This is a genomic window from Permianibacter fluminis, from assembly GCF_013179735.1.
GTDB classification, from domain to species: domain Bacteria; phylum Pseudomonadota; class Gammaproteobacteria; order Enterobacterales; family Permianibacteraceae; genus Permianibacter; species Permianibacter fluminis.
Genome location: NZ_JABMEG010000002.1, coordinates 1 through 230686 on the forward strand (window position 1 = coordinate 1; position 230686 = coordinate 230686).

204 protein-coding genes, 5 tRNA genes, 1 rRNA gene, 2 pseudogenes and 1 riboswitch (1 of these 213 cut by a window edge) are annotated in these 230686 nt (G+C 59.1%); of the genes and pseudogenes, 152 read left to right on the forward strand and 60 right to left on the reverse strand.

What is annotated here, in order from left to right; translation table 11 throughout:
* The 53 genes and pseudogenes from rrf to HPT27_RS15560 all read left to right on the forward strand — a co-directional run bounded on the left by rrf (position 1) and on the right by HPT27_RS15560 (position 39663).
* Positions 1-115, forward strand: a 5S ribosomal RNA gene (gene rrf, locus HPT27_RS15300).
* A 235-nt stretch (positions 116-350) separates the two neighbouring features.
* Positions 351-1397 carry a UDP-N-acetylmuramate dehydrogenase gene (gene murB / locus HPT27_RS15305; protein ID WP_172245441.1) on the forward strand — a complete coding sequence of 349 codons (1047 nt, stop codon included), beginning with the start codon at positions 351-353 and terminating at the stop codon, positions 1395-1397.
* A gap of 77 nt (positions 1398-1474) precedes the next feature.
* On the forward strand, positions 1475-2470 hold the full coding sequence (gene birA / locus HPT27_RS15310) for a bifunctional biotin--[acetyl-CoA-carboxylase] ligase/biotin operon repressor BirA (RefSeq protein WP_328820718.1): 996 nt from the start codon (positions 1475-1477) through the stop codon (positions 2468-2470).
* Positions 2471-2576: 106 nt separating this feature from the next.
* Entirely contained in the window at positions 2577-3320 is a 744-nt protein-coding gene (locus tag HPT27_RS15315) for a type III pantothenate kinase (protein WP_172245443.1), read from the forward strand.
* Positions 3321-3325: 5 nt separating this feature from the next.
* Positions 3326-4240 carry a hypothetical protein gene (locus HPT27_RS15320; protein ID WP_172245445.1) on the forward strand — a complete coding sequence of 305 codons (915 nt, stop codon included), beginning with the start codon at positions 3326-3328 and terminating at the stop codon, positions 4238-4240.
* Positions 4241-4334: 94 nt separating this feature from the next.
* Positions 4335-4410, forward strand: a tRNA-Thr gene (locus tag HPT27_RS15325).
* A gap of 141 nt (positions 4411-4551) precedes the next feature.
* A tRNA-Tyr gene (locus HPT27_RS15330) sits at positions 4552-4636 on the forward strand.
* Positions 4637-4720: 84 nt separating this feature from the next.
* A tRNA-Gly gene (locus HPT27_RS15335) sits at positions 4721-4794 on the forward strand.
* A 38-nt stretch (positions 4795-4832) separates the two neighbouring features.
* A tRNA-Thr gene (locus HPT27_RS15340) sits at positions 4833-4908 on the forward strand.
* Between the two features lie 122 nt (positions 4909-5030).
* On the forward strand, positions 5031-6221 hold the full coding sequence (tuf, locus tag HPT27_RS15345; RefSeq protein ID WP_172245447.1) for an elongation factor Tu: 1191 nt from the start codon (positions 5031-5033) through the stop codon (positions 6219-6221).
* Positions 6222-6334: 113 nt separating this feature from the next.
* Positions 6335-6410 (forward strand) — tRNA-Trp (locus HPT27_RS15350).
* Between the two features lie 93 nt (positions 6411-6503).
* On the forward strand, positions 6504-6872 hold the full coding sequence (gene secE / locus HPT27_RS15355; protein ID WP_172245449.1) for a preprotein translocase subunit SecE: 369 nt from the start codon (positions 6504-6506) through the stop codon (positions 6870-6872).
* 13 nt (positions 6873-6885) lie between these two features.
* Positions 6886-7419: a transcription termination/antitermination protein NusG gene (gene nusG / locus HPT27_RS15360; protein ID WP_172245451.1), complete on the forward strand. Its 534-nt coding sequence runs from the start codon at positions 6886-6888 to the stop codon at positions 7417-7419.
* Between the two features lie 138 nt (positions 7420-7557).
* Entirely contained in the window at positions 7558-7986 is a 429-nt protein-coding gene (gene rplK / locus HPT27_RS15365; RefSeq protein ID WP_172245453.1) for a 50S ribosomal protein L11, read from the forward strand.
* 2 nt (positions 7987-7988) lie between these two features.
* Positions 7989-8690 (forward strand): 50S ribosomal protein L1, encoded by a 702-nt coding sequence (rplA, locus tag HPT27_RS15370; protein ID WP_172245455.1) that lies wholly within the window; start codon positions 7989-7991, stop codon positions 8688-8690.
* A 296-nt stretch (positions 8691-8986) separates the two neighbouring features.
* A complete protein-coding gene (gene rplJ / locus HPT27_RS15375; RefSeq protein WP_172245457.1) occupies positions 8987-9481 on the forward strand; it encodes a 50S ribosomal protein L10 in 495 nt (164 codons plus the stop codon).
* Positions 9482-9522: 41 nt separating this feature from the next.
* Positions 9523-9891: a 50S ribosomal protein L7/L12 gene (gene rplL, locus HPT27_RS15380; protein ID WP_172245459.1), complete on the forward strand. Its 369-nt coding sequence runs from the start codon at positions 9523-9525 to the stop codon at positions 9889-9891.
* A 260-nt stretch (positions 9892-10151) separates the two neighbouring features.
* On the forward strand, positions 10152-14270 hold the full coding sequence (gene rpoB, locus HPT27_RS15385; RefSeq protein ID WP_172245461.1) for a DNA-directed RNA polymerase subunit beta: 4119 nt from the start codon (positions 10152-10154) through the stop codon (positions 14268-14270).
* A 66-nt stretch (positions 14271-14336) separates the two neighbouring features.
* Positions 14337-18536 carry a DNA-directed RNA polymerase subunit beta' gene (rpoC, locus tag HPT27_RS15390; RefSeq protein ID WP_172245463.1) on the forward strand — a complete coding sequence of 1400 codons (4200 nt, stop codon included), beginning with the start codon at positions 14337-14339 and terminating at the stop codon, positions 18534-18536.
* A gap of 209 nt (positions 18537-18745) precedes the next feature.
* On the forward strand, positions 18746-19120 hold the full coding sequence (gene rpsL / locus HPT27_RS15395) for a 30S ribosomal protein S12 (protein ID WP_172245465.1): 375 nt from the start codon (positions 18746-18748) through the stop codon (positions 19118-19120).
* 215 nt (positions 19121-19335) lie between these two features.
* Positions 19336-19815, forward strand: a complete 480-nt coding sequence (rpsG, locus tag HPT27_RS15400) for a 30S ribosomal protein S7 (protein ID WP_172245467.1) — start codon at positions 19336-19338, stop codon at positions 19813-19815.
* Between the two features lie 119 nt (positions 19816-19934).
* Positions 19935-22034 carry an elongation factor G gene (gene fusA, locus HPT27_RS15405; protein ID WP_172245469.1) on the forward strand — a complete coding sequence of 700 codons (2100 nt, stop codon included), beginning with the start codon at positions 19935-19937 and terminating at the stop codon, positions 22032-22034.
* Between the two features lie 78 nt (positions 22035-22112).
* The gene (gene tuf / locus HPT27_RS15410) at positions 22113-23303 is read left to right on the forward strand and encodes an elongation factor Tu (RefSeq protein ID WP_172245447.1); all 1191 of its coding nucleotides are present in this window, start codon (positions 22113-22115) and stop codon (positions 23301-23303) included.
* 344 nt (positions 23304-23647) lie between these two features.
* The gene (rpsJ, locus tag HPT27_RS15415) at positions 23648-23959 is read left to right on the forward strand and encodes a 30S ribosomal protein S10 (RefSeq protein WP_172246373.1); all 312 of its coding nucleotides are present in this window, start codon (positions 23648-23650) and stop codon (positions 23957-23959) included.
* Between the two features lie 38 nt (positions 23960-23997).
* Positions 23998-24630, forward strand: coding sequence for a 50S ribosomal protein L3 (rplC, locus tag HPT27_RS15420; protein ID WP_172245471.1), 633 nt, complete (start codon positions 23998-24000; stop codon positions 24628-24630).
* Positions 24631-24646: 16 nt separating this feature from the next.
* Positions 24647-25255 (forward strand): 50S ribosomal protein L4, encoded by a 609-nt coding sequence (rplD, locus tag HPT27_RS15425; RefSeq protein ID WP_172245473.1) that lies wholly within the window; start codon positions 24647-24649, stop codon positions 25253-25255.
* Positions 25252-25551: a 50S ribosomal protein L23 gene (gene rplW, locus HPT27_RS15430; RefSeq protein WP_172245475.1), complete on the forward strand. Its 300-nt coding sequence runs from the start codon at positions 25252-25254 to the stop codon at positions 25549-25551. The genes rplD and rplW overlap by 4 nt, the downstream gene beginning before the upstream one ends.
* Before the next feature lie 12 nt (positions 25552-25563).
* A complete protein-coding gene (gene rplB, locus HPT27_RS15435; RefSeq protein ID WP_172245477.1) occupies positions 25564-26388 on the forward strand; it encodes a 50S ribosomal protein L2 in 825 nt (274 codons plus the stop codon).
* Between the two features lie 15 nt (positions 26389-26403).
* A complete protein-coding gene (rpsS, locus tag HPT27_RS15440) occupies positions 26404-26682 on the forward strand; it encodes a 30S ribosomal protein S19 (RefSeq protein WP_172245479.1) in 279 nt (92 codons plus the stop codon).
* An 11-nt stretch (positions 26683-26693) separates the two neighbouring features.
* Positions 26694-27038, forward strand: a complete 345-nt coding sequence (gene rplV / locus HPT27_RS15445) for a 50S ribosomal protein L22 (RefSeq protein WP_172245480.1) — start codon at positions 26694-26696, stop codon at positions 27036-27038.
* Positions 27038-27736 (forward strand): annotated as a pseudogene (gene rpsC, locus HPT27_RS15450) (30S ribosomal protein S3); the annotation flags it as partial. The gene rplV and the pseudogene rpsC, both read left to right, overlap by 1 nt.
* Before the next feature lie 129 nt (positions 27737-27865).
* Positions 27866-28279, forward strand: coding sequence for a 50S ribosomal protein L16 (gene rplP / locus HPT27_RS15455; protein WP_172245482.1), 414 nt, complete (start codon positions 27866-27868; stop codon positions 28277-28279).
* Entirely contained in the window at positions 28279-28470 is a 192-nt protein-coding gene (gene rpmC, locus HPT27_RS15460) for a 50S ribosomal protein L29 (protein WP_172245483.1), read from the forward strand. Before rplP ends, rpmC begins: the two co-directional genes overlap by 1 nt.
* The gene (rpsQ, locus tag HPT27_RS15465; protein ID WP_172245484.1) at positions 28470-28727 is read left to right on the forward strand and encodes a 30S ribosomal protein S17; all 258 of its coding nucleotides are present in this window, start codon (positions 28470-28472) and stop codon (positions 28725-28727) included. The genes rpmC and rpsQ overlap by 1 nt, the downstream gene beginning before the upstream one ends.
* Before the next feature lie 15 nt (positions 28728-28742).
* Positions 28743-29111, forward strand: coding sequence for a 50S ribosomal protein L14 (gene rplN, locus HPT27_RS15470; RefSeq protein ID WP_172245485.1), 369 nt, complete (start codon positions 28743-28745; stop codon positions 29109-29111).
* 11 nt (positions 29112-29122) lie between these two features.
* The gene (gene rplX, locus HPT27_RS15475) at positions 29123-29434 is read left to right on the forward strand and encodes a 50S ribosomal protein L24 (RefSeq protein WP_172245486.1); all 312 of its coding nucleotides are present in this window, start codon (positions 29123-29125) and stop codon (positions 29432-29434) included.
* 12 nt (positions 29435-29446) lie between these two features.
* Positions 29447-29986 (forward strand): 50S ribosomal protein L5, encoded by a 540-nt coding sequence (rplE, locus tag HPT27_RS15480; protein ID WP_172245487.1) that lies wholly within the window; start codon positions 29447-29449, stop codon positions 29984-29986.
* Between the two features lie 13 nt (positions 29987-29999).
* The gene (gene rpsN, locus HPT27_RS15485; RefSeq protein ID WP_172245488.1) at positions 30000-30305 is read left to right on the forward strand and encodes a 30S ribosomal protein S14; all 306 of its coding nucleotides are present in this window, start codon (positions 30000-30002) and stop codon (positions 30303-30305) included.
* Between the two features lie 22 nt (positions 30306-30327).
* Positions 30328-30723, forward strand: coding sequence for a 30S ribosomal protein S8 (rpsH, locus tag HPT27_RS15490; RefSeq protein ID WP_172245490.1), 396 nt, complete (start codon positions 30328-30330; stop codon positions 30721-30723).
* Positions 30724-30735: 12 nt separating this feature from the next.
* Positions 30736-31269, forward strand: a complete 534-nt coding sequence (gene rplF, locus HPT27_RS15495) for a 50S ribosomal protein L6 (protein ID WP_172245492.1) — start codon at positions 30736-30738, stop codon at positions 31267-31269.
* Positions 31270-31278: 9 nt separating this feature from the next.
* Positions 31279-31632 (forward strand): 50S ribosomal protein L18, encoded by a 354-nt coding sequence (gene rplR / locus HPT27_RS15500; RefSeq protein WP_172245494.1) that lies wholly within the window; start codon positions 31279-31281, stop codon positions 31630-31632.
* A gap of 16 nt (positions 31633-31648) precedes the next feature.
* Entirely contained in the window at positions 31649-32155 is a 507-nt protein-coding gene (gene rpsE / locus HPT27_RS15505) for a 30S ribosomal protein S5 (RefSeq protein WP_172246375.1), read from the forward strand.
* A 5-nt stretch (positions 32156-32160) separates the two neighbouring features.
* Positions 32161-32340, forward strand: a complete 180-nt coding sequence (rpmD, locus tag HPT27_RS15510) for a 50S ribosomal protein L30 (protein ID WP_172245496.1) — start codon at positions 32161-32163, stop codon at positions 32338-32340.
* Between the two features lie 3 nt (positions 32341-32343).
* Positions 32344-32793, forward strand: a complete 450-nt coding sequence (rplO, locus tag HPT27_RS15515) for a 50S ribosomal protein L15 (protein WP_172245498.1) — start codon at positions 32344-32346, stop codon at positions 32791-32793.
* On the forward strand, positions 32793-34142 hold the full coding sequence (secY, locus tag HPT27_RS15520) for a preprotein translocase subunit SecY (RefSeq protein WP_172245500.1): 1350 nt from the start codon (positions 32793-32795) through the stop codon (positions 34140-34142). The genes rplO and secY overlap by 1 nt, the downstream gene beginning before the upstream one ends.
* A 59-nt stretch (positions 34143-34201) precedes the next feature.
* A complete protein-coding gene (gene rpmJ / locus HPT27_RS15525) occupies positions 34202-34315 on the forward strand; it encodes a 50S ribosomal protein L36 (protein WP_172245502.1) in 114 nt (37 codons plus the stop codon).
* A 95-nt stretch (positions 34316-34410) separates the two neighbouring features.
* Positions 34411-34767, forward strand: coding sequence for a 30S ribosomal protein S13 (rpsM, locus tag HPT27_RS15530; protein ID WP_172245504.1), 357 nt, complete (start codon positions 34411-34413; stop codon positions 34765-34767).
* 24 nt (positions 34768-34791) lie between these two features.
* Positions 34792-35187, forward strand: coding sequence for a 30S ribosomal protein S11 (rpsK, locus tag HPT27_RS15535; RefSeq protein ID WP_172245505.1), 396 nt, complete (start codon positions 34792-34794; stop codon positions 35185-35187).
* Between the two features lie 35 nt (positions 35188-35222).
* Positions 35223-35849, forward strand: a complete 627-nt coding sequence (rpsD, locus tag HPT27_RS15540) for a 30S ribosomal protein S4 (protein WP_172245506.1) — start codon at positions 35223-35225, stop codon at positions 35847-35849.
* 63 nt (positions 35850-35912) lie between these two features.
* Positions 35913-36905: a DNA-directed RNA polymerase subunit alpha gene (locus tag HPT27_RS15545; RefSeq protein WP_172245507.1), complete on the forward strand. Its 993-nt coding sequence runs from the start codon at positions 35913-35915 to the stop codon at positions 36903-36905.
* Positions 36906-36952: 47 nt separating this feature from the next.
* A complete protein-coding gene (gene rplQ / locus HPT27_RS15550) occupies positions 36953-37354 on the forward strand; it encodes a 50S ribosomal protein L17 (RefSeq protein WP_172245508.1) in 402 nt (133 codons plus the stop codon).
* Positions 37355-37501: 147 nt separating this feature from the next.
* The gene (locus tag HPT27_RS15555) at positions 37502-39232 is read left to right on the forward strand and encodes a carbamoyltransferase family protein (protein ID WP_172245509.1); all 1731 of its coding nucleotides are present in this window, start codon (positions 37502-37504) and stop codon (positions 39230-39232) included.
* A gap of 68 nt (positions 39233-39300) precedes the next feature.
* Positions 39301-39663 carry a VanZ family protein gene (locus HPT27_RS15560; RefSeq protein ID WP_172245510.1) on the forward strand — a complete coding sequence of 121 codons (363 nt, stop codon included), beginning with the start codon at positions 39301-39303 and terminating at the stop codon, positions 39661-39663.
* A 154-nt stretch (positions 39664-39817) separates the two neighbouring features.
* Here the strand turns inward: HPT27_RS15560 and HPT27_RS15565 are convergent, their stop codons facing one another.
* Positions 39818-40249, reverse strand: a complete 432-nt coding sequence (locus tag HPT27_RS15565) for a hypothetical protein (protein WP_172245511.1) — start codon at positions 40247-40249, stop codon at positions 39818-39820.
* Positions 40250-40626: 377 nt separating this feature from the next.
* Positions 40627-43491, reverse strand: coding sequence for an excinuclease ABC subunit UvrA (uvrA, locus tag HPT27_RS15570; protein WP_172245512.1), 2865 nt, complete (start codon positions 43489-43491; stop codon positions 40627-40629).
* Positions 43492-43638: 147 nt separating this feature from the next.
* Between uvrA and HPT27_RS15575 the strand changes: the two genes are divergently transcribed.
* Complete coding sequence (locus HPT27_RS15575) at positions 43639-44997, forward strand: MFS transporter (protein WP_172245514.1); 1359 nt, start codon at positions 43639-43641, stop codon at positions 44995-44997.
* Positions 44998-45140: 143 nt separating this feature from the next.
* On the opposite strand, the gene HPT27_RS15580 is transcribed toward HPT27_RS15575, so the two are convergent.
* The 5 genes from HPT27_RS15580 to HPT27_RS15600 all read right to left on the reverse strand — a co-directional run bounded on the left by HPT27_RS15580 (position 45141) and on the right by HPT27_RS15600 (position 52944).
* Positions 45141-46676: a sensor histidine kinase gene (locus HPT27_RS15580; RefSeq protein ID WP_172245515.1), complete on the reverse strand. Its 1536-nt coding sequence runs from the start codon at positions 46674-46676 to the stop codon at positions 45141-45143.
* Positions 46673-48073 (reverse strand): sigma-54-dependent transcriptional regulator, encoded by a 1401-nt coding sequence (locus HPT27_RS15585; protein ID WP_172245516.1) that lies wholly within the window; start codon positions 48071-48073, stop codon positions 46673-46675. The genes HPT27_RS15580 and HPT27_RS15585 overlap by 4 nt, the downstream gene beginning before the upstream one ends.
* A 197-nt stretch (positions 48074-48270) precedes the next feature.
* Positions 48271-50688: an ADOP family duplicated permease gene (locus HPT27_RS15590; protein WP_172245517.1), complete on the reverse strand. Its 2418-nt coding sequence runs from the start codon at positions 50686-50688 to the stop codon at positions 48271-48273.
* A gap of 95 nt (positions 50689-50783) precedes the next feature.
* Positions 50784-51521 (reverse strand): ABC transporter ATP-binding protein, encoded by a 738-nt coding sequence (locus tag HPT27_RS15595; RefSeq protein ID WP_172245518.1) that lies wholly within the window; start codon positions 51519-51521, stop codon positions 50784-50786.
* Positions 51522-51687: 166 nt separating this feature from the next.
* Positions 51688-52944, reverse strand: a complete 1257-nt coding sequence (locus HPT27_RS15600) for an efflux RND transporter periplasmic adaptor subunit (RefSeq protein WP_172245519.1) — start codon at positions 52942-52944, stop codon at positions 51688-51690.
* 345 nt (positions 52945-53289) lie between these two features.
* On the opposite strand from HPT27_RS15600, the gene ssb reads away from it, so the two are divergent.
* The 4 genes from ssb (at position 53290) to HPT27_RS15620 (ending at position 55790) form a co-directional block, all read left to right on the forward strand.
* On the forward strand, positions 53290-53790 hold the full coding sequence (gene ssb, locus HPT27_RS15605; protein ID WP_172245520.1) for a single-stranded DNA-binding protein: 501 nt from the start codon (positions 53290-53292) through the stop codon (positions 53788-53790).
* Positions 53791-54087: 297 nt separating this feature from the next.
* Positions 54088-54474: a hypothetical protein gene (locus HPT27_RS15610; protein WP_172245521.1), complete on the forward strand. Its 387-nt coding sequence runs from the start codon at positions 54088-54090 to the stop codon at positions 54472-54474.
* Between the two features lie 129 nt (positions 54475-54603).
* Positions 54604-55095: a hypothetical protein gene (locus HPT27_RS15615; protein ID WP_172245522.1), complete on the forward strand. Its 492-nt coding sequence runs from the start codon at positions 54604-54606 to the stop codon at positions 55093-55095.
* Between the two features lie 269 nt (positions 55096-55364).
* Positions 55365-55790: a GFA family protein gene (locus HPT27_RS15620; protein WP_211198070.1), complete on the forward strand. Its 426-nt coding sequence runs from the start codon at positions 55365-55367 to the stop codon at positions 55788-55790.
* Here HPT27_RS15620 and HPT27_RS15625 read toward each other — a convergent pair.
* The 4 genes from HPT27_RS15625 to HPT27_RS15640 all read right to left on the reverse strand — a co-directional run bounded on the left by HPT27_RS15625 (position 55787) and on the right by HPT27_RS15640 (position 65494).
* Positions 55787-60322, reverse strand: coding sequence for a PAS domain-containing hybrid sensor histidine kinase/response regulator (locus tag HPT27_RS15625; protein ID WP_172245523.1), 4536 nt, complete (start codon positions 60320-60322; stop codon positions 55787-55789). The genes HPT27_RS15620 and HPT27_RS15625 overlap by 4 nt on opposite strands.
* Before the next feature lie 210 nt (positions 60323-60532).
* The gene (locus HPT27_RS15630; protein WP_172245524.1) at positions 60533-61453 is read right to left on the reverse strand and encodes a diguanylate cyclase domain-containing protein; all 921 of its coding nucleotides are present in this window, start codon (positions 61451-61453) and stop codon (positions 60533-60535) included.
* A complete protein-coding gene (locus HPT27_RS15635) occupies positions 61453-63915 on the reverse strand; it encodes an EAL domain-containing protein (RefSeq protein ID WP_172245526.1) in 2463 nt (820 codons plus the stop codon). The genes HPT27_RS15630 and HPT27_RS15635 overlap by 1 nt, the downstream gene beginning before the upstream one ends.
* Before the next feature lie 535 nt (positions 63916-64450).
* Positions 64451-65494: a hypothetical protein gene (locus tag HPT27_RS15640; RefSeq protein ID WP_172245528.1), complete on the reverse strand. Its 1044-nt coding sequence runs from the start codon at positions 65492-65494 to the stop codon at positions 64451-64453.
* Positions 65495-65772: 278 nt separating this feature from the next.
* Between HPT27_RS15640 and HPT27_RS15645 the strand changes: the two genes are divergently transcribed.
* From HPT27_RS15645 to HPT27_RS15685, 9 genes are all read left to right on the forward strand, one after another.
* On the forward strand, positions 65773-66444 hold the full coding sequence (locus tag HPT27_RS15645) for an RDD family protein (protein ID WP_172245529.1): 672 nt from the start codon (positions 65773-65775) through the stop codon (positions 66442-66444).
* A complete protein-coding gene (locus tag HPT27_RS15650) occupies positions 66441-67388 on the forward strand; it encodes a stage II sporulation protein M (RefSeq protein ID WP_172245530.1) in 948 nt (315 codons plus the stop codon). Before HPT27_RS15645 ends, HPT27_RS15650 begins: the two co-directional genes overlap by 4 nt.
* The gene (locus tag HPT27_RS15655) at positions 67388-69040 is read left to right on the forward strand and encodes a hypothetical protein (protein ID WP_172245531.1); all 1653 of its coding nucleotides are present in this window, start codon (positions 67388-67390) and stop codon (positions 69038-69040) included. Before HPT27_RS15650 ends, HPT27_RS15655 begins: the two co-directional genes overlap by 1 nt.
* Positions 69037-70599, forward strand: coding sequence for a DUF4350 domain-containing protein (locus HPT27_RS15660; protein ID WP_172245532.1), 1563 nt, complete (start codon positions 69037-69039; stop codon positions 70597-70599). Before HPT27_RS15655 ends, HPT27_RS15660 begins: the two co-directional genes overlap by 4 nt.
* Positions 70592-71602 (forward strand): AAA family ATPase, encoded by a 1011-nt coding sequence (locus HPT27_RS15665; RefSeq protein ID WP_172245533.1) that lies wholly within the window; start codon positions 70592-70594, stop codon positions 71600-71602. Before HPT27_RS15660 ends, HPT27_RS15665 begins: the two co-directional genes overlap by 8 nt.
* A 15-nt stretch (positions 71603-71617) precedes the next feature.
* Positions 71618-72922, forward strand: a complete 1305-nt coding sequence (locus HPT27_RS15670) for a DUF58 domain-containing protein (RefSeq protein WP_172245534.1) — start codon at positions 71618-71620, stop codon at positions 72920-72922.
* A gap of 137 nt (positions 72923-73059) precedes the next feature.
* Complete coding sequence (locus HPT27_RS15675; protein ID WP_172245535.1) at positions 73060-73809, forward strand: DUF805 domain-containing protein; 750 nt, start codon at positions 73060-73062, stop codon at positions 73807-73809.
* A gap of 104 nt (positions 73810-73913) precedes the next feature.
* On the forward strand, positions 73914-74276 hold the full coding sequence (locus tag HPT27_RS15680; RefSeq protein WP_211198071.1) for a hypothetical protein: 363 nt from the start codon (positions 73914-73916) through the stop codon (positions 74274-74276).
* Positions 74277-74299: 23 nt separating this feature from the next.
* Positions 74300-74824 carry a cupin domain-containing protein gene (locus HPT27_RS15685; protein ID WP_172245536.1) on the forward strand — a complete coding sequence of 175 codons (525 nt, stop codon included), beginning with the start codon at positions 74300-74302 and terminating at the stop codon, positions 74822-74824.
* Between the two features lie 26 nt (positions 74825-74850).
* Here the strand turns inward: HPT27_RS15685 and HPT27_RS15690 are convergent, their stop codons facing one another.
* Positions 74851-75387: a GreA/GreB family elongation factor gene (locus HPT27_RS15690; protein ID WP_172245538.1), complete on the reverse strand. Its 537-nt coding sequence runs from the start codon at positions 75385-75387 to the stop codon at positions 74851-74853.
* 167 nt (positions 75388-75554) lie between these two features.
* Between HPT27_RS15690 and HPT27_RS15695 the strand changes: the two genes are divergently transcribed.
* Positions 75555-77471: an EAL domain-containing protein gene (locus HPT27_RS15695; RefSeq protein WP_172245540.1), complete on the forward strand. Its 1917-nt coding sequence runs from the start codon at positions 75555-75557 to the stop codon at positions 77469-77471.
* Between the two features lie 48 nt (positions 77472-77519).
* On the opposite strand, the gene HPT27_RS15700 is transcribed toward HPT27_RS15695, so the two are convergent.
* The 3 genes from HPT27_RS15700 to HPT27_RS15710 all read right to left on the reverse strand — a co-directional run bounded on the left by HPT27_RS15700 (position 77520) and on the right by HPT27_RS15710 (position 80941).
* A complete protein-coding gene (locus HPT27_RS15700) occupies positions 77520-78149 on the reverse strand; it encodes a DUF2057 domain-containing protein (RefSeq protein ID WP_172245542.1) in 630 nt (209 codons plus the stop codon).
* 137 nt (positions 78150-78286) lie between these two features.
* Positions 78287-79303, reverse strand: coding sequence for a porin (locus tag HPT27_RS15705; RefSeq protein WP_172245544.1), 1017 nt, complete (start codon positions 79301-79303; stop codon positions 78287-78289).
* Positions 79304-79792: 489 nt separating this feature from the next.
* Positions 79793-80941, reverse strand: coding sequence for a porin (locus HPT27_RS15710; RefSeq protein WP_172245546.1), 1149 nt, complete (start codon positions 80939-80941; stop codon positions 79793-79795).
* Between the two features lie 330 nt (positions 80942-81271).
* Between HPT27_RS15710 and HPT27_RS15715 the strand changes: the two genes are divergently transcribed.
* The 11 genes and pseudogenes from HPT27_RS15715 (at position 81272) to arsJ (ending at position 96223) form a co-directional block, all read left to right on the forward strand.
* Positions 81272-83545: an ABC transporter permease subunit gene (locus tag HPT27_RS15715; protein ID WP_172245548.1), complete on the forward strand. Its 2274-nt coding sequence runs from the start codon at positions 81272-81274 to the stop codon at positions 83543-83545.
* Between the two features lie 30 nt (positions 83546-83575).
* Positions 83576-85198 carry a phosphate ABC transporter permease PstA gene (gene pstA, locus HPT27_RS15720; protein WP_172245550.1) on the forward strand — a complete coding sequence of 541 codons (1623 nt, stop codon included), beginning with the start codon at positions 83576-83578 and terminating at the stop codon, positions 85196-85198.
* Positions 85199-85367: 169 nt separating this feature from the next.
* Positions 85368-86099, forward strand: a pseudogene (gene pstB, locus HPT27_RS15725) (phosphate ABC transporter ATP-binding protein PstB); the annotation flags it as partial.
* 120 nt (positions 86100-86219) lie between these two features.
* On the forward strand, positions 86220-86939 hold the full coding sequence (gene phoU / locus HPT27_RS15730; protein ID WP_172245554.1) for a phosphate signaling complex protein PhoU: 720 nt from the start codon (positions 86220-86222) through the stop codon (positions 86937-86939).
* A gap of 39 nt (positions 86940-86978) precedes the next feature.
* On the forward strand, positions 86979-87674 hold the full coding sequence (gene phoB / locus HPT27_RS15735) for a phosphate regulon transcriptional regulator PhoB (RefSeq protein ID WP_172245556.1): 696 nt from the start codon (positions 86979-86981) through the stop codon (positions 87672-87674).
* Positions 87675-87771: 97 nt separating this feature from the next.
* On the forward strand, positions 87772-89082 hold the full coding sequence (gene phoR, locus HPT27_RS15740) for a phosphate regulon sensor histidine kinase PhoR (RefSeq protein WP_172245558.1): 1311 nt from the start codon (positions 87772-87774) through the stop codon (positions 89080-89082).
* A 260-nt stretch (positions 89083-89342) separates the two neighbouring features.
* Complete coding sequence (locus HPT27_RS15745) at positions 89343-90311, forward strand: PstS family phosphate ABC transporter substrate-binding protein (protein ID WP_172245560.1); 969 nt, start codon at positions 89343-89345, stop codon at positions 90309-90311.
* 278 nt (positions 90312-90589) lie between these two features.
* Positions 90590-92845, forward strand: a complete 2256-nt coding sequence (locus HPT27_RS15750; RefSeq protein ID WP_172245562.1) for a BACON domain-containing protein — start codon at positions 90590-90592, stop codon at positions 92843-92845.
* A gap of 630 nt (positions 92846-93475) precedes the next feature.
* The gene (locus HPT27_RS15755; RefSeq protein WP_172245564.1) at positions 93476-93859 is read left to right on the forward strand and encodes an ArsR/SmtB family transcription factor; all 384 of its coding nucleotides are present in this window, start codon (positions 93476-93478) and stop codon (positions 93857-93859) included.
* Positions 93860-93863: 4 nt separating this feature from the next.
* A complete protein-coding gene (locus tag HPT27_RS15760; protein WP_172245566.1) occupies positions 93864-94868 on the forward strand; it encodes an ArsJ-associated glyceraldehyde-3-phosphate dehydrogenase in 1005 nt (334 codons plus the stop codon).
* A 119-nt stretch (positions 94869-94987) separates the two neighbouring features.
* On the forward strand, positions 94988-96223 hold the full coding sequence (arsJ, locus tag HPT27_RS15765) for an organoarsenical effux MFS transporter ArsJ (RefSeq protein WP_172245568.1): 1236 nt from the start codon (positions 94988-94990) through the stop codon (positions 96221-96223).
* A gap of 15 nt (positions 96224-96238) precedes the next feature.
* On the opposite strand, the gene HPT27_RS15770 is transcribed toward arsJ, so the two are convergent.
* Genes HPT27_RS15770 through HPT27_RS15780 form a run of 3 tightly spaced genes read right to left on the reverse strand, consistent with a single transcriptional unit; the run spans position 96239 to position 97335 of the window.
* A complete protein-coding gene (locus HPT27_RS15770; protein ID WP_172245570.1) occupies positions 96239-96592 on the reverse strand; it encodes a cupin domain-containing protein in 354 nt (117 codons plus the stop codon).
* A complete protein-coding gene (locus HPT27_RS15775) occupies positions 96589-97029 on the reverse strand; it encodes a hemerythrin domain-containing protein (RefSeq protein ID WP_172245572.1) in 441 nt (146 codons plus the stop codon). Before HPT27_RS15775 ends, HPT27_RS15770 begins: the two co-directional genes overlap by 4 nt.
* Positions 97030-97071: 42 nt before the next feature.
* The gene (locus HPT27_RS15780; protein ID WP_172245574.1) at positions 97072-97335 is read right to left on the reverse strand and encodes a DUF2249 domain-containing protein; all 264 of its coding nucleotides are present in this window, start codon (positions 97333-97335) and stop codon (positions 97072-97074) included.
* 228 nt (positions 97336-97563) lie between these two features.
* Between HPT27_RS15780 and HPT27_RS15785 the strand changes: the two genes are divergently transcribed.
* From HPT27_RS15785 to HPT27_RS15800, 4 genes are all read left to right on the forward strand, one after another.
* The gene (locus tag HPT27_RS15785) at positions 97564-98301 is read left to right on the forward strand and encodes a TetR/AcrR family transcriptional regulator (protein WP_172245575.1); all 738 of its coding nucleotides are present in this window, start codon (positions 97564-97566) and stop codon (positions 98299-98301) included.
* A gap of 205 nt (positions 98302-98506) precedes the next feature.
* Positions 98507-99580 (forward strand): lipid A deacylase LpxR family protein, encoded by a 1074-nt coding sequence (locus HPT27_RS15790; RefSeq protein ID WP_172245577.1) that lies wholly within the window; start codon positions 98507-98509, stop codon positions 99578-99580.
* Positions 99581-99809: 229 nt separating this feature from the next.
* Positions 99810-100976, forward strand: coding sequence for an alkene reductase (locus HPT27_RS15795; protein WP_172245579.1), 1167 nt, complete (start codon positions 99810-99812; stop codon positions 100974-100976).
* A 344-nt stretch (positions 100977-101320) separates the two neighbouring features.
* Complete coding sequence (locus HPT27_RS15800) at positions 101321-101794, forward strand: DMT family transporter (protein WP_172245580.1); 474 nt, start codon at positions 101321-101323, stop codon at positions 101792-101794.
* A 195-nt stretch (positions 101795-101989) separates the two neighbouring features.
* Here the strand turns inward: HPT27_RS15800 and HPT27_RS15805 are convergent, their stop codons facing one another.
* Positions 101990-102871, reverse strand: coding sequence for an AraC family transcriptional regulator (locus HPT27_RS15805; protein WP_172245581.1), 882 nt, complete (start codon positions 102869-102871; stop codon positions 101990-101992).
* Between the two features lie 328 nt (positions 102872-103199).
* The gene (locus tag HPT27_RS15810) at positions 103200-103805 is read right to left on the reverse strand and encodes a PEP-CTERM sorting domain-containing protein (RefSeq protein WP_172245582.1); all 606 of its coding nucleotides are present in this window, start codon (positions 103803-103805) and stop codon (positions 103200-103202) included.
* Positions 103806-104357: 552 nt separating this feature from the next.
* Here HPT27_RS15810 and HPT27_RS15815 point away from each other — a divergent pair.
* Positions 104358-104564 carry a hypothetical protein gene (locus HPT27_RS15815; protein WP_172245583.1) on the forward strand — a complete coding sequence of 69 codons (207 nt, stop codon included), beginning with the start codon at positions 104358-104360 and terminating at the stop codon, positions 104562-104564.
* Between the two features lie 580 nt (positions 104565-105144).
* Here HPT27_RS15815 and HPT27_RS15820 read toward each other — a convergent pair.
* Complete coding sequence (locus tag HPT27_RS15820) at positions 105145-105447, reverse strand: hypothetical protein (RefSeq protein ID WP_172245584.1); 303 nt, start codon at positions 105445-105447, stop codon at positions 105145-105147.
* A 230-nt stretch (positions 105448-105677) separates the two neighbouring features.
* Here HPT27_RS15820 and HPT27_RS15825 point away from each other — a divergent pair, with 230 nt between their 5' ends.
* Positions 105678-106625 carry a transcriptional regulator GcvA gene (locus HPT27_RS15825; protein ID WP_172245585.1) on the forward strand — a complete coding sequence of 316 codons (948 nt, stop codon included), beginning with the start codon at positions 105678-105680 and terminating at the stop codon, positions 106623-106625.
* Positions 106626-106661: 36 nt separating this feature from the next.
* On the opposite strand, the gene HPT27_RS15830 is transcribed toward HPT27_RS15825, so the two are convergent.
* Positions 106662-108662 carry a TonB-dependent receptor plug domain-containing protein gene (locus tag HPT27_RS15830; protein ID WP_172245586.1) on the reverse strand — a complete coding sequence of 667 codons (2001 nt, stop codon included), beginning with the start codon at positions 108660-108662 and terminating at the stop codon, positions 106662-106664.
* A gap of 324 nt (positions 108663-108986) precedes the next feature.
* The gene (locus tag HPT27_RS15835) at positions 108987-109562 is read right to left on the reverse strand and encodes a hypothetical protein (RefSeq protein WP_172245587.1); all 576 of its coding nucleotides are present in this window, start codon (positions 109560-109562) and stop codon (positions 108987-108989) included.
* Between the two features lie 112 nt (positions 109563-109674).
* Between HPT27_RS15835 and HPT27_RS15840 the strand changes: the two genes are divergently transcribed.
* From HPT27_RS15840 to HPT27_RS15915, 16 genes are all read left to right on the forward strand, one after another.
* Complete coding sequence (locus HPT27_RS15840) at positions 109675-110757, forward strand: Kelch repeat-containing protein (protein ID WP_172245589.1); 1083 nt, start codon at positions 109675-109677, stop codon at positions 110755-110757.
* Between the two features lie 284 nt (positions 110758-111041).
* Entirely contained in the window at positions 111042-111917 is an 876-nt protein-coding gene (locus HPT27_RS15845; protein WP_172245591.1) for an alpha/beta hydrolase family protein, read from the forward strand.
* A 60-nt stretch (positions 111918-111977) separates the two neighbouring features.
* Positions 111978-112580, forward strand: coding sequence for a glutathione S-transferase family protein (locus HPT27_RS15850; RefSeq protein ID WP_172245593.1), 603 nt, complete (start codon positions 111978-111980; stop codon positions 112578-112580).
* Positions 112581-112681: 101 nt separating this feature from the next.
* On the forward strand, positions 112682-113188 hold the full coding sequence (locus HPT27_RS15855) for a TIGR03546 family protein (RefSeq protein WP_172245595.1): 507 nt from the start codon (positions 112682-112684) through the stop codon (positions 113186-113188).
* A gap of 3 nt (positions 113189-113191) precedes the next feature.
* Positions 113192-115036: a TIGR03545 family protein gene (locus HPT27_RS15860; protein ID WP_172245597.1), complete on the forward strand. Its 1845-nt coding sequence runs from the start codon at positions 113192-113194 to the stop codon at positions 115034-115036.
* A 117-nt stretch (positions 115037-115153) separates the two neighbouring features.
* On the forward strand, positions 115154-115636 hold the full coding sequence (locus tag HPT27_RS15865; RefSeq protein ID WP_172245599.1) for a YajQ family cyclic di-GMP-binding protein: 483 nt from the start codon (positions 115154-115156) through the stop codon (positions 115634-115636).
* A gap of 35 nt (positions 115637-115671) precedes the next feature.
* Positions 115672-116445, forward strand: a complete 774-nt coding sequence (locus HPT27_RS15870) for a hypothetical protein (RefSeq protein WP_172245601.1) — start codon at positions 115672-115674, stop codon at positions 116443-116445.
* 37 nt (positions 116446-116482) lie between these two features.
* Positions 116483-117274, forward strand: coding sequence for an SDR family oxidoreductase (locus HPT27_RS15875; protein WP_172245603.1), 792 nt, complete (start codon positions 116483-116485; stop codon positions 117272-117274).
* Positions 117275-117328: 54 nt separating this feature from the next.
* Positions 117329-118066, forward strand: a complete 738-nt coding sequence (locus HPT27_RS15880; RefSeq protein ID WP_172245605.1) for a cyclic nucleotide-binding domain-containing protein — start codon at positions 117329-117331, stop codon at positions 118064-118066.
* A gap of 59 nt (positions 118067-118125) precedes the next feature.
* Entirely contained in the window at positions 118126-119106 is a 981-nt protein-coding gene (locus HPT27_RS15885; protein WP_172245607.1) for a cytochrome C, read from the forward strand.
* A gap of 284 nt (positions 119107-119390) precedes the next feature.
* Complete coding sequence (locus tag HPT27_RS15890) at positions 119391-121370, forward strand: S9 family peptidase (protein WP_211198072.1); 1980 nt, start codon at positions 119391-119393, stop codon at positions 121368-121370.
* A gap of 2 nt (positions 121371-121372) precedes the next feature.
* A complete protein-coding gene (locus HPT27_RS15895; RefSeq protein ID WP_172245609.1) occupies positions 121373-123778 on the forward strand; it encodes a S9 family peptidase in 2406 nt (801 codons plus the stop codon).
* Between the two features lie 292 nt (positions 123779-124070).
* Positions 124071-124781, forward strand: coding sequence for a winged helix-turn-helix domain-containing protein (locus HPT27_RS15900; protein ID WP_328820725.1), 711 nt, complete (start codon positions 124071-124073; stop codon positions 124779-124781).
* 789 nt (positions 124782-125570) lie between these two features.
* Complete coding sequence (locus tag HPT27_RS19725; protein ID WP_407951154.1) at positions 125571-126251, forward strand: ATP-binding protein; 681 nt, start codon at positions 125571-125573, stop codon at positions 126249-126251.
* Positions 126252-126348: 97 nt separating this feature from the next.
* Positions 126349-126924, forward strand: a complete 576-nt coding sequence (locus HPT27_RS15910) for a YfiR family protein (RefSeq protein ID WP_172245613.1) — start codon at positions 126349-126351, stop codon at positions 126922-126924.
* Positions 126924-129032 carry a putative bifunctional diguanylate cyclase/phosphodiesterase gene (locus HPT27_RS15915; protein ID WP_172245615.1) on the forward strand — a complete coding sequence of 703 codons (2109 nt, stop codon included), beginning with the start codon at positions 126924-126926 and terminating at the stop codon, positions 129030-129032. Before HPT27_RS15910 ends, HPT27_RS15915 begins: the two co-directional genes overlap by 1 nt.
* Positions 129033-129227: 195 nt before the next feature.
* Here HPT27_RS15915 and HPT27_RS15920 read toward each other — a convergent pair whose 3' ends face one another.
* From HPT27_RS15920 to HPT27_RS15930, 3 genes are all read right to left on the reverse strand, one after another.
* On the reverse strand, positions 129228-129818 hold the full coding sequence (locus tag HPT27_RS15920; protein ID WP_172245617.1) for a malonic semialdehyde reductase: 591 nt from the start codon (positions 129816-129818) through the stop codon (positions 129228-129230).
* A gap of 186 nt (positions 129819-130004) precedes the next feature.
* Entirely contained in the window at positions 130005-130256 is a 252-nt protein-coding gene (locus tag HPT27_RS15925; RefSeq protein ID WP_172245619.1) for a TIGR02647 family protein, read from the reverse strand.
* 234 nt (positions 130257-130490) lie between these two features.
* The gene (locus tag HPT27_RS15930; RefSeq protein WP_172245621.1) at positions 130491-130811 is read right to left on the reverse strand and encodes a hypothetical protein; all 321 of its coding nucleotides are present in this window, start codon (positions 130809-130811) and stop codon (positions 130491-130493) included.
* A gap of 371 nt (positions 130812-131182) precedes the next feature.
* On the opposite strand from HPT27_RS15930, the gene trhO reads away from it, so the two are divergent.
* On the forward strand, positions 131183-132124 hold the full coding sequence (gene trhO / locus HPT27_RS15935) for an oxygen-dependent tRNA uridine(34) hydroxylase TrhO (protein ID WP_172245623.1): 942 nt from the start codon (positions 131183-131185) through the stop codon (positions 132122-132124).
* A gap of 76 nt (positions 132125-132200) precedes the next feature.
* On the opposite strand, the gene HPT27_RS15940 is transcribed toward trhO, so the two are convergent.
* On the reverse strand, positions 132201-133652 hold the full coding sequence (locus HPT27_RS15940) for an APC family permease (RefSeq protein WP_172245625.1): 1452 nt from the start codon (positions 133650-133652) through the stop codon (positions 132201-132203).
* A 325-nt stretch (positions 133653-133977) separates the two neighbouring features.
* Between HPT27_RS15940 and HPT27_RS15945 the strand changes: the two genes are divergently transcribed.
* The 7 genes from HPT27_RS15945 (at position 133978) to HPT27_RS15975 (ending at position 145147) form a co-directional block, all read left to right on the forward strand.
* A complete protein-coding gene (locus HPT27_RS15945) occupies positions 133978-136137 on the forward strand; it encodes a PQQ-dependent sugar dehydrogenase (protein ID WP_172245627.1) in 2160 nt (719 codons plus the stop codon).
* A gap of 198 nt (positions 136138-136335) precedes the next feature.
* Entirely contained in the window at positions 136336-136929 is a 594-nt protein-coding gene (locus HPT27_RS15950; protein WP_172245629.1) for a GNAT family N-acetyltransferase, read from the forward strand.
* Positions 136930-136940: 11 nt separating this feature from the next.
* The gene (locus tag HPT27_RS15955) at positions 136941-137978 is read left to right on the forward strand and encodes a zinc-binding dehydrogenase (protein WP_172245631.1); all 1038 of its coding nucleotides are present in this window, start codon (positions 136941-136943) and stop codon (positions 137976-137978) included.
* Between the two features lie 108 nt (positions 137979-138086).
* Positions 138087-138644: a flavin reductase family protein gene (locus HPT27_RS15960; RefSeq protein ID WP_172245633.1), complete on the forward strand. Its 558-nt coding sequence runs from the start codon at positions 138087-138089 to the stop codon at positions 138642-138644.
* A gap of 296 nt (positions 138645-138940) precedes the next feature.
* Entirely contained in the window at positions 138941-143158 is a 4218-nt protein-coding gene (locus HPT27_RS15965; RefSeq protein WP_172245635.1) for a hypothetical protein, read from the forward strand.
* Between the two features lie 161 nt (positions 143159-143319).
* Complete coding sequence (locus HPT27_RS19660; protein WP_172245637.1) at positions 143320-143613, forward strand: DUF2256 domain-containing protein; 294 nt, start codon at positions 143320-143322, stop codon at positions 143611-143613.
* Positions 143606-145147, forward strand: a complete 1542-nt coding sequence (locus HPT27_RS15975) for a cryptochrome/photolyase family protein (RefSeq protein ID WP_172245639.1) — start codon at positions 143606-143608, stop codon at positions 145145-145147. Before HPT27_RS19660 ends, HPT27_RS15975 begins: the two co-directional genes overlap by 8 nt.
* 151 nt (positions 145148-145298) lie before the next feature.
* On the opposite strand, the gene HPT27_RS15980 is transcribed toward HPT27_RS15975, so the two are convergent.
* The gene (locus HPT27_RS15980; protein ID WP_172245641.1) at positions 145299-145853 is read right to left on the reverse strand and encodes a YecA/YgfB family protein; all 555 of its coding nucleotides are present in this window, start codon (positions 145851-145853) and stop codon (positions 145299-145301) included.
* Between the two features lie 210 nt (positions 145854-146063).
* Between HPT27_RS15980 and HPT27_RS15985 the strand changes: the two genes are divergently transcribed.
* From HPT27_RS15985 to HPT27_RS16010, 6 genes are all read left to right on the forward strand, one after another.
* The gene (locus tag HPT27_RS15985) at positions 146064-147557 is read left to right on the forward strand and encodes a protein adenylyltransferase SelO (RefSeq protein ID WP_172245643.1); all 1494 of its coding nucleotides are present in this window, start codon (positions 146064-146066) and stop codon (positions 147555-147557) included.
* Positions 147558-147587: 30 nt separating this feature from the next.
* Positions 147588-148070: a DUF456 domain-containing protein gene (locus tag HPT27_RS15990; protein ID WP_172245645.1), complete on the forward strand. Its 483-nt coding sequence runs from the start codon at positions 147588-147590 to the stop codon at positions 148068-148070.
* A 241-nt stretch (positions 148071-148311) separates the two neighbouring features.
* Positions 148312-148614 carry a hypothetical protein gene (locus HPT27_RS15995; protein WP_172245647.1) on the forward strand — a complete coding sequence of 101 codons (303 nt, stop codon included), beginning with the start codon at positions 148312-148314 and terminating at the stop codon, positions 148612-148614.
* 75 nt (positions 148615-148689) lie between these two features.
* Complete coding sequence (locus HPT27_RS16000) at positions 148690-149913, forward strand: hypothetical protein (protein ID WP_172245649.1); 1224 nt, start codon at positions 148690-148692, stop codon at positions 149911-149913.
* A gap of 12 nt (positions 149914-149925) precedes the next feature.
* A complete protein-coding gene (locus HPT27_RS16005) occupies positions 149926-150861 on the forward strand; it encodes a metal ABC transporter substrate-binding protein (protein ID WP_211198073.1) in 936 nt (311 codons plus the stop codon).
* Positions 150858-151643 carry a metal ABC transporter permease gene (locus HPT27_RS16010; protein ID WP_172245651.1) on the forward strand — a complete coding sequence of 262 codons (786 nt, stop codon included), beginning with the start codon at positions 150858-150860 and terminating at the stop codon, positions 151641-151643. Before HPT27_RS16005 ends, HPT27_RS16010 begins: the two co-directional genes overlap by 4 nt.
* A 13-nt stretch (positions 151644-151656) precedes the next feature.
* On the opposite strand, the gene HPT27_RS16015 is transcribed toward HPT27_RS16010, so the two are convergent.
* Complete coding sequence (locus HPT27_RS16015; RefSeq protein WP_172245653.1) at positions 151657-152649, reverse strand: endo alpha-1,4 polygalactosaminidase; 993 nt, start codon at positions 152647-152649, stop codon at positions 151657-151659.
* Positions 152650-152910: 261 nt separating this feature from the next.
* On the opposite strand from HPT27_RS16015, the gene HPT27_RS16020 reads away from it, so the two are divergent.
* Positions 152911-153318 (forward strand): response regulator, encoded by a 408-nt coding sequence (locus HPT27_RS16020; RefSeq protein ID WP_172245655.1) that lies wholly within the window; start codon positions 152911-152913, stop codon positions 153316-153318.
* Positions 153319-153359: 41 nt separating this feature from the next.
* Here the strand turns inward: HPT27_RS16020 and HPT27_RS16025 are convergent, their stop codons facing one another.
* Both HPT27_RS16025 and HPT27_RS16030 read right to left on the reverse strand, forming a co-directional pair.
* Positions 153360-155108: a sensor histidine kinase gene (locus tag HPT27_RS16025; protein WP_172245657.1), complete on the reverse strand. Its 1749-nt coding sequence runs from the start codon at positions 155106-155108 to the stop codon at positions 153360-153362.
* Between the two features lie 213 nt (positions 155109-155321).
* Positions 155322-156233: a ketopantoate reductase family protein gene (locus tag HPT27_RS16030; RefSeq protein ID WP_172245659.1), complete on the reverse strand. Its 912-nt coding sequence runs from the start codon at positions 156231-156233 to the stop codon at positions 155322-155324.
* A gap of 78 nt (positions 156234-156311) precedes the next feature.
* Between HPT27_RS16030 and HPT27_RS16035 the strand changes: the two genes are divergently transcribed.
* Positions 156312-157586: an AmpG family muropeptide MFS transporter gene (locus HPT27_RS16035; RefSeq protein WP_211198074.1), complete on the forward strand. Its 1275-nt coding sequence runs from the start codon at positions 156312-156314 to the stop codon at positions 157584-157586.
* Between the two features lie 119 nt (positions 157587-157705).
* Here HPT27_RS16035 and HPT27_RS16040 read toward each other — a convergent pair whose 3' ends face one another.
* A complete protein-coding gene (locus HPT27_RS16040; protein ID WP_172245661.1) occupies positions 157706-158491 on the reverse strand; it encodes a TIGR04219 family outer membrane beta-barrel protein in 786 nt (261 codons plus the stop codon).
* A 307-nt stretch (positions 158492-158798) separates the two neighbouring features.
* Positions 158799-159347, reverse strand: a complete 549-nt coding sequence (locus tag HPT27_RS16045) for a YajG family lipoprotein (protein ID WP_172245663.1) — start codon at positions 159345-159347, stop codon at positions 158799-158801.
* Positions 159348-159609: 262 nt separating this feature from the next.
* Here HPT27_RS16045 and phbB point away from each other — a divergent pair, with 262 nt between their 5' ends.
* Positions 159610-160356, forward strand: a complete 747-nt coding sequence (gene phbB / locus HPT27_RS16050) for an acetoacetyl-CoA reductase (RefSeq protein WP_172245665.1) — start codon at positions 159610-159612, stop codon at positions 160354-160356.
* Complete coding sequence (locus HPT27_RS16055) at positions 160334-161500, forward strand: OmpA family protein (protein ID WP_172245667.1); 1167 nt, start codon at positions 160334-160336, stop codon at positions 161498-161500. The genes phbB and HPT27_RS16055 overlap by 23 nt, the downstream gene beginning before the upstream one ends.
* A gap of 132 nt (positions 161501-161632) precedes the next feature.
* On the opposite strand, the gene HPT27_RS16060 is transcribed toward HPT27_RS16055, so the two are convergent.
* From HPT27_RS16060 to glnD, 9 genes are all read right to left on the reverse strand, one after another.
* Positions 161633-162418, reverse strand: coding sequence for a PEP-CTERM/exosortase system-associated acyltransferase (locus HPT27_RS16060; protein ID WP_211198075.1), 786 nt, complete (start codon positions 162416-162418; stop codon positions 161633-161635).
* A 177-nt stretch (positions 162419-162595) separates the two neighbouring features.
* The gene (locus HPT27_RS16065) at positions 162596-162877 is read right to left on the reverse strand and encodes a hypothetical protein (protein WP_172245669.1); all 282 of its coding nucleotides are present in this window, start codon (positions 162875-162877) and stop codon (positions 162596-162598) included.
* Positions 162878-162894: 17 nt separating this feature from the next.
* Positions 162895-164796: a M14 family metallopeptidase gene (locus HPT27_RS16070; protein ID WP_172245671.1), complete on the reverse strand. Its 1902-nt coding sequence runs from the start codon at positions 164794-164796 to the stop codon at positions 162895-162897.
* Between the two features lie 200 nt (positions 164797-164996).
* On the reverse strand, positions 164997-165701 hold the full coding sequence (locus HPT27_RS16075; RefSeq protein ID WP_172245673.1) for a M15 family metallopeptidase: 705 nt from the start codon (positions 165699-165701) through the stop codon (positions 164997-164999).
* A gap of 229 nt (positions 165702-165930) precedes the next feature.
* Positions 165931-167064: a succinyl-diaminopimelate desuccinylase gene (gene dapE / locus HPT27_RS16080; protein WP_172245675.1), complete on the reverse strand. Its 1134-nt coding sequence runs from the start codon at positions 167062-167064 to the stop codon at positions 165931-165933.
* Positions 167065-167397, reverse strand: a complete 333-nt coding sequence (locus HPT27_RS16085; protein WP_172245677.1) for a hypothetical protein — start codon at positions 167395-167397, stop codon at positions 167065-167067.
* A 2-nt stretch (positions 167398-167399) separates the two neighbouring features.
* The gene (locus tag HPT27_RS16090; RefSeq protein ID WP_172245679.1) at positions 167400-167744 is read right to left on the reverse strand and encodes an ArsC family reductase; all 345 of its coding nucleotides are present in this window, start codon (positions 167742-167744) and stop codon (positions 167400-167402) included.
* A gap of 286 nt (positions 167745-168030) precedes the next feature.
* A complete protein-coding gene (gene dapD, locus HPT27_RS16095; RefSeq protein WP_172245681.1) occupies positions 168031-168852 on the reverse strand; it encodes a 2,3,4,5-tetrahydropyridine-2,6-dicarboxylate N-succinyltransferase in 822 nt (273 codons plus the stop codon).
* Positions 168849-171611, reverse strand: a complete 2763-nt coding sequence (gene glnD / locus HPT27_RS16100) for a [protein-PII] uridylyltransferase (protein ID WP_172245683.1) — start codon at positions 171609-171611, stop codon at positions 168849-168851. The genes dapD and glnD overlap by 4 nt, the downstream gene beginning before the upstream one ends.
* Positions 171612-171901: 290 nt before the next feature.
* Here glnD and lpdA point away from each other — a divergent pair, with 290 nt between their 5' ends.
* The 3 genes from lpdA to HPT27_RS16115 all read left to right on the forward strand — a co-directional run bounded on the left by lpdA (position 171902) and on the right by HPT27_RS16115 (position 174954).
* Complete coding sequence (lpdA, locus tag HPT27_RS16105) at positions 171902-173323, forward strand: dihydrolipoyl dehydrogenase (RefSeq protein ID WP_172245685.1); 1422 nt, start codon at positions 171902-171904, stop codon at positions 173321-173323.
* A gap of 449 nt (positions 173324-173772) precedes the next feature.
* Positions 173773-174504, forward strand: coding sequence for a M48 family metallopeptidase (locus HPT27_RS16110; protein WP_172245687.1), 732 nt, complete (start codon positions 173773-173775; stop codon positions 174502-174504).
* 54 nt (positions 174505-174558) lie between these two features.
* Positions 174559-174954, forward strand: coding sequence for a hypothetical protein (locus HPT27_RS16115; RefSeq protein WP_172245689.1), 396 nt, complete (start codon positions 174559-174561; stop codon positions 174952-174954).
* 706 nt (positions 174955-175660) lie between these two features.
* Here HPT27_RS16115 and HPT27_RS16120 read toward each other — a convergent pair.
* Positions 175661-176575 (reverse strand): DMT family transporter, encoded by a 915-nt coding sequence (locus HPT27_RS16120; protein ID WP_172245691.1) that lies wholly within the window; start codon positions 176573-176575, stop codon positions 175661-175663.
* Positions 176576-176881: 306 nt separating this feature from the next.
* On the opposite strand from HPT27_RS16120, the gene HPT27_RS16125 reads away from it, so the two are divergent.
* The 3 genes from HPT27_RS16125 (at position 176882) to HPT27_RS16135 (ending at position 181050) form a co-directional block, all read left to right on the forward strand.
* Entirely contained in the window at positions 176882-179113 is a 2232-nt protein-coding gene (locus tag HPT27_RS16125; RefSeq protein WP_211198076.1) for a S9 family peptidase, read from the forward strand.
* A gap of 207 nt (positions 179114-179320) precedes the next feature.
* Positions 179321-179971, forward strand: coding sequence for an OmpA family protein (locus tag HPT27_RS16130; protein ID WP_172245695.1), 651 nt, complete (start codon positions 179321-179323; stop codon positions 179969-179971).
* A gap of 155 nt (positions 179972-180126) precedes the next feature.
* The gene (locus HPT27_RS16135) at positions 180127-181050 is read left to right on the forward strand and encodes an RDD family protein (protein WP_172245697.1); all 924 of its coding nucleotides are present in this window, start codon (positions 180127-180129) and stop codon (positions 181048-181050) included.
* Positions 181051-181129: 79 nt separating this feature from the next.
* On the opposite strand, the gene HPT27_RS16140 is transcribed toward HPT27_RS16135, so the two are convergent.
* Positions 181130-181513 carry an MAPEG family protein gene (locus tag HPT27_RS16140; RefSeq protein WP_172245699.1) on the reverse strand — a complete coding sequence of 128 codons (384 nt, stop codon included), beginning with the start codon at positions 181511-181513 and terminating at the stop codon, positions 181130-181132.
* A gap of 367 nt (positions 181514-181880) precedes the next feature.
* Between HPT27_RS16140 and HPT27_RS16145 the strand changes: the two genes are divergently transcribed.
* From HPT27_RS16145 to HPT27_RS16185, 9 genes are all read left to right on the forward strand, one after another.
* Positions 181881-183530 (forward strand): TldD/PmbA family protein, encoded by a 1650-nt coding sequence (locus HPT27_RS16145; protein ID WP_172245701.1) that lies wholly within the window; start codon positions 181881-181883, stop codon positions 183528-183530.
* A gap of 234 nt (positions 183531-183764) precedes the next feature.
* Complete coding sequence (locus HPT27_RS16150; protein ID WP_172245703.1) at positions 183765-185402, forward strand: TldD/PmbA family protein; 1638 nt, start codon at positions 183765-183767, stop codon at positions 185400-185402.
* 15 nt (positions 185403-185417) lie between these two features.
* Positions 185418-186752, forward strand: a complete 1335-nt coding sequence (locus tag HPT27_RS16155) for a TldD/PmbA family protein (RefSeq protein WP_172245705.1) — start codon at positions 185418-185420, stop codon at positions 186750-186752.
* A gap of 783 nt (positions 186753-187535) precedes the next feature.
* Positions 187536-188156 (forward strand): DUF4159 domain-containing protein, encoded by a 621-nt coding sequence (locus HPT27_RS16160; RefSeq protein ID WP_172245707.1) that lies wholly within the window; start codon positions 187536-187538, stop codon positions 188154-188156.
* On the forward strand, positions 188157-189149 hold the full coding sequence (locus HPT27_RS16165) for an AAA family ATPase (protein ID WP_172245709.1): 993 nt from the start codon (positions 188157-188159) through the stop codon (positions 189147-189149).
* A 10-nt stretch (positions 189150-189159) separates the two neighbouring features.
* Positions 189160-190110, forward strand: a complete 951-nt coding sequence (locus HPT27_RS16170) for a DUF58 domain-containing protein (RefSeq protein ID WP_172245711.1) — start codon at positions 189160-189162, stop codon at positions 190108-190110.
* Complete coding sequence (locus HPT27_RS16175; protein ID WP_172245713.1) at positions 190101-191132, forward strand: BatA domain-containing protein; 1032 nt, start codon at positions 190101-190103, stop codon at positions 191130-191132. Before HPT27_RS16170 ends, HPT27_RS16175 begins: the two co-directional genes overlap by 10 nt.
* A complete protein-coding gene (locus HPT27_RS16180) occupies positions 191119-193374 on the forward strand; it encodes a hypothetical protein (protein ID WP_172245715.1) in 2256 nt (751 codons plus the stop codon). Before HPT27_RS16175 ends, HPT27_RS16180 begins: the two co-directional genes overlap by 14 nt.
* Positions 193371-195230, forward strand: coding sequence for a hypothetical protein (locus HPT27_RS16185; RefSeq protein ID WP_172245717.1), 1860 nt, complete (start codon positions 193371-193373; stop codon positions 195228-195230). The genes HPT27_RS16180 and HPT27_RS16185 overlap by 4 nt, the downstream gene beginning before the upstream one ends.
* A 47-nt stretch (positions 195231-195277) precedes the next feature.
* Here HPT27_RS16185 and HPT27_RS16190 read toward each other — a convergent pair whose 3' ends face one another.
* From HPT27_RS16190 to ttcA, 5 genes are all read right to left on the reverse strand, one after another.
* Positions 195278-195871: a DM13 domain-containing protein gene (locus HPT27_RS16190; RefSeq protein ID WP_172245719.1), complete on the reverse strand. Its 594-nt coding sequence runs from the start codon at positions 195869-195871 to the stop codon at positions 195278-195280.
* A 51-nt stretch (positions 195872-195922) separates the two neighbouring features.
* On the reverse strand, positions 195923-196411 hold the full coding sequence (locus HPT27_RS16195) for an acyl-CoA thioesterase (RefSeq protein WP_211198077.1): 489 nt from the start codon (positions 196409-196411) through the stop codon (positions 195923-195925).
* A 77-nt stretch (positions 196412-196488) separates the two neighbouring features.
* Positions 196489-199098, reverse strand: a complete 2610-nt coding sequence (locus tag HPT27_RS16200) for a M1 family metallopeptidase (protein ID WP_172245721.1) — start codon at positions 199096-199098, stop codon at positions 196489-196491.
* Positions 199099-199373: 275 nt separating this feature from the next.
* A complete protein-coding gene (locus tag HPT27_RS16205) occupies positions 199374-200129 on the reverse strand; it encodes a TSUP family transporter (protein WP_172245723.1) in 756 nt (251 codons plus the stop codon).
* A gap of 245 nt (positions 200130-200374) precedes the next feature.
* Positions 200375-201367: a tRNA 2-thiocytidine(32) synthetase TtcA gene (ttcA, locus tag HPT27_RS16210; RefSeq protein WP_172245725.1), complete on the reverse strand. Its 993-nt coding sequence runs from the start codon at positions 201365-201367 to the stop codon at positions 200375-200377.
* A 73-nt stretch (positions 201368-201440) separates the two neighbouring features.
* Here ttcA and HPT27_RS16215 point away from each other — a divergent pair, with 73 nt between their 5' ends.
* A complete protein-coding gene (locus HPT27_RS16215; RefSeq protein ID WP_172245727.1) occupies positions 201441-202322 on the forward strand; it encodes a DUF6279 family lipoprotein in 882 nt (293 codons plus the stop codon).
* A gap of 195 nt (positions 202323-202517) precedes the next feature.
* Here HPT27_RS16215 and HPT27_RS16220 read toward each other — a convergent pair whose 3' ends face one another.
* From HPT27_RS16220 to HPT27_RS16245, 6 genes are all read right to left on the reverse strand, one after another.
* A complete protein-coding gene (locus HPT27_RS16220; RefSeq protein WP_172245729.1) occupies positions 202518-203330 on the reverse strand; it encodes an ABC transporter ATP-binding protein in 813 nt (270 codons plus the stop codon).
* A gap of 65 nt (positions 203331-203395) precedes the next feature.
* On the reverse strand, positions 203396-204418 hold the full coding sequence (locus HPT27_RS16225; protein WP_172245731.1) for a FecCD family ABC transporter permease: 1023 nt from the start codon (positions 204416-204418) through the stop codon (positions 203396-203398).
* A 30-nt stretch (positions 204419-204448) separates the two neighbouring features.
* Positions 204449-205375: an ABC transporter substrate-binding protein gene (locus HPT27_RS16230; protein ID WP_172245733.1), complete on the reverse strand. Its 927-nt coding sequence runs from the start codon at positions 205373-205375 to the stop codon at positions 204449-204451.
* Between the two features lie 43 nt (positions 205376-205418).
* Positions 205419-206024 carry a cob(I)yrinic acid a,c-diamide adenosyltransferase gene (gene cobO, locus HPT27_RS16235; protein WP_172245735.1) on the reverse strand — a complete coding sequence of 202 codons (606 nt, stop codon included), beginning with the start codon at positions 206022-206024 and terminating at the stop codon, positions 205419-205421.
* A 211-nt stretch (positions 206025-206235) separates the two neighbouring features.
* On the reverse strand, positions 206236-206604 hold the full coding sequence (locus HPT27_RS16240) for an endonuclease domain-containing protein (protein WP_172245737.1): 369 nt from the start codon (positions 206602-206604) through the stop codon (positions 206236-206238).
* A 315-nt stretch (positions 206605-206919) separates the two neighbouring features.
* Entirely contained in the window at positions 206920-208899 is a 1980-nt protein-coding gene (locus HPT27_RS16245; RefSeq protein ID WP_172245739.1) for a TonB-dependent receptor, read from the reverse strand.
* A gap of 164 nt (positions 208900-209063) precedes the next feature.
* A riboswitch (cobalamin riboswitch) is annotated at positions 209064-209241 on the reverse strand.
* 522 nt (positions 209242-209763) lie between these two features.
* On the opposite strand from HPT27_RS16245, the gene metH reads away from it, so the two are divergent.
* Positions 209764-213522, forward strand: a complete 3759-nt coding sequence (gene metH, locus HPT27_RS16250) for a methionine synthase (RefSeq protein WP_172246394.1) — start codon at positions 209764-209766, stop codon at positions 213520-213522.
* A 471-nt stretch (positions 213523-213993) separates the two neighbouring features.
* On the opposite strand, the gene HPT27_RS16255 is transcribed toward metH, so the two are convergent.
* Positions 213994-214950 (reverse strand): integron integrase, encoded by a 957-nt coding sequence (locus tag HPT27_RS16255; protein ID WP_172245741.1) that lies wholly within the window; start codon positions 214948-214950, stop codon positions 213994-213996.
* A gap of 745 nt (positions 214951-215695) precedes the next feature.
* Between HPT27_RS16255 and HPT27_RS16260 the strand changes: the two genes are divergently transcribed.
* From HPT27_RS16260 to HPT27_RS16335, 16 genes are all read left to right on the forward strand, one after another.
* On the forward strand, positions 215696-216364 hold the full coding sequence (locus HPT27_RS16260; RefSeq protein ID WP_172245743.1) for a hypothetical protein: 669 nt from the start codon (positions 215696-215698) through the stop codon (positions 216362-216364).
* Between the two features lie 84 nt (positions 216365-216448).
* On the forward strand, positions 216449-216763 hold the full coding sequence (locus HPT27_RS16265) for a hypothetical protein (RefSeq protein WP_172245745.1): 315 nt from the start codon (positions 216449-216451) through the stop codon (positions 216761-216763).
* A gap of 555 nt (positions 216764-217318) precedes the next feature.
* The gene (locus HPT27_RS16270) at positions 217319-217714 is read left to right on the forward strand and encodes a DUF4345 family protein (RefSeq protein WP_172245747.1); all 396 of its coding nucleotides are present in this window, start codon (positions 217319-217321) and stop codon (positions 217712-217714) included.
* A gap of 79 nt (positions 217715-217793) precedes the next feature.
* Positions 217794-218189 (forward strand): DUF4345 family protein, encoded by a 396-nt coding sequence (locus tag HPT27_RS16275; RefSeq protein WP_172245747.1) that lies wholly within the window; start codon positions 217794-217796, stop codon positions 218187-218189.
* A 68-nt stretch (positions 218190-218257) separates the two neighbouring features.
* Complete coding sequence (locus HPT27_RS16280; protein WP_172245749.1) at positions 218258-218764, forward strand: hypothetical protein; 507 nt, start codon at positions 218258-218260, stop codon at positions 218762-218764.
* A 181-nt stretch (positions 218765-218945) separates the two neighbouring features.
* Complete coding sequence (locus HPT27_RS16285) at positions 218946-219275, forward strand: OsmC family protein (RefSeq protein ID WP_211198078.1); 330 nt, start codon at positions 218946-218948, stop codon at positions 219273-219275.
* A 250-nt stretch (positions 219276-219525) separates the two neighbouring features.
* Positions 219526-219906, forward strand: coding sequence for a VOC family protein (locus HPT27_RS16290; protein ID WP_172245753.1), 381 nt, complete (start codon positions 219526-219528; stop codon positions 219904-219906).
* Positions 219907-219978: 72 nt separating this feature from the next.
* Positions 219979-220302 carry a hypothetical protein gene (locus HPT27_RS16295; protein ID WP_172245755.1) on the forward strand — a complete coding sequence of 108 codons (324 nt, stop codon included), beginning with the start codon at positions 219979-219981 and terminating at the stop codon, positions 220300-220302.
* 275 nt (positions 220303-220577) lie between these two features.
* Entirely contained in the window at positions 220578-221186 is a 609-nt protein-coding gene (locus HPT27_RS16300; protein WP_172245757.1) for a CPBP family intramembrane glutamic endopeptidase, read from the forward strand.
* A gap of 9 nt (positions 221187-221195) precedes the next feature.
* On the forward strand, positions 221196-221699 hold the full coding sequence (locus HPT27_RS16305; protein WP_172245759.1) for a TspO/MBR family protein: 504 nt from the start codon (positions 221196-221198) through the stop codon (positions 221697-221699).
* Positions 221700-221846: 147 nt separating this feature from the next.
* Positions 221847-222425, forward strand: a complete 579-nt coding sequence (locus HPT27_RS16310; protein WP_172245761.1) for a GNAT family N-acetyltransferase — start codon at positions 221847-221849, stop codon at positions 222423-222425.
* Between the two features lie 62 nt (positions 222426-222487).
* Positions 222488-222895, forward strand: a complete 408-nt coding sequence (locus tag HPT27_RS16315) for a VOC family protein (protein ID WP_172245763.1) — start codon at positions 222488-222490, stop codon at positions 222893-222895.
* Between the two features lie 244 nt (positions 222896-223139).
* Positions 223140-223556, forward strand: coding sequence for a hypothetical protein (locus HPT27_RS16320; protein ID WP_172245765.1), 417 nt, complete (start codon positions 223140-223142; stop codon positions 223554-223556).
* A gap of 199 nt (positions 223557-223755) precedes the next feature.
* Positions 223756-224310, forward strand: a complete 555-nt coding sequence (locus HPT27_RS16325; protein ID WP_172245767.1) for a DUF998 domain-containing protein — start codon at positions 223756-223758, stop codon at positions 224308-224310.
* Positions 224311-224441: 131 nt separating this feature from the next.
* The gene (locus HPT27_RS16330; RefSeq protein WP_172245769.1) at positions 224442-224786 is read left to right on the forward strand and encodes a hypothetical protein; all 345 of its coding nucleotides are present in this window, start codon (positions 224442-224444) and stop codon (positions 224784-224786) included.
* A 160-nt stretch (positions 224787-224946) separates the two neighbouring features.
* On the forward strand, positions 224947-225651 hold the full coding sequence (locus tag HPT27_RS16335; RefSeq protein WP_172245771.1) for an aspartate/glutamate racemase family protein: 705 nt from the start codon (positions 224947-224949) through the stop codon (positions 225649-225651).
* A gap of 92 nt (positions 225652-225743) precedes the next feature.
* Here HPT27_RS16335 and HPT27_RS16340 read toward each other — a convergent pair whose 3' ends face one another.
* From HPT27_RS16340 to HPT27_RS16355, 4 genes are all read right to left on the reverse strand, one after another.
* Positions 225744-227447, reverse strand: coding sequence for a vWA domain-containing protein (locus HPT27_RS16340; protein ID WP_172245773.1), 1704 nt, complete (start codon positions 227445-227447; stop codon positions 225744-225746).
* A gap of 63 nt (positions 227448-227510) precedes the next feature.
* Positions 227511-229193 carry an amidohydrolase gene (locus HPT27_RS16345; protein ID WP_172245775.1) on the reverse strand — a complete coding sequence of 561 codons (1683 nt, stop codon included), beginning with the start codon at positions 229191-229193 and terminating at the stop codon, positions 227511-227513.
* 325 nt (positions 229194-229518) lie between these two features.
* On the reverse strand, positions 229519-230616 hold the full coding sequence (locus tag HPT27_RS16350) for a hypothetical protein (protein WP_172245777.1): 1098 nt from the start codon (positions 230614-230616) through the stop codon (positions 229519-229521).
* A 66-nt stretch (positions 230617-230682) separates the two neighbouring features.
* On the reverse strand, positions 230683-230686 hold the end of the coding sequence (locus tag HPT27_RS16355; protein ID WP_172245779.1) for a hypothetical protein. The gene runs 734 nt beyond the window's last position; the window shows 4 of its 738 coding nt (coding positions 735-738); the start codon falls outside the window, past its right edge — the gene reads right to left on this strand; the stop codon is at positions 230683-230685.

A 230686-nucleotide genomic window follows, 5' to 3' on the forward strand; every position in this document is an offset into this window, starting at 1 on the left:
TTGGCGACCATAGCGAGTGGGAACCACCCGATCCCTTTCCGAACTCGGAAGTGAAAACACTCAGCGCCGATGATAGTGTGGGCTTGTCTCATGCGAAAGTAGGTCATCGCCAAGCTCTTAATGCAAAGCACAAAACCCCGGTCCACAAGGCCGGGGTTTTGTGCTTTTACGGCTGGAATTTGCCGTGCGGTGGAAGTGATTTCTGCGTGATTCGATGCCGATGCACGTTCGGCGGCGACAAATTTTGCGATGGACCGAATGATGGTCGTGCATGGTGCCGGGTGTTTTTGATTGGCTGATCCGGCCATAATGACGCGCCATCCATGCCTCAAATGCGGAAAGCCAGTGCAATGATTCTGCCCAACGCGGCACTGACCAATACCTTCGGACTGCAGGTTCGCGCAAAGCAGTTTGTGCAGGCACACAGTCTTGACTCTTTGCGCACCGCGCTGGTGGAAGCGCAGCGCTCGAACTTGCCGCTGCTTATTCTCGGTGGCGGCTCCAACTTTTTGTTTGTCGCGCCGCAACTCGATGCGTTTGTCATTCAGCCTGCGTTGACTGGAATTCGCTATACCGCCATTGCTGATAACGACGTACTGGTCACTGCTGGTGCCGGTGAGGTCTGGCATCAGCTGGTGCTGGCGAGCCTTGAGCAGGGTTTGTGCGGTCTGGAAAATCTGGCGTTGATCCCGGGCTCGGTGGGTGCCGCGCCGATTCAGAACATCGGCGCCTATGGCGTCGAACTGGCTGACTGTCTGGTGTCGGTGCAGGCGATGGAGATCGCGAGCGGTAATTTGCGTCATTTCCACAAAACGGAATTGCAGCTCGGGTATCGCGACTCAGTGTTCAAGCGCGCACTCAAGGACCAATACCTCATCACCGAGATCACTTTGCTGCTGCACCGGCAGGCGCCGCTGAAAACCGACTACGATAGTCTGGCCAAGGAGCTTGCCAAGCAGGCCGCCGCGCCAACTTCCGCGCAGCCGAAATCCGGGTTGACTGCGCGCCAGGTGGCCGACGCGGTGATGGCGGTGCGGCGGGCGCGTTTGCCGGATCCGGCGGTGCTGGGCAATGCCGGCAGCTTTTTTAAAAATCCGGTGGTGTCGAACGCAACCGCCAATGCGTTGTTGCAGCGCTATCCCGCCATGCCGCATTACCCGCAACCGGATGGCTCGGTGAAGCTCGCGGCCGGCTGGCTGATCGAGCAAGCCGGCATGAAAGGCATTCGTCGCGGCCAAGCTGGCACCCATGAAAGCCAGGCGCTGGTCATTGTCAATCTCGGTGCGGCCACCGGTGCCGACTTGCTGGCGGTGGCCCGGGAAGTGCGTGACACAGTCCAGCAACAATTCGGTGTAACGCTGGAGCCGGAAGTCTGGATTATCGGCGCTACGCTGTAAGTCGCTGCGATCTCGATGAGCGAATCACTTGCCCTGTTGATATCGGATTTTCTGTTTCGTGTTGCCAAGGATTTGCCGTGACATTGTCATCTGCCCACGCCGCGCCTATTCCCACCGCCTTGCTGCAATTGCTCGCCGATGGTCGCGAACATTCCGGCACCGAGTTGGGTGAACGGCTGGGTATTTCCCGGGCCGCTATCTGGAAGCAATTGCAGGCGCTGGACGAACTCGGCATCGCACTGGAAGCGGTCCCCGGACGCGGTTATCGCCTGCGCGAGCCGCTTGATCTGCTCGATGCCGCGGCGATTCATGCCGCACTGGCCGGGCAGCTTGAACTGGCCTCCCTAGAGGTGTTTTCCCGCATCGATTCCACCAATGCGTTCTTTTTGAGTGATGACCGCCCGACCGAATCGAACTTGCGCGTTGCGCTGGCGGAACAGCAAACCGCCGGCCGTGGTCGCCGTGGCCGCGCTTGGGTTTCGCCGTTTGCCGGCAATATTTATTGTTCGATCAAACGCCAATTTCCCTGCGGTCTCGAAGGCTTGTCCGGGCTGAGTCTGGTGGTGGGCCTGGCGATCGCACAAGCGCTGGAAGCGCTTGGCATTGCCGGCGTGCAATTGAAATGGCCAAACGATTTGCGCGCCGATGGCCACAAGCTCGGTGGTGTCCTGATCGAGTTGGCCGGTGATGCTGGCGGCCCGTGCACCGCAGTGGTCGGTTTTGGCATCAATGTCAAAATGCCGAGCGATTCGGCGCAGACAATTGATCAGTTGTGGACCGATTTGCGCCAGTTGCATTCACAGCTGCCGTCGCGCAACACCATTGTCGCCGGCATTCTGTTGCGGCTGGCGCAGGCGTTGGCGCAGTTTGCCGAGGAAGGATTCGCGCCGTTCGCCGCGGCGTGGTCAGCGCGCGATGAGTTTCGTGGCCGGCCGGTGCAGATCACCGGCGTCAATGTGCAGCAAAGTGGCATCGCTGTCGGGGTTGATGAGCGTGGCGCGCTGTTGCTTGATACCGACAGCGGTCGACGTGCCATTGTTGCTGGTGAAGTGTCGCTGCGCGGGTCGGCTTAGCGCAGCAATCGATGCCGGATTTGTCGCGGCGTTACTCACGGTCCTTGCCTGCTTTCTGGTAAAACAGGGCCTTTTCCTCAGTCTGCTCCGCAAGAGATCCGCACCCATGTTGTGGCTGGATGTCGGCAATACCCGAATCAAATGGCAGCTGGACAGCGCCGATGGCGTGATTGCCGGTGCCGCCTTGCATGGCAGCGGCGACACGCTGGCGGCCGCGCCGATTTGGGCGGAGCTGCCGGCTCGCACCGAGGTTTGGGTCGCAAGTGTCGCCAGCGCAACGTTGCGGGCGCAAATTGATGCTCTCTGTGCTCAGGCCGGTTGTGCCAGCGTGCATTGGGCGGTCAGTGCCGCGCACATGGGCGGTTTGCACAACAGCTATGCCGAGCCGGCGCGGTTGGGCGTGGATCGCTGGTTGGCGATGTTGGCGGCATGGCGGGAAGCGTGCGGCCCGGTTGTGGTGATCGATGCCGGTTCCGCGATCACGGTGGACTGGGTTGACGAGCATGGTCGTCATCGTGGCGGTCATATCGTGCCCGGCGTCAGCTTGCTGGAACAGGCGCTGCGGCGCGGCACGGCCGCCGTGCGCGCCGAGCCCCAGACCAGTCGGTCGGTGTCGCCGGGCGTCAGTACCGATCAAGCGGTCAATCAGGGCGTTTTGGCCATGGCCGCCGGTTACCTGCGCTACGTGCTGACAGAGGCCTGGCCTGGCTGTGCTTCGGCGAGGTTGCTGCTCTGTGGCGGCGATGGTCCGCTGCTGGAGCCGTTTTTGCCGCGACCGGCCAGTTGGCGGGCGCAGCTGGTCTTGGATGGGCTGCGCGAGTATGCCCGTCTGCATGAACATCGGGAGTAAGGTCGGTGCGCTGGATCGTCATCAGCCTGGTGCTGATAAACGTGCTGATTTTTGGCTGGCGCTGGTGGGCCAGCGAGCCGGAGGTGCCGGCCGTGGTGGCGAAGCCGCCGGCTACGGAAAACCATGCCATCGAATTGCTGGATGAGGACTCGATAACTCCGGTAGCGGCATCAGACGATTCCGCGGTCGAGCCGGTCTCCGAGTCCGCAACGTCCGCCGAAGTGAGCGCTAGCACCGCTGCCGTTGCCACAGAATTGCCCGCTAGCGAGCCAGTAACGCCTGCCGACCCGGCGGCGGCAGTGACCACTACCTCAGCCGGCAGCGCCGCAAATGGCAACAGCGCGAACGGCAACAACAGCATCGCTGCCAGCGCTATAACCCCCGTCTCCACCGGTACCGCAGCAAACGGCGCCGGGGCGGTGCCGGGCGCCTCTGCAACTATGCAACCGATCGCCGCTGCGCCGGTGCCGTTCTGTGCCTGGACCGACTGGCAGCCTGCCCCGGCAAAGCCAGACACCGCCACACCGGATGCCGCAGCGTTGGTGGTCAAAACCGAAACCCGCGAACAGGAAACGGGCCGCAGCTACTTGGTCTACATCCCCGGCAAGGCCAGTCGGGAACAGACCTTGGCGCGTCTGGCCGAGCTCAAGGCCGCAGGGCTGGAGGCGGCGTTCCTGAACAAGGGGCCGCAGGTCGGCGGAGTTTCGCTCGGCTTGTTCAGCAAGGAAGAGTCGCTGCAGACCAAGCTGGCCGAGCTGAAGGCGGCCGGGATTGGCGATGCTCGCGGTATCGAGCGCATCCGTACCGAAAGCCAGCAACGCCAGTTATGGCGCTGGACTGGCGAAAAAACGCCCAGCCCCGTGATAAATCAGCAACTTGTTTCGTGTAATGACGTTGCGCCGGCGGCTTCAGGACAGTAGAATTTGCGCCCCTTTGCGGGAAGCAAGCTGTTGGGTGTGTCAGTCGGTGTGGCTCGGAATGAGCAGCGCAGTCAGGCAAATTCAAGAGCCCAATGCTGGCTTAGCTCAGTCGGTAGAGCAACTGACTTGTAATCAGTAGGTCGTGAGTTCGAGTCCCACAGCCAGCACCATCATTTCGCAAAGGACGCCCCGTCCGGGACGACAGCAAGCGGCTGACGCAGCTTGCAAAACCCCGGCCAGGTTGGCAGAATGCGCGGCCTTTGCGGCCGGGCTCAGCCAACCGCAAGGTGAGTAAATAATAAGGAGTACCCGGAGGGGTACCCGAGTGGCCAAAGGGATCAGACTGTAAATCTGACGGCACTGCCTTCGAAGGTTCGAATCCTTCCCCCTCCACCAGATTTTGGTGTTGCAGCAACGAGTTGATGGGAGCACGCGCCGGCTTGGCTGGCGCGGGTTCGACGAAGCAAGGCTTCGGAACGCGCGGGTATAGTTCAATGGTAGAACTCCAGCCTTCCAAGCTGGTAGCGCGGGTTCGATTCCCGCTACCCGCTCCACACTCCAGCAACACTGGCTCGCAAGAGCGCAGGATGTTGCTGATATAGCTCAGTAGGTAGAGCACTCCCTTGGTAAGGGAGAGGTCTCCGGTTCGAGTCCGGATATCAGCACCAGGATTCGGGTCGAATGGCCCGGCTGAGGGCTGCCGCACGTTTGCGGCGGCCCGTTTGTGTTAATGCCCAAATGGGCACATTTTTAACGGCGTAGTTCTAGTTACGCGCTCGCGGAGGCAGCCATGTCGAAGGAAAAGTTTGAACGTACAAAGCCCCACGTGAACGTGGGCACCATCGGTCACGTTGACCATGGCAAGACCTCGCTGACGGCAGCGCTGACCATTGTCACCGCGCGCAAGTACGGCGGCGAAGTCAAGAACTACGCGGACATCGACGCGGCGCCGGAAGAGCGCGCGCGCGGTATCACCATCAACACCGCTCACGTCGAATACGAATCGGCCAACCGCCACTACGCGCACGTTGACTGCCCGGGCCACGCTGACTACGTCAAAAACATGATCACCGGTGCTGCCCAGATGGACGGCGCGGTGCTGGTCGTGTCGGCTGCCGACGGTCCGATGCCGCAAACCCGCGAACACATCCTGCTGTCGCGCCAAGTCGGCGTGCCGTACATCGTCGTGTTCCTGAACAAGTGCGACATGGTCGACGACGCCGAGCTGCTCGAGCTGGTCGAAATGGAAGTGCGCGAACTGCTGAGCGCCTATGACTTCCCGGGCGACGACACCCCGATCATCCGCGGTTCGGCCAAGCTCGCCATCGAAGGCGACCAAGGCGAATTCGGCGAACAAGCGATCATGAAGCTGCTGGAAGCGCTGGACACCTACATCCCGCAACCGGAGCGCGCGATTGACAAGCCGTTCCTGCTGCCGGTCGAAGACGTGTTCTCGATCTCGGGTCGCGGTACCGTCGTGACTGGTCGTGTTGAGCGCGGCATCGTCAAAGTCGGCGAAGAAATCGAAATCGTCGGCCTGAAAGACACCGTCAAGACCACCGTCACCGGCGTCGAAATGTTCCGCAAGCTGCTCGACGAAGGTCGTGCGGGCGACAACGTTGGCGTGCTGCTGCGCGGCACCAAGCGTGAAGACGTCGAGCGTGGTCAAGTGCTGGCCAAGCCGGGCTCGATCAAGCCGCACACCAAGTTCGAATCGGAAGTGTACGTGTTGTCGAAAGAAGAAGGCGGTCGTCACACCCCGTTCTTCAAAGGCTACCGTCCGCAATTCTACTTCCGTACGACCGACGTGACGGGCGCCATCGAACTGCCGGAAGGCGTCGAGATGGTGATGCCGGGCGACAACATCAAGATGGTGGTGACCCTGATCGCCCCGATCGCGATGGACGACGGTCTGCGTTTCGCGATTCGCGAAGGCGGCCGTACCGTTGGCGCCGGCGTTGTTGCCAAGATCATTGCCTAATTTGCAGTTGCAGTAGTCGGCGGGAGCTAACCCCTCCCGCCGCTTCCTCAAAAAGGAAGACAGCTTGACGGGAAACGGCGTCAAGTTGGCAAGCCAAACCGTTTCACGATTTTAGGTCAGTAGCTCAATTGGCAGAGCGTCGGTCTCCAAAACCGAAGGTTGGGGGTTCGAGGCCCTCCTGGCCTGCCATTTTCTTGTTTGCCCGCGCCACTGGCGCGGCCAGACAAGCGGTAAAAAAACGCGCTGATGCGCGCTATGCCTCCGGGCACGAGACGACAGGACATGACGACCAACGTTGAACAGACTCCGACTCGCCTGGACTCCTTGAAGTGGATTCTGGTGGCCTTCTTGATTGCTGTGGCAGTCGTGGGCAACCAGTACTTCGTCGAGCAGGCTTGGTACTTCCGCGCGATTGGTGTGATCGTTGCGCTGGCAGTGGCCGCGGTAGTCGCCTTGCAAACCCAGAAAGGCCGTGATGCCTTGGAGTTTGCCAAAGAAGCGCGCACTGAAATTCGCAAGGTCGTTTGGCCGACTCGCCAGGAAACCGTGCAGACCACCATCATCGTTGCGATTTTCGTGGTTGTGATTGCGCTGTTCCTGTGGCTGGTTGACTGGCTGCTGGTGTGGGCGCTCGGCTTCATCATCGCCTAAAAGGAGAACGACAATGGCGATGCGGTGGTATGTGGTGCAAGCCTATTCCGGTTTTGAAAACCGGGTGAAAAAAGGTCTGGAAGAGCGCATTCAAATGCACAGTCTCCAGCACCTGTTTGGCAAAGTGCTGGTGCCAACCGAAGAAGTCGTTGAGCTTCGCGGTGGCAGCAAACGCAAAAGCGAACGCAAATTTTTCCCGGGTTATGTCCTGGTGCAGATGGATCTCAACGAAGAGAGCTGGCACTTGGTCAAGGAAACCCCGCGCGTGCTCGGTTTCATCGGTGGCACGCCAGAAAAGCCGGCACCGATTTCCGACAAAGAAGCCGATGCGATTCTGCATCGGGTCGAAGAAGGTTCGGAAAAGCCGCGGCCGAAAGTATTGTTCGAACCGGGCGAAATGGTCCGGGTCACCGATGGTCCGTTCGCGGATTTCAACGGTGTGGTCGAGACGGTCGATTACGAAAAGAACCGTCTGAAAGTTTCGGTCCTGATCTTTGGCCGCTCCACTCCGGTGGAACTGGACTTTGGTCAGGTCGAGAAGGGCTGATTGCGTAGGCAATCGGCCTGATGCCGTTTCTGCTGGTCAAGTGGCCGTAGAAGCGAACATCGAAAGGGGAGCCTCCCCGTATCGGATGTGAATCTTGATATCGGTGGGCGCGTTCGAACCCAATGAGGATTTTCACTCATGGCAAAGAAAGTACAAGCTTACGTCAAGCTGCAAGTCAAGGCCGGTATGGCCAACCCAAGTCCGCCGATCGGCCCAGCGCTCGGTCAGCAGGGCGTCAACATCATGGAGTTCTGCAAACAGTTCAACGCTCAGACCGACAAGGTCGAGAAAGGACTGCCGCTGCCGGTCGTTATCACCGTGTACAGCGATCGCAGCTTCACATTCATCACCAAGACGCCGCCAGCTTCTGTTCTGATCAAGAAATCGCTTGGTCTGGAAAGTGGCTCGTCGCGTCCGAACACCCAGAAAGTCGGCAAGATTTCCCGCGCCAAGCTGGAAGAAATTGCCAAGATCAAGCAACCGGATTTGACCGCTGCTGATCTGGAAGCGGCCGTGCGCACTGTCGCCGGTACCGCGCGTTCCATGGGCGTCGAGGTGGAGGTTTAATCATGGCCAAGCTTACCAAGCGCGCCAAAGCCATTCGTGCCGCCGTTGACCGCAGCAAAGTGTATGCGGCTGACGATGCGCTGAACCTGCTGAAGTCAGTCAGCAAAGTGAAGTTCGTTGAGAGCGTTGACGTTGCCGTCAACCTCGGTGTGGATCCGCGGAAATCGGATCAAGTCGTGCGCGGCGCCACCGTGTTGCCGAACGGCACCGGTAAAACCGTTCGTGTGGCCGTGTTCACCCAGGGTGCAAATGCCGAAGCTGCGAAAGCCGCTGGCGCTGACATCATTGGTATGGACGACCTGGCTGCCAGCATCAAAGCCGGCAAAATGGATTTCGATCTCGTTATCGCCTCTCCGGATGCGATGCGCGTGGTCGGTACCCTCGGCCAGATCCTCGGCCCACGTGGTTTGATGCCGAACCCGAAAGTCGGCACCGTGACTGCTGATGTGGCTCAGGCCGTGAAAAACGCCAAAGCCGGTCAGGTCCAGTACCGTACCGACAAGGCCGGTATCATTCACGCCACCATCGGCAAGTCGAGCTTCGAAGTGAACGCCCTGCGCGAAAACCTCGAAGCCCTGCTGACCGCCCTGCGTCGCGCCAAGCCGGCGACCGCAAAAGGTCAGTACATGAAGAAAATTTCCCTGTCGACCACCATGGGCCCTGGCGTCCAGGTCGACGCGGGCAGCCTGAACATCGGCGAGTAATCGCCGGTTTAGGTAGTAACTGATTTGCGGGTGCGTACGCGCACCCGAACGTTCTTTGGGTTGCCGTGCGGCGCCGCGTTCTTCACCGAATGCAGTGCCGGATACGGCAACCGTCAAAGACCGCAGGGGTTGCTGAGCAGGTGGCGGCAACTTAATACGACACCCTGCGCAGACGGTGATACCCGACTCATTCTCTGAGAGGGTCCACCGTGGGGGAGTCACTCTCCGGGTTTCGGCCTGAGGTGATTCAAACATGGCGGTTCCGTTGCAAGACGGAACATGTGGAGGTGAATCAAGTGGCACTTGGTCTCGAAGGCAAAAAGGCCATTGTTGACGAAGTCGCGGTCATTGCGGCCAAAGCGACGTCAGCAGTGTTGGCCGAATACCGTGGTCTCACGGTCGCCGAACTGACCTCGCTGCGCGTGAAAGCTCGTCAACAAGGCGTGTACATCAAAGTTGTACGCAACACGTTGGCGCGTCGCGCAGTAGAAGGCACCGATTTCGCCTGCCTGCAACCAGCGTTGGTTGGCCCGGTCATTTGCGCTTTCTCCCTGAACGAGCCGGCAACTGCCGCGCGCGTGCTCAAGGAAATCAGCAAGGGCAATGACAAATTCAAGGTCACCGCACTGGCGTTCGAAGGCAAGTTGATGGATGGCAAGCAGCTGGACTTTTTGGCCAGCCTGCCGACCAAAGACGAAGCCTACGCAATGCTGGCCCGCACCCTGCTCGAAATCCCGTCCAAAGTGGCGCGGGTTCTGCAGGCTGTTGCCGACCAGAAGCAAGCAGCGTAACCGTAATCATCCTTTTAGAATTGTTTGCAGGAGAATGAGCAATGGCTCTGTCGAAAGACGATATCGTTAACGCCGTCGCCGCGATGAGCGTCAGCGAAGTGGTCGAGCTGGTCAAGGCGATCGAAGAGAAGTTTGGCGTGTCGGCTGCTGCCGCCGTTGTTGCTGCTGGCCCGGCCGCTGCTGCTGCCGTGGAAGAGCAGACCGAATTCACGGTCAAGCTGACCGATTTCGGCGCCAACAAGGTCAACGTCATCAAAGTGATTCGCGAAATCACTGGCCTGGGTCTGAAAGAAGCCAAAGACCTGGTCGAAGGCGTGCCGAGCACCGTCAAAGAAGGTGTCTCGAAGGCCGATGCCGATGGCATCAAGAAGAAGCTGGAAGAAGCCGGCGCCAAGGTCGAAATCAAGTAAGGTTTCGCTTGGGCGATCTGGACCATTCCAGTCGCTGTGCATTGGGCTGGTGGCAAAACGCCACCGGCCTTTTGCCGCTTGCGAGAACCCGCGTTTGTGCGGGCGCTTGGCAGGCGTGTTGAGCAGGTTGCGTTTTGATACGGCCTTGCGGTCTGACGGGGAGCAAACCCGGCGGTCCAGGGTTGGCGCAGCACGGGGATAGTCGGTAGCACCGTATCAAGTACCGATTGTCGGTGGGTTTAGTCGAGTGAGGACGTGAGATGGCGTACTCGTATACAGAGAAAAAACGGATCCGTAAGGATTTCGGTAAACAGGCCAAGATCATTGAAGTGCCGGAGTTGCTGGCGATTCAATTGGATTCTTATCGGCAGTTCCTTTATGGCAGCAATGGCGTTGTCAAAATGGCCTCCGGTCTGGATTCGGCCTTCCAGTCGGTGTTCCCGATCAGCAGTTACTCGGGCAACGCGACTCTCGAATATGTCGCCTCGCATCTCGGTGAGCCACCGTTTGATGTCAAAGAGTGTCTGATTCGTGGCTTGACCTATGGCGCGCCGCTGCGGGTCAAAATCCGCCTGGTGATTTTCGATAAGGAAGCCAAGGCCGGTACCGTCAAGGACATCCGCGAGCAAGAAGTGTACATGGGCGAAATTCCGCTCATGACCGAAAACGGTACCTTCATCATCAACGGTACCGAGCGCGTCATCGTCTCGCAATTGCACCGTTCGCCTGGCGTGTTCTTCGAACACGACAAAGGCAAAACGCATAGCTCGGGCAAGTTGCTGTTCTCGGCACGGATCATTCCGTATCGTGGTTCCTGGCTAGATTTCGAATTCGATCCGAAAGACTGCGTGTTTGTCCGTATCGACCGTCGTCGCAAGCTGCCGGTTTCGATCCTGCTGCGCGCGCTTGGCTACACCAACGAGCAGATGCTGGACATGTTCTTCCAGCACAACGTTGTCCACGCTGGCGCCGAAAGCTTCGAGCTGGAGCTGGTGGCCGATCGTCTGCGCGGTGAAACCGCGGCATTTGATATCGTCGACAACACCGGCAAGACCATTGTCGAAGCCGGTCGCCGTATTACCGCTCGTCATGTCGCCGCACTGCAAAAAACCGGTGTTACCCGTCTGGCCGTGCCGGATGAGTACCTGTTTGAGAAAGTGCTGGCCAAGTCGATCATCAACACCAAGACCGGCGAAGTCATCGCCGAATGCAACGCGATCATCACCAAGGAAATCCTAGGTAAAGTTCGTGCTGCCGGTGTGGTCGAGTTCCGCACGCTGTACACCAACGAACTGGATCAAGGTCCGTTCATTTCCGACACGCTGCGAATTGATTCGAGCAAGAGCCCGCTCGACGCGCTGGTCGAAATCTATCGCATGATGCGTCCGGGCGAGCCGCCAACCAAAGAAGCCGCGGAAACGCTGTTCAATGGTCTGTTCTTCAGTGAAGACCGTTACGATCTGTCGCGCGTTGGTCGGATGAAGTTCAACCGCCGCGTTGGTCGCGAAGAAGTGACTGGCTCTGGCGTCTTGACCAAGGATGACATCATCGCTGCCCTGCGCACGCTGATCGAAATCCGCAACGGTCGTGGCCAGGTCGATGACATCGATCACCTCGGCAACCGTCGTATCCGTTCGGTCGGTGAAATGGCCGAGAACCAGTTCCGGGTCGGTCTGGTCCGGGTTGAGCGCGCGGTCAAAGAGCGTTTGTCGCAAGCTGAAAGCGAAAACCTGATGCCGCAGGATCTGATCAACGCCAAGCCGGTCTCGGCAGCGGTGAAAGAGTTCTTCGGCAGCTCGCAGTTGTCGCAGTTCATGGATCAGGTCAACCCGCTGTCGGAAATCACCCACAAGCGCCGCGTTTCGGCCCTTGGACCTGGTGGTCTGACGCGCGAGCGCGCCGGCTTCGAAGTGCGTGACGTGCACCCGACCCACTACGGTCGCGTTTGCCCGATCGAAACACCGGAAGGCCCGAACATTGGTCTGATCAACTCGTTGTCGGTATTTGCCCGCACCAACGAGTACGGTTTCCTCGAGACGCCGTACCGTCGCGTGGTGGACGGCAAAGTCACGATGGATATCGACTATCTGTCGGCCTATGACGAAAGCCAGTTCATCATTGCCCAGGCCAACGCCGGCACCGACAAAGAAGGTCGCCTGAACGAAGATCTGGTTACCGTCCGCCATCAAGGCGAATTCACGCTGTCCACACCGGACAAGGTGAATTACATGGACGTGTCGCCGCAACAGATCATGTCGGTCGCGGCCGCGATGGTGCCGTTCCTTGAGCACGACGACGCCAACCGCGCCCTGATGGGTGCGAACATGCAACGTCAGGCTGTTCCGACTTTGCGTGCCGACAAGCCGCTGGTCGGCACCGGCATGGAGCGCGCTGTAGCCGTTGACTCCGGTGTTGCCATCATCGCCAAGCGCGGTGGCGTCATCGATTTTGCCGACGCCAGCCGTATCATCATTCGCGTCAACGATGCGGAAGTGAACGTCGGTGAAGCGGGTGTCGATATTTACTCGCTGACCAAATACCAACGTTCGAACCAGAACACCTGCATCAACCAGCGTCCGATTGTGAACGTCGGTGATGTGGTCGCGCGCGGTGATGTGCTGGCGGACGGTCCGTCCACCGATCTCGGTGAGCTCGCCCTTGGCCAGAACATGTTGGTCGCGTTCATGCCGTGGAACGGCTACAACTTCGAAGACTCGATCGTCGTGTCCGAGAACGTCGTTCAGGAAGATCGCTTCACCTCGATTCACATTCAGGAACTGTCCTGTATCGCCCGTGACACCAAGCTCGGACCTGAGGAAATTACCTCGGATATTCCGAACGTTGGCGAGCAGGCGCTGGGCAAGCTGGATGAAGCCGGTATCGTTTACATCGGTGCCGAAGTGCAGCCGGGCGACATCCTGGTCGGCAAGGTAACGCCGAAGGGCGAAACCCAGCTGACCCCGGAAGAGAAGCTGCTGCGGGCGATCTTCGGTGAAAAAGCCAGCGATGTGAAAGACACCTCGCTGCGCGTGCCAGCCGGTATGGCCGGTACCGTCATCGACGTACAAGTGTTCACCCGTGATGGCGTCGAAAAAGATTCGCGCGCCGCGGAAATCGAAAAGGCCCAGCTCGACAAGATCCGCAAGGACTTGCTGGACGAGCAGCGCATTCTCGAAGACAACGCTTTTGCCCGTGCCCGCAATCTGGTGCTCGGTCAAGTCGCGGAAAAAGGCCCGGGCAAGCTGAAGAAGGGCGTCGCTGTTGATGCCGAGTTCCTGGACTCGCTGCAACGCGGTGAAGTGCTGCAGATTCAGCTGCGCGATGAACAGAAACAACAACAGCTGGAAGCGCTGGCGAACTACGTCGAAGAACAGAAAGACGTGTTCCACAAGCGTTTCGAGAACAAGAAAGACAAGCTCAAGCAGGGTGATGATCTGGCCCCGGGCGTACTGAAAGTCGTCAAGGTGTACCTGGCCGTTAAACGCCGCGTGCAACCGGGTGACAAGATGGCCGGCCGGCACGGTAACAAGGGCGTGATCTCGACCATTGTGCCGGTGGAAGACATGCCGCACATGGCCGATGGTCGTCCGGTCGACATCGTGCTGAACCCGCTGGGCGTGCCGTCGCGTATGAACATCGGTCAGGTGTTGGAAACTCACTTGGGCTGGGCTGCGCGTGGCTTGGGTCGTCGCATCGAAGAAATGCTGGAAAAGGAACGTGCCAAAGCAGTGAAAGAACTGCGCGGCTTCCTGGAAAGCGTTTACAACGACGGAGCTGCCAACAAGGTCGACATCAAATCGCTCAGTGATGATGAAGTCATCAACCTCGGCAAAAACCTGAAAGGTGGCGTGCCGATCGCTTCGCCAGTGTTTGACGGTGCCAAAGAAGAAGAGATCTTCAAGCTGCTGAACATCGCTTACCCAAGCGGTGATGAGCGGACCGAGCGTCTCGGCTTCAACAGCTCCAAAACCCAGATGCGCCTGTACGACGGCCGCACCGGTGATGCCTTCGAGCGTCCGGTCACCGTTGGCTACATGTACATGCTGAAGCTGAACCACTTGGTCGACGACAAGATGCACGCGCGCTCGACCGGTTCGTACTCGCTTGTTACCCAGCAGCCGCTCGGTGGTAAAGCGCAGTTCGGTGGTCAGCGCTTCGGGGAAATGGAAGTCTGGGCGCTGGAAGCTTACGGCGCTGCGTACACGCTGCAGGAAATGCTCACGGTCAAGTCAGACGACGTCAACGGCCGTACCCGCATGTACAAGAACATCGTCGATGGCGACCACAAGATGGAAGCCGGCATGCCGGAATCCTTCAACGTGTTGCTGAAGGAAATCCGCTCGCTGGCCATCAACATCGAGCTGGAAGACTCAAACTGATAGGGCGAGTGTGGATGGCAGCGGCGCTGCCATCCACACCAGTGCAACTTAAGAAACGGGGAAGCCATGAAAGACCTGTTGAACCTGTTCAAGCAGCAGACCACGCTTAGCGAATTCGATCGCATCCGCATCGGTCTTGCCTCGCCCGACATGATCCGCTCCTGGTCGTTCGGCGAAGTCAAGAAGCCGGAAACCATCAACTACCGCACGTTCAAGCCGGAACGTGATGGCTTGTTCTGCGCCAAGATCTTTGGCCCGATCAAGGATTACGAGTGCTTGTGCGGCAAGTACAAGCGGCTGAAGCACCGCGGCGTCATCTGCGAGAAGTGCGGCGTCGAAGTCGCGCTGGCAAAAGTTCGCCGTGATCGCATGGGTCACATCGAACTGGCCTCGCCGGTTGCCCACATCTGGTTCCTGAAGTCGCTGCCAAGCCGTATCGGTTTGATCCTCGACATGACGCTGCGCGATATCGAGCGGGTGCTCTATTTCGAAGCGTTTGTCGTGATCGAGCCGGGCATGACCACGCTGGAGCGTGGCCAGCTGCTGGGCGAAGAGGAATACCTGAACGCGCTGGAAGAATTCGGTGACGAGTTCGATGCCAAGATGGGTGCCGAAGCGATTCGGGCGCTGCTCGAAGGTCTCGACCTGCCGAAAGAAGTCGAAACCATTCGCGAAGAAATTCCGCAAACCAGCTCGGAAACCAAGCTGAAGAAGCTGACCAAGCGGCTGAAGCTGCTGGAAGCCTTCCTTGAGTCGGGTAATTCGCCGAACTGGATGATCATGACCGTGCTGCCGGTGTTGCCGCCGGATCTGCGCCCGCTGGTGCCACTGGATGGCGGTCGCTTTGCGACCTCGGATCTGAACGATCTGTACCGCCGCGTGATCAACCGTAACAACCGTTTGAAGCGTCTGCTCGATCTGAACGCGCCGGACATCATCATCCGCAACGAAAAGCGGATGCTGCAAGAAGCGGTCGATGCGCTGCTCGACAACGGTCGTCGCGGTCGCGCGATCACCGGTTCGAACAAGCGCCCGCTGAAGTCGCTGGCCGACATGATCAAGGGCAAGCAAGGCCGGTTCCGGCAGAACTTGCTCGGCAAGCGCGTCGACTACTCGGGCCGTTCGGTCATCGTGGTCGGCCCGACGCTGCGTCTGCACCAATGCGGTCTGCCGAAGAAAATGGCGCTCGAACTGTTCAAGCCGTTCATTTTTGGCAAGCTGGAAACGCGTGGCCTCGCCACGACGATCAAAGCCGCCAAGAAAATGGTCGAGCGCGAAGAGCCGGTGGTCTGGGACATTCTCGAAGAAGTCATTCGCGAACACCCGGTCATGCTGAACCGCGCGCCGACGCTGCACCGTCTCGGTATCCAGGCGTTTGAGCCGGTGCTGGTGGAAGGCAAAGCGATTCAACTGCACCCGCTGGTTACGACCGCATTCAACGCCGACTTCGACGGTGACCAGATGGCGGTGCACGTACCGCTGACCTTGGAAGCCCAGCTCGAAGCGCGCGCACTGATGATGTCGACCAACAACATTCTGTCGCCGGCCAACGGTGAACCGATTGTGGTGCCGTCGCAGGACGTCGTGCTCGGTCTGTACTACATGACCCGTGACAAAGTGAATGGCATGGGCGAAGGCATGGTGTTTGCGGACACCGCTGAAGTTCATCGTGCCTTCCGTACCGGTCAGGTTGACCTGCATGCGCGCGTCAAAGTGCGGCTGTACGAAAAAGTGATTGATAAAGAAGGCAAGGTTACCGAGTCGACCAAGGTGCATGACACCACGGTTGGCCGCGCCATGCTGTGGGATGTGGTGCCGAAGGGCTTGCCGTTTGAGCTCATCAACACGCCGCTGACCAAGAAAGCGATTTCGAAACTGCTGAACACCTGCTATCGCGTGCTCGGTCTGAAAGCGACCGTCATTTTCGCCGATCAGGTGATGTACACCGGCTTTGCTTACGCAACGCGTTCGGGTACCTCGGTCGGTATCGATGACATGACCATTCCGGACGAGAAGAAGAAGATTCTTGCCGAGTCGGAAGCGGAAGTGAAAGAGATCGAGCAACAGTACGGTGCTGGTCTCGTTACCGCCGGTGAGCGTTACAACAAAGTCGTCGACATCTGGTCACGTGCCAACGAGCGGGTCTCGAAAGCGCTGATGGATAACCTGACCTTCGTTGATGTGATCAACGCCAAGGGCGAGAAAGAAAAGCAGAAGTCGTTCAACCCGATTTACATGATGGCCGATTCGGGCGCGCGCGGTAGCGCGGCGCAGATTCGTCAGCTGGCCGGTATGCGGGGCCTGATGGCCAAGCCGGACGGTTCGATTATCGAAACTCCGATCACGGCGAACTTCCGTGAAGGTCTGAACGTTCTGCAGTACTTTATTTCGACTCACGGTGCCCGTAAGGGTCTGGCCGACACCGCGCTGAAGACTGCGAACTCCGGTTACCTGACCCGTCGTCTGGTTGACGTCGCGCAGGATCTGGTGGTCACCGAAAGCGATTGCGGCACGGTCAACGGTCTGCACATGACGCCGCTGATTCAAGGTGGCGACGTGGTCGAGCCGCTGCGTGAGCGCGTGCTCGGTCGCGTACTGGCCGAGGCCGTTTATGTTCCGGGTACCGACAAGCTGTTGGCGGATGCTGGCACGCTGCTGAACGAGCGCTGGGTCGAGAAGCTGGAAGAAAGCAACATCGATCACGTGGTCGTGCGTTCGCCGATCACCTGCGAAACCCGTTTCGGTGTCTGCGCTGCCTGCTATGGTCGCGATCTGGCCCGTGGCCATATCGTCAACGCCGGCGAAGCGGTTGGTGTTATCGCCGCGCAGTCGATCGGTGAGCCGGGCACTCAGCTGACCATGCGTACCTTCCACATCGGTGGTGCGGCATCGCGTGCGTCGGCCGAAAACAAGGTGCAGGTCAAGAACAACGGTACGGTTCGTCTGGCCAACCCGAAATTGGTGCAGAAGAAAGACGGCACCTATGTCACCGTGTCGCGTTCGACCGAAATCACCGTGTTCGACGAACACAATCGCGAGAAAGAGCGGTACAAGGTTCCGTACGGTGCGGTGCTGTCGGTCAAAGACGGCAGCAAGATCAATCGTGGCGACATCGTCGCGAACTGGGATCCGCATACCCACCCGATCGTGACCGAAGTGGCCGGTAAGATTAAGTTTGTCGATTTGGTTGAAGGCGTGACCTTCACCCGCAAGACCGACGAACTGACCGGTCTGTCGAGCATTGAAGTGACCGATCCGAAACAGCGTGGCGCGAAAGAAATGCGTCCGGCGATTCGTCTGGTCGATGAGAAGGGCAAGGATCTGCAGCTGAAGGGCACCGATATCGTCGCCCAGTATTCGCTGCCGGCCGGCGCCATCATCAACCTTGAAGACGGCTCGGCCGTGGGCGAGGGCGATGCGATTGCCCGTATCCCGCAGGAAGGTTCGAAGACCCGTGACATCACCGGTGGTCTGCCGCGCGTCGCCGACTTGTTCGAAGCCCGGAAACCGAAAGAGCCGGCCATTCTGGCCGAAATCTCCGGTACCGTTTCGTTCGGGAAAGAAACCAAGGGCAAGCGCCGCCTGATCATTACGCCGCATGATGGTTCGCAGACGTATGAAGAGTTGATTCCGAAGTGGCGCAACATCGGCGTGTTCGAAGGCGAAAACGTTGAAATGGGTGACGTGATTTCCGAAGGTCCGGAAAATCCGCACGACATCCTGCGCCTGAAAGGCATTTCGCACCTGGCGAACTACATCGTCAACGAAGTGCAGGACGTTTACCGTCTGCAGGGCGTGAAGATCAACGACAAGCACATCGAAGTCATCGTGCGGCAGATGCTGCGCAAGGGCGTCGTGGCCGAGACCGGCGACAGCAAGCTGCTGAAAGGCGAGCAACTGGACGCGGTGCGGATTCTGGAAGAGAACGATCGTCTCATTGCCGCCGGCAAAGTCGTCGCGACTTTCGAGCGTCAGCTGCTCGGTATCACCAAGGCCTCGCTGCAAACCGAGTCGTTCATTTCGGCCGCGTCGTTCCAGGAAACCACCCGCGTCCTTACGGAAGCAGCGGTCAGTGGCAAGTTCGACGATCTGCGCGGTTTGAAAGAAAACGTCATCGTCGGTCGTCTGATCCCGGCCGGTACCGGTCTGGCGTACCACAAAGAACGTCGTCGTCGTCGTCTGGAAGGCAAGGTCATCGAGCCGACCGTCACCGCGACCGATGCCGAGAAAGAACTGCGCGATGCGCTCAGCTCCTCCGCGGAGTAAGCGCTTCGGTCAGCAGTTGATTGAAGTCGTTAGTACCAGAAAGGCCAGCACCCGCTGGCCTTTCTGTCTAACTGGTCAGTGGAAACCTTGGACTGGGAGCACGGGCTTTCTTGACGCCCCTTGCGCTCATCTCTACAATTCCGCACCCCTTTACAAGCCGGTTTTCCGGCCGAAGGGCTTTTGCTCTCATTTTTGGAGTTCAGTTTTCAATGGCGACCGTAAACCAGCTCGTGCGCAGTCCCCGCAAGGAGATCAAGCGCAAGACCCCGTCACCGGCCCTGCAGAACTGCCCGCAAAAACGCGGCGTCTGCACCCGTGTGTACACCACCACCCCGAAGAAGCCGAACTCGGCCCTTCGTAAAGTCTGCAAAGTGCGTCTGACCAACGGTTACGAAGTCATTTCGTACATCGGCGGTGAAGGCCACAACCTGCAAGAACACTCAGTCGTGCTGATTCGCGGCGGCCGGGTAAAGGACTTGCCAGGTGTGCGTTACCACACCGTTCGTGGTTCGCTCGACACTGCCGGTGTTAAAGACCGTAAGCAGAGCCGTTCGAAGTACGGTGCAAAGCGTCCGAAGAAATAAGCTGGCGGCGCTCTGCGTCACTGGTAGTAAGCATTGGACCGTTCCGGTCTGGTGCCGTAGCACTTCGGCACAAACGTGCCCGAAGCAAACCGTTTAGGTGCATTGATTGGGCGCAAGCCCGGATTGATGCGAGTAAGGCCGGCTTCGCCGGGCTGTCATCGTCACGATGTACGCTCGCCCATGCCGGACTCACCTGAAGATGAAGGAAGATAGCAATGCCGCGTCGTCGCGTAGTTGCTCAGCGGGAAATCCTGCCTGAGCCGAAATATGGTAGTCATGTGCTGGCCAAGTTTATGAACGTGGTCATGGAATCCGGTAAAAAATCGGTCGCCGAAAAGATTGTTTACGGAGCCATTGAACTCATTTCCAGCAAGAAGAACGTCGACGCTACTGGCGCGATGGGTATCTTCGAAAAGTCACTCGACAACGTCCGTCCGCTGGTGGAAGTGAAATCCCGCCGCGTCGGTGGTGCCACCTACCAGGTGCCAGTCGAAGTCCGCTCCAGCCGTCAGCAAGCGCTGGCCATGCGCTGGCTCGCTGATGCCGCCCGTAGCCGTGGTGAGAAGTCCATGGCCGAGCGTCTGGCTGCCGAAATTCTCGATGCCGTCGAGAACCGTGGCGCCGCGGTCAAGAAGCGTGAAGACGTGCACCGCATGGCGGAAGCCAACAAGGCGTTCTCGCACTACCGTTGGTAAGCGGGAGCTCGCCGGCAAGGCGAGTGCGTGGTGTTTGCCACGCCGGTTGGTAATCGCATTCGCTGACGCATTGGTCACTCTGGTGCGTCAGCGACAATCCAAATAGTTTGGAGCAAGCAATGGCTCGTACGACTCCTATCGAGCGCTACCGTAACATCGGTATCAGCGCTCACATTGACGCCGGTAAAACCACCACGACTGAACGCGTGCTGTTTTACACCGGTAAAAGCCACAAGATCGGTGAAGTGCACGATGGTGCCGCTACCACCGACTGGATGGTGCAAGAACAAGAACGGGGTATCACCATTACCTCGGCGGCGGTGACTGCCTTCTGGAAAGGCATGGGCAACAACTTTGCCGAACACCGCATCAACATCATCGACACCCCCGGGCACGTGGACTTCACCATTGAAGTCGAACGCTCGATGCGCGTACTCGACGGCGCCTGCATGGTTTACTGTGCGGTCGGCGGCGTTCAGCCGCAGTCGGAAACCGTGTGGCGTCAGGCCAACAAATACAAAGTGCCGCGTCTGGCCTTCGTCAACAAGATGGACCGTACCGGTGCCAACTTCTTGCGCGTGGTCGGCCAGATGAAAGAGCGTCTTGCCGCCAACGTCGTTGTGCTGCAATTGCCGATCGGCCAGGAAGAACACTTCAAGGGCGTGGTTGACCTCGTTTCGATGAAAGCTGTCTGGTGGGACGAAGAGTCGCAGGGCATGAAGTTCACCCTGAAAGACGTCCCGGCGGACATGCTGGACGAGTGCAAGAAGTGGCGCGAGCAGTTGGTCGAAAGCGCCGCCGAAGCCTCGGAAGAGCTGATGAACAAGTACCTGGAAGAAGGCGAGCTGAGCGAAGAAGAAATTCACGCCGGCATTCGCAAGCGTACTGTTGCCAGCGAAATCGTTCCGGCCCTGTGCGGTTCGGCGTTCAAGAACAAGGGCGTGCAAGCGATGCTGGACGCCGTGGTTCGCTACCTGCCGTCGCCGGTCGACATTCCGCCGGTCAAGGGCGAAGACGACCGTGGCAACATGGTTGAACGTCCGGCTACCGATGACGCGCCGTTCTCGGCGTTGGCATTCAAGATCGCCACCGACCCGTTCGTCGGTTCGCTAACCTTCATCCGGGTTTACTCGGGCGTGCTGGAAAGCGGCTCGGGCGTGTACAACACGGTCAAGGATCGCAAAGAGCGTATTGGTCGTCTGGTGCAGATGCACGCCAACCAGCGCGAAGAAATCAAAGAAGTGCGCGCTGGCGACATCGCCGCTTGCGTCGGTCTGAAAGACGTCACCACCGGTGACACCATTTGTGATCCGGATCATCCGGTCATTTTGGAACGGATGGAATTCCCGGAGCCGGTTATCGCCGTCGCCGTCGAGCCGAAGACCAAAGCCGACCAGGAAAAGATGGGTATCGCACTGGGCCGTCTGGCGCAGGAAGATCCGTCGTTCCGCGTGCACACTGACGAAGAGTCGGGCCAGACCATTATTTCGGGTATGGGTGAACTGCACCTCGAAATCATCGTCGACCGCATGAAGCGTGAATTCAAAGTCGAAGCCAATGTCGGCAAGCCGCAGGTCGCCTACCGCGAAACCATTCGCGCCAAGGTCGAGCAGGAAGGCAAGTTCGTACGTCAATCCGGCGGTCGTGGCCAGTACGGTCATTGCTGGTTGCGCATCGAGCCGAACGAAACCGGCAAGGGCTATGAGTTCATCAACGAAGTCGTTGGTGGTGTTGTGCCGAAGGAATACATTCCGGCGGTCGACAAGGGCGTTCAGGAACAGATCAAGAACGGTATCATCGCCGGCTTCCCGGTCGTTGACGTCAAAGTCACGATTTTCGACGGTTCGTACCATGACGTCGACTCGAACGAAATGGCGTTCAAGATCGCCGGCTCGATGGGCTTCAAGGAAGGTTGCTTGAAAGCCAAGCCGGTGCTGCTTGAGCCGATCATGAAAGTCGAAGTCGAAACCCCGGAAAACTACATGGGTGACGTCATTGGCGACTTGAACCGTCGTCGCGGTATCGTTCAGGGTATGGACGATCTGCCGGGTGCCATCAAGGCAATCAAGGCTCAGGTGCCGCTGTCCGAAATGTTCGGTTATGCGACTGACCTGCGTTCCGCGACCCAGGGTCGTGCGACTTACTCGATGGAGTTTGCGCACTATTCGGAAGCGCCGAATAACGTTGCTGAAGCCGTTGTTGCTGCTCGCAAAAAATAACCACTGGGGCGACCGGTCACTGCCGTGACCGGTCAACCAATACAAACGTCAAAACCTGAAAATAGAAGGCAGATCGCTATGTCGAAGGAAAAGTTTGAACGTACAAAGCCCCACGTGAACGTGGGCACCATCGGTCACGTTGACCATGGCAAGACCTCGCTGACGGCAGCGCTGACCATTGTCACCGCGCGCAAGTACGGCGGCGAAGTCAAGAACTACGCGGACATCGACGCGGCGCCGGAAGAGCGCGCGCGCGGTATCACCATCAACACCGCTCACGTCGAATACGAATCGGCCAACCGCCACTACGCGCACGTTGACTGCCCGGGCCACGCTGACTACGTCAAAAACATGATCACCGGTGCCGCCCAGATGGACGGCGCGGTGCTGGTCGTGTCGGCTGCTGACGGTCCGATGCCGCAAACCCGCGAACACATCCTGCTGTCGCGCCAAGTCGGCGTGCCGTACATCGTCGTGTTCCTGAACAAGTGCGACATGGTCGACGACGCCGAGCTGCTCGAGCTGGTCGAAATGGAAGTGCGCGAACTGCTGAGCGCCTATGACTTCCCGGGCGACGACACCCCGATCATCCGCGGTTCAGCCAAGCTCGCCATCGAAGGCGACCAAGGCGAATTCGGCGAACAAGCGATCATGAAGCTGCTGGAAGCGCTGGACACCTACATCCCGCAACCGGAGCGCGCGATTGACAAGCCGTTCCTGCTGCCGGTCGAAGACGTGTTCTCGATCTCGGGTCGCGGCACCGTGGTGACCGGTCGTGTTGAGCGCGGCATCGTCAAAGTCGGCGAAGAAATCGAAATCGTCGGCCTGAAAGACACCGTCAAGACCACCGTCACCGGCGTCGAAATGTTCCGCAAGCTGCTCGACGAAGGTCGTGCGGGCGACAACGTTGGCGTGCTGCTGCGCGGCACCAAGCGTGAAGACGTCGAGCGTGGTCAAGTGCTGGCCAAGCCGGGCTCGATCAAGCCGCACACCAAGTTCGAATCGGAAGTGTACGTGTTGTCGAAAGAAGAAGGCGGTCGTCACACCCCGTTCTTCAAAGGCTACCGTCCGCAGTTCTACTTCCGTACGACCGACGTGACGGGCGCCATCGAACTGCCGGAAGGCGTCGAGATGGTGATGCCGGGCGACAACATCAAGATGGTGGTGACCCTGATCGCCCCGATCGCGATGGACGACGGTCTGCGTTTCGCGATTCGCGAAGGCGGCCGTACCGTTGGCGCCGGCGTTGTTGCCAAGATCATTGCCTAATCAGTAAAACGTCAGTACCGGGTCTGGCTCAGGCCCGGCCCGGTACTGACGAAATCCGGTTCGCCGCGCAAGTTTTGCGTGACAAGCCGGCAAAGCGCCGTTATTATCCCGCGGCCTTTGAGAAGTGCTCTTTAGGTAGTTCCCCCGGACAGGCCTGTTCTTGCCTCGGCAAGCAGTGCGACTGACCGGAGTTGGTGACGGTTGACCAGTATCTTGGCATCGCCGTCCCTGACAACGGGCTCAATTGGAGTCCGACTGAACTTAAGGAATACCGCCCCCCGGACGAAGCGGAAGGGAGTGCGGTGTTCTTCTTTTTTCGCTCTTTATATTGGAGTGCCATCGCGATGGCAAAGCAACGTATCCGTATTCGTCTGAAGGCTTTCGATCACCGTTTGATCGACCAGTCGACGATGGAAATTGTGAACACGGCCAAGCGGACCGGCGCGCAAGTGCGCGGCCCGATCCCGCTGCCGACCAAGCAAGAACGTTACACCATCCTGACCTCGCCACACGCGAACAAGGATGCCCGTGACCAGTACGAAATTCGCACGCACAAGCGTCTGGTAGACATCATCGAGCCGACCGACAAAACGGTTGACGCGCTGATGAAGCTGGACCTGGCCGCTGGCGTGGACGTTCAGATCAGCCTTAGCTGATCTGAGTCCCGCGAATCATCCTTGTAGAGGAATACGTCATGGCAATCGGACTAGTGGGTCGCAAAGTCGGTATGACCCGCGTCTTCAATGACGACGGTGTGTCGGTTCCGGTGACCGTCATCGAGGTCGAGCCGAACCGCATTACCCAAGTCAAAGCCGTCGAAACTGATGGTTATGTCGCTGTCCAGGTTACGACCGGCAGCAAAAAGGCAAGCCGCCTGAACAAGCCGGAAGCCGGCCACTTTGCCAAGAGCGGCGTTGCCGCTGGCCGTGGTCTGTGGGAATTCCGTGCTGCTGCTGACCACGGTTTGGCCGTGGGCGGTGAGCTGAAGGTGGACCTGTTCCAGGTTGACCAAATGGTCGACGTCACTGGCGTGACCAAGGGCCGTGGTTTCTCCGGCACCATCCGCCGCTGGAACTTCCGTGGTCAGGACAATACGCACGGTAACTCGGTTTCGCACCGGGTGCCGGGCTCGATCGGCCAACGCCAGACCCCGGGTCGCGTGTTCAAAGGCATGAAAATGTACGGTCACTACGGCGTCGAACAGGTCACTGTCGAATGCCTGAAAGTCGTGCGTGTCGATGCTGAACGCAACCTGCTGCTGGTCAAGGGCGCAGTCCCGGGTTTCGACGGCGCTGACGTAATCGTCAAGCCGGCGGCCAAGGCCTGAGCGTAGGAGCGTAACGATGCAATTGACTCTGACAGGCGGCAACGGCGGCACGATCAACGTGTCGGAAGTTGCGTTCGGCCGTGAATTCAACGAAGCGCTGGTGCACCAGGTTGTGACTGCCTATTTGGCAGGCGGCCGTGCTGGCACCGTGCAACAAAAGACCCGCGCCGAAGTTTCCGGCGGTGGCAAGAAGCCGTGGAAACAGAAAGGCACCGGTCGTGCCCGCGCTGGTTCCATTCGCTCGCCGCTGTGGCGTGGTGGTGGTAAGACTTTCGCAGCCCGTCCGCAAGACTGGACGCAGAAAGTGAACAAGAAAATGTACCGCGGCGCGATCTGCGCGATTCTGTCGGAACTGGTACGCCAGGGCCGTCTGATCGTCGTCGACAGCTTCGCCGTTGACGCCCCGAAAACCAAGCTGTTGGCTGACAAGCTGAACGGCATGGACGCGGCTGATGCGCTGATCGTCACCGATAACGTCGATGAAAACCTGTACCTCGCGGCGCGCAACCTGCACACCGTCGATGTGGTCGACCCGAACGCGGTCAACCCGGTCAGCTTGCTCACCTTCGCGAAGGTGATCATGACTGTCGGTGCGGTCAAGCAGTTCGAGGAGATGCTGGCATGAACCAGGAACGTCTGATGCGGGTGCTGCTGGCACCGCACGTCTCCGAAAAGGCCAACCTGTGCACTGAACAGAACAACACGGTTGTGTTCAAGGTGCTGCGTGACGCCGAGAAGCACGAAATCAAAACTGCCGTCGAAAAACTGTTCGACGTCAAAGTTGAGCGTGTGACCACCGTCAACGTGAAAGGCAAGCAGAAGGGCCAGGGCCTGAAAAAAGGTCGTCGGTCTGACTGGAAGAAAGCCTACATCAAGCTTGCTGCTGGCAATGCCATCAGCGTGTTTGGCGACCAGGCCTAAGGGGTAGCGACAATGGCACTTATCAAGATGAAGCCGACCTCCCCGGGTCGCCGTTTCGTAGTGAAGGTGAAGACCGACGGCCTGTACAAAGGCGGTCCGGTTGAAGCTCTCGTCGAACGCAAGAACAAAACCGGTGGCCGTAACAACAACGGTCACATCACCACCCGTCACATCGGTGGTGGTCATCGTCAGCATTACCGCCTGGTTGACTTCAAGCGCAACAAGGACGGTATTCCGGCGAAAGTTGAACGGATCGAATACGACCCGAACCGCACCGCTCACATTGCCCTGCTGTGCTACGCCGATGGCGAGCGCCGCTACATCATTGCGCCGAAAGGTCTGCAAGTGGGTGATGTGCTGCAGAACGGTGATGCTGCGCCGATCAAGGCCGGTAACACCCTGCCGCTGCGCAACATTCCGGTCGGTCTGACGATTCACTGCATTGAAATGAAGCCGGGCAAGGGCGCGCAGTTGGCGCGTTCGGCTGGCGCCGCTGTGCAATTGGTCGCCCGTGAAGGCGAGTACTGCACCGTGCGTCTGCGCTCGGGTGAAATGCGCAAGATCCACACCGAATGCCGTGCCACCGTTGGTGAAGTCGGTAACTCCGAGCACATGCTCGAGAGCTTCGGTAAAGCCGGTGCCAAGCGTTGGCTCGGTATTCGCCCGACCGTTCGCGGCGTCGCCATGAACCCGGTCGACCACCCGATGGGTGGTGGTGAAGGTCGCAGCTCCGGTGGTCGTCACCCGACGTCGCCGTGGGGTTGGAAGACCAAGGGCAAGAAGACGCGCAAGAACAAGCGCACCGACAAGTTCATCGTGCGCCGTCGCGGCAAGTAATGTGAGGGTATTCCTGTGCCACGTTCACTGAAAAAAGGCCCGTTCATTGACCTGCATCTGTTGAAGAAGGTCGAAGCAGCGGTTGCCAAAGGCGAGAAGCGCCCGATCAAGACTTGGTCGCGTCGCTCGATGGTCAGCCCGGAAATGGTTGGCCTGACCATTGCGGTACATAACGGCAAGCTGCACGTGCCGGTGTATGTCTCCGACGAAATGGTCGGTCACAAACTTGGCGAGTTCGCGCCGACCCGTACGTTCAAGGGTCACGCTGCGGACAAGAAAGCCGGCAAGAAGTAAGGGGTTGAGTGATGGAAACGCAAGCCATTCATCGCGGTGCCCGCAGCTCGGCGCAGAAAGTGCGCCTGGTAGCGGATCAAATCCGCGGCCTGTCCGTTGACAAGGCCCTGAATGTTCTCGCTTACAGCGAGCGCAAGGCCGCCGGCCTGGTGAAGAAAGTGCTGGAATCGGCCATTGCCAACGCCGAACACAATGATGGTGCTGACATTGACGCACTGCGCGTGTCGGCGGTGATGGTTGACGAAGGTCCGAGCTTCAAGCGGATGAGCCCGCGCGCCAAAGGCCGTGGTGATCGCATCGTCAAGCGCACCTGCCACATTCTGGTGAAGGTCTCGGATCGCCGGGGGAGCAAGTAATGGGTCAGAAAGTTAATCCGGTTGGTATCCGTCTCGGAATCACCCAACCGTGGCGCTCGACCTGGTTCGCCGAGCGGAAAGAATTTGCCAAGTATTTGGCCGCCGATCATCAGGTTCGCACCTGGTTGAACAAAGAGTTGGCGCAGGCGCAGATTTCGCGTATCGACATCGAGCGTCCGGCCAAGACCATGAAGGTCACCATTCACACTGCTCGTCCGGGCATCGTGATTGGCAAGAAAGGCGAAGACATCGACAAGCTGCGCGCCAAGGTTTCGGCCTTGAGCGGCATGCCGACCACGCTGAACATCGAACAAGTCCGCAAGCCGGAAATGGATGCCAAGCTGGTTGCCGATTCGGTTGCCCAACAGCTCGAACGCCGTGTCATGTTCCGTCGCGCCATGAAGCGTGCGGTGCAGAACGCACTGCGTGCCGGCGCCAAGGGCATCAAGATCATGGTTGCCGGTCGTCTGGGTGGCGCTGAAATCGCCCGTACCGAGTGGTACCGCGAAGGCCGTGTGCCGCTGCACACCCTGCGCGCCGACATCGACTATGCGACCGGCGAAGCTCACACCACTTACGGTGTGATCGGCGTCAAGGTCTGGATTTTCAAAGGCGAAGTGCTGGGTGACGGCCGTCCGGTCGAAACCGGTGCTCCGGCCCGTGAGCGTGAAGAGCAGCCGAAGCGTAAAGCTGGCGAGCGTCGTCCTGGTGGCGAACGCAAAGCCGGTGATCGCAAGCCGGCTGGTGATCGCAAGCCGGCCAGCCGCGACGGCAAACCAGCCGGTCGTGGCGCGCCCAAGGCCGAAAAGAGCTGAGGAACTTAAGCCATGTTGCAACCGAAACGTACCAAGTTCCGCAAGCAGATGAAGGGCCGGAATACTGGCGTTGCCACCAACGGTAACAAAGTCAGCTTCGGCGAATTCGGCCTCAAGGCAACCAGCCGTGGCCGCCTCACTGCGCGTCAGATTGAAGCCGCCCGTCGTGCCATGGCCCGTGCCATGAAACGTGCCGGTCGGATTTACATCCGGATTTTCCCGGACAAGCCGATCACCCAGAAGCCGCTGGAAGTGCGTATGGGTAGCGGTAAGGGCAGCGTCGAGTACTGGGTGGCCAACATCCAACCGGGCAAGATGCTGTACGAAGTGGAAGGCATTCCGTTTGAAGTGGTCAAAGAGGCCTTCGAATTGGCAGCCGCCAAGTTGCCGCTGAAGACCACGATCGTGACGCGGACGGTGATGTGATGAAAGCGAACGAATTTGTGAACAAGAGCGAAGCCGAGCTCAACACCGAGCTGACTGCATTGCAGCGTGAACAGTTCAACCTGCGCATGCAGGCCACGACTGGTCAACTGAAGCAGTCGCACCTGCTCAAGGTGGTCCGTCGCAATATTGCCCGGGTTAAAACCGTGCTGAAGCAGAAGGCAGGTGCCTAATGAGCGAAGAAGCTATCAAGCGTACGCTGGTCGGCAAAGTCGTCAGCAACAAGATGGACAAGTCCATCACTGTGGCCGTGGAGCGCCAGGTGCAGCACCCCAAGTACGGCAAGTACTTGAAGCGCACCACCAAGCTGCACGTTCATGATGAACAAAATGAATGCCGTGCCGGCGATGTCGTCCGCATTCAAGAGACCCGCCCGCTGTCCAAGACCAAGTTCTGGACGCTGGTGGAAATCGTTGAACGCGCAAGCTAAGGCGGGACGTAAACCATGATCCAGATGCAAACCATCCTGGACGTCGCTGACAACAGCGGCGCCAAGAAAGTGATGTGCATCAAGGTGCTGGGCGGCTCTAAGCGCCGCTATGCCGGCATCGGCGATGTCATCAAGGTCTCGGTGAAGGAAGCAATTCCGCGCGCCAAGATCAAGAAAGGCGAAGTACTGAACGCCGTCGTTGTGCGCACTGCGCATGGCGTCCGTCGTCAGGACGGCTCGCTGATCCGCTTTGATACCAACGCGGCCGTGCTGCTGAATAACCAAATGCAGCCGATAGGTACGCGTATTTTCGGACCCGTGACACGCGAACTGCGCACTGAGCAGTTCATGAAGATTGTGTCGCTGGCGCCGGAAGTGCTGTAAGGGTGACCACAATGGCAAAGATCAAATCTGGCGATGAAGTGATCGTCCTGACTGGCAAAGACAAGGGTCAGCGCGGCAAGGTTAGCGCAGTGCTTGGCGAAAAAATTCGCGTCGAAGGCGTGAACAAAGTCAAAAAGCACCAGAAGCCGAATCCGTTGACTCAGGCGCCGGGCGGCATCGTGGAAATGGAAGCTCCCATCCACGTGTCGAATGTGGCGATTTTCAATCCGGCGACCGGCAAAGCCGATCGTATCGGTTACAAAGTTGAAGGCGACAAGAAGGTGCGTGTGTTCAAATCGAACGGCGCCCGGATTGACGTGTAATCGGTGAGAGAAATGGCGAAACTGCAAGGCTATTATCGTGACACCGTCGTCAAACAGCTCCAAGAGAAGTTTGGCTACCAGTCAGTCATGCAAGTCCCACGTATCACCAAGATCACCTTGAACATGGGTGTTGGTGAAGCGGTCGGCGACAAGAAAATTTTGGATAACGCGGTGGCCGATATGACCGCCATCTCCGGGCAAAAGCCGGTGATGACCAAGGCCCGCAAGTCGATCGCGAACTTCAAACTTCGTGATGGCATGCCGATCGGCTGCAAGGTGACCCTGCGCGGTGAGCGCATGTGGGAATTCCTCGAGCGTCTGGTTTCGATTGCGCTGCCGCGCGTTCGTGACTTCCGTGGTGTCAGTGGCAAGTCGTTTGACGGCCGTGGCAACTACTCGCTCGGTCTCAAGGAACAGATCATGTTCCCCGAGATTGATTACGACAAGGTTGACGCTGTGCGCGGTATGGACATCACCATCACCACCACTGCTGCAACTGACGAAGAAGGCCGTGCTCTGCTGGCCGCCTTCCAGTTCCCGTTCCGCAATTAAGGGGCTTTGACAAATGGCAAAAACCTCGATGATTGAGCGCGAAAAGCGTCGCGCTGCGCTGGTCAAGAAGTACGCGACCAAGCGTGCGGAACTGAAGGCCACAATCGTTAACCCGGCTACTTCTGACGAAGACCGCTGGGCTGCCTTGGTAGCTCTGCAAAAGCTGCCGCGTGACTCCGCCGCGACTCGTCAAAAGAATCGCTGCAGCATCACCGGTCGTCCGCACGGCTTCCTGCGCAAGTTCGGTCTTTCCCGTATCAAGCTGCGTGAAGCGGCGATGCGTGGTGAAGTTCCTGGTCTCACCAAGGCCAGCTGGTAAGGTTGGCGCGGAGTTTTAGACGATGAGCATGCAAGATCCCATCGCCGATATGCTGACGCGCGTCCGCAATGCGCAATCAGCCGGCAAAAAAGTGGTGACCATGCCTGGTTCCAAGCTGAAGACAGCAATCGCGAAAGTGCTGCTGGATGAAGGCTATGTGGCGGGTATGGAACAGAGTTCGGTGGACGGCAAGAACACGCTGACCATCAGCCTGAAATATTTCGAAGGCAAGCCGGTTATCGTGCGTCTGGACCGCGTTTCGCGTCCTGGCCTGCGCGTGTACAAGAGCTTGTCGGATCTGCCCAAAGTACTGGGTGGCCTCGGCATCGCGATTGTCTCCACCTCCAAGGGTGTGATGAGCGATCGCGCCGCACGCGCTGCCGGTCACGGCGGTGAAGTGCTGGCCTACGTAGCTTAAGGAGTAGCGAAGATGTCGCGTGTCGGTAAGAAGCCGATTGAACTCCCGAAGGGCGTAGAGCTGTCGGTGAAGGCAAATGTCGTCACGGTCAAAGGCGCGAAGGGCTCGCTGAGCCATACGCTGCACGACGCCGTGGAAGTGAAAGTTGAAGGCAATGTCATCACGTTTGCCCCGCGCGCTGGTTTTGAAAAAGCCAATGTGCAAGCCGGTACGGCTCGGGCGCTGGTGAACAACCTGGTCACTGGTGTCAGCCAAGGTTTCACGCGCAAGCTGAACCTGGTTGGCGTGGGTTTCCGTGCGGCGGTTCAAGGCAAAAACCTGAACCTGACGCTCGGTTTCTCGCACCCGGTGGTGTTTGAGATTCCGGACGGTCTGACTGTGACCTGCCCGACCCAGACCGAAATTTTGGTCGCCGGTACGGACAAGCAAATGGTCGGCCAAGCCGCCGCTAACATCCGTGGTTTCCGTCCGCCGGAGCCGTATCAAGGCAAAGGCGTGCGCTACGACAACGAAGTCGTAGTGCTGAAAGAAGCCAAGAAGAAGTAAGGTGTAGATATGGACAAGAAAGTAACTCGTCTCCGTCGCGCCGCTGCCACTCGTCGTCGCATTGCCGACCTGGGTGCCAACCGGCTGGTGGTGCATCGTACCCCGCGTCATATCTATGCCCAGCTGATCTCCGGCGAAACCGGTCAGGTCGTCTGCGCAGCATCGACTGTCGAAGAGGCAGTTCGTGGCGCGGTCAAATACACCGGCAATGTCGAAGCGGCAAGCAAGATTGGCGAACTGATCGCCGAGCGGGCGCTGGCCAAGGGCGTGACTACGGTCGCGTTCGATCGCTCCGGCTTCCAGTATCACGGTCGGGTCAAGGCATTGGCGGACGCCGCTCGTGCCAAAGGCCTCCAGTTCTAAGGGTTTGAAGATGGCTATGAAAGAGCAGCAACAAACCAGCGCCGACGGTATGGTCGAGAAACTGGTTGCCGTTAACCGCGTTGCCAAGGTTGTCAAAGGTGGTCGGATTTTCTCGTTCACCGCGCTGACCGTGGTTGGCGATGGCCAGGGCCGTATCGGCTATGGCCGCGGCAAGGCCCGTGAAGTCCCGGCTGCCATCGCGAAAGCGATGGAGCAAGCCAAGCGCAACATGGTCCGTGTTGAACTGAAAGACGGTCACACGCTGCAGCATCCGGTCAAAGCCGCCCATGGCGCTTCGACTGTGTTCATGCAGCCGGCCTCGCAAGGTACCGGCATCATCGCCGGTGGTGCGATGCGCGCCGTGTTCGAAGTGCTGGGCGTCAAAAACGTTCTGGCCAAGAGCTACGGTTCAACCAACTCCGTCAACGTCGTGCGCGCCACTGTGCGGGCGCTGACCGAAATGTCTTCTGCTGAAGCCATTGCGGCCAAGCGCGGCAAGACTGTTGAACAGATTCTGGGTTAATCGCCATGGCTAAAACGATCAAAGTTACGCAAGTGCGTTCGCAATTTCACAAGCTGCCCAAGCATCGCGCGACGATGCTCGGCCTCGGCCTGAAGCGGATGCATCAAACGGTTGAACTGATCGACACGCCGGCAGTACGCGGCATGATCAATCAGGTCTATTACATGGTGAAGGTCGAGGAGTAATCCATGCGCCTTAACGATATTTCCCCGGCCTTCGGCAGCAAGAAGAAGCCGAAGCGTCTGGGTCGCGGCATTGGCTCGACCGACGGTAAGACTTCGGGCAAGGGCCACAAAGGCCAGCACGCTCGTAAGAGCCCGCAGCACATGATCGGCTTCGAAGGCGGTCAGATGCCGATGGCGCGTCGTTTGCCGAAGTTCGGCTTCGTCTCGCTGAAGAAGCTCAAGCACGCGGAAGTGCGTTTGAGCGAGCTGGCGCTGGTCCCGGGCAACACGATTGATCTGGTCAGCCTGAAAGCGGCCAATGTCATCGCGATTGATTCCGACTCGGCCAAGATTGTGTTGTCGGGTGCGATTTCGCGCGCTGTCACCGTCAAAGGTGTTCGTGTGACCGAAGGTGCTCGCAATGCCATCGTCGCTGCTGGCGGCAAGGTTGAAGACGCTGAGGTTGCTCAGTAATGGCGAACGTCGGCGGCATGGCTAACAAGCTCAGCGGCGGCCTGACCGAACTGCGTAAGCGCATCCTGTTTCTGGTGGGTGCGCTGATCGTCTTTCGTGTCGGCGCTTATGTGCCGGTGCCAGGCGTCGACAGCAGTGTGCTGGCTGCCTTGATGCAGCAACAGAAAGGTACGCTGCTGGAGTTCTTCAACATGTTTTCCGGTGGTGCCTTGTCGCGAGCATCCGTGTTCGCACTGGGCATCATGCCGTACATCTCGGCCTCGATCATCATTCAGGTGATGGGCTTTGTGTACGAGCCGTTGAAAGCGTTGAAGAAGGAAGGTGAAGCCGGTCGGCGCAAGCTGATGCAGTACACCCGTTATGGCACGGTACTGTTGGCGACTTTCCAGGCGACGTCGATTGCGCTGAACTTCCCGCACTTTGCCCCGGGCCTCGTTCCGAACCCTGGCTTCGCGTTCTATTTTGGCGCGGTCGTCAGCTTGGTTACCGGTACGATGTTCCTGATGTGGCTGGGTGAACAAATCAACGAACGCGGTATCGGTAACGGTATCTCGATGCTGATTTTCGCCGGTATCGTTGCTGGTATGCCGACCGCGCTGGGTCAGACGTTTGAAAACGTCCGCCAGGGCGAGTTGTCACCGGTGTCCCTGATCGTGCTGGTCACGATTGTGGTAGCGGTAACGGCAGTGGTGATTTTCATCGAGCGTGGCCAACGCCGGCTCGTGGTGAATTACGCCAAGCGTCAACAGGGTCGCAAGTTGTTCCAGGCCCAGCAGAGCCATCTGCCGCTGAAGATCAACATGGCGGGTGTGATTCCGGCGATTTTCGCCTCGTCCATCATCCTGTTCCCGGCCACGATTGTGCAGTGGTTCGGTGGCAAGGGTGACGGCATGGTGACCAGCTTCCTGCAGGATGTTGCTGCATCGCTGAGCCCGGGTCAGCCGCTGTACCTGATTCTGTATGCGGTTGGTATTGTGTTTTTCAGCTTCTTCTATACGGCCATCGTGTTTAACCCACGCGATATCGCCGAGAACTTGAAGAAGAGCGGGGCGTTTTTGCCGGCCATTCGGCCTGGTGAGCAGACTGCCCGGTACATTGACAAGGTCGTGACCCGGTTGACCCTGGTTGGCGCCCTGTACATGACCGCCGTCTGCCTGCTGCCGCAAGCGATGATTCAGATCTGGAACGTGCCTTTCTATTTTGGCGGCACCTCCCTGCTGATTATCGTGGTCGTGGTCATGGACTTCATGGCCCAGGTGCAGGCGCATCTGATGTCGCAGCAGTACGAATCACTGCTGAAGAAAGCGAATTTCCGCGGTATCGGTCCGGCTGGGCGTGTGACCCAATAAGACTGGAACTGTGGTACACGCCGAGTATCGGTGAAAGTAGAGTTTCGAGGAGTGCCAAGATGAAAGTTCGTGCATCGGTAAAGGCTATCTGCCGCAAGTGCAAGATCGTCCGCCGTGATGGCGTGGTCCGGGTGGTCTGCGAGACCGCCAAGCACAAGCAGCGTCAGGGCTAAGCCTTCGATTTGGTTAGAAAAGTTGCAATCTGGCAGGAGCGCGGCTAAAATCCCGCGCCCTTCTGCCAGCCAACTCAGGTTAGGAGTTTTATTCCATGGCTCGTATTGCCGGCGTCAACATCCCGGTCAACAAGCACACGGTGATCGCACTGACTGCCATTTATGGTATCGGTCGCACCCGTGCGCAAAGCATCTGCGCCTCGGCTGGCATTGCCCCGACCCTCAAGGTCAAGGAGCTCAATGAAGGCCAGGTTGAGTCGCTGCGTACCGAAGTGGCCAAGTTCACGGTCGAGGGTGACCTGCGCCGGGAAGTGTCCATGAGCATCAAGCGTTTGATGGACCTCGGTTGCTACCGTGGCATTCGTCACCGCAAGGGCCTGCCGCTCCGCGGTCAGCGCACCAAGACCAATGCTCGCACCCGCAAGGGCCCGCGCAAGCCGATTAAAGTCTAAGTTTGACATCCCGGGATTAATACGATGGGTAAAGCACCTGCTGCTCGCACCGCGCGCAAGCGCGTTAAAAAGCACGTTGTCGATGGCATGGCTCATATCCATGCGTCGTTCAACAACACGATTGTGACGATCACTGATCGCCAGGGTAACACCCTGAGCTGGGCCACTGCTGGTGGTTCAGGCTTCCGCGGTTCGCGTAAGAGCACGCCGTTTGCGGCTCAAGTCGCGGCGGAAAAGGCGGGTACTGCCGCCAAGGAATACGGCCTGAAGAACCTCGAAGTGTTCGTCAAGGGCCCTGGCCCGGGTCGTGAGTCCGCTGTGCGCGCGTTGAACGCAGTGGGTTACAAGATTACCAATATCACTGACGTGACCCCGATTCCGCATAACGGCTGCCGTCCGCCGAAAAAGCGTCGCGTGTAAGCGTTTCAGCGCAAAGAATCTCGGAGTAGAGAATTATGGCTCGTTATATCGGCCCGAAAGTTAAACTGTCGCGTCGCGAAGGTACCGATCTTGGTCTCAAGAGCGGCGTCCGCGCGATCGAAAGCAAATGCCGCGATCGTCTGAACAAGAAGCCCGGCCAGCACGGTGAGAAAGCTCAGCGTCTGTCCGACTACGGCGTTCAGCTGCGCGAAAAGCAAAAGGTCCGTCGTATTTACGGCATCCTGGAGCGTCAGTTCAGCAACTATTACAAGCAAGCTTCGGCTGGCAAAGGCAACACTGGCGAAGCCCTGTTGCAACTGCTGGAAAGCCGTCTTGACAACGTTGTCTACCGTGCTGGTTTTGGTGCTACCCGCGCCGAAGCCCGTCAGCTGGTGTCGCACCGTTCGATCGCGGTCAATGGCCGGGTCGTGAACTTCCCGAGCTACCAGATTCAGCCGGGCGATACCGTTGAAGTGCGTGAGAAGGCCAAAGGCCAGCTGCGCATCAAGGCCGCTCTGGAGCTGTCCGGTCAACGTGAAAAAGCGCATTGGGTCGAAGTCGACGAAGGCAAAATGGTCGCCACTTTCAAAGCGGTGCCTGAGCGTTCGGATCTGTCGTCCGAGATCAACGAAGCGCTGATCGTCGAACTGTACTCCAAGTAATCCTTGCCCTCGGTAAACCCGCGTTTACCGAGCGCGAAAACAGTCTTAGGAGACGCCTGAACCATGCACGGCAACGTGACCGAATTGCTGAGACCGCGCCAGATCAAGATCGAGACCCAGGGCAGCGCGAGCGCCCGGATTGTTCTCGAGCCGTTCGAGCGTGGCTTCGGCCACACGCTGGGCAATGCGCTGCGTCGCATCCTGCTGTCTTCGATGCCGGGTTGTGCCGCCGTCGAAGCCGAGATCGACGGCGTACTGCACGAGTACTCCACGCTGGAAGGCGTGCAGGAAGATGTCATTGAAATCCTGTTGAACCTGAAAGGTTTGGCAGTGTTGCTGGAAGATCGCGACGAAGCCACCGTCACCCTGCAAAAGAGCGGTGAAGGCGTGGTCAAGGCGGCCGACCTACAACTGGTCAACGGCGTCAAGATCCTGAACCCGGATCACGTCATCGCCCACCTGACCAAAGGCGGTCGGTTGAGCATGACCATCAAGCTGGCACGCGGCCTTGGCTATCAGCCGGCCAGCAACCGCCGCTTGGTTGAAGAAAACGAGCGTCCGATCGGTCGCCTGTTGCTGGATGCTTCGTTCAGCCCGGTCCGTCGTGTCGCTTACGTGGTCGAAGCCGCTCGTGTTGAGCAGCGCACCGACCTCGACAAGCTGATTATCGATCTGGAAACCAACGGCACGATTCAGCCGGAAGAAGCGATCCGTCGCGCTGCCACCATTCTGCAGCAGCAACTGGCCGCCTTCGTCGAGCTGAAGGATGAGCGTACGGTCGAGACCAAGAAGTCCGAGCCGGCGTTTGATCCGATCCTGCTGCGTCCGGTCGATGATCTGGAGCTGACGGTTCGTTCGGCTAACTGCCTGAAGACCGAAAACATTCACTACATCGGTGATCTGGTTCAACGCACCGAAGTGGAGCTGCTCAAGACTCCGAATTTGGGCAAGAAGTCGCTCACCGAAATCAAAGACGTGCTGGCTGCGCACGGTTTGTCGCTCGGTATGCGTCTGGAAAACTGGCCGCCGGCCAGCTTGCTCAGCGAGCAGAACTGAACAGTTTGATACGGCCATAAGGCCAGCGAGATTAGAAGGAAAGTCCCATGCGTCACCTTTGCAGCGGCCGCGCGTTTTCGCGCACCAGCGCTCACCGCAGCGCCATGTTCCGCAACATGGCCAACTCGCTGGTCGAGCACGAAGTTATCCGTACCACCCTGCCGAAAGCCAAAGAGCTGCGTCGCGTTATCGAGCCGCTGATCACCTTGGCCAAGCAGGACAGCCATGCCAACCGCCGTCTGGCGTTTGACCGCACCCGTTCGAAAGAAACGGTGCAGAAGCTGTTTGCTGAACTCGGCAAGCGCTATGAAAAGCGCCCGGGCGGCTACATGCGCATTCTGCATGCCGGCTTCCGCACTGGCGACAAAGCGCCGATGGCGATTGTCGAGCTGGTTGACCGTCCGGCTGTTGATGTCGAGCCGGTAGAAGTCGAAGCGCAGGGCGAGTAATCGTTCCGTGCTGGTCGCAAAGAGCCGCTTTCGAGCGGCTTTTTGCATTCTGGTCCCGCGTTCCCTGCCGCCGTCGCCGCGCTGGCGCCGGCCGGCGGAACTTCGTAATCTGTCGGCCACCTCACGGCCCCCACTGAGAGCAGAACCATGATCGTGCTCGGACTGTCCGGCGCCCTGCGCCATGACCCTTCGGCAGCGCTGTACATCGACGGCAAACTGGTTGCCGCAGCGGAAGAAGAACGCTTTATCCGCGACAAGCACGCCAAGCAAAAATGGCCGCTGCAAGCCGCCAAATTCTGCCTCGACTTTGCCGGCATCAAGCCAGAGCAAGTCGACCGCATTGCCTTCCCGTTTGATGAAGTCGGCCTGTTTGGCAGCCCGGCGCGCTGGCATTACGCCAAGCGTTACTGGTATGCGCCGGACCGCGCGCTCGATGGCCTGCTCAACGGCAACCGCCATTTCCGCCGCAACCGCGACGGCGTCATCGACATGTGCCAGCAGCTCGGCATTCCCAATCCGGCGGCCAAGTTCGTCAGCGTCGAGCACCATCTGGCTCACGCCAGCTCGGCTTATCACCTGTCCGGTTTCAAAGAAAAAACCGCGATTCTCGGCATCGATGGCAAAGGCGAGTACGCCACCACGTTTTTCGGCTACGGCGAAAACGGCAAGATCCACAAGATCAAGGAATTCTACGATCCGGATTCCATCGGTGGCGTTTACGGCGCGCTGACCCAGTTCCTCGGTTTTGAAATGCTCGATGGCGAATTCAAAGTCATGGGCATGGCGCCGTACGGCAACCCCAAGCGTTTTGATTTCTCGCGGCTGATTTACTGCGACGGCAAAGATCTGAAAGTCGATACCACGCTGGTCAACACCATTGGCCTGCGTCGCTACAAAGATGAGAAGGGCACCGGCTATTACTTCTCGCCGAAGCTGATCGAATGGCTCGGCAAGCCGCGCCATGGCGACGAAATTGACGACCCTTACATCGACTACGCTGCGGCCATGCAGCAGCTGCTGGAAGATGTCACGCTGAAGCTGGTCGAACATTATCTCGGCGACATCCTGCGCGAAACCGGCAAGCTGGTGTTTGCCGGCGGCGTTGCGCTCAACGTCAAACTGAATCAGCGTTTGATCGAAATGCCGAACGTCAAAGAGCTGTTCGTGCAACCGGCCGCTTCCGATGCCGGCACCGCCATCGGCGCGGCCTCATTTGTGGCGCATGAACTCGGTGATCAAGTTGAGCCGCTGAAGCATGTTTACCTCGGCCCGAAATTCAGCACCGAAGAATGCGTCAAAGCCTGCGAGGCGCATCCGTCCAAGCCGAAATTCACCGTGCTGCCGAACGCGATCGAGAAGACTGCGGAAATTCTGGCGCAAGGCAATCCGGTTGCCTGGTTCCAGGGCCGCATGGAGTTCGGTCCGCGCGCGCTCGGCTGCCGCTCGATTCTCGGCGATCCGTCGCACCCGGGCATCGCCGAGCAGATCAATCTGCAGATCAAGTACCGCGAACGCTGGCGCCCGTTCTGTCCGTCCATGCTCGACCGGGCGGCAAAAGACATTTTGCAAACCGAACACCCGGCGCCGTACATGACCTTTGCCTTCAAGGTCGCTGACAAATGGAAAGACAAGATTCCGGAAGTCGTGCACGTGGACGGTACCGCGCGCGCCCAAGTGGTCAGCAAGGACACCAACCCGCGCTACTACGCGCTGATTGAGCAGCTGGAAAAACTGCGCGGTGTGCCAGTGATCCTCAACACCTCACTGAACCGCCGTGGCGAACCCATGGTCTGCTCACCGACCGATGCGCTGAACATGTTCTTCGGTTCCGAGCTGCAGTACCTGGTGATGGAAGACGTACTGGTCACCAAAGTCTGAACACAGTGACACAAAAAGAAACCCGCAACTGCGGGTTTCTTTTTGTGTGCTGAAAGCAAGGAATAAAAATGCGCTGGTCCAACACCCTGCAAAAAACGCTGTTCTGGCTTGCCTGCGCCACCGTTGCCATCGGTTCGTTAACGCCGGGCGATTCGCTGCCGCCCATCGGCAGCAACGACAAACTGCTGCACCTGCTTGGCCACGGCGGCCTGGCCTTTCTCGGCGGCTTCGCCTATGCCCGGCGAGTTTGGCTCTTGGTGCCCGCGCTGGCCGCGTTCGGTGCGTTGCTGGAAGTGCTGCAACTCATGGTGCCCAACCGCTCGTTCGATTGGCTGGACATGGTCGCGAATGTCAGCGGCGTGCTGCTGGCAACCGCGTTGGTTCAGGCAATTCAGTGGTTCGCTCGACGCAGGGCGGCAAACATTTGCTAGCGTGATATTAAGACGGCCCAATCAAGCGATTGCGGACTTGGAGCCAATGTAGCCCGGATGCAGCGCAGCGAAATCCGGGATCGCTGAGAACATCCCCGGATTCCATTGCATTTCATCCTGGCTACGTTTGCTATCGTCTGACGGGAGGGAATGGCTAGCCCATCGACTGGGCATGCAAAGCGAGAAACTCAATTGCTTGTTGCCTTTCTCTATCAGAGGCCTCTGGGTGACTGCTGGCGACCTTGAGCGCTTCGGTCAGTAATTTCCGTGTATTGACATCTATCTTTGCATTGAGGATGCGATTCGCCATCCAGAGCGTGTAGAAGACTGGGCGACGTCGAATCGATGCAACGAGTTGCGGGGTATAGCTCGGGAACGCCTTCTCTAGAAAGTGAACCAAAGGTCCGGGACTTCCAAGATCGTTAGTTGAATAGCGTTCCATATACTCAAATATGGCAGATGCGGTTTGGGGGTGACTGCGCACATCACCCGCTTCTTCAACAAACGCCGCCAGAGCGTCGATGTGAAATGCATCATCAGAGGGGATGATCAAATTTAGTCGACCTTCAAATTCCGATGGATTCAATAGCGGCTCCGAAAAAATGCTAATCCCGAGCTAAGAGGCATTGCGACGCGTAGCAAAGTCCCAGCTCGGTAGGTTGGGCTGATTAGCTCAACAATTTAGCATCAGCGCGAGAAACGGTCTTGGGCCTCGCTGTCCTTAGCCCAACCTACAACTGACCTTCAACGAAGACTTTCGGCAGAAATCGGAAAGTCCTCCTCTGGCCGGAAGCTGCCACCCAGAGCCATGGCTGCCCCGGCCAGTTAGTTTGGGTGGCCGGCAGTCACCGGTCAATTAAACCTGTGGCTGCCGTGGTTCGGACGATGAACCAATCACCACTGATATGAAAAAGTAAAGGCCGCTGAGCAGCTTTTCCTTTTCAACCAACCAGCAACCCGATTTTACTTCTTCTTGCTGCTGCTATTGCCGCGCTCCAGCAGCGGCTTCAGAAAACGCGCCGTGTGCGAGACTTTGCTTTTGGCGACGTCCTCTGGCGTGCCGGCTGCGATGATGCGGCCGCCGCCGTTGCCGCCTTCCGGGCCGAGGTCGATCAGCCAGTCGGCGGTTTTTATCACGTCCAGGTTGTGTTCGATCACGACGATGGTGTTGCCGTGATCACGCAGCTCATGCAGTACTTTCAATAGCTGTTTGACGTCGTGGAAGTGCAGGCCGGTGGTGGGCTCGTCGAGAATGTAGAGCGTGTTGCCGGTGTCGCGGCGGGCGAGTTCTTTTGCCAGCTTGACCCGCTGCGCTTCACCGCCGGACAGCGTGGTCGCGGCTTGGCCGAGCGTGATGTAGGACAGGCCGACATCGACCAGCGTTTGCAGTTTCTTGGCAATGGACGGCACGGCATCGAAGAAGGCGCGGGCGTCTTCGACGGTCATGGCCAGCACTTCGGAAATGTTTTTGCCTTTGTAACCGACGCCAAGCGTTTCGCGGTTGTAGCGTTTGCCTTTGCATTCGTCGCAGGGCACGTAGATGTCGGGCAGAAAGTGCATTTCCACCCGCAGCACGCCATCGCCTTCGCAGGCTTCACAGCGACCGCCCTTGACGTTGAACGAGAATCGGCCGGGGCCGTAACCACGGGCGCGCGCTTCTTTGGTTTCCGAGAACAATTCACGGATCGGTGTGAACAGGCCGGTGTAGGTGGCCGGGTTCGAGCGCGGCGTGCGGCCAATCGGGCTTTGATCGACATCGACCACTTTGTCGAACAGCTCCATGCCTTCAATGCCGTCATATGGCGCCGGTTGGTCAGCTTCGGCACCGTTCAGTTCAATCGCGGCAATGCGGTACAGCGTGTCATTGATCAACGTCGATTTACCGGAGCCGGAGACACCGGTCACGCAGGTGAACAGACCGACCGGAATTTCCAGATTCACTTTCTGCAGGTTGTTGCCGCTGGCGCCGTACAGCGTCAGCTTGCGCTCGGGGTCGGCCGGGGTTCGCTTTTTCGGGATGGCGACTTCCAGTTTTCCAGACAAGTACTTGCCGGTCAGTGAATCCTTGGCCGCGCAAATCTTTTCATAGCTACCGGAAACGACCACTTCACCGCCGTGGACGCCGGCACCGGGGCCGATATCGACGATATGGTCGGCGCTACGGATGGCATCTTCATCGTGCTCAACCACGATTACGGTGTTGCCGATGTCGCGCAGATAGGTCAGCGTTTTCAGCAGCCGCTCGTTGTCGCGCTGGTGCAGGCCAATCGACGGTTCATCGAGGATATACATGACGCCGACCAGGCCCGCGCCAATCTGCGAGGCCAAGCGAATCCGCTGCGCTTCGCCGCCGGACAGGGTTTCGGCGCTGCGATCCAACGTCAGGTATTCCAAACCGACGTTGACCAGAAAACCGAGCCGGGCGGAAATCTCCTGCAGAATCTTGCTGGCGATCTTGCCGCGTTGACCGGTCAGCTTCAGGTTGTCGAAGAACTCCTTGCACTGCGAGATCGACATTGCTGCCGATTCCGGCAGGCTCAGTTTTTTGATTTTGACGTTGCGCGCGGCCTCGTTGAGCCGGGAGCCGCCGCAATCCGGGCAGGGCCGGGTGGTCATGAAGCGCGACAGTTCATCGCGGATCTGCTGCGATTCGGTTTCTTTGTAGCGGCGCTCGAAGTTGGCGACGATGCCTTCAAACGGATGCCGGCGCACGACCGTGTCGCCGCGATCATTGAAGTAATGAAAGTCGATCACTTCACGGCCGCTGCCGTACAGCACCACGTCCTGCGCTTTCTTGCTCAGCTTGTTGAACGGGGTATCGAGGTCAAAGTTGTAGTGCTTGGCCAGACTGCGCAGCATGTGAAAATAAAACACGTTACGCTTGTCCCAGCCGCGGATTGCGCCTTCGGACAAGGTCTTGTCGGCATCGGCAACGATGCGCTTGGGATCAAAGAAGGAGTGAATGCCCAAACCGTCGCAGGTCTGGCAGGCGCCGGCCGGACTGTTGAACGAAAAGATTTTCGGTTCCAGCTCCGACAGGGCAAAGCCACACTGCGGGCAGGCGTGCTTGGCCGAGAACAGCAGCTCTTCGCGTTTGCTCTTGTCGTTACCTTCTTCCATGAACGCGACTTTCAGCAGGCCGTCGGCCAGCTTCAAACCGGTTTCTATGGATTCGGCGAGCCGCTGCGCTTGATCGGCCCGGACCTTGAACCGGTCGATCACGACTTCGATGGTGTGTTTGCTGCGGGCATCCAGTTTGGGTGCATCCGCGAGCTCGACCACCTGACCATTGATGCGGGCACGGACAAAACCTTTGCCGCGCAGCTCGACCATCAGGCCGAGGTGTTCGCCTTTGCGATCCTGTATCACCGGCGCCAGCAGCATCAGCTTGCTGTCTTCCGGTAGCTCCAGAATGCGATCGACCATTTGCGAGACGGTTTGGGCATCAAGCTTGATGCCGTGGGTCGGGCAGTGCGGTTCGCCGACGCGGGCATAAAGCAGACGCAGGTAATCGTAAATCTCGGTGACGGTGCCGACGGTCGAACGCGGGTTGTGCGAGGTCGATTTCTGTTCAATCGAAATCGCCGGCGACAGGCCTTCGATGTGATCGACATCCGGCTTTTCCATCAGGCTCAAAAACTGCCGGGCGTAAGCGGACAGCGATTCGACATAGCGGCGCTGGCCTTCGGCATAGAGCGTGTCAAATGCCAGTGAGGATTTGCCGGAACCGGACAGGCCGGTGATCACAATCAATTTGTCGCGCGGCAAATCCAAATCAATATTCTTGAGATTGTGGGTGCGGGCACCACGAATCAGGATCTTGTCCATGCGTATCGGTTCTGCCGGAAGCCTATGTGGAAAGGCGTGGGTGGGGAAACGCCGCGCCGGGGCGGCGCAGCAAAAGCTGGTACTATAGCGGCCCGGTTGAATCCGCGCCCGGTTCCTAGTTTATCCGTAAATGCATGTAGATTCGGTATGACTCCTGACACCCGTCTGACAGCAGTGGAACGTCGCGCCGCGTTTACGCTCGCCGCGATCATTGCGTTCCGCATGCTCGGCCTTTTCATGTTGCTGCCGGTCATGACCACCTATGGCGCCAGCCTGCACGGGTATACCCCAACCCTGGCCGGGCTGGCCGTCGGGATTTACGGTTTCTCGCAGGCCTGTTTCCAGATTCCGCTCGGCCGGCTGTCCGATACGTGGGGCCGGCGCCGGGTGATCACCCTCGGCTTGCTGTTGTTCGCACTGGGCGCGCTGGTCGCCGCGCTGTCGGACTCCATTTACGGGGTCATTGTCGGCCGCGCCATTCAAGGCGCCGGAGCTGTCTCCAGTGCGGTGATGGCGCTGGCTGCCGACCTGACTGACGAACGCCGGCGCAGCAAGGTCATGGCAATCATTGGCATGACCATCGGTGCCGCCTTCATCCTGGCGTTTCTTGGCGGGCCGCTGCTGGCGAGTCTCGGCGGCCTTGCAGCCGTGTTCTGGGCGACTGTCGGGTTGGCGCTGATCGGCCTGTTGATCACCCACACCGCGTTGCCGACGGCGCAGACGGCGGTCGCTGCCGGCGACGGCCAAGCTCGCTGGGCGACGCTATGGCCGCTGCTGCGCGCGGGCGATCTGCCGCGTCTGGCCGTTGGCATCTTCGTGCTGCACTTTGTCATGACGGCAATGTTCATGGTGGTGCCGCAGAAACTGATCGGGTTTGGCATTGGCCGGGCCGACCATGCCCATATCTATTTGCCCGTGTTGATAGCCGGTGCGCTGTTGATGGCGCCGCTGCTGCGGCTCGCCGAAAAACGCAGCTGGCACAAACCGATTCTGCTCGGTTGCGTGCTGCTGATGGCAATCGCGCTGGCCATGCTCGCGCTGCCGTCACTGCCGGTGCTGGTCGCCGGTCTGGCGCTGTATTTTCTGGCGTTCAACTGGCTGGAAGCGTCATTGCCGTCCTGGCTGTCGCGCATTGTCCCGGCCGGTCACAAAGGAACCGCGATGGGGTTTTACGCCAGCGCGCAATTTCTCGGTGCGTTTGTCGGTGGCGCGTTCGGCGGCATCGTGCTGCAACACGCCGGTGCCGGCATGGTGCTGGCGCTGGCCGGTGCCGCCGCCTTGCTCTGGTGCCTGATCGCCATCTGGCAACAACCGTTGCCGCATTGGCAGGCGCTGCAGTTGCGCGCGCCTGAAGAGAGCCTGGCCGAACTGGCAACGCGCATGCAGGCGCTGGATGGTGTGATTGACGTGATCCTGCGGCCCGAGCAACAAACCGTCGAGCTGCGCTATGACGCGCGTCGGCTCAGCGAGCGCGAACTGAAAGAATTGACGGCGCGGCCGTCCTGACGGAAACGTCACCGAGCGGCCTCGGTGACATAAGCACGAGCAACCCTCTTCGCGGCGTCATCTGACTGACGTTTACGGATTGGCCAGTTGTGATTTGCCTTTCACAACAGCCTATTTACGACACGCTATTCACAACAAGCTATTCACAACAGGCTCAGCGGCAACCGCACTTCAGCGATGCAGCCCGGCCCATCGTTTCGATTGCGCAATTGCAGCGTACCGTCATGGGCCTCGGCGATCTGCCGACTCAGCACCAAGCCAATGCCAGAACCGCCCGCCTTGGTCGAATAAAACGGCACAAACAGGTTAGCGCTGTTGCCAAGGCCGGGGCCGTGATCACGAATTTGCAAACGCAACTGCTGGCGGTCGACATCGGCCAGCAGTTCGATCGGCGCCGGGGCAGCCGCCATGGCTTCGCGGGCATTTTTCAGCAAATTGATCAGCAGTTGTTCCAGTTGCACCGGGTCGGCAAACAGCGTTACCGCCGGTTCCGGCAACTGCATCTGCAGCGGAGTTTCCGGCAGCAGCGCCGGTAGCCGGGCCAGCAAGTCCCGGACACTTATCGGGCGCTTGTTGGGTGGTGGCAACCGGGCCAGATCCGCGTAGCGGCGAATGAATTCCGTCAGGCTTTGCGCGCGCAGGTGTATCACCTGTAGACCTTCCTGCAAATCGTCACGGAGCGAGGCGAGCGCGTCGCCGCTGCTTGCCATTGCTTTTTCATGGGACGTATCGATTGCAAAGGACGTATCGGCTACACCGGAAGCGTCTGCTGTAACGGAAGAATCTGCTGTAGTGGAAAAGTCTGCTGCACGTGATGCGCTTGCTTTGCTGAACGCATTGGTGGCGCTATCTGACGTTGCGGGCGCGGTGCTCGACGTAGCGGCCAACAAACTTTGCAGGCTGGCGCTGACCGACGCGATCGGTGCCAACGAGTTGTTCACTTCATGGCTCAGCACCCGGATCAACCGTTTCCAGGCATTCAGCTCTTCGGCGCGCAGCACCCGCTTCAAATCGGTGACAAACAGCAGTTGCTGCGGCTGGCCCTGTTCCATGAAAATTTCCGACTGCACGCGCCAGATGCCAGTGGCGCCAGCGAACTCATGATCCATTACTCGCTGGCCTGCTTCCGCCAGCAAGGGCAGCACACCCAATTCGCTCGCCGGGCGTTGCTGCAGCGCGGGCCAGTCGGCGCCGAGCAGCTGGCACGCCGCGGGATTGGCCAGGGTCAGCCGCTGCTGCGGATCAAACGCCAAAATGGCGACATCGATATCGCGGATCACTTTGTCGAGCAGGCGCTGGGTTTCTTCTGTGCGCAGCCGCTGATCGCGCAGACGCCGCGCCAGGCTGTTGATTTCCTGCACCAGCTCGCCGTAACCGCCGGCATCGCCTTGAACCCGGCCGCGCAAACTGAAATCGCCCAGCCGCACCGCCTCAACCAGATTGCTCAGCATGCGCCATTGGTTCGCCAGCCGTTGCCGTAACACCCAGGCACTGCCGAGCCAGAGCAAGGTCACCAGTACCGTCAGCAGCAAACGCGGATGCAGCGACAGCAGTGGCTGCGACCACAGCAGCCAACACAGTGCAGCAACCGCTGGCGCACCGGCGGCTAGCACCAGCAATGCCAGCCGGGTTTCCAGCGCCGAAAACCAGCGCGATTGCAACGCGGCGAGCGCTTTCACAGCTGAAATTTTTCCAGCCGGCGATAAAACGCCGAACGGCTCAGCCCTAGGGCCTTGGCGGCGGCCATGGCATTGCCATCGTGTTTTTTCAGTGCGGCGGTCAGCAGCTGCCTTTCCACTTCGTCCAGCGTCAAACCGGACCAGTCCGGTGCGGCGGTTGCGGCGGCAGCGCCAGTGGCTGCCGCGTTTACGTGGCCGTGGCCTGCCGGTTCCGGCAGCGCCAAATCGCTGCGCTGGATTTGCTGGCCGCGTGCCAGCAGCACTGCGCGTTCCAGACAATGGCGCAATTCGCGGACGTTGCCCGGCCAATAATGTTCGCGCAGCGCAGCACGGGCGTCGGTGGCAAGCGTGAGCTGGTCGCGCTGATACTTGTTGGCGTAAAGCTGACAGAAATGATCCGCCAGCAGATCGATGTCGCTGTCGCGCTCACGCAGTGCCGGCACGTGCAGCTCAATGCCGTTCAGCCGATACAACAAGTCCTGGCGAAACTTGCCATCGCGCACCAGCGCCGGCAAATCGGCGTTGGTCGCCGCAATGATGCGGACATCGACATGCTGACTGCGACTGCTGCCCACTTTCTCAAATTGGCCGCTCTCCAGCACGCGCAGCAACTTGGCCTGCTGCGGTAACGGCAGGTTGCCGACTTCATCGAGAAACAGGGTGCCACCATCGGCCAGCTCGAAGCGACCGAGCCGGGTTTCCTTGGCATCGGTGAAGGCGCCTTTTTGATGACCGAACAATTCGCTTTCAAACAAATTTTCCGGTATCGCACCCATGTTGACATTGACCAGGCTGCGGGCATGGCGGGCCGAATGCTGATGCAGCCACTGCGCCAACTGACTTTTGCCGGTGCCGTTTTCGCCGGTCAACAAAATATTGATGTCGGTGCCGGCCACACTGGCGGCTTTCTTCATCAGCTGCTGCATCGGCGCCGATTGTCCGAGCCAGCTGTCGTGCTGGGCGGCCTGTTTCAGCAGCGCGTTTTCCTGGCTCAGCCGGGCGCTGCCGCGGCGCTCGCTACCGAGCTGAATCAGGTTGTGGATGATGGTGTTCAGCCGGGTGTTGTCCCACGGCTTTTCAATGAAGTCATTGGCGCCACTGCGCATCGCGCTGACCGCAATGTCGATGGTGCCCCAACCGGTCATGGCGACAATCGGCAGATCGGTATCCAGCGCGCGCACGGCGCGGATCAACGCCATGCCTTCATTGCCGGATGTGGTGTCACGATCGTAATTCAGATCCATCAACAGCAAGGCGTAATCGGATTTTTTCAGCGCGGCCAATGCCTCGGCGGGCGTGCTGACGGTGTCGCAGCGATAGCCGGCCGCTTTCAGCTGCAGGCGCAGTGCGCTCAATACACTGCTGTCGTCATCGGCTATCAGGATCGTGGCAGTCATGCGTATTCCAAAGAAATCGGGCGCCGAGCGCCCGATGCGTTACCGTTTCTGATCACGGCAGCAATTCCGGCCACCGGATATTCCAGCAATTGGCACCGAGCAACCGGTCTGGCGATGTGTCATGCAGCGGTGATTAATTCACTGCGGCCGATTCATCTTACTACCGGGCCGGCCCTCGCAACAGCCCGGCCCGGTGCTCACTCATAGCGCAGGGCCGATGCCGGTGACAGCCGAATGGCGCGCCACGCCGGTACCAACGTTGCGGTGGCAACCAAGGCGCCGACCAGCAGCAACACGGCGACGGTAATGAGCAGACGGGCGTCGTCGACTGCGTACAGGATGGAGGCGACCGTTTGGGTCATCAGCAGCCCGAGGCAGACACCGATCACGCTGCCGATGACAAAACGCAGCCCGCCCTGACGCAGCAACAGCAGCAGGATATGGTCTTCCGGTGCGCCAAGCGCGCGGCGAACGCCGAGCTCCTGCGTGCGCAGTGCCACCGCGCGGGCAATCACGCCGTACATGCCGCTGCCGGCCAGCAATATGCCCAGCGCCGCGAAAGCCAGGAACAAATTGGCGACAAAGCGCAGGCCGGCAACACTGCGATCCAGACGGGTCGAAAGGCTCATGATGTCCTGCAACGGCAGATCGGCATCGATGCGCTGCACGGCACTGGTGAGCGGCAATGCCAGCGCCATCGGTTCGCCGTTGGTCGCCAGCGAAATCATCATGTCTTCGTCGGGCAGTTGCCGGAACGACAGATAGAATTCTGGCAGCGTGGCCACATCGGATTGCGGGGCGCCGTAAATCACATCACCGACCACGCCGATCACCGTATACCATTTGCGCGCGTCGTCGGCGTGTTGATAGCCGAGATCGATGCGTTTACCGATGGCTTCCTGTCCTGGCCAATTGGTTTCAGCAAAGCGGGCACTGATAATCACGACGCGTTCGCTTTCAGCCTGATCGCGACTGTCGAACAAGCGACCATTGATCAAGCTGATGCCATACAGCCGGAAGTATTGGTCGCTGGTCACCACGCGAGTGGCGCTAGGGTAGTGCCGATCCGGCACGTCAACCCCTTCGACTTGATAGGTCCAGACCGGACCGTATCGACCGGGCACGTGACAGGACAGGGCAAACGCCTCGATGCCGGGCGTATTCGCCAGATCATTTTCCAGCCGCTCGCTGAACCGGACCATGTTTTCTGGTTGATCATAAATGCCGCGATACAAGTCGAGCGATGCAGTCAGCACGCCATTGGTGCGGGCACCGTAATCAGCGGCGGCGATATTGCGCGATGAGGCGACCAGAGTCAGTGCGGCAATCAGTAGCGCTACCGACAGCGCAATTTCGGTCACCACCAGGACATTCGTCATCCGGGTCAGCTGCAGACTTTGTGCGCCACGGCTGCCGTCGCGCAGGTAGCGATTCAAATCGCCGGCGCTGGCTTGCAGTGCCGGATACAAACCGATGCCGAGTGCGGTCAGCACGGTCAGCAGCAGCGCCAGCCACAAGGTTTGACTATCGAAGCTGAACTGCCACCAGAACGGCAACACATTCGCCATCGTGTAGAACTGCTGTTTGCTCCAGAGCAAGGCCCAGCTGGCAAAGAACAGACCGATCAAACCGCCACCCAGCGCCAGCAGCAATGCTTCCCACAGCATCTCCCGCACCAAACGATGGCGCGGCGCACCGAGCGCAGCACGCATGGAAATTTCTTTTTTTCGCTCGGCGGCGCGCGCCAGCAACAGATTGCCGGCGTTCAGCACCACCAACAGCAGAATAAAGATGGCGGCACCGATCAGCAGCGCGATGATCACCATCGAACCGGCCATTTCCTGCTGAGTATGCGGCAGCAACTGAAAACTGAAATTGGCATTGGTTTCCGGTGATTGCTGCTCCAATCGTTTGGCAATGGTCTTCAATTCGGCATCGGCAGCGCTGAGGCTGGAGTCGGCTTTCAATTTGCCGATCAGCCGGCCATAGGGGCCGCCACCGGGGCGCATGACGCCACTGCGCATCGGCACCCACATTTGCGCGGTATCCGGAAAGGCGTAATCGCGTGGCATGACGCCGACGACTGTCGCCGGTTCGTCATCGAGTTTGACCGCCCGACCGATCACGTTGGCATCGCCATTGAAATCGCTTTGCCAGACCTGCCAGGACAACACCGTCACCGGTGCGGCATTGGCGGTGAAGTCGTCCGGCTGCAGCGTCCGGCCGAGCAGTGCCGGCACGGCCGTTATCTCAAACGGACTGCTGTTGCTGTAGTTGTAAGTCATTATCTGCCGCGGCGCGGCGATGCCGGACAGCATGGTGTGGGTGTTGCGTGCCAGCGCTAGCTGTTCAAACTGGGTTTGGCTTTGGCTCAGCTGTTGAAAGTCATACCAGCCGACCGAGTTGCCGCCTTGTTCCTTGCCGTTGATGAGACCGCCGGCCGAGACAATCCGATCGCTGTCCGGGTAGGGCAATTTGGCATAGGCCAGTGTTGTCACCAGCACGTACATGTAAATGGCCGTGCCCAATCCTGCCGCCAGCACAAACAAAGTCAGGGCAGTAAAGCCCGGCGTTTTGCCAAGTAGACGCAGGGCATATTGAATTTCACGCCACATCACGGTGATTCCTTTTTCGGGCTGCCGAATGTGGCAGCAATAAAATGTTCAGCGCGCGCTGGTCGTAAACTGCAAACCGCGAACCACAACACGCATTACGCCGCGACGGTACGCTGGTGTGCGCTGGCATCGAGCGGGCTGTCACTGCGTAGACTGTCGTCGACAATGCGGCCATCAAACAGCGTGATTTGACGCTGGGCGGCCTGCGCGGAGCGTGGGTCGTGGGTGACCATGACAATGGTGGCGCCTTCGCGATGCAGGGCTTTCAGCAAATCCATCACCATTTCGGCGTTGCGCGAATCCAGATTGCCGGTCGGCTCGTCGGCGAGCAGCAACGACGGTTTCCCGGCCAGCGCCCGGGCAATGGCGACCCGCTGCTGTTGCCCGCCGGAAAGCTGGCTCGGGTAGTGATGGCTGCGGTGACTCATGTCGACCTTGGCCAAGGCATCAATTGCCAGTTGGTGCCGCTCGGCTTTGCTCAGGTCGTCGCGATAGCTGAGCGGCAGCTCGACGTTCTCCAGCACGTTCAGATCCGAGATCAGGTTGAACGCCTGAAAAATGAAACCGATTTCGCGGTTGCGCACCCGGGCGCGTTCGCGGTTGTTCAACTGGTCAACGCGCTGGCCGGCCAATTGGTATTCGCCTTCGGTGGCGGCATCGAGCAGGCCGAGCACCGACAGCAGGGTCGATTTGCCGCAACCGGACGGTCCGGAGATGGACACGTATTCGCCGCGGTTGATGTTCAGGTAAATGCTGTTCAGTGCCAGCGTTTCCACTTCGTCGGTGAGAAAGGATTTGCCGACATTGCTGAGATGGATCACGGTCTGTTGCATGTTGTTCTCCTTTGCGTTTGTTTCAATTTAAGGAAGCCTTGAACAAGTCGCCAACCACCGTTCGTGGTGAGCTTGTCGAACCACAGAAGGCTGATATGCCGCCGTAATTCAGGTCACCCTTCGACAGGCTCAGGGTGAACGGGGACTTAAACAGAGCCTCCGTCATTCAGTTCAACTCAATCCGCTCCGGGTCACCCCAGAGCGTGGTGTCGTTCAGCACAATCCGGTCGCCCGGCTGCAAGCCGGTTTTGATTTCAATGACGTTGACTGATGCTTGGCCAAACTGCACCGGAATGCGCTCGGCGTGATCGCCATCGGTCAGCCGGTAGACACGGGTTTGCTGGTTGGCTTGGCTCAATGCGGGCCGCGGCACAAACCGGGCGTTTGCCAGTGCAGCGATTTGCACTGTGCCATCGACACTCAGATCCGGCCGCGCGCCTTTGGGCAGCGCGTCGGTCAGCGTGACATCGACTTTGACCATGCCATTGGCAACGGCGGGATCAATGCGGGTGACCGTGCCTGTTACCACGCCAATGCGGGTGTCGATGCTGGCGAGCTGGTTCAGCGCCAGATCGCGCGCCTGCTGTTCCGGAATTTTCAGCTCAGCGTACAGCGCGGCCGGGTCAGCCAATTTGGCAATGTTGCCGCCGATGATCAGCCGCTGGCCCGGCTCCAGTGGCAGCGCTTGGACAATGCCGGCTATCGGCGCCCGCACCGTCAGTGCCGCGACTTGTTCTTTGCTACGCAGATACTGTTTGCGCAGTTTCTCCACTTGCGCGTCTTTGGCGCTCAGCTGGGCGCGAACATTGTTGTCGAAATGGTGGAGCCGGTCTTGTTCAATGCGCAGGGTTTCGGCCAGTTGCTGCACGTTCAGCTGGGTGCGCTTGTGATCCAATGCGGAAATGACTTGGCCTTTGTCGGCAATCAGCCGCGCTTCGGCATCGAGCTGCAACTTGGCGCTGTTGTAGGCGAACTCCGCTTTGACCACGGTGGTTTGCTGATTCAGTTGCTCGCTGGCCAGCGCCACTTTCAATGCGCTGTATTCCGCCTGCATGGCTTCCAGTGACCAGCGGATTTCTTCCTCGGCCTGCTGCAGCGCCGGGTTGCTGAGCTCGACCAGCACATCGCCGGCGGCGACGGCGCTGCCAGCCTTGGCGTTCACCTGTTCAACCCGGCCTTCCACCTGGGCTGCGACCCAGCGTACCGTGACCGGCAGCAACAGGCCGGTGCCATGGACGCGGACATCAAACGCGCCCTCGCTGACCGTACCGAGCGTGACGGCCGCCCGGGCAACCCGATAACCGGCCGGGTTCAATGCCATCTGGCTGTATGCCAGTGCCGCCGTGACGGTCAGGCCGGCGAGCAGCCAGAGCGCGTGGCGTTTGTGCCAGCGCGGTGTCGAGGCAGGGCGGAGGCGGTCCATTGCGTGGGCGGTCATGGTGTTGGCAGATGCACGTAGGGGGGCAGATGCCGGGAATATCGCAAGCGCCGTGCCATATCGCTAACGTATTGAAATCATGGGGATTGTCTGATTTTCCCGGCGGCGCCGGACCGGCCGGGTTTCGAATCCGGGACGGCAGCAAACGGGAAAATCCCGAAACCGGGATCAAATCCTGCGCCCGAAACGGCGAAAGCCATGCAATCGTGATGACCGGCCCGGCCCGGCTCGCTACAATCCGCCCCGGACCGGTCGCCAATGACCGGACCTCAGCCACCCGCGACCGGGACTCTCACTGATACGCCCGCCTCGCAAGCAAGGAGAATCACCATGGCCAGCCGTGGTATCAACAAAGTCATTCTGATCGGCAATCTCGGCAAAGATCCGGAAATCCGTTACACCCCGTCCGGCGATGCCATTGCCAACCTGACGCTCGCCACCAGTGAAAGCTGGAAGGACAAGCAAAGCGGCGAACAAAAAGAACTGACCGAATGGCACCGCGTGGTGGCCTACGGCCGCTTGGCCCAAATCATGGGCGAGTACCTGAAGAAAGGTTCCAAGGTTTACGTCGAAGGCAGCTTGCGCACCCGCAAGTGGCAAGACAAAGACGGCCAGGATCGCTACACCACTGAAATCCGCTGCAACGAAATGCAGATGCTCGATGGTCGCGGCGGTGGTGGCGGTGGCAGCGCCGGCTATGACGAAGGCGGCCAAAGCGGCGGCAGCTACGGCGGCGGCCAGCAAGGCGGCGGTCGTCAACAAGCGGCAAAACCGGCGATGGCCGATCAAGGCTTCAACGAGCCGGCCTTTGATGACGATATTCCGTTCTAAACGGATGGAAAAAAAAGGCGCCGAATGGCGCCGTTTTTTTTCAATTTATGGTGCGCAAGCGATCCAAGAATTGACCTCCTGCTTGCTGAGGCTCCGCCAATGAGATCAAACTGCGACAAACTGAAAGTCCGCTGGCGCCCCTGGATTGTTTGAACTTAGCATCGCCAGATGCACAGAGCCTTGGATGAAAAGAGTTCGGTGCGAGTATAAAGGTGTCTTGTTAACTTATCGAAAACGACAAGAATCGAAGCCCCAGGTAATCTTGCTTCGGCTATCACTAGCAGAGTTGAGTCACTTATGTCTGAACTGAAGAAAGTTATCGCAGTGGCGTTTTCTACACCAAGCATTCTGGTCGTGCTTTCCCTTGTTGTTTTCGGTCTCGGATTTGCTCTGTGTAAGTTTCCAACTGATAAAGGCTTACGCAAGAACATGATCGGACTTTTCTGGGCAATCTGCGTCGCCATTGAACTGGTTTGGGGGATGCAGCAACAGTACAACGTGCTGAGCGGTGCGACAGCCCCAACATCCGAGCAGCCTGTTGCCGTCACCATCAAAGGAGTGATTCGATATGTCTCAGAGGAGCAGGCTGTTCGCCATTCTCTGGCGACATGGGTGTTCTGGCTAGCATTTTTGGCGCTTCTGGCAACTCATGTGTTTTTCTTTCGTGAGAAAAGCGATAAATAGATTAACTCAATCTGAATTCGTTCTCCGTTTATCAGTTCTCGTAGCCTCGATTAGCGAAGCGTGATCGAGGTCAAACAGACAAGACCTATTGGGGCTGTTCTTCTCTGCCTTACTGACACAGGAGGTCATATGGGCCCTATCGAAGTCGTTGCTGCAATCATCACTGCTGCTGGTGGCAGCGCCGTCATTGTTGCCGGACTTGCCGCCTGGCTTGGCAAGCTGTGGCTGGATCGCGCCGCCAATCTGAACAAGCTGCTGGGTGATGTCGATGTGGATTTGCGCAAGCGCCGCATCGAAGTCTATGGCGAGCTGTGGAAACTCACGGCCATTCTGCCGAAATGGCCGCGCGACCAAACCGTTACCTACGAGCAATTGCAGGCTTTCAGCCAGATGTTACGCGGCTGGTATTACGAGCGCGGCGGCATGTATCTGTCGCGGAGCACTCATAAGCAGGGCTACGGTCCGCTACAAGACCAATTGCAAACGCTGCTGTCCGCAGGCAAGAGTGGAAAAATAACGGATGTCGATTACGATGTCGTGCGAGAAAAGTGCAGCTATTTGCGTAGCTGCCTGGCCAGCGATATCGAATCCCGGCGCGAGGGGCTGGACCCGAATAGCTAGTAAGCTGGCTCTCGTAGCCTCGATTAGCGAAGCGTAATCGAGGTCAAATGGGCGCAGCTCATTTGATGAGTGTTTTGCCGTGAGAGCAAAAGAATAGTGCCGTAGTCTGTCGCAACGTTACTGCCGGACATTCCCGACAAAGCCCCCAACCCTGGCCCGTCCATTGGGACGGTTTGTAATTCCTCGCTTCACCCCCCTTGCAGGGGAGGGCGTTGGGGCTACTGATTGACGTGATGCGGACGCAGGCAATCGAACAGGAGCAGTCTTTCATGATGCAAGGACACACCGGCGGCTGTTACTGCGGCAATCTTCACTTCACCATGCAGCTGGCGAACGGTGCGTCGAGCTACCAGCCGCGCGCCTGCGATTGCGATTTCTGCTGCAAGCATGGTGCGGCCTGGTTGTCGGACCCGGCCGGCTCGCTGTACATCACGGTTGAGGATTCCACGCAACTACGCCGGTTTCGACAAGGCTCGGAGCAGGCCGAATTTCTGCTCTGTGGCCAATGTGGTGTGCTGATTGGCGTTTGCTATCAGCAAGCCGGACAACGGTTCGCGGCGGTCAATGTCCGCGCGGTGGCGAGTTCCAGCTTCGCTGCCGTGGTGCCTGCATCGCCCAAGCAGTTGTCTGCCAGCGAGAAAACCGCGCGCTGGCTTCGGCTCTGGTTTCCCAACGTGGTATTGAAAACTGTCTAGCCAATATCTGAATCGATGTTTGATGCTAACGGTGATAAAACGGCCAAAGCCGTGGAAAAATCCAGATCTGTCATCGCTTTGTCCAGTCTTTGTAGCTCTTGGTCGCTTAGTTTGTCAGCAAAACTTCCACGCAAGGCTGGATAACGATTCGCGGCAGAAAGTTTGCGTTGTGTCAGTTGCTGCAAGAATTCATCAAACTCCGTCGCTGATAACGCCTTCTCGCGCTGATTGCCCGGGGCAGAATCTTGCACGCCCAACACGCTTTTGAGGGAGGCTAGTAACTGTGCGAGTTCCTGCTCGAACTGTAAAAAGAGGCGCTCAACATCTGCAGTGTTGCCAGACTTAATTGCGACTTCAATGTGTTCGGTGCAGGTGATAAAGCTGCGCGAGCCGAACATGCCAATTGATCCCCGCAAGGAGTGAAAATGCCGTGCCACCGTATCGGTCTGTCCCGAACTCCACAGCGCGCGAGCGGTGGTGAGTGGCTCCATCCCGCGTTCCAATACTTTCCTTGCCAGCGCATTGAGAGCAAGACGGACTGCATTGTCCTTGCCCATTGATGCCAACTTATTTTCAAGCTCAGACACGTTTTGCTCCGCCTGTACTGTGGCCGATAAATCGGTTGCCAGCGGGGCCGAGGCAGTCATCGAGCCTTTCGAAATCGCCTGCCCAGTCAGCAGCGATTGAATGACCGCCATCATTTGCGGAACTTCAATGGGCTTGCCAATAAAGCCATTCATGCCAGCGGCATTGCAGGCGGCGCGTTCTTCAGTCAATACCCCGGCACTCATTGCAATAATTGGCAGCGTGAGGTTCAATTCCGCTCGAATTCGTCGGGTTGCCGAAATGCCATCAAGAACCGGCATTTGAATATCCATCAGTACCAAATGAAATGAGGACGGTGCCGCGTTCAGAATCTCAAGGGCGATCGCGCCATTTGCGGCCATCGTGACTGTTGCCCCCGCCCCCTCCAATATCCCTCGTGCGACGACCTGATTGAACTCGTTGTCCTCCACTACAAGAATGGAAGTGCCTGCTAGAGCGGCGGTGTGATCTGGAGTGAGAAGCGCTGCAGAATTTGTGTGCCCCTGCACACCCTTATAGTCCAATAGTTCCAGTGCAATGTCATAGAGCGTAGAGCCTGAAATTGGCTTGACCAGTATCGCCTCAGCGATCCCCGCTTCTTGTTGCCTCTTGGACAGCGCTTCCTGTCGATACGGGTTTGCCATCAGCGCAATCCGCAACGTACTGGGCTGTGCGAGTCGACGGAGCTCCTCAACCTTGTTCTCACCCTGTGCTTCGATCAGTTTCCAGTCGAGCAGTGCCAGGTCAAACGGACTGTCGGATTTGCTTGCCTTGTCAATCATGAGCTCCGCTGATTGAATAGAATCGGAGACGCACGGGGTCCAGCCCCACGCTGCGACCGTCTTGCCAAGATAGCTTCTGCTGGTTTCGCTATCGTCGACAATGAGCAGCAGCGGCCTGCGCGGTAGCGTAGAGCGTGGTTGTGTAGGCTCGGCCCTTGAATCCAATGCAAGCGGCAGCGTCACGCAAAACTCGCTGCCCTCACCAACGGCGCTGTTAACGGTGATTTGCCCCTGCATCATTCCGGTGAGGTGGCGACTGATGGCCAGTCCAAGGCCGGTACCACCGAAGCGTCGTGTTGTTGATGCGTCCGCCTGAGAAAAGGGCGCAAACAGTCTTTCTTGTTGCGCCTTTGTCATACCAATCCCCGTGTCGCGAACGTGGAATGCCAGTAGCGCACCTGTCTCGCTGGTTGAAATCAGCTTGACCAACACCGCCACTTCGCCCTTCTCGGTGAACTTCACGGCATTGCTGGTGAGGTTGACCAGTATTTGCTGAATCCGCAGCGAGTCACCGATGAGGTGCTGAGGCGTGTTGGGCTCCACTGCTATCGCAAGCTCCAAATCCTTCTCTCTGGAATATACGGACATGATCGTTCCGACAGCGGTCAGTACATCATTCAGGCGGAATGGCTTCAGGTCCAGGTCGAGTTTGCCTGCCTCGATTTTTGAAAAATCCAGGATGTCATTCAATATTGCGAGTAAATTTTCCCCCGAGACACGGACCATCTCAAGATACTTTCGCTGGGTGGCGTCAAGCTTTGTGCTGGCCAGCAGTTGTGTCAGGCCGAGTACGGCATTCATCGGTGTGCGAATTTCATGACTCATGTTGGCGAGGAAGTAGGATTTTGCTTTGCTTCCGGCATCCGCCTCGTCTTTTGCCGCCCTTAATCTGCCCTCCAACTCCATTTGATCGGTAATGTCGCGGTTGATGCCGGTAACGCGAATGACGTTGTTGAATTTATCGCGCTCCAGCTGAGCTCCCGCTTGAATATATCGAGTGCTGCCATCGCGTCGGACAACGCGAAAGATGGGGTCATAAGGTGGGCCGCCTTGAACCGCAGCAAGCAACCTGCCTTCAGTCGCCTCAACATCATCGGGATGCACGCGGTCCCGCCAGTGCTCGTAGCGCAAGCCGCTGTCACGCAAGTTCAGCGGTTGGTCATAAATGCGGTACATGCGCTCGTTCCAGGTCAGCACGTTGCTCGCTATGTCCCAGGTCCATACGCCGAGGTCGGCGACCTCAGATGCCAGGAGCAATTGGTCACGTGCGGATAGAAGAGCATCGCGCTGCTGCTGCAATTCAGTAATGTCGCTAGCGATCCCCAAAAATCCGGTAATGTCATTGTTATCGTCACGAATGGCCGTCACCGCGAGATTGACTGTTCGGTGCGAGCCATCGCGCCTCACATAGGTCCAGACCCGGGTTTCGGGACCTTCAGTTTTTGCTTTGTAGACAAAGACGTCAAATCCGGAGATCGGTCGCCCGTACAACTGGCTCAACTCTCCGGCTCTGGCGACCACCTCGGATTCTAGGTGGAAAGGGGCTGGTGTGGTCTTCTCGATGACGTCACTTGCAACATAGCCGAGCATACGCTCTGCGCCCGCATTGAATACGGTGATAACGCCGTCGATTCCGGTGGCGATGATTGATACTTCCGTCGCTGAATTGAGTACGCCATTTAGCAGGCTGTTGGTGCGACCAAGCTCCTTGGTGCGCTCCCTGACCTGCTGCTCAAGTTGCTCATTTAACTCACGAACTCGAATAGCGGCAGCCTTCTCACTGGTGATGTCGCGGATAATCTTTGAGGCGCCAATGACCTTGCCATTTGCGTCGAATAGGGGGGAAACGTTTACGGACACATCAATCAGTTCGCCGTTTTTGCGCTGCCTCCGCGTTTCAAAGTGGCCAATGCGTTCAGCCCGGCGAATACGAGACAAAATATCCTGTTCCTCATGTTGCAAGTCGGCCGGCACAATGAGGTCGACCAACCGCCGACCGATGGCTTCTTCTGGTGTAAAGCCGAAAAGCAGTTCCGCACCCACATTCCAGCTGGTGACAGTGCCATCAATCGATTTCCCGATGATGCCATCGGATGAGCCGGCTACAATGCTCGCCAGTCGATATTGCTGTTCCGATATTTCTCGCCGCCGCTGCAAGTTGACTGCCAGAATATTGGCCGAGCCTGCGAGCAAGAGGCTGAGCAAAGACCCTGCGATGAGGACGAGAACGGGAGACAGCGTATGCAGTTGCTCCTCGAAGGCGGGCAGAGCAATCAAGTGAATTCGCCAGTTTCGGCCAAAAACCGTACGGTCAGCGGTTGCCGAGCTAATTGCCACTGACGGGCTTTTCTGGCTATTGCCTGTAATGCGAAAAAACTCCTCAGGTTGCTCCGGCCGCGTGACATCAGTAAGGACCAGTTGCAGCTGATTGGCGTCAATCGACAGATCCGACAGTACATCTTTCATCGTCAACGGAGCGTAGCTCCAGCCGATTGCTTCTGCTTCACGCTGTTGGGCCGACGCTGGCGTTTCTCCACTTTGATAGACCGGCATCATGACGAGGAATGACTGCTGTGGGTTCCCACTGGCCTGAACAAGGGTAATGGGGCCACTCAGCCTGGTTTCGCCACTTTGTATTGCAGCATCCGCCGCTTGCTTCCGAGTGGGTTCAGACGCTATGTCCAAACCTACTGCCTGAATGTTACGAATCACCGGCTCGATGTACTGAATGACGTAGCGCTCACCGGAGTGCTGCTGAATCTGTCTAATCTGGAAGTCAGGCCAGTCATCGGCACGAGCCAGCGCCAGGAAGGCCTGCTCTTGTTCAGGGCGGACTTTGCGAATAAAGCCGAACCCTCGCGCGCCGGGAAATTCCTTATCAATGTTTCGAGTCTTGCTGTATCGCGCGATAATGTCGCGACTGAGGTTTGAACCGGCCGTTAAAACGGCGCCACGCAGACCGCGCAATCCGTATTGGTAGAGATACAAGCGGTCTTCTATTTTGTGCGCGATTGCCTCTGTCTCTTGCCGAAGCGCAAAGTCAATTTTCTGGTGATTGTTGCGGTTGACCTGCCAAGCCAGCAGCGCTGTCGCAAGCACGCTGACAAGCATCGTGAGAACGAACCAATGTGGGTGTCGCGGTCCGGTATAGTGATGTAAACGCATGCCCGTGCTGACCTCGCATTAACCGCCATGGCCCGGCGCCCACAGATGAGGTGGCCGACTGCCGATAACAGAAAGGGCAGTGCGTCGTGCCAGCTCAATTGAGTCTAGCTGTTTCCCACCAACCTGAATGATGGGGAGCAAAAAAGTTGGCGGCGGCGGTGGCCAGCAGAAGCATTGACCATGGTGTGCAGACTTTATGGACCGAGAAACCTATCCGGTGAGCACGGCAACGGCCCGATTTCTGCCGGCGGATTTTGCTCGGTACAACGCTTGATCGGCGGCAGCAATCTGCGCCACGGCAGTATCAAGTGGGCCGGGAGTGCTGGTGGCAAGACCGACACTGACAGTGACGTGTTTGCCGGTTCCTGAATAGGCATGTGGCAGGTTGAGTTGTCCAATAAGCAAACACAAACGGCTGCCCAACGCTTGGGCTGCAACGAGGTCGGTATGAGGCAGTATGACGGCGAACTCCTCACCGCCATAACGCGCCACAGTTTCCCCTGGACGACGACATGACGCGTTGATGGCCAGAGCGACCTGCCGGAGTGTCTCATCCCCTTGCAAATGCCCGTATCCGTCATTGAACGCCTTGAAGTGGTCAATATCAATAAGTGCGATGGTAAGGGGTGTCCGCTGCCGACGGTGCCGCTCAAACTCTTCCGTCACCGTGCTATCAAAGTAGCGTCGGTTGTAAAGAGTGGTCAGGCTATCTTGATTGACGAGTTTGGCAAGGGCTGCTGATTGGTGGTGTAGCCGCAGCTGAGTTTTCACCCTTGCCTTGACCGAAGCCGGATTGAACGGCTTTGCGATAAAGTCGGAGGCACCAGATTCCAGCGACTTCGCTTCGCTTTCCATGTTGCTGCTGGCCGTCATCATGATGATGGCGCAAGAGTGTGTTTTACCGGGCGATATTAGCTGTTTGCAAACTTCGTAGCCAGTGGCGTCCGGCAATTCGACATCAAGCAGGATGAGGTCTGGCGGAGCTAGCCGCACTTGTTCCAATGCTGTGGCGGCGTCTGACGCGAAGTACAGATTTGGATAATCACTCAGGATGTGGCTCAGCAAGTGAATCACATCGATGCTGTCGTCAACAATCAAAATGGCGCTGTTTTTCTCCAGCTCACTCAACATTACTCAGCACCTCCACTGTCATCACCATGCTGACCAAAGAGCTGGTCCGGTGGTGCTGGCCGGCAGTAAAGAAAGCCCTGCCCAAACAGGCAGCCCATCTCAATGAGGGCATCTGCTTGTTCTTGCGTTTCCACGCCTTCTGCGATCATGCCAAGGCCCAAGGTCTCACTCAAAGTGATAATGGCCTTTACTATCGCCAAATCACTTTTGTCAGCCAGCATGTCGTGAATAAAGGATTTATCGATTTTTACCGTATCAACGCTGAATCTCTTGAGATAGGCGAGGCTGGAGTAGCCGGTCCCGAAGTCATCAATGGACAAGCAGACGCCGAGGGCCTTCAGTTCTGACAAGCTTGTTTGCGCTGAGTCGATGTTTCCCATTAGGGAGCTTTCCGTGATCTCAAGCTCAAGCAAGGAGGGGGCGATACCTGTTCGCGTGAGCACGTCTGCCACCACATTGGGCAATAGCCCTGAGCCAAAATGCCGGGCGGAAATGTTGACAGAGACTTTTATGGCCTTTCCGGCCTCACTCCATTTGGCTATTTGTGAGCAGGCTTGTTCGAGTACCAATTTATCCAACGTTTCGATCAATCCGGTTTCTTCGGCCAGCGGAATAAATTGCGCCGGTGAAATGAGTTGCCCTCCGGCATCGCGCATGCGAATAAGGGCCTCAGCTCCTACTATTTCGCCGGTTTTCATTTGCACTTTGGTTTGATAAAAAACTTCAAGGCGGTTATTCGTGAGCGCCTCGCGCAAATGCGCTTCAAGGCGCTGGCGAAGCAGTACCTGCTCCTCCAGATCGTGCGAGAAAAACCGGAAGCAGTCTCGACCTTCTTTCTTTGCTCGGTACATCGCCACGTCGGCGTGGCGCATCATGGTTTCCGGGTCGGCCGCATCGTCGGGAAACAGACTGATGCCGATGCTGAGCGATAGGTTAATGGGGCCGCTTGGGCTGCTAAACGGAGGGCTCATGACTTGTTGCAGCTTCTTCGCGACCTCTTCGGCGTTTTGTGCAGAGCGAAGGTCTGGAATGAGTAGAATGAACTCGTCGCCGCCAAAGCGGCTGATCGTGTCGTTGCCGCGAAGCTGTTTTTGCAATCGTATGGCGGCCTGCTGTAACAGATCATCACCAACGGCATGGCCAACAGAGTCGTTGATATATTTGAAGTTGTCGAAATCCATCATGAGCATGGCGACTTTTGCGCCCGAGCGTCGAGCGGTATGCAGTGCTTGCGAGAGTCGGTCATGCAGCAGAACTCGGTTAGGCAAATCGGTCAGCGCGTCATGATTGGCAAGGTGACTCATTTTAAGGGCCATTGCTCGTGCTTCGCTGACATCATGGAAAACGACGATGGCGCCGGAGAGTCGGCCTGAGTGGTCGATAATTGGTGCTGCCGAGTCTTCTATGTAGTGGTCCTGCTCACGCCCACGAAGCGTTGTATCCAATGCCATGCCGACTCGTCGGCGATCCTTGATTGCCATACGGACGGGGTTGCTGATTGGATTGCCATTTTCACCATCAATCAAGGGCATCACCGTTTCAATGGCTTGCCCCAATGCCTCCTGTAGCGACCAACCCGTCATCGCCTCGGCGATCGGATTCATCAGGGTGATTTTGCTGTCGATGTCTGTCGCAATAACGGCATCGCCAATGGAGTTCAGCGTGATGTGCAGTCGTTCTTTTTGTTCTTCCAGGGCCAGTTCGGCCCTCTTTTGCGAGGAAATATCGGTTAGCAACATCAGTACGCCATGATCCTGACGCGACACCAGAGATGCTTTCGCGTAACGTCGGCTGCCGGCCTTGTCAATGAAGCTGACATCAACTGCGCTTTGTCCATGCAGGGCGACCTGTTGTAGCGGCATTTTCAGCTGTTCGTGCAGTTCCTTTCCAACAACCACGGACATGGCGAGACCGCGCATCTCGTCAGGTGATTTGCCAAACCAGGAGCCGAGACTGTCATTGCTGAATAGATTGGTCAGGTCCGTATTCCAATAGCCAATAAACGCAGGCAGGTGATCAACCAGCATGCGAAGTTCTGTATTGGCTTTGGCAAGATCTACTGCACGTTGACGAAGCAGCAGATGATTTTGTATGCGAACCCGGCAAATCGAGGGGTCGAGCGGCTTGGTAATGAAATCGACACCGCCTATGGCCAGTGACTGGAGCTCATAGTTGATGTTCGGACTGGCGGTAACAAATATGACGGCACAATTTGCGGTGAGTGGATCTGCAGTGAGGGCAGCGAACAGCTCATAGCCGTCCATTTCCGGCATTTCGATATCGAGCAAGGCCAAGTCAGGTGGCTGTTGGCGGGCGAGTGCTAGAGCTTCTTTTCCGGATGTTGCAAACATCAGCTCACCGAAACCCTCCAGAATCGCGCCCAGGATTCGAATGTTGTCGATCACGTCATCAACAATCAGGATTATGGGGGGGCGGCTGCTGGTCGCCTGCAACTCAAACATGCGGACTCCGTTGTCGTAAACGTGGGTCGCCCCTCGGCTACCTGTCTTGCTTGCGATGCGAGAGAAAAAGATATTGGCTGTCTGCGGCGGTCTGCTCAATACCCTTGCCTTGACGCCATCCTTGTCCTGATTGCTCCTGCCATTTGTTATTGTGGAGCAGTATCTCTGTTGAAGATTAGTTCATCTCTGCCGTTTTTACCGGGGCCTGCTGCGGCGCGTCAATTTGGGTGATGGCGTTTGACTGATACTGGCTGGTGGCTTTTTGCCAAGTCTTTTTTTGCTGGCAGGCAACAGTACGGAAGCGACCTCAACGTCAGCGCGGAGATTGTTGTGGGCAACGGTATGTATCCCGTGTTTAGTGACAGCAGCGGCCGAGCGAGCGAAATGACGTAATAAAAATGTGGCTTTTTACCCTGAAAGGTAATGCGGGAGGGGGCGCTGTTATAGGGGAGGGAGGCGGCGAGCACCTCAATGTCTTGCAGATACAAAAACGGCGCCTGACGGCGCCGTTTTTTTTTGGCCGTCCTGCCGACAATCAGTTTGTCCGCTTGAACTTGGCCGGTACTTCAAAAACGCTGTCGCGTTCCGGTTGCACGGCCATTTTCTTCACTTCATAGGTGAATTGCACCAGCGGGCCGGTTGGCGCAGTGGCCTGGCTGGCTTTGCCGGTTACCCAATCGAGCGGATTGCTGCTGAGACTCGGGCTGGCAGCAGGCTTGTTGCTGGCGCCGCAAGTTTCGTCGGTGGCGGTCCATTCCACTTTCATGGCCAGCGGATAGCCTTTCATTTTCTGCACTTCCTTGCCCAGCGACACCGCCCAGTTTTCCGCTTTCGGGCCGAGCGAATTGCCGAGTCCGGCCAGCGCCATGTACACGTCCTTGTTGATCAGGTTGCGGATGTCGGTGCCGGCCAGCATGGCTTTGGCGTAATTCTGCTCAAAGTTGTTTTGCATCGCCAAGGCATCTTTCATGCCGCCTTTCAGCTCGGCATTCCAGAAATCAAAGGTGACGGTGTTGGTGGCTTTCTTGCCAGCCGGATCTTTCAGTTCCACAAACCAGACCAGGCGGTAGAGCTGGGCATCGGCGCTGGCAATGCTGCGTTTGTCGCTGAGGCTGTTGCCCTTGAACGTGTTCTTTTGCACGGTCAGTTTGCAGGACGATTCTTCCGGCTTCTCCGGCCGTGGCTGGCTCGGTGTGGTCGGCTTTTCCGGCTGGGTTGGCGTCGCTGGCAGCGGGCAACCTTTCAGCGGGCATTCGGTGTAGGTTTTTTCTTTCTGGTCGAGTTCCCAGTGCAGATTGCGGTCCAGCCGCAGGATTTCATCATTGCCGGACAGGAAGCGGCCGACGGTATTGCGCAGCAGCCAGTTATCAAACTGGAAATCGTTGGCGGTGCGACGGCGATCGGCGCGGGCATATTGCACCGACTTGCCTTTGACGTTCGGCAGCATGGCGCCGCCAAGGGTCGATTCGCTGGCGATGACCGCGGTGGGATTTTGCGGCGTGGTATCGGCTGGCTCCGGCATCACGCTGGCACAGCCGGCCAAGCTGGCGGCGAGCACGCTGAGCAATAGTCCTTTCATCGATGTAGTCCTCCATTCCGTTGTGGGCGAGTGCGGCGCCTCGTTTGCTGTTTCGGCGGTTGCAATCCAGGTTGCCGCGCCAGCAGCCAGCTGGCTGCAGCAGGGCCGCACTATAGCACCGCTGCAGCGGCCATTGTGGGCGCAGTTGCCTTTACAGAAATGGCCAATTCGGGCAGGCTTGCCGACTCATTCTTGCCTGGCGCGGCTGGCGGTTGCCCGCTGTTGCAGACATGCACTCTTGTGCTTTTTCCAACGATTCACTCAGGACGAGTATCGCTGTGTTGGATGGCCGTTTATCTCTGACGACACCGGAAGGTGTGCGCTTGCTGTTGACCCCGGCCGGACCGGCCATTCGGGCCGCCGCGTGGGCGCTCGATTTCATTGTCTGGCTAGTCATCGCGTTTTTCGGCATCTGGATCTTTTCCGGCAGCAAACTCGGCGCCGGCGTGATCGGGCTCATCCTGTTTGTCAGTTACTGGGGCTACCCGGTGATCTGCGAGGTGTATTTCCGTGGCCGTTCGATTGGCAAACGCGCGTTTGGTCTGGAAGTGCTGCGTGCCGATGGCCTGCCGGTGGGCTGGCGTGAATCGGCGCTGCGCAATCTGATCGCCGTCGCCGATTTCCTGCCGATGCTTTATGCCAGCGGCCTGCTGTGCATGTTGCTTGATCGGCGCTTTCGCCGGCTGGGCGATATCGTTGCCGGCACTCAGGTGGTGTATCACGAGAAACTGCCCGCACGCAGCCAGTTCACCGACGTTCAGCCGCTCGCGACCAGCTATCCGCTGACGCCGGAGCAGCAGCGCATCCTCATCGGCCTGTTTGAACGGGAAAAGAAATTACCGGTCGAGCGGATGCAGGAACTCGCCAGCATTGCCGAACCGATCACCGGGTTGACCGGTGCCGCGTCGCTGGCGGAGTTGCGCGGCATTGCCGCCGGGCTGACCCAATGAAGCAGAAAACTTTCGAAACCGAACAAGCGGCGTTGTGGACGGGAATCGAAGCCGTGCTGAACGGCTCGGCCAAACAGCTTGATGATTTTCCGGCCCAGTATCGCCGGCTGTGTCAGTCGCTGGCACTGGCCAGGCAGCGCGGTTACTCGCCGTCACTGACCGATTATCTGCAAAAACTGGTGCTCGATTGTCACCGCCGTTTGTATGGCGTGGAGATCGAGCGGCCGATGCTGCTGCGGCTGTGGTTGAGCCATACTTTTCCGCAGCGGGTGCGCGAAGAGTGGCGCTTGCTGGCGCTGGCATCGCTGACATTTTTCGGCGTCGCGCTGGTGACCGGTTTGCTGGTCTGGTTCAAACCGCACTGGGCCTACAGTTTCATGTCTGGCGCCGAGCTCAATCAATTTCATGGCATGTATCAGCCGGGCCAAACGGCGGTCGGTCGTGGCGGCAGCGAAGGCGATGTGGCGATGTTCGGGTTTTATATCTGGAACAACGTCTCGATTGGTTTTCGGACCTTTGCCAGCGGTATTTTTGCCGGCGTGCCAACCCTGATCAGTCTCGGCTCCAATGGCATGCACCTCGGCGTGGTTGGCAGCTGGCTCAGCATGGATGCCAGCACGCGACCGGTGTTCTGGTCGTTTGTCATCACCCATTCCAGTTTTGAAATCACCGGTCTGCTGTTGTCCGGCGTCGCTGGCATGCGGCTTGGTCTGGCGCTGATTCACCCGGGTCGCCTGAGTCGTCGGCATGCCTTGCTGGCAGCTAGTGAGCGGATGTTTCCGATCATTGTCGGCGCGGCATTACTGACCGTGCTGGCGGCTTTCTTTGAAGGCTTCTGGTCGGCCAGCGCCAGCATTTCACAGCCGGTCAAATTTATTGTCGGTGGCATCTGCTGGCTGACGGTGCTGCTCTATTTCGCGTTCGCCGGTCGGGTGACGCGCTGATGCAACTGGATAAATTGCAACTGGATCTGCGGCCACGGCCGAACGCCCAAGCGCTGGATCTCGGTTTTGAATTGCTGCGCGTGCAAAGCAAACCGGTGCTGCTCAGTTGGCTCGGTTTGTGGTTGCCGCTGTCGGCGTTGTGCCTGCTGCTGACCGCATGGCAGCCGAAGTTGGTCTGGTTGTGGTGGCTGCTGTTGTGGTGGCTGCGGCCGCTGCTGGAACGGGCGCCGTTGTACGTGCTGTCGCGCCAGGTATTCGGCGAAGACGTCAGCACCGCAGCGGCACTCAAGGCCTGGCCGGGGCAATTGCGCGGTGGCTGGTTTCGCTTGCTGACCTGGTGGCGTCCGTTCATGCCGGGCCGCGGTCTGTATCAACCGATTTGGCAACTGGAAGGGCTGCGCGGCAAAGCGGCGGCTGACCGGCGCCAGGTGATTGGCCGTGACACGGCCAGCGCCGCGTATTGGTTTGGCGTCGCCTGTGCCCATTTTGAAATGGTCATCCAGTTTGGCTTCATCGCTTTCATTGGATTCTTTCTCAGCGATGAAGACAGCATCAATCCGCTGTCGATGTTTTTCTCAACCAACGCAAGCAAAGAAGCGTGGCTGGCTCTGCTGTCGGTTGCCGGCAGCGTGCTAAGCGGCGCCATCATCGGGCCGATTTATACCGCCTGCACGTTCACGTTGTATCTGAATCGCCGCGCCACACTGGAAGCCTGGGATGTCGAGATCATGCTGCGCCAGCTGAAGCGGCCGGCAGCGGCCTCTTCGGCACCATCGGCGGGCGTCGCCATGCCGGCCTTGCTGGCAATGGCTGTGTCGGCGTTGCTGTTGCTGGGCAGCGCTTGGCCTGATTCGGCCAGCGCGGCGCCAGCAAAAACAGCACCCGCAAAAGCAGCACCCGCAACAACAGAACCCGCACCAGCAACGAACCCGGCGGCAAAAACCTGTGAGCCGCCGGTGTGGCTGGCCGAGCGTTTCCAATGGTCCTCCAAGGCGCACAGTTCAGAGCAGGCCGAAATCCGGGAGGCGGTGAAAGCGGCGCTCGATACCGACGAGCTGCGCGGTTATCGCTGTGAATACATCTGGACGCTGAAAAAAGATGCGAACGAAAAGAAAAAGACCGCAGAAAAACCGGATCTGAAACTGCCGGATTTCAGTCTTTACGCAACGATAATGAAAGTGCTGTTGATCGTGGCGGCCATCTTTCTGGTGCTGTGGTTGGCGTATCGCTACCGCGGCCATTTCCCCAGCTTTTATCGCGAGCCACCAGCGCAAGCAGCAACTGAAATTGCCGGGCTGGATATTCGGCCGGAATCGCTGCCAACCGATGTGGTGACGGCGGTTCGGCAGTTGTGGCAACGCGGCGAGCTGCGTGCGGCACTGGCGCTACTGTATCGCGCCACCCTGTCGCGGCTGGTCAGTGACGCCGGTTTGGCCTTGACTCGCGGCGCCACGGAAAACGATTGCCTGCGCGTCGCCCAGCGCGCCCATGCCGCACAGCAATTGTCTGCTGCCGGTCTCGCGGTTGCGACCGAGGTCACCGAGCTGTGGCTATACGCCGCGTTTGCCGACCGCTGGCCAGGTAACGAACAGATCGAGTCAGCGCTGGCCGATTGGCAACAGGCGTTCATCCAGCGCGAGGTGCCCGCATGAGCGTTGCCAGCGTGTCGTCGCGGCGAATGAAAAAAAATATCCTGCTCGGCGGACTGACGGTGCTGTTATTGGCGCTGTCGGTGTGGGCCTGGTTTCATTTCATGGAAAAGCGCTGGCTGGCGCTGCCGCATTTTTCGCCCGAGGCGGCTCGCAATCCCATGCTGGCCAGCACGCAATTGCTGAAACGCTTTCATTACGACGTGAAAGCCGATGGTTCGCTGCAATCCTTGCTGCGGCAACCGCTGCCCGACGGCACGCTGATCATGGCCGATGCCGGTGGCATTTTCACCGAGGAACAGGCCGATGACTTGCTGGCCTGGGTCGCACGCGGCAACACCCTGATTGTCCAGCCGCAATGGTCGTCAGCAAAAGCCGTGCAGGACGCATCGGAAGCGGACGAAGCGGATGCACAAGACCATGCCCAAGACCATGCAAAAGATCATGCCAATCCGGCTGATGCCATCCTGACTGACCCGATCGGCGACTACCTTGGTGTCTCGATCCGTTACGGGGATCGTGATAAGCACGCCGAGCTCGATCTGTCCTCCTGCAAGAGCAAAGCCCCGGTTGCCGACGACGAGGGCGGGGAGGCCACGCTGCCAGAATCTGATTCTGCCGCTGCCGATACCGGAGCCGCAGAAGACAGCGCAAGCGAACCGGATGTCACCAATCAGGACCGTGTCAGTGCAGAGCCGCAGCAAGACTTTTCAGTCAATGCCGACGTTGCTGCCGATGTCGATGCCGATGCAGATGCAGACGTCGACGTTGACGCTGCGACGGCGGCCGATACCGATCCACTAACCGACAAGGACGGCCCGGCGGCGCAAGATGACCAGAAAAAACCGAAGATAGCGTTTGATGAAATCGCGTTTCCGCAGCTGGCGTATCCGCTGCAAGTCGCGCGCGAGAACATTTATCTCGACAGCGAAGACGAAAGTTTTTCGCCGCTGCTGACCGATGCCAGCGGTGGCTCGGTCCGGGTGTACGAAGAAGGCGATGGCCATATCGTGCTGCTGGCCAGCAATTTCTTCAACAACGGTTCACTGGGCCATCGTGATCACGGCGAGTTGCTGCTGACCCTGCTCAAGCTAAAGCCCGAGCACAAGCGGGTCTGGATCGTCACTGATTTGGATATGCCGGCCTGGTACGACGCGCTCTGGCAGTATTACCGGTGGCCGGTTATCGGTGTGGCGGTGTTGCTGCTGATCTGGTTGTGGCGGGCGCTGCAACGGTTCGGGCCCTTGCTGCCGGAACCGAGTCTGGCCCGGCGCGCGCAACTGGAGCATGTCGATGCCAGCGGTCGCTGGTTGTGGCAAGTGGCATGTGGTCGCGAGCGCCTGCTGCTGGCGGCCAGACACGATGTTGAAGCGGCGCTGCAACGGCAGGCGCCGGAGCTGGGCAAATTGCAGGGCGATGCCCGCATTGCCCGAATTGCCGCGCTCTGTGAGTTGCCAACCGATGAGGTGCAGCTGGCGCTGGTGGCGCCACCGGCACGGTTGCCGGTGGCCTTTACCCGTCAAATACAATTGTTACAGAAGATGAGACAGCACCATGACTGATATCAATGAAACCGTTGCGCCGACCAGCGCGCCAAGCAATGCCGACAAGGCCGCGCAAGCCGGCGAAATTGTCCGCCGACTCAGCGAAGAAGTGCGCCGTGTGGTCGTCGGTCAGCAAGCGGTGGTGGAGCAAGTGCTGGCCTGCTTCCTGGCCGGTGGTCATGTCCTGATCGAAGGCGTGCCGGGGCTTGGCAAAACCTTGCTGGTCAAGGCGCTGGCGAAAACCTTTTCCGGCCAATTCAATCGTATTCAGTTCACCCCGGATCTGATGCCGGCTGATGTCATGGGCCATTCCATTTTTGATTTGAAAGACCAGGTATTCAGTGTTCGCAAAGGGCCGGTGTTCACCAACCTGCTGCTGGCTGACGAGATCAACCGGGCGCCGGCGAAAACCCAATCGGCATTGCTGGAAGTGATGCAGGAGCGGCAGGTGACCATTGAAGGCACCAGCCATCAACTGGCGTCGCCGTTCATGGTGCTGGCGACGCAAAACCCGCTGGAAAATGAAGGCACCTATCCGTTGCCGGAAGCGCAGCTGGATCGGTTTCTGGTCAACGTCCGGATGCAGTATCCGAATGAGCATGACGAGATTGCCATGCTGCAGCAAGTGACCGCCAACCGGATCGGTGACGGACTCGATGTCGGTGCTGTCAATGCGCTGGTCAGTGCCGACATGGTCAACAAGCTGCAGCAGTTTGTCGCCCGCATCCGGGTGGACGATTCGCTGGCCGCTTACGCGGTGCAGTTGACTCGCGCGACCCGCGACTGGCCCGGTATTGCCATTGGCGCCGGCCCGCGCGGCGCCATTGCGCTGGTGCGTATTGCCCGGGCGATGGCGTTGATCGCCGGTCGTGATTTTGTCACGCCGGATGACATCAAGTCGGCCTGCCTGCCGGTATTGCGGCACCGCATTGCGCTGTCGCCGGAAAGCGAACTCGACGGCCTCAGCACCGACAGTTTGCTGAAAGCGCTGGTCGAACAAATTCCTGCGCCGCGCAGCTGACGGATACCACGCCGGATGACGCCGTCACGCCGTTTGTACGGGCTCACTGCTGCCTGGGCCGGGCTGGCCCTGATCGCCAGTTTCTGGCCGTCGGTGCTGCTGATTTGGATCAGCTGCGGCATCGCGATCGCGCTGCTGGCAATCGTCGATGCGCTGCGTTCCCGCGGCGCACCGCGTTTGCTGGTGCAGCGCCAACTGGCCGGGGTCTGGCCGGTCAATGTGGCCGGCGTGGTCAGTTTGACCGTGCAAAACCAGGATCGCCGCCAACTGCAATTTGAGCTGTTCGATGACTACCCGACCGGTTGGCAAATCGAAGGCATGCCGCACCGGACGGTGCTGGCACCGGCGGCCAGCGTGTGCATTCAGTACCGCGCCACGGCGCCGCAACGTGGCGACAGCCATTTTGGTTCGCCGCATCTGCTGGTCAGTTCGGTGTTTGGGCTCTGGCAGTTTGGTCATAGGCTCGGGCCTGGCAGCGACGTCAAGGTTTTCCCGGATTTTTCCAGCTTGCTGGGACACACATTGACCGCGACCGATCGGCGGGTCAGCAGTGCCGGATTGCTGCGCAAACGCCGGCGTGGCGAAGGCACTGATTTTCGCCAACTGCGCGAATACCGGCAGGGCGACAGCCAGCGCGCCATCGACTGGAAAGCCACCGCGCGCTCACGCAAGCTGATCAGCCGCGAGTATCAGGAAGAGCGCGATCAGCAGGTGGTGTTTCTGCTTGATACCGGTCGCCGGATGCTGGCGCAGGATGCGCAGCACAATCATTTTGATCATGCGCTCAACGCCATTTTGACGCTAAGTCTGGTCGCGCAAAAACAGGGCGATGCCATTGGTTTGATGACCTTCGGTGCCAGCCAGCGCTGGCTGGCGCCACAGAAAGGTCGGGCCGGGCTGGACCGGCTGCTTGCCGGTTGTTATGACCTGCAACCGGCCGAGGTCGCGCCCGATTACACGCTGGCCGCCAGCCAGTTGTTGCGCAAGCTGCACAAGCGGGCGTTTGTCGTGCTGGTGACCAATCTGCGCGACGAAGACGACACCGCCATCCGCACCGCCTATGACATGCTGGCGCGCAAACATCTGGTCATCTGTGCCAGCATGCGCGAACGCGCGCTGGATGCCGCCATCGCCGCGCCTGTGCAGCAGTTCAGCGAGGCGCTGCGGTATGCGGCGACCAGCCATTATCTGCAGCAGCGCCGCGAAGCGATTCGGCAAATCGGCATGCGCGCCGACCATCTGATCGATGTCGTGCCGGCGATGCTCAGCGCCACGCTGACCAATCGCTATCTCGATATCAAGGAAAGTGGGGCGTTGTAAGGCGTTTTTAGGGTTGTGCTGCTTGCCGCAAGGCTGGCAGCATGTTGTGGTGGCAGTACCCGTTGGCGAGGCGCTTGTCCGTGCCGTCGCGTCAACAGCTGTATTTGCTTGCAGTTACATAAACAGGGAGTCAAAAAATGGCAAATCCGTATTCGGCACCAGCAGCCGATCTCAATTCGCTGGCCGGGGAAGAAACTTACGAACCGCAGGTGTTCGCGGTAAATGGCCGTATTGGTCGCATGCGTTATCTGGCGTATTCGCTGGTGATGAGCTTGCTGGCGTATGTGGTATTCGCCGTGCTGTTCGGTATTGGCATGGCCATTGGCGGTATGGGCGTCGGCTTCATCATGCTGCTGCTCGGCTATATCCCGATGCTGGCAGTCACCTTCATTTTGGCGCGCCGTCGCCTGAACGATCTCGACAAGTCTGGCTGGTTGTCATTGCTGCTGATCGTGCCCTTGGTCAACCTTGGTCTGATTCTCTATATGATTTTTGCTGCCGGCACCGCCGGTACCAACCAGTTTGGCCCGCAGCCGAGCCCGAACAGCACACTGGTGAAAGTTGGCGCTCTGGTCACGCCGGTGCTATTCGTCGTGGGCATCATTGCCGCTATTGCCTTGCCGGCCTATCAGGATTACGTCAATCGCGCCAAGCAAGCCGAAGCCGCTGCTCAGGAAGCCGCCCAATACGACGAGCAAGCGGACTCGCAAGAAGCGCAGTACGGTCAGGACGATGGTCAGTACGAGTCGCAGGATGGCGCTGAAGAGGTTTCTTCCGACGATAGCCAATACGGCACTTCAGACGACGCGCAATACGAAACGCAAGATGCCTCGCAAGAAGAAGCCACTTCCGAAAGCCAGGAAGACGCTCCGACCGAAACGCCGTAACGGCGACAAGTGGGCGACCGCTGATTGACGGCGGTCGCCTGCCGGATTTTTGGAAGCCATCGCAGTCATCTGGGCGATGGCTTCTGGCTTGGCAGGGATTGCTCATGTTTCGCCAAATCATGTCGATTGTTGTTGCGCTGATGCTGCTGACCGCGTGTGGTCAGCCGGTGCCGGCCGAGAAAATGGCGTATGTCGGCCTGTGGCAGGCAAAAAACATGGTGCTGGTGATCAGTGCCGATGGCAGCGTGGCTTACAAACGATTGGCGGGCGGCGTCACGACGTCAGTCAACGGTCCGCTGAAAGCGTTTGAAGGTGACAATTTTGTCGTCGGCGTCGGGCCCGTTGCGACCACCTTTGTCGTGACCGCGCCGCCGCACCCGGAGCCGGCGTCGGCAGCAAACGAAACGGTCTGGAAAATGACTGTTGACGGCGTTGAGCTGAGCAAATCGAGTACGATGTCGCGGTGAGTTCCGTGTTGGGAGCAGGCAGCATGTCTGAGCAAATCAAAGCCGACCAAACCCCGTCCAATCAAAACCAGTCCGAAAAACCCATCCCTACCGCCGTGGTCGCGGCTGACCTGCCGCCGCGCAGCAAACCGTCCATCTATCCGGCGCCATTTGCCGTACTGATGCAGGGCCGCGAGAAGCGGGTGCTCGGCGATGTGTTCGGCTTGGTGAATTTTGGTGTCAACCTGACCCGATTGCAGCCGGGGGCGTTGTCTGCCTTGCGCCACGCCCACAGCAGACAGGATGAGTTCATTTACATCCTGCAAGGCCAGCCGACGTTGCTGACCGACGAAGGCGAAACGCTGTTGACGCCCGGCATGTGCGCCGGGTTCAAACACGGCACCGGCAATGGCCATCAGTTGCATAACCGCAGCGATACCGAGGTGGTGTATCTGGAAGTGGGCGATCGCAGTGCCGGTGATGCCGTTACCTACCCGGATGATGATCTGCGCGCCGATTTTGTTGACGGTAGCTGGCGCTTTGCCCACAAGGACGGCCAGCCGTATTGATTGTGTGAGCGTGTGAGCGCAGCCGCTCAATCGGTCACGGCGTCCGGCCGAAAATCGATGGCTAGCAGCTCGATCTCGCGATCACCGGCCGGCCGCGACCAGCGCACGCTGTCGCCCACCTGCGCGCCCTTCAGTGCGCGCGCCAACGGGCTCAGCCAACTGATCCGGCCCTGCTCCGGATCGGCCTCGTCTTCGCCGACAATCCGGTATTGATAGCGCTGACCGTTGTCGTCGATCAGCTCGACCTTGGCGCCAAAATCAACGCGAACATCGCGTTGGCTGTCGGCACCGGCCAATACGTTCGCCGCGCGGGTATTGACCAGCCGCGCACTGCCCAGCCGGGCTTGCAGCCAGCGCTGTTCGCGCGCCAGCTCGGCGCGTGCCAGCCGGCTGTCGACCGCCGTGCTCGGCAAGGCAAGCAGTTGCTGTTCGACGCCCGCCAGCCGGCGCTGCAGCAGCGCCAGACCGCGTGCGGTGACGTAATTGGGATGTGGGCTGAGCGGCAGTTCGGGCAGCTCGTCCGGACCGTCGCCGTCACTTTCCTTGACGAATGCGCGGCTCATGGCGGTGTTCGGTCAAAAAGGGGCAGTGGCCAAGCATATCACTGGCTGGCCGGCTGCTCCGGCGCCCGGCAAGCTGCCGCAGACACGGCCGGCGGCCCCTGCCGTTTTTGCCGTTCCGCGCCTATAGTTGGTACACCTTGGGTCCGTCCACGCTGATCGCCAAACCCATGTCCCTGTTCCGTCGCTTGTGGTTACTGCTGGTTGTGCTGCTGCTGCTGCTGACTTTGCTGCTCGGCGTCTACGCCCAGCGTCTGCGCGAATGGCCGGTGCTCGATGACGAGCTCAGCAGCTTGCTGGTGCATGTCCAGGCCGCTGAAAACTGGCGTGATGTCGAAGCCCGTCGGCAAAGTTTTGCCGAATTGATTGCCCGTGCGCAGCCGTATCAGCTGGTGCTGCGCAATGGTCACGGCGAGGTGCTGGAGCAATTCCCGACGTCGGCGAAATTGCTGCCACCGAATGCCCTGCAACTGCGGCTGCCGGCCAATTTGCCCGACGGCCCCGGTGAACTGGAAATCGCCCTGAACCATCAGCAGATCTATCCGTGGGGGCGCTGGTGGCTGGCGCTCACCGGGCTGTGCTTTGGCTTGAGTCTGCTCGGCGGTTGGTGGCTGCACCGGTTGCTGGCCGGCGAGCGCCGCGCCCGCGTCGTGGCTGAGCAAATCATTGCCGGCGAGCGCGACCCGGCGCTGGTCGCCGACGATGATGCCCGCACGGTGCTGTCGGCGTTCGCCAAGTTGCTGGTGGAGAACCGCGATTACGCCAATGCCCAGGTCAAGGCGATCGATCAGGTGCGCCGGCGTTCGTTTGTCGACGGTGACACCGGGCTTGGCAATCGCAGTTATTTCGATGCCCATCTCGATGTGCTGCTGCATGAGCGCGATGCCAATGCCAGTGGCGTGCTGGTGCTGCTGGAGCTCGGTGAGCCGTTTCAGGATGCGGTCGAGCAGGACAAGCTGGTGCGCTTGCTGGCGCAACTGCTGCATCAACACAGCGCGCAGTATCCGCAACATATTCTGGCCCGGCGTGAACGCAACAGTTTTTCGGCGCTGCTGCCCGGCATGACCGCGCGCGAAGTGCACATCTATTGCCGCAAGCTGTTGCGCGAATTGAGCAGCCATGTCGAACGCAGCCATGGCACGGATGCGAAAGACCCGCACGAAAGCCGGCTCGCCCACATTGGCGCCGTTTGTTATCGCGCCGGCGCCGATGCCTACAAACTGCTGGCTGAGGCCGACATGGCCGTGCGTTTTGCCCAGCAGGAAGAGCAGGCCACCGGCTGGCACATGTTTGAAAGCGGCGAAGTGCAGGAAGCCGGGCTGATGGGCCGGGTGCGCTGGCGCTCCTTGCTGGAGCGGATCATCGAGCAGCGCAAGGCCGTCTTGCATTACCACCCGGTGGTGATTGGCGCCGACCGGCGCATTGCCTTTCATGAGGTGTTGTCGCGTGTGCCCGGCGACAATGGCGAATTGTTTACCGCCGCCACGTTTTTGCCGATGGCGCAGCGGGTGGGACTGGCGGTGCCGTTTGACCGCATGGTTTGCGATCAGGTGTTGAAGTCACTGCTGTTCGGGCCGCTGGCGGGACAAATGCTGTCAGTGAATCTGAGTCACGATGCGGTTCAGGATCCGACTTTCCGGATGTGGCTGCTGGAGCATCTGGCGCAAAACCGGCCGCTCGCCGAGCGGCTGGTGTTTGAAGTCGGTGAGCATGTGGCCTGCCAACTCAGCAGCGGTGAGCAGCAGTTTTTCGAAGCACTGAATCGCTGCGGTGCCGCGCTGGCGGTGGAGCATGTCGGCCAGCCACAGTACTCGGCCAATTATCTGCAACCGGGTTTGTATCGCTTCATCAAGCTGCATCGCAGTCTGACCCGCGGCATCGAAACCGATCACAGTCATCAGGATTTTGTCCGCGGTCTGGCAGCGGTCGGCAGCGCCGCCGGCGCCACGGTGTTGGCCGAATGCGTCGAAACCGACAGCCAATGGCAAATGCTGTTGTCGCTTGGGGTCAGCGGCGGCCAGGGTTATCTGTTCGGTCGGCCGGAAGCGAAAATTCAGACGGAGGCAGCGACCGCCAACGTCGCCTGAAAGCATTTCGAAAAAAGGTCGACATCTGTCGACCTTTTTTTATTGCGGTCAGTGTGTGATCTGGCGCAAAAATTCCGCGCGCTGCTCTGCTGAGGCCTGTTGCCACCAATAGCTCAGCATCTGCAGGGCATCCGGTGCGGCGGCGGTTTTGCTGGCAACCGGGCCGGCCAGATCCGAGGCCATCACGGGCGCTGCAGTGATCGTTGTGGCCGCGCCCTGTTCCGCCTTGTTTTCCACCCGGTTGTCTGCCACCAGCAGGCCATTCAATTCGGTCACCGGCAGTTGCTGCAGCGCGACGGGTTGGTTTCCGGCTGTCAACAGTTGCACCGTTGGTGCTTTGACGTAGCGCTTGGCGTCGGCACCGGAATTCAGTTCCGGCCCGAACAATTGCAGCTGATCGGTTGCCGCGGCATTGAACACCAGCGCGAATGGCGCCGAGTGCACGCGATCATGGCTGTCGCCATAATCGGCATCGTAAATCTTGTCGAATTCGATAATCACGACATTGCGGCCGGTGCTCAGCGCCACCGTCTTGGTCCGACTGAGCGTGGCCGGAAACTCTTTGCCGTTGACCATCAGCACATCAAACTGCTCCGGCACTTGCAGTTCGCCCGCCAGAGCAAGGCCGGGATGCAGCCAGGCTGCCAGCAGCAGCGCAGTCAGTAAATGTTTTGTCATTGCAGCAACTCCGTAGTGGGTGCAGGCCAGGTCGGGCGGATCGTGTCGGCCGTCATGTTCGCTGTTTTCGGTCAACAAAAAAAGCGCCCCGAAGGGCGCTTTCAACCGGGGAGAACCGGGTCAACCAACAGCCTTGCTTAGAACTTCACTTCCAGGCCGCCGGCCAGGAAGGTTTTTTCCGGGTAGGTTGCGCTCAGCACATCGAAGGTTTGCTCGCCGTAGAAAGCGAACACCATGATGTTCTTGGCCAGTTTGTGATCCCAGCCGAGGAAGGTTTGTTCGCCGCCTTCAGCGCCGATCTGGCCTTTGCTGCCAATGTCCGACTCGCCATGTTGCAGCTTGATGGTGTTGTCTTCGTTGACGTTGTAGGCAACCGACAGCAGCATGCCATCTTCATCGAAATCGGCACCGTCTTCCTGCTTCTGATACAGACCGCCGAGTTGGAAATCGCCGAGCTTGTAGGTGGCGACCAGACGGGTGGTCTTCGAGTCTTCGGCATAGGTGCCAGTGTTGTGATCCTGGTCCATGGCCAGAGCCAGGAACAGGTTCGAACCTTGCCATTCAACCGAAATCGAGGTGGCATCCAGCGGGCCGTCCTGGTTTTCGGTGCTCGGGGTGCCGGCGTCGACTTTCTCTTGCAGAATGCTCGACACGTTGAACACCAGACCGCCGGCGATTTTCGGCGACGAGTAGGAGACGATGTTGCTGGCGCGGGTTTCGCCGGTGAAGATGGCCTTGATATCGCCATCCAGATCGTTGAACAGGTCAACCTTGCCTTGCGCCAGTTTCAGCGGTGTATCCCAGCGGCCAACCAGAATCTGACCAGCACGGCCGCGCAGGCCGACGCCGATGTTGCGGCTCTTGAACGGGGTCGAGGCGCCACCGGTTTCGGTGCTGTCCACTTCCCATTCGGCTTGGTAGAACGCCGAGAAGCCGTCGTCGATGCCGAGTTCGCCCTTGACGCCCAGACGCGAGGCGTTGCTCTTGGCTTCCCAGACATCACCGTCTGCGTTGGCATCGGTGTCGCCCGTGTCGAGGTCGGTGTTTTGCACGGTGACGTTCAGCTTGCCGTACAGTTCCAGTGCGGACGCGGCGAAGGTCGGGGCGCTCAGGGTGGCCATTGCAGCGGCCAGCAGGGTCAGACGCATCTTCATTACAAACTCCTCGTTCTCTTGGGTCAGGGTGTTTTGTTGTTTATCGACGGCTTGCGAATTGCTGCGCGCCGTCGTTCTGTTGCTAAAGCGGCCGTTGTTTGCAACGGTTTTGTTGCCGTCACTGCCTTGCCAACAGGGCTCGGCCAACAGCGGGGTACTGCGAAAGACTTCGTCCCCCGCGGGCTGCGACTGCATCACCAAGACCGGTGTGGCAGTTCAGTCATCCAGTACGGATGCCGGCAGGCATCGCGTGAGGAGCGAATCGGTGATGTCAGTGCGGAGGGTTCGGAACCGGTGAACCCAGCAGCACGACATCCATGGCCGGGCATGCTAGGGCGGGCGGGTGACAGCTCTGTGAATCGGCCATGACAGAAATGTGACGACGATGCGGCGGACCGTGACGGCACGATGACGCAGAAATGCAAACGCCCCGCAGGGCGGGGCGTTTGTTGCAAGACTCAGCGCGACAATCGTCGCGCTAAATTGCCATCAGAACTGATAACGGACACCCGCCGACAAGCCACTGTTGTTGGCGCCGGCTGCGCTGTTGATTTCGCCATCATGGCCAACGCCGACCACTTTGAACGTGGATTCGTCGTCGTTGCTGACCGAGGCGGCGGTGACATACAGCACCGTGTTCTTGCCATAGAGGTGGTCCCAGCCCAGCGACAGTTGCGAGGCACCTGACTCATCGTCAGTGTCGTCGCTCAGATCGTCGGCGACGTAGTAGGCCGCCTTGAACACGTTGTCGCCAGTCTTGAAGCTGTAGCCGACGCCGTAGACATCGCGGTCCCGATCCGGGGTGCCGCTGACGTTGTCCACGGTTTCAAAGAAGCCCGTGACTTTCTGGTTGCTGCCGTCGCCGAACTTGAAGCTGGCGGCAACCCGAATGGCTTTGGTGTCATCGAGGGCACTATCGCTGTCACGAACGGTATTGGCATAGCTGCGCTGCTCATAGCCACCACCGACAAACCAGGCGCCTGACTCCCAGGTCACAGCCGCTGACAGGCCGTCGTTGTCATTGTCATCGATGGCATCGGTACCGCGGTCAGCGGAGTAGATGAACAGGCCGTGCACGGCGCCGGTGCCGAGATCGAACTGCACCGAGTTGTCCCAACGGCTGTCGATGCCGCTGATGTTGGTGATGGTCCGGGTCTCGCCGAGCTGGTCGGAATAGAACAAATCGACCTTGCCGCGGATGTTTTTCAGCGGCGTGTCAAACCGGCCGATGCGCCATTCGCCGTAACTGGTCTTCAGGCCCAGCCATTGGTTGCGGCGCGACAGGTTGTTGTTGCTGCCGGCACCGGTACCGGCGTTGGCGCCGCTGCCGCTCTTGCTTTCTTCGGTGGCGCCAATCTGCCATTCGGCCAGATAGCTCAGGGTCAGGCTGTCGGACAGGGCTTTCTCGCCGCGGATGCCGAGCCGTGAGGAGTTCGATGACACCGCCAGATTGGTCTCATCCTCATCGTCGGTCAGGTTGCCGGCAGTGCCCCGGTCATCGGTGTAGTCGAGCAGGTCGGCCGACAGGTGAACGACACCGTACAGGGTCACGGTCGGGGCGGCGGCCTCATCGGCAGCGAAGCTGGGGCTGGCGAGTACCAGGGCAGTCAAGGCAAATGGCAGGAGGTTCTTGGTCATCGTGAGGGTCCTTGTTGTCAGAAAAGGGAGCAGCCCAGAGGATTCCGACCGCGGCAGCTATGATCACCCGGCCAAGTATTAAACTTTTTTGACAATAATCAATTCCAGCGCGTTACACCCTTATGTCTTTTGCGGCTCGCCAATGGCGGGTCAGTAGCAGATTGCTGTGTGGCGTGGCCGATTGTCACAAAGACTGTCACATTTCCTTCACATGCCGCGCATAGCATGGCGGCACTGAAAAAAGCGGCCTTGCCACGGGCTCCCTGCCGGGGTGTTGCGCTGCATGGGGCATTGTCATGAACCGGGTACCCGCATGAACTGGTCACTGTCATGAATAAAACTGTCGATGTCCGCCAAAGCGTGCGGGCCCTGCTGGATGCGCAGACCGCCAGCGGCCGCCATACCTTGCGTACCGCCAAGGACAAGCTGGCTCGCTATGCCATCGCGTTTGGCGGCTGGCTGGTGATCGCAGCGGTGCTGCTGATTTTCTTTTACCTGCTGTCGGTGGTGTATCCGGTTTTCAAGTCGGCCAGCATCGAGGCGCACGACAGCCACAACGGCAGCGTGCCGGTCAGCTCGGTGCTGATGCGCATGGACGAGTACGGCGAGCTGTCGACCCACATTGGCAGCGATGGCGTCATTCGGGTATTGCGTAACGCCAGCGGTGCGGTCGAGCTGGAGCAGCCTTTGCCGCTGCCGGCCGGCGTCAGCGTCACCAGTGCTGCCGAAATCAATGCCAGTGCCGGTCTGCTTGCGGTGGGGCTCAGCAATGGTCAGGCGCTGCTGCTGACCTATTCATTCAGCACCAGCTACGACGCCAACAACAAACGCCAGTTGAAGCCGGTCATCGCCTTCCCGTTTGGCGAAACGGCGCTGGCAGTGGCACCGGATGCGCGCGCGCTGGAGCATCTGGCGGCAGCGGGCGATGAGGAAAGTTTTGTTCTGGCCGCGCAGGTCGGTAGCCAGGACATCCTGATCAGCAAGTACGAAAGTAAAACCTCGATGATGGATGACAGCGTCACGCTGGAACAGCAGACGCAGGAAGTCATCAGCACCGAAAAACCCAGCCAGTTCCTGCTGATCGATGGCGAGGGCCAGTGGCTGTACGCCGCCGGCGCCGACGGTGCGATTGAAGCTTGGGACCTTCGTGGCGAGGCGGCCCGCCGGGTCGAGCGAATTTATCTGACCACGGCCGGGGTCAAGCTGACTGAACTCAAGTTCTTGATGGGCAGCATCAGCTTGCTGGCCGGTGACAGCAGCGGCCAGATCAGCCAATGGTTCCGCCAGCGTGACGAGCACAACGAGTTTCGTTTGCAGCTGGTGCGCAGCTTCAAGTTGGCCGACGCGCCCATCAGCCTGATCGGTGTCGAGCACCGGCGCAAAGGTTTCTACGCCGTTGACAGCAACAATGAACTCGGCATTTTCTACACCACCTCGCAGCGCAAACTGCTGGAGCAGAAACTGGCGGCGGCGCCGGTCAAGATGGCGCTCAATGCCAATGCCACCGAGCTGGTGCTGTTGAACAGCGACGGCAGTTTCGGTCGCTATCACATCGAAAACGAGCACCCGGATATTTCCTGGAGCGCGTTGTGGGATGAAGTCTGGTACGAGAGCTACGACAAGCCCGGCTACACCTGGCAGTCGTCATCAGGCAGTGACGAGTTCGAACCCAAATTCAGTCTGATGCCGCTGGCATTCGGCACCATGAAAGCCGCGTTCTACGCCATGCTGTTTGCCTTGCCCATCGGCATCAGCGCAGCGATTTACACCGCCTACTTCATGTCGCCGGCGATGCGCCAAATGGTCAAGCCGGTAGTGGAGATCATGGCGGCCTTGCCATCGGTGATTCTCGGCTTTATCGCCGGATTGTGGCTGGCGCCGATAGCCGAGGCCAATCTGGCCGGTATTTTCTGTTTGCTGCTGCTGATGCCAGCAGTATTCATCAGTTTTGGTTGGCTCTGGCATCACGCGCCGATGTCGCTGCGCAGTCGCGTTGCCGAAGGCTGGCAAGCGGCGCTGCTGGTGCCGATCATCGTGTTGGCGGGCTGGGGCTTGTTCGGTCTTGGCGATGGCCTGGAAGCGGTATTTTTCCACGGTGATTTCCGCAGCCACCTGACCAATGTCTGGGGCATCGATTTTGAGCAGCGCAACGCCCTGATCGTTGGCATCGCAATGGGTTTCGCAGTGATCCCGAGCGTGTTCTCGATTGCCGAAGATGCCATTTTCGGCGTACCAAAATCCCTGACCAACGGCTCCCTGGCGCTCGGCGCTTCACCGTGGCAAACGATGGTCCGTGTGGTGCTGCCGACCGCCAGTCCGGGCATTTTCTCGGCGGTGATGATCGGCCTCGGTCGCGCGGTCGGTGAAACGATGATCGTGCTGATGGCGACCGGCAATACCCCGGTCATGGAAGCCAATATTTTTGAAGGCCTGCGGACGCTGTCGGCCAATATCGCGGTGGAAATGCCGGAAGCCGAAGTCGGCGGCTCGCATTACCGCATCCTGTTCCTGTCGGCGCTGGTGCTGTTCACGTTCACGCTGGTATTCAACACCGTCGCGGAAGTGGTGCGGCAGCGCTTGCGGCGCAAATATGGCTCGCTGTAAAGCGCCCGGTCGGATGAAGGCAGACAAGAAATGAGAGAACCGTTCTTCAAAAGTGGCGAACACTGGGTCTGGTTGAATGCCGGTGGCATCGCGCTTGCGCTGGTCATGGTGCTGGGCTTGCTGTTGCTGATCGTGGTCAATGGCATGAGCCATTTCTGGCCGCGTGACATCGCGCAACTGCAGATCCAGCAGGCCGACAGCACCGAAGTGGTGCTCGGTGAGCTGGTCAATAACCACGTTGCCGTGATCGAAGGCGTGAAAGTGCCGCAAACCCTGATCCGGGTCGGCAATCGCGATATCTACGGTCAGGATTTCCGCTGGGTCAATGACCGTGCCATCAGCAGCCGTGAGCTGCCAGCAGAGGCGGTAGCCATCGAGCGCACTGAGTGGGGCAATTTTTACGGCTTTGTCGATGCCATCAAGCAAGGTGACGAGCTGGTGGCGTCGGTCGCGTCCGGCAACGTGATGACCGAACTGGCGCAGCGGCTGGAACGTGCCGAGCAATTGCGGGCGCGGATCGACGCGCTGGAAAAAGATACCGTCGGCGACATCAATTTTGCGTTGGAAAAACTGCGTCTGGAAAAACGCCGCTACGAATTGCACGGTGGTGGCAGCGCGGAGCGGCTGGCGGAAATCGGCGCCGAAGAGAGCGCGCTGAAAAGCCAGTTCGAAGGCCTGCAAACCGAACTGGGCGGCATCTATCAGGAACTGAATCGCGACAAGCTGGTGCTGAAGCTGGTCAACGGCGATAACCGCGAACTCGCGCTGGCCAAGGTTGTTCGGCTGTATCAGCCGAACAAGATGGGCCTGCTTGACAAGTTTGGCCACTACGCCAGAAAAGTCTGGGAATTCCTGACCGCGCAGCCGCGCGAATCCAACACCGAAGGCGGCGTGTTTCCGGCAATTTTCGGCACCGTGATCATGGTCATGCTGATGTCGGTGATCGTGACGCCATTCGGCGTCGTGGCTGCAGTCTATCTCAGTGAGTACGCCAAACAGGGCACGGTGGTCCGGATGATCCGGATTGCGGTCAACAACCTCGCCGGTGTGCCTTCGGTGGTGTACGGCGTGTTCGGTCTCGGCTTTTTTGTCTACTTTCTCGGCGGCAGCATCGACAACGCCTTTTTCGCCGAAGCCAAGCCCGCGCCGACCTTTGGCACTTCCGGCCTGCTGTGGGCGTCGCTGACGCTGGCCTTGCTGACCTTGCCGGTCGTGATCGTGTCGACCGAAGAAGGTCTCGCGCGGATTCCGAAAGCGATACGAGAAGGTTCGCTCGCGCTTGGCGCCACCAAGATCGAAACGCTGTGGCGAACCGTCTTGCCGATGGCAAGTCCGGCCATGATGACCGGCTTGATCCTGGCCGTCGCCCGCGCCGCCGGTGAAGTCGCGCCGCTGATGCTGGTCGGTGTGGTCAAGCTGGCGCCGACCTTGCCAGTGGATCTGAATGCGCCGTTCCTGCATCTCGAACGCAAATTCATGCACCTCGGCTTTCATATTTACGATGTCGGCTTCCAGAGCCCGAACGTCGAAGCGGCCCGGCCGCTGGTGTATGCCTCGGCGCTGTTGCTGGTGCTGGTCACCATTCTGCTGAACATCGCCGCCATCAAGATCCGCAACCGGCTGCGAGAAAAATACAAGTCGCTGGAACACTGAGTGGCAGTAATGCAGCCCGGCCAGTGACAACACGAATTAACCAGCACCTCCGGTGCGGGAGAGCGTAATGAACAGTACGAGCAAGAGTTACGAAATTGATGTCAGCGGAGTCCGCGGTGTCCGTGAGCGGCGCAGCATCCGTGATGAAAAAATCGCGATCAACGTTCGCGATCTGAAGCTCTATTACGGCGAGAAGCAGGCGCTGAAGGGCGTCAATCTGCCGATCGCAGAGAAACGGGTGACCGCGTTCATCGGGCCGTCGGGCTGCGGCAAGTCGACCCTGCTGCGCTGCTTCAACCGGATGAATGATCTGGTCGATGGCGTGCGTATCGAAGGCGCACTGGAAATCAATGAAAAGAACATCTACGCCAAGGACGTCAATGTTGCCGAGCTGCGGCGCAACGTCGGCATGGTGTTCCAGAAGCCGAATCCGTTCCCGAAATCGATTTATGAGAACGTTGCCTACGGTTTGCGCCTGCAAGGCATCAACAAGCGCCGGGTGCTCGACGAGGTGGTGGAATGGGCCTTGAAAGGCGCCGCGCTGTGGGAGGAGGTCAAGGACCGCTTGCACGACAACGCGCTCGGCCTGTCCGGCGGCCAGCAACAGCGTCTGGTTATTGCCCGTGCCATTGCCGTGCAGCCGCAAGTGCTGCTGCTGGATGAGCCGGCCTCGGCGCTCGACCCGATCTCGACACTGAAAATCGAAGAGCTGATCAACGAACTGAAAAGCGATTACACCATCGTGATCGTGACCCACAACATGCAGCAGGCAGCGCGGGTGTCCGATTACACCGCCTTCATGTTCATGGGCGATCTGATCGAGTACGCCGACACCGACACGATTTTCACCAACCCGCAGCAGAAACAAACCGAAGACTACATTACCGGCCGTTACGGCTAAACCGGGATGGAGCCAGAAAATGGCGTAGCCCGGATTAGCGAAGCGTAATCCGGGTTCGCGAAGCGAACGATACGGTCGGACAATTGAAGAATCCCGAACGCAAACAAGGGGAGCAGAACAATGGATAGCAGTCACGTTACCCAGCATATTTCCCGCCAGTTCAATGAAGAACTGGAGAACGTCCGTCAGCGCGTGCTGGCCATGGGCGGGTTGGTCGAAGAGCAGATCGGCGCGGCACTCGATGCCTTGATCAACTTTGATACCGAAGGTGCGCTCGCGGTCATTCGCCGTGACGAGCAGGTCGACAAGTTCGAAGTCGAGATCGATGACCAATGCACCAAGATTCTGGCCAAGCGGCAACCGACCGCTGGCGACTTGCGCTTGATTGTCGCAATCCTGAAAACCATTACCGATTTGGAACGAATCGGCGATGAAGCGGAGAAAATTGCCCGCATGGGTCGGCATATCGCTGAAAACAGCGACCCGAGCCGGCCGGTCAAGCAGCATTACGGCGCAGTCAATCATCTGGGTCAGCATGTCAAGAACATGCTGCACCTGACGCTGGATGCCTTCGCCCGGATGGATGTGACGGCGGCGATTCAGACCATCAAGGACGAGCGCCAGTCCGATGCCGAATACGATGCCATTTCCCGGCAGATTCTGACTTACATGCTGGAGAACTCGCGCAACATTTCGCCGGGTCTGGACGTGATGTGGTCGGCGCGCGCGCTGGAACGCATTGGCGACCATGCCCGGAATATCTGCGAATACGTGGTGTACATGGTGGAAGGCAAGGACGTGCGCCACACCAACATTGATAAACCGGACAGCGCCACCTGAGCGCACCGACGAGCGGATAACTAGGATAAGACCAACGCCATGAGTGCGAAATTGCTGGTTGTGGAAGACGAGCGCGACATCCGCGACATGCTGTTGTTCGCGCTCGAAGAAGCCGGATTTCAGGTAACCGAAGCGAGCACCGCCGAGCGCGCCTTGTCGCTGCTGGCCGAGGGTTACAAGCCGGATCTGTTTCTGGTCGATTGGATGTTGCCGGGCGCCAGTGGTGTCGAGCTGGCGCGGCGGGTCAAGCAAAAGCCGGAGCTGCAGGATACGCCGCTGATTTTGCTAACCGCGCGTGGTGAAGAAGACGATCGGGTGCGCGGGCTTGAGGCCGGCGCCGATGATTACGTGGTCAAACCGTTTTCACCACGGGAACTGATCGCGCGCATTCGGGCGGTGCTGCGCCGCGCCGGTGGCACGGTCAGCACCGAAGCGGCCATCGAAATCGGCGGCATCCGGCTTGACACCGCCAGCCACCGGGTAACGGTAAAAGGCGAGACGGTCAAACTTGGTCCGACCGAATACAAGATTCTGCTGTTTTTCATGGAGCATCCGGAGCGGGTGTTCTCTCGCACCCAAATGCTCGACGCCGTGTGGGGCCATCAGGTTGTGGTGGAAGAACGCACCATCGATGTCCACATGCGGCGCTTGCGCAAAGCACTTGAACCGTTCGGTGTTGAAGAATATGTGCAGACGGTACGTGGTTCAGGCTACCGGTTTTCCCATCGTAATTGAGTGAAATGCGGTGGCCGATTGCCTGCAGGCAATCGCAGCAGGCCGCGCCTGTCCCCGGGCAGCGCGGACATCATGGACAACACGGAACTCAGCGCGCATGCAACGCTTTCAGCCCTGGCTGACCGAACTCTGGTTGATTGGCACGGCGACCTTGCTGGTCTGGCTGCCATTCAACTGGTTTGGCTATGGCGCCGAGTTTCTGATTGTTGCCTTGGCTGCCTATCTGGCCTGGCATTTGTACCAGCTGCGGCAATTCGTGTTTTGGCTGAGCCAGAATGCACGCGCGGTGCCGGACAATGTTCCGGGTGTCTGGCACGAGATTTACCATCAGATCTATCTGGCGCAAAAACGGCGCCGCCGAACCAAGCGCCGGCTGACCCAGATCATCGGCGAGTTCCGCGACTCGACCAATGCCCTGCACGATGCCGCGGTCACCCTCGGCAGTTACGGCGAAATCATCTGGTTCAATCATGCTGCGCGCGAGTTGCTCGGGCTGCGCACGCCGCAGGATGTCGGCCAGCGCATTTCCAATTTGTTGCGCCATCCCAAGTTCGTCGAGTTTGAAGCGCGCAGCGAATCGGAAGCCGTGCTGGAAATCCCGTCGCCGCTGGACGTCAACCTGACCTTGAGTTTCCAGATTTTGCCGTATCGGCAGGGGCAGCGTCTGTTGATGGTGCGTGATGTCACCCGGGTGCACAAACTGGAGCAGATGCGGCAGGATTTCGTCGCCAATGTGTCGCACGAGCTGCGCACACCGATCACGGTATTGATGGGTTATCTGGAAACGCTGTCGTCGGGTGGCGAAGAGAAACTGGGCCGCTATGCCCGGCCGGTGTCGCAAATGCAGCAGCAGGCGCTGCGCATGCGTGCGATTGTCGATGATCTGTTGCTGTTGTCCCGGCTCGATACCGAACATAACCGGCTGAAGTACGAGCCGGTGGATGTCCCGGCGCTGCTGAAAACCATGGCCGATGATGCCCGGGTGTTGTCCGGCAACCAGCAACATGAGATTCAAACTGAACTGGATGACAATCTGGGGCTGATGGCGGCGCCGAAAGAGCTGCAAAGTGCTTTCGGCAATCTGATCGCCAATGCTGTGCGTTACACCCCGGCTGGTGGCCAGGTCACGCTACGCTGGCAGTGCGAGCCCGGTGGCGGTGCCCGGTTCGAGGTTGTCGATACCGGCCCCGGCATCGAGGCCCAGCACCTGCCGCGGCTGACCGAGCGGTTTTACCGGGTTGACGCCGGCCGCTCGCGGGAAGTGGGCGGCACCGGGCTTGGCCTCGCCATCGTCAAACATGTGCTCGAGCGCCACGGCGCCCGGTTGCAAATCAGCAGCACGGTCGGTGTCGGTAGCCGCTTCGCCTGCCTGTTCCCGGCCAGTGTGATAACGGTACTGAAACGCTGATCCGGCTTGTGTTCCAGCGGTGGGCCTGCACCGGCGGGTCGGTCCCGGAGGGGGGCAGCGGCTATCTTGGTTTGGTCATTTATGCTGGTGGCTGTCATAAAAGCGCAAACTTGCCGTCACAGAGTTGCAAGCCAAGCCCACCACAATGGCGCCGCACCTGATGTTCACAACGATGTGTGTCTACAGGGCCGTGTCTAGATGGCAATGACTACCTCACCGTGCCTGGACAGTCCGATCACACCTTCTCGAAGGAGAGCTACATGAAGCTGGGTAATAAATTGCTGCTGGCCGTCGGCGTAGTTAGCGCCGCCGTCGCTGGCGTTGTGCAGGCCGATGTCGACGCCGCATTGCCGACCTACAACAAAGTCAGCGGCGTCTCGGGCAACCTGTCCTCGATCGGGTCCGACACCCTGAATAACCTGATGACTTTCTGGGCCGAAGAGTTCAAGAAGCAGTATCCGAACGTCAACATCCAGATCGAAGGCAAGGGTTCATCCACTGCGCCGCCGGCGATCACCGAAGGCACCGCCAACCTCGGCCCGATGAGCCGGGAAATGAAGTCGAACGAAATCGCCGCGTTTGAAGCCAAGCACGGCTACAAGCCGACCAAGATCGCCGTCGCCATCGACGCGCTGGCCGTGTTCGTGCACAAAGACAACCCGCTGAAAGGCCTGTCGATGCAACAGGTCGACGCCATGTTCTCGAAGAGCCGCAAGTGCGGTGCCGACAAGGACGCCGTAGTCTGGGCTGACGTTGGCGCGGTCGGTTCGCTGGCCAACCAGAAGATTGCGATGTTTGGTCGCAACTCGGTCTCGGGCACTTACGGTTACTTCAAAGAGCACGCGCTCTGCAAAGGCGACTACAAAGACACCGTGGCGGAACAGCCGGGTTCGGCGTCGGTCGTGCAATCGGTCGCCAACCAGATCAATGCGGTCGGTTACTCGGGTATCGGTTACAAGACCTCGGGCGTTCGCGCACTGCCGATTTCCGACAAGCCGTTTGGCGCCTATGTCGAAGCGACCGAAGCCAATGCCATCAGCGGTGACTACCCGATGGCACGTTACCTCTACATCTACGTGAACAAGAAGCCGAACCAGCCGCTGAGCCCGCTGGAAGCCGAGTTCATCAAGATGATCCAGAGCAAGCTCGGTCAGGAAATCGTCGTCAAGGACGGCTATATCCCGCTGCCGGCCAAGGTTGCCGAGAAGCAACTGGCGCTGATCAAGTAAGCGTAATTGCAAGCGCAAGTGGCAGACAGCAGACAAGACCCCGGCCTCGCGCCGGGGTCTTGTTTTTGGGCGACTGTACAGACCGTAGACCTTGAACACATGGCGCTGGCGTAAAACGCGTCAGACCGGTTCGATTTGTATCGCCATGTATCCGCCTGCCTCGGTCTGACCGAGCTCCTGATGTTTTTTTCTACCGCACTGCCCTTATTGGTACAGTTTTTGTACACTCGCCCGCTGGCCGATTGCCATAGCCAATTCAACAAATAAGGGGACACGGAATGCAGTCATTGTGGCGATATTGTGGTGCGTTGTTGATATCGACGCTGGCCGCGTGCAGCGGCGGTGGCGGGAGTGGCGGTAGTGACAGCAGCGGTGGTGCCAGCTTGTCGGTCAGCACTTCTTCGATTTCAGTCGATAGCGTGTTCGGTGCCGGTCAAATCAATCGGCAGGTGACCGTAACGTTTTCCGGCAATGTTCTGGTTGCGGGCAGCCCGCCCGGCTCCAGTTTACCCAATTGGATTACGATCAATGGTGGCGGCTCATCATCACCGGCAACGGTGACATTGAGCATCAGTCCCGATGTGATTGGCACACAGACCGCAACAGTGCGCTTTGGTACCGGACCTACGGCAGGTGACATAAAAGCGACCAAAGATGTCGTTGTTACCATGCGGGTCAGCGACGGTTTTGGTTTTCCGCAACATCAGCTTGATGCGTCGGGTTATTGGAAGAGCCCCTATCTCGGCAGCGAAACCATTGTCCTGAACAATAACAACCTGAACTGGCAGCTCAGTAGCGATGCCGCCTGGCTCAGTGTGGGTCAAACCAGCGGTACCGGCAGCGCGCTGCTGAATATCAGCTTGGATACGGCGGAGTTGCCGGTTGGCCAGCATACCGGCCACATCAATGTGCAAACGCCGGATGGCAGCAAAACGGCAAGCTTTCCGGTGGTGTTTACCCAATTGGCGCCGACGTTAACGCTGACTCCGGAGCAGCTCAAGGTTTCGGCCAATGAACTGGAAAAGCTCAGCGACAGTTTGCATGTGTATATCGGCGGACCCGGTGGGACGATTGCGGTGCCATTCACCCTGGATGCCGTCAACGACCTGCAGTTCAGTGCCAGCAATGGCACGACTGGCAGCACCGATATCACAGTGACGGCGGCGGCCTCGGCGGCGGCGTTGGCGCCGGGCATCTACAGCCGGCAGATCACTGCTCACGCCAGCGTGCCGGGCGCCGTGCTGACCGGCACGACGACGGTGCAATTGCGGGTCGAGGCACGTGAGTTATTGATTCAAAATCCGGGCGTAGCACTGACCCATGGCCCTGATCATGATCGGCTCAGTGCCAGCATTCCGGTACTCGCCAGTGATGGTCAGTCGGCAAATTTTGATGTGGCATCCGATCAGCCGTGGTTAACGGCGACGCGCAGTGGCATGCAGGTTAGCGTCGTCGCCAATCCGACCGGCTTGAGCAACGGGCTGCATTTCGCCGAGGTCGCCATCAGTTCGGCAATGGATGCCCAAGTCGACTCGATTCGGGTCGGTTTCTATGTGTTTGATCAAGCCGTTGCGAATGGCGACAAGCAAACGTTCGAGAACTATGAGTCGATAATTCTCGTTGACCCTGTCCGACCCTACATGTATTTCCGTGCTGGCTTCGGTGGCGTCTTGGGCTACAACATTTATACCGGCGAAAAAGTGCTGGATCTGGATCTGAAAGCCGCTTTGGACCTGTACGTCACCGAGTATGCCGCAATCAGTTCGGATGGCCGTCGGGCATGGCTGCTCTGCCGTAACAACAGCGCTGATCGCATCGTCACCATCGATCTCGAGCAGGGCGCCCTGCTTGATGAAACCTGGCCAGCATTCCAGTCCGGCGGCAGCAACTATTCGCTGACCCGACTTCGGCTGTTGGATACCGATTATCTGCTGACAGGAAACGGCGAATTGTTCAATGCCGATACCCGCACTGCTGTCAGCTACAGTGGCGGCGTGAGCTACGACTCCAGCATGGTGCTCAATGCATCGGAGGACGGTCGCTGGCTGATGGCTTACGGGAATAATCACGCGTCGACGTTCCGTTTGCTGCAATTCAAACCGAGCCGCAACCAGCCCTTTGCCGTCAGCCAAAAAGCACTGGTCTCGTTCGACTATCCAGACTATGTCACGGGCTCAACGATTTCGCCGGACGGCGACAATCTATTGGTCAGTCACTACATCGGCACTGCGGACAACGAACGCTACCATCAGGACGGCAGCGGCACCCTCGCAGATGCGGCCGCACCGACACATTATGTCAGGCAGGCCTCGATGTTGAATGACGGCCGCTTCTATGCCTCGCGGTCGAGCTATGACACGCCAAGCAACGCCGTGGTGCTGTACAGCGACGCGGGTGTCGAGCAGGGCCGGATCGATACCGCCGATGAAGTCTGGTACATGAAACCGTCGAGTGATGGTCTGCGCCTGGTTCTGGAGATAGGTCGCAATACTCAGCCTGGTTTTATCTTGCAGTCGTATCCGACCTTGCATTGAGCCGGCAGCTTGTGATGCGCGGGAGACGGCGCGAGACGCCGGTCCCCCGTAACGGTTTTTGCTTTCGCCAATCAAAACCGCAAACGGCCCTGTGACGGGCCGTTTGCATTGGTTTGCCAGTCTGGGCGCTATTTGTCGTTCAGGGAATTGGGCCTATTTGAGCGTCTCGCCAATAAAATCTGTCCGTTAAATCAGTGGCAATTTCATGGTTTGCGGTGCGGAAGCTGGCGCGACCGATTTGCTAGCCCAAGAAGATGGCGATGTTTGGTCGCAATTCGGTCTCGGCCACCTACGGTCGCTTCAACGAGCGCGTGCTCCGTAAGTGTGACTGCAAATACCCCGTGAGATAACGGCCGGGTTCGGCTGCGGGTCGTGTAGTCGGTCACCAACCCGCTCAGTGCGACCGGTGACTCGGGTATCGGTTACAAGGTCGCGAGTAGCCGTTCAGCGCCCATGTCGACGTGATCGAAGTGATGTCGTCAGCGGTTGACTCGCAGGTCCAAAAACCGCCGCCAGTGTTAGTGCTTACTCCGCGCTGACCAATCTTTAGCTGGTTTCAATCCGCTTGCCGGTGTCATTGTCCTGTCATAGAGTTGCGTCAATATATTTCCATATTTCTGGAAGGGTGAAATGGATTCGACTCTCGCTGTTCGCCGGCTGGCCGCGCTGGCCCAGGACTCCCGCCTGGCGATCTTCCGGGCGCTCGTGGTCGCCGGTCCCACCGGTCTGGTCGCCGGCCAGATTGCCGAGCAACTGGCATTGCCGGCGGCGACGCTGTCGTTCCATTTGAAAGAGCTAAGCCAGGCCGGCTTGATTGCCGGCCGGCAGCAGGGTCGGTTTATCAGCTATTCGGTGCAAGTGATGGCGATGAATGAGCTGCTCGGTTTTCTGACCGACAACTGCTGTGGCGGTGAGCCCTGCGGGCTGGGATCGCCGGCGACGGCGGGTTGTTGCCCAACACCGGAAAAAGAGCTTGCTAGGGCAAATCAACAGGAAGGGATGGGGAGCGTGTAAAAACATGACGGTAAGAATCGGAATCAATGGCTTCGGCCGCATGGGCCGGTTGGCGCTGCGCGCCGGTTGGGGGCGTGACGACGTCCAGTTTGTTCAGATCAATGATCCGGCTGGCGATGCCGCGACCTTCGCCCATTTGCTGGAGTTCGATTCGGTGCATGGCCGCTGGCCGCATGCGGTCGCAAGCGAAAAAGATGCACTGATCATTGATGGCAAATCGCTTGCGTTTACTGGCAACAAAGCGCTCACGGATACCGATTGGTCTGGTTGCGATGTGGTGATTGAAGCCAGCGGCAAAATGAAAACCACGGCGGCGCTGCAGGGCTATCTCGACCAAGGCGTCAAGCGGGTGGTGGTGACCGCGCCGGTAAAAGAAAAAGGTGTGCTGAATGTGGTGATGGGCGTCAACGATCACTTGTTCAACCCGGCCGAGCATCGCATCGTCACTGCCGCCAGTTGCACCACCAATTGTCTGGCGCCAGTAGTCAAGGTGATCCACGAATCACTTGGCATCAAGCACGGCTCGATGACCACCATTCACTGCCTGACCAATACCCAAACCATCATCGATGCGGCGCACAAGGATTTGCGCCGCGCCCGCGCCTGTGGCGAATCATTGATTCCGACCACGACTGGCTCGGCCACTGCGATCACCGAAATTTTCCCCGAACTGAAAGGCCGTCTGAACGGTCATGCCGTGCGGGTGCCGCTGACCGTTGCGTCATTGACTGATTGCGTGTTTGAAGTCGAGCGCGCCTCCAGCGCTGCAGAAGTCAATGCGCTCTTGAAAGCTGCCGCTGACGGATCGCTGCGTGGCATTCTCGGCTATGAAGAAAAACCACTGGTATCGATTGACTACCGCACCGATCCGCGTTCGAGCATCGTCGATGCGCTGTCGACCATGGTGGTCAACGGCACCCAGGTCAAAATCTACGCCTGGTACGACAATGAATGGGGTTACGCCAATCGTGCGTTAGAGTTGGCGGTGAAAGTCGGCAAAGCGGCTTGAGGCTCTTTCCATTGTGGGTGCAGCTTTAGCTGCAACGCTTCATCTGGCGGTTGCACGCGCTGACGGATTCGCGACCAAGGCCGCTCCGACAAAAACATAACCATTCACAGAAGTGTTACATGACTGCTCTCACCAATCTGTCTGCCGACGTCCGCCAATACCTGCTGATCACCGGCAACTACTGGCTGTTCACCTTAAGCGACGGCGCGCTGCGCATGTTGGTGCTGCTGCATTTTCATCAGCTCGGCTATTCGCCGCTACAACTCGCGACGCTGTTCCTGTTTTACGAAATTTTTGGCGTTGTGACCAATCTGTTTGGCGGCTGGCTCGGTGCCCAATTCGGTTTGAACCGGACCATGCACATCGGTCTGCTGTTGCAGGTGTTCGCCTTGCTGATGCTGGCGGTGCCGACTGGCTGGCTCTCTGTGCCGCTGGTGATGGCGGCGCAGGGTTTGTCCGGCATTGCCAAAGATCTGAACAAAATGAGCGCCAAGAGCAGCATCAAGCTGCTGGTTAAACCCGACGCCCACAGCACGCTGTATCGCTGGGTGGCGTTGCTGACCGGCTCCAAGAACGCCCTGAAAGGCGCCGGATTTTTCCTCGGCGGCGTGCTGCTGACGGTGCTGGAATTTCGCGGCGCGGTGCTGGCGATGGCGGCCGTGTTGGCGGTAGCGGGCCTTGCTTGTCTGCTGCTATTGCGCAGCGATCTCGGCAAGGCAAAAACAAAACCGAAGTTCCGCGAGCTATTTTCCAAGAGCCGCGCGATCAATGTGTTGTCGGCGGCGCGCTTGTTTTTGTTTGGCGCGCGGGATGTCTGGTTTGTTGTCGCTTTGCCGGTGTATTTGAGTGCGCAGCTCGGTTGGGATTTCTGGCAGGTCGGTGGATTTCTGGCGGCCTGGGTGATCGGCTACGGAGTTGTGCAGGCTCTGGCACCGGCTGTTACCGGACGTAGCGGTCAGCGCCATGACGGCAAGGATATCTTTGGCTGGGCAGCGGTGCTGGCGCTGGTGCCGGCCGCGATCGCCGGCGCGCTGCTGCACGGCTGGCCGCCCGGCGGCGTGCTGCTGTCCGGGCTACTCATGTTCGCGGTGCTGTTCGCGATCAATTCTTCGCTGCACAGCTATCTGATTGTCAGTTATGCCAGCGCTGATGCCGTGTCCCTTGATGTTGGTTTTTACTACATGTCGAACGCGCTTGGCCGCTTGCTGGGTACGTTGCTGTCTGGCTGGCTGTTTCAGCAATTTGGGTTGCTGAGCTGTCTTGTCGTGTCGGCAGGGTTTATTGCGGTCGCGGCGCTGATCTCGCTGGCATTGCCCAAAACGCGATTGGCAACAGACAACGCGGCAGTGGAATAGCTTCAGCAAGCGCCATCAGCGCGCGTTCGCACGCTTGCTGTTCAGCAGCAAACTCAGCAGCAGCACGCTGTCGCTCTGGGCGTGCAGGCTGTGGCGAACGTTGCCGGCGAGAAAGACCCAGTCACCCGCATTCAGTTGCCGTTCTTCCTGAGCAATGTGCAAGCTCACCGCACCGGACAGGCATTGCAAGGTAAGTTCACCGGTGACCTGATGTTCTGCAATGTGCTTGCCGGCCGGCAGCAGCAATCGCGCGACTTCCAGGCTTTCGGTTTTGATCAGAGTCTGACCGTATACGCGGGTGAAGTGATCATCGTCATCGGTGAGCACGTTCAGCACGTCACCCGAGGCAAGGCGTTTGGTCGCCATCATGTCGCTCCTGTTGTTGCCAGGGCCGCTGCGACCGCTTGCCATTGCCCGGCGGTCAGTCGTTGCTCCAATAGCGGAAACAATTGCCGCTCTTCAAAATGCACATGCGCACGCAATTGTTCGCCGAGCGCGCGGCAGCTAACGCCGGTTGCCGGGTCGGTTGTGGCGGCGTCCGCACAGTTTGCCAATGCTTGGCGAAGCGCGACGTGGTCCTGCTGCAAGCGCAGGCCGTCGGCGCTTTCCTGCAGTTGCACGAGCAGCGGCAGCAACACCGATTCCTCATCGGCAAAATGCTGCAGCAGATCGCGGTGCCAGCGGCGCAAGGCGTCCTGCGCTACCGCGATGCTCGCTGGCGCGTCGGCTTGCAACAGCCGACGCGCCAGCGTCAGTGCCGGACTGTGTTCACGTGACAAACGGTGCAGGGCGGGGTGGCGTCGCATGTGGGTGACTGTCGGCGAAGTGCAAATCAGACGCCAGTCGATTCAACCGGCGCTGCGGCCAAAGTCGATCACGATCTGACCCGGCTCGCGGCTTTGGTAGTTGATCTCGACCGCATCGCCGTAGCGGCTGCGAAATTGTGCGAGCAGCGGAATCGGATCATGGTCATTGACAAAGCGCATGATTTCGCCAGCTTGCAGACTGTCGAACGCACCAAAAATGGCGGCGTGACGGAACCGTCTGGCGATGCCGCGAGCGTCAAAAACATGGGTGGTTTGGCCCAGAACGGGCAGGCTGCAATCGTGCATGAGCAACTCCGGGAACAGGGCGACCGGGTGGTCGCGACAGACACAGTTTACGCCGGAATCGCTTAAAGATGAAAAATAAATGAATCTTATAAAGAGGCGCCGTACCGAGCCCGCAAACCATGTTTGGAAATCAGGGCCCTGTGGTTGGGGCGCGTAGCGGGAGGGGGATGACTTCGGTCTGTTTCGGCTTGGCGGGTTCTGAATGCCGCCGAATGTGCCTTGCCAAGCATGGCAGCGCCGCCGACGTCCGAACCGATATTGAGCTATTGGTGCACACCAGACTGCAGCTATCTGCTTATTCGTTTGATTCCTAACGGGTTTTCAGGCAATACTGAACACTACTTGACATTTAAGACGACTGGTCATATTCTTTCCGCCATGAACGCAAGCACAGACAAAAAGCAGCACCTACTCGAATCCGGCATGGCGGTGATCTTCCGTCAGGGTTACAACGGAACGGGTGTGCAAGACATCGTGGATGCCGCAGGCGTCCCGAAGGGCTCGTTCTACAACTATTTCGACAGCAAGGAAGCCTTTGCGGTCGAGGGCCTGACCCGGCTGGCGGAGCAGTCGCAAGCCTGCGCCCGGGCGGTGCTGGCGGATGCGGCGGTAGCGCCGCTGACCCGCGTACTCAATTACTTTGACGGCGCCATGAAGTACCAGACCGAAAACGGTTTCTCGGGCGGCTGCATCATCGGCAACCTGTGTCAGGAAATGGCCGACGGCAGCGAGATGATGCGTGAGCGCATCAACGAATTGATGTGTGCCAAGGTCAAGATGATTGGCCAGTGTCTGGCCGAAGCGCAGCAGCGCGGTGAGTTTCCAGCGGATCGCAGCGCCGAGGACTCGGCCGAGTTTATCTTCTACGCTTGGGAAGGTGCGCTGATGCGAATGAAAGCCACCAAGAATGATGAGCCCCTGCAGGCGTTCTTGCGGGTGCTGAAGGGAGTTTGTCTGGTCCACTGATTGGATGCGCCCGCCTCTGGCGGCCCGCTCCTTCGGTGGAGTGGGAGCCAGGGATGATGGCGCAAAATTTTTTGCTACAACTTAAGACGACTGGTCGCATTTATGCGCTGCAGCATTGGCGCGCCACCGGTCTTGCAGAGCCCTCGGGCTCTTTTTTTGAAGACCACACAAGACGACTGGTCATCTGAATCGGATTGAATGACGTATGAAAGCCCAACTAACCGCGCTGAGCCTGTTGATTGCCAGCGCACTGACCCAACCGGCCTTGGCCAACAGCGGCGCCAGCGAGCGTTTCGCCAATGAGCCGGACAACACCGGCTGGGCGATTTACATCGACAACGATGTGCTGTCGCCGGGTAGCTCGGATCGCGATTACACCGGCGGCTTCTCGGTGACGCTGTCGGGCAAGTCTGCGCAAAACGCGCTGTTGTCGGTCGACGATTGGCGCGCCGGTCTGGATCGGTTCAGCGGCCTTGCCGACGTTTATTCCGATGCGGCGTTCAGCCGACACAGCCTGGAAATGGGCGTGACGGTGTTCACCCCGCAGGAGTTGTCGAATCGCGCGCTGCAAGTGGGTGATCGGCCGTATGCGAGCCTGCTGTATCTGGCCAACACCGCGATCAACGTGGTGCCGGAGCGCGAGGTCGCGTACCTGTCCACGCTGACCATTGGTGTGCTCGGTGCACACGCGGTAGCCAATCTGCAACAAGGGCTGCACGAAGTGCTGGGTTCGGAAGAACCGGTGGGCTGGGACAATCAAATCAGTGACGGTGGCGAGCTGACGTTTCGTTACAGCGTGGCGCGCGCCGACCGCAGTTGGGCCGGCACAATCGGCGGCACTGCCGGCGAACTGACCACGACCATGCGCGCCAGCGTCGGTTACCTGACCGAAGCGAGCATTGGTTTTGCGACCCGGTTCGGTGACATCCGGACACCGTGGTGGAGTTACAACCCGCAGATCGCCGATTACGCCGAAAAATCGGTGCCGATTGCCGCCAGCGAAGGCAGTGGCCCGGAGCAATACGTTTGGGCTGGCGTGAACATTCGGGCCCGTGCGTATAACGCGTTTTTGCAAGGCCAGTTTCGTGACAGCGACGTGACGTTTTCCCACAACGAGCTACGGCCGTTCGTGTTCGAGGCTTGGCTCGGTTACACCTTTGCAACGGCACATGGCTGGCGCTATTCGTATCTGCTGCGTGGGCAGAGCGCCGAAATTGAAGACGGGCCGGCAGATCGTTCCGTGCTCTGGGGTGGTCTCATCATCAGCCAGAGTTTTTGATGGCAATGCCTTGGTGTCTGACGCTTTGCCGTGACGTTGGCAATGGCAATGGCGCCAATATGAATCGCATTACCGATTTTCGTATCAATAACAAGCGTATTACCAGCAACCGTAACAACAAATGTAACAACAATCGTAACGACAATCGTAACAACAACTGCAGCCAGGGTGAGTCGCAATGTTCTGGCTAATGGCAACAGGCAAAGCCGGCAACGGCGGGGAGCGAAAGATGACTGAAGCAGCGAAAAAATTTCTCAGCAATGATCCGGCTGGTGAACTGTTCACCCCGATCACGGTCGGCCGTTGGCAGTTGCCGCATCGGGTGGCGATGGCGCCGATGACGCGTTCGCGCGCCGGTCAGCCGGGCAACGTGCCTACCGACATGATGACGGAATACTACCGTCAGCGCGCCGGCGCCGCTTTGATCATCACCGAAGCCACTCAAGTGTCGGCAACGGCGCAGGGTTACGCCTGGACGCCCGGCATCCATACCGCCGAGCAAGTCGAAGGCTGGAAGAAAGTCACCGACGCGGTGCATCGCGAAGGCGGCAAGATTGTCGTGCAGCTGTGGCATGTCGGCCGGATCTCGCACCGCGCCCTGCAACCGGGCAAGCAATTGCCGGTCGCACCGAGCGCGATCAAACCGGAAGGCAATGCCTTTATTGTCGACGATCAGGGCAATCCGGCGTTTGTGCCGTTTGAAACCCCGCGTGCGCTCGATCGCAACGAGATTCACGGCATTGTCGCGGATTTTGTCAATGCCGCCCGTAACGCCATTGATGCCGGTTTCGACGGTGTCGAAATCCATTCTGCCAACGGCTATTTGTTGGACCAATTTCTGAACACCGCCAGCAACCAGCGTGACGACGAATACGGCGGCACCATCGCCAACCGGGCGCGTCTGACGTTGCAAGTGGTGGATGCGGTGCTGGCGACGATCGGTGCAGACCGGGTCGGTGTACGCATCAGCCCGATGGGCCATTTCAACAGCATGGGTATGGATGATCCGGAAGCCATGTACAGCTACCTGAGTGAAGAGCTGAACAAGCGCGGTCTGGCGTATCTGCATGTCATTTCGCCGCGCTCGCAAGTGCCGGCCGATTCCGCCGACAAGGAAACCGGCAAGCAGATGCAACTGGCCGACCGCATTCTGAAAGCCATTCGCAGCCGCTACGACGGTGTGCTGATGCTGGCGGGCGGCTTTGACCGCAGCAGCGCCGAGACTTCGCTCGCCAGTGGCGAAGCTGATCTGCTGGCATTTGGCAAACCGTTCCTGGCCAATCCGGATCTGCCGAAACGCTTGCAATTGCGCGCGGCATTGAATGAGCCGAACCCGCAGACCTTTTACGGCGGAGGGGCATCCGGCTACACGGATTATCCCTTTCTCGTTGCCTAGGAGTTGGTTGCGAGCGGCGAGCTGAAGATGACTGGTTGGCGGTCAAGGCCGAGCGCTAAGCATTGACTGCTTGGCCTTGACCGCCGCGTCTTTGTCCACGCGCAGCGCGCATCGGCAAGGGGCGTTGCGAGCGCCATGTCGATGCCAGCGTCGGCGTGGGGGTAAACGGCGTTTGACCGCGCTATTTGCTTATTGTGTTTTCCCACAGCATCGGTTCGCCTTGGCGCGGGCCGGTGTTTTTTTCTTCACTGCGGTGGCAGCGCTGATGAAGCGCCGCAAGCGACTTCACCGGCGCTGTTATCGCATCACGTAAATGGTTGTCGGATGGCGACGGGTGAGGGGATATGTCGACCTGGATTTCGCAATTTGCATTGTTCTTCGCCTTGATTGCAGGTGCCGTGGTGCCGATGCAGGCCGGTGCTAATGCTGCGCTCGGTAGAAACCTTGGTCATCCGTTGTGGGCAACGCTGGTGTCGCTGACGGTCAGCGTGGTGCTCGGCATTGCGGTATTGAGCTGGCTGCGTTTGCCGATGCCGAGTGCGGTCAGTGCTATCCGGGGGCCGTTCTGGACCTGGTTTGGTGGCATTGCCGGCATCATCTATGTCAGCTCGGCAGTGGTGTTGGCGCCCAAACTCGGGCTGACCACGTTCATGGCTGCCGTGGTGACCGGTCAGGTGCTGATCTCCTTGTTGCTTGATCACTATGGTTTGCTGGGTCTGGCGGTGCGCCCCATTACTCTGTTGCGCGTACTCGCAGCAGCGCTGATTGTCAGCGGCGTGGTGCTGCTGCATTTCAGTAGTGCGCCGGCAACGCGCTGACCGGGTTGCGCGGCGCTGCCGAATCAACTGACGTGGTTGCCGGAAAACAGATTGAGTACGCTTTTCAACGCCGCTCAGGCTCGCGCGCAGCGAAATGACCTGCAAACTGGTCAGGCATTTTGCCGTACACGAGCAATCACATCACATGACATCGCAGCGCAGCGCGAAGCGTTCAGGCTGTTGGCACGGTGTCGGCTATTGCAGCGGCAGAAAAATGTCGACAATGGCTTCGTGCTCAGGCACGTCCGGGAAGAAGCGAACGCGCTGCAGAAACAATGGATAATCGCGCAGCTCTTCACCGCTTTGTGGCAACCATTCCGAATACAGAAAGCGGATGCTGGCGCCGAGCGTGTCGTCGGTGCCGGTATGGCGTAGCACGGCGCAGCGGCCGGCGGGAATGGTCTTGGCAACGATGCCGAAGTCGTTGGCCGGGATATCGCGGTCCGTAGCGGCACACAGATCGAGCCGAAACGCGGCCGGAGCGGTAGTTTCCGGGTCGTCATACAGCACATTGAACGTTGCGCTGAGCCGTGGTGGCAGTTGCTGCTGTTTGCGCCAAGCAATGAATTGCCGAATGGAATCGCCCAGCAGGCGCGGATCGCCACGGTGTTCCAGGACCGCGACACGGGTTGTTGGAAATGCGATCAGTTGTACGTGATCATAGAGATATTCCGCAGACATATGCTGGTTCCTTAGCGCGTTGACGGGCTCGTAGACGGATTGCCAAGGCGCCCATTGCGGCGCTTTCCGGAATGCGGACGGGCTTTGTCCGGTGCTGCGTTTGAACGCCCGGCTGAACGACTCCGGATTTTCGTAGCCGCTGGCCAGGGCAATGTCGGTAATCGCTGGCTGCTCACGAAAGGCCAACTGATAGGCCGCCCGTTTCAACCGGACCACTTGCACATACTGGGCAATGCTGATGCCAAACAACTCGGAAAACTGCCGATGAAAATGGAATTTTGAGAATGCAGCGACCGCAGCCAGCTGTTCAAGGTTCAGTTCCTCGTCCAGATGGCTGTCGATATGGCGCAGCACGGCATGGAATCGGGCGAGATAAGAATTGGTGTTGACCGACATTTGCGAAAGCTCCTTGGCGACCAGCAGCGTAACCCGTTCTGCTGTAGTCGTCCTGACCGTTCTTGCTGAATGGCGAGTCATGGTGCCGGGAGCGGTGCAGTCACGTTGGCATTCCAGCTCTGCCGGCGGGATCCTTTCACTCGAGCCGAGCGGGTAAACACACGGCCGGCTCTTGCTTCTGGCCATGCACTGGCAGTGAGCTATGAGGTGTGCGGTCACCGAGGTGGGCAATGACTGCGGCGCAAAAACAAAGGGCGCTGAATCAGCGCCCTTTGTTCTACTTATTTGCCAGTGGCTCGGCGTGTCGTGCCGCGCCGTTGCGATGAGGTCAGTTCCGTTTCCGACGCAGCTGGCTCATGCCCAGTATGCCGAGGCCGAGCAAGACAACACCGGCCGGCTCTGGCACCGAGACCGATTCGTTGACATGGATATTGTCGAGCGAAAAGCCGGAGGTGCGACGGAAGTCACCCGCGACGCTCTCCGAAAAGCTGATGCTGACCAGATTGGAAAAGCCCGAGCCGAGGTCGTAGAACGAGAAGTCGGAGAAAATATCGAAAAACGAACTGATGGTGGTGGCATCGGCAAAGGTGCCGACCACAACCAGCGTGCCGGTGAAATCCGGGAACATGGTTGCGCCATCAAAACCGCTCACCGAGAACAGGCTGGCGTCGTCTGCAGTCATGGTGACCGAGCCCGGGCTGCCGCCAGCGGCAACCAAACGGGCCGTGCCGTTCTGCACATACGGCGCACCGCCGCCGACGAAACTGTCTTCAAAAATGCCCCAGCCCTGAGCCGAGAAGGTAAACGTGAAGCCATCCTGATGCTGCACGACATCGCCATCATTGGTCGGGGTGTGGCCTTCAAAATCAATGAGATCGGCGCGCGCCGCACCGACTGAGGCGGCCAGAATCAGTGTTGCCAGCAACTTGTACATAGACGTAGTCCCTGTTGTGGTTGTCGGAAAAATCCAGACGCGAGCTAGCAGCAAAAGCCAGGCCATGGAGCCTATTCCGTTACCCTTCAAAGACTTGGCTCGCAGCCAGGCGCGAGTTGGTGTCCGGTTGTAAAGCACGGCGACAGCCACTGTGCAGGTGGCGCTCAACATCGGTTGAGTCCGAATGGTAACGGGCTGCTTTGCCGCAATGACCTGACCAGAACCGTCGGTGTTGACCGGCGCCCCTGCGGCGGCTTTCGGCCAGAAGCAGCCATTCAGTATCGTAGGCCCGAACCGCGCAGCGTTTCGGACGCATGGGAATTCATTCGTACGAAGCCGCTACGCGGATTCGTACCTACGCTCGCTAGATTTGATTAGGCGGCAACTCTCCCCAGCAACACGGCCATGGCGTGTAATCAAAGCTGAAGGTTTCCAAGTGTTCACGCTAAATGCTTGAGTCGAAACCGAAATTAGGTCAGATTCCAAGCCATTCAAAATCTGTTAGGAGGCGTGCCTCCTAATCATTAGTTAGGCATCTGAAGGAGGTCAACGATGTGGCTACTTCCGTGGGAGAAACTTCCGCCACTCATCCTCGGGCCTTTGATGTTGGCCGTTGGGGTCTTTGTCTTCTTAGTTCCAGAGCAACCCAATCCTGATAAGCATCGCGAGGCCTTGCTTTGGGGCGTGGCCTATGTTGTCGCTGGTGTTGCAGTTACCGGATACGGCATTTGGAAGCAGTGCAAGTCGAGAACTGATTGAAGCGGTCTTCAATGGAATACGTACCAAAGCAAAAATTAATTCGGCTGTCCCTACCTCCAGTCATAGATGCCTCGGGATGGCAGTGAAGCGGCGCCAGCTGCCTAACCCTTCCATCGAGGCGACAGCCACCGGCAGGCCGGTGGCTGCGCCTCATGTCAAACGTTAACTCATCGAATGGCCGCTTCGGGTCGATTGCCGTCAAAGGTACCGACCAGCTGACCAGCGCCAGCCGACATTGCGGTCAATGCCTTCCGATGCCTGCAGGCTGGAGTTCTGAGGCGCCGACATCTCACCGATATTTGACGGGCAGCGACCTGCCAGCTTTTTCGCAGGCAAAAAAAAAACGGGAACTGCAGGGCAGTTCCCGTGTTAGCAGTGTTGATGCTGGGGGACCAAAATACGGAGGGATGGACCACTCCAGCCACGCTAAGCAACGCTAAGGAGACAGAAGTAAAACCTCGAAACTCCAGCTGGCATGCTCGGGGGGGGAACATGACAACTGAAACCCAGGGCTTTCAATTTCGTAACGAAACCAAACCCTGTTTCAACCGACGTTTCGAAAACCGGTCGAAGCTGGCAATCAGTCCGCTTGCGGGCTGACCACTGGCATCCGGGTCACCATGGCAACGCTGGTGTCGTCGATGCTGCTGTCGGACAGCATCAAGGACATTTGTTGCTTCAGCGCGGCCGGGTTAAGGGCGGCGTTGATGGCGTCCCGGTTGATTTCCTTGGCCGCACGGATCGCATTGCTGCGGATACCGGCCGACCATTCGCGGACCACCTGCGCCTTGTTCGGCAGATTCGCATCAACCGACTGGGCGTTGGCGGCACTGGCCGCGACCATAAGCAGCGAGCACAAAGCAATTTTTGCAGACTGATTCATAAACTTTCCCCTGCGTGTTCATTCCATCGAACGCCGGATTCGAAGCAGTGAATGACCACTGACCTCGGCGGGGTGGCGACGGGCTTGCCCTGGAGTGCAAACCGGCCCCGCCAGCGATGTTGCGATGCAGCAACATCGCTGACGGGGCGCATTCTGGGCATTTGCTGACCAAGCAGCAAACGATCATTTATAATGCCAGCCATTATATTTTCTAATGCATGATTATCCCGATGAGCCGAAGATTACCCCCCCTGACCAGCCTGCGCGCCTTCGAGGCGGCGGCCCGTAACCTAAGTTTCACAAGGGCTGCCGAGGACCTACATGTGACGCAGGCCGCAATTTCGCACCAAGTGAAAGCATTAGAAGATTTCTTGGATGTGAAATTGTTTACACGCAGAAGCCGCGAACTGCTCTTGACAGAGGAGGGCCAGATGTATTGGCCCCAAATCCGCGACCTGTTCGAGCGGCTGGCTGATGCCACCGAGAAAGTCCGGGCCAAGGCCCGCAAGGCGGCCGGGCCACTGTCGGTGTCGGTGGTGCCGACCTTTGCGGTGCAGTGGCTGGTGCCGCGGCTCAGCGCGTTCAACAGCGAGTTTCCGGATATCGACGTACGGCTGAAGGCGTCTGATGACGAGGTCGACTTTCTGGCCGACAACGTTGACATCGCCATCTACTTCGGCGACGGCAAATGGCCGGATCAGGCAGTCGATTTGCTGCTGGAGGAGTCGTTGTTTCCGGTCTGCTCACCGGCGTTGCTGAAAGGCCGCAAGCCGCTGAAGACGCCGCAGGATTTGGCCCAGCACGTGCTGCTGCATGATGGCAGCCACGAAGCCTGGCGCAGCTGGCTTGAATACGCCGGCGTCGGCAATGTCAAATGGCAGAACGGTCCGGTGTTCTCGCATACCGCGATGGTCTTGCAGGCGGCAGCGCACGGTCAGGGCGTGGCGATTGGTCACTCGGTGCTGGCGCAAACGGATCTGCGCAGCGGCCGTCTGGTGCGTCCGTTCGAACAACGATTGTTATTGGACGAAGGTTATTTTTTGGTTTGCCCGCCGGGCGCGGCCGAGCGGCCAAAAGTCGCGGCCTTCCGGCAGTGGCTGCTGGCCACCATTCATCAGGAGCAAGCCGAAGCGGAAGCGGCACTGCAACCGGTGCCGGCCTCAGCGCCGCTGAGCTGAATCAGAGCACCGCCTGACGGCGATTTGCTGGCGGGCTCAGAACCGGAGTGTGTAGCGAAGCGCGGCGCTGGCCTCGTCCGGCCCGCCGGGCACCAAGCGGCTGGGAACCTGATCCTGGACATCGGCGTGCTGTTGATCATCGGCGAGCAGGTTGCCGAGACCGAATGCCAACTGCCAGTGCGGTTGTTCGTATTGGTAGTGCAGTGCGAGCAGTGACACGACATCGGCCGCTGCGCGTGCGCCGATGTAACGCAGCGAGCCGCCGAGCAAGTGATTGTTGCGGCGATATTGCCCGCCCAGACTGAATTGATATTTTGGGGTCAGCAGAGCAAAACCGTCGTCATCGGAGTTGCCTTCGCGTTGCCAGCTGGCGCTGCCATACCATTGCCAGCGTGCTTGCCGCCAACGCCATTCGGCTTCGACTCCGTTGCGGGTGAAGGGGGCGACATTGACGAAGGTGATCGTGGTGCTGTTCGGGATTAACTGGCGCCGGATGGCGTCGTCGATATCCAGATGATAACCGGTCAGCGTCAGCGATTGCGGACCCTGTTGCCAGCTCCAGGCCAGTTCCAGATTCTTGATCCGTTCCGCGCGCAGATCCGGATTGCCGCGAATGGCATTGGGCGGAATGGCGACGTTCAATTGCAGGAACGTCGGCGCGTTGTAGCCTTCGGAATACACCAGTCGCCAGTTTTGTTCGGTCGACACATTCCAGCCGATCGAAAAGCGGGGCAGCCACTCGGCGTCGAATTGATCGCTGTCGACGCGGCGCGCACCGAGCACGGTGCGCCAGTCGCCAAAGCGGGCATCCCACTGGCCGTAACCGGCCAGCTCGGTGGTTTTATCGGCCGGCATTTGAATGGCGGCGAGGCTGCCGGTGCTGCGATTGAACAATTGGTATTCGTCGCTGCGTCGTTGCTCGCGGACGATGCCGGCTTGCAAATACTGTTCGGGGCCAACGGTCCATTGCCAGCGGGCGCCGAGCCGGGTCCGCGTATTCCCTTCACCATCATCTGCAAAGGTTTGCAGGCCGTCGGTGACGCCGGCAAACAAATTGTCAGTCGGAATGCGCAGCGTGTATTGGGTGCCGTCGGCAAACAGCTGCAAGCGGTGCGCGTCGCCGAGATCAAACCGGTAATCGGTGCTGAGTTGTTGGCCTTGGTATTCCAGCGTCGAGCGGTTCAACAAGCTGGCGGCCGCCGCCAGACCTTCACTGTCACTTTCAAAGCCATGCCAGTGCACATTCAGTTCGTGATAGCGATAGCGAAAGAACGCCGACTGCTGCTCTTTGTGTCGCGGTACGGCGCCATCGCGCGGGGTGTCTTGCGGGAAGCTGCCCGGCAGCGGCCGGTTGGTAAATTCGCCGTCGTAATCCGGGCCATTGCTACTGGCCACCGCCAAGGTCAGATCGCTGTCATCGGTTAGCGAATAGTGCTGATAACTTTCACCGCGCCAGCTGTGCTGGCTGCCGCCGGTCAATTCGGCGTCGCGTTTGTCATCGCGCCGGGTGACCACGTTGATGACGCCAGCGGTGGCATTGGTGCCGTAAATGACGCCACCGGGACCGCGAATGACCTCGATGTGCGAAATCAGGCTCAGCGGAATGGCGGGCAGCGGAATGTCGCCGTGAGTCGGTTGCCAGTAGGGCACGCCGTCAAGCAGAAACAGCACTTTCTGATTAAAGCCTTCAACCAGCCCGCGCATCATCACCGCTTCGGTGCCGATGGCGGTGTCCTGAACAATGACGCCCGGCAAAATCGACAACCATTCGGCCAGCGTCTGCAAACCGTATTGGCGCGCTTCACTGGCATCGAGTCGTGACACCAGCACCGGTGTTTCGCGCAGGGTTTCGCCGCGGGCGCTGGCCACCGTGACGTGAATGTTGCTCAGCGCTTCCAGATCCAATGCGAACAAATCGGCTTCGTCGGCCAGCTTGGTTTTTTGCTCGGCAACGCTATCGGTAGTGCGATCCGTTTCATCAATGGCTGCACGATCGGCAGCAGTCGCGACGCCAGCCAGCAGCGTCAGCAGTGCCATTGTCAGCACACTGATCCGATGCGGACGGATTGTTCTGGCCGGCAGCCTCGTGTGTCGCACCTGCCCCCCAGCGTACGGTAAGCGAACATGCAGGGAGTATAGACAAGCGCTCGCACCCGGCCGGCGGCGTGGGCTAATCGGGAGGGGCGTGAGTGGGGATGGAGCAAGACAAGACGGTAACAATTGGGGCCGATCTCCGGCCTGTTGCAGCGGCGCCCGCCAATTATTCTGCGCCGGTCACGCCAGGGTGCTGATCGCACCACGGCTCCCCGACACGGACGTTGCGCCGGCAAGGCGCTTCGCCCGGGTCGGGGTTTTTGGCCTTCAGCGGCTCAGGCCAAAGAAATCGACGATGGTCCGGGTCGCTTCGACTACCCGGATAATTTGCCCGTCGACATGCACGGTAATCGTGCCGGCCGGGCCTGCAGGCAACTGGGCGATCAAGGCCGGCGGCAAGACCTCGGCGACGGCAAAGATATCCGGCGGGACCTTGCTGCCGATTTTCAATTTCTTCTGCCAGCCCGGCGGTAAGCGGCCCTGTTCAGCCTGCTTTTGCAGGCCGGGTGGCAGGGCTTTGTCGCTGTGTTTGTTGCCGTCCTTTTTGCCCTTGCTGCTTTCGTGGTACTGGGCATATACCTCGGCATCGTGCTGGCGGGCGGCGTAGTGACTCAGAATGGCATTGCGCTCGCGCTCGCTGAACAGCGTGCTCGCCGGTTTGCCGGCGGTTGCATGACTGGCCGCAGCTTTGCCGCCGTTGGCGACAGCGTCGACTGCGTTGTTGGCAGCGTGGCTGCTGGTGCCGAAGGACAGCAGCAAGACACCAAACAGCGACGCCAGCAACGGTTGGGCGAATGCTCGGCGAGCGGTGGTGGTGGCGGTACGAGGCAGGTATCGGTGCATGAGGCAGGCTCCTGTGACAGCGGAATGGACGCAGTGTAGGCCTTTACCTTGCTTCGCTGCTGTGGCGACCGGCACAATGCCGGCTCAAATCCCGGCCAGGTGCAGAAGACCGATGGTGCAAGCAAGGAGCTGGCGCAGCTGCTGGTTGGCATTCGCCTTGTGGTTGCCGGCACTGGCGCTGGCCGACACCCTGGCCCAGGTTGCGTTGCCGCCGTTGCCGCAACCGCTCAGCAATAACGCGGTGGCCCAGCTGTCAATTGCCGGTCGGCCACGGCTATACAGCTTTCTTGGCATCGGCGCGGCCCGCAATGCTGCCGCCATCAGCCGCAGTGCCTACGAGTTTGATCCGGACACCAATCGCTGGCACCTGATGCCGGCGGTGCTCGGCAGCGGCCGGCTGGCCAGCAGCGCGATTGGTCTCGGCCGTTCGATTTTCCTGTTCGGCGGCTATACCGTCTCGTCGGCGGGCGCCGAAGTCACCACCCCGGATCTGTTCCGCTTTGATCCGCTGCAGCAAACCTATGAACCGCTGGCACCGATGCCGATCCCGGTCGACGACAGCGTGGCGCTGGCCTGGCAGGACCGCTACATCTTGCTGGTGTCCGGCTGGAACAATGTCGACAACACCGATCAGGTGCAGTGGTTCGATACGGTTCGTGAACAGTGGCTGCCCGCCAAGACCTTCCCCGGTACCGCCGTATTCGGTCACGCCGGCGGCATTCTCGACAACGAACTGGTGATCTGCGGTGGTGTTTATGTTGCCGGCAGCCGCAATGGCAAACGCGATTACACGCTGTCCGACGCCTGCTGGTACGGCAAGCTCGATGAAAAGCAAATTGGCAGCATCAGCTGGAAGCAACTGGCGACAATGCCCGGCCCCGGTCGCTATCGTGCCGCTGCCATGGGTACCCGCCTGCGCGGTCGCCACATTGTTTTCGTTGGCGGCACCGATACGCCTTACAACTTCGATGGCATCGGTTACAACGGCCGCACGGCCGAACCGCTCGACACCGTGGTGGCGTACAACCTGAATGCCCGGCGCTGGGAAGAATGGGGCCGGTTGCCGACGGCCGGCATGGATTTTCGCGGCTTGCTGGAACTCAATGGTGGTCTGGTCACGGTCGGTGGCATGGAAAAAGGCCCGAAAGTGACACCGGTGGTGCGCCGGTTTGTGCCACCGTCGCGCCGGCACTGAGTGCAGGCAACTGACTCTGTACGCTGCGAGCATCGATTGAAACTACCGGCTGACTGAAAAACCAGCAGTCGGCGCCAGCGCAGTATCGGTAAGGCTTGGCCACGGCTTTGCGCGCACCGTACACACAGTTGTCCACAGCTGATGTGGACAGTGCACAAGGCTGACAATGTTCACGCATTGGCCAAGGTAAATGCGGAGCAATGACAACACGCCGCGGCGCGGCGATGAACAGGGATTGACCAGACATTCGCGTCCGGCCGACGACAACAAGGAATGCAAGCAGCATGTCAGACGTACTGACAACCCAGGAAACCGAAATCGAATGTGCCGATGGCACCCGTTTGCGCGCCTCGGAATGGCATCCGGCGCACAGCAACGGCTGCGTGGTGCAAATCAATTCGGCGCTCGCGGTGCCGCGTCGCTACTACGCCAAGTTCGCCCACTTTTTGGCTGAGCAGGGTTTCGCTGTCGTCACCTACGATTATCGCGGAACCGGTGACAGCTTGCGCGGCCACCATCGTGACAGCAAAGCCACCTTTCGCCAGCTTGGCGAATGCGACATGGCCGCCGCCACTCGCTATGTCCAGCAAAAATTTCCGGGCCAGCGCCATGTGGTCATCGGTCATTCGGCTGGCGCGGCACTGTACGGCTTGGCGCCGAATTGCGCTGAGGTTGATGCCTTGCTCGCCGTGGCGGCGCCGTCGGCCTTTCAGGGCAACTACCGTTATCCGCATCGCTTCCTGATCAGCTTGTTTTTCAACATCTGCATTCCCGTCGCGACACCGGCGTTCGGCTATTTTCCGGGCCAGTATTTTGGTATCGGCCCGTTGCCACGTGATATCGCCCTGCAATGGCAGCGTTGGTCCAAGCATCAGGACTATGTCGTCGAAGCCGATGGCACGCCACTGCGCGAGCACTATCACCAGTTCCGCTCACCGGTGCGTTTTCTGCACATTGCCGACGACAAATTGTATGGCCCGCTGAAGTCGGTGCAGTCGGTCGCCAGTTTCTATGCCAATGCGCCGCGCCAGATCGTGACCGTAGCGCCGCGCGATGTCGGCATGCGCAAGATTGGCCATTTCGGGTTCTTTCGCAGCACGATGCCGCAGCGGGTCTGGCAATCGGCCGCGCGCTGGTTGCTGGATCCGCAAACGCCCTGAGCCGGGCTGCGATAAGGCTTGCGGTTCACTACCAGGCAGTTCACGGCAATGGAGGCCAGAATGTATACCCTTTACGAGATGGCGCTCAGCGGCAACTGCTACAAGTGTCGGCTGGCCTTGCAGCAACTCGGCATTCCTTACGAGCGGGTGGCGGTGGATGTCAGCGGCGGCGAGCAATACCGTGCGCCGTTCCGGCAAATGAATCTGAACAGCAAGGTACCGGTGCTAAAAATCAGTGAGACCGAGGCGTTGCCGGAATCCAATGCCATCCTGTTTTTTCTGGCCGAACGCAGCCGGCTGATGCCGCAGGCGTCGCTGGCGCGGGCTCAGGTGATGCAGTGGCTGTTCTTCGAGCAATACAGTCACGAGCCCTACATCGCGACAGTCCGGTTCTGGAAAAAATTCACCGCCAATCCGGACGCCTATCGCGCCGACATCGCGCGCTGCATGCCGAAAGGTGAAAAAGCCTTGGCCGTGATGAACGAGCATCTTGGTCAGCACATTTTCTTTGTTGACAATCAATACAGCATTGCCGATATCGCGCTCTATGCTTATACCCATGTTGCCGAGGAAGGTGGCTACCAGCTGAGCCGCTATCCGGCCGTGCAGGCGTGGCTGCGTCGGGTGGAACAGACCCCGGGGTTTGTGCCGATTACGGCGTAGTTGGTTCTGAACACGCGGGCGCCACGTTTCTTGAGCCCGCCATTTGTGCTCGGCTTGTTCGCGTCAGTTGAATTCCTTTTTCACGTTGAGGTACCGCCGCCGTGTTCCGCACCGTCATCAAAACACTGCAACTGCTGAACTCCGAAACCGGGCCCTGGCAGCTGGCGTTCGGCGCCAGCTTTGGCTTGATTCTCGGGCTGACGCCGCTGCTGAATCTGCACAATCTGCTGGTGTTGCTGCTGATCTGTCTGCTGCGGGTCAACATCAGTTTTGTGCTGCTGTTCATGGGCCTGTCGGCCGGTTTTGCCTATCTGTTTGACAACCAGTTTCATCAGCTTGGCTATCAGCTGCTGAATAGTCCGACGCTGCTGCCATTGTGGACCGACTGGTACAACGATGCGCTGCTGCGCTGGAGCCGGTTCAACAACACCGTTGTGCTTGGCAGTCTGGTGGCATCGCTGCTGCTGTTCTTCCCGGTTGCCATCGTCGTCCGCTTTGCCATCAGCCAGTATCGGCAACGGTGGCAGAAAAAACTGGAGCAGACCCGGTTCATGCAGCTGCTGAAAGCATCGCGCTGGACCGAAGCATTTACCAAGCTGGGGGAATGAGTGATGAGCCACATTCGTCATGACGCCGACCAGCCGGCACCAGCTGCACCAGTTACCGGCCAAACGGAACCGGAAAAAAAACCGGCACCGAAGAAAACCGTCGGAAAAATTTTCCGTTGGCAGGGGGCGCTGGTGTTTTTGCTGGTGCTCGGGCTATTGGTGGGGCTGTACTGGCTGTTTGCCGATTGGCTGATCAAACGCAGCATCGAACAGATTGGCAGCAGCTTCGTTGGCGCCAAAGTGGAGCTGGACAAAGCCGAACTGAAATTGCTGGACGGCACGCTGAGTCTGCAGCACCTGCAAATCACCAATGCCCGCGCCCCGATGCGGAATCTGATCGAGCTCGGCGAAATCGAAGCGGCCATCGACGTCCATCAGCTGTTCTGGCAGCGCATCCATCTGAGCAATGTCGCGGTGAAAAATATTCGCTTTGATACTGCAAGGCAAAGCAGTGGTGCCATTGCCGGATCGGAGCCGTCCGGGGTGATGAAACTGTTGCCGGACATGGCCCAGCTGGATTGGTCCCAGCTGTCGAGCAAAGAAGGTGGCGCCGCATTGCTGCAATCGCTGGATCTGGAATCCCTGAAGTCGGTGGAGAAATTGCGCAGCGATCTGGACGCGGCCAAAGCCAGGTTTGAGCAGCGCCGCGCCGCGCTGCCGGATCAGTCCCGGCTGGACAGTTACCAGGCGCGAGCCAAGGCACTGAAAATTGATCGCGATGCCAGCCGCACCGAACAGGCGCTGGCGCTGATCAAAAGTGCCAAAGAGATCGAGGCGCTGCGCAAGGACATCAAGCGCGATATCGAGGCGGTGAAAGCGCTGCGCGATGACGTCAAGCAAAGTCGCGACAACCTGAAAGCGCAGTACGAGGCGGTCAAGGCCGCACCGAAGAAAGACATGGACAAAGCGCTCAGTCAGCTAACGGTCAATGTGCCGGGCACTGACAAGCTGGTGTCCAATCTGCTCGGGCCGGAATTGGAGGCGCGTTTGAATCAGGGCGCCGGTTTCTATGAGACCGCCGCACCGTGGATTAACAAGGCCCGTGTGCTGGCGGGCCAAAATCCGGATGCACCGCCGGCACCGGCGCGTTTTGCCGGAGTCACTGTGCATTTCCCGGAACGGGATCCGCAACCGGATTTCTGGCTGAAAAAAGCCGCACTCGACGGCGCGCTGGATGTGCTCGGCTGGCAGGGCAGTTTTGCTGGCCAGCTGACTGACGTTAGCGATGCGCCGGCGATGCTGGCCGAACCCACCCGGCTTCAGCTCGATGGCAAGGGCAATGCCGGCGGCACGCTGGCGCTGACCGCGGCACTCGATCGCCGCACCGCGATCGCCGTCGCCGATGCCGCACTGAAAGTGGATGCGCTGCGCTTTCAGCCGCAGGTGTTGAGCAGCCAGTCGGCCTTGCAGCTGGCTGCCGAACAGGGTTTGCTGGCCGGGGAATTGACCGTGCATCAGCAGCCGGAACAATTGCGGCTGGAGACCCAACTGCGGTTTTCGGCGCTGCAATTGAAAGTCGCCAGCGACAATGACAACGCCATTGTTCAGGCCATCCTGAAAGAGCTGGCGCAAACCGATGCCATGCAGCTGTCGCTTTTGTATGAACAGAGCGCGGCCGGGACCCGTCAGGAACTGCACAGTTCGCTGGACGAGATCGTCAAGAATGCGGTCCGCAAGGTGCTGGCCGCCGAGCTGGACAAGAAGAAGGACGAGTTGCGCGCCAAGGCCGAAGAAAAGGTCAGGGCCGAGCTCGGCAAACTCGATGCTGCATGGCAGCAATTGTTGGCGCTGGACGGCCCGCTGGCCGAGCAGCTCAAGCAACTCGAAGGCGTGTTGCCGAAGAAATAGCGGCCCGCGCCCGGTCTGCTGGCAAAAATACCGGATGGCGGTTTCGGAAAAAGCCAGCCGCAGCCAGCATGCTAAACTGCCGCTCCGTGTTCCCCTGTGAGCCTGACCGGAGCGGCCATGCCGTCTTTTGATGTGGTGTCGGAAATCGACCGGCACGAATTGACCAACGCCATCGACCAAGCCAAACGCGAGCTGGAAACCCGGTTCGATTTTCGCGGCACTGCCGCCGCCATCGAACCCAAGGAGCTGGTAATCAAGCTGATTGCCGATTCCGAATTTCAGCTGCAGCAGCTCGGCGAAATCGTCACCCAAAAGCTGACCAAACGCGGCATCAGCCTTGGCAGCGTCGAATTCTCCGATCCGGAACCGTCCGGCAAGATCGTCCAGCGGAACCTAACCCTCAAAGAAGGTATCGAACAGGCGCTGGCCAAAAAACTGAGCGGCCTGATCAAGGACGCCAAGCTCAAGGTCCAGACCCAGATCAACGGCGACAAGCTGCGCGTCACTGGCAAGAAGCGCGACGATCTGCAGGAAGTGATTGCGCTGCTGCGCAGTTCGGACATTGAACAGCCTTTGCAGTACAACAATTTTCGCGACTAGTCTGTTGTCATTGGTGACTATCGGAGTGTGTTCAGATGCAAGCTATTAACATCCGCGCTGTTGTCATGCCGAAATGGTCTCGGCTGTGTTCGCTGATACTGCTCGCCGTCGCTGGCAGCAGCCAGGCTGCGCAACCGTATTGTCTGGATGAAATTTGTCTCGGTGCCACTATTGACCAGTTGCAGGTCAAGTGGAAAGACTTGCCGCCGACCACTCAGGAAACGCTTGATTTTGAGTCGATGCTACAAGACAAGAAAATCAAGGATGTTTACTTCGAAAGCAACGAATTGATGATCGCCAGCGAGGCCACCTTGCGGCAATTGTTTCCCTATGTGATTCGGCGGCAGGTGTTTGACAACCATGTCCTGAGCAAGCTGCGGGAAGTCAAAGCCTACTGTTCGTCGACCACGCTGACTGGTGAAGTACTGCATGAAGGCAAGGACAAGTTGTTTGTCACCGTGCGCGCGGTGCCGGACAATGGCGGCGTTGGCAAGCTGCGCGTAGTCGGTATCGAAAAACAGTTTGATATCATGGCGTCGTCGCTGCGGCCGCAAGACAAGCCGCGTGACAAGGCCATGCGCGCCGAAATGAAAGCGCGCTATCCGGATCTGGTCGAAGTGCGTGATCTGGATTCGACCCGGGTGTCGTCGGTTGATATCAGCATGGCTGGTGCCCAGATGGGCTATCGTTTCCATTCCGAGGTGTCGATTCCGCTGACCCTGCGGCTGCGCGATACCGCCGATATCACCACGCTGGAAGAATCCGACCAAGCCAGCCCGCTGTGCAAGAAGAGCGCGGAACCAAAATAATCGCGGCGCGCTTGACGCGTCAGCTTGAGGACGACTGATGGATCTGCGCGGCAAAACCATCTGGCTGACCGGCGCCTCATCCGGTATTGGTGAAGCTCTGGCGATTGCCTTGGCTGCCGCTGGCGCCAAACTGCTGCTGTCGGCGCGTTCGCTCGACAAACTGGAAGCGGTGCGACAGCGCTGTGCCTCGCCTCATCTGCACCGGGTGGCGGCACTTGATCTGTCCGATGCCAGCGCCGTTCCGGCCCGGGCTGTTGCCATTCTGGCCGAACACGGGCCAATCGATGTGCTGATCAACAATGCCGGTATCGGCCAGCGCGCCAGTGTGCTCGACACGGCATTGCCGGTGGACCGGCAAATCATGGAAGTGAATTATTTTGCGGCCGTTGCGCTGACCCGGGCCGTGTTGCCGGGTTTGCTGAACCGGCCGGAGGCCATGGTGGTGTCGGTTGCCAGCGTCATGGGCAAATTCGCCACGCCGCGGCGCTCGGCGTATTGCGCCTCCAAACATGCGCTGGTCGCGTTCATGGATTCGCTACGGGCCGAACTGTCCGATAGCCCGCTCAACGTGTTGACCGTTTGCCCCGGCTACATTCATACGCCGTTCTCGATTTCTGCACTCAAAGGTGATGGCAGCGCTCAGGGCCAGATGGATGCCGGCCAATTGCAGGGTATGGCGCCGGAAAAATGCGCCGCTGGCATCGTCCGGGCCATGCAGCGCAATAAGGCCGAATTGTGGATTGGCGGCAAGGAAATTTTTGGTGTTTACTTGAAGCAAATCTGCCCGCCTTTGCTGCGTCATCTGGTCAGCCGGGTTCGGGTGACCTGAAGCGGATGTCGCCGGCGCCGTTGTCGACCTGCTGCAACCTGATATGGAGTTCTCGTGCACAGCCTGATTGCCAGTCGTTTTCCCCGTGACAAGCTGCAGCCGGTGCTGCTCGGCTTGCCATTCTTCCGCGAGCTCGCCGAGCAGGCGCCGGCCGAGCTTGAGCGGTTGCTGCCGCATACCCGTTTGCTGCTTGCCGATCCGGGTGAGCTCATCATGCGCAAGGGCGAGTTTGATTCCTGGTGCTATTTCCTGCTGAAAGGCCAGCTGGCGGTGCAGGCCGGTGAAGACGACAGCAGCGGCAAAACGGTGGGCTACATCCAGCCCGGTGACATGTTTGGGGCGCTGGCGATCATGCGTGACAGCGATCGCAGTGCCAGCATCGTCGTTCGTGGCCGCAGTGCCGATAAAAGCGATCTGGAAAAAGATCGCGCCATTTTGTTTGGGCTCGATTTTTCCCCGTTTGGTGAACTCGATGATTTCAGCCAGATTTCGCTGGCGACTAAGCTGCGGTTTTTTCAGCTGGTGGTGGAGCGGACCGAGGCGCGACTGCAAGCCTATGAGCGGGAAATGCCGGGCACCGATCTCGGTGTTCGCCTGGCCAGTTTGCCGAGTTTCCATGGCGCTCAGGAAAGTCTCGAACGTCTGCAATACCTGCATCAACGCGCCGATGCGCTGGCGGAACTGTTGACCGAATGGAATCTGACCCTGGAAAGTCTGGATGACTACCATCCGGTGCGTGAGTTGCCACGGGCTGATGTCTTGGCCGATCTCGAACGGCTCTATTTCGGTTGAGCCGTATTCCCGCCATGCGCCGGCAGTGTGTGTCGCTTCGGCGAGGACAACGAGCCCTGTTGTGGCTGATCGGTTTGGGCTGGCTTGTTTGGTCAAGCGTCGTCAGTGCCGAAGCGGCTCAGTTGAATGCCGCGCCGTTATCAACTGATGCCGAGCAAGCTCGGCTGCGTCAGCGTGGTGAATACCTGAGTCATGTTGCTGGTTGTCATGCCTGTCATACCGATCATCGTCAGTCGTCTCGCTTGCACGGTGGTCCTGTTCCGTCAGTTCCTGATCCACAAACGGCCGAGCTCGCTGGTGGCGCGCCAATTCAGACTCCGTTTGGCATTTTTTATCCGCCCAATATCACACCCGATCCAGACACCGGCATTGGCGGCTGGAGCGATGCTGAATTCGCCAAGGCTTTGCAACACGGTATGGCGCCGGACGGTCATCGCTATTACCCGGTTTTTCCCTATACCAGTTATGCGCGCTTGCGTGCCGATGATGTGCTGGCGCTGAAACGCTATCTCGATCAGGTCACGCCGGTGTCGCGAGTCAATACTGCTCATGAATTGAAAGGCTTTGCCTGTCTGCCAGCCCTGCTCGGTGTCTGGCAATGGCTCAATGTCAAACCGGCGTGGACCGCGCTGCCGGCAACGGCGTCCGCAACCGAGCGCGATGGCGCGTATCTGGTTGAGGCGGTTGCGCATTGCGGTGAATGTCACAGCCCGCGCGACGGTATCGGTGGCCTGCAACTGGCGCATTGGCTGCGCGGTGCCCGGCTGGCCAGCGGCCATCAAGCCAGCAATCTGACGCCACATCCCGACGGCATTGCCGCCTGGAGTGCTGACGAACTGGCCGAATATCTGCAGACCGGTCATACCGACATGGGTGCCAAAGCCCATCATGAAATGCGCGAGTTTGTCGATTACGCCGGGCGTTATCTGACCGAGCCGGATCGGGCTGCGATCGCGGCGTATTTGTTGGCGCTACCCGCGCGACCCGAGCGCAAGCCCTGCCCGCAAACCGGACCGCGTTTGCGCCGTTGCCTGCAATAGCAAATGACCGTCGGCTGATGCCTGCTCGTTGCGCGCCAGTTGCCGCGCGAGCCATTGACTAGTCGGATGAGCCAATCCGCTGCCGTCACATTTTGAAACACCTGCTCTGGTAATCCTTCGCTTGGCCCTGCCGGTCCGCATTGCTACCATCGCTCGCTTGTCGACCCCCGCCCCAAGGCTAAGCAAGGGGTCTTATGCGTTGTGTGAAGCCAGCGCGGATCGGCAATAAGTTAGTTACGGCTCGCAAGCTTGCTATCAAGAGGTGCTTCCTCAGCAGGTTCTTCATGAGCAGCTTCTTCTCGAACAAGGATTTTATGAACAAGATCATCACGGCGCTGCTGGCCGCTGCGCTGCTCAAGACGACTGCCGTGCTGGCCGCCGAGGTCGAGCGACGCGAGCAGGGCCAGCTGGTGCTGGAAAATATTCCAGCCATTCCCGCCGAGATTCGTGACCGACTGAGCCAATACAGCAATGCCCGCAGTGCCGCGCTGGCCGACTGGCTGCCCGACGGCAAAGGCCTGCTGATACGCACGCGTTTTGCTGACACCATGCAATTGCATCAGGTCAGTCAGCCGCTTGGCATGCGCAAACAACTGACGTTTTTCAACGAGCCGATCGCCGGTGGTCAATATCAGCCGGGTCCTGGCAGCCGTGGCTTCATTTACAGCCGCGACAACGGTGGTGATGAAAATTATCAGCTGTATTTTTTTGACAGCGCGACGGGAAAGAGTGCGTTGCTGAGCGATGGCAGTTCACGCAACCAATCCGTCTGCTGGGCGCCGAGCGGGCAGTTTTTCATTTATTCCAGCACCCGGCGCAACGGCACTGATTTTGATTTGTACTTGCACGACATGGCAACCGGCACCGAGCGCGCCTTGTATAACAGCGCCGGTTCGTTCAGCACGCTCGACATCTCCCGTGATGAAAAAACCGCACTGCTGATGCAATATGTGTCGGCGACCGAGTCACGCTTGTTCAGCCTCGATATCGAAACCGGGCAGGCCACCTCCCTGAATATCGGCACCGGCCGGGTTTCCTATGGCGAAGCACTGTTCAGCAAGGATGGCAAAGGCATCTATCTGACGCTGGATGCCGGTGGTGAATTTCAGCAACTCGGCTATTACGATCTGGCGCGCGGTCGCCTGCATAACCTGACCCCGGATCTGCGATGGGATGTTGGCAGCATTGCGCTGTCAGATGACGGCAATCTGTTGGCTTACAGCGTCAATGAAGACGGTCTGGACAAGCTGTACATTCTGGATGTCAACGCGCGCAAGCAAATGAAGGCGCCAGTCTTGCCACCGGCGGTCCTGACCGGCTTTGCCTTCAGCCCTGACAGTCAGCGGCTGGCGCTGAGTTTCAGTGCTGCCGATGCACCCTCTGACGCTTATGTGTTCGATCTGAAATCCGGCACGTTGAATCGCTGGACCGAAAGCGAAGTCGGTGGCCTCGATCGCAGCCAATTCCTGTTGCCTGAGTTGGTGCATTTTCCGACTTTTGATCAAGTCAACGGCAAGCCGCGGCAGATTCCGGCATTTGTCTACAAGCCACAGCATGGTCAAGACAAGTTGCCGGTTGTGATCAGCATTCATGGCGGCCCCGAATCACAGTATCGGCCGTCGTTTTCCGAGTTTGCCCAGTACCTGAGCAGTGAAGTTGGCGTGGCGTTTATCGCGCCGAATGTGCGCGGCTCCAGTGGCTACGGCAAGAGTTATCTGGAACTCGACAACGGTTACAAACGTGAAGATTCGGTTCGCGATATTGGCGCGTTACTGGACTGGATTGCGACTCAGCCGGATTTGGACAAGGATCGGGTGCTGGTAATGGGCGGTTCATACGGTGGCTACATGACGCTGGCTTCGCTGACCCATTACAACGCCCGACTGAAAGCCGGTATCGACATTGTCGGCATCAGCCATTTTGTCACTTTCCTGAATAACACCAAGGGCTATCGCGCCGATTTGCGCCGGGTTGAGTACGGCGACGAGCGTGATCCGGCCATGCGTGAACATCTGGAGACGATTTCGCCGTTGAACAACGCGGCCCGGATTACTGTGCCGCTGTTTGTCGCGCAGGGGCTCAATGATCCGCGGGTGCCGGCGTCGGAAGCGGAGCAGATTGTCAGTAAGGTACGCGCCAACCAGGGCGAGGTCTGGTATTTGCTGGCCAAGGATGAAGGCCATGGCTTCAACAAGAAAGGCAATCGCGAGTTCTATCAAGCGGCTGCCGTCACTTTCATCCGTAAGCATCTGCTGGGACCGTGATCATGATGGCGAAAATTATTCCTCTTATCGGTTTGTCTGTGCTGACTGCGCTCGGTAGTGCCGCAGTCGTGGCCGCTCCCGAGCTGACCCTGGAACAGATCATGGCGCATCCGGATTGGCTCGGTACCGCACCGGAGCAGCCATTCTTCAGCGCGGATGGCAAGCAGGTGTACTACCAGCGCAAAGCGGTAGGCAGTGAATTGCGCGATCTGTATCGCATCAGCGTCAGTGGTGGCGATGCCAGCAAACTGGACGCTCAGGCGACCGTTAGCGCAGAAACCGACGAGCGGATTTTCAGTGCGGATCGGCGCAGCGTGGCCTGGCTGCGCGACGGCAATCTGTTTGTCAGTCAGGACGGCAAGCGCCGGCAACTGCTGCGCACCGGCGAAGCCGGCGAATTGCTGACCTTTGTTGGCAACGACCAGCTGGCGTTGCGCGATGATGGCAAGTTGCTGCTGCTGGATTTGCGCAGCGGTGCCCAGAGCCTGCTGGCGACCCTGAAAACCGAAGACGACCCGGCGGCGGAACAGGATGAGGACGATTACCTCAGTGCCGAGCAATCGCGCCTGTTTGACATCATCAAGAAGCGTGAGCAGCGCAAAGCCGAGCGCGAAGCGCGGCAAAAAGCGCTGGCTGCACAGGCTGGCAGCGTGCCGGCGCCGATTTACCTCGGCAAGAATCGGGAATTGAAAACGGTTAGCCTGGCGCCCAATGGCCGTTATCTGATCGTTGGCACGATTGCGCCGAAGCGCGATGGTCGGGCTGATAAGATGCCGCATTACGTCAGTGCTGATGGTTACGTCAAAATTGAAGATGTGCGAAGCAAGGTGGGTACGGATCAGCCGGATGATGAAACGCTGTATCTGATCGAACTGGCGACGGCGAAAGTCAGCAAACTGGGTTACGACAAACTGCCCGGCATCAACGACGATCCGTTGCTGGCGTTGAAGGCGGAGGTCGCCAAACGGGCTGGCAAGGAAGCGCCGAAGGCGGCCGCGCCGCGCGCGGTGTATGTGCAAGATGACTGGTCCAATGGTGCCAAAGGGGTGCAGTGGAGCCGGACCGGCAAGCGCGTCGCGATCGATCTGTTCAGCTACGACAACAAGGACCGCTGGCTGGTGGAAGTGGATCTGGCCGAGGCTGAGCTCAACACCGTGCATCGGCTCACCGACAACGCCTGGGTCAATGACAGCGAGTTCAACGAATTTGGCTGGTTGGCCGATGAGCAGTCGCTGTGGTACCTGTCGGAAGAAAGTGGCTACAGCCAGCTGTATGTGCACCATGATGGCAGCAGCAAGGCGCTGACCAGCGGCAAGTTTGAAGTGAACCGGGTGCAGCCAACCGCCACTGGCGACTGGTTTTATTATCGCGCCAACAAAAAGCATCCCGGCCTGCACGAAGTTTATCGGGTCAGCCGTGACGGCGGCCGCGATGAGGCAATAACGGATCTCGGCGGCGGCATCGAGTTTCAATTGGCACCCAGTGATGATCGGTTGCTGCTGGTGCATTCCAAAACCACCCAGCCGCCGGAACTGTTCGTGCAAGCGGCGGCACCCGGCGCCAAGGCCAAACAGCTGACCCATACCGTTACGCCAGCGTTTTCGGCAATCGACTGGGTCAAACCGGAAATTGTCGCGGTGCCATCCAAGCACGGTGCAGCGCCGATTTACTCGCGGCTGTATCGCGATGAAACGACCAAGAGCGGCGCCCGCAAACCGGCTGTCATGTTTGTCCACGGCGCCGGCTATTTGCAGAATGCGCATTACGGCTGGTCAACCTATTTCCGCGAATACATGTTCCATAACCTGTTGCTGAAACAAGGTTATGTGGTCATCGACATGGATTACCGCGCTTCCGAAGGTTATGGCCGTGATTGGCGTACCGCGATCTATCAGCGCATGGGCACGCCGGAGCTGGAAGACTATCTCGACGGCGTCGATTGGCTGGTCGACAACGCCAACGTCGATCGCAATCGGATTGGTATTTATGGCGGCTCTTACGGCGGCTTCATGACCTTCATGGCGCTGTTCAAGACGCCCGAGGTGTTTGCGGCCGGTGCGGCGCTGCGGCCGGTGGCGGATTGGGCGCATTACAACCATGGCTACACCGCCAACATCCTGAACACCCCGCAAGTCGATCCGGACGCTTACGCGCGCAGCTCGCCAATCGAGTTTGCCGCCGCGCTGAAACGGCCCTTGCTGATTTGCACCGGCATGCTGGATGACAACGTGTTCTTTCAGGACAGCGTGCGGTTGGTGCAGCGCTTGATCGAATTGAAGAACCCGAATTTCGATCTGGCGGTGTATCCAATCGAGCCGCACGGCTTCCGCGAACCGGAAAGCTGGCTGGACGAATACCGGCGCATTTACCGCCTGATGGAACGCGAAGTCAAAAATCGCGGGCACTGAGTCCGGCGTTTTTTGAATGAGACACGGTTGAGCAGGACGTCAGTGTCCAAGGCGTAATGGAAGCAAACGTTGGAGGCCGGTCTAGGGTCGGCCTCCCGCATCCGGCCCCGAGTGGGACCGGCGGACTGCTCTACAAACTGATACCAAAGCATGACGATTTAGCACTGGAGCCGGCCCAGTCGCCGGCCCAGACTGCACGTGGCGCGCCACTTGTGCGTGCCCGGGCTCAACGGACGACCCGTTTTGCGTCATAATCCTTTCTTCGCAGGCAACTCCCGTGCTTTTGAACGACATGCCGGAAAATCCCCATCTGTTGTTGGTCGATGACGACATCAAGCTGACCGAGCTGGTCGCGGCGTTTCTGCGCGACAACGGTTATCTGGTTCAGGTCGAGCATCGTGGTGACACCGCCATCGACCGCATTCTCAAGGAACAGCCCCGGCTGGTGGTGCTGGACATCATGCTGCCGGGCGCCGATGGTCTGGCGGTCTGCCGGGCCGTGCGGCCGAAATACGGCGGTCCCATCATCATGCTGACCGCACTCAATGACGACATCGACGAAGTGGCCGGTTTGGAACTCGGTGCCGACGACTACCTCGGCAAGCCAATCAAGCCCCGGCTGCTGCTGGCCCATATCCGGGCCCTGCTGCGCCGGTTTGATGAAGGCGAGGCCGAGGCGGGTGGCAAGCCGGTGGCCAATCGCCGGTTGACGGTCGGTGACATCGTGCTCGACCAGGGCCAGCGGCAAGCGTCGCGCCAAGGTGTCGTGCTGGATCTGACCACGGCGGAATTCGATTTGTTGTGGCTGCTCGGTCAGCATGCCGGCGAAGTCCTGAGCCGGGAAGAAATTCACCAGCGCATTTTCCGGGTCGAATACGACGGTGTTGACCGGACCATCGACTTGCGCATTTCCCGCATCCGCAAGAAGATAGGCGACGACCCGCGCTCGCCCCAGATCATCAAGACGGTGCGCGGTAGCGGTTATTTGTTCGCGGCACGCTGAGCGTGATGGTCGGCCGGGCCGGCAACACCGGCCCGCTCTCACGGTTTACAGCGAGCTCGGGGTAACGGGCGCGCGCCAGCCTGACGGCGCGCAGCCGCTTTGAAGATGCCAGCCCGCGAACGCCTTGCCTTTGGATGAGAGCACATGACCCGTACCTTTTTGCGCTGGATCGGCTTGCTGGCAGTGGCCAACGCGCTGGCCTACTTCGCTTTCGGCTGGATCAATATCTACCTGATTGAAAACTACCAGCTGCGCCGGGTTCGTGAAGAGGCGCACGCCATCGTCACCTCGGAGTTGCCGCGTTTCGACATCCTGCCCGAAGCGCAATGGGAAGAAGCCGCCCGGACCCTGCATCAACGTTGGAAAGTGCCGGCCCGGCTGAGCAACGTTCAGATGCTGCCGCCCACCGCCTGGCAAAACCTCGGCGTTTTCGATAACCGCATCGGCTACGACTACAACTTTCCCGGCGGTGCGTTCGCCTACCTCGTGCTGAAAGACAACAACACCGTGCTGGAAGTCGGCCCGCTGCCCGGGTTGATGGTGTTGACCGGCATGGACAATTTCTTTGCCATGTTCCTGTGGGCTGGTTTCAACGGTGTGGTCTTGCTGTCGCTGCTGTATCAGCAACACCGCCGCAGCGTCGCTATCGAACGCGCCACCACGGCGTTTCTCGCTGACGGCACCGCCCGTCATATTCCCGATGATGCGTCCGACAGTTACGGCCCGGCGGTGCGTTCGGTCAATGCCATGGCCAGCCGCGCCGAGCAATTGATCCGGCAACGCCAGCAAATGATTTCCGAGCAGCGCGAGTTGCTGCATGCGGTGGCGCATGAATGCCGGGCGCCACTGGCGCGGGTCAGTTTTGCCCTGGAAATGCTTGAGCACTCGGAAAGTCCGGGTCAGCGCAAACAGTTGTCGCGCGACATGGAAAGCGCGATTGGTGAAATTGATGGCTTGGTCCGCGAGCTGCTGACCTATGCCCGGTTGCAGCATGGTGCCCAGCGGCTGGAGCTGGCCGAAACCGACCTGACCGGCGCCATCGAGGATGTGCTGACCAAGACCAAGACGCTGTATCCAACCATTGCTTTCCGCAGCGTGCCGGCGCCCGATGCCCCAGCCAAATCGCTGGTCGACAATCGGCTGTTCAATCGCGCGCTGACCAATCTGGTCCGCAACGCCGCCTGCTTTGCCCAGCGTAGCGTCGAGGTGTCACTGAGTCGCCGTGGTGACCAGTTCTGCCTGATTGTCGATGACGATGGCCCGGGCGTGCCGCCCGAGCAGCGCGACCGTATCTTCGAACCGTTTGCCCGGCTCGATCCCAGCCGGTCCCGGGATTCTGGTGGTGCGGGTCTGGGGCTGGCCATTGTCCGCGGTATCAGCGAGCGCCATGGCGGCGAAATCAGCGTTGACGACAGCCCTTTGGGCGGCGCCCGCTTCACCCTGAGCTGGCCGCTGCGGCAGGCGGCATAAGTTTTCCTGGATAAGTCTCCGTATTTCATTAACTTGGCGAACGACGGTACGACTCCTACACTAGCTGGGTGGACTCATTGTGGCAGGAGGGAACGGCTTGAAAGCCCGCTGCAAGCCGTGCCTAAAGCGTTACGCCTGGATTGCCCTGCTGTTTGGGGTCGGCGTCGGCTCGCCTGCATCGGCCGCCGACCTGACCGCCGATGCCGAAACCCTGCGCGGCGTGTTCCTGCGCCAGTTCACCCAATATGTCGAATGGCCGACCGGTCACCGGGTGCTGGCACCGGATTTTCCGTTTGAACTGTGCGTGGTCGAAAACAGCAAGTTCGCCGAGTTTCTGGGCACGCTGTACAGCAAACAAACCATCAAGGGCAAAGCCGTACGCGTGCATGCGCTGACGGCCGACAGCGCCCTGGCCCAATGCGATCTGCTGTTCCTCGCCGACATGCCGCCGCTGACCCGGGATGCGCTGCTCAAGCGCGCCGCCAGTCAGCCTCTGCTGATCGTCAGCGCCAGTCCCGGCTATGCCGAAGCCGGCACCCACATCAATCTGTATGAAGAGCAAGAGCGGCTTCGCTTCGAGGTCAACCTCGACGCCGCGCAGCGGGCCGGTCTGACGGTGTCGTCGCGGCTGCTGCAGATTGCCCGCATTGTTCGCAGCAAAGGGGGCAACTGATGCGCGCCCTGAGCTTGCGAGCCAAATTGATCAGCATCATTGTGTTGGTGTCGACCCTGGCCATCGGTCTTGGTCTGGTTGCGCTCGGGTTCTATCAGCAGCGCGCCGCCCGCAACGCGATGCTCGAGAACGTTTCCGGTCAGGCTCGCCTGATGGCCTTGTACAGTGAAGTACCGCTGAATTTTTCTGATCGTAGCGGCTTGCTGGATGTGCTGAACAAAGGCCAGCTGCCGAGTCTGTTGCAGGCCGCGGTCTACACCAGCACTGGCGAATTGTTTGCGACCATTCAGCGCGACAGTCGTGGCAGCTTGCCGGCGAGTCTGACCATGCCCGTCGATACCGGCATGAAAATGAGCGCGCAGCAATTGGAGCTGATGCAGCCGATCGGCAGCGATCCGAAAAATCCGCTCGGCTATCTTGCCATGCAGGTCTCGCTGAGCGAACTCAATGCCGCCATTCGCGATGGCATCCTGTTGCTGCTGCTGATCGGCGCGGCGTTGATTGGCGTGTCCTTCCTGCTGGCTGTGCGGCTGCAGCGCTATGTCTCCGGCCCCATCCTCAATCTGGCCCGGCTGACGACGCAAGTGTCGGCACGCAACGATTTCAGTTTGCGGGCGCCGGTGCAAGGTGAAGACGAAATTGGCCGCTTGGCGCGCGGCTTCAATCACATGCTGGATGTGATCGGCGAGCGTGAGCAGGCGCGTGACCGCGCCGAGGGCGCGCTACGCGACAGCAAGGAAACGTTGGAGCAGGCGGTTCAGGAATTGCACCATCTGGCCAATTACGATGCCTTGACCGAGCTGCCGAATCGTTCGCTGTGCATGGACCGCATTGCCAATGCGCTGATGCGCGCCAGCCGTGAACATGACCGCGTCGCCATCATTTTTCTCGATTTGGATCACTTCAAGGAAGTCAATGATTCGCTCGGTCATGCCATCGGCGATGATCTGCTGAAATCGGCCGCCAGTCGCCTGCAGGATTGTTTGCGCCGCGGCGATACCCTGGCCCGGCTCGGTGGTGATGAGTTCGTGCTGGTACTGGAAGAGTTGCACGATGATCTGAATGTCATCACGGTGCTGAACAAAATCATCTCCAGTTTTTCCGAAGCGTTTCATATTGGCGGCTATGTGGTCAGCACCACGGTGTCGATGGGCGTGGCGATTTATCCCAGCGATGGACGCGACGTTCACACCCTGATGCGCAACGCCGACACCGCGATGTACAAGGCCAAGGAACTGGGCCGCAACACCTATCAATTCTATCAACCGGACATGAACGCGCTGTCGCTGCGCCGGCTCAGTCTGGCGACCGAGTTGCGGGAAGCACTGCAATACAATCAGCTGGAGCTTTATTACCAGCCGCAGCTGGATACCCGCAGCAAACGCATTGTCGGTGTCGAAGCCTTGCTGCGCTGGAAGCATCCGGTGATGGGGTCGATCTCGCCGGCTGAATTCATTCCCATCGCCGAAAGCACCGGTTTGATTGTGCCGATCGGACAATGGGTGATCGAGCGGGCCGCCCGGCAGCTGGCGGACTGGCGCAAGCAGGGCATTGGTCCGTTGCGGGTGGCGGTCAATATTTCGGCGGTGCAATTCCGGCAAGTGGATTTGGCCGAGCAGATTGCCCGCACCGTGTCGGCGCACAATATTCCGCCGGAATCGATTGAACTGGAGCTGACCGAATCGCTGCTGATGCGTGATGTCGAGAGCGCCACCAATCAGTTGAAGAAACTGAAGGCGCTGGGCTTCAAGTTGGTGATCGACGACTTTGGCACCGGCTATTCATCGCTGAGCTATTTGCGCCGCTTCCCGCTTGACGGTTTGAAGATCGACCGCAGTTTCATTGATGAAGTGAACCGCAATCCGGATGACACCGCCATTACCTTGGCGATTCTGTCGATGGCGCGCAGCCTGCGCCTGATGGTCATTGCCGAAGGCGTGGAAACCCGCGAGCAATATGAGTTTCTGTTGAACCACGATTGCGAAGAAGTGCAGGGCTATCTGTTCAGCCCGCCCGTGCCGGAGCCGGTACTGACGCCGCTGCTGAAACAGGCCACGCCCAATTTCCCGCGCTTGCAAGTGGTCAACAACAGCGGTGGTGGTCAGTAAGCGTGCGGTTGAAGAATAACGGCGGAGAAACCCGGGCCTGAAATAAAAGTGCGCTCGGATATAAAGAATCCGCAAATATAAGAGACCGGAAATAAGATCAGACTTAAAATAAAAAGGGACTGCCAGGCAGTCCCTTTTTATTTGTCGTTTTATCTACTGCCTGTTGCAACCGCCCAGAACAGGCGGCAGTGCAACTCAGTCGATCCGGCAGGCTTCGGCAAAATCCAGTCGCGGATTGCGCGGGAATACCCCGCTTGGATCACCGTAACCGATATTGCAGAGGAAGTTGGCGCGCCAGCTGCTGCCGTCAAAAAACGCTGCGTTCACTTTATCGGCATTGAAGCCACCCATCGGGCCGCAATCGAGGCCGAGCGCGCGCGCCGCCAGAATGAAATAGCCGCCTTGCATGCTGCTGCCACGGAACGCATTTTCATAAATCGATTTTTCTTTGCCGGCATACCAGTTGCGGGCATCGAGATTGTTCGGAAACAGTTTCGGCAGCTGGTCGTAAAACGCGTTGTCCCAGGCCAAGATGGCCGTAACCGGCGCCGCCATGGTCTTGTCGACGTTGCCCGGTGACAGACAAGGCCGCAGTTTTTCTTTGCCGGCGGCCGATTTGACGAACACGATGCGCAGCGGACAGCTGTTGGCGGCGGTCGGGCCCCATTTGAGCAAATCATAAAGTTGATGCAGCGTGGCGTCGGTGACCGGCTGATCGCGCCAGGCGTTGTGGGTGCGGGCTTCGGTGAACAGTTTTTGCAGGGCGGTGTCGGACAGGGCCGGCATGATCAACCTCGGATGTGCGGAAAACGGGCCGCCGAAGGGTTCGACGGCAGGTGGTAGCGGCGGGCTGCAAGCGGAGTCTTGTCCTGCAGCCGGCGCAGTATACGGAAGCTGTCGGCGACTCGCTTAGTTGACCGGTGCCAGTGTTGTCGTTGGCGTCGTGTCGAACGGATATCAGCGGCCGGCCGATCAATGCATGGTCGGTTGCAGCGAATCGACCAGCAGCTGGGCGTAGTTGGCGGCTTCAATGCCGCGATCGGTCAAATATCCACCATCGGCCTGACTGATCAGGCCCTTGCTGTACAGACGCTCGGCCGCCAGCCGCAGCATCGGTTCCGCATCGGTGTGCAATTTCAGGCCGGCAAGCCGGGAGTGGCGGGGGAACTGCAGCAACAGGCGGATTTCCGCCAGCATGTCTTCTACCGAACCAGCTCCGATCATGGTGAGCACTGTCCACAACGAATGGTGAGGGCCAGTCTGACACCGTTACCAGCAGGCTGGCAACGGTGCCGATTTCGGCATCGATTCGGAAAACGGACGACGCACAGGGGCAATGCAAAGGCTCTAACGCAAAGACCGTCAGGCAAAGAACGTCAGGCAAAGATCGTCAAGCTAGGACGGCAGGTTGTGCGATGAAGCGCAGATGCGCAACGCGCATTGAAGCAACCGCCCGGCTCAGCGCCAGACGGCCTTGTTGCGGGCGATGATTTCGTCTTGCTGGAATTGCTGCTGCCGGCGCTCGAATTGATCGCGCGACATCACCTCGGTGAATACATCCAGCAACAGTGGCTGGGCATCTTTTTCACCGTACTTGGCAACGATATAGGTGCGGATTTCCTGCATCCAGTCCGGCCAATGGAAGCGGATACGACCGCCGACATCGTCGAACTCGAGCGGGTTACTGAACATTTGCGCATGACCGCCGAGGCGTTCACTGGTACGCATCACCACCTGCCAGACAAAATCCTTGTCCTGTTCGGTGAGCTGGAGTGGCATCCACTATCTCCTGTCCTGGTCAGGACGGTCTCCCTGGGAGGGGAATCTCCCAAATACGGGGTGCTTGACGTTGGTCACAACGGTCAGCCCCGCCAGCCGGCCAGGTTCGGGACCTGTCAGGCGCAAGCGGTTTTAACCAGACTGCAACATCTACGCCATGCTACGACGGCCATCCCGGCCGCGAGGTGAACCTGACCACAGTTCCGCTGACTGGCGTCCCGGAAAGCCAACATGGCGCGGGTCGCACTTACCGCTGATACCCGGCCGGCCCTGTGATCCCGGCCATTTTAACGGGTCCGCCGGATCCAACTGGCCCGCCATGGCCGATTCCCGGATAATACGGCGCCGTTGTTGGTTGTGAGCCTTTCGCCATGGTCGTGGTCGCCGCACTGTATAAATTTGTGACACTGTCCGAGCCGTCGGACACTGAGGGCCAGTCGCTGGTCCGCTGGCAGGACAGCCTCTATACGGTCTGCCAAAGCCACGGCATTCGCGGCACTTTGCTGCTGGCGCGCGAGGGCATCAATGGCACGGTGTCCGGTTCCCGGGCCGGCATTGACGGTCTGCTCGGCTGGCTGCGCAGCCATACCGAATTTGCCGGGCTGGAGCACAAGGAATCGCTGGCCGAAAAGAATCCGTTCTTCCGGCTCAAGATCAAACTCAAGCAGGAAATCGTCACGCTCGGCGTGCCGGGAGTCGATCCGAATCAGCAAGTTGGCACCTACGTTGAGCCACAGGACTGGAATGCGCTGATCGCGCAGGACGATGTGCTGGTGGTCGATACCCGCAATGATTACGAATACGCCATCGGCACGTTCGAGCGCGCGCTCGACCCGAACACCCGCAGCTTCCGCGAGTTTCCGGAATGGGTGAAACAAAATCTGGATCCGGCCAAGCACAAACGGGTAGCGATGTTCTGCACCGGCGGCATCCGCTGCGAGAAGGCCAGCAGCTACATGCTGGCGCAGGGCTTTGAGTCAGTGTTCCACCTGAAAGGCGGCATTCTCAATTACATTGAAAAAGTGCCGGCTGAACAGAGTCTGTGGCGCGGCGACTGCTTCGTGTTTGATAACCGCGTTGCAGTCAATCATGCCTTGGCGCCGGGCGATTACGCATTCTGCCCGAGCTGTCGCGGGCCGGTATCGGCGGCCGATCGGCAGTCGGATAAATTCGAAGCCGATTTCTGTTGTCCGCGCTGCCACGATCGGCTGACCCCGGAGCAGAAAGTTCGCTTCAACGAACGGCGCAAGCAGCTGCAACTGGCGCGTCAGCGCGGCCAGCAACATTTGGGCGCACCGGAAGGCGAGCACTGAAACGCTTGCCAACTGTACACAATAAAAAACGGCGCCTGCAGGCGCCGTTTTTTATTCGTCGAGACAATAGATCTCGTCAGTTGGCCAGCGCCAATTTGCTGTGCCGAATGCCATACCAGAAGTAGCTCGCCAGCGCGATTGCCATCCAGATGAAAAACACATGGTAGGTGGCCGCTGACAAATCCTTGATGATGTAAAGGCAGGCGAGAATGCTCAGGCCGGGAACGACATAAGGGCCAAACGGAACCCGGAAACCTTCGCCTGCGGCCGAGCCTTCACGTCGACGCAGCACCGGCACGGCCGCTGACACCACCATGAACGCGACCAGCGTACCCATGCTGACCATGTCCCACAAAAATCCGGAATCAACCGTGCCGGCGACCACGCCGACGGCGGTGCAGACAATGATGGTGTTGATGTTTGGCGTCCGGGTTTTGCTGTTGACCTTTTGAAACGCCGGTGACACCAGACCGTCTTTACTGATGGCAAACAGAATCCGGGTCTGGCCGTAAATCGTGACCAACGTGACGCTGAAAACTGAGATCACGGCGCCGGCGGACAGGATAAGTGCTGGCCATTCCTTGCCGGTGACGTTTTGCATGATGACGGCGAGCCCGGCTTCCTGACCGGCAAACATGCTGGCCGGCTGGGCGCCGACGGCTGCTACGGCAACCATGAGATAAAACACCGTCACCACCAGCAATGCCGCCATCAAACCGAACGGGATCATCCGCTTGGGATCTTTGACTTCCGCGCCGGCCGTCGCCAGCGTATCGAGTCCGATAAATGAAAAGAACACCGTCCCAGCCGCCGCACTGACGCCCGCCATGCCGGCATAACCCAGGCTGTTGTCGGTATTGAAAAACGGCGTGAAATGCGTGGCGTCAAAACCGCTGAAGGCGACCGCGACAAAAAGCGCCAGAATGCTCAGCTTGATGATGACCATGACCGCATTTGCGGTCGCGGATTCCTTGGCGCCGCGCACCAGCAGCAAACCGCACAAAGCCACGAGCAGCACCGGTGGCAAATTGAACTGAGTGAAATGCCATTCGGTACCGCTGGCGCCGGCGACGATGCTCGGTGTGCGCAGAAAGTCGGGAATGCTCCAGCCAAAGGCATGGGTCAGAAAGTGATTCAGATAATCAGACCAGCCGATTGCGGTTGCGCTGGCGGCGAGGCCGTATTCGAGCAACAAACAAAAGGCAACGATAAACGCCGGAAACTCGCCGACCGTCGCATAGGCGTAGGAATAGGACGAACCGGATGCCGGAATGCGCGAGGACAGTTCGGCATAGCAGAGCGCAGTCAAACCGGCCGTGATCGCGGCAATCAGAAACGACAAGATGACCGCCGGACCGGCTTTCGGCACGGCTTCGACCATGGTGAAGAAAATGCCGGTGCCGATGGTCGAACCCACCCCGATCATGGTCAGCGCGAACAGACCAATCGATCGCTTTAATTCCGTGTCACCCGTTCCGTCTGCGGCATCAGTGCCATGAATGGCTTTGGTGCGCCAAAGTCGCATCATTATCAATTCGTCCTGTTGCGGTGTGTCGTTATCGTTGTTCGGCGCCAGCATGCTGGCGCGGCTACCCTGATCAGCAAGTGCTGGGGGCTTCGACGCCGCGCGGCCTGGTGGCCGGCGGTGAAAGTGGGGGGGAAACTACCACAGCCTCACCTGGGTCACAAACCGGAGCAGGGCGCTGGACCTAGACTGGCGGTCGCCGGGCCTCCTTTGTAGCCTTGTCCTGGACGAGGGCGGACATCGTTCGACTCGACAGCTCGGCGATACGGCAGTTCGACAAAACGACAAAACGGTAACTCGACAACTCGGCAAGAACAGGAGGTTGGCCATGCGCGGCATCTGGATGCTTGCATTGGGCGTGAGCTTGGCGGGGTGCGGTCTGGGTTCCGGTGGCGGCGATGATGAGCCATCGACCGCGCCGCCCAGCAGCGGTCTGGCCAGTCGGCCTGCCAATCCGGGCTGCATCGCGCCCGACACCGTCGGCTCGACCGACATCCGCTGGACCGCCGCGTTTCCGCAATTGCCGTCGCTGTCCGGCCTGGTCGGGCTGCATCAGGCGCCGGGCGATAGCAGCGTGTTTTATGCAGTACGCACATCCGGTCTGGTGCAACGCTTTGCCAATCAGGCCAATGCCAGCGCGCTGACCACGGTACTGAATCTGTCCGCTCGCGTGCTCGACAGCGGCGAATCCGGCTTGCTCGGATTTGCTTTTCATCCGCAATACGCCAGCAACGGCCAGGTTTATGTCTATTACACCGGGGGTTCGCCGCTGACTTCGTATCTGTCGCGGATCGTTCGGCGCGGCGATGGCAGCCTGAATGCCGCCGATGAAGAAATCCTGCTGCAATTGCGCCAACCGTATTCCAATCACAACGGTGGCCAGCTGGCGTTTGGCCCGGATGGTTTTCTGTATCTCGCGCTGGGTGATGGTGGCAGCGGCGGCGACCCGGATGGTAACGGCCAGAACACCAATGTCCTGCTTGGCAAAATCCTGCGCATCGATATCAGCCATGCCGATGCCGATCGCGGCTTGCCGTACGCAATTCCCACCGACAATCCGTTTGCCGGCGGTGGCGGCAAGCCGGAAATTTATGCCTGGGGATTGCGCAATCCCTGGCGGTTTTCTTTTGACCGGGTCAGCGGCGACTTGTGGGCCGCTGACGTCGGGCAAAACGAATACGAAGAGATCAACAAAATCGAGCGCGGTGGCAATTACGGCTGGAACACCATGGAAGGCCTGCATTGCTATGGTGGAGGCAGTTGCAATCAAACCGGCCTGAAACTGCCGGTGTTCGAATACAACCACAGCGAGGGCTGTTCGGTTACCGGTGGCTATGTCTATCGCGGCAGTGCGCTGCCGGCCTTGCAGGGCCGCTATTTGTTTACCGACTACTGCAGCGCCAAGGTCTGGTTGCTGCAGCCCGAGCCAAACAACAGTTACACCGCCCAGATGCTGACCGCCTTGAGTGGCAATCCGTCTTCAATTGCCGAAGACAATGCTGGCGAACTGTATGCGCTGTCGTTGTCCGGCAGTGCCGGTGAAAACATCTACCAACTGACGCCGGGTACCAGCACGCCCGGCAGCGTCGCCGAGCACTTGTCAGCAACCGGTTGTGTCAGTGCCAGCGCGCCGGCGCAAGCGGTCGACGCGGCTGTGCCCTATGCGATCAACAGTCCGTTCTGGTCCGATGGCGCCGACAAGGAGCGTTACGCGGCGATTCCGGATGGCAGTCATATCAGCGTGCAAGCCGACGGTGACATGGTGTTTCCGGTCGGCTCGGTGTTGATGAAACATTTTCGTTTGGCCGGACAATTGATCGAAACCCGGTTGTTCATGCGCCATGCCGATGGCTGGCGTGGCTACAGCTACGAATGGCGCGCCGATCAATCCGATGCCGATCTGCTCAGCGGCAGCAAAGACAAACTGATCGGCGGCCAGAGCTGGCATTTCCCGTCCGGTAGCGAATGCCTGCAATGCCACACCGCGGCTGCCGGTTTTGTGCTTGGGCCGGAAGCCGGGCAATTGAATCGGTCGCTGCTGTATGCCCGCAGCGGCATCACCGCCAATCAGCTCGATACCTGGCAACACATTGGCTGGTTCAGCAGCACGCTGACCAGCACGGCGCGTGCGCTGCATTACGCTGATCCGAGCGATAGCACGGCCACGCTGACGGCGCGTGCGCGCAGTTATTTGCACAGCAACTGCAGTCATTGTCACCGGCCGGCCAGTGCGCCGGTGGCGATGGATCTGCGGCATTCAACATCGTTTGCGGCAACCAGCACTTGCAATGCGCTGCCGCAGACCGGCGATCTGGGGATTGCCGACGCCCGTCTGATCGCGCCGGGGGCGGTGGCCCGTTCGCTGCTGCACAATCGCCTCAGTCGGCGCGATGCCTATGCGATGCCGCCGCTGGCCTCGGCACTGGCCGATACCGCCGGCGCCAGCCTGATCGCCGACTGGATCAACAGCCTGACCGGCTGCAACTGAGCCCTCCCTGTTTGGCCGCGGAAATTTCGTCAACGCAATAGCCGCCTGCTTGCTGCCTCGCTACACTGGATACAAGCTTGCTGAACCGTGCGCCGTGTAATTTTTCACAGACCGGCCTTTCGATTTTCTGAATCACTTTTTTTACCCGCTGCTTCTCAAGCAGCTGGCTTTTTCGCACAGTTTTTTTGGATGCCTGCCATGTCAACGACACCACCGAGTGCTTCACCCTATCCGACCCAATCCATCGATGTGCAATACCTGCAGATGCGCAGCATTGAGGAATTGCAGGCCAAGCCCTGTCCGGATCCGGCGACGCTGCACATCATCGAAGCGCAGGAAGCCCTGCCGGAATTGAATCGTTTTCTGTACACCGCGGTCGGTGGCGACTGGTATTGGGTTGATCGGTTGCCGTGGACGTATGCGCAATGGCAACAAGCCATTGGTGGCAACAATCACCGCACGTTTGTCTGCTACAGCCGTGGCACGCCGGCCGGTTACTATGAGCTGCACAAGAACGATGACGGCAGCGTCGAGATCAGTTATTTCGGTTTGATTGGCCAGTTTCACGGCCGTGGCATCGGTGGCTGGTTGTTGTCGCAATGCCTGGCCGATGCCTGGGCCTGGGCCGCCAATCGGGTTTGGGTGCATACCTGCACGCTTGATCACCCGGCGGCACTTAACAATTATCTGGCGCGCGGATTGAAGCCCTACGATCGCGAAGTGGAAAAGCGTAATTTGCCGCCGCAGCCGCCGGGACCATGGCCCGGTGCCGAGCGTGCGCCGAGACGGTGATCGCACCATTGATGCCTGATACCCGCCGCGTTTGGCGCACGCCGCGCGCCGGCAATCTTGCCGATCTGCACTTGCAGGACGAGCCATTGCCGGAGCTGCCGCTTGGCCAGGTGCGCGTGGCCGTGCGCGCGGTCGGTCTGAATTTCGCCGACATTTTTGCCTTGACCGGTTTGTATTCCGCAACGCCGAGCGGGGCGTTCATTCCGGGTCTGGAATTTGCCGGCGTGGTTATCGCGAGCCATCTCGAACCGTCTGCCGAAGCCGCCTTCAAGCCCGGCGATCGGGTGATGGGCTGCATTCGCTTTGGCGCTTATGCCAGCGTTGTCGATGTCGCGCCAGCGCAATTGGCGCCGTTGCCGGACAATTGGGATTTTGGCCAGGGTGCCGCGTTTCTGGTGCAGACCTTTACGGCCTGGTATGCCTTGAATGATCTCGGCGCACTGGCGCCGGGTCGGCTGACGCTGATCCATTCTGCTGCCGGTGGTGTCGGTCTGCAGGCCATGCGCATTTGTGCAGCGCGTGGTGTGCCGGTCATCGGCACGGTCAGTGACGCCAACAAGAAAAAATTTTTGCAGCAGCAGGGTTTTGCCGAGGTGTTGATCCGCGCACCGGATTTTGCCAGCCAGTTGTGCGCCGCGCTGGCGGACCGGCCGCTGTATCTGGTGCTGGATGCCATCGGCGGTCCGGTGCAACAGGCATCGTTTGCGGCGCTGGCACCGACCGGTCGTTTGGTGGTGTTTGGTGCCGCCGACTATGCGCCCGGCAAACGCCGACCCAATTGGCTGAAAATCGCCTGGAAATACCTGACCCGGCCACGCTACGACGCACTCGCGATGATCAGCGACAACAAATCAGTGCTGGCATTCAATCTGATTTGGTTGTGGCAGCATCAGTCCTTGTTCCGGCAATTGCTGGCCGACGTGCAAGCACTGGCGCTGCCACCGCCGCATGTGGGGCATCGTTTCACTTTTGTTGACGCTGCGTCTGCGCTGGAGTGCTTGCGTTCCGGTCGTTCGGTCGGCAAGGTGGTGCTGGAATTGCCGGGTTAGTTTTTTTGAGTCAGCTTGCTGGTTTGCTGTGCCGGATGGCTGTTCCCGCGCCGATTTCTGACCCCAGCGTTTCACCATTTCTTTTACGCTCAGCCATCGGAATTTCCTGTGCCACAACGTCGTCCGGTCGATCTGGCCAAATGCTACAAACTGCTGACTCACGGTCCGGTCACGCTGGTGACCAGCGCCCATCAGGGCCAGCGCAATATCATGGCGGCATCGTGGGCGATGCCGCTGGATTTCGATCCGCCGAAACTGACCGTCGTCATCGACGCCAACACGCTGACCCGCAAACTGGTCGATGCCAGCGGTGAATTTGCCTTGCAGATTCCGACGCGCGCCATCGCCCGGGAAACGTTGGCCGTCGGTTCGGTCAGCGGGGTCGAGGGCGACAAATTTGCCCGGTTCGGCATCGACACGTTTGCGGCACAGCATATTGCCGCCCCGCTGGTGCATGGCTGTGTTGGCTGGCTGGAGTGCCGGGTCATTGCCGATGCCAGTCGGCGTTACGATCTGTTCATTGCCGAAGTGTTGGCCGCGTATGCTGACGACGATGTCTTCTCCGACGGCCGCTGGCATTTCCCGGCTGACCCGCTGCGCCGCACCATGCACTACATGGCCGGTGGTGAATTTTTCGCCACCGGTGAATCTTTCCGCGCCGACTGACTCGAATCCCTCTGTTACAGAAAACCGCCGCCTCGATCAGGCCGGGCCCAACCACGCCGAGACCCGACAACGAACGGACGCCCGCGTCCATTCGCTGCCGGGTTTTATTTTGCGGCTTGACGGCGGCCGGCTTTCGCCGCTGGCACAACCCGAACATAATCGACCCTCGCATTGTGCCCGCCGTGTTGCGGGCAACCGTCGGCAGCGTTAGCCGATGGCAGCAACGACAGCGCAAAAGCGAATGCGCTGCCGTTGCAAACACGCAGCGTACGACGGCACGCCACAAGGAGAAGGGAATGAAGCGTTGGCTGGTAAGTCTGTTGGCAGGGTGCAGCTTGCTGTTCGGCAGCACGGTGGTGCTGGCCGAAGCGGTCGCGGTACCGGAAGCACTGAAGCCGTGGCGTGATTGGGCGCTGCACGGTGAGGAATTTCGCCGCTGCCCGCTCAGCCATGGTCAGGAAGGCGATGATGCCAACGACTTTGCCTGTGTCTGGTATGGCAGCCTGCGGCTGGATGCAGACAGCAACGGTGCCCGCTTCAGTTTGCCGATTGAAGTGCTCGGCGGCCGCGAAACGGCGGTGGTGTTGCCCGGTGATCGCGACCGCTGGCCGCGCAATCTGAGTGATGGTGTGCACGCACTGCCCGTTGTCGAACGCAATGGCCTGCCGGTGTTGCTGCTCGGCCCCGGCAAGCTGACCGTCAGCGGTGAATTTCGCTGGCGCGAATTGCCGGGCAATCTGGCCTTGCCGGCATCGCTGGTGTTGATCGATCTGCGACTCAATGGTCGCGCCGTGCCGCAACCGCAGCGGGAAAGCAATGCACTGGTGCTCGCGACCGGGCCGACCCAGGCGACGGTGCAAGACACGGTGCAGCTGCGCGTGTATCAACGTCTGCAGGACGGCTTGCCACTGCAGCTGGAAACGGTATTGCTGATCACCGCAACCGGCAGCGCTCGTGAAGTGGTGCTTGGCAAGCCACTGCAAGAAGGGTTTGTCCCCACCGCAATGACCAGCAAGCTGGCCGCCCGGCTCGATGAACAAGGCTTGCTGCACCTGCAGCTGCGCGCCGGTGACTGGCAACTGACCTTGCAAAGCCGCGCCGAAAAATTGCCGACCGAGCTCAGTGTGCGCGCCGAAAATGGTCTCTGGCCCAGCGAAGCGATTTGGTCCTGGCAGAGCAGCGAAACCTTGCGCGCAGCCAGTCTGGAAGGGGGGGCACCAATCGATCCGGTTCAGGCCGACGTGCCGGAAGCGTGGCAACAATTGCCGGCGTTGCGGGTACGCGCGGGTGAAACCCTGTACATCGCCGAACGCAGTCGCGGTCGTCAGGTGACCGACAATGCCCTGCAATTGAACCGCCAACTCTGGCTGCGCTTTGACGGTAGCACCTATGCGTTTCGTGATCAGATTGACGGCACGCTGCGCAGTGACTGGCGGCTCGATATGGCCGCGCCGTATCAGCTGATGCAAGTCAGCGAGGCTGGCACCGCGCTACCGATCAGCAGCCTGACGGCCGACTCGCCAACAGCAACGACTGATCGCCGTGGCATCGAGCTGCGCACTGGCAACATCAGTTTGCAAGCCAGTGGCGAGTTGGTGCGTAACGGCGCCATGCCGGCGACCGGTTGGCAAAACCGTTTTGACAGCGCCCAACTGCAACTGCATCTGCCGCCCGGTTATCGCTTGCTGGCCGCGCAGGGCGTCGACAGCGCACCGGACAGTTTCCTTGAACGCTGGAACCTGCTCGACACCTTTGTGTTGGTACTGACCGCGGTGCTGATTTACAAACTTTACGGTGTGCTCTGGTCGTTGCTGATGCTGGTCGGTTTCGCGATTCTGTATCACGAACCAGACATGCCGATCTGGTTGCTGCCGAATGCGGCACTGGCCTTGCTGGCCTGTCGCTATGCCAGCGGCAAATTGCTGGTCTGGCTCAGCCGTTATCGTGCACTCAGTCTGGCAGCGCTGCTGCTGATTCTGGTGCCGTTCTTTGCCGGTCAGATCAGCGCGTTGCTGCATCCACAACTGGAGGCTCGTGACGGCGCTTATTACGGCGGCTATGGGCCGGTAGCCGCAGAACAGGTGCAATATGAAGCTGCTTCACCAGCACCAGCTGAACCGCGGATGAAGCGTACAGATGTCGAAAGCGAAGCGCCGACCCTGGCCCTGCGTCGGGAAGAAGGGATATCCAGCTCACGCGGTGATGAAGCGATGGAGCAGCGTATCGAAGTGACAGGTTCTCGCATCAGAAAAAGCGATCTCTACCAAACCTACAGCGACAACTCGATCAGTCAGGCTGGCAACGGTATTCCCGCCTGGCAATGGCGCAGCTACAGCCTGCAATGGTCCGGCCCGGTCGATGCGAATCAGGAATTGTCGCTGTGGATATTGCCGTACAGCGTTCGGGTGCTGGTGATTTTGGCCGCGATTGCGATTTTTGCCGGCTGGTTCCTGCGCATTGCCCGTGAGTTGACTGGCGTGCAAGCGCTGCGATTTGCCCGCGAGAAACTCGGTCTGGCGGTCGTGTTATTGTTGCTGATGCCGGCGCTGGCGCCGCAGCCGGCACAGGCCGACATACCCTCACCAGAATTGCTGGAGGAATTGAAAACCCGACTGCTGACACCGCCGGTATGCGCACCGAATTGTGCCGATGTCGAAAGCGTCACTGTCCGCGCCAGTCGCGAGCAAATCGACATCAGTCTGGAGATCAATGCGCTGGTGCCGACTGCAGTACCGGTACCCGGTCGCGCCGGTGATTGGTTGCCGGTCAGCGTCAGCCGTGACGGTGAGCGCAGTGTCGCGCGCTTGCGTGGCAGTGCGGTGCAAGTCTGGTTGCCAGCCGGCAAACATCGGCTGCAACTCAGCGGCCCAACCTCCGGCAGTGATCGAGTAACGCTGGCGTTTCCGCTGAAACCGCGCCGCATCGACGTGCAGCTGGATGGTTGGGAAGCCAGCGGTCTGCAACTGGATACCTTGCCTTCGGGTGCGCTGGCCCTGACCCGCTCGGCGCGCTTTGGTAAAGAGGCGAATGCAACCGACAAAGCGGGCACCGGGGTGACTCAACTCAGTGTGCCGCCGTTTGTCCGGGTCGAACGCACGCTGAGTTTTGCCGATGAATGGCGCGTCGATACCCGGGTCATTCGGGTCGCGCCAGCGCATGGCGCGTTTACTTTGCAATTGCCTTTGCTGGCCGGCGAAGCGGTGCAGGACAACACGCTGAAAGCCGAAGCCGGTCTGCTGCAACTGGATTTTGCCGGCAGTGAAGACAGCAAGAGTTTCAGCAGCACGTTGGCGCGGGCCGAACAATTGCAGTTGCTGGCACCGGAATCGGCGCCCTATGTCGAGATCTGGCAATTGGCGCCGGACAACCAATGGCGCGTCGCCACCGAAGGCACGCCGCAGATCGCCAATGAAGACGGCGCCGACTGGTTGCAAACCTTTGCGCCGCGACCGGGCGAAAAACTGACGGTGACCATTTCGCGGCCGACCATTCTGGCGGGTGCGACGCTCGCCATTGACAATGTCACGCTGCAGCACGAGCAGGGACTGCGTGGTGGCAACGGTTCGCTGATGCTGAAGTACCGCGCGACCCAGGGCGGTGAACAGGCGCTGCGCTTGCCGGCCGATATCGAACTGAATTCGCTGCAGCTCGATGGTCGCGAGCAAACGATGCGGCCGCGCGAGGGTGTGTTGACTGTGCCGGTGCTGCCGGGCGAGCACAGCCTGACGCTGAGTTACCGTGATCATCATGATGTCAGTTGGCAGCAGGGCGTTCCGGCCATCGCGCTCGGTTTGCCGGCCGCCAATATTCAGTATTCGCTGACCATGCCGGACAACCGCTGGATTCTGTTCACCAGCGGTCCGCGCCTTGGCCCGGCCGTGCTGTACTGGAGCGCCTTGCTGGTGTTTGTTGCGCTGGCGTTTGTGCTGGCGCGCAGCGGTTTGACTGCGTTGCCTTTCCGTGACTGGTTGTTGCTCGGTCTGGGTTTGTCGACCGTGTCGTGGTGGGTGTTGGCGTTGCTGGTGTCCTGGTTTGTCGCGTTGCGCTGGCGCGAGCGGCAGGTGAATGCGCCCACCAGCAGTTTCAATCTGAAGCAGGTTGTGCTGTTTGGGTTGAGCATTGTCGCCGTATTGGTACTCGTCGGTTCGGTGCCTGCAGCGCTGCTGTCTTCACCCGACATGATGCTGACCGGCAACGGCTCTTACGGCAATCAACTGAACTGGTTTGCCGATTACAGCAGCAATGAATTGCCGGGCGTCAGCGTGCTGTCGGCACCAATGTGGCTGTACAAGGGCGCGATGCTGCTGTGGGCGATCTGGCTCAGCTTTGCCTTGCTGCGCTGGGTCAAGCTGGCCTGGACCGCGCTGCAGGTCGGCGGACTGTGGCAGCACAAACCGATCAAGCCGGTGCGCGCCAGTGTGGGCGGCGAACCGGCCGGCACCGCGGCGGTACCCGCAACGGTGCCTGACGCCGTATCAAGCGGGGCACCTGACGAGAAGCCGCCAGCCAATTGATCGGCGCGGCGTCCGCAGACGTAATACACAACGGGCCATTCGGCCCGTTGTTCGTTTTCGGGCGGTTGCTGTCTTGTCCAGAGTGGGGACTGGCTAGCAACGATGCGCTGAGCGAATGGCTGCCGAACGGGAATGTAAGCCAGAAATCCGGTGGAGCAGGCATGCGCGGTGTCAGCAAGAGCGAGCTGCCAGAAAAAATGTGTCCGGTCTGTCAGCGGCCGTTTCGCTGGCGCAAGCGCTGGGCGCGAGTCTGGGATACGGTGCGCTATTGCTCGGATCGGTGCCGGCGTTGGCGACCGACGGATGAAGTGAAGCTTGAGCTGAAGCACGATCTGAGTTGCGACCCGAATCGCACCCTGAATCAAACCCGGCAACACGACAGCAATCGCCGCAACCAACACGACCGCTATCGCGACGCACTGACGTCGCAGCACGAGTCTGAACATCATGGCTGAACTGCGTTTGATTCTGGGCGACCAGCTGCATGCCGGCCATTCCTGGTATCGCGACAAGCGGCCCGATGTGATTTATCTGCTGGCCGAGTTGCGTCAGGAAAGCCAGTACGTCAAACACCATATCCAGAAGCTGCTGGCATTTTTTGCCGCCATGCGCCGATTTGCCGAGGCGCTGCGCAGCGCCGGCCATCGGGTCGAATATGTGCGCATTGGTGATGCCGACAGCGCGCTCAGCTTGCCAGCATTGATCGAGCACGCCATGACGCAATGGCAGTGCGGTGCGTTTGCCTATCAGCTGCCGGATGAGTGGCGGCTTGATCAGCAATTGCGCGAGCTGGCCGAGCGCTTGCGCGCACTGGGCAAGCAGGTCAGCTGTCACGATTCCGAGCATTTTTACGGTCAGCGCGAAGCCGTGCAGGATTTCTTCGCCGGCAAATCCTATCGGATGGAATATTTTTATCGGCACCTGCGCAAGCGCCACGCGGTATTGCTGACGGTGTCGGGCGAACCGTTGGGCGGTCAGTGGAATTACGATGCCGACAACCGTGAGCGCTGGGACGGTGACCCGGCTGTTCCGGTCGAATCGTGGCGCCAGCAGGATCTGCGGTCGCTGCATCAGGAAATTATCGCGGCCGGTATTCCGCATTTTGGTGAATCCCTGGCGGAGGCGTTTCCGTGGCCGACCACGCGGCGCATGGCGCAAGCAGATCTGCGCAGCTTCATCCACCACCGCTTGCCGTACTTCGGTCGGTTTCAGGACACCATGGTCGATGGTCAGCCGTGGCTGTTTCATTCCCGGTTATCGTTCGCGCTCAATGCCAAATTGCTGAGTCCGCAGGAAGTCGTCAACGCTGCCGTCGCGGCACACGCTGACGAACCGGATCGCTATCCGCTGGCGGCGGTCGAAGGTTTTGTCCGGCAGATTCTGGGCTGGCGGGAATATGTCCGCGGTGTTTATTGGGCGCGCATGCCGGGTTATCGCCAGAGCAATGTGCTGATGCACCAGCGGCCGCTGCCGTGGTGGTTCTGGACCGGCGAAACCAAGATGCGCTGTTTGCAGCAAGCCATTACCGGTTCGCTGCAGAATGCCTATGCCCACCATATCCAGCGGCTGATGGTCACCGGCAATTTTGCCTTGCTGGCCGGCTGCGATCCGGATGCCGTTGATGACTGGTATCTCGGCATTTACATCGACGCCATCGAATGGGTCGAGTTGCCCAATACTCGCGGCATGAGCCAGTTTGCCGATGGCGGCCTGCTGGGTTCGAAGCCGTATGTTTCAGGCGGCGCTTATCTGCATCGGATGGGCGACCATTGCGCGCAATGTCACTACGCGGTCAACCAGAAAACCGGTGACCGATCGTGTCCATTCAATAGCCTGTATTGGCATTTTATCGACCGGCATGCCGATCGCTGGCTGGTGAATCAACGGATGCGGCCGATTGTCCGTGGCTGGCAAAAACGCAGTGACGCCGACCGCGCGGCCGTGCTGGCGCAGGCGCAGCAGCACTTGTTGGCGATTGAGACGCTGTGAATGGGATTTTTTTGTTTGGTGACGACAGGGCTCTGTCGTTCAGTTTTTGCGATGCGTTTTTTTGATGGGCCTTTTTGACGGGCTGAATTTTGACGCGCTTGGCACAAGCTCACCCATACGGCGAGCGTGTGCCACAGTCCGGCGGTGATCGCTATTCTTCCCGGTACAACAGATACAGCTCGGAAATGGCATCCGGGATTTGCGCCAGCACCGTGCGCAGCCGGTGCGGATCTTCATAAATCTGATCGAGGTGGTCGTCTTCAAAGACGCCGGCAGCCAGCGCGATTGGCAGTAGCAGTTCGCCGACTTCTTCTTCATCTGGTTCGAACCAGGCATCTTCACGCAGGCTGACGCCGTCCATGAAGCCGAGCGCCCAGCCGCGCAGGGGCGCCGCATCCGGATCATCGCCGAGCAGCAGTGGGCAGGGCAGGCGCAGCGGTTTACCGGAGTACAGTTCGCGGGAAATGTAATCGGCGAGGTTGCGCAGCGTGCCTTCGATTTCCTGCTGCTCGTTCTCGTCGGCGTATTCCGGCGGCTCGACAAAAATTTCAGCCAGCCATTCGGCTTCCGGCACTTCGATCGGTGAAATCGCCAGCGCGGTCAGAAAGCCATGGCTCTGCACGTAGTCATAACACTCCTCGGTGACGGCCTCCGATACCAGGAACGCCTGTAAGGTGGCCAGATCGGCCGGCGATGGAATGGTCATGATTTACCTCGTGACAGTGACGGCAGGCGCAGGCGGTACCGGCCGCGCCTTGGGTTGCGCCATTCTCGCACCCGGCCTGCGCCGATGAAAGCGGCAAACCGGCTCGGCGCCGGAAAGTCTGCCGCCAGCAGGGAGGCATGAGCCGCCGTATACTGGCCACCTGTTTGTCGGATCAGTCGCTGCCATGGCGTGGCAGCCGTGGAATCGCCAATGGCTCGTCTTGAAGATCTCAACTATCACGCGCATTTTGCCGCGCTGGCCGAACCGTTTTCGGTGCCGGTGACGCCAACACCGTTGGCGTCACCGCAGCTGGTGGCGTTCAGTGCCGATGCGGCGGCACTGATTGATTTGGACCCGAGCGAAGCCGAGCGGCCGGCGTTTGCCGATCTGTTTGCCGGTGCGGCGTCGATCAGCGGCTGGGAGCCGCGGGCGATGGTGTACGCGGGCCATCAGTTTGGGGTTTATGTGCCGCGGCTCGGTGATGGCCGCGCGTTGCTGCTGGCCGAAGTGCGTGATCGCGACGGCGGCAATTGGCAACTGCATCTGAAAGGTGCCGGGGCGACGCCGTTCTCTCGCATGGGCGATGGTCGTGCGGTGCTGCGCTCATCCATCCGCGAGTTTCTCTGTTCCGAAGCCATGCATGCGCTCGGCATTCCGACCACCCGCGCGCTGTGTGTGATCGGTTCGGGTGAAACCGTGTATCGCGAAACGCCAGAAAAAGGCGCAACCGTGCTGCGGTTGGCGCCGAGCCACACCCGGTTTGGTACTTTCCAGTATTTTGCGATGACCAATCAGCATGACGCCTTGAAGCGTTTGCTGGAGTTCACCATCGCTGAGCATTTTCCTCAGCATCGGCATGAGGCCGACGCCGGTCTGCGATTTTTCCGCGACGTGGTCCGGCGCACCGCCGGACTGCTGGCGCAGTGGCAGGCGTTCGGTTTTGCCCACGGTGTCATGAACACCGACAACATGTCGGTGCTTGGCCTGACACTGGACTACGGGCCGTTTGGTTTCATGGACCGTTACAACCCGGCTTACATTTGCAACCACTCCGATACCAGCGGTCGTTATGCTTTTGACGAGCAACCCACAGTGGCCTTGTGGAATCTGTGCCGGTTTGCCGAAGCATTGCTGCCGCTGCTGGATCGCGAGCAGTTGGCTGAGGCGCTGGCCGAGTTCGAGCCGCAAATCATCGAACAGTATTCAACCTTGATGCGTGGCAAGCTCGGTCTGACCCATCCGGAAGACGACGATCGCGAGCTGTCGGCCAGTTTGCTGCAGCTGATGGCCGCGCAAGGCGCCGATTATCCGCGCAGTTTCCGGGCGCTGAGTCAGCTGACCGGCGGGTCGACTGGGTCAAGTGTATTGGCAGGATCGGGCAACGATGACCGCCGGTTTCTCGATGAGTTTGCCGACCGCGAGGCGGCCGCAAACTGGCTGCAGCGCTGGCGGGCGCGGTTGGCGCGCGAAGGCAGCATCGATCTGCAGCGGCAGGCGATACAGCAACGGCACAATCCGAAATACGTGCTGCGCAATTATCTGGCCCAGCAGGCGATTGCCAAGGCCGAGGCCGGCGATTTCAGTGAAGTGCAGGCGCTGCATGCCTTGCTGCGCAAACCGTTTGATGAGCAACCGGAGCACGAGCGCTACGCGGCGCTGCCACCAGACTGGTCGCGCGAGCTGGAGATTTCCTGTTCGTCGTAATGGTGTTGGAAAGAAATACACGGAGCAGGCATGACAACGTTTCTGTTGTGGTCGGCAGTGATGACGCTGATCGGTATTGGCATTGTCGGCATTGTCTTTCCGCTGCTGCCGGGCGCGACCTTCCTTTTTGCCGGCATGTGGCTGGCGGCGTGGATTGAAGATTATCAGTGCATCAGTACAGCCACGGTCTGGTGGTTGTTTGTGCTGATGCTGCTGTCGTTCGCGGCCGATTGGCTGGCTGGCGCGCTCGGCGCCAAAAAGGCTGGTGCGACCAAAGCTGCGATCATCGGCGCCACGCTGGGCTCGATCATGGGGGTGCTGGTCGGCTTTTGGGGACTGCTGATCTTCCCTTTTGTCGGTGCCGTGCTGGGTGAATTACTGAGCCACGGTGATCAGCTGCGTGCATCCAAGGTGGGATTTGCCGCGTGGCTTGGCGTCATGTTCGGCCTGATTGCCAAAATCGCCATTGCCTTTGCCATGCTCGGCATTTTTGCGCTGGCCTGGTTTCTGTAGCGCGGTCCAGCGGGGTCATTCCGGATTTGGCCGGATTTGGCCGGGTCTGGTTGGGTCCGATCATGTCCAAGTGCATGCCGATGGCGTTCTGGCGCCAGCGTTCCCGGTAACTTGCGAAAGGGAAGAGCGGTCGACCCGGGGCTTTTAAGCCTGGGTTAATCGCCCGTCGCAATACTGCCCTTGCCGGACCTGACCGGGCTGGCGTAGGCTGCTCGCGCCTTTATCGGAGTCCCACCAGACCATGTTCCCGTTCACCGCACATGCTTTGCTACGCCAGCGCTGGCTGGCCAGTGTGCTGGCGTTCGCGATGTTGGTGGCGCAGGCAGCCGGTGTGCTGCACAAGCTGGATTTCGAAGCCCACCCGGCTGGCGTTGTCTGTGCCACCTGTGTCGCGTTTGGTAACGCCGACACGCCGCTCCCGACCGCTGTCGCTGACGAGTTGCCGTCGGCCGTTGTCGTCGCGGACTTTCCTGTTTACGCCGATGCGCGAGTCGAGTCTGCCCGACTGATCGCGCGTGCGCGCGGCCCTCCCATCCTTGCCTGAGTAGTGGTTTTGCATTGCACCGCCGTCGCCTGACGACCGCGGTGTGCATCTCTATTCCGTACGCAAGGATTGATCATGACTCTTCGCTTTATTGCCGCGGCGTCCGCCGTGGTGTTGGCCGTGCCGGTGATGGCCGCCGAACCCGATACCGATGCGCGCATCGCGGCTTTGCAGCAGCAAATTGACGAGCTGCGCAATGCCCAGCAGGCGCCGTCTACCCCGTCTTCGGCCAACGCGTTCAACCCGGCGATTTCGCTGATTCTGATGGGCACTTACAGCGATAGCAGCATCGACCCCGATGCGTTTGCCTTGCCCGGCTTCATGGTGACCGAAGAGGGTGCACCCGCCAGTCAGGGTTTCTCGCTCGGCGAAAGCGAAATGACGCTGTCCGCCAGCGTGGATGATCAGTGGTATGCCCAGACCACGGTTGCCTTCGAAGAAGCCGATGGCAGCAGCGAGGTCAGCGTCGAGGAAGCCTACATCGAGTCGACCGCACTGCCCGATGGCTTCACTTTGAAAATGGGCCGCTTTCTCTCCGATATCGGCTATCTGAATCATCACCATTCACACACCGACAATTTCCTGGATCGGCCCTTTGTTTATCGCAGCTTCATCGATCACGGTTACGGCGATAACGGTGTCCAGCTTCGCTATCTGTTGCCGACCGATTTTTACGTCGAGCTCGGTGGCGAATATCTGCGCGGTGATGGCTACCCGGCTCAGGGCGCCAGCCACGATGGCCGCGGCGCCTACACGCTGTTTGCTCATGTCGGTGGCGATGTCGGTGTCAGCAGCAGCTGGCTGGCGGGGCTTTCGCAACTCAATGCCAGCACCGAGGCCGGCGATGACGGCTTTACCGGCGACCTGAAACTGACCATTGCCGATCTCACCTGGAAGTGGGCGCCGAATGGCAATCGCAAACAAGGCGAGCTGGTCGCCCGCACCGAATGGTTTGCCGAAGATCGCGATGGCAGTTGGCAGGCAATCGATGGCAATGCCAGCAGCGATTGGAACAGCCGCCGCCGCGGCGGTTATGCCGAAGCCACCTACAAATGGCCGAGCGGTTGGTTGGCTGGTTTGCGGGTGGACCGCGTTACCGGTGATGCCGGTGCCCCGGCGCCTTTTGCCAGCGGGGACAGCAGTGATGGTTACAGTCTGGTGCTGGGTTTGCAGCACACCGAATTCAGTTTGCTGCGCGGCCAGCTGTCGGTCTTTGATGGCCCGGATGGTGATCGCGAGCACAGCGTCGCGTTGCAATACGTGGTCGCCATCGGCGCCCACGGCGCCCACAAATTCTGAGGACAGGCCGACATGAACGATACCGTTATGAACACCATCGCGATGAAAAAGCACGGCATGAAAAAAGCCATCATTCTGGCCGCGACGCTGCTGATCAGTCAGCGTTCGCTGGCGCTGGAAGTGTTTGCCTGCGAGCAGGAGTGGGGCGCGCTGGCGCAAACGCTTGGTGGCGACAAGGTCAGTGTCTACGTCGCGACGACCGCGATGCAGGACATTCACACCATTGATGCCAGGCCGAGCCTGATTGCCAAATTGCGGCGTGCCGATCTGGTGGTCTGCTCCGGCGCTGATTTGGAAGTGGGCTGGTTGCCACAGCTGCAACGTCAGGCAGGCAATAGCCGGGTACAAAGCGGCAACGGGGTATTGTTCGCCGCGGATACGGTCAGCTTGCTGGAAAAACCGGGCGCGCTGGATCGCGCGCAGGGCGACGTCCATCCGCAGGGCAATCCGCATGTGCAATTTGATCCGCACCGGATGCTGACCGTGGCAACGGCGTTATCAGCGCGACTGGTAGCACTCGATGGCGCCAATGCTGATGGCTATCGAAAAAATTTCGCCAGCTTCAAAGACAGTTGGGAAAAAGCCATCGCGCGCTGGGAGGCAGCGGCGGCGCCGTTGAAAGGTCGCAACGTCGTGGTCCAGCATTCGACGTTCACGTATTTGCTCAATTGGCTCGGCATGAATGCGGTCGCCATGATGGAACCGAAGCCCGGCCTGCCGCCGACCACGGCGCATCTGCAGGAAGTGCTGCAGATCATCAAAGCGCAGCCGGTCATGGCGGTGATGAATGCGACCTATCAGGATGCGCGGCCATCGGAATGGTTGTCGGAACGTGCCGGCATTCCGATGGTGAGTTTGCCGCAGTCGATTGGTGGCGATGACAAATCCACCGATTTGATCGCCTGGTATGACAACGTCATTGGCTTGTTGCTGAAGGTGGCGAAATGAATTGGGATGCCTTGGATCTCAGCATACTCGGGCCGGCGTTTGTCGCCGGTCTGATTGTGCTCAGCACGCATGTGTTGCTCGGTCAGCAAGTGCTGGCGCGCGGCATCATTTTCATCGATTTGGCGATCGCCCAGATTGCCGCGTTGGGCGTCATTGCGGCCGAGTACGCCGGCATTGATGAACACAGCTATCTGGTGCAGGTCGCGGCGGCGGCGGCGGCGTTAATCGGCGGCGCCGTGCTCAATTGGTCGGACGGCAAATGGCCGGACAAACAGGAAGCGCTGATCGGCACGTCGTTTGCGTTGGCGGCGACGGCGGCGATTTTGCTGCTGGCCAACAATCCGCATGGCGGCGAGCATTTGAAGGAATTGCTGGTCGGCCAGATTCTGTGGGTAAGCACGACCCAGATCGTAACGGCAGCGCTGGTCAGTGCCGGTTTGCTGATCGCGATGTGGCTGCGCCACGGCGCCAACAAAGGCTTTGGTTTCTACGCCATATTTGCCATTGCCATTACCCAGTCGGTGCAACTGGTCGGGGTCTATCTGGTGTTCACCAGTTTGATCGTACCGGCATTGGCCACAGATCATTTGACCGGCCGGCGGCGCCAGTTGACTGCGTTTGCGATCGGCATTGCGGGTTATGCGCTGGGGCTGACGCTGTCGGCGCTGCTCGATTTGCCCAGTGGTGCGGTCATCGTCTGGTCGCTGGCCTGCTGCGGCGTGGCCTCGCGCTGGCTGTTGCCGGCGCCGCAAGGCAACGCGCCAGCGCCAGCGGCGCATTGAGTGAGGTCGGCGTTCAGCGCACGGCAGGTTCCGTACCGGTTTGATGCAGTGAGGTGCTGGACGCGGCAAAGCTGCCGATGAAACCGTCGCTGTTGTTGCGGGCAAAAAAGCGCGCAGCATCGCCGATGGTGTCGCGATAGCCGAGCGTGAACACCTGGGTGCGGCCGGCTGCGGCGGTCGCGCGCAAATCGGCTTCGATGCGCTGGGTCCACGGGTCATCGCTGGCATAGGCATTTTCGTACAGCACCGCATCCGGATTGTCCGGATGCGGCTGCATCAGCGCGAGACCGGCGATGGTGTCGCTGCCATCGTCGTTCAACCACACGGCTTCGCCGATCAGGTTCAGGCCACGATTGAGCACAATGAAATCCTGCGGCCGTTGCTGTTTGAAAGCGCGAATCAAATCGATCATGGCCCGGGTTTTTTCGATGCGCTGTTCGCGACTCCAATTGGGGTGCGTCAGATAGCGGTCGACGGTGTCCGGCGTGTCGAGGAACAAACCGTGCAAGCCCTGTGCGGCCAGTTGCTCGGCCTGGTGCTGCAACCAGCGTTGCCAGAGCGGCGCACTGACATCGATGCGCCAGGAGGCGAATTTGTCATTCCATTCCACCACCAATTGCTCGAACGGCTGCTGCTGATCAACCGGCAGGGTCGCGACGAAGGCGTCAAAGCGAGCCCGCTCGCGGCTGTCGAGTTCGCCGATGCTGAGATAGCCGAGCACGCGAGCTTGCTTGTCCCGGGCGCGCTGCAGCATGGCCTGCAGGCTGGCCGGGGCAATTTTCCGGCTGTCGAGGATTAGCACTTCATGGTCACCGAGCGACGCGCTCAGCCGCTGCAACTCGGCGCTGTCGTTGCCGTAATAGAGCTGATAGCTGCGGGCATCAAAATCACGGCTGTCGAGCGCGGGCAGCGCGGCGCAGCCGCCCAGCAGGGTGAGCAGAACGGCGGGCAGGGTCATCAACCGAAGAGTACGAGAGATGACGCGGGTAGTGGTACGACGGAGCATGGTGAGTTCATCAAGACAGGCAAGGTCGCCATGCTAGCCGGCACCGGTCCGCTTGGGCAGGGGCGGATTGCTTGCATTAATTAAGACAAAAGTACCAAAATGAAACCGAATTTGGGCATACTGGTCTGAGTTGCTGGACAAACAGTTGACAGCGCGGGATGCAAGCCCGCCAGCCTTCCGTTATGCTTCACCTGACCCGAGCGGGCAGGAAACGCCCAAGAGATGACTGTTTTTCCCAACGGTCGTCGGAGAGATGCAGGAATGTTGTACCAAGGAGATGCAGCCAAGATGGCGCTGGTCCTGATCGTGGATGATGATCCCACGGTGCTGCGCATGCTGACGCAAGTCATGCAGCGCGACGGTCATACCGTCATGCAGGCCGAAGACGGTGAAGTGGCGATGCGGCTGTTTCGTCGCCAGCCGGCCGATATCATCATCACGGATTTGCTGATGCCCAACAAAGAGGGCTTGGAACTGATCGCCGAGGCGCGCGAAGTGGCGCCGGCTGTCGGCATCATTGCCTATTCTGGCGGCGGCAAAATCCAGCCGGAAAACTATCTTGAATTTGCCACCGGCATGGGCGCCGATCGGGTGTTCACCAAGCCGGTGCCGATTACCGATTTATCGGTTGCGGTGCGCGAATTGCTGGCCAGTCGGGCCGCCGTTTGAGTTGACTCAAACGCGTGAGTAAGAACAACAAAACGCCGGCATCAAGCCGGCGTTTTGTTTTCCTGGGAATTTTCGCGGGCAACCGGTTCCAGCGCCATCGTGAACCAGAATCGGCTGCCTTTGCCGACTTCTGAACTGACCCCGATTTCACCGCCCATCAATTCCGACAACTGCTTGCAGACGATCAGCCGCAGCCGACCGGCGAAGCTGGCATTGGTCAGCCGTGAGCGGCTGTCGAGCGAGTCGAACAAACCGGCCTGGGCATCTTTCGGAATGCCCTGACCGGTATCGCTGACCGAGAAGCGCAGCCGTTTCCGGTTGTCTTTTTCCAGCACGTCGACAAACACGCCGACTTCGCCTTCCTTGGTGAACCGGACCGCATTGCCAACCAGATTGCCGAGAATCTGTTTGACCCGCGCCTCATCGGCCAGCGTGGTTTCGGGCACATCCATGTTGATGCTGTGGCTCAGCTTGAGATTCTTGGCGGTGGCGTGATGGGCAAATTCGTTGACCACCGATTCCACCAGCGGATGCACCTGCACCGGCTGCTTGTTCAGTTTCAACAGACCGGCATCCAGTTTGGAGAATTCCAGGATGTTGTTCAGGTTATCGACCAGGGTGCGGGCGGCGCGGCTGGCAATGGTCAGCAATTCGCGCGGTTCCTGCGGCAACCGATACTGATCGAGCAGGTGCAGCATGCTCATCATGCTGTTCATTGGCGTGGTGATTTCATCGCCCATCCGCGACAGGAATTCGCTCTTGGTGCGCGGCGCGTTGACCGCGACATCGCGTTCGCGCAGCACGTGGCGAGTCTGCTCGACCAGCTGATCGTGCTGGCTGCGCAAACGCTGCAACTGGCTTTCCAACTGCTGTTGCTGATTGCCGCTTTGCTGCTGCCATTGCAGCAATGTCTGTTGCAGGCTGGCTGTTTCCGGGCTCGGGCGCAAACCGGCCAGACTGCCGCGCTGACCTTCGGCTTCACGCTGGACTGCGGCAAGCAAGGCGGCGCGCGCCTGTTCATCGCGAATGCCATCCTGCCAGAGCCACCACGCGCCGGCCGCGCCGAGGGCCAACACAGCCAGTGCACCGAGCCACCACAGCGACGCCGTTTCGGTCGGCAGGTTGGTGATCGGGGCCAGCGTCAGTCGGTGGCTGCTGGTAACGCCTACCGGCCACGGCACCGCTTCACCGGCGCTGTCGCCGCTGGCATCGAACTGGAATGGCAAACCGGTGCGGGTTTCCAGGGTCTTGGCCAGCGTGGCATCAAGCGGCAGACCGGCCATCACGACGCCAAGCGCCTGCCCTTCGCTGCGCAGCGTTTCGCTCAGCAGCAGCACGGCGCGTTCGCGCAGCAGGACTTCGGTGCCTTGCTTGGTTGGCTTGTCGCTGTATTGCTGCAACAGATAATCACCGATGCCATACAGCTCGCCGGGGCGGCTCGGGGCATCGGACAGGTACAAGGTGTTGCTGGAGCGGTCATGCAGCAGCACGACATCAAAACCGAAACTGTTTTCGGCCAATGACAATTCCCGCACCACCGTTGGCTGGGCGCCGCTGCGGATCAGATCGCGGACGCGCGGATCCTGGGCAGTGCGTTCGAGGAATTGCTGGGTTTGTTCGAACAGCAATTGCAGCGCGCGACTGGCCTGCTGATTCTGCTGTTCATGGATAGCGTCAATGGCGGCGGCTCGTACAGTCGCGGCATTCTGGCCTACAGCGATCAGCAGCAGGCTGGCCAGCAGGGCCAGCACCGCAATGACCAGAACCAGACGCACTCGCAATGTCATCATGACGACACTCTCACTCTTGTTGTTGTCACCCCTTACTGGCAACCAAGGCTGAGGCTGCTGCAGGTGGGGCGCTATTGTGATGGTTGGACAGCCTGTCCGGGTATCGGTTGGGACTGAAAAGCCCCTGAATTTGCCAACGGCAACTTGCTGTCAGAGATTGTAGGCAGGAATTGTCAGGTTGGGGCAGCCGGCTGCTTGGCGCTGTGACAGTGATCAAAGTCCGCTGCTTTGTCGTTGCTGAACGCGTGCCAGCAAGTCCCGGTGATGTGGAACGGGTACCCCGTTGCGGGCCGCGGCTTCGATCAGGCTGCCGGTGATGAAATCGATTTCGGTGCGGCGATGCTGGCTGTAGTCCTGCTGCATCGAGTTGTAATTGGCGGCGGTCGCCTCGGCAATCGCGGTGACCCGCTGCAGCAGGCCGTTGGCGTCAATGGCATGACCCGCGGCAGTGGCTGCCGCGGCGGCTTCCGCAGCCAGCGGTGGTAGCCAGCGCTGGGCAATCGGATGGCTGAGCAATTCGCCGTTGCGACAGTTCAGCAGTGCCGTCAGCGGATTGATGCAGGCATTGACCGCCAGCTTGTGCCAGAGCCGGGTCGCGATGGCATCGTCCCACTGTACCTGCAGCGCCGTGGCTTGCAGCGAGGCGAGAGCGGCTGCGTGTTCGGCCGGAGGCAGCGTGCCGCGACCGGGTCCGAGCCAGATACCGCCGGTGCCGGCCTGCACCACGTGCTGGCTGCTGCGGCGAAAGCTGCCATGGGTGCTGGTGCCGAGCCAGATCACGGTTTGTTCCGGCAGCAGCCGACGGGCAATCGCTTCGGCGCCCAAACCGTTCTGCAGCAGCACAACCAGTCGCAGTGAGGGGTAATTCGGCGTCAGCGCCAGCAGTGCCGACTCGACATCCGGCGCTTTGACGGTCAGCAGCAGGCGCTGTACCGATTCGGCCTGACCGACGGCCGCGCAGGTAATGGCGACAGCCAGGCTGCGACCGGCGCGTTCCAGCGTCAGCAGGCGGGTGCACTCCTGACTGCCCGGTCGCAGCAACAGACTGGCCGGCTGTCCGGCTTCGGTCAGCGCCGCTGCCCACAGCAAGCCTTGAGCACCAGCGCCGAGAATGTGCCAGTTCATTGCCTTTCCTTGCTGCGCTCAGTAACGTGGCCGGCGATTACAACACAGGGCCGAACCGGCCAGAACAGGAAATTCATCTTGCCAGCTCCGTCGTGGTGGCGCGCCATCTGGACGCGTCAAATGCTGTACTGCGTGTTGACCGGTTTTGCTTCAGGCTTGCCGTTCTATTTTTTGATCAATCTGATTCCGGCTTGGCAACGCGATCAAGGTGTCGACCTGAAGTCGATCGGACTGTTGGCGCTGGTGCAGTTTCCGTACACCTGGAAATTCCTTTGGGCGCCACTGCTGGATCGTTATCACGTGCCGCTGCTGGGTCGCCGTCGCGGCTGGATGCTGCTGACCCAGATTTTGCTGTTGGCGGTGATGCTCAGCTTTTCCTGGCTGGCGCCGCAGCCGGATCTGCAAACCGTGGCGCTGCTTGCCATTGGCGTGGCATTTTTCAGCGCCAGCCAGGATATCGTGCTGGATGCGTATCGGCGTGAGCTGTTGCAGGAGCAACAGTTTGGTCTGGGCAATGCCATACATGTCAATGGCTTTCGCATTTCAGGTTTGGTGCCCGGTGCGCTGGCACTGGTGCTGTCCGATCATATGCCGTGGTCGACCGTATTCCAGATTGTTGCGGGGTTCATGACGCTCGGGATCTTCCTGACGCTGTGGGCACCGGAGCCGAGTCATCGAGGCCAGCCGCCGATGCGGCTGGAGCAAGCCGTTGTTGAACCGTTCAAGGAGTTTTTTCAGCGGCAGGGCACGGGTTCGGCATTGCTGATTCTGGCTTTCATGTTTTTGTACAAATTGGGTGACTCGATGGCCGTCGCGCTGGCGACGCCGTTTTATATGGACATGGGCTTCAGCAATACCGCGATTGGACTGGTGACCAAAAATGCTACGTTGTGGCCGGCCGTCATTGGCGGCATGCTCGGTGGCATCTGGATGCTGAAGCTTGGCATCAATCGCGCGTTGTGGCTGTTTGGCCTGGCGCAGATTTCCAGCATCCTGTTGTTCGCGCTGTTTTCCGCATTGCCAGCGGAACAGCTCAATCTGTATTGGCTTGCTGGTGTCATCACTTGGGAATATCTGGCCATCGGTTGCGGCACGGCCGCGTTCACGGCGTTTATTTTCCGGCTCGCCAATCCTGCATTTGTGGCCACCCAGATCGCCTTGCTGACGGCTCTGGCGCTGATTCCGCGGGTATTTGTCAGCGCCAGCACCGGGTATCTGGTTGAGGCGATGGGTTGGACCCAATTCTATCTGCTGTGCGCGCTGGTTGCGGTTCCGGGCATGCTATTGCTGCTCAAGGTGGCACCGTGGCACGAGCCTAAAGACGCTGCTGTGGCGAATGCCGAGCCGCGCTGATTTTTCTGACGGTTTTACGATAAGGTTAAAAAAAACAAAGGCGCCGGATGGCGCCTTTGTTTTGGTTCAGACAGTCTTTCTTTAGCAAGACTTACTTAAGGAAAAATGCTCAGCATCGACTAGAAATGGAAGGTCGCGGCGACATAATTGCCTTTGAATTCCAGATCGCCGGAGACATCTTCTTCATCCGGGTCGATCTCAATGGACATGTTGCGCTGGCCGGCTTCGATGCCGAGGCCAAAGGCAAACTGATAGGCGACATTGAAGCGGATGTCCTTGACTGTGACGCCAGCAGCGCTGATGCCGGAGGCTTGACCACCAAATGACAGACCGGTCAGCGGCAGGTCAAACTTGGCGGCGACATAAAGCATAGGTACCGGGGCATCGAGCACTTCTTCTGAACTCTGGCCGCTGCCGCTCAGGCGGATCTTGCCATCGAACTGTTTGATATCCAGACCGAGGTCCAGGTTGACCCAGTTGTCGAGCACTTCGTAATACAGCACGTAATCGTTGTGGCTCAGATCAAAATCGGTGACGACCGTCGTGCTGGCATTGTAGGTATCACCGTCGTAAGTGATAGCGCGGCTCAGCACATTGCTGCCGTCGCTTTTCAGCTCGTTGCGTTCAATGCGGATATTGGGCAATACCGGAACCGGGTGCTCCAGCGCAATCCAGAGCGAGTTGCCATCCGAATCATCGATTGCCAGATCGTCTTCAACATCAATGGAGGTAGCAGTGCCGTTGGTTTCGCTGGCGAAGTTGCCGCTGTATTCCTGGCTCCAGCGCGCCGCACCGGCATAGACACCGAAAATGGTGTCAGCCTGGGCCGACAATGGCAGGGTGCCGGCGAGCAGCAGGCCGGCGAGCAGGGTCTTCTTTTTCATGCTGTTCATGTTGAGACTCATGGTGGGTTCTCCTGATACGCAAGTGCAGCGTCGGGGCAAGCTTAACAGCGGCAACGGTCGTCGGCGAGTGCGGTGGTTGGCAATTTGCCGCCGGCCGTCGTGGCTTCGGCCGTGCTGGGCAAATTATGGGCAAAAAAAAAGGGCGTTGCCCAAGAATCTGGAACAGCGCCTTGTGGAAAGTCTGACCGACAATCAGTGCTGTCGGTGCGGTTGTCTGAAGCGTAGCCGCTTCCCGGCCGTTTGCAAGTCGGCGCCATGGCCGGGAACGGTGCCTGAACCGGCGAGTGGTGCCGCCGGTGTCTGCGAATTACTGGCCCAGAAATGCGATCAATTCCGCATCATTTAGCGCACGTGCCAGAACGTGGCCGAGTGACTGGTTCATTTCTCCGCTGACCTCACCGAGGCTGGCGGTGCCGCCGACTTCCCGCGAGCGCTTGTCGTTGAAGGTACGGGAACGGGTGCCGGCCGGCGTGATGGCCTTGAATTCGATAACCGTTTCCACGGCAATGGTGTCGCGCAAAACCGTGTGGCTGATTTGGTGTTCGGCTTTTTGGATGGTCACGACAAACTGCCGCTCTGCGCTGGCATCGCTGACCTGAAAGTGGTGCGCGGCGAGGCCGCCGGCCAGCTTTTCCTTCACGGTAACGGTCACAGGCCGCTCCAGATCAAAATGGGGCTGACCGGTTGCCGCCGAGCTTGGCAGGCTGCTGACTTGCAATTGCACGGTCTGGCCGGAGCCCAGCGACGAGCCGGCGGCGATGACTTCAGGGTCGAGCAGGATTTTGGTCGGGCCGGTGGCGCAGGCGGACAGCAGTGTCAACAAGGCAACAGGCAGCAGTGAGGCGAGGCGAGACATGGTGCAAAACTCCCAGAGCATTGATGGAGGACCGGATCAGTGGCCGGCGACATGGCGCGCATGATAGCGGCCGCCTGCGCGTTTCGGCGAGTGCTGGCCAGCCACGCTGCGGATAATTTGCTGCTGCGCAGCATCGATGACAAGCATGTCAGTCGGATGAAAGCCGACGGTTCGATTTGCGCTGGCTGCCGGTATCACGGCACAATCATCGGACCAGCAGACACATGCGCGGCCGACACCGCGCCAGCCATGGAGCAAGGGAATGGGCACTCGGGTAGCACTGGTCACCGGCGGAACCGGCGGTTTGGGAACAGCAATTTGCCAGCGTCTGGCAGCATCCGGCTACAAAGTGGCGGCCGGCTATAACAGCGGCGGCGACCACGACAAGGCCAAGGCCTGGCAGGCGGAGCAGAAAGCCGCCGGTTTTGATATCCAGATTGCCTTCGGCGATGTCCGTGATTTCGATTCCTGTGGTCGCTGTGTCGAAGAGGTGCAAGGTCAGCTCGGACCGATTGAGGTCTTGATCAACAACGCCGGCATCACTCGTGACAGCACCTTGCGCAAGATGACCAAGGAGCAGTGGGACGCCGTGCTGGTGTCCAATCTGGATTCGGTTTTCAACATGACCCGCCATGTCATCAATGGCATGGTGGATCGCGGCTTTGGTCGTATCGTCAACGTTTCTTCTGTCAACGCCCAGAAAGGCCAACTCGGCCAAACCAATTACGCGGCCGCCAAGTCCGGCATTCACGGCTTCACCAAAGCGCTGGCCCAGGAAGTGGCGCGCAAAGGCGTCACGGTCAATACCGTATCGCCGGGCTATATTGCTACCAAAATGGTGATGGCGGTGGCGCAAGAGATTCGCGACGAAATCATTCGCGGCATTCCGGTCGGTCGATTGGGGACACCAGAGGAAGTGGCTGCCGCCGTGGCCTTTCTGATTTCGGAAGAGTCAGGCTTTATCACCGGCGCCAATCTGTCGCTCAATGGTGGTCAGCACATGTTTTAACCGTCAGTCTGGCGCATGGCAGGCTGACATCAGCGGCAAGAAGAACGAAGCAAAAAGGAGAAGGGAAATGCGCTTCAAACTTGGACTGTTGGCAGGGGCAATGTTGACATTGGCGGGTGCGGCATCCGCCAATGATGGGAGCTGGGAGCCGACTATCGGTTTTGGTTGGCAGTTGCCAGATGAAGATCGTGGCCTGGAAAATGACTCTGAGATGAAATATCTCGGAGTTGGTTACTATGTTACCGACGAAGTGATGCTTGAACTGTACGCTGCTGATCACGATGCAAAGTCGGACCCCGCAGGGATCAATGTTGATAGTTCTCAGCAGGGCTTCAAGGCGCTGTATCACTTTGAAACGAACCGCCCCGGCATCATTCCGTATATTGCGCTTGGCTTGAATGAAATCAGCTTCAAACCTGATGGTGGTGACAAGGAAAGTGAAACCGGTGTCATGGTTGGCCTTGGCTTGAAGACCTATTTCACTGAGCGTTTGAGCCTGCGCTTTGAACTCAACAATACCCGTTACGAAGATAGCAAAGACCACGACAGCCAGATGTGGCTAGGTCTGAGCTATATGTTTGGCGGCAACGATCACTCAGCTGCAGTGGAAGAGGAGCCGGCAATGGAAGCCGCACCGGCTCCAGCTCCTGCGCCCGCACCGGTCGTTCCGGCAGCGCCGAAAGACAGCGATGGCGACGGCGTTTATGACAATGCGGATCAGTGTCCGAACACCGCGGCCGGTCGCAAGGTTGACGAGAAAGGCTGCGAGAAGGTGCTGCGCGAGAAAGTCAGCATCAAGATGAACGTGCTGTTTGACGTCAACAAGGCGGATATCAAGGCGGTGTCAGCTGCAGAAATCAAACGGGTTGCGGATTTCATGGCCGAGTATCCGACCACCAAGGTCGTGATCGAAGGTCACACCGATTCGGTAGGTAGCAATGAGATCAACAAATCGTTGTCCGAGCGTCGCGCCAAAGCGGTAGCTGACTCACTGGTTCGTGATTACGGCATTGATGCCAGCCGGGTCAGTTCGGTCGGTTACGGTGAAGAGCGTCCGCTTGGCGACAACGCGACTGCTGAAGGCCGTAGCCAGAATCGCCGCGTGACTGCGGAAATTGAAGAAACGGTGGTTGTTAAGCAGTAATCAAGACAATGGCAGCGCTTGCGCTGCCATCCGTTGACAACAAAACGCCGAAGTGGAAGCCCTTCGGCGTTTTGTTTTACGGCTCCTAAGGAGCCGTAAGGCGGGCACTATTTTCGGCTTTGCCGGCGCTGCTCAGGCAGCGCGGCGAAAAGAGTAGGCCTTGTCGTAATCGCTGCGGATTTTTGCCGCCAGCCCGTGATACAGCGGCCGCACCAGCAGGTGCAATGAACGTATGGTCACTGACACGCTCATCATCGACGGTACCCGTTGGCCACGGTGCTCAATCGGCGCGCCGATCGGTTCCAGCCGGACACCGAGTCGACGGAAGTGCTGGGCCAGCCACGGCTCGGTCAGCATGAACAGGGTATCAATGCCGTGGATTTGTGCGGCCTCCAGCATGCCGAGATAGAGCCCGACCGGAATGTACGGGAAGCGGGGACGGCGCAGATTGCCGTAATCTTCATCGCTGATCGCCACCGGTTTGCGCTGCTCACCGGTGCGGCGGCGGAAACGACCATCGACGGCCAGACGAGAAACTTCGGCAATGCTGTCGCGCGCCAAGCCCAGATTTTCCATCAGCCGTTCATCCAGCGTGTGGGCGCACGCTTCCTCAAACGGTAGCGGATTGCTGGGGAAGTTTTCGTGGCAGCGGATTAATCGGACACAGCCGACGTATTCATTGAGATTGCGGCTGCGCAGCAGGATGTGCAGGGACTGCGGGTCGTAGCTGTCGGCCTCCATGCCGTCATCGCGGACCGGCTCCCAACCCAGTTCTTCGCAGTAAACACGATGGCGTACGCGATAGACTTCCTGGCGTAACTCATCAGTGGTGGCGGGCAGGATTTCAAAAAACTGATCGAAGTTTTGTTTCAGCTGCAAGAACTCGCGCGCGAGTATCAACGACTGCATCAACGACATGGTGCCTCTCCGTGGTACCAGAACCGATAACCCACTTGGCAAATCGCGCCGCAAGGGCCGTTTGCCTCTATCCAGTTTGGTCGGTCGTTGCGGTCCCCGCAAGCAGGCAAGACTCAGCGTTTTAAGCCGGCAGTTCTTTGCAACGGCAATGTATAAGCAGCCATCCGTTGGCAGCGGTCAATCGCCGCTACCGCCATCACTGCTACCGTCACAGCCACCATCGCTACTGCTGTCACTGCAGAGGTGATTGCTGTTTTGACTGCAGGATGAATTCGTACTGCCGTCGTAGCTGCTGGCAAAGCCAGTGCCAGCGGCCGTCCCCACTCCGTCCGCGCCGTCGGCGCGGGGACGTCTGCCTTGGCCAGGCTTTTGCCCGGGCGTGCTGCCAGCATTACGAAAAAACAATAACGTGCCGACGATGAACAGCAGGATGAGCACAAACACCAGCACCACGGACATAAGCCTTCCTCGCGGCGTCAGCGTTCGACTGCCACCGGATACAGCAGATACTCCGGATCGGCATAGCCGGAGCGTTGATAAAACCAGCGCAGCCTGGCTTCCGGATCCTTGGCGAAATTTTCGTCCTGCAGCGCCTTGTTGAAGGCTTCCTGCAAGGCCGGATTTTGCTGCAACATTTGCTGTGCCAGCGGTTCCACCACATAGCCCTCGATGTATTCGGTGGCGCTCAGAATTTCCAGGAAATAGCCCCAGCTGAACAGCGAATCTTCCGACTGCGGCTCCAGCAAGGCGACCACCAGCTCACCGAGTGGCTGATCGGTACTGACCCGTACCGAGCCGGCCGGAAACGTCCGTTCATGCGTCTCGATAACCGGCTGGCCGGAACTCACCAGTGCGCGCCCTTCGAAAGCTTTCGGCTGTTGCTTGGCATCCGGCAAGCGGTACCACTCCAGTTGCCGGGTTGTCGGCTGTTTGATTTCTTCCAGCTGAATGCCATGGCGACGCAGCACGGCAATGGCGTTGCTCGCGGTGGCCGGAAGCCAATAGGCTTTGGGTCGGGTCACCAGCACGGATGGCTGTGACGGGATCACGTCCACGTCGAACTCTTGTGGCTGACCCAACCAACGCACTTCCGTGTCACCGGAAATCGGCGATTGATAATTTTCGTGGGCGACGCCAGCAAATTTCATTTTGTAGCTGTTGGCGGTATCGGCGGTCGGCACAAACCCCAAGGTTTCCGCGCGCTGCTGACGATCGGCGGCAATCGCGGTACGCAGACTGGCGACATTCTTGCCGGCGAGCTCGAGCGTTGCAGCCATCAACACATAGGTGCCAAGCACGCGCTGCTTGTACGGTTTCAGCGAGTGGTTCTCCACCAGCATCGCCGGCAGGTGGCGCAGATCACCGTAGCCTTGCGAAAAACGCGGCGATGCCTGCCAATCGCTGATGCCCTGACTCAGATCCTTGTTGGCATTGGCGAAAATCAATGGCCCCGGAATATGGCCCTGCTTTTTCAGCGCCTTGTCCAATCCGGGCCGGTATTGCTCGCGCAGCCAGCGAGCAATGCGCGGGCTGTAGGCGTTGCGATCATTGGAACCAAACGTGATGTCGTATTGGTAATCGATGCCGTCAGTGACATGCAGGTCCAGATACAGCTCGGGATCAAGCCGCTGCAGCAGCCGCAGCATCGCCTGCATTTCCGGCGACTCGGCCTTCATGTAATCGCGATTCAGATTCAGATTCTGCGCGGTGGTGCGCCAGCCCATCTGCTCGGGGCCGCGCTGGTTGACACGCTGATTGCTCGGTCGGCCGTCGCTGCTGCCGCCGCGGCGTTCGTGACCATCAACGTTGAACACCGGGACGAAATACAGATCGGCGTTATCGATCAGTTGCAGTTGCTTGCCGAGTGCGAAATCGCGCAGCAGCATCAAGCCGGCATCTTTGCCATCAATCTCACCGGCGTGAATGCCGGCCTGCATCAAGACCCGCGCCGCCGGGGATTTGAGCCGGCGATTCAGCAGTGGCTCCGGATTCTTGCTGGCAATCACCAGCACCAGCGGTCTGCCTTCGGCGCTGCGGCCGAATTCCTGCAGCTGAATTAGCTCGCTCTGCAGATCGAGTCGGCGCAAAAACGTCAGCGTGTCGTCGTAATTTGGTGTGCCGACAAACTGGCTCTGTTCGATCGGCGTCAGCCACTCCGCCGGAATGTTTTTCAGCAGCTCTTCGCTGGCGCCTGACCACGGCAGTGCGGGCGGCAATGGTGCTTGCAGAGTCGGAGCAGCTGACGCGCTGGCGCGGCCAGTTTCGGTGACGCCGTCAACCATCGCTTCATCGGCTTGTGCCAGTTGGCCGCCAATCGTGCCGGCGAGCAGGGCGGTCGACAGCGTAGTCGACAAAAAAAACAGCGGTGTGCGTTTCATTGTTCTATCGGTCCTGACAGGTCCACTGGTTGCCCGAGTGGGAGCGGCTTCAGCCGCGATGTTTTTGACAGTTTAAAAAATCACGGCTGAAGCCGCTCACACTGAGTGCATTTCTTGTTGTAGGAGCGACCTTGGTCGCGAAGATTCTTTACAAACAATCGCGACCAAGGTCGCTCCTATAAAATTCGGTTGGGCGATGGTCAGCCCGGTTCAAACTCCGGACACAGGGTATTGGCGTAACGCTCGAAAATCGCATCGAACTGTGCCAGCACCAGGTCCAGCCCGGCAATGTCATTTTGCCGCAGTAATTGCTGCAGCGCGCGGCGGGGAAACTCTGCCGGCAGGTGCCGGCTGACCGGGGCATAGCTCAGGTGCCAGGGCTCCGGGGCAATGCCGCCATTATCGTGCCGGTAAGGCCGGAAGAAGCCGTATCGGCTGGCATGCTGGCCGAGCCAATCATTCAGATCGCCGCAAGGCCCACCGGCGCAGAACTCGCTCGGCAGCAATTGCGGCCGGATGCCGCGCTGGATGGCGTCGCCATCGAACACGTCAATTTCGCTGCCCCAATGATGGCGGGAGAGACCCGGCAGCGCCGAATAGCGCAGCACCTTGTGCAGCCAATCGGCATCGCTGAAATCGGCGCGTTTGAGCGAGCGGCCTTCGTCATCGTGCACTGGCCGCAGGCCGTTGAATTTCTCGTTCCAGATCAATTGCTGGCGGGCGAAGTCGCGGAAGGTGCTGACCGGCAGCAAACAGACGCCGTCACGCTGCGCAGCTTCGACCATCGCCTGCCAGCTGCTGATCGCATCGCGGTGCAGCCGCCATGACTTGCCGGTGCCGATACGGGTATCGGTCCAGTTGTCGAGATGGGTGTCGGTCAGGCCAAACAGTTGATCGGGGGTCATGGTGACTCGGGTGCGTGTTTCGATAGCGTATGGCGTAATTCGCGCGAGCTTAGCGCTCTCGCAACCACCCCCAGCCCCTCCTTGAAAAGGAGGGGGATCAAAAACGGCCTTCAGCGCGTTCCGGGAAAGGCTTCGAATCCATTCCCCTCCTTATCAAGGAGGGGCTAGGGGTGGTTAATGCGACGAAGCTCGATAATCAAATTACGCAGCGAACAACGCCTTGCGTGGTTCACAGCAGCATCTTTTCAAGAATACGCTCATACAACGCCACCAACTTTACCAACTCATCGGTGCTGACGCACTCGTTGACCTGGTGAATGGTGCGGTTGCAAGGGCCGAGTTCCAGTACCTGGGCGCCGGTCTTGGCGATGAAGCGGCCATCGGAGGTGCCGCCGGTGGTCGAGGCATCGGTTTCGATGCCGCAGAGTTCGCGTATCGCCTCGCGGGTGGCGTCGAGCAGCGGTCCGGCTTCTGTCAGGAACGGTTCGCCGGACAGCATCCAGTCCACCTCATCGACCAGCCGGTGCCGGTGGCAAAGATGCTGCACTTTTTCCTTGATGCCGGCCGCGGTCTGTTCGGTGCTGTAGCGCAGATTGAATTCAACAAACAATTCGCCGGGCACGACGTTGTTGGCGTGACCGGCCTGCACCCGGGTGATCTGCAGCGAAGTTGGCGGGAAATGGGCATTGCCCTGATCCCATTTGACCTGCGCCAGCTCATTCAGCGCCGGCAGCGCCTTGTGAATGGCGTTGTCAGCACGCTGCGGGTAGGCGACATGGCCTTGCTTGCCGTGGATATTGATGCGGCCGGTAATCGAACCGCGCCGGCCAATCTTGATCACATCGCCGAGGGTTTCACTGCTCGACGGCTCGCCGACAATGCACCAATCCAGCTTTTCGCCGCGTTGCATCAGCGCCTCGACCACCTTGATGGTGCCGTTGACGAATTTGTCTTCTTCATCGCTGGTGATGAGAAACGCTATGCGGCCTTTCGGGTTCGGGTGCTTGGCCAGAAATTGTTCGGTCGCAATCACCATCGCCGCCAGCGAGCCTTTCATGTCTGCAGCGCCGCGACCATACAGATAACCGTCGCGATAGCTTGGCTCGAACGGTGGCGTCGTCCACTTCTCGGCCGGGCCCGGCGGCACCACATCGGTATGACCGGCAAAGACAAACAGCGGGCCTTCACTGCCACGCACCGACCAGAGATTGTGGGTGTCGATAAAAAACATCGACTCGTTGACAAAGCCGAGTTGGGCGAGCCGCTCATCGAGCAATTGCTGGCAGCCGGCGTCTTCGGGGGAAACCGAAGGCCGGGCGATCAGTTGTTCGGTCAGCGTGAGAACTGATGGTTTGTCATGCATTTAACTTGCGAACCCTTTATCAAGCAAACGCACTTCGTGCGCCAGACAAATGCCATTACCGCCTTCGATCGGGCGGACACCGTACAGCGTACCGGAATCGGTGTGTTCGGCCTGAATCACCACCACCAATTGCTCAATGCCATCGACCACCCGCTGAACGCCACGACAGGGCAGCTCCATGTCGACCGGCGTGGCATTGCCTTCGACATAAAACACGGCGCGCCCTTCCGCGACATCCTGCTCGGTGGCGACGCGGCCACTGATGTACGGCACCTTCGCCCAGTCCGCCAGCGGAATGGCAGCCCACAGCGTGGTCATGCTCAGCGAAGTCATGTTCAGCTCAGTTCCGCTTTGTATTTGGCTTCATCAAAGCCGACCAGCAAAACGCCATCGCCTTCGATAACCGGACGCTTGATCAGGCTCAGATTGGCCAGCATCAGCTTGATGGCCTTGGCCTCGGTGACATTTTCTCGATCGGCATCAGACAGCTTGCGCCAGGTCGTGCCTTTGGTATTCAGCAGCACTTCGTAACCGACCTGCTTGACCCAGCGCTTCAGTGTCGCCGGTTCAAGTTCGGCTTTCTTGTAATCGTGAAATTCGTAGGCGACGCCGTGCTTGTCCAGCCAAGTAAAGGCCTTCTTCATCGTGTCGCAGGCTTTGATGCCGTAAATCGTGAGCATGTTGCATCCATCGTAGGGCGGATCAAGCGAAGCGGATCCGCCGCTGTCTCGAAGATGGTGGCTCCGCTTGCGCTTGAGCCACCCTACAAGTTTGAATAACTCTTATCATACCGGCGCAGGTCGGTATCCATTTTCTGGTTCTAGTCGTACTGGCTAGCCCCCTTTCCCCAACCCCCGCTCCGCGCCCCAGCCATTCTCCGGCTCGTGGCGCTGAGGCGGAACGAAGCGTTGCTTCGTTAATTCCCGCCTCGCCCCGCGAGTGGCGAGGGGCTTAATGAAGAGTGCTTTACTCGGCGCGTAGCAACTCATTAATACCGACCTTCGCTCGAGTCTTGGCATCAACCTTCTTGACGATCACGGCGGCGTACAGCGAGTACTTGCCGTCTTTGCTCGGCAGGTTGCCGGAGACGACCACAGAGCCAGCTGGGACACGGCCGTAGTGAATCTCGCCGGTTTCGCGATCGTAAATGCGGGTGCTTTGGCCGATGTAAACACCCATCGAGATCACGCTGCCTTCTTCGACGATAACGCCCTCGACCACTTCCGAGCGGGCGCCGATAAAGCAGCCGTCTTCGATAATGGTTGGTGCGGCTTGCAGCGGTTCGAGCACGCCGCCGATGCCGACGCCGCCGGACAGGTGCACGTTCTTGCCGATCTGGGCGCAGGAGCCAACGGTGGCCCAAGTGTCGACCATGGTGCCTTCATCGACATAAGCACCGATGTTCACATAGGACGGCATCAATACGACATTCTTGGCGATATAGCTGCCATAGCGAGCCACAGCCGGTGGCACCACGCGCACGCCGGTGGCGCGCAGTTCGGCATCGGACAGGCCGGCGAATTTTGACGGCACTTTGTCGAAAAATTGCAGATCGCCGCCGCCCATCGGGCGGTTGTCGTTGAGCCGGAAGCTTAGCAGCACGGCTTTCTTGACCCATTCATTGACCCGCCACTGGCCGTCGATTTTCTCGGCGACCCGGACTTTGCCGGCATTCAAATCATTGATGATGGATTGCACTGCCATGCGCAGTTCGGCTGGCGATTTTTGCGGAGAGAATTCGCTGCGCTGTTCCCAGGCGGCGTCAATCATTGCGGAGAGTGAGCTCATGTTGCGGTCATTTTCTTAGTGGGTTGAGAATCGGTAGATTGAGAAAGTGGTGATGAAGAATGAGATGCCTGCGAAAGCGGCGACTGTGCCACCAGTGCGGCTCCCGGTGTTGCTGCCGTTGTCGCTGTCGTAGCCGCATCCAGCAGCAAGCGCAGCATGTGCTCAAGCTGTTGCTGCTTTTCCTGCGACAGCGGCCGGGCTTCGCGGTCGGTAATAAAAAACACGTCTTCGGCCCGTTCGCCGAGCGTGATGATCTTGGCGTTGTGCAGCAACAGATCACAGTATTTGAACGCGGCGCCAACTCTGGCCAACAGGCCGGGCCGGTCCAGCGTGATCAGTTCCAGTGCGGTCCGTTGCCGGCGCGCATCATTGCTGAAACCGATGCGGGTTTCCAGTACAAACGGCTGCCTTTTTGTACTGCTTTGTTGCAGGTTCAGCGGCACCTTGCTGACATCGCGCAGGTGCTGTTGCAAATGGCGCTGGATGCTTTGCAGTCGTTTGAGGTCGAGCACCGGCTGGCCGTCTTCTTCGAGCACAACAAAGGCATCGAGGCCCATGCCATACGGCGTGGTGTGAATGGTCGCGGCCTGAATGCTGACCCGTTTTTGGGCGAGCAGCGCGGTGATGGCGGCAAACAAAAACTCCTGATCGTGAACATAGATCAGGAATTCGGTGCCGCCAGCGGAGGGCAGTTGCCGGGCAATGACCAAGGGTTCATCGCTGTCTTCCGGTTGCGCCAGCAGTTGCGTGGTGACCCATGCAAGCGTTTCGCCGTTGACCTTGCTGAAATAATCGCCGCCGAGCAGGCGCCACAGATCATGCACCGGTTCGCTGGCAATGCCGTCGGCGGCCAGCCGTTGCAGCGCTTCGTCGCGGATCAGCGCAGCACTGTCAGCCGGCAGCAGCGCGCTGCCACGGCGCAGGTATTCTCGGGTGGCCAGATACAGATCGCGCAGCAGGGCATCCTTCCAACCGTTCCAAAGACTCGCGTTGGTGGCGCGGATATCGCACATGGTCAGCACGTACAGCAATTCCAGTCGCTGGGTGGTGCCAACTTTGGCAGCGAATTCGGCAATGACCTCCGGATCGGTAATGTCTTTGCGCTGGGCAACCAGCGACATCGCCAGATGGCTCTGCACCAGCCAGCTGACCAGCTCAACGTCGCCATCACTGAGGCCAATCTGCTTGCAGAACTGCAGCGCATCGACCGCACCCAGTTCCGAGTGATCGCCGCCGCGGCCTTTGCCGATGTCGTGAAACAGGCCGGCCAGATAAATCAATTCCGGCTGCACCAAGCGCTGCATGATGCGCTCGGCATGCGGGAACAGGCCGGCGGTGTTCGGATCGGACAGGCGCACGAGATTGCGCAGCAAAAACAGCGTGTGTTCGTCGACCGTGTAGTGATGGAAGCGGTCGAACTGCATCTGGCCGGTGATCTGGGCAAAGGCCGGGACAAAGGCGCCGAGAATGCCGGTGTTCTTCATCGCAAACAGTGCGGTGGCCAGATTCGCCCGCGCCCGCAGAATGCGGATGAACAGTTGCTGGTAACGCGGATTGGCGCGATACGCGGCATCGACCCGTTGCCGCGAGTGCCGCAACAGCCGCAACGTGGTGGCCGACAGGCCGGTAAGGCCTTCGGTTTCGGCCAGCACGACAAAAACTGACAGCAGCGATTCCGGATGTTTGGCAAAGGTATTGAATTCGCGCAGTTCGAGCAGGCCGTCGCGTTGCTGGAAATGTGCGTCGATGACAACCGGTTCGCTTTTCTGATGGGTGCCGAGCATCACTTCACTGAACAGCTCGACCAGCACGTCGTTCAGGTTGCGCACGGTCAGCACCGCACGAAAATACTGCTTCATGAACTGCTCGACCGCGAGTCGCCCCGGTTGGTCGACAAAGCCGAGCCGTTCGGCGACGGCTTTCTGCAAATCAAACAGCAAGCGGTCTTCGGCGCGGCCGGCGACCAGATGCAGCGCGTAACGGACCCGCCACAGGAACAATTGGCAGCGGGTCAGCGCCCGGTATTCCTGCGGCAGGAACACGCCGCGCCGGGTCATCGCCAGCAGCGATTGATCACCAAAGCGGCGCTTGGCGATCCATTGAATGTTCTGGATATCGCGCAGGCCGCCGGGGCTGGATTTCAGATTCGGCTCCAGTTTGTAGGCGGTGCCTTCGAATTTGCGGTGACGGGCTTTTTGCTCGTCGACCTTGCCGCGAAAGAACGCATCCGGCGGCCACATCTGCACCGGCGACAGGTGGTCGCGCAGGCGCGCGCTCAGGCCCGGATCGCCGCACAGCAACCGCGCTTCCATAAGGTTGGTCATGACGGTGAGATCGTCGCGCGCTGCGGTTTCGCATTCATCAATGGTGCGGACGGCGTGGCCGACGGTTAGTTTCAGGTCCCAGAGCAGGGTGATCAGTTGTTCGAGCTGTTTGCCGAGGGTCGCGTCCGGTGCTTTTTTGAGCAACAGCAGAATGTCGATGTCCGATTGCGGGTGCAACTCGCCACGGCCGTAGCCGCCCACCGCCAGCAACGCGATGTCGGCTTGCGCCTGCAAACCGAGCTGTTGCCAGAGGTGCTGCAGCAACCAATCCATCCGCTGGGCGCGGCGCCGGACCAGGGTTTCAACCGGGGCGCCAGCATCAAAGGCCAGCGCATCACGGTCAATCTGGCTTTGCAGCCAGTCGCGCAGGGCGTCGCGGTCGGCGCCACAGGCGAGCAGGGCGGACAGCTCTTTTTCGGCTTCGGCAGCGGACACCTGATGGTTCATTCGACGGCGGACTTCGCGAGGGACGAGCCCGAAGTTTACCCGCTTGGCGGCAAGCGGTCGCCGGATTGCGCGGATCGTCATATCTGCCGGCCGGTTTTTGTCGGGCAACCCCTCCGACCTCCCCGGATTGGCGGCTTATTACCGCGAATTGGCGCGGTGCCAACTCGCCGCCACGTCGGCAGACGTCTACAATACCGGCCTTCATGCCCGGAGCCGGTAAACCAACCCGGACCGGGCAATGGCCGGGCGCAAAGGCGCTCAACAATCAGGAGCAAGTCATGAGTAAGGGTGATGTTCACGGTCAGGTAGTCGTGTTGGGCTCTGGCCCCGGCGGCTATAACGCGGCCTTTCGTGCGGCCGACCTCGGTCTGAACGTAGTGCTGGTGGAAGCCGAAGCCACGCTCGGCGGCGTCTGCCTCAACGTCGGTTGCATTCCCTCCAAGGCGCTCCTGCATTGCGCCAAAGTCATTGATGAAGCGGCGGTTGCCAGCCATCACGGCATCGCTTTCGGTGCGCCGAAAATCGATCTCGACAAAGTCCGTGGTTACAAAGACGGCGTGGTCGGTTCGCTGACCAAGGGCCTGGCCGGCATGGCGAAAATGCGCAAAGTGCAAGTCGTCACCGGCTACGGCAAATTCACCGGCCCGAACATGCTGGCGGTTACCGACAAGGCCGGCAAAGTCACTACCGTGTCGTTCGACAACTGCATCATCGCCGCCGGCTCGCGTCCGGTTGCGCTGCCGTTCCTGCCGCAGGATGAGCGCATTGTCGACTCGACCGGCGCGCTCGAACTGAAAAAGATTCCGGAGCACATGCTGGTGCTCGGCGGCGGCATCATCGGTCTGGAAATGGCCACCGTCTACCGCGCACTCGGCGCCAAGATCTCGGTCGTTGAAATGGCCGACCAGCTGATCCCGGCCGCTGACGCCGATGTGGTCAAGGTGTTGCACAAATACGTCGAGAAGAAATACGAAGCGATTCTGCTCGAAACCAAAGTCACCAAAGTCGAAGCCAAGAAAGACGGCCTCTATGTGACCTTCGAAGGCAAGAACGCCCCGAAAGATCCGGTCAAGTACGACATGATCCTGTCGGCGGTTGGCCGCGCCCCGAACGGCAAGCTGCTCGATGCCGAGAAAGCTGGCGTCAAGGTCGATGACCGCGGCTTCATTCCGGTTGACAAGCAAATGCGCACCAACGTGCCGCACATCCTCGCGATTGGCGACATCGTCGGCCAGCCGATGCTGGCGCACAAAGCTTCGAAAGAATCGCACGTTGCTGCCGAAGTTATCGCCGGCAAGAAACACTACTTCGATCCGATGTGCATTCCGTCGGTCGCCTACACCGATCCGGAAATTGGCTGGGTCGGCCTGACCGAGAAAGAAGCGAAAGCCAAAGGCATCGACTACGGCGTCGGTTCGTTCCCGTGGGCCGCCTCGGGTCGCGCCATTGGCGTCGCCCGCAGCGAAGGTTTCACCAAGCTGTTGTTCGATAAGGCCACGCACCGTGTCATCGGCGGCGCCATTGTCGGCGTCAACGCCGGTGAACTGATCGCTGAAATCGGTCTGGCCATTGAAATGGGCGCCGATGCCGAAGACATCGCGCTGACCATTCACGCCCACCCGACGCTGTCGGAGTCGGTCGCGTTTGCTGCCGAAGTCTACGAAGGCACCTGCACCGATCTGCCGCCGAAGCGCAAATAAGTATTGGCGGTACGGTGTTAGTGAGAAAATCCCGGCGAATGCCGGGATTTTCTTTTCGGGTGGCCGGTAAAGACTTGCCCGAATGGCGAGAAAACTGGATGCTGCCGGCAATTGCTCGGACGGCAGGTTCACCCTCTCCCCAACCCCTCTCCCGTCAAGGGAGAGGGGAAACAGGGCGGTAGTCGGCAATTGGTAAGGCTGCGGGTTCATCTTCTTGCCAGGCCTTCTTCTATTAAGAGAGAGGGAGAAAGCAGAACGGCTGCCGGCGTCGGCTTTGCTTGCTGTGTCAGTTTTTCTCGGCACTGTCTGGTCGAGAGTGAATACAACATTGCCGGCAGATCTGAAGTCGAAAACGTTGTTCCCCCTCCCCCTCGACGGGGGAGGGCTGGGGAGAGGGTGATTCCTCCGGTCAAAACACTGCCCAATCACGCCACGGAGCTTTCCATCTCGTGTCATTGTTGAAAACGGCTCAGCCACTATTCGCCGAAGAAGTTCTCGTTGAGCTTGAGGTCGGTGAACTACGCATTCCGGTGCAGCGCCAATCGCGCAAGACCGTCGCCCTGCATGTGCTGCGCGATGGCAGCTTCGAAGTCCGCGCGCCGAACCGGCTGCCAATCGGTGTCATCCGTTCCTTCGTGCATTCCCGCCGCGACTGGCTGCAAGAACGGCTCGACAGCCTCGAAGCCGGTGAAGGCGCGTTGGCGCTGCAATACCACGACGGCGCCGTTCATCACTTTCTCGGCGAACCATACAAACTCAAATTGATGGCCGCTACGCGCTGGTTTGCCAGTGTCGGCGACGGTGAAATCCGGCTCGCCACCAACAAGCTTGATGAACTGTCGGTGTGCAAGGCGCTGCAGAAATTCTATCTGCGCGAAGCCGAGGTCCGACTGCCGGAACGGGTCGTGTTCTGGCATCGCCGCCTGTTCAATCGAGATCTGCCCGAACTCAAGTTCCGCGCCATGCGTTCGCGTTGGGGCAGCTGTGCTTCCCATGGTGGCATCATGCTGAATATCAGCTTGCTGCGGGCACCGTTACCGGCGATCGATTATGTGGTCGTACATGAGCTTTGCCATTTGCAGCATTTTGATCACAGTCCGGCGTTTCATGCGCTGGTGGGGTCGGTGTTGCCGGACTGGAAGGCGAGGGCGGAGTTGTTGACGGTGCCGTGTGGGTTTTGAACGGTTGTTTTCGAGCGACCGAGATCGTTTGTAATTTTATTTGGCGAGGAATACATGCTGTCCGAGCAAAGTAGTGAGAAAGTCGAAAAAGGGGGGGCACCAAAGCGCATAAGTAAAAATAACGTGCTCCTGTCTTTGTTGGCTGGATATGGATTGGCAATGTTCATTCCGGCAATCCACACTCAAAGAAAGGATATTTTCATTGTTGCCGCGTTGGAAGTAATACCTTGGGTTCTGTTAGCTCTAAGAGAGGTTGGGAGTCGCTCAGGCCGCAATAATGCATTTAATATTTTTTTTGGACTTCTTTCACTGGTTGTCTGCGCTTTGCTGAATTCTACTGCAGATGCGTCAACTAGGGCCTTTGTGTTTCCAATCATTCTTGCTGGTCAAATTTCTCTGGTTTTTGTAGTCCTTGGTTTCGATGGGGTCGGCCGATTGTTGCGAAAGTAATAATGGTGCATTCGCGGCGAATTAACACACTCTATTAGTAAAAGTGTTCGACTTGGTTGCTTTACCCAGACTGGGTAATTGTCTTTGCATCGTTCTACCTCAGGCTATCACTGCCAGCGCACATGGTAGCTAACGCCGAAATTTTGCCTTGATCTTGCGCGCAGCGTGCCTTTGCCGTCCCCGCCGTCTGACGAGCCGAGCAACGGAGTGGAAGCTGGGTTAATAGTCCGTAGCGCAGCGAAGGGGCGAGGCACGATGCCGAAGCCTTTTGTGACTGTGCAGGGATGCACTGTCACAAAAGCCCCAGCTGGAATGGAGTAGCGCAGGGAACCGCGCGTTGTTCGCGCGGCGAGGAATACAGGCAATGTTCTTTGGTAACTTTCTTGCGCCAAGAAAGTTACCCGCCCGCCGGGGCGGGACCCGGCAAACCTTCCGGCTTCGACGGTGCTGAATGAATGGAACCTGCGGAGCGGGAACTACCCCCTCCCGGCCGTCCAGCCGCCAACAGAGTTGGCGTCGTTCAGTCGGCATGTTCGTCAACTATGACGAACTTGAATTTCTGACTTCACCCTCTGGCATAGGAGGGAACAAAAGATCGAGGCAAGTACGGCAATTCATTCGCTCAAACCGCAGCTTAAATAACCAGAAATCACTGCGACTTGTCCAAACTGAACCAGCCAAACGCAACCATCAAGGAAACCAAACACTACTTCCGCAACAACGCCGCCGCCATCGACCCCGCCACCACCATTAACGCGCCGAGATAACTCCAGATATTGAGTGGCTCCAGCACTACGCTGCCCGGAACGATATGATTGAGCACGGCGCCGGCGGCGATCGTAATCAGCGGTGTTAGCGCCAACGTGGCGCTGACGCGCGAGGCTTCCCAGTGCGCCAGGGCTTCAGCGAAAGCGCCATACGCCAACAGCGTGTTGGCGCAGGCGAACAGCAGCAAGGCCCAGCCGAGGACATTGAGCTGTGGCAGTGCGCTGACCTGACTGAATGGCAGCAAGAGGACGCTGGCAACAACGTAAATCAGAAACATGATGACCGGTGATGGCCAGGTTTTCAGCAGGGCTTTTTGCGCCAGTGCATAACCGGCCCAGGTTATTGACGCGACGATCATCCACAGCAGGCCGATGACAAAACCGGGATTGTCGGCGAGCGCGGCAATGCGTTGGTTGAAAAACAGCACCAAGCCGGCAACGAATACAGCAAAGCCCAGCCACTGGCCTTTGCCGAACGGTTCATGGAACAGCAGCACGCTGCCGAGCAGCAGCAGCAGTGGCGCCATCTGGATCAGGGTCTGGGCGCCAGCCGGGCTGATGTGATCGACGGAAATCAGATAGCAGACGTAGTTGCCGACGATGCCGAGCACGGCAATGCCGAATAGCCATTGAACTTTGCGATCACGCAGCGCGGCCAGCCTGGTGCCCTGACCGCGCCAGCGCAGCCACAATGCCATGATCACGGCGGCGGTCAGAAACCGGAAGGCGGTGATGCTGACCGCATCGAGCTGGCCGAGCAGGTTCTTCAGCGCCAGGGGCAGCACGCCCCAGAGCAGGGCAGTACAAAAAGACAGCAGCAGACCAAGCTGCCAGCGGCCGGACGTCGTATGCATGCGGGGACTCGACTGAGCGGTGGCGTCGGTGATCGGGTATCGCCGAGGAGCGGACCGGTCGCCATTATCCGGCAATGCCGGCGGCGCGGCCATGGTCGGGTCCGGCGATTGTCGAAACAGACTGTCAACCGGCACCAACAGTGTACAAATGACCGGAACGCACAAAAGCCGTTGTATCGGCCGGTGCTGCTGGCCAGAATATGGCCCTTGAATCCGCGTCCCCGATAAGAAGGAAGACCGATGTTGCGTTGGGCTGCAGGTCTCTCGTTAGTAAAACGTTCACTATTCAGCACAGGCGTGATGGCAATGGCAGGCATGTACGGAACCACGGTAACGGCCGAGCAGCTGACGCTGGAGCGGCTGTATCAAGATCCGTCGTTGTCCGGGCCGGTGCTGCAAGGCGCGCAGTTTTCGCCGGATGGCGAGCGCATCACGTTTTTGCGCGCGACCGAAGGCGACCGTCAGGATCTCTGGCAGTACCAGACCGGTAGCGGCGAAATCAGCCAGCTGGTTGATGCCAGCGCCCTGACCGGCGGCGAAGAAAACCTGTCGGCGGAAGAACAGGCACGGCGCGAGCGGCAACGGGTCAGTGGTTCGGGCATTGTCAGTTATCAATGGTCGCCGGATGGCCAGTCGCTGTTGTTCCCGCTTGCGGGTCAACTTTATCTGTACAACGTTGGGCAGGGCTCGACGACCGCAACCGGCAACGGCACCCGCGTGCTCGGCAATGGTGGCGATATCACCGATGTCCGGTTTTCCTCGCTCGGTCGTTATGTCTCGCTGGTGCGCGAGCAGAATTTGTTCGTCATCGATGTGCAAAGCGGACGCGAACGGCAATTGACCGTTGAAGGCGGCGGTCCGGTCAAATTCGGCATGGCCGAATTTGTTGCCCAGGAAGAGATGGATCGCGACACCGGTTACTGGTGGTCGCCCAATGATCAATACCTGGCGTTCACTCGCGTTGACGAGTCGGCGATTGGCGTCGAGCAGCGCTATGAACAAGGCAAGGACGGTTTGACCATCGTCAGCCAGCGCTATCCGCGTGCCGGCAAAGCCAATGCCAAGGTCCAGCTCGGAGTCATGGATTTGCTCGATGGCCATATCAACTGGATTGATCTGGGCAAAGATGACGACATCTATCTGGCGCGGGTGGATTGGTTGCCGGATTCGCGGCAGCTGGCCATTCAGCGGCAAAGCCGCGATCAGAAAAAACTGGATCTGATCGTGCACGACACCCTGACCGGTCGCAGCCAGATTTTGATCAGCGAGACCAGCCCGACCTGGGTCAATCTGCACAGTGATTTGCGTTTCCTGAAAACCCGGTCGCAGTTTGTCTGGGCCTCGGAGCGCAGCGGTTTCAAGCACCTGTATCTGTATGATCGCACCGGTAAACTGGTCAAGCCGTTGACCGAAGGGCCGTGGCAAATCGAAGAGCTGAAAGCCATCGATGAAGCCAATAACCGGGTCTGGTTCACCGGCTATGCCGACTCCGCGATGGAACTGCATCTGTACAGCGTATCGCTCGACGGCGGCCCGATTCAGAAAATGACCCAGGGTGAGGGCTGGCACAACACCACGGTGTCGGATGACGGCGAATTCTTTCTCGACAATTTCTCGTCACCGAGCCAGCCGCCGCTGGTGCGCGTGCATCGCCGCGATGGCTCGCTTGCCACCGTTCTGCTCGACAATACCTTGAATGGCAGCCATCCGTATGCGCCGTACCTGAGCGATGATGTCCAGCCAACGTTTGGCAGCATCAAGTCGGCCGATGGTCAGGATTTGTATTACCGGCTGTATCAGCCAGCCAAGCTGGAGCCGGGCAAAAAATATCCGGTGATTGTCGATGTCTATGGCGGTCCGCATGGTGCCCGGGTGCAGAAGAGCTGGGACAGTCGCAATGCCTTCTGGCACAAGCTGATGGCGCAGAAAGGCTTCTTTGTGTTCTCGCTGGACAATCGCGGCACCAATCGCCGCGGCGTCCGTTTCGAGGCGCCGATTCATCGTCAGTTGGGCGCCATTGAAGTGGCCGATCAGCAAGCCGGTGTGGCATTTTTGCGCAGCTTGCCGCAGGTTGATGGCAAGCGCATTGGTGTGTTCGGCTGGAGCTATGGTGGCTACATGACGCTGATGATGCTGATGCAGGCACCGCAGGATTTTGTCGCTGGCGTTTCGGTGGCACCGGTAACCGACTGGACCCTGTATGACACGCACTACACCGAGCGTTACCTCGGCAATCCGGCCGAGAACAAAGACGGCTACGCCAAGAGTGCGGTCATGCCTTATGTCGACAAATTGCAAGGCAAGCTGCTGCTGGTCCATGGCATGGCCGATGACAATGTGCTGTTCCTGAACTCGGCCGAGCTCATCAATACCTTGCAGCGCAAAAACAAACCGTTTGAATTGATGCTGTATCCGGGCAGCAAGCACGGCATCACCGGCCGCGATTTGCGCTTGCATCTGTTCAGCCAAATCACCGACTTCTTCCAGCGCCAGCTGGGCGGGCCCGAGCCGGCGGCTGTGACTGCCGGCGCAAATTGAACGGGCGGCCGGGCCGGCTGAGCGCGCGGTGAATGGATTCAGCTACAATTCACTCCGCTTCGCCGACACTGCCGGCTGCGAATGGGCCAGCCCCGTAGTTTATCTGGCCGGAAGCCATCTCAACCCTGCCGCTGCCGAGTGCAGTGCGGGTTGAGCACGCTTCCGGTACTGATGTAATGAGCCACATGACCAATGAGGAATGCTCCGATGAAACTGAAGCTGACACTACTGACAGCAGCCGCTTGCGGCACTCTGCTGTTGAACGGTTGCACCGTCAACCCGTATACCGGTGAGCAGCAGGCCAGCAAAGCGGTGAAATATGGCGGTATTGCCGCTGCCGTTTGCGGCGCACTCGGCAGCCGTAAAGATCGCGAGCATGCGCTGAAATACGCCGCCATTTGCGGTGTCGCCGGTGCCGGCGTCGGCGTTTACATGGATACCCAGGAAGCCAAGCTGCGTCAGGAACTGGAAGGCACTGGCGTGCGCGTCCAGCGCATTGGCGATGAAATCAAGTTGGTGATGCCGGGCAATATCACCTTCCCGACCAATGAGTCGTCGATTCGTGACGATTTTTATCCGGTGCTCGGTTCGGTGGCGAAAGTGCTGGCCGAATACAAGGACACCACGCTGGCGGTGTCGGGTCACACCGACAGCACCGGCAAAGCCGATTACAACCAGAACCTGTCGCAGCAGCGCGCACAAAGCGTCGCCAATTACCTGCGCGGTCAGGGCGTTGCCGGCGAGCGTCTGTCGGCGCGCGGTTATGGCAGCAGCATGCCGATTGCCGACAACAAGACCGAAGCCGGTCGCACCGCGAACCGCCGGGTCGAACTGGATCTGGTGCCGATCAGCAAGTGATGGCATTGCGGTGAGATAGGGCGGTGAGAAAAGGCGGCGTTGAGCCGCCTTTTTCTTTGCCGGAAAATTTGCAGCGGTCGAAACGTAATGTTGGTACCACTTGAGATCACGGCGTTGGCGCGACAAGATAGCGGCCATCTTGATGGGAGACAGCCATGAGTGAGTCAAAACCGCCGGTGACGACGGTGGTTCCCAGTGTCAGTCGTTCGGATCTGGCGCCAGTTACCGCGCCACCACCGTCACCGCCGCCACCTGATGCCAGCTTTCCTGAAGATCCGCGCCAGCGCGTGACACCGCATGCCTTTCTGATTGCGCCGCATCTGCTCGGCAAACCGCTGGCAACACCGAAAGCGCGCGCCTGGGCTATTGCCATCGATTTTGTTCTGGTCGCGTTGCTGAGTCAGGTCGGCAGTTTCCTGTTGGCGGTGGCGCTGGCGGTGCTGAGCTATCAGTTGATCAGCAAGCGCAGTCAGCTGACACCGCTGGCGCAAACCCGGGCCGGCAAGCTGCCGATTGTGTTGGTGGCGCTGTTCGTGGGCTGGGCGTTCTTTTCCGGGCTGCATCTCTTCAATGATGACGATGAACCGGATCGCAGCGCCGAAGTAGCCAGCGCAGCCGAAGAGCTGGTGGCGGCCAATGTCGATGCCGATGTGGCTGCCAATACCGGAGCTGATGCCAACGTCGCGCCATCGCAGCTGGCTGCCGAGCGTGAGCTGAGCAAATTACGGGCGGAGAACAAGCGCTTGAAGGCGGAAGCAACCGGCTTCAGCGTGATCGAAACGGGCAAAAAAATGCTCGACGATATCGGCTTCGGTTTTGGCTGGGCGGCCGTGTATTTTTCGCTGCTGACGGCGTGGTGGAAAGGCCAGACCATCGGCAAGCGCATGCTGGGCATCCGGGTGGTGCAGCTCAATGGCCGTGCACTGTCGGTGTGGGATTGCTTCAATCGCTATGGCGGCTATGCGGCCGGTTTTGCCACGGGTTTGCTTGGCTTCGCGCAAGTCATCTGGGATGACAACCGGCAAGCCATTCACGACAAAATCAGCTTTACGGTGGTCGTTGACGAAAACCGTAGTTGAATTGCGTACTGTCATCGGCGCGCGTCAACAGCTCGTCGAAGACTGATCGAAGACGACCGAATGACGGATCAAAGACTCGTCACTGATGCTGGGCCGTCAGCACGAACAGCGCGATCACGCTCAGCAGCGCCAGCGACCACAACAGTGAGCGCAGGGTCGGCCGGTTGCCGATGTAGCTGATGCCATACGCCAGTCGCAGCAGCACAAACGCAATGGCCAGCGCATCGACACGGCTGGGTTCGACGCCGCTGATCTGGGCGATGATCACGGCGGCGGCAAACAAGGGGAAGGCCTCAAACGCGTTCAGCTGCGCCCAGTGGGCGCGTTGGCGGGCACCAGAGAGCGCTGCCAAAAACTCACGCGGCGCCTGGTTGTCGTAACCGCGGCCGGCAAATTTGGCGTAACCCACCCAGAGACAGGGCATCAGTCCGGCAATGGCGACGCAGACATAGGCAATGCTCATATTGTTGCTCCTGTAGGCGATGTGCCGGTTGACCCTGCGTTTAAAGGTCCTGCGTTAATACATTCTGCGTCAATCGGTCCTGCGGCAGAAACGCCTGCCCCGACCGATCCTGACTTGCCGTAGCTTGTTTAGCTCATGTAGATCACATAGTTCGCGTCATCCATGCCGCCCACGCAGTCCCAATCGGCCTTACGGACTGGCGCCGGATTTCGATCACCCTTCGCGTTTGATCACACGGTAACGCGGTAACAAGTCGGCCCAGACAAAACTGGTAACAAGTCCGCGCTGTGGGCGTGGGCCAGTTCCGCTTGCCGGCAGTGGTAGCATCCAGCGACCCATTTTCGTCCTTTCTGGCCAGGAGCCGGCAATGCAACGACGCGATTTTCTGAAGGTGTCCGGTCTTGGTGCGGGCGTGGGGCTCGGCGCGAGCTTGTTGCCGGCAATGAGCCGTGCCATTGCCGCGGAAGAGTTGCTGGCTCCGATGGCCACGGCGTTCAAGAAGGCGCTGGCCGATGTTGCCCTCAATGCTGCGACCAAGGCCGGCGCCAGCTACTGTGATGTCCGCATCGGCCGTTATCTGCAGCAGTTCATCACGACCCGTGACCGCAGCGTTGAAGAAGTGGTCAACGCCGAATCGGTTGGTGCCGGCGTGCGCGTGGTCGCCAATGGCTGCTACGGTTTTGCCGCGACCAATGTCCTGAGCAAGGAGGCGATTGCGGCGGCGGCGCTGCAGGCGGTGGCGATTGCCAAAGCCAACAGCCGCTTGCAGACCGAGCCGGTTCGCTTGGCAGCGGTCAAAGGCGTCGGCGACGTGTTCTGGCAGACACCGATCAAGAAAGACTGGCGCGCGGTACCCATCAAGGAAAAGGCCGAGTTGCTGATCGCGGCCAACAACGCCGGCATCGAGGCCGGTGCCAGCTTCATGCGCTCACAGATGTTCCAGATCAATCAGCAGAAATATTTTGCCTCGACTGACGGCTCTTACATCGATCAAGACGTGCACCGGATCTGGACGCCGTTCACCGCCACCGCCGTCGACAAAGCCACCGGCAAGTTTCGCAGCCGGCAAGCGCTGGGCTCACCGGTTGGCCGTGGTTACGAATGGCTCGATGCTCGTGCCGAGGACAAGCTGCAAGCGCCCGGTGGCGTCACCACGCTGTACAAGCACTCCTACGATCTCATTGAAGACGCGCGCGCAGCCGGCCGTCAGGCCAAGGAAAAACTGACCGCCAAATCGGTTGAGCCCGGCAAATACGATCTGGTGCTGGCGCCGGAGCATTTGTTCCTGACCACGCACGAATCGGTCGGTCACCCGCTCGAACTCGATCGTGTGCTCGGGTACGAAGCCAATTACGCCGGCACCAGTTTTGCCACGCTCGACAAATGGCAGAGCAAGAAATTTCAGTACGGTTCGAAAATCGTCAATTTCTACGGCGACAAGACCGAGCCGGGCTCGCTCGGTGCGGTGGCGTATGACGACGAAGGCGTGGCCTGCAAGCGCTGGGATTTGATCAAGGATGGCATTTTGGTGAATTACCAGGCCACGCGCGATCAAGTGCACATGCTGGGCGAAAAGGAATCGCATGGCTGCAGTTATGCCGACTCCTGGAGCAGCATCCAGTTTCAGCGCATGCCGAATGTGTCATTGGCGCCGGGCAAGGCCAAACTGACGCCGGACGAAATGGTCAAGGACGTCAAGAAAGGCATTTACATTCTCGGCCGCGGTTCCTATTCCATTGATCAGCAGCGTTACAACTTTCAGTTTGGTGGTCAGCTGTTCTACGAAATCAAGGACGGCAAAATCGGCGCCATGCTGGAAGACGTTGCCTATCAGGCCAATACCCAGGATTTCTGGAATGCCTGCAGCGCCATCTGTGATGAGCGCGATTGGCGCATGGGCGGTTCGTTCTTTGATGGCAAAGGCCAGCCGGGCCAGGTCAGTGCGGTTTCACATGGTTCAGCAACCGCGCGCTTCGATGGCATTAATGTGATTAATACCGCGCGCAAGATCGATTGACGGCGCGTGTTCGCCCGGCAGTGATGCACGGCAATACCGCCAGCGCTGGTGTTGGCTGGCTATTGCCGTTGTCACCGCGGTTGGCAGCAGCGGCGCAGCGGATTACCGATTTGACAAACTTGGTAACAAATCCAAACGCCTCGCCGCAAGGCAGCGCCGAAGGACGGTGCTAGCTTACCGGGCACCCCCGATGGTGCCGGCAGACCGGTTCCCCATGGGCGCAAGGAGACAAGAATGGAACGACGCGATTTTCTGAAAATCACCGGTATCGGTGTCGGCACGATGATGGTGCCGGTGATGGGCCGCGCCATTGCGGCGGAAGAATTGCAGGCGCCAATGGCGGTTGCGTTCAAGAAAGAACTGGCCGATGCCGCGCTCAATGCCGCGACCAAGGCCGGTGCGAGCTACTGCGATGTCCGCATCGGCCGCTACCTGCAGCAATTCATCACCACGCGCGATTTGAACGTTGAAAACGTCGTCAATACCGAATCGCTCGGTGCAGGTGTTCGTGTTATCGCCAATGGTTGCTACGGCTTTGCCGCGACCAATCTGCTGACCAAAGATGCAGTCGCTGCTGCAGCGCAGCAAGCCGTTGCCATCGCCAAAGCCAACGCCAGATTGCTGTCTGAGCCGGTTCGTCTTGCCGCCGTCAAAGGCGTCGGCGAAGTCAGCTGGAAAACGCCCATCAAGAAAGACTGGCGCAATGTGCCAATCAAGGAAAAAGCCGATCTGCTGATCGCGGCCAACAAAGCCGGTCTCGATGCCGGTGCCAGCTTCATGCAGTCGGTGATGTTCCAGGTCAACCAGCAAAAATATTTTGCCTCGACCGACGGCTCGTATATCGATCAAGACGTGCATCGGTTGTGGGTACCGTTCTTTGCTACCGCCGTTGATCAGGCGTCAGGCAAGTTCCGCACCCGGCAGTCGCTTGGCGCGCCAGTCGGCCGTGGTTACGAGTGGCTCGATGCCCGTCCGGAAGACAAGATTCAAGCGGCTGGCGGTGTCACCACGCTGTACAAGAATTCCTACGACATCATTGAAGATGCTCGTGCCGCCGGTAAACAGGCGAAAGCAAAAATCAATGCCAAATCGGTGGAAGCCGGCAAGTACGATCTGGTGCTGTCACCCGAGCACATGTACCTGACCACACATGAATCGGTCGGTCACCCGCTGGAGCTGGATCGCGTGCTCGGCTACGAAGCCAACTACGCCGGCACCAGTTTCGCGACCATGGACAAATGGCAAAGCAAGAAATTCCAGTACGGTTCCAAGATCGTCAATCTCTATGCCGACAAAATCGAACCGGGTTCGCTCGGCGCGGTGGGCTATGACGACGAAGGTGTGACCTGCAAGCGCTGGGATTTGGTCAAGGACGGCATTCTGGTCAACTACGAAGCCATTCGCGATCAGGTGCACATGCTAGGCGAAAAAGAATCACATGGCTGCTGCTACGCCGACTCGTGGTCGAGTGTGCAGTTCCAGCGCATGCCGAACGTGTCGCTGGCGGCCGGCAAAGCCAAGCTGACCCCGGATGAGATGGTTGCCGATGTCAAGAAAGGCATTTACATCGTCGGTGCCGGCTCGTTCTCGATCGATCAGCAGCGTTACAACTTCCAGTTTGGCGGTCAGCTGTTCTACGAAATCAAGGACGGCAAAATCGCTGGTGAGCTGGAAGATGTGGCTTACCAAGCCAACACTCAGGACTTTTGGAATGCCTGCACGGCAATCTGTGATGACCGTGACTGGCGCATGGGCGGTTCCTTCTTTGATGGCAAAGGCCAACCGGGTCAAATCAGTGCCGTTTCGCACGGCGCTGCCACCGCTCGTTTCAATGGCATCAATGTCATCAACACCGCGCGCAAAATTGGCTAAGGCAGGAGAGAGAATATGAGCATGATGACCGAAGCAGAAGCCAAGCGCATTTGCGACAAGGTGCTGAGCCTGGCCAAAGCCGATCAATGCGAAGTGCAATTGACCGGTGGTCGCACCGGCAATATCCGGTTTGCCCGGAATACCGTCTCGACCAGCGGCATCGTCGATGATATTCAGTTGGTCGTCGCGGTTGCCTATGGCAAACGTCAGGGCACGGTGACCACCAACGAACTGGATGACGCGGGTCTGGAGCGCGCGGTTCGTCGCGCCGAAGAGCTGGCCAAACTGGCGCCGGAAAATCCGGAGTTCATGCCGGCGGTGGCCAAGCAGACCTACAAGCCGAGCAATACCTTTTACGAAAGCACTGCCAACATCACGGCGGAGCAGCGTGCACAAGCCGCTGCCGACAGTCTGGATCCGTCGCGCAAAAACGGTTTGGTTGCTGCGGGCTTCCTGCAGGACAACGCCGGCTTCATCGCTCAGGCCAACTCCAACGGGGTCTACGGTTTTCAACGGCAATCGGGCGTTGATTTCACCTGCACGGTGCGCACCGAAGACGGTCGCGGCTCGGGCTGGGTATCGAAGAACGTCGATGACTTCAGCAAGATGAGCACCAGTCTGGCCAGCGAGATTGCCATCGCCAAAGCCAAGCAATCGGTGGATGCCAAGGCACTGGAACCGGGTCGTTACACCGTGATTCTGGAGCCGGCCGCTGCCGCTGGCATCATCAACTTCCTGGTGTTCGGTCTCGACGCCCGGCAAGCCGATGAAGGCCGCTCGTTCATGAGCAAAAAAGGTGGCGGCAATCGCATTGGCGAGAAGTTCTTTGACGAACGCGTCAATCTGTACAGCGACCCGTGGCATCCGGATGTCCCGGTGTTGCCGTGGGACGGCGAAGGTACTGCCCGTGGCCGCGTTGATGTGGTCAAGAATGGCGTAGTCAATTACCTGCAGTATTCGCGCTACTGGGCGAAAGAGAAGGGCGTTGAAGCCAAAGCCCAACCGGGCAACCTGATCATGGAAGGCGGCAAAGCCAGCCTCGAAGACATGATCAAGTCGACCAAGAAAGGCATTCTGGTGACCCGCACCTGGTATCTGCGCATGGTCGATCCGCAGTCGGTGCTGATTACCGGTCTGACCCGCGACGGCACGTTCTATGTCGAGAACGGCAGGATCATGTACCCGGTGAAAAACTTCCGCTTCAACGAAAGCCCGGTCACGATGCTGAACAATCTGGAAGAACTCGGCAAAACCGAGCGCATCGCCGGTGACGAAGCCGCTGTCATCATGATGATTCCGCCGATGAAGATTCGCGACTTCAATTTCACGTCGCTGTCGGATGCGGTGTAACGCGGTTGTTGTCAGTAGTTATGCGTTCGGGAAGGGGCGCATAGTGGCAGGGTAGGGGAAACGCCCGCTTCGGCGGGCGTTTCTTTTTGTTCCCTCCCCTGTCAGGGGGAGGGGTAGGGTGGGGGCTGAATTCCGAGACATTGCGAGTTAATCGCATTCAGTCTCGTAGTAAAGCTTTGCCGGTTCGCGTGACCGAATAGGAAATCCCCTTGCGGGACACCGGCGGGCGCCTCACTTTCTTTGCTCGTGCAAAGAAAGTAAGCAAAGACAAATTTGTCGGGAACAAATTTGGACGCCGAAGGCGCCCAAAGGGTGAGAGCCAGGATGGCTCGAATCTAACACGCCCCAGGCGCGCCAGTAATGGTTGGGTTGCTTCGGCAAGTCCGCCCGCTGTTCACGTGCCATTGGCTACGGGCTCGCACTGATGCGGCATCCTGCCTTATCAGTGCTGCGCCGGCTATCCCTGCCGGCGCACCCGGCCACTGTCACGTGTCCAGCGGCTGGCGCGGTGGGGCCCCGTTTGATAGCGAGAGTGTTTGCTTCGGTGTTGAGACAAGGTCTGTCATTCCGGCGAAAGTCGGAATCCATTGGGCTTTTAATAAAAATTCAAATTGGATTCCGGCTTTCGCCGGAATGACAGGATCGAATTGATGCGTTGACATTCTGGCTCGGGCGACGAGTCGAGCCGCATACGGCGGTAGAGCAATGCAGGAGCAATTGCCGAGACCCGGCACTCTCTCCGGGCAAGCCCATGTCCGGGGAAACGAGTAAATAACGGATCACATGAGCGCCTACGACTTCTACTTCACAAGACTCACCTATGAATCCGGCGACTGGGATGTCGATCAGCGGATGCCGTCGAACATTCTGCATTCGCTGGTGCAGTACACGACTTTGCGGGTGGACCCGGTTGAGCGCATCGTGGCCTTGGCTGATCCGAAAATGCTGGAGGCGCCGTTCTGTTATCTCGCCGGCCACAAGCTGGTCCAGTTCACCAAGGAAGAGCGCAGTAATTTCGCCCAGTATGTCCGCAACGGCGGCTTTGTTCTGGTCGACGATTGCAATCACGACATCGATGGTCTGTTCGCCCGTTCATTTGAAGCACAGATGCAGGCGATATTTGGCGCGGGTGCGCTGAAGAAGCTGCCGAATTCACATCCGCTGTATCACAGTTTTTTCCAGTTTGATGGCCCGCCAGCAACCAGCGTCGAGCTCAATGGCTGGGGCGATGATCTGGTGCACGACTACCTGCGGGCGATCGAACAGGACTGCCGCATCGGCGTGCTGTACAGCAACAAGGATTACGGCTGCGAATGGGATTATGACTTTCGCAACAAACGTTGGCTGGCGCAGGACAACACGCGCTTTGCCGTCAATATCATCATGTATGCGCTCGGAGGTTGAATGAGCACGCAATGGACAGAGTCGCAGCTGGCGGAATTGAACGGCCAGATCGCCAGCTTGCGCGAAATGCTGGCGCGGGTCATCGTCGGTCAGCAGGATGTGGTAGAGCAATTGCTGGTGGCCTTGCTGGCCGGTGGTCACGCGCTGATCGAAGGCGTGCCGGGACTCGGCAAGACCTTGCTGGTCAAGACGCTTTCTGAAGCCATGACGCTGGATTTTCGCCGCATCCAGTTCACGCCGGATTTGATGCCATCCGACATTATCGGCACCGAGTTGCTGGAAGAAGAGCATGGCAGTGGCAAGCGTTTCTTCCGCTTCCAGAAAGGGCCGATCTTTACCCAGATACTGCTGGCCGATGAAATCAACCGGACGCCACCGAAAACCCAATCGGCGCTGCTGGAAGCAATGCAGGAAAAATCGGTGACGTTTGCCGGTGAACAGCATGCGCTGCCGAAACCGTTCTTTGTTCTGGCAACGCAGAATCCGATCGAGCAAGCCGGGACTTACCCCCTGCCGGAAGCGCAACTCGACCGGTTCCTGTTGCATATCGAAGTCAATTATCCCGGTGAAGAAGAGGAGCTGGCCATTGTCAGTCGCACCACTGCGGCTGATGGTCAGGGCACCACCGCGGTGATGAGCGCCGAGACCTTGCTGACCCTGCAAAAGCTGACCCGGGAAATGGTGGTCAGTGAACGGCTGCTGCTGCACGCGACCCGGTTGATTCGCGCTACCCGGCCACAGCTGAGCGAGTTGAAAATCGTCCGTGAATTTGTCTCCTGGGGCGCCGGCCCACGCGCCGCGCAGGCGTTGGTGCTGTGCGCGAAAGCGCGCGCCGTGTTGCAAGGCCGTTTGGCCATCACCCGCGAAGATATCGCGGCGATGCTGCCCAGCGTTTTGCGCCACCGGGTCATTCTTGGCTTTCAGGCCGAAGCGGACAACGTCCGGCTGGCTGATGTGCTGACCGCGCTGCAAGCGCTGCCGTTACCCAATTGATCGACCGGCAATGACGCTGATCAGCACCGATTTCCTGGCCCGTATGCGCCGGCTGAATTTGCCGGTGCGACGCACCTTGCCCGGCTTTTCCCATGGCCCGCACCGAGGCCAGATTCGCGGCGCCGGACTGGAATTCAGCGAGTATCGTCGCTATGAACCCGGCGATGATTTGCGCCGGCTCGACTGGAAGTTGGCCGCGCGTTCGGATCGCTATTTTGTCCGCGAGGCCGAGCGCGACAGTCAGGTGCCAGTCTGGTTGCTGCTCGATGTCTCGGCATCGATGCTGGCGCCGGCAGGTGCAACAGCGGCCGGCATGACAGCGTCGACCGGTAAAAGCATGCTCGGTTGGCAAAAAAGCGCGACGCCCTATCGCAAGGTGGATTTCGGTGCCGCTGTTCTGGCCGCGATTGCCATGATGGCGGCGCGGCAAGGTGATGCCGTCGGCTTGGCGCTGCTTAGTGACAGCACGCCGCAACTGCTGCCTGCACGCCGCGGTCAGCGCGAATTGCAGCGATTGATCGCAACCCTCACCCGAGTCCAATGCGATGGTCGATTGCCGCTACCGAGTCAGGCGCGGGCGCTGGCCAGTGTCATGCGCACCCGCGCCGTCTGCGTGATGGTCAGTGACTTTATCGACGACGGCAGTTTGACCTGGCTGCGTTGGTTGCAGGTCACCGGTCACGACGTTGCCGCCATCGCGCTCGACAATCGCGAAGAGCGTGAATTGCCATTCGCTGGCGCTGCCATGCTCGAAGGTTACGAAGGTGAACCGGCGCTGGCCTTTTCACCGGCGCAGCGCAGCAGTTATTTGCAGGCGCGACAGCAGCAGCGTGAGCAATGGGCGCGCTGGTGCCGACAGCATCAGGTGCAGTGGCAGGAAGCGGCAATCGAACAGGCGCCTGATCAGGTTGTGCAGCATTTTCTGCGGGCGCGGGCACCGGGAGGCTCGGCGTGGAGCTAGCGTTTGCCGCACCGCTGTGGGCCTGGGCATTCGCCAGTCTGGCCGTACCGGTTCTGATTCACTTTTTTGCCAGTCGCTGGCAGCCACCGCGCCGGTTTGCCGCGTTGCGATTTTTGCTGCCGACCGCCGAGCAAGGCCGGGCCAGACGCATCAGTGACTGGTTGCTGCTGTTGCTGCGCTGTTTGCTATTGGCGCTGTTGGTGCTGGCCCTGATGACGCCCACTTTGTCGCGCACGTTGGCGCGCAGCAACGCGCTGACCATCGTCCATCCTTCGCTGCCGATGACCGATGCCGAGCTGGCGTCAATTGGCGCGCTCTGGTTGTGCCGAGACGGCGAATTGGCTCGCACGCGCTGCCCGCAAGATGCCGCCGTTTTCAGCAACAGCCTTCTGCAATTGGCCGAACAACAGCCGGATCTGGCCCGCGTCACCGCACACGTTCCGCCAACTATCGCGGTGCCGGCCGTGGCCTTGCCTGCATTGCCGATCGCAGAGCAGTGGCAAATGCATGATCGCGCCGATGCTGCACCATCACCCATCCGAACCGTCAACGCGAGTGCCGATTACGCGCCATTGTTTGCCGCGGCCAATGCCGTGGACGCGTGGCCGCACTGGCAGTTGCTCAGCACGAGTCAGGCTGCCGATTTGGCCATCGACAATCCGGAAGCGGATGCGCGCGTGCTCTGGCATCAGGAGCCGTTGCCGTGGCAGTCACCGTCGGAGTCGGCAACACCGGCCGATGCCGAGCCGGCATTCGCCATCGCCGGCAATCAATTGCATTTGCGCAGTGAACCGGCTGCCGTGTTGCGGGAACATCCGGAGCGGCTGGCGGCATTGCTGACGCAGACAGAAGCGTGGTTGGCGCGCGGTGACAATCGCTGGCAGCAACCGATTGCCGCGCTGCAATCCTGGTCGGTACCAGAGCTGTCGGGCCAACAAAAAATTGGTCTGCAGATGGCGCTGTTCATGGCGGCGCTGCTGCTGTTGCTGCTCGAACGGGGGCTCGCGCATGGCCGCCGCTAAGCTCACGCCACTGTTGCCACCGCTGCAACGTTTGCGCTGGCGACACAGCAGCAAAGTGGCGGCAGCCGTGCTGGTCACCGGTTTGCTGCCGGTGTTGGTGTTGTTGGTGCAGCAAGGCAAGGCGGCGGCGTGGCTGCTGCCGTTGCCGCTGCTGGCTGCCGTGATTGCCGGCTATGCCGGTTGGCGTGACAGCGGCCGATTGCTGGCGCGCTGGCTGGATGATGCCATCGCCGATTTGCAGGACAGCAGTTTCTTGCTGTTTGCACCGACTGCACAGGAACAGCCGGCATTGTCGCCGCTGGCCGCGTTGCAGCAGCAACGGCTGCTGACGCAATTGAGCCGGCATCAAGCGGAATTGACGACGATTTTGCCGCGTCCCTTGCCACGCTTGACGTATGGGCTCAGCGCGGTGATTGCCGTGCTGTTCTGGTTCTGGTTTGCCGAACCGGTCACTCCCCTTGCAAGCTCAGCGTCGACTGCTGAATCCGACGCTGCTGCATCTTCAACACCGGCCGTGCCGCGCATTCAGTTGCAGATCACGCCGCCTGCTTACACCGGATTGCCGCCGTTCACCGCCGGCGCTGGCGATGTCCAGATTCCGGAAGGCAGTCGCGTGCAGTTTTGCCTGCTGGCTGCTGAGCAATCGGCGTTTGATGACATCGATGTTCAATGGCTCGATGGCGAAGCACGCAGCCTGCGTGCTGATGTCGGTGGCACGCTGCATGGCGATTCGGGCAGTAACCCGAATGACGACAGCGCCCGCTGCGTCGAATGGCAATTTGATTTCAGCACCGGCTATCGCCTGCGTCGGCATGAGCAAGCGCTGGCGGATGCGCGCGGTCGCTTGTTGCTGTTGGCCGATACGGCGCCGGTCATTCTGGTGCGGCAACCCAGTCGGGAAACCCAGGACGTTGACAGCCAGCAGTATCTGCTCGATCTGGATATTACCATTGATGATGATTACGGCCTGAGCAACGCCAGTCTGCATTGGACGCTGGCGCGTGGCGGCGGCGAAAACGTGCGCTTCACGGATCGCGAGCAGCACATCAAACCGGCGGCCGATGGTCGGCACTGGCAGCACCAGCAAGCACTACGTTTGCGCACGCTCGGTATGGAACCCGGTGACGAGCTGTACTTTTATGTCACCGCCAAAGACGGCCGGCAGCCACAGGCACAGCTGTCCCGATCGCGCACCTATATTCTGCGCCATCCGGTTGAATCGAATGTCATCGAAGGCGGTGCGCGCATTCCGTCTGATCTCGGTAAAGCCAAATTCCGCTCGCAGCGGCAAATCATTCTGGATACCGAGGCTTTGATCAGCCAACGAAAAACCTTGCCAGTAGCCGACTTCCGTCAGCGCAGCGAAAAACTCGCCCAGGATCAGATGGTGCTGCGTCTGCGTTACGGTGAATTTCTTGGCGAGGAATCGAGTTTCGAAGCGGCCGGGCCGGCGCCCGGCGGCCACGACGAGCACGAAGACAGTGGCAATGCCATGGCAGCGAACGGTATCGGCGCGCGGCTGCAATCGGATGTGGTCGCTACCTACGGTCATGCCCATGATGAGGCAGAAAACGCCACGCTGTTTGACGAAGCAACCAAGGCCATCCTGCGCCGGGCGCTGCAGGCGATGTGGTCAGCCGAAGGCGGCCTGCGAATGTCGACACCGGAACCTGCACTGCCACACGAATACGCGGCGCTGAATGCCATCAAGGAATTGCAGCAGGCCGAGCGCATCTATTTGCACAAGACCGCGTTTTCACCACCGCCGCTGGAAGCCAATATGCGCTTCAGCGGTGATGCCAGCGGTGCGCGATCGGTGCAGCGCCAGCACCAACAGGTCACAGCTGCCGAGCAACAGTTGTTGTTGCAAGCGCTGGCAGCGTTGACGGCGCCGGTTTCGGAATCGGCGCCGGCGCCGACGACCGGGCTGACGCCCGCACTAGAACAACAATTGCAACAGCATCTGCAACAGTTGCTGCGCAGTCAGGATGAGGAGGGCAAATCGTTCGCGCTGGCGAGCCTTGCCTTGCTGCAGGATTTGCGACCCGGCTGTGACAGTTGCCGGGCTGCGCTGCGCGATCAATTGGCGCTGCGCCTGAATAGCCCGTTGCCGGCGCTGCAGGCCGCTATCGATCGCCATGGTGCCTTTCGCGCGGCGCTCAAACAGGCGACTGACTCGGCGGCAGTGCCCAATACGCCTGCGCTCGACGCAAAAACACCAAGCCAGAAGGGCGGGCGATGAAGCTGATTTTTTTAAGCATCAGCCTCGCGCTCCTGCTGTGGCAGCTGTGGCGCAGCCGCCTGTCCTGGTCATGGCGCTGGCTCTGGTTGCCGGTACTGGCCAGCTTTGTCTTGATGGCCATGCCACCGTCGGTGCAGCAACCGTTGGCACCGCTCGTTGTGTTGACGCCCGGTGATGCGAGCAGTGAACAGGCGGCGCAGCAGTGGGCGAGTCAACACGGTTCAACTTTGCTGCGCTTGCCGACGGAGCCCTCGCTGGCTGAACTGACCTTGCTGCAGCAGCATTCACAACAGTCGCAACTTTTTCAGGAACAGCAACCGGAACGGCAACTGGAGCAGAAACAAGAGCAACCGCCGCTGCAGTTGTTTGGTAATGGCCTGTCGTCGGCAGCGTGGCAGCAAATGCCGACCCGCCTCATTCAATGGCAGGCGCCGGCGGCGCCGGAATGGCAGCTCAGCAGCAATCGTCAGTTGACGCTCGGCAACGTGCTACAAATCCACCTGCAGGCACCGGCTGCTGCGCAGGTATTGCAGTTGCGTGATGCCCGCCGTGAACTCATTGCCGATGCTCCCGTGCTGTCTGGTGTGGCGAGCGTGAGCTGGCGACCAACCGCGATCGGTCATTACGACTGGCTGTTGCAGGTGCGCGATCAGCACGACGCCGTGCTGCGCGAGCTGCCACTGGCGTTTGCCGTGCTGCCGAATCGGATTACACGGGTGCAGGCACAATTTTCGGCGCCCTCATTTGAGCAGCGGGCGCTGCGGGAGTGGTTGCAGCAGACCGGCATGGCCGGCGAATTTCTGAGCCAGACCGGTCAGCAATTGCAACGACGCGATGCGTTCAATCCAAACCAGCCAAACACTGCCGACAACGAAACAGGCAACACCGGTGCCAGTGCTGATGACAGCAATGCTGCTGAAAATACCGCTGAAAACGCCAGCCGTTTGTTGCTGCTGGATTTGCGCAGCTGGCAACAAAGCAGCGGCGCGCAGCGTGCGCAATGGCTGCAGCAAGTTGCCCGCGGCGCAACGCTGGCTCTGTTGGCCGATGGCAGCGAAGCTGAGCTTGCGGTCCGGACCCTGCTCAGCAAACAGCTGGCCGCGGAGTGGCGGTCGCTCAGCGAAACCGAGCAGGCGATTGCCATTGGTGAAACGGCGTTGCAGCGGGCCAGCTGGCAGCTGCGCAGCAACGAGCACTGGCAAACGCTGACGCCTGATGCCGACAGCATCACCGGCGATCATGACATGGTGCTGGTGCGGAGCTGGCAGCAGGGGCGGGTGATCTGGCTGGGCCTCAGCGACAGCCATCGCCTGTGGCAACGGGCGCGGGATCACTATGCCCGTTGGTGGCAACAGAGTCTGGCCTTGCCAGATCGAAACGGTCCGGTTTGGCATGATCCGGAGGACGGCGTTCAGGGCAAACCGACGGCGCTTTGTCTCGACAACGTGGTGGCGGATTCACGCGCAACCAACGCCGAAGCCAGCTTTGACTCCAGCTCTGAAACCAACACCGAAACCCTCACGCTGACATTGCAGACTGCCAAGGGTGTTACCGAGACGTTATCGCTGCAAGCTGCAGCAACACCGGGCCAGCGCTGCGCGTTGTACACGCCGTCAGCACCGGGCTGGTATCGCATCACGGCGCCGGTGACCGCCTGGTGGCGGGTTTACGAACAAACGCCGTCGGTGGAGTTGCAGCAAGCAGCGGCGTACGAGGCAACCCGGCAACACAGCCAGACATTGGCGGCGGCGCCGGTGACCCGCGCACAGCCTTTGCCACGTTGGCCGTTCGCGTTGATCGTTCTGCTCGGGTTGGCGGCGATTTGGTGGCGTGAACGACAGTTGCCGGCGCGCTGAGTTGCAGCTAGCTGCAGTATCGATGTCGCGCCGCAAACCTGATTGAGTTAAGGCGTGCTGCCGACGTTGGCGTCGGTCAGCGCTGCCGTGGCGTACAGCTCGCGGAAGTAGGGCGAGAACACCACCACGCCGCGATAGTCGCGCAGATCGATATCAGCCGGAATGACGTAATTCAAATCGCCGGATTGCGCCCGCAATTCGCCCAGATCAATGAAATCACTTTGCACGACATTGACGTCACGCGGTCCCGGTGCCGAGGTGAAAAACACATGCAGACCGGGTCCGCGCACCACTGACAAATTTTCCAGCCGCAGCAAGTATTCGCCGGTGCCGAGCCGGAACAGCCGGACCACGCCACTGGCCGGACGGGTCTTGTCGGTCATGGTGAATTCGCCGTAGCCGAGCAGCGTTGGTGGCTCAATTTCCGGCGGTGAGGCCGGCATCTGTTCGCGGACATTGCTCGGCAAGGTCGGGTTGCTGCTCTTGCTGCGCAGTGAAGCGTTGATCACATCGACAAATGAAAAACGCGCGCGCAGGGTTTCTGCCGGTGCCGGGCTGCGCCACCACCAGATCACCAGGGCCAGCACAGCCACCAGAACGAAGCCAGCCAGCAGCCAGCGTTTTTGCACAATCGTCATCATCAAGCTCGGTTCAATTCACTCATCAACGGTCTAACGGTGGTCAGCTTCAGCTCAGGCGTCAACGAGCGGACGCTGCTCCAAGGCTTCCATGCGTTGGCGCAGTTCAGCCGGCACCGCCGCCTTGCGCTGGTTGCGATAATCAAACAGCACGATTTCCGCTTCGCCTTCGGTGGTGATGGCTTGCTGGTTGACGCTGTAGATGCGGTAGTTCTGCCAGAACCGATCGCTGCCGATTCGACTGACGGTGACACCAATCAGCAATTGGTCCGGAAACAGCACCGGCCGTTTGTAGCGAGCATTGGTTGCTGCCAGTATCGGGCCGATACCGCTGGTCTCTTTGTCGTCCAGCAGATGCACGAGCCGACCGTATTCAATCCGGGCACTTTCAAAGTAGCGGAAATACACCACGTTGTTGACGTGCTGGAAGGCGTCCATTTCACCCCAGGCCACGGTGACCGGCAACAGCACGGGATAGCCGCGCAGCGCATCTGGGCGTTCTGTTTGCACCGCCGATGGCGGCATCGAATGGATAGAGGTCATGGTGACGGGACTCCGTTGCGGTAGGAGGTCAATGGTGGTGTTCCAACGTTGAGCGTTTCATCGCTTTGCCGGCGCGGTCAGTGAATTTTGTTCAGCTGTTGCCGCAGTGCCAGACATTCCCGGATATGACTGTCGGTGCTGGCGATGCTGCTGGCCGGCACCGGCAGTTGCGGACGACGGTTGGCCAGAAATTGCTGCAGGGTCTGCCAACTGGCCGGGTCGCACAGGGATTCGGCCAACTCGATCAACTGGCTGTGCCGGTAATCCGGAAACAACACCAGCAAGGGCTCAAAATTTTGCTGCAGCCACGGCCATTGTTGCGCTTGCAAACTGGCGCTGGTCAACGTGGCCTGCAGCAGTCGCCAGCGTTCGTTGATGCGCAAATTCGGTTCCAGCAACAGCTGTTGCAAGGCCGGCAGCATGCTGACATCGGTTTGCCAGGCCAGCGCCTGAATCAGGGCGGCGCGGCGATCACTGCGGGTTTCCTGCTGCAGTTGTTCGGTTACGCGTGGCAGCAAGCTTGGCTCGGCCGCAACCGCCAACGCCAGTGCCAGCGGGTCCTGGGCATCGGCATAGGGCTTGCCCGTTTTCAGTGCATTCAGCGCGCTCTGGTGCTGCGCCAGCAAGTTGCGGATCAGATCACGGTCCTGCAATTCCAGCGCGCGGAATTGTTGCCGCTCGCGGTCTTCGTTGGCGATCAATGCGGGTTGGGCAAAGAATTTCTGCAGACGGGTTTGCCAGATCGTGCGCTGCGGCGGCGCCGCAAGTTGTTGCAGCAAGTAGCGCCAATTGTCGAGGCTGCTGTCGAGCACCGCCGGGTCCGGGTGACGGGCGAGAATCGGCATTGCCTGGAACAGATCGTCGGCGCTGAGATTGCCGGCCCGGAACGCTGCAGTAAGGTTGGCCGCAATATCCAGTGCTTCGGCGCGCGGCAACTCCGGCAACGCGGCCAGCAGCCGTTGCCGGTGTTCATCGGCAACCTGCCAGCGATAGTAGCCGGCGCCGCCGGCATTAGGCACCACCAGCTGATCACAGCGCCAGCCCGGCGACCAGATCACTTCGCGTTCACTGAGCATCCGGCAGGCCTGATGACCGGTGTCCGGCGTGCGCAGACACACCGGCAATTGCCATTGCTGCTCGCCGGCAACGCTGCCGGCAGGGGCATAAGCCTGCTGACGCAGGCGCAATTGCAAATCGGTGTTGACGCATTGCTGTTCCAGCTGGATTTGCGGCAAACCCGGTTGCTGCAAAAAGCTGTCGAAACTCAGTGTGATGCTCGGGTCGGCGACCGAGTCGCTCATCGACTGGAACAACTCGGTGGAGCCGGCGTTGCCGAATGCATGGCGGGCAAAATAGTTGCGCAAGCCGAGCCGGAATTGTTCATTGCCGAGATAGCGCTGATACATCCGCATCAGCCCCATCGCTTTGTCATAGATCATGCTGTTGAAGGTGCCTTGCACATCTTCTTCGCGGCTGAGCGGTTGCCGGATGCGCAGCAGCGGATTGCGGCCATCGTGCTGCATGGCCGATTCCAGTTGCTGCTGCATCGCCAATGTCAGCGGATAGTCCGGATGACTCTGGGCGGCAATTTCGTAACCCAGCCATTCGGCAAAACCTTCGTTGAGCCAGAGATCATCCCACCACGGCATCGTCACCAGATCGCCAAACCATTGGTGCGCCAGCGCATGGGCGTTATAGGAAATGAAGGTCTGCCGTTCACTGATGCTGGCGTGTTCATCCATCAACATCAGTTTGTCGAGGAAGTTGATGGCGCCAGCATTTTCCAGTACGCCGGACGAAATGTCCGGCACAGCGATCAGGTCCAGCTTTTCAAACGGAAACGGAATGGCAAAATATTGCTCGAATGCGCTCAGCATGGGTGGCGTGTGCTGCAAGGCAAAGCGGGTGCGCACGCCTTCGCCGCGCACGGTGACCGCGCGCAAGCTCAGCGGCTGCTTGCGCACGTCGTTGGCGGGAATCACCGGGCCATTGACCACATCAAACGGACCCACGCTGAGGTTCAGCAAATAGGTTGGCATGCGCGGTGTGCGGTTGAGCCGGGTCAGTTTCAGTGCTTCCGGCAGCTCGCGGGTCTCGCTCGGCAAGCTGTTGCCAATCACGACATCGTCACGGCCGCTGATGATCTCCAGTTCAAAACTGGCTTTGAACGCCGGATCATCAAAACCGGGAAAAACCCGGCGCGCTTCAACGGCGTGCAGCTGGCTGAACACATACCAGTCGTTGCCAACCTGGACCCGGCTGAGTCCCTCCGAGGTGGTGGTGTATTGGCCGTCGTATTGCAGCTCCAGCGTCAGAAACCCGGCCGGCAGATCGTCATCGAAATCGATGCGGGCCAGACCTTGCGGCGTCAGTTGCTGGTAATGACCGGTGATCGGGTCGCTGCCGTCACGACGGGCCAGCACGTTGTTGACGGTCAGATCGCGGCCATGCAGATAGAGCGTGCGGGTGTCGTCATGCAATTGCAGGCCGATGGCGACTTCGCCGCGAAATGCCGGCTGGCCCGGCAGGATGGTCAGCTTCAGCAGATAGCGGTCCGGCACGGCCAGCATGGGCAATCGGCCGTCGACGGGCTCCGGTGCAATCGGTGCCTCTGTCGGCCAGTACAGCAGCGCCGTCACGGCGACGATTGCCAGCACAGCCAAGGAGAGACGCAGAGGTGAGCGCACGGATGTTCGCTGCCGAGCCGAAAATTGAAACGAGAGTGTAAACCAGTGCCGCCATAGCGACTACCGTGGCGACTGCCAATGAACCTGCAATTGGCCAGGATAATGGGTCTGTGTGAAAGGTCGGTGTGAAAGGCTGATGCGACAGGCCAATGCGAAAGACGTCGAGCGCTGGACCGACGCGATCGGCCTTCATGAATAACCGGATGATGGCGCGCTGCGACATGTCGCAACACACCGCGCCGTCATCGGCCAAGCGGTAACGGGCGGCGAACAGCTTACGACGTCATGAACAAGCGGATGGACAGCGCCACCGACATCACCACCAACACTACGCGCACCAGCTTGGCGCCGCCCTTGAACACCAGCCGGGCGCCAATCTGGCCACCGATGAATTGACCCGCCGCCATCACGCCACCGGGCAGCCACAGCACCTTGCCGCCGATGACAAAGAAACACAGCGACGCGAAATTGCTGGCGAAATTCAGCACCTTGCTGTGCGCGGTCGCCACCGGCAGAGTCAGGCCGAGCAGGGTGACACAGCCGAGCGCAAAGAAGGTGCCGGTGCCGGGGCCAAAAAAACCGTCGTAATAGCCAATCCCAAAACCGATGGTCAGTGCGAACCAAGTCAGGCTGATGCGCTGGTGACTTTCCACTTCACCGACCCGCTTGGCCAGCAGCATGTACAGCGCAATGCCGATCAATAGCCACGGAATCACTTTGCGCAAGAAGCCGGGATCGATCTGCTGCACGGTCAACGCGCCGAGCGCGCCGCCGATCAGCGAGGCCAGAAACGCCGGCCAGAATCGGCGAAAGTCGACCGCTTTTTCACGGATGAAATGGAGGCTCGCGGAAAACGAACCGGCACAGCCCTGCAGTTTGTTGGTACCGAGCGCAATCGCCGGTGGCAATCCGGCCCACAGCAGCGCCGGAATGGTCAACAAGCCACCGCCGCCGGCAATGGCGTCAATGCAGCCGGCAACCACCGCAACAAAGAACAGCAGGGTCAGGATTTCGGTGCTGAATTCGAGCATTTTTTCTTCTGCTTTGTTGTAGGAGCGGCCTTGGCCGCGAAATCACGTTGACGGAGGCAATCGTGACCAACATTTTCGTGAGTAGTGCTGGCAGTGTGATGTTTGCCTGAAAATGAATCGCGGCAAAAAACAATCGCGGCCGAGGTCGCTCCTACAATGCATGTTGACTAGTGCCGTTTGCGATCATGCGGCGTAAACCTTAGTCGGCGCTTGTCCGCCGGTGGGTCCGCTGCGCTTGACCCGCCTTACAGCTGCACCACATTCAAACTACTGACCGGCACATCATCGCCATCCGGCACCGGCTCGGAAAAATCTTCCTTGTCAAAGCCACGGTCGCCGTCCGGCATCGGCACGCCGGTCGCGGCGATGGATTTGAAATCGAACAGGTTGCTGTCGGCCAGATGCGAGGGCACCACATTCTGCAGTGCCCGGAACATCGTTTCGATGCGGCCCGGGTGTTTGCGGTCCCAGTCCTGCAGCATCATCTTGACGACCTTGCGCTGCAGGTTTTCCTGCGAGCCACAGAGATTGCACGGGATGATCGGGAATTCTTTGTGCAGCGCATAACGGGCAATGTCTTTTTCGCGGCTGTAGGCCAGCGGCCGGATCACCACGTTGCGGCCGTCGTCGCTGACCAGTTTCGGCGGCATGCTTTTGAGTTTGCCGCCGTAGAAGAAATTCAGGAAGAAGGTTTCCAGCAGATCGTCGCGGTGATGGCCGAGCGCAATCTTGGTAACGCCGTGCTGCTGGGCGTAGTTGTACAGCACGCCACGGCGCAGCCGCGAACAGAGCGAGCAGGTGGTCTTGCCTTCCGGAATGACCCGTTTGACCACGCTGTACGTATCTTCTTCGATGACATCGAACGGCACGCCAATGCTGGTCAGGTAGTTGGGCAGCACCTCTTCCGGGAAGCCCGGTTGTTTCTGATCCAGATTGACCGCCAGAATCTCGAAGCGAATCGGCGCGGCCTGTTGCAGGCTCAGCAGAATGTCGAGCAGCGTATAAGAGTCCTTGCCGCCGGACAGGCAGACCATGACCTTGTCGCCGTCTTCGATCATGTTGAAGTCGGCAATGGCCTGACCGACTTCCCGGCGCAGCCGTTTTTGCAACTTGTTGAGTTCATACTGGTCTTTGCGTTGGCGGCTTGCCGCGGCGTCGGTCAGGAAACTCGGAGCAGCGACCGGCGGCAGCGCGGACGCAGTGGGCGCAGTGGATGTAGGGACAGGCAAATCGGACATGGCAGCAGGGGCGCAAAGGGCAATGGCAAAGCGGGCGGCGATTATACGGGAGCAGGCGCGGGCAGGACAGATTTTGGCCAGCATCTCCCGGCGTGGCTTCACCCTGGCGCTCGGCCGCGTGCTGGCCGTCACATTGGCCCTGCTGTTGCTGGCCGGCTGCAGCCTGGGTTTTGTCTACCCCCGGCTGGATACCCTGATTGGCTGGCAGTTGGACCGCTATCTGAAACTGGAGTCCGGTCAGGAGCGCTGGCTGGATGAGCGGCTGGACGAGCGTCTGGCCTGGCACCAGCGTGAACAGTTGCCGCGCTGGCGTGAGGCGCTGGGCTCGCTACGCAGCGATATCGCCGAGCGCCGGCTCGACGGCGAGCGCTACCTGCAATACAGCGAACAAGTTCGCAGCCTGCTCAGCGCCAGCGCCGCCGGTCTGGTCGATGACGCGGTCAAACTCGCAGCCGGATTGAGCGATCGGCAAATTGCCCACCTGCTCAAGCGCTATGACGAAGACACCGACGATCTGGTTGACGAGCTGGCCGAACGTGCCGCCGACCCGAGCGAGCGACTGGCCGAACGTTTCGATGACAGTCGCGACGAAATTGAAAACTGGCTCGGCGATTTGACCGACGATCAGCAAGCCTATTTGCGGCAATGGCAGACGCAGGCGATCGACTGGGGCGATTTTGCGCTTGTCTCACGCCAGCGCTGGCGCGAACACATTGTCCAGACGTTGAGCAATCGCAGTGACGCAGTCGCATTGCAAGCGGGCGTTGCGCAAATGCTGCTGCAGCCGGAGTCGTTGCGGGCGCCGGCCTATCAGGCGGCGGTTGCCAAACAGACCGAGCTGCGCCGGGATCTGCAACTGTATCTGCTGCAGACACTTACCGACAAACAGCGTCAGCATTTGCTGGGCGAGCTGGATGACATTCTGGAAGACATCGACGACGTGCTGAAGGGGTAAAAACGGGCTGCCGTTTTACCAAAGTTCGAGCGATTCAAATTCTCGAATTAGGGAGACTCTGATTTAGTCTCCGTTCGCCCTGAGCTTGTCGAAGGGTGAACAGAATTTCGCTGAAATATCGGCTTTCTGTGGTTCGACAAGCTCACCACGAACGGTAGTTGACAACTTAATCAGAGCTTCCTTAGGGTTTGCCCGTTACGGGGCCGCCACCAGTACCTGCAGCACACCGTCGACCGGCTGAATGCGTAGCGTCATCCGGTACACCGACTGCAAGCGAGCCGTGGTCAACACCTGCGCCGGGGTGCCGCTGCACACCAGCCGGCCCTGATCCAGCAGCAGCAACTGATCGCAGTAACGCGCGGCCAGATTCAGGTCATGCAACACCAGCACGGCGCTGCCACCGTGCCGGCAATGCTGCTGGAACAAGGCCAGCGTGTGATGCTGGTGATACAGATCGAGCGCGGCGGTGGGCTCATCGGCCAACATCAATTGCGCCTGGGTTGCAAACATCCGCGCAATCATCACCCGCATCCGCTCACCTTCTGATAATTCGGTCACGGCGCGATCGGCAAAGGCAGTGACGTCTGCCCGCAGCATGGCGTCGGCCACGGCTTGACGGTCTGCATCCGACAGCGCGTCGGCAACGCCGGTGTGCGGCAAGCGACCCAACTCCACTACACGCTGGGCTTGCAACGGCCAGTGCACCGGCGCGCCCTGTGCGAGATAGCTAATCAGCCGCGCTAGCTCCGGTTTGCGGTACTGCTGTAGATCGCGTTCATGCAAACGCAGCTGACCATGGCTCGGTATCAGTAGGCCGGCCAGCAGTTTCAGCAAACTGCTTTTACCAGCGCCGTTCGGGCCAATGATGCCGACCATGCTGCCGGCCGCGACCGTGACGCTGATATCGTGCAGCACTTGCTGCTCACCGTAGTGATAATTGACTTGCTGTGCCGCCAGCAGCGTGGTGGCTGGGGTCATGTCGGGCTCATCCGGCATTTCGATTCTCATTCCGCGTTTCCGTTCTCATTCAGGGCTTTCATTCGCGTTCAGCACTTCCGTTCCCGTTAAGAAATTCAGGTCGTGCGATGGCGCAAGCGCACGATAAGCAACAGAAAAAACGGCGCCCCGAACAGGGCCGTGACGACGCCAATTTTCAGTTCCGCCGTCGCGCCGCCGGTAATGGCACTGAACCGCGCAACGAGTTGCACGCAGATATCGGCGATCAGCAGCAAGACCGCCCCGGCCAGCGCACTGAGTGAGAGCAGGCGGCCCGGTTGATGGCCCACCAGCGGTCGCATCAGATGCGGTACCAACAAGCCGACAAAGCCAATGCTGCCGCTAACGGCAACCGCGGCACCGACCGACGCCGCGATTCCCATCACCAGCAACAGCCGCGAGCGTGGCAACGAAAACCCCAGCGTCTGCGCTGTTTCCTCGCCAAGACTCAGCGCATCAAGAAATCGCCGCTGCCGCCACACCAGCACCGAACCCAGCAGCAGAAACGGCAGCGCGAACAGCAACTCATTCAGCGTACGGTTGCTGAACGAACCGAGTAGCCAATACACCATCTCCGACATCGCGTACGGATTCGGCGCAAAATTCAGTGCCAGCGCAATGCAGGCGCCGGCAAAGGCATTGATCGCCACGCCGGCCAGCAACAATCCGGTGATGCTGCTGCCGCGACCGGCGAGCACAAACAGCGCCAGCACAGCCAGCAGCGCACCGGCCATGCCAAACCCGGGCATCACCCACCAGGCAAACTGACTGAAGCCGTAATACAGCGCGATGACAGCGCCCAGTGACGCACAACTGGAGACCCCGACCAAGCCGGATTCTGCGAGCGGATTGCGGAACAACCCCTGCAGCGCAGCGCCAGACAACCCGAGGACTGCGCCGACCGCCGCCGCCAACAGCGCACGCGGCAAACGGATCTCGGTAACGATAATAGTGTTGACGGATTCATGGCCGTGCCACAGCTGCGACAACAGTTCTGACCACGGCAGCGCGACGCTACCGATGGACATCGACAGCAGCAGCAACAGTGCAATGGCAACGAGCAGCAGCGCTGGCAGCCAGCGACGATTGTTAGCCTTCATGGATTGTTGGTCTTCATGGATGGTCAGCGTTCATGGCGCCGCCTCGACTGCGAGACGTGCGGCGGTCAGCGCCTGCGCAGCATCGCCAAGCTGCAGCCCGGGGCAAAGCCAGTACTGGCTCGGAAATTCGACACGGCGGAGTTTTGTATGAACTAGCGTGGGCTCTGTGGATTGATGTGCGCTGTTTTGCAACCCAAACGCCTGCAATGCGGGGTGCCGCAATAGCTGTTGCGCCAGCGACTGCTGACCGCCGCGCTGTTCTTCAAGAAAAATCACATCGGGCTGCAAGTGCAGCAATTGCTCGATACCCAGTTCGCGGTCGTAAGGCCACTGCAGCCGGTCGGCTACTGTGTCAAAGCCGGCCAGGTGCAGCAGTTCATTTTTGATCGAGCCAGTGCCGGCGGTATAGCCGTTCGGTGCGTAGCTAAGCGCAAGCAAGCGTGGCAGCGTCGCCACCCTTGTGTGGACCTCGGCAAGTTTGTTTTGCAATGCGGCGAGTTGCTGATTGGCTTGATCGGGCCGGCCTAGCGCAGCGGCGACGGTGCGCACCATGGTGGGAACATCGGCCAGCCGGGTAGGGCTGTCGATGGCGAGCACCGGAAAGCCCAGTTGTCGCAACACCTGCACTGCTTTGCCTCGCTCGTAATCAGCCGCCAAAATCAGATCCGGCTGCAAGCTGGCAATCTGCTCGGCAGAACCGCCGTGTGCAGTCAATTGCTGCGCTGTTTGCCAGACGCTGCTGTAACGCGGATCACGCGCCAGCGATGAAACCGCAGCGATCTGCGCCGGCTCGGCCAGTGCAATCAGCAATTCATCGAGGCAGAGTGACATCGATACCACCCGCTTTGGCGCGTCAGTAACGGCTCGCGTCTGGGTGGGCGCGCGGCGTGCATCATCCGCCTGCACCAGTGGGCACAGGCTGAGAAAAATCACCGCGACAAGCGCCAGTCGTTTCACTGCTTGAATCCTGTTCCTGTCAACCATCCACGGAGTTTCGGGTTCAGAAGTCAACACCCTTGCGCGCCATGATGCCAGCACGAAACGCATGCTTGATGTCCTGCACCTCGGCCACGGTATCGGCAAGCTCACGCAGGGCGCTGCCACCACCACGGCCGGTGATGACCACGGTCTGTCCCGGCGGGCGGGCGCGTATCGCGGCCAGTATCATCGCTTCATCCAGATACTTGAAGCTCAGCATATAGGTCAGTTCATCCAGCACCAACAATTGCACGCTGGCATCGCGCAGCAACTCGGCAGCGACTGCCCAGGTCCGTTCAGCCGCCGCGATGTCGGTGCTGCGGTTTTGGGTATCCCAGGTAAATCCGGTGCCCATCTGATAAAAGTGGACCTCCGGGTGTTGCTGACGCAGATACAGCTCTTCACCGGACAGTTGCACCCCTTTGATGAACTGCACTACCCCCACCTTATGACCGTAACCGAGGCTGCGCATCACCATACCAAACGCGGAACTGGTTTTGCCTTTGCCATCGCCGGTCAAAAGCAGCACCAGCCCGCGGTCGTCAGTGGCGGCCGCGATGCCGGCATCGACGGCAGTCTTGAGCTTTTGCATTTTGCGCTGGTGTTGGTTGCTTGATTCGTCGGTCATGGCTTGATCCATTGACAGTTTCTTGTCTGGCGTCTTTACAATTTGCTTGTTAGCGAACTGAGGCTCTTACTAAAGGTTCACCCTCATCCCAGCCTTCTCCCGTCAAGGGAGAAGGAGCAAAACACAGGCCACTTCTTATCAGTGTCATGTCGCACGACTGTGTTAAAAGCCCTCTCCCTTGACGGGAGAGGGTTGGGTGAGGGTGAAGCCGCTAAAGTGAACCATTACTCGGGATCGCGCGCTCCTGCAGCGCCAACCAAATGGTCTGACAAACCGATTCCGTGTCCACCAATACCTCATTGTTCCAAAAGCGGATAACGCGGAAGCCATTGAGTTCCAGCCATTTGCTGCGGGCCTCGTCATGGCTGGATTGCAAGTGCTGGCTGCCATCGACTTCGATGATCAATCTTCGCTCAATGCAGACAAAATCAACGATGTAGTCACCGAGCGGAAACTGCCGCCGAAATTTGCCGGCGAATTTTTCCGGGTCGCGAAGTTGGCGCCATAGCATCCGTTCGGCGTCAGTCATTTCCTTCCGAAGCCGCCGCGCTCGGCATCGTTGGTTGTCGGACAAGCGCATTTATTCTTCCCTGAATATCTGGAGCAGGCTATTCACTCTCACCCAACCCGCTCCCGTCAAGGGAGAGGGCTTCAATTCCTATTGCGCCCAGCTTCGCTTCACGCCCCAGTTACTCATCCTTGGCTCATGCGCGGCAACCGAATGACGCTTCGTTTTGTCAATTCCAGGTCAGTCCTATCATGATCAAGGCTTTCGACACACGGTCGCGATTGAGCGCCAGTCGGTCAACGTGTCTTCCCCCTTCTCCCTTGACGGGAGAAGGTTGGAATGAGGGTGATGAATTGCGCGACTCCTCTTGATTGCCAAGCTCATCAATCAGAAGCTCATGCCTACTGTCACGGCCCATTGCCGGCCTGCGGCGGGATAGTAATAATCGAACGGCGCCACGCCGCCGCTGAAACTGTCGTATTGCTTGTCGCCGAGATTATTGACGCGGGCTAGCACATGCAAGCGCGCCAGTTGCAAGCGGGCGCTGGCATTGAAAACGGTGTAGCCGCCGAGCCGGTTGTCGCGATTGTCATTGTCGCCGGCGCGGTAACGTTCGCCGGTGTATTGACCATCAACATACAGTGTCAAGCTGTCGCTGGCGGACCAGCTCAGGCCGCCGCCCGCTTGTTGCTGGGCAACCAGCGGCACGCGCTGGTCGGCAAAATGGCCACTGTCAACGCGGGCGTCGACGTAACTGTAGTTGAAGTGCAGAGCCCAGACCGATGCCAACGCGACATTGCCGCGCACGTTGAAGCCTTGCCGGGTCGAGTCGTCGAGATTGATGTTGGCGCCGGTGCCGGGACCAAACGGACCGTCGGCGAGCGGGTCGTAAAAAATTTCATCGCTCAGGTTCAGCCGGTAGGCAACGGCGGTCAGCGTCAAGGCGTCGAATTGGCTGTCGAGTCCGAGCTCCAGCGATACCGATTGCTGCGGTTTGAGCTGGCTTACTGTCGGTGCGACAAAGCCGTTTTCATCAGCGGTCGGCCAGCGGAAACCTTCGTCGCGACGCAGGAACCAGCGATGTGAGGCAGTCAGTTGTTGACTGATGCCGAGCTGAACCACCGTCAGCGTATCGTCAACGTCGCGGGCAAGATTGTGATCGGCAATCAACTGGCTATGGCGACCGCCGGCGGTTACGAGCCAGTCGGCGGCCAACGGTACGGTGAGCTGGCCATACAGATCGCGTGTTTGCTGATCAAACGCCGTTACGCCATAGCCGTAATCGTATTCGGCGTCGGCGTTTTCCTGATCAAAGCCGGTGGTCAGCAAGAGTTCGCCATGTTCGGTGGCAACGCTGCCACTCAGCCGTGGTTGCAGCGCTGCCACCGTGGTCTGGTAACGAAACGGGCTGGCATACAACGCGCCACGGGTATCGTCGTCGCGCTGGCTGAGGTCGGCGAGCAGCCGCCAATGTTCGTTCAATGCGACCTCGACGCCAAGGCGGGCGGCGTCGGTGCGGCGATCACCGTAATCAGTCGGTGAGCTGCTCTGTCCTCTATCGTCGTCGCGCTGGTCGCGGCTCAGACTGCCGGGCAGGCGGAGATTGTCGCGGGTCTGTTGCAGATCGAGCGCCAGCGTGGTGAGGCCGGTTTGCAGACCGACGTTGGCAAAAATGTTGTGGTAATTCTGTTCATTGTTGTCGCGATAATTGTCGGCCAGTTTCTTTTCACCGGCCAGGCGGTAGGAAAAGCCATTGCCGAGCGCTTGCTGCACCGAGGCTCGGTAGATCTCGGCATCGTCACTGCCGCGGCCCGCTTCCAGCGTAACCTGTTGCTCGTCCGGATGACCGGTGATGATGTTGATGACGCCGGCACTGGCCTGATCGCCATACAGCGAACCTGCGCTGCCGTGCAGAATTTCAATGCGCACGACATTCTGCAGCGAAATACTGGCCAGATCGGGGCCGGCCAGCGACGGATTGTTCAGCTTGCGGCCATCGACCAGCAGCAGGACGTTGTTGACGCCATTTTCGCCAAAGCCACGCATGCTGACGCTGGCACCGCGGCCGCCGTTACCAATCATGTCGGTGATCTGCAGGCCGCCAAGTGTGGCCAGCACTTGCACCAGCGAGTCGGCGCCACTGCGGGCAATCTGATCTCGGTAGATAATCTGGATGGCGGCCGGCAAAACCGGTGTCGATTGTGCCGAGCGTGTGCCGATCACCGAAATGTGATCGGCTTCCGCGTGCGCTGCCGCGTTGTCGTCACCATGAGCGACGGCCGGTAACAGAATTAGCGGCGTCAGAACCAGCTGCGTCAGGATCAGTGGCTTCAGGATCAGCGCGTTGAAATGAAAATGGACTTTCACGATTTCCTCAATGTCGAGAGTGAGCAATTGAGGAGGGATGGCCCGCGCCTGTCGCAAAAAATGCGCAGGATATGGGCAAAGCAGATGGGTTGCAGCTGCCTGTGACGACGCCCTCCGCATCGTCCCGGTACGACTGGGCGCCCGCGTCTTGCGACAGTGAGCACGCAGTCTTTCCTGTTCAGGCTGGTATCGGGCTTCTTGCCGGTGGGCAAGTTACCGTTGCGGGGGCAGCGCCGGACTGATGCGATCATGCGGTCAACACACCGCCCAATCACCGGACTTCCCAATTAACCCGGCCCTGCGCCTGAGCGCCAAGCCGGGACCTGAAAAGGACGGCGGGACTCTACGCGGCAGCCAACGGGGCGTCAAACTTGAGTCAGAAGGAAAAGGCATATGGACTTGGCGCCGGAGCAGGTACGATCGCCAGCAATGTCTTGGTGGTTGGTCGTGCTGTGCGCTGGCTAAATTTGCGGTTGGCTTCACTCTCACCCAGGTCCTTTCCCACCAAGGGAGAGGACTTGAAAGCCTTCCCCCTTGATGGGAGAAGGTTGGATGAGGCTGAAGCCAGGTCTAACCACCAACCAATAAACAACGCATAGTAGAAATCCTGCAGACGGAACTGCCTATACTATTTTTATCAGTACCGTTTTCCATCAGTACCGTTTTTCATCAGTACCGCTTTCCATCACGACTGTTTGCCATAACTCGTTTGGCTTTTACTGAAGGCCAATAGCTGTGAGTCCATCCGCTGTGACGCATCCCGTTTCCTGTACCTGTGCCAATCATCGCCCGACGGTTGATCAACCGATTGCGGCCAACGTCTTTACCGGCGAGAAGCGCCCACACGAACCGCATTGTGCCGAGCTGGCGCGTGACCGTGCCGGCCGTATCGAGGCCCTGCAGGCGGCGCTCACCGAGCGCATTCTGGTGCTCGATGGCGGCATGGGCACGATGATCCAGACCTACAAGCTCAGTGAAGCCGATTACCGTGGCGAACCGTTCAAGGATTTCCACAAAGACGTCAAAGGCAACAACGACCTGCTCAGCATCACCCGGCCCCAGGTCATCCGCGCCATCCATGAAGCCTATCTGGAAGCCGGCGCCGATATCATCGAGACCAATACCTTCAACGCCACCCGCATCTCGATGGCCGATTACGAGATGCAGCATCTGGCACATGCACTCAACGTAGCCGCGGCACGCGTAGCGCGCGAAGCCGCTGATCACTACACCGCCAAAGATCCGACCAAGCCGCGCTTTGTCGCCGGCGTGCTTGGGCCCACTTCGCGTACGGCTTCCATCTCGCCGGATGTCAATGACCCGGCTGCCCGCAACGTGAGCTTTGATCAACTGGTCGAGACCTACCTGGAAAGTCTTGACGGCCTCGTTCGTGGCGGCAGCGATGTCATTCTGATCGAAACCATTTTTGATACGCTCAATGCCAAGGCCGCGGTATTCGCGGTGCAGGCGTATTTTGATCGTGAAGGTTTTTCGCTGCCGGTGATGATCTCCGGCACCATCACTGACGCATCCGGCCGGACGCTGTCCGGGCAAACCACCGAGGCGTTCTACAACTCGCTGGCGCATGCCAAACCGATTTCAATTGGCCTGAACTGCGCGCTCGGTGCTGCCGAGCTACGGCCCTATGTCAAAGAGATGTCGCGCATCGCCGGCTGCTACACCTCGGCCTACCCCAACGCGGGTTTGCCGAATGCCTTTGGCGAATACGATCAAACGCCGGAGCAGATGGTGGCGGTGGTCGAGGAGTTTCTCGCCAGCGGTTTCTTGAATATCGTCGGCGGTTGCTGCGGCACCACGCCGGCGCACATTGCCTTGCTCGCTGAGGCGGCTGGCAAATACCCGCCACGGCAGCGGCCCGACATTGAAGTTGCCTGCCGGCTGTCCGGGCTGGAAGCGTTCAACATCAAAAATGATTCGCTGTTCGTCAACGTCGGCGAGCGCTGCAACGTCACTGGCTCGGCCAAGTTCAAGCGCCTGATCGTTGCTGGTGATTACACCGCGGCGTTGCAGGTGGCGCAGGAGCAGGTCGAGAACGGCGCCCAGATTCTTGATATCAACATGGACGAAGGCATGCTCGATGCCGTCGTCGCCATTGATCGCTTTTGCAAGCTGATTGCCACCGAGCCTGACATCTCGCGGCTGCCGATCATGCTCGACTCCTCCAAATGGGAGGTGATCGAGGCCGGGCTCAAATGCCTGCAAGGCAAGTGCGTGGTCAACTCGATCAGCATGAAAGAAGGCGTCGCCGATTTCAAAGCCAAGGCCAAACTGTGCCAGCAGTATGGCGCTGCGGTGGTTGTCATGGCATTTGACGAGCAAGGCCAGGCTGACAGCTTTGAGCGCAAGATTGAAATCTGCGAACGCTCCTATCGCATTCTGGTCGATGAAATCGGCTTTCCGCCGGAAGACATCATTTTTGACCCGAACATTTTTGCCATCGCCACCGGCATCGACGAGCACAACAATTACGCCGTTGATTTCATCCGGGCTTGTAGCTGGATACGTCAGTACCTGCCCCATGTCGGTATTTCTGGCGGGGTTTCCAATGTCTCGTTCTCGTTCCGTGGCAATGACCCGGTTCGGGAAGCCATCCACTCGGTCTTTCTGTATCACGCCATCAAGGCCGGTCTCAGCATGGGCATTGTCAACGCCGGCCAGCTGGCGGTGTACGACGAACTGCCGGCCGAGCTGCGTGAAAAAGTGGAAGACGTGGTGCTGAACCGGCAGCCGGCTGTTACCGCAACCGATGCCGGTGAAAAGAGCCCCACCGAAGCGCTGCTGGAGATTGCCGAAAAATTCAAGACCGGCGCCATCAAGAAAACCGATGACGATCTGGATTGGCGCAGCTGGCCGGTCAACAAGCGGCTGGAGCATGCGCTGGTCAAAGGCATCACCCAGTTCATCATCGAGGATACCGAAGCGGCGCGGGTCCAAACCAAGCGACCGCTCGATGTCATCGAAGGGCCGTTGATGGACGGCATGAACGTGGTCGGTGATCTGTTCGGCGCCGGCAAGATGTTCCTGCCGCAGGTGGTCAAATCGGCGCGGGTCATGAAGCAGGCCGTCGCTTACCTGCAGCCCTATATCGAGTTGGAAAAGGGTCAGGCCGAGCAAGCCGGCGCTGCCAAGACCAATGGCAAGATTGTCATGGCCACCGTCAAAGGCGATGTCCACGACATTGGCAAGAACATTGTCGGCGTGGTCCTGCAATGCAACAACTTTGAAGTGATTGATCTCGGCGTCATGGTCCCGGCCGAAAAAATCCTGCAGACGGCGGTCGAGCAGCAGTGCGACATCATCGGTTTGTCGGGCCTTATCACGCCGTCGCTGGATGAAATGGTCAACGTCGCCCGCGAAATGCAGCGGCAGGGCATCAACAAACCCTTGTTGATCGGTGGCGCCACCACTTCCAAGGCGCATACGGCCGTCAAAATCGAGCCGCAATTTACCCTCAATCAGGTGGTTTACGTGCCGGATGCCTCGCGCGCCGTCGGCGTGGCAACGACGCTGTTGTCGCAGGAGCTGCGCGAGCCCTATGTGCGTGACCTCAAGGCCGAGTATGAGGTGATCCGTGCCCGGCACGACGGCACCGTGCGCGGCACCACGCGGCCGTACGCCGAGGCCGTGACGCGCGGCATTCAGACCGACTGGGCGCATTACGCACCGCCGGTGCCAACCTTCACTGGCATCAAAGTGTTTGATGATTACTCACTCGACGAGCTGGTGCCCTATATCGACTGGACGCCGTTTTTCATCACCTGGGATCTGGCCGGCAAATATCCGCGCATTTTGCAGGATGAAGTCGTTGGCGAAGCGGCGCGCCAGCTGTTCGATGACGCGCAAGCCATGCTCAAGAAGCTGGTCGCAGGCAAACGTATCAAGGCTCGCGCCGTGCTCGGTTTCTGGCCGGCTAATGTCGGCGTCAGCAGCAGCGCGTCAGACGACATCGCGGTTTATGCCGACGAAGCGCGCCAGCAAAAGCTGGCAACGCTGCATCATTTGCGCACCCAGACCATCAAGCAAGGCGCGGCCGATGTGCATGCCTCGCTGGCCGATTACATCGCGCCGGCAGCCAGTGGCGTAAAGGACTACATTGGCGCGTTTGCGGTGACTGCCGGTATTGGTGTTGATGAACTCACCGCCGAGTACGAGCGCCAAGGCGATGATTATTCCAGCATCATGGTCAAGGCGCTGGCCGACCGGTTCGCCGAAGCGCTGGCCGAGCGCCTGCACGAGCGCGTGCGCAAAGAGTTCTGGGCCTACGTGCCAGACGAGTCACTCGACAACGACCAACTGATCAAGGAGCAGTATCGCGGCATTCGTCCGGCGCCCGGCTACCCAGCCTGCCCGGACCACACCGAAAAAGCCACCTTGTTCAAACTGCTCGACCCGGAACATCACATCGGCATCAAACTCACCGAGCACTACGCCATGTGGCCCACCGCCGCCGTGTCCGGCTGGTATTTCTCGCACCCCAAGGCAGAGTATTTCAACGTCGGTAAAGTGCAGAAAGATCAGATCGAAAGCCTCGCCCACCGCAAAGGCATGACCGTGGCCGAACTGGAGAAATGGTTAAGCCCGGTACTCGGCTATAACCCTTAGAAAGTTGTCTCCCTCCCCAATGCCGCTCAGTTAAGGTTTGTTCTGTCACCCCCGCGAAGGCGGGGGTGACAGTGTCTTGCGCGAAAGTCGCTGGATAGATTCGCGCCATCCTTGGCGCTCACCCTACGGGCCGCTTCGCCGTCCAACGTGACTCCTGTCACGTTGTCCCGCCTGCGCGGGAATGACGGACTCTCCTAACTGATCGGCATTTGTCTCCCTCCCCCCTCGCGGGGGAGGGCCGGGGAGAGGGGAGGCTCTCCACACGATCCGTCGCAACAGTCCATCCGAATCCTTCCTATCGCGATTATCCGCCGCACCGACATGCGATGGAGTCGAGTGGCTTGTTGCGCGGGGCGACGTATAGCGAGGTAGTGACTTATCTCCCTCCCCCTTGACGGGGGAGGGCTGGGGTGAGGGTGAACTCTCTTCACGAATCACCGTCGTGCTACTACCAACAGTTTCCGCAAGTGCTCACAACCGATCCAATGGGCTCACTGCTCCCGCGCCTACCTTGGCAACATGGGTGTAAATCATCGTCGTTTCGACATGACTGTGACCCAGTAGCGTTTGAATGGTCCGAATGTCCGTTCCGCTTTGCAGTAAATGCGTCGCAAAGCTGTGCCGAAAGGTATGGCAACGAACCAGCTTGTTGATGCCTGCGCCAGCAACCGCCCGAGCAAGCGCCCGCGACAAGGTTTGCGGGTAAAAATGATGGCGTCTCGTAATGCCTGTTCTTGGATCGCGGGAAAGCTCGGCTTGCGGGAACAGCCAGTGCCATGCCCACGTCTCACCAGCCTTCGGGTATTTCTTTTCCAAGGCCCACGGCAGTACAACACCGGGCAATTTCTGGGCACGGTCCTGTTCATAAACCAGACGTGAAGCGCGTAGTTGCTCAGTCAAAGCTGACCGACAAGCCTGCGGTAGCGGCACAACCCGATCCTTCCCACCTTTGCCTTCGCGTACAGTGAGCATGGAAAGCCCCATGTCCACATCCTTCACGCGCAACGACAACAGCTCGGTTCGTCGCAAGCCAGCGCCATAGAGTAGCTGGACCATCAATTGGTATGGTGCGGGCAGTGCCTGTATCACCGCCCTGACTTCACTCGGTGACAATACAACCGGAATACGAACGGTACGCCTGGCTCGTACTACATCGTCAAGCCAGGGCAAATCGGTGCTCAATACTTTGCGATACAGAAATAGCAATGCAGCCAAAGCCTGATTTTGCGTACTGGCAGATACCTTGTCCTTCACCGCCAAGGCGCTCAGGAATTGCTCCACCTCGTACTTGCCCATCTCCGCTGGATGGCGTTTGCGATGAAACAGAATAAAGCGACGAATCCAGTGACAGTACGTTTTCTCCGTGCGCAGGCTGTAGTGCTCGACTCGCAGCTTTTCAACAACCTGATCCATCAGTTTCTGCGCCATAGCTCCCTCTTGGCATCTCTGCAAATCGGGCCATCCTAGCCGGACAAATGAACAACGGTCAGCGGCGAAAAAGCATGCCAAGGCCGAAAATCTGCCACTATTGCAGGTTGTACCTGGCAGATAGCGGTGTAAGCCAACTCTCACGCAAACTGATAACCAATTGAATCTAAAGAGAATCGGTGCTGAAGAACTCAAATGGTCAACATGATTAGGAGGCACCCAAAACCAGCAGAACAGCCATGGCGCCTAATCAATGTCGGACGCGTCAACAAAAGCAACCCAAGCTCTTGAATAACCGAGTAAATTCAGTCAAATTCCGGGACATCCAAAAACCGTTAGGCGGCATGCCGCCTAATCATTAGTTAGGCCGTGATAGGTTGCAGCGCGATCAAAATGCGAAGCGTAAATTTCGCACAGCGTGCACGACGAAACGCACACGAAAATGGGAGTCGGCCGAATTTTCAGCTGAAAACATTTATGTTACCGTGAGCTCACGGTGTTCGCGCACAAGCGAGCTTGATGCGGAAACACCGAGTGCTCACGGCAATGCTCTCAGCCGAAAATCTCGGGACGTGTACCCATTGCCGCGCCGATCGACAGGCCGATGTAAGCAACGGAGCGATAAGACTTGCACAGCGCCACAGGCCTAACTAATCATCCGACCGGACGCCAAAACGCTGCGCGTTTCGGCCCCCTTCGCTGGCGCTCCGGCGCCGGTCAACTCAGTTGTTAGGCCTTTCATTCCATGAAAAAACTTGTTGCATCTTTGTTAGCCGCAATCGGCATGTCTTCAATGCCGCAGGCCGCCGAGAAAATTGAAAATGTCGATATAAACAAAATTCGATACACCATGCCCACCGTGGCGGCAGATCAAATAGAGTATGGCGTCCCAACTAAAGAAAGCTTTCAGGGTGCCCCGCAATTTCACGAAGACGAATGGGCTCAGTTGGAGTTTTTTCCAGGCAGTCGCCTTCCTGAAATTCAGAAACTGTTAAAGGAATACAAGCTATTTGAAAAAGCCAATAGGACCAAGAATGGCTGGTTAAAGATTTATTCTAGGCAAATCACGCGTGAGCAGATAACTCCGATAACAATCTCCCCCATGGTGATTAGCAACGAAACCTCATCCCAGTTATTGCCAGCACCAATTCTGGTAACAGCGTCAAAACCGCTCGGCCAAGTAAAGGATGGCTTTTCATTATTGCTTGGCACAAACGCGTATCTCTACGGGCAAGTAAACAGCAAAGGCATATCTGTTCTCGGAGCCTATTTAGCTGGCGCAGATGACATGATGCTTTCACGGGCTTTTGCCACGCTAAACAAAAAGCATGGCTTAATCCTTGTTGATTGGCGGCAACAATTCATTTTGATCTCTGTTGCTGAAAATGGTGAGTTCAATGTTTGGCAACCATAGCAGGCCTAACTACACAATCAAGTTCGCGCCTTCGGCGCCGGACGTCGCTACGCGACGCCGCTTACTTAATCGTTAGGAGTAATCATGAAATACAAAGCCATATCTTCAACAGCATTAGCTATCGCTGCGATATTTTTCATAGGGAATGCTTCGGCTGAAAATGTAGTTACTCCGCCGACAATGAAGTCGTTAACAGACAAAGCAATTCCAATTGACGACAGAATTTCTTCGTTAGAGCAGGCGTGTAAAGACTTCATTGGTAAACGAGGTCCATCAACGCAAAAAATGTACGAAAGGAAGTTGGCTGAGGCTAAAGATAGCACCAAAACGCCAGATGAAAGAGAAAGCGCAATGATGCCTATTATGGGCCTGTGTGTTGGGTCTGGCTTGAATCTATAGTTAGAGCGTTGAATTTATACGCGAAAAATTCGCTTAAATTAAAGCGTCTATACTTCGATGAATGAATCACATTTAATGTCAAATCCTAACAAGGCGTTCAAAACCGCTTCACTTCGTTCCGCTGGACATTTTGCAGCGTTGCTGCAAAATGCCTTTTAACTTTTCGTTAGGCCGTGATAGGTTGCAGCGCGATCAAAATGCGAAGCGTAAATTTCGCACAGCGTGCACGACGAAACGCACACGAAAATGGGAGTCGGCCGAATTTTCAGCTGAAAACATTTATGTTACCGTGAGCTCACGGTGTTCGCGCACAAGCGAGCTTGATGCGGAAACACCGAGTGCTCACGGCAATGCTCTCAGCCGAAAATCTCGGGACGTGTACCCATTGCCGCGCCGATCGACAGGCCGATGTAAGCAACGGAGCGATAAGACTTGCACAGCGCCACAGGCCTAACTAATCATCCGACCGGACGCCAAAACGCTGCGCGTTTCGGCCCCCTTCGCTGGCGCTCCGGCGCCGGTCAACTCAGTTGTTAGGCAGCACAAGGAGGCGCCATGAGCTGGTTCATCCGCAACTTCAAATGGGCGATGCTGGTGTCTGGCCTGCTCACTCTGACTATGGTCCAGGCGGCATTCGCTCCCCAAGCTGCCCTGCGGTCAACGTTTGGGGATTCGCTCGAAGGCCCCTTGGCTGAGATCGTCGTGCGTAATTGGGGCGCACTGATCGCACTGATCGGGGCGATGCTCATTTACGGCGCGTTCCGGCCTCACGTACGCAGATTGGTTTTGGCCGTCGCAGGCACGAGCAAGGTCGTTTTCATTTCCCTGATACTGACCTACGGCACACAATATCTCGGCAAGGTCGGCATAGCCGTCATCGTCGACTCCCTGATGATCGTTCTGTTCACTGCATATCTGGTGGTTTCGCGTCGTGACGAAAGTGCTGCCTAACAACGCGTTCCACGGGCGACGGCCTCGCTTCGCTCGGCCGCGCCGTGAACGCGGGCGTTAGGCAGCACAAGGAGGCGCCATGAGCTGGTTCATCCGCAACTTCAAATGGGCGATGCTGGTGTCTGGCCTGCTCACTCTGACTATGGTCCAGGCGGCATTCGCTCCCCAAGCTGCCCTGCGGTCAACGTTTGGGGATTCGCTCGAAGGCCCCTTGGCTGAGATCGTCGTGCGTAATTGGGGCGCACTGATCGCACTGATCGGGGCGATGCTCATTTACGGCGCGTTCCGGCCTCACGTACGCAGATTGGTTTTGGCCGTCGCAGGCACGAGCAAGGTCGTTTTCATTTCCCTGATACTGACCTACGGCACACAATATCTCGGCAAGGTCGGCATAGCCGTCATCGTCGACTCCCTGATGATCGTTCTGTTCACTGCATATCTGGTGGTTTCGCGTCGTGACGAAAGTGCTGCCTAACAACGCGTTCCACGGGCGACGGCCTCGCTTCGCTCGGCCGCGCCGTGAACGCGGGCGTTAGAGTGCTTATGAAATATTTCCTTAAATTTTCAGTTATTGTTTCTTTGCAGTTTATCTCGGCAGTCGCTATAGCAAACGACAAAGATGGTGCTCATCGTAACCTAGCCGATGCAATCATATGCAAAGGAGATCCAGCCCAAGCTGTTTATGAGCTGGTAGAAAAAGGAAACAACTTCGATGCGGGTTATGCGGCATATGGTTTTGGTGAAGGCACTTCATATAAGGCGGTTGCCATTCTTAAAGAACCACTGAAAATTGGTGAGGCTACTACCTCAGCAGTGATATCCGAGACTGAAAATTCAAATTTCGATTTCGGCGCATTTACATATGCTCAATTCAAGGGCGACTATAAGAAAATGGTAAAACTATTAAAACTGCAGGAAATAATTCCGTACACAAATGAGAGTCTTGGTAAATTTGTTTCCAATCCAACGGGCTGCCCAAATACAATCGCACTCACTCCTCTAGAAAATGGTGAATTTCTTCTTGGGTGCGGGTGGCACAATGGGTGTTAAGCAGGTGCAATCTAACAAGGCGCTTAAATCGCAGCCTTCGGCTGCTGGGACGCCGCTACGCGGCGCCCCTTAGCTTATCGTTACCGACGTCGCTCACTCTCCGAGGTGCATCGTGGAAATATCCGCAACGGTAGTCAGTTCGCCCGGTACTCACCAAGTGACAGTTTGCTCTGGTGATGCCGTGCATCAACTGAATATCGCGCCAAAGCCGGCGGGCGGTGGATCGGCGACCAACGGCGGCGAGCTTCTGATGCTCGCGCTGGCAACCTGCTATTGCAATGATCTTTATCGCGAGGCCGCCCGTCTTGGTCTTCAACTTGACGCGGTGCAGGTGCAAGCGTCAGCGCAGTTCACCGGCGTCGGCCTCGCCGCTTCGGATGTGCGCTATCGCGCGACGGTCACGTCTTCCGCTTCGCCGCAGGCCATCGCCCAGCTGCTGAGCGAGACGGACTCCGTTGCAGAGGTACACAATACCTTGCGAAAAGGCGTGCCGGTTCAGCGTGTGCTGTAATTGGCGGCAATTGCGCGGATGCGTTACGGATATTTAATCCGGCTGGAATGCATACCCTATGGCTGCTATGCGCGTTGCGAGAGCCGTTGTCGGTGTCGGTAGAATCGGTGGGAAGCACCCCAGAAACGGTAATGGCCCGTCAAGGCCAGGAAGCAAGCCGGGGATTGGTTAACGGTTCAGACTGATGGCCTCGCTATTGGTGATGCCGTGATTCAACCTTGATGTCGGACTTTGCTGGAGTTGCTCACGAATGAAGATCGACCATGTGACCTTGCTGGTGTCATCGCTGGATCACAGCATGCCTTATTACGAGCATCTGCTGCCGCTCGTTGGTTTTTCCAAGAAGAAAGATCATGTCTGGACAGATGGCGACGGGTTCTTTTTTCAGTTTTTGCAAGCAAAGCCTGATACCCGCCCGTACGAACGCTATGGTGCCGGAATGAACCATCTTGGCTTCAGCGCCTCGACACCCGAACAGGTTCATGCCATCCGGGAGGCCATGGGCAAAGCCGGTTTCGAGATTCCGGCGATTCAAAACCTCGGTGGTGCTATTGCCTTGTTCATGAAAGACCCTGACGGCATTCGCTTTGAGGTCACCTACTATCCGCCGGGTATGGCGGTTGTTGACTAGGCAACGGGCTCAGACTGCATTTACACTCATGCGGCTTGGCAGCGTAGGTTCACCTTAGGCATTTGTGCGCAGATGAAACTGTTCAACTGGAAAAACAAGTCCTGGCGGGAACGCCTTGTTTTTATTGCCACCGTCGCGGTCATTCTTTTGCTTTCCCTGCATCCTGAATTGCGACTCTTGGTTCCGCTCATTGATGCTGCGGGACTTGACTTGTTTTTGTTGCTTGTCGGTGCACAAGTCTGGACGTATTTCAGTCCTTTTCTGCTCAAGCTGTACGATGCTATGGTTCTCACCGCTGCTCGCAAAGGCTATGGTGTCGTGCTCTTTTTCTTTGGCTGTGCCGGCCCTTGGGCGGACGCAAAATTTCGGCTCGCGCTCCAGCGGATAACCGCCTGATTACGCGGTTTTGTTGATGCCGCTTCATGATTTGGCTGCATGCTGGCATCGAAAATTGCAATCGGCCCCCGCATCGACTGGGGTACAGGAGTTTTCATATCCAAGCTACGCGTAGAAAGCTTCACGATTTCATTGGATTGCTTTGGCGCTGGTGGGCCTGGTTCGTACCGCAGTGGCGCTCTTGGGCTCATCGTCGCAATGGGCACTAACAATTCAATTAAGCCGAAGCAACTTCGTGGCTCGACTTAATACAGGTGTTGGGTATCAGGGGAAATATGTCGACAGTTGAACTCTCTAAAACGCCGATTGGTCTCGGCCGGCAGTGGACGCTCTGTTCGATCATGGTGCTGGCCGCTTTTCTGATCTGCTTCGCTACCGGCAAGCCGTTTCCGTCCCTGTTCCTCTCGCGCCTTACCGTTATCCAACAGGTGCTGGTCGCACTTGGTCTTGGCGCGGCCGCCTGCCTCAATGCTTGGGTCGCGTACAAATTGGCTGCCGGTCGGCCCACCGCGCAGCACACCGTTGAGAGTTACAGCCGGCTGGATCTTCGCGGATGGAACCCGATTCTTTTGGCGTCGGCCGCTGGCATCGGCGAGGAGATTCTCTTCCGGGGCGCCTTGCAAAGCTGGCTCGGCGTATGGATTTCGTTGCTGCTCTTTGTCCTCGCTCACGCCAAGGCCTATCGTTTCAACACGCTCAACAAGCGCGTTTTGGTTCAGGCCGCTGGCTTGATTGTCGTTGGGCTCGCTTTGTCCGCCATTGCGCACTTCGCGGGACTTATCCCGGCGATCATCGAGCACATCGTGATTGATATTGCCGGTCTCTACACGGTGCGCAGCGTGTCAGCGCGCAGCCTGACGCTTAACTCAGGTATAGATAGATAGCAGGCTCACATGACCGCATACCGCCCATCAATTGGCGCCCAGGCAATGGCGCTCATCGTTGCCTTCGGTGTCACCTACGCCACTGCCGCTGTGGGCGCCTTGGCGTCGGTGCAAGCGCGCTCGTTTTACGCTGAACTTGTGCGGCCCGAGTGGGCTCCCCCTGGCTGGTTGTTTGGGCCAGTATGGTCGGTGCTTTACACCCTTATGGCCATTGCCGTCTGGCTCGTTTGGCGTTCTGAAAATTGGCAAGCTGTCAGGCTTGCAGTTGGTCTTTTTGCCGCGCAACTTTTGGCCAATGCACTGTGGAGTTGGCTGTTTTTTGCGTGGCGACTTGGCTCAGCAGCATTCGTGGAAGTCCTGCTGCTTTGGTCGCTCATCCTTGCTACGATGGTGGTGTTCTGGCGGGTCAGTCGCCTTGCCGCTGCTCTTCTGGCACCGTACCTGGCGTGGGTCACATTTGCTGCTGCGCTGACATTGTCCCTGTGGCAATCAAATCCACAGCTGCTCGGGTAGTCACAGCGCAACGTGCGGCCTGTACCTCGCTGAAACGCGTTGGCATGGTTCGTCGCTCACGACGCGCACAAGATGTATCTGGCGCATCGCGAGCGCGGCGCTATGCCGCCACAGTCCGCATCGCTCGAATGTTAGGCCGCAGAACCCATGCCAAATCCTCTCACGTTTTCAGTCCCCCACAGCGTCGAAACGCCGAGGCTGCTGCTCCGCTCGTTCCGGGAGGACGATGCGCCGGCTCTGCACGATGCCATCGTCGAATCAATTGCTGAACTTCGGTCGACTCTGTGGGCGTTGCCTTGGGTTGATTGCGAGCAGACTCTAGAGAATGCGCTGGTTCGCTGCCGTCAGGCCCAAGCCAATTTCCTGAACCGCGCGGATCTTGCCTATCTGGCGTTCGAAAAGAGTAGCGGCCGCCTCGTGGGTTCGATTGGTCTGCATCGGACCGATTGGGAACTGCCAAGGACGGAAGTCGGTTACTGGCTCAGAACAAGCGCGACGGGCAAGGGCTACGCAGCAGAGGGCGTGAATGCGCTGACGAGCTGGGCATTCGAAAGACTGGGTGCCGTGCGCGTGGAGTTGGTCACCGATGAGGCCAACATGGCGTCACGAGCGGTAGCCGAGCGCTGTGGCTTTATTCTTGAAGGTGTGCACCGCAGTGTCAGACGTGGCCCCGACGGTAGTCTGCGCAATCGCTGCATCTATGCACGTTTCCCTGCTGTAGCCTAACGTGCTGGGCAACCGGCCTCCGTCGCGGGGCCATCCGCCCATCCCAACAACAGGAGTTCGCCATGGCCCGGTCGATTATTGTCAGCTTGCCGGTCGCTGATCTCAGCACCGCACAGACGTTTTATACCGCGCTGGGTTTTGTCAAAAGCCCGCAATGCTCGGACGAGAGCGGCGTATTGATGGTGTGGAGCGAGACGATCAGCGTCATGCTGCTGACTCACGAAAAGTGGCGCAGCTTTACCACACGGCCGATTCCGCCGAAAACCTCGAGTGAGGTGGCGCTCAATATTTCCTGCGAGTCACGCGAGGAGGTCGATGCGATGAACCAGGCGGCTTTTGACAATGGCGGAATCGCCGACATCAATCCGGTGCAGGATCATGGCTTCATGTACGGCCGCGACTTTGCCGACCCCGACGGTCATGTCTGGGGTGCAATGTGGATGGATATGTCGGCGATGCCGGCCAGTTGATACGGTGTTGGTCGGGGCATTCCTCGCCGAATCGGTAGGCTGTTTGTGCTGGGCTTGTCGAGATTTGATACAAATTGCCGGTGGTGGAAGCTTTTCGACGCGCTGCGCAAGATGCTATTGCTAGTGCCTGCACCAGCCGGTAAAACGACGCGCCGGATGGCTTTTCTCATGCGTGATGCGTGATGCGTGATGCGTGATGCGTGATGCGTGATGCGCAAATGCCAGTCAATCAAAGGAGGCCGTCGTGCTTGCAGCCATTATCGGCGTTGCCGTAGGGGTTCTCACCATCGTGTTCGCCCGGGTCATTCGTGGCCAGCATTGGGTGTATGCCATCGGACTGCTGACGCTTCCCAGTTTGTATGCAAGCTTTGCCCTGTATGCCGGAGCGCCGGCTATCGGCGTCACCGAGATGCTTTACGGTATTCCGTATGTCGTTGCCGGATTGGTCTTTGCGACCGTGAGCATCCGTCATTCCGCGGTGGTGGTCGGCGCGTTGTGGATCGCTCACGGATTGTATGATCTGGTGCACGACCGACTCATCACCAATGCCGGCGTCCCTGACGGTTATCCGGTCTTTTGCTTCACCGTGGATGTGATTGTCGGAGCTTATTTGCTGTGGCTGTCACGTCGTATCACGGACGCCAATCTGCGCTTGGCGTGAATGTGATGACGGAATTGTGTGAAGCGATACGGTAATCGGTTTTGCCGCGGGTGATGCAAGCCGTGCGCTGGCGGGTGCACTCAGTCATCATCTTTGATCACATTTCCTGATTCTCTTCATGATTTGCGCAACGGGTCGCCCTTCGCAGTGATCGCTGTTGTGCGCCAGTCATGTCAAACCCCATCTTCGGAGACAAGGCATGTTCGCCATTGCCGTAACGATGCTTGCTGCCTGCTACCTTTTTGCCAGCCTGCTGGTCTTGGCGCCACGCAAGGCGGGATACAGCCACATCAAGCACTCGATTAGCGAGATTGGCGAGATGGGTGCGCCCAGTCAGCGGTTTGTTGCGTTTGGCCTTTTTCTGCCGATTGGACTGGCCCTGTTGCCGGTTGCCTATCTGGTTCAGCCGGCCGCAGCAGCAGTTGCGATGCTCGCGCTGTGCATCGCCGTTGGCTACATCGGTGCGGCGGCGTTTCCCTGTGATCCGGGTTCGCCGATGTCGGGCACGACGCGGCAGGCGCTGCACAATCTTGCCGGCGCGGTGGAGTATGCCGGAGGCGGATTCGCTTTGATGCGGATCGCCGAGCAACTTGGTCAGCCGTTCAAGAGCGCCGGCTTTGTCGTGCTCGGCACGGCCGTGGCGCTGGCGGTCATCCCGACCGATTCGTTCCGCGGATTGATTCAGCGCGTGGCCGAGTGTTGTCTGTTCGGCGGGCTTGCCTTGGCGATTTGGCAACTGCAGGCTACGGTGTAAGCGAGCGGCGTTGTCGGTTGCCGGAACATAAACCCGGTGGTCAGTAAGCGAGAGTCGGATACGCCCGGGATCTGCTGTGCGGGCCCTGAATAACGCAGCGCCGGTCGACTTTTTTTTGAGACAAGATCCCGATGGATGCGGCTTCGACCCTACGTGCCATCAAAGTGATCCATACCCTGGTATGGGCGGTCTTTGCTGGCTCGATTTTGGCGATTCCCGTTTTTACCGTGCGCGGTGATCTCGGGCTGGCCTGGGGTTTGATCGGATTGGTTTTTCTGGAAGTGATCGTGCTGCTCGTCAACCGGATGCGCTGCCCGCTGACCGACGTGGCCGCCCGCTATACTCCGCAGCGACAGGACAACTTTGATATTTATTTGCCGCTCTGGCTTGCTCGGCACAACAAGACGGTGTTTGGTGGGCTATACCTCGCTGGCGTTGTCTTCACCGTTTGGGCATCCGCCTTTGGTGCCGGCTGATGCATGATCACCGCCAGTGCCAGTGCGATGTCATGGTGACAAGGTGAGACAGTGAGACGGTAAGAGAGCAGCGTGCTGACGTCATCACTGGCGTGACATTGCCGTTGCTTGTAATCAGTGAAGGCACAAGACAAGCCCGCAATACGCAGCGGAGACAATCATGAAACCCTTGAAATCGGTTGGTATTGTCGCGGTCAGTGCCGAAGGCGCTGCGCTGTGTTACCGTACGATCTGCAATGAGGCGGCGAGTCTGCTTGGCGAGCATCGCCATCCCGAAATTTGTCTGCACAGCTTTTCGCTGGCCGACTATATGCGGCCCATCGATGCCGACCGCTGGGATCAGGTCGGTGAATTGATGTTGCAATCGGCCGACAAGCTGGTTGCCATCGGTGCGGAGCTGCTGGTGTGTCCGGACAACACCGTACATCAGGGGCTGGATCTGGTGCGTAAACGGGCGCCGGCACCGTGGCTGCACATTGCCGAGCAGGTGGCTCTGGTAGCGTCCGCTTGTGGTTATCAACGGCTCGGCATACTGGGCACGCGCTATCTGATGGAGGGCCCGGTCTATCCGGCGGCGCTGGCCAAACACGGCATCGCTTACGAAATTCCCGAACCGGCCGAACGCAAGCGTATCAACGAGATCATCTTTTCCGAACTGATTAGCGGCGTGCTCAATGGCAGTTCGCGGCAATACTTTCAGTCGGTGATCAACCAGTTGGCGAGCCGGCATTGTGATGCCGTCGTGCTTGGCTGCACGGAAATTCCCTTGCTCATCACCGGCACCGATTCCGTACTGCCGATCATCGATTCCACCCGAACGCTGGCGCGGGCAGCCTTGCGGGCAGCGATGGATCTTGACGACTGAAGCTGGGCATTTCACCGGCAATCTGTGAATAAAAAAGCCGGCCACACCGCTTGCGGTGGGCCGGCTTTTTTGCTGGCGCGGTCGGTGCTGTGCTATTGCCCGGCCGGTGCTTGCGGGCTCAGCTCGCGAGCGATTTGCACCAACCGGACAAATTCGCGCCGGTAGCCGCCTTCATCATTGTCGAGCCCGGATTGGGCCAGTGCCAGCACGTCGTCGTAGCCGAATTTGGCCAAGTATTTGCCACCACGCAGCAATTGGCCGAAGGCTGCAACCGAGGCCGCGAAACGAAAATCGGCGGAGGCGGAAGTCAGCGCTGGTTTGAGCTGGTTCGCGGTGATGGGTTGGGTCAGCAGCTGGCTGTCGCTGGCGCCCGGTGGTTTGTAGCGGATGCGCAGGAATGCCAGCTCATTGCTGAACGTCGTTTCGTTGCTGGTTCTAGTCTCAGTCGCGTTGCCATAGCGGCGAGGTTCGGTCAGGGTCTTGCCGCCTACCGGCGTCAGCTCGTACAACGCCGTCACGGTTTTGCCGGCACCGATTTCGCCGGCATCGATTTTATCGTTATTGAAGTCCTCTTCATTCAGCATGCGGTTTTCATAGCCGATCAAGCGGTACTCGGCGATCTGGGCCGGATTGAATTCAATTTGCAGCTTTACATCGGCGGCGACGGTATTCAGCGTCGAACGCATTTCGTCCACCAGCACTTTGCGACCTTCATCGACCGAATCGATATAGGCGAAATTGCCGTTGCCCACGTCGGCCAGCTGCTCCATCAGATAATCGTTGTAATTGCCGGTGCCAAAGCCAAGCATGGTCAGCGAAACGCCAGACTTGCGTTCACGTTCGATCATGTCTTTCAGCGTGTCGACATTGCTCAGCCCGACGTTGAAGTCACCATCGGTGGCCATCAGGATGCGGTTGATGCCGTCTTTGATAAAGCCGGCCCGGGCTTGCTGGTAGGCGAGCGTCATCGCCGCTTCGCCGGCGGTTGAACCGCCGGCCGTGAGCCGATCAATTGCCGCCAGAATTTTGTCCTGCTGGTTGCCGGGCGTCGATTCCAGCTCGACCTGGGTGCGGCCGGCGTAAACGACCAGTGCGATGCGGTCCTGCGGGCGCAGCTGCCGGGCCAGCATTTTCAGCGTCGCCTGCACCATTGGTAACTTGTCAGGCGAATCCATGGAGCCGGAAACATCGACCAGAAACACCAGATTGCTCGCCGGCATGGTGCCGGTTTTGTCGTCGGTAGCCTTGATGCGAACGCGCAGCAGCTGGTTGCCGGTTTGCCATGGCGACGGCGCCAGTTCGGTTTGCACGGTGAACGGGTGTGGGCTTTTTTGTACGCTGTCAGCATAGGGGAAATAATTGATGAGCTCTTCAACCCGGATGGCATCTTCCGGCGGCAACTGGCCCGCACGCAAGAAACGCCGCATATTGCTGTACGCGCCAGTATCGACGTCGATGCTGAACGTGGAAACCGGTTCGCGGCTGGTTACCTTGACCGGATTGTCAGCCAGCTTCTGGTAATTCTCGCGGTTTTCCGGTTGCGCTGGCGGCGGTGCCAGCATCATGGCAACAGGCGATGCTTTGGCTGTCGCGCGCTGGCTGGTCGCGGCCATTTCGGCGGCTGCGATCCGGGAGCCGGTCACTTCGATACGTTGCTCTTCGTCTTGCTGTTGCTGCTGACGGCGTTGTTCTTGCGCCGCGCTTGGATCCTGTTTACCGGCGCAGGCGGCAAGTAGCACGGTAAAACAGGCTGAGGCCAGGCCGATTTTCAGCTGTGCAGACAATTTCCACTTCATGGTCAACCTTCCTTGCTGAGCAATGAGACAACGGAAGCTTTGGTTCCTGTTGGCTGGCGGGGTTCAGTCCGCGCCGGAATATATTTTCTTGCCGGCCAGCCAAGTCGACAGCACCTCGGTGGTCGCGATTTCCTGTTCCGGCACGGTGAAGAAATCGCGATCCACAATAATGAAATCGGCGTATTGTCCTATGGCCAGTGACCCGGTCAGATTTTCCATGCGCGCGGCGTAGGCCGCATCGAAGGTGAACAGTTTGAGCGCTTCATCGCGGCTCAGTTTTTCATCGGGGTACCAGCCGCCCGGTGGTTGACCATCGCGGTCGCGACGGGTCACGGCGGCGTGCAGACCATAGAACGGATTGGCGTATTCGACCGGAAAATCGGAGCCGCCGGCCAGATGGGCGCCGGCATTGAGCAATTTGCGCCAAGCATAGGCGCCTTTGATGCGTTCCGGACCGATACGCGTTTCTGCCATATTCATGTCCGAGGTGGCGTGAGTCGGCTGGATGGAGGCGATGACATTGAGCGCCTTGAAGCGTGGAATATCGGTAAGCGCCAACACCTGGGCATGTTCAATGCGGTGACGCAGTGCCCGCGCTTTGTCATCACGCAAAACGGCAGCAAAGGTATCGAGCACCCGCTGGTTGCCGGCGTCACCGATGGCGTGGATGTTGACCTGCCAGCCGTGGTTGACCGCAAGTGCGGTGACGGCCTGCAATTCGGCGGCGGTGTACAGCATCAGACCGCGGTGCTGCGGTTGATCGCTGTAATCCGCCAGCATCGCCGCGCCACGACTGCCAAGCGCGCCATCGGCAACAATTTTCAGCGCTTGCAAATACAGGCGGTTATCGAATTGCGCGGGTCCCGGTGGTTGTTGCAACCATTTCCGATCAGTCGGGCTGTCCGCCAGCATGGCGTAAACCCGAATCGGCAACTGCTGACGCTGGCCGAGTTGCTGGTAGAGCTGGTAATCGCTGTACGGAATGCCGGCATCGTGCACGCCGGTCATGCCGAGTTTGGCCAAGGCGTTCAGTGCCGAGAGCAATTGCTGACGGCGTTCATCGGCCGACGCCGGCGGCATCCGATCAAGAATCAGACTCATGGCATTGTCGACGAACACGCCAGCGGGATTGCCCTTGCTGTCGCGAATGATCTGACCGCCGGCCGGGTCGACAGTTTGGGCATTGACGCCCGCCACTTTTAGCGCGGCCGAATTGACCCAGATGGCGTGGCCATCGACACGTTCCATGACGATGGGTTGGGTGGCGCTGATGTGATCCAGATCGGCAGCGGTTGGAAATTGCTGACCCGGCCAGAGCACCTGATTCCAGCCGCGACCTTGCAGCCAGTTCGTTGCCGTTGCGTGACGGGTAAATGCAGTGATGCGATTCAGCGCGTCTTGCAGCGTGGTGCTGCCGCGCAGATCCACCTGCATCTGTTCCTGGCCGAGGTCCTGCACGTGGCCGTGAGCATCGATCAATCCGGGCAGCACGACGTTGCCAGCGCCATCCAGCCGCTGGGCGTGCAGGGAATCGGCCAGCGCCATGGCGCTGTCGTCATAGGCCCGAACTTTGCCGTTTTCCACCAGCAGCGCGGAAAATGTGTGCCGACCGCTGGCGTCAACGCGGTAGCCGTGGATGTTGCTGAGCAGCAGGGCATCGGTAGCGCCGTGCGCGGTGCTGAGGGTGAGCAGGCCGCAAAGCGACAAGCCAAGGGCCAGCGTGCGGGACAATGTTTGACGGAGCATGAGAGGAACACCAAACCATCAGGAAGGGTTTGACTCTACCCCATGCGGGTCATGATTTCACCGCCGATTTTTGCGCGGATCTTAGTGCGGGACTTTGTGCCGATATTGGTGCGGATAGGCGTGCGAATTTTTCAGCGGATTGCGGTGTTGATTTCCGGATCGAATCTGGAATCGATTTTCGGACCGATTACAGAAGTGCGTACGCTGCTGCGGTGCGCCAATGGACAGCAATAGAAGGGAATGAACGGTACTGAAAGGTACTGAACAGAGTGACTCGCTGCCGCACTGCGCTCTGCAGCAGTCCGCTGCAAATGGTTGCCATCGCTCAGGGTAGCGGCCAGCGCCACTGCAACACCAAGCCAGCCGGAGGCAGCGTTTGCAAACGCAGCTGCATGCCGGCGAAATCGTCGCTGTGTTGATGCTGCACGGCCAGCAGCAGACCGTTTTCCGGCAGCAGGCTCTGCTGACTCAACCAAGCGCTCGCGAGCGCGCCGCTGGCAAGTCCGGCACCATTGCTGAGCGACACCGGTTTGAGTTGGATACCGGCCGGCAAAGGCAACGGAGAGCCCTGCAGTTTGCTGGCGCCGGGTCGCGCCAGCGCGGCTTGCAATTCGCTTTGCTGCTGCCACAGCCGCGCGACAAAGCCGCCGCCAGCGACGCTGGCAGGACAAGCCTCCGGCCTTGGTAAATTGGCCAGATCCGCTTCGCGCCAAAACCAGCTGTCGTCGTCGGCATGACTCGCCTGCGGCGCGCCGGCACTTTGCAACAGCGCACTCAGCGCAGCGGGCAAGCTGGGCCAGACAATCTGCCAACTGAGGCCATCGTTGTCCTGACGCAAATGCAACTGGGCGTCGTCCGGCAGCTGTTGCAGCAACAGTGGCAGGGCTTCACAGCTGGCCGCCGGCCAATTCAAGCGCTGTTGCAACCACGCCCGCCGAATGAGCCCGCTGCCGGCCAGCGGCTCGGCAACGCGATCCACCGCCGTGGTATTGACTGCTTCGGGTAACCAGAAAAGCAGACTGGCGTCGTCCAGTTGCTCGATATGCCAGCGGCCCTTGCGCTCCGCCAGCGGTGCTGGCAACGGCAGGACCTGTCCGGCCGGGAACTGCCAGATGCGCAGCGCGCCAGCAGCGGCAACGGCCTGTGCGGCGGGATAACCGGCGGGCAATGCCGGCGTGTCGGGATCGAGTGTCGGAAGTGTTTTCAGCGCCGGTTGGCTGAGCGCTGATTGAGCACCGAAATACAGCCACCAATCGCTGCTCGCCGGGCGATAAAACGCCGCTGTGGTCAGCGGCTCAGGTGGCGGCGCGACGGTGACCTGCGGCGCCGGTTTGCGCCAGGCAAACCAGGCCGAGGTCGCCAGCAATGCAATGCCTACCAACATCAGCAACAGCGGCAACCACTGCATCTTGCGCGACGACATCCCAGCCCCTGCGGCGTGACCGAGCCGGTTTTGGCTCAGCCGGAATGGTGCAGCAGCGGTGCCGCTTTAG

What these genes read in the sequence shown, in the direction of transcription:
- murB (WP_172245441.1), top strand. Translation starts at nt 351, where the DNA reads ATGATTCTGCCCAACGCGGCACTGACCAATACCTTCGGACTGCAGGTT.
- HPT27_RS15315 (WP_172245443.1), top strand. Translation starts at nt 2,577, where the DNA reads ATGTTGTGGCTGGATGTCGGCAATACCCGAATCAAATGGCAGCTGGAC.
- tuf (WP_172245447.1), top strand. Translation starts at nt 5,031, where the DNA reads ATGTCGAAGGAAAAGTTTGAACGTACAAAGCCCCACGTGAACGTGGGC.
- secE (WP_172245449.1), top strand. Translation starts at nt 6,504, where the DNA reads ATGACGACCAACGTTGAACAGACTCCGACTCGCCTGGACTCCTTGAAG.
- nusG (WP_172245451.1), top strand. Translation starts at nt 6,886, where the DNA reads ATGGCGATGCGGTGGTATGTGGTGCAAGCCTATTCCGGTTTTGAAAAC.
- rplK (WP_172245453.1), top strand. Translation starts at nt 7,558, where the DNA reads ATGGCAAAGAAAGTACAAGCTTACGTCAAGCTGCAAGTCAAGGCCGGT.
- rplA (WP_172245455.1), top strand. Translation starts at nt 7,989, where the DNA reads ATGGCCAAGCTTACCAAGCGCGCCAAAGCCATTCGTGCCGCCGTTGAC.
- rplL (WP_172245459.1), top strand. Translation starts at nt 9,523, where the DNA reads ATGGCTCTGTCGAAAGACGATATCGTTAACGCCGTCGCCGCGATGAGC.
- rpoB (WP_172245461.1), top strand. Translation starts at nt 10,152, where the DNA reads ATGGCGTACTCGTATACAGAGAAAAAACGGATCCGTAAGGATTTCGGT.
- rpoC (WP_172245463.1), top strand. Translation starts at nt 14,337, where the DNA reads ATGAAAGACCTGTTGAACCTGTTCAAGCAGCAGACCACGCTTAGCGAA.
- rpsL (WP_172245465.1), top strand. Translation starts at nt 18,746, where the DNA reads ATGGCGACCGTAAACCAGCTCGTGCGCAGTCCCCGCAAGGAGATCAAG.
- rpsG (WP_172245467.1), top strand. Translation starts at nt 19,336, where the DNA reads ATGCCGCGTCGTCGCGTAGTTGCTCAGCGGGAAATCCTGCCTGAGCCG.
- fusA (WP_172245469.1), top strand. Translation starts at nt 19,935, where the DNA reads ATGGCTCGTACGACTCCTATCGAGCGCTACCGTAACATCGGTATCAGC.
- tuf (WP_172245447.1), top strand. Translation starts at nt 22,113, where the DNA reads ATGTCGAAGGAAAAGTTTGAACGTACAAAGCCCCACGTGAACGTGGGC.
- rpsJ (WP_172246373.1), top strand. Translation starts at nt 23,648, where the DNA reads ATGGCAAAGCAACGTATCCGTATTCGTCTGAAGGCTTTCGATCACCGT.
- rplC (WP_172245471.1), top strand. Translation starts at nt 23,998, where the DNA reads ATGGCAATCGGACTAGTGGGTCGCAAAGTCGGTATGACCCGCGTCTTC.
- rplD (WP_172245473.1), top strand. Translation starts at nt 24,647, where the DNA reads ATGCAATTGACTCTGACAGGCGGCAACGGCGGCACGATCAACGTGTCG.
- rplW (WP_172245475.1), top strand. Translation starts at nt 25,252, where the DNA reads ATGAACCAGGAACGTCTGATGCGGGTGCTGCTGGCACCGCACGTCTCC.
- rplB (WP_172245477.1), top strand. Translation starts at nt 25,564, where the DNA reads ATGGCACTTATCAAGATGAAGCCGACCTCCCCGGGTCGCCGTTTCGTA.
- rplV (WP_172245480.1), top strand. Translation starts at nt 26,694, where the DNA reads ATGGAAACGCAAGCCATTCATCGCGGTGCCCGCAGCTCGGCGCAGAAA.
- rplP (WP_172245482.1), top strand. Translation starts at nt 27,866, where the DNA reads ATGTTGCAACCGAAACGTACCAAGTTCCGCAAGCAGATGAAGGGCCGG.
- rpmC (WP_172245483.1), top strand. Translation starts at nt 28,279, where the DNA reads ATGAAAGCGAACGAATTTGTGAACAAGAGCGAAGCCGAGCTCAACACC.
- rpsQ (WP_172245484.1), top strand. Translation starts at nt 28,470, where the DNA reads ATGAGCGAAGAAGCTATCAAGCGTACGCTGGTCGGCAAAGTCGTCAGC.
- rplN (WP_172245485.1), top strand. Translation starts at nt 28,743, where the DNA reads ATGATCCAGATGCAAACCATCCTGGACGTCGCTGACAACAGCGGCGCC.
- rplX (WP_172245486.1), top strand. Translation starts at nt 29,123, where the DNA reads ATGGCAAAGATCAAATCTGGCGATGAAGTGATCGTCCTGACTGGCAAA.
- rplE (WP_172245487.1), top strand. Translation starts at nt 29,447, where the DNA reads ATGGCGAAACTGCAAGGCTATTATCGTGACACCGTCGTCAAACAGCTC.
- rpsN (WP_172245488.1), top strand. Translation starts at nt 30,000, where the DNA reads ATGGCAAAAACCTCGATGATTGAGCGCGAAAAGCGTCGCGCTGCGCTG.
- rpsH (WP_172245490.1), top strand. Translation starts at nt 30,328, where the DNA reads ATGAGCATGCAAGATCCCATCGCCGATATGCTGACGCGCGTCCGCAAT.
- rplF (WP_172245492.1), top strand. Translation starts at nt 30,736, where the DNA reads ATGTCGCGTGTCGGTAAGAAGCCGATTGAACTCCCGAAGGGCGTAGAG.
- rplR (WP_172245494.1), top strand. Translation starts at nt 31,279, where the DNA reads ATGGACAAGAAAGTAACTCGTCTCCGTCGCGCCGCTGCCACTCGTCGT.
- rpsE (WP_172246375.1), top strand. Translation starts at nt 31,649, where the DNA reads ATGAAAGAGCAGCAACAAACCAGCGCCGACGGTATGGTCGAGAAACTG.
- rpmD (WP_172245496.1), top strand. Translation starts at nt 32,161, where the DNA reads ATGGCTAAAACGATCAAAGTTACGCAAGTGCGTTCGCAATTTCACAAG.
- rplO (WP_172245498.1), top strand. Translation starts at nt 32,344, where the DNA reads ATGCGCCTTAACGATATTTCCCCGGCCTTCGGCAGCAAGAAGAAGCCG.
- secY (WP_172245500.1), top strand. Translation starts at nt 32,793, where the DNA reads ATGGCGAACGTCGGCGGCATGGCTAACAAGCTCAGCGGCGGCCTGACC.
- rpmJ (WP_172245502.1), top strand. Translation starts at nt 34,202, where the DNA reads ATGAAAGTTCGTGCATCGGTAAAGGCTATCTGCCGCAAGTGCAAGATC.
- rpsM (WP_172245504.1), top strand. Translation starts at nt 34,411, where the DNA reads ATGGCTCGTATTGCCGGCGTCAACATCCCGGTCAACAAGCACACGGTG.
- rpsK (WP_172245505.1), top strand. Translation starts at nt 34,792, where the DNA reads ATGGGTAAAGCACCTGCTGCTCGCACCGCGCGCAAGCGCGTTAAAAAG.
- rpsD (WP_172245506.1), top strand. Translation starts at nt 35,223, where the DNA reads ATGGCTCGTTATATCGGCCCGAAAGTTAAACTGTCGCGTCGCGAAGGT.
- HPT27_RS15545 (WP_172245507.1), top strand. Translation starts at nt 35,913, where the DNA reads ATGCACGGCAACGTGACCGAATTGCTGAGACCGCGCCAGATCAAGATC.
- rplQ (WP_172245508.1), top strand. Translation starts at nt 36,953, where the DNA reads ATGCGTCACCTTTGCAGCGGCCGCGCGTTTTCGCGCACCAGCGCTCAC.
- HPT27_RS15555 (WP_172245509.1), top strand. Translation starts at nt 37,502, where the DNA reads ATGATCGTGCTCGGACTGTCCGGCGCCCTGCGCCATGACCCTTCGGCA.
- HPT27_RS15560 (WP_172245510.1), top strand. Translation starts at nt 39,301, where the DNA reads ATGCGCTGGTCCAACACCCTGCAAAAAACGCTGTTCTGGCTTGCCTGC.
- uvrA (WP_172245512.1), bottom strand. Translation starts at nt 43,491, where the DNA reads ATGGACAAGATCCTGATTCGTGGTGCCCGCACCCACAATCTCAAGAAT.
- HPT27_RS15575 (WP_172245514.1), top strand. Translation starts at nt 43,639, where the DNA reads ATGACTCCTGACACCCGTCTGACAGCAGTGGAACGTCGCGCCGCGTTT.
- HPT27_RS15585 (WP_172245516.1), bottom strand. Translation starts at nt 48,073, where the DNA reads ATGACTGCCACGATCCTGATAGCCGATGACGACAGCAGTGTATTGAGC.
- HPT27_RS15590 (WP_172245517.1), bottom strand. Translation starts at nt 50,688, where the DNA reads ATGTGGCGTGAAATTCAATATGCCCTGCGTCTACTTGGCAAAACGCCG.
- HPT27_RS15595 (WP_172245518.1), bottom strand. Translation starts at nt 51,521, where the DNA reads ATGCAACAGACCGTGATCCATCTCAGCAATGTCGGCAAATCCTTTCTC.
- HPT27_RS15600 (WP_172245519.1), bottom strand. Translation starts at nt 52,944, where the DNA reads ATGGACCGCCTCCGCCCTGCCTCGACACCGCGCTGGCACAAACGCCAC.
- ssb (WP_172245520.1), top strand. Translation starts at nt 53,290, where the DNA reads ATGGCCAGCCGTGGTATCAACAAAGTCATTCTGATCGGCAATCTCGGC.
- HPT27_RS15610 (WP_172245521.1), top strand. Translation starts at nt 54,088, where the DNA reads ATGTCTGAACTGAAGAAAGTTATCGCAGTGGCGTTTTCTACACCAAGC.
- HPT27_RS15615 (WP_172245522.1), top strand. Translation starts at nt 54,604, where the DNA reads ATGGGCCCTATCGAAGTCGTTGCTGCAATCATCACTGCTGCTGGTGGC.
- HPT27_RS15620 (WP_211198070.1), top strand. Translation starts at nt 55,365, where the DNA reads ATGATGCAAGGACACACCGGCGGCTGTTACTGCGGCAATCTTCACTTC.
- HPT27_RS15625 (WP_172245523.1), bottom strand. Translation starts at nt 60,322, where the DNA reads ATGCGTTTACATCACTATACCGGACCGCGACACCCACATTGGTTCGTT.
- HPT27_RS15630 (WP_172245524.1), bottom strand. Translation starts at nt 61,453, where the DNA reads ATGTTGAGTGAGCTGGAGAAAAACAGCGCCATTTTGATTGTTGACGAC.
- HPT27_RS15635 (WP_172245526.1), bottom strand. Translation starts at nt 63,915, where the DNA reads ATGTTTGAGTTGCAGGCGACCAGCAGCCGCCCCCCCATAATCCTGATT.
- HPT27_RS15640 (WP_172245528.1), bottom strand. Translation starts at nt 65,494, where the DNA reads ATGAAAGGACTATTGCTCAGCGTGCTCGCCGCCAGCTTGGCCGGCTGT.
- HPT27_RS15650 (WP_172245530.1), top strand. Translation starts at nt 66,441, where the DNA reads ATGAAGCAGAAAACTTTCGAAACCGAACAAGCGGCGTTGTGGACGGGA.
- HPT27_RS15655 (WP_172245531.1), top strand. Translation starts at nt 67,388, where the DNA reads ATGCAACTGGATAAATTGCAACTGGATCTGCGGCCACGGCCGAACGCC.
- HPT27_RS15660 (WP_172245532.1), top strand. Translation starts at nt 69,037, where the DNA reads ATGAGCGTTGCCAGCGTGTCGTCGCGGCGAATGAAAAAAAATATCCTG.
- HPT27_RS15665 (WP_172245533.1), top strand. Translation starts at nt 70,592, where the DNA reads ATGACTGATATCAATGAAACCGTTGCGCCGACCAGCGCGCCAAGCAAT.
- HPT27_RS15670 (WP_172245534.1), top strand. Translation starts at nt 71,618, where the DNA reads ATGACGCCGTCACGCCGTTTGTACGGGCTCACTGCTGCCTGGGCCGGG.
- HPT27_RS15675 (WP_172245535.1), top strand. Translation starts at nt 73,060, where the DNA reads ATGGCAAATCCGTATTCGGCACCAGCAGCCGATCTCAATTCGCTGGCC.
- HPT27_RS15680 (WP_211198071.1), top strand. Translation starts at nt 73,914, where the DNA reads ATGTTTCGCCAAATCATGTCGATTGTTGTTGCGCTGATGCTGCTGACC.
- HPT27_RS15685 (WP_172245536.1), top strand. Translation starts at nt 74,300, where the DNA reads ATGTCTGAGCAAATCAAAGCCGACCAAACCCCGTCCAATCAAAACCAG.
- HPT27_RS15690 (WP_172245538.1), bottom strand. Translation starts at nt 75,387, where the DNA reads ATGAGCCGCGCATTCGTCAAGGAAAGTGACGGCGACGGTCCGGACGAG.
- HPT27_RS15695 (WP_172245540.1), top strand. Translation starts at nt 75,555, where the DNA reads ATGTCCCTGTTCCGTCGCTTGTGGTTACTGCTGGTTGTGCTGCTGCTG.
- HPT27_RS15700 (WP_172245542.1), bottom strand. Translation starts at nt 78,149, where the DNA reads ATGACAAAACATTTACTGACTGCGCTGCTGCTGGCAGCCTGGCTGCAT.
- HPT27_RS15705 (WP_172245544.1), bottom strand. Translation starts at nt 79,303, where the DNA reads ATGAAGATGCGTCTGACCCTGCTGGCCGCTGCAATGGCCACCCTGAGC.
- HPT27_RS15710 (WP_172245546.1), bottom strand. Translation starts at nt 80,941, where the DNA reads ATGACCAAGAACCTCCTGCCATTTGCCTTGACTGCCCTGGTACTCGCC.
- HPT27_RS15715 (WP_172245548.1), top strand. Translation starts at nt 81,272, where the DNA reads ATGAATAAAACTGTCGATGTCCGCCAAAGCGTGCGGGCCCTGCTGGAT.
- pstA (WP_172245550.1), top strand. Translation starts at nt 83,576, where the DNA reads ATGAGAGAACCGTTCTTCAAAAGTGGCGAACACTGGGTCTGGTTGAAT.
- phoU (WP_172245554.1), top strand. Translation starts at nt 86,220, where the DNA reads ATGGATAGCAGTCACGTTACCCAGCATATTTCCCGCCAGTTCAATGAA.
- phoB (WP_172245556.1), top strand. Translation starts at nt 86,979, where the DNA reads ATGAGTGCGAAATTGCTGGTTGTGGAAGACGAGCGCGACATCCGCGAC.
- phoR (WP_172245558.1), top strand. Translation starts at nt 87,772, where the DNA reads ATGCAACGCTTTCAGCCCTGGCTGACCGAACTCTGGTTGATTGGCACG.
- HPT27_RS15745 (WP_172245560.1), top strand. Translation starts at nt 89,343, where the DNA reads ATGAAGCTGGGTAATAAATTGCTGCTGGCCGTCGGCGTAGTTAGCGCC.
- HPT27_RS15750 (WP_172245562.1), top strand. Translation starts at nt 90,590, where the DNA reads ATGCAGTCATTGTGGCGATATTGTGGTGCGTTGTTGATATCGACGCTG.
- HPT27_RS15755 (WP_172245564.1), top strand. Translation starts at nt 93,476, where the DNA reads ATGGATTCGACTCTCGCTGTTCGCCGGCTGGCCGCGCTGGCCCAGGAC.
- HPT27_RS15760 (WP_172245566.1), top strand. Translation starts at nt 93,864, where the DNA reads ATGACGGTAAGAATCGGAATCAATGGCTTCGGCCGCATGGGCCGGTTG.
- arsJ (WP_172245568.1), top strand. Translation starts at nt 94,988, where the DNA reads ATGACTGCTCTCACCAATCTGTCTGCCGACGTCCGCCAATACCTGCTG.
- HPT27_RS15770 (WP_172245570.1), bottom strand. Translation starts at nt 96,592, where the DNA reads ATGATGGCGACCAAACGCCTTGCCTCGGGTGACGTGCTGAACGTGCTC.
- HPT27_RS15775 (WP_172245572.1), bottom strand. Translation starts at nt 97,029, where the DNA reads ATGCGACGCCACCCCGCCCTGCACCGTTTGTCACGTGAACACAGTCCG.
- HPT27_RS15780 (WP_172245574.1), bottom strand. Translation starts at nt 97,335, where the DNA reads ATGCACGATTGCAGCCTGCCCGTTCTGGGCCAAACCACCCATGTTTTT.
- HPT27_RS15785 (WP_172245575.1), top strand. Translation starts at nt 97,564, where the DNA reads ATGGCAGCGCCGCCGACGTCCGAACCGATATTGAGCTATTGGTGCACA.
- HPT27_RS15790 (WP_172245577.1), top strand. Translation starts at nt 98,507, where the DNA reads ATGAAAGCCCAACTAACCGCGCTGAGCCTGTTGATTGCCAGCGCACTG.
- HPT27_RS15795 (WP_172245579.1), top strand. Translation starts at nt 99,810, where the DNA reads ATGACTGAAGCAGCGAAAAAATTTCTCAGCAATGATCCGGCTGGTGAA.
- HPT27_RS15800 (WP_172245580.1), top strand. Translation starts at nt 101,321, where the DNA reads ATGTCGACCTGGATTTCGCAATTTGCATTGTTCTTCGCCTTGATTGCA.
- HPT27_RS15805 (WP_172245581.1), bottom strand. Translation starts at nt 102,871, where the DNA reads ATGTCGGTCAACACCAATTCTTATCTCGCCCGATTCCATGCCGTGCTG.
- HPT27_RS15810 (WP_172245582.1), bottom strand. Translation starts at nt 103,805, where the DNA reads ATGTACAAGTTGCTGGCAACACTGATTCTGGCCGCCTCAGTCGGTGCG.
- HPT27_RS15815 (WP_172245583.1), top strand. Translation starts at nt 104,358, where the DNA reads ATGTGGCTACTTCCGTGGGAGAAACTTCCGCCACTCATCCTCGGGCCT.
- HPT27_RS15820 (WP_172245584.1), bottom strand. Translation starts at nt 105,447, where the DNA reads ATGAATCAGTCTGCAAAAATTGCTTTGTGCTCGCTGCTTATGGTCGCG.
- HPT27_RS15825 (WP_172245585.1), top strand. Translation starts at nt 105,678, where the DNA reads ATGAGCCGAAGATTACCCCCCCTGACCAGCCTGCGCGCCTTCGAGGCG.
- HPT27_RS15830 (WP_172245586.1), bottom strand. Translation starts at nt 108,662, where the DNA reads ATGGCACTGCTGACGCTGCTGGCTGGCGTCGCGACTGCTGCCGATCGT.
- HPT27_RS15835 (WP_172245587.1), bottom strand. Translation starts at nt 109,562, where the DNA reads ATGCACCGATACCTGCCTCGTACCGCCACCACCACCGCTCGCCGAGCA.
- HPT27_RS15840 (WP_172245589.1), top strand. Translation starts at nt 109,675, where the DNA reads ATGGTGCAAGCAAGGAGCTGGCGCAGCTGCTGGTTGGCATTCGCCTTG.
- HPT27_RS15845 (WP_172245591.1), top strand. Translation starts at nt 111,042, where the DNA reads ATGTCAGACGTACTGACAACCCAGGAAACCGAAATCGAATGTGCCGAT.
- HPT27_RS15850 (WP_172245593.1), top strand. Translation starts at nt 111,978, where the DNA reads ATGTATACCCTTTACGAGATGGCGCTCAGCGGCAACTGCTACAAGTGT.
- HPT27_RS15860 (WP_172245597.1), top strand. Translation starts at nt 113,192, where the DNA reads ATGAGCCACATTCGTCATGACGCCGACCAGCCGGCACCAGCTGCACCA.
- HPT27_RS15865 (WP_172245599.1), top strand. Translation starts at nt 115,154, where the DNA reads ATGCCGTCTTTTGATGTGGTGTCGGAAATCGACCGGCACGAATTGACC.
- HPT27_RS15870 (WP_172245601.1), top strand. Translation starts at nt 115,672, where the DNA reads ATGCAAGCTATTAACATCCGCGCTGTTGTCATGCCGAAATGGTCTCGG.
- HPT27_RS15875 (WP_172245603.1), top strand. Translation starts at nt 116,483, where the DNA reads ATGGATCTGCGCGGCAAAACCATCTGGCTGACCGGCGCCTCATCCGGT.
- HPT27_RS15890 (WP_211198072.1), top strand. Translation starts at nt 119,391, where the DNA reads ATGAGCAGCTTCTTCTCGAACAAGGATTTTATGAACAAGATCATCACG.
- HPT27_RS15895 (WP_172245609.1), top strand. Translation starts at nt 121,373, where the DNA reads ATGATGGCGAAAATTATTCCTCTTATCGGTTTGTCTGTGCTGACTGCG.
- HPT27_RS15900 (WP_328820725.1), top strand. Translation starts at nt 124,071, where the DNA reads ATGCCGGAAAATCCCCATCTGTTGTTGGTCGATGACGACATCAAGCTG.
- HPT27_RS19725 (WP_407951154.1), top strand. Translation starts at nt 125,571, where the DNA reads ATGATTTCCGAGCAGCGCGAGTTGCTGCATGCGGTGGCGCATGAATGC.
- HPT27_RS15915 (WP_172245615.1), top strand. Translation starts at nt 126,924, where the DNA reads ATGCGCGCCCTGAGCTTGCGAGCCAAATTGATCAGCATCATTGTGTTG.
- HPT27_RS15920 (WP_172245617.1), bottom strand. Translation starts at nt 129,818, where the DNA reads ATGCCGGCCCTGTCCGACACCGCCCTGCAAAAACTGTTCACCGAAGCC.
- HPT27_RS15925 (WP_172245619.1), bottom strand. Translation starts at nt 130,256, where the DNA reads ATGATCGGAGCTGGTTCGGTAGAAGACATGCTGGCGGAAATCCGCCTG.
- HPT27_RS15930 (WP_172245621.1), bottom strand. Translation starts at nt 130,811, where the DNA reads ATGCCACTCCAGCTCACCGAACAGGACAAGGATTTTGTCTGGCAGGTG.
- trhO (WP_172245623.1), top strand. Translation starts at nt 131,183, where the DNA reads ATGGTCGTGGTCGCCGCACTGTATAAATTTGTGACACTGTCCGAGCCG.
- HPT27_RS15940 (WP_172245625.1), bottom strand. Translation starts at nt 133,652, where the DNA reads ATGATGCGACTTTGGCGCACCAAAGCCATTCATGGCACTGATGCCGCA.
- HPT27_RS15945 (WP_172245627.1), top strand. Translation starts at nt 133,978, where the DNA reads ATGCGCGGCATCTGGATGCTTGCATTGGGCGTGAGCTTGGCGGGGTGC.
- HPT27_RS15950 (WP_172245629.1), top strand. Translation starts at nt 136,336, where the DNA reads ATGTCAACGACACCACCGAGTGCTTCACCCTATCCGACCCAATCCATC.
- HPT27_RS15955 (WP_172245631.1), top strand. Translation starts at nt 136,941, where the DNA reads ATGCCTGATACCCGCCGCGTTTGGCGCACGCCGCGCGCCGGCAATCTT.
- HPT27_RS15965 (WP_172245635.1), top strand. Translation starts at nt 138,941, where the DNA reads ATGAAGCGTTGGCTGGTAAGTCTGTTGGCAGGGTGCAGCTTGCTGTTC.
- HPT27_RS19660 (WP_172245637.1), top strand. Translation starts at nt 143,320, where the DNA reads ATGCGCGGTGTCAGCAAGAGCGAGCTGCCAGAAAAAATGTGTCCGGTC.
- HPT27_RS15975 (WP_172245639.1), top strand. Translation starts at nt 143,606, where the DNA reads ATGGCTGAACTGCGTTTGATTCTGGGCGACCAGCTGCATGCCGGCCAT.
- HPT27_RS15980 (WP_172245641.1), bottom strand. Translation starts at nt 145,853, where the DNA reads ATGACCATTCCATCGCCGGCCGATCTGGCCACCTTACAGGCGTTCCTG.
- HPT27_RS15985 (WP_172245643.1), top strand. Translation starts at nt 146,064, where the DNA reads ATGGCTCGTCTTGAAGATCTCAACTATCACGCGCATTTTGCCGCGCTG.
- HPT27_RS15990 (WP_172245645.1), top strand. Translation starts at nt 147,588, where the DNA reads ATGACAACGTTTCTGTTGTGGTCGGCAGTGATGACGCTGATCGGTATT.
- HPT27_RS15995 (WP_172245647.1), top strand. Translation starts at nt 148,312, where the DNA reads ATGTTCCCGTTCACCGCACATGCTTTGCTACGCCAGCGCTGGCTGGCC.
- HPT27_RS16000 (WP_172245649.1), top strand. Translation starts at nt 148,690, where the DNA reads ATGACTCTTCGCTTTATTGCCGCGGCGTCCGCCGTGGTGTTGGCCGTG.
- HPT27_RS16005 (WP_211198073.1), top strand. Translation starts at nt 149,926, where the DNA reads ATGAACGATACCGTTATGAACACCATCGCGATGAAAAAGCACGGCATG.
- HPT27_RS16010 (WP_172245651.1), top strand. Translation starts at nt 150,858, where the DNA reads ATGAATTGGGATGCCTTGGATCTCAGCATACTCGGGCCGGCGTTTGTC.
- HPT27_RS16015 (WP_172245653.1), bottom strand. Translation starts at nt 152,649, where the DNA reads ATGCTCCGTCGTACCACTACCCGCGTCATCTCTCGTACTCTTCGGTTG.
- HPT27_RS16020 (WP_172245655.1), top strand. Translation starts at nt 152,911, where the DNA reads ATGTTGTACCAAGGAGATGCAGCCAAGATGGCGCTGGTCCTGATCGTG.
- HPT27_RS16025 (WP_172245657.1), bottom strand. Translation starts at nt 155,108, where the DNA reads ATGATGACATTGCGAGTGCGTCTGGTTCTGGTCATTGCGGTGCTGGCC.
- HPT27_RS16030 (WP_172245659.1), bottom strand. Translation starts at nt 156,233, where the DNA reads ATGAACTGGCACATTCTCGGCGCTGGTGCTCAAGGCTTGCTGTGGGCA.
- HPT27_RS16040 (WP_172245661.1), bottom strand. Translation starts at nt 158,491, where the DNA reads ATGAGTCTCAACATGAACAGCATGAAAAAGAAGACCCTGCTCGCCGGC.
- HPT27_RS16045 (WP_172245663.1), bottom strand. Translation starts at nt 159,347, where the DNA reads ATGTCTCGCCTCGCCTCACTGCTGCCTGTTGCCTTGTTGACACTGCTG.
- phbB (WP_172245665.1), top strand. Translation starts at nt 159,610, where the DNA reads ATGGGCACTCGGGTAGCACTGGTCACCGGCGGAACCGGCGGTTTGGGA.
- HPT27_RS16055 (WP_172245667.1), top strand. Translation starts at nt 160,334, where the DNA reads ATGGTGGTCAGCACATGTTTTAACCGTCAGTCTGGCGCATGGCAGGCT.
- HPT27_RS16060 (WP_211198075.1), bottom strand. Translation starts at nt 162,418, where the DNA reads ATGTCGTTGATGCAGTCGTTGATACTCGCGCGCGAGTTCTTGCAGCTG.
- HPT27_RS16065 (WP_172245669.1), bottom strand. Translation starts at nt 162,877, where the DNA reads ATGTCCGTGGTGCTGGTGTTTGTGCTCATCCTGCTGTTCATCGTCGGC.
- HPT27_RS16070 (WP_172245671.1), bottom strand. Translation starts at nt 164,796, where the DNA reads ATGAAACGCACACCGCTGTTTTTTTTGTCGACTACGCTGTCGACCGCC.
- HPT27_RS16075 (WP_172245673.1), bottom strand. Translation starts at nt 165,701, where the DNA reads ATGACCCCCGATCAACTGTTTGGCCTGACCGACACCCATCTCGACAAC.
- dapE (WP_172245675.1), bottom strand. Translation starts at nt 167,064, where the DNA reads ATGCATGACAAACCATCAGTTCTCACGCTGACCGAACAACTGATCGCC.
- HPT27_RS16085 (WP_172245677.1), bottom strand. Translation starts at nt 167,397, where the DNA reads ATGACTTCGCTGAGCATGACCACGCTGTGGGCTGCCATTCCGCTGGCG.
- HPT27_RS16090 (WP_172245679.1), bottom strand. Translation starts at nt 167,744, where the DNA reads ATGCTCACGATTTACGGCATCAAAGCCTGCGACACGATGAAGAAGGCC.
- dapD (WP_172245681.1), bottom strand. Translation starts at nt 168,852, where the DNA reads ATGAGCTCACTCTCCGCAATGATTGACGCCGCCTGGGAACAGCGCAGC.
- lpdA (WP_172245685.1), top strand. Translation starts at nt 171,902, where the DNA reads ATGAGTAAGGGTGATGTTCACGGTCAGGTAGTCGTGTTGGGCTCTGGC.
- HPT27_RS16115 (WP_172245689.1), top strand. Translation starts at nt 174,559, where the DNA reads ATGCTGTCCGAGCAAAGTAGTGAGAAAGTCGAAAAAGGGGGGGCACCA.
- HPT27_RS16120 (WP_172245691.1), bottom strand. Translation starts at nt 176,575, where the DNA reads ATGCATACGACGTCCGGCCGCTGGCAGCTTGGTCTGCTGCTGTCTTTT.
- HPT27_RS16125 (WP_211198076.1), top strand. Translation starts at nt 176,882, where the DNA reads ATGGCAGGCATGTACGGAACCACGGTAACGGCCGAGCAGCTGACGCTG.
- HPT27_RS16130 (WP_172245695.1), top strand. Translation starts at nt 179,321, where the DNA reads ATGAAACTGAAGCTGACACTACTGACAGCAGCCGCTTGCGGCACTCTG.
- HPT27_RS16135 (WP_172245697.1), top strand. Translation starts at nt 180,127, where the DNA reads ATGAGTGAGTCAAAACCGCCGGTGACGACGGTGGTTCCCAGTGTCAGT.
- HPT27_RS16140 (WP_172245699.1), bottom strand. Translation starts at nt 181,513, where the DNA reads ATGAGCATTGCCTATGTCTGCGTCGCCATTGCCGGACTGATGCCCTGT.
- HPT27_RS16145 (WP_172245701.1), top strand. Translation starts at nt 181,881, where the DNA reads ATGCAACGACGCGATTTTCTGAAGGTGTCCGGTCTTGGTGCGGGCGTG.
- HPT27_RS16150 (WP_172245703.1), top strand. Translation starts at nt 183,765, where the DNA reads ATGGAACGACGCGATTTTCTGAAAATCACCGGTATCGGTGTCGGCACG.
- HPT27_RS16155 (WP_172245705.1), top strand. Translation starts at nt 185,418, where the DNA reads ATGAGCATGATGACCGAAGCAGAAGCCAAGCGCATTTGCGACAAGGTG.
- HPT27_RS16160 (WP_172245707.1), top strand. Translation starts at nt 187,536, where the DNA reads ATGAGCGCCTACGACTTCTACTTCACAAGACTCACCTATGAATCCGGC.
- HPT27_RS16165 (WP_172245709.1), top strand. Translation starts at nt 188,157, where the DNA reads ATGAGCACGCAATGGACAGAGTCGCAGCTGGCGGAATTGAACGGCCAG.
- HPT27_RS16170 (WP_172245711.1), top strand. Translation starts at nt 189,160, where the DNA reads ATGACGCTGATCAGCACCGATTTCCTGGCCCGTATGCGCCGGCTGAAT.
- HPT27_RS16180 (WP_172245715.1), top strand. Translation starts at nt 191,119, where the DNA reads ATGGCCGCCGCTAAGCTCACGCCACTGTTGCCACCGCTGCAACGTTTG.
- HPT27_RS16185 (WP_172245717.1), top strand. Translation starts at nt 193,371, where the DNA reads ATGAAGCTGATTTTTTTAAGCATCAGCCTCGCGCTCCTGCTGTGGCAG.
- HPT27_RS16190 (WP_172245719.1), bottom strand. Translation starts at nt 195,871, where the DNA reads ATGATGACGATTGTGCAAAAACGCTGGCTGCTGGCTGGCTTCGTTCTG.
- HPT27_RS16195 (WP_211198077.1), bottom strand. Translation starts at nt 196,411, where the DNA reads ATGACCTCTATCCATTCGATGCCGCCATCGGCGGTGCAAACAGAACGC.
- HPT27_RS16205 (WP_172245723.1), bottom strand. Translation starts at nt 200,129, where the DNA reads ATGCTCGAATTCAGCACCGAAATCCTGACCCTGCTGTTCTTTGTTGCG.
- ttcA (WP_172245725.1), bottom strand. Translation starts at nt 201,367, where the DNA reads ATGTCCGATTTGCCTGTCCCTACATCCACTGCGCCCACTGCGTCCGCG.
- HPT27_RS16220 (WP_172245729.1), bottom strand. Translation starts at nt 203,330, where the DNA reads ATGAGAATCGAAATGCCGGATGAGCCCGACATGACCCCAGCCACCACG.
- HPT27_RS16225 (WP_172245731.1), bottom strand. Translation starts at nt 204,418, where the DNA reads ATGAAGGCTAACAATCGTCGCTGGCTGCCAGCGCTGCTGCTCGTTGCC.
- cobO (WP_172245735.1), bottom strand. Translation starts at nt 206,024, where the DNA reads ATGACCGACGAATCAAGCAACCAACACCAGCGCAAAATGCAAAAGCTC.
- HPT27_RS16240 (WP_172245737.1), bottom strand. Translation starts at nt 206,604, where the DNA reads ATGCGCTTGTCCGACAACCAACGATGCCGAGCGCGGCGGCTTCGGAAG.
- HPT27_RS16255 (WP_172245741.1), bottom strand. Translation starts at nt 214,950, where the DNA reads ATGGCGCAGAAACTGATGGATCAGGTTGTTGAAAAGCTGCGAGTCGAG.
- HPT27_RS16260 (WP_172245743.1), top strand. Translation starts at nt 215,696, where the DNA reads ATGAAAAAACTTGTTGCATCTTTGTTAGCCGCAATCGGCATGTCTTCA.
- HPT27_RS16265 (WP_172245745.1), top strand. Translation starts at nt 216,449, where the DNA reads ATGAAATACAAAGCCATATCTTCAACAGCATTAGCTATCGCTGCGATA.
- HPT27_RS16270 (WP_172245747.1), top strand. Translation starts at nt 217,319, where the DNA reads ATGAGCTGGTTCATCCGCAACTTCAAATGGGCGATGCTGGTGTCTGGC.
- HPT27_RS16275 (WP_172245747.1), top strand. Translation starts at nt 217,794, where the DNA reads ATGAGCTGGTTCATCCGCAACTTCAAATGGGCGATGCTGGTGTCTGGC.
- HPT27_RS16280 (WP_172245749.1), top strand. Translation starts at nt 218,258, where the DNA reads ATGAAATATTTCCTTAAATTTTCAGTTATTGTTTCTTTGCAGTTTATC.
- HPT27_RS16290 (WP_172245753.1), top strand. Translation starts at nt 219,526, where the DNA reads ATGAAGATCGACCATGTGACCTTGCTGGTGTCATCGCTGGATCACAGC.
- HPT27_RS16295 (WP_172245755.1), top strand. Translation starts at nt 219,979, where the DNA reads ATGAAACTGTTCAACTGGAAAAACAAGTCCTGGCGGGAACGCCTTGTT.
- HPT27_RS16300 (WP_172245757.1), top strand. Translation starts at nt 220,578, where the DNA reads ATGTCGACAGTTGAACTCTCTAAAACGCCGATTGGTCTCGGCCGGCAG.
- HPT27_RS16305 (WP_172245759.1), top strand. Translation starts at nt 221,196, where the DNA reads ATGACCGCATACCGCCCATCAATTGGCGCCCAGGCAATGGCGCTCATC.
- HPT27_RS16310 (WP_172245761.1), top strand. Translation starts at nt 221,847, where the DNA reads ATGCCAAATCCTCTCACGTTTTCAGTCCCCCACAGCGTCGAAACGCCG.
- HPT27_RS16315 (WP_172245763.1), top strand. Translation starts at nt 222,488, where the DNA reads ATGGCCCGGTCGATTATTGTCAGCTTGCCGGTCGCTGATCTCAGCACC.
- HPT27_RS16325 (WP_172245767.1), top strand. Translation starts at nt 223,756, where the DNA reads ATGTTCGCCATTGCCGTAACGATGCTTGCTGCCTGCTACCTTTTTGCC.
- HPT27_RS16330 (WP_172245769.1), top strand. Translation starts at nt 224,442, where the DNA reads ATGGATGCGGCTTCGACCCTACGTGCCATCAAAGTGATCCATACCCTG.
- HPT27_RS16335 (WP_172245771.1), top strand. Translation starts at nt 224,947, where the DNA reads ATGAAACCCTTGAAATCGGTTGGTATTGTCGCGGTCAGTGCCGAAGGC.
- HPT27_RS16340 (WP_172245773.1), bottom strand. Translation starts at nt 227,447, where the DNA reads ATGAAGTGGAAATTGTCTGCACAGCTGAAAATCGGCCTGGCCTCAGCC.
- HPT27_RS16345 (WP_172245775.1), bottom strand. Translation starts at nt 229,193, where the DNA reads ATGCTCCGTCAAACATTGTCCCGCACGCTGGCCCTTGGCTTGTCGCTT.
- HPT27_RS16350 (WP_172245777.1), bottom strand. Translation starts at nt 230,616, where the DNA reads ATGTCGTCGCGCAAGATGCAGTGGTTGCCGCTGTTGCTGATGTTGGTA.